The sequence below is a fragment of the Paenibacillus sp. MY03 genome, assembly GCF_002165585.1.
Classification (GTDB): Bacteria; Bacillota; Bacilli; order Paenibacillales; family Paenibacillaceae; genus Pristimantibacillus; species Pristimantibacillus agaridevorans.
Window position 1 is genome coordinate 56,523 of the sequence record NZ_MXQD01000006.1, and the last position, 230,686, is coordinate 287,208.

Annotated in this window: 242 protein-coding genes, 2 other RNA genes, 1 riboswitch and 1 other annotated feature (1 of these 246 running past the window's edge); of the genes, 34 read left to right on the forward strand and 210 right to left on the reverse strand. The window is 52.6% G+C overall.

Annotated elements, in window-relative coordinates; genetic code table 11:
- From B1748_RS06120 to B1748_RS06245, 27 genes are all read right to left on the reverse strand, one after another.
- Nucleotides 1-94: the beginning of a hypothetical protein gene (locus tag B1748_RS06120; RefSeq protein ID WP_087567004.1), read on the reverse strand. The gene continues 509 nt to the left of window position 1, outside the view; 94 of the gene's 603 nt are visible here — the first part of the coding sequence; the start codon lies at nt 92-94; the stop codon falls past the left edge of the window.
- Nucleotides 95-318: 224 nt separating this feature from the next.
- Nucleotides 319-543, reverse strand: coding sequence for a trp RNA-binding attenuation protein MtrB (gene mtrB, locus B1748_RS06125; RefSeq protein WP_087567005.1), 225 nt, complete (start codon nt 541-543; stop codon nt 319-321).
- Between the two features lie 264 nt (nt 544-807).
- Complete coding sequence (locus B1748_RS06130) at nt 808-1,083, reverse strand: HU family DNA-binding protein (protein WP_087567006.1); 276 nt, start codon at nt 1,081-1,083, stop codon at nt 808-810.
- Between the two features lie 267 nt (nt 1,084-1,350).
- On the reverse strand, nt 1,351-2,829 hold the full coding sequence (gene spoIVA, locus B1748_RS06135; RefSeq protein ID WP_087567007.1) for a stage IV sporulation protein A: 1,479 nt from the start codon (nt 2,827-2,829) through the stop codon (nt 1,351-1,353).
- Nucleotides 2,830-3,142: 313 nt separating this feature from the next.
- Nucleotides 3,143-3,937, reverse strand: coding sequence for a hypothetical protein (locus tag B1748_RS06140; protein ID WP_087567008.1), 795 nt, complete (start codon nt 3,935-3,937; stop codon nt 3,143-3,145).
- The gene (locus tag B1748_RS06145) at nt 3,924-4,271 is read right to left on the reverse strand and encodes a 2Fe-2S iron-sulfur cluster-binding protein (RefSeq protein ID WP_087567009.1); all 348 of its coding nucleotides are present in this window, start codon (nt 4,269-4,271) and stop codon (nt 3,924-3,926) included. Before B1748_RS06145 ends, B1748_RS06140 begins: the two co-directional genes overlap by 14 nt.
- Nucleotides 4,223-4,867 (reverse strand): nucleotidyltransferase family protein, encoded by a 645-nt coding sequence (locus B1748_RS06150; RefSeq protein WP_087567010.1) that lies wholly within the window; start codon nt 4,865-4,867, stop codon nt 4,223-4,225. Before B1748_RS06150 ends, B1748_RS06145 begins: the two co-directional genes overlap by 49 nt.
- A gap of 35 nt (nt 4,868-4,902) precedes the next feature.
- Nucleotides 4,903-5,199: a 2Fe-2S iron-sulfur cluster-binding protein gene (locus B1748_RS06155; protein WP_087567011.1), complete on the reverse strand. Its 297-nt coding sequence runs from the start codon at nt 5,197-5,199 to the stop codon at nt 4,903-4,905.
- A 236-nt stretch (nt 5,200-5,435) separates the two neighbouring features.
- Nucleotides 5,436-5,615, reverse strand: coding sequence for a DUF2768 family protein (locus tag B1748_RS06160; protein WP_087567012.1), 180 nt, complete (start codon nt 5,613-5,615; stop codon nt 5,436-5,438).
- A 180-nt stretch (nt 5,616-5,795) separates the two neighbouring features.
- On the reverse strand, nt 5,796-6,071 hold the full coding sequence (locus tag B1748_RS06165; RefSeq protein WP_087567013.1) for a stage VI sporulation protein F: 276 nt from the start codon (nt 6,069-6,071) through the stop codon (nt 5,796-5,798).
- A gap of 73 nt (nt 6,072-6,144) precedes the next feature.
- Nucleotides 6,145-7,182 (reverse strand): NAD(P)H-dependent glycerol-3-phosphate dehydrogenase, encoded by a 1,038-nt coding sequence (locus B1748_RS06170; protein WP_087567014.1) that lies wholly within the window; start codon nt 7,180-7,182, stop codon nt 6,145-6,147.
- Between the two features lie 5 nt (nt 7,183-7,187).
- The gene (gene plsY / locus B1748_RS06175; protein WP_256975550.1) at nt 7,188-7,784 is read right to left on the reverse strand and encodes a glycerol-3-phosphate 1-O-acyltransferase PlsY; all 597 of its coding nucleotides are present in this window, start codon (nt 7,782-7,784) and stop codon (nt 7,188-7,190) included.
- Between the two features lie 15 nt (nt 7,785-7,799).
- Entirely contained in the window at nt 7,800-9,122 is a 1,323-nt protein-coding gene (gene der / locus B1748_RS06180) for a ribosome biogenesis GTPase Der (RefSeq protein WP_087567016.1), read from the reverse strand.
- Between the two features lie 123 nt (nt 9,123-9,245).
- Nucleotides 9,246-9,425, reverse strand: coding sequence for a capping complex subunit for YIEGIA (locus B1748_RS06185; protein ID WP_087567293.1), 180 nt, complete (start codon nt 9,423-9,425; stop codon nt 9,246-9,248).
- Nucleotides 9,418-10,335, reverse strand: a complete 918-nt coding sequence (locus B1748_RS06190; protein ID WP_087567017.1) for a YIEGIA family protein — start codon at nt 10,333-10,335, stop codon at nt 9,418-9,420. Before B1748_RS06190 ends, B1748_RS06185 begins: the two co-directional genes overlap by 8 nt.
- Before the next feature lie 4 nt (nt 10,336-10,339).
- The gene (locus B1748_RS06195) at nt 10,340-10,984 is read right to left on the reverse strand and encodes a YphA family membrane protein (RefSeq protein ID WP_087567018.1); all 645 of its coding nucleotides are present in this window, start codon (nt 10,982-10,984) and stop codon (nt 10,340-10,342) included.
- A 116-nt stretch (nt 10,985-11,100) separates the two neighbouring features.
- Nucleotides 11,101-12,351 carry a 30S ribosomal protein S1 gene (gene rpsA / locus B1748_RS06200; protein ID WP_087567019.1) on the reverse strand — a complete coding sequence of 417 codons (1,251 nt, stop codon included), beginning with the start codon at nt 12,349-12,351 and terminating at the stop codon, nt 11,101-11,103.
- 80 nt (nt 12,352-12,431) lie between these two features.
- Nucleotides 12,432-13,007, reverse strand: a complete 576-nt coding sequence (locus tag B1748_RS06205) for a lysophospholipid acyltransferase family protein (protein WP_087567020.1) — start codon at nt 13,005-13,007, stop codon at nt 12,432-12,434.
- A 3-nt stretch (nt 13,008-13,010) separates the two neighbouring features.
- Nucleotides 13,011-13,709 (reverse strand): (d)CMP kinase, encoded by a 699-nt coding sequence (gene cmk, locus B1748_RS06210; protein WP_087567021.1) that lies wholly within the window; start codon nt 13,707-13,709, stop codon nt 13,011-13,013.
- A gap of 138 nt (nt 13,710-13,847) precedes the next feature.
- On the reverse strand, nt 13,848-14,045 hold the full coding sequence (locus B1748_RS06215) for a hypothetical protein (RefSeq protein WP_087567022.1): 198 nt from the start codon (nt 14,043-14,045) through the stop codon (nt 13,848-13,850).
- Nucleotides 14,046-14,102: 57 nt separating this feature from the next.
- Nucleotides 14,103-14,759, reverse strand: coding sequence for a flagellar brake protein (locus tag B1748_RS06220; RefSeq protein ID WP_087567023.1), 657 nt, complete (start codon nt 14,757-14,759; stop codon nt 14,103-14,105).
- Between the two features lie 77 nt (nt 14,760-14,836).
- Nucleotides 14,837-16,192, reverse strand: a complete 1,356-nt coding sequence (gene ypeB, locus B1748_RS06225) for a germination protein YpeB (RefSeq protein ID WP_087567024.1) — start codon at nt 16,190-16,192, stop codon at nt 14,837-14,839.
- A 136-nt stretch (nt 16,193-16,328) separates the two neighbouring features.
- A complete protein-coding gene (locus B1748_RS36760) occupies nt 16,329-16,487 on the reverse strand; it encodes a hypothetical protein (RefSeq protein WP_179215430.1) in 159 nt (52 codons plus the stop codon).
- A 62-nt stretch (nt 16,488-16,549) separates the two neighbouring features.
- Nucleotides 16,550-17,248: a glutamic-type intramembrane protease PrsW gene (gene prsW, locus B1748_RS06230; protein ID WP_087567025.1), complete on the reverse strand. Its 699-nt coding sequence runs from the start codon at nt 17,246-17,248 to the stop codon at nt 16,550-16,552.
- A gap of 16 nt (nt 17,249-17,264) precedes the next feature.
- Nucleotides 17,265-18,500 carry a Glu/Leu/Phe/Val family dehydrogenase gene (locus B1748_RS06235; protein ID WP_087567026.1) on the reverse strand — a complete coding sequence of 412 codons (1,236 nt, stop codon included), beginning with the start codon at nt 18,498-18,500 and terminating at the stop codon, nt 17,265-17,267.
- 185 nt (nt 18,501-18,685) lie between these two features.
- Nucleotides 18,686-19,297, reverse strand: coding sequence for a genetic competence negative regulator (locus B1748_RS06240; RefSeq protein ID WP_087567027.1), 612 nt, complete (start codon nt 19,295-19,297; stop codon nt 18,686-18,688).
- A 223-nt stretch (nt 19,298-19,520) separates the two neighbouring features.
- On the reverse strand, nt 19,521-19,847 hold the full coding sequence (locus B1748_RS06245; RefSeq protein ID WP_087567028.1) for a hypothetical protein: 327 nt from the start codon (nt 19,845-19,847) through the stop codon (nt 19,521-19,523).
- A gap of 184 nt (nt 19,848-20,031) precedes the next feature.
- Between B1748_RS06245 and B1748_RS06250 the strand changes: the two genes are divergently transcribed.
- Entirely contained in the window at nt 20,032-20,880 is an 849-nt protein-coding gene (locus B1748_RS06250) for a polysaccharide deacetylase family protein (RefSeq protein WP_087567029.1), read from the forward strand.
- Here the strand turns inward: B1748_RS06250 and B1748_RS06255 are convergent.
- Together B1748_RS06255 and B1748_RS06260 are read right to left on the reverse strand one after the other, a co-directional pair.
- Nucleotides 20,870-21,109, reverse strand: coding sequence for a hypothetical protein (locus B1748_RS06255; protein ID WP_087567030.1), 240 nt, complete (start codon nt 21,107-21,109; stop codon nt 20,870-20,872). The two genes, B1748_RS06250 and B1748_RS06255, sit on opposite strands and share 11 nt — an antisense overlap.
- The gene (locus B1748_RS06260) at nt 21,106-21,702 is read right to left on the reverse strand and encodes a CPBP family intramembrane glutamic endopeptidase (protein ID WP_087567031.1); all 597 of its coding nucleotides are present in this window, start codon (nt 21,700-21,702) and stop codon (nt 21,106-21,108) included. Before B1748_RS06260 ends, B1748_RS06255 begins: the two co-directional genes overlap by 4 nt.
- Before the next feature lie 98 nt (nt 21,703-21,800).
- Here B1748_RS06260 and B1748_RS06265 point away from each other — a divergent pair, with 98 nt between their 5' ends.
- Both B1748_RS06265 and serA read left to right on the forward strand, forming a co-directional pair.
- A complete protein-coding gene (locus tag B1748_RS06265) occupies nt 21,801-22,724 on the forward strand; it encodes a hypothetical protein (RefSeq protein ID WP_087567032.1) in 924 nt (307 codons plus the stop codon).
- A gap of 221 nt (nt 22,725-22,945) precedes the next feature.
- Nucleotides 22,946-24,538, forward strand: coding sequence for a phosphoglycerate dehydrogenase (serA, locus tag B1748_RS06270; protein WP_087567033.1), 1,593 nt, complete (start codon nt 22,946-22,948; stop codon nt 24,536-24,538).
- Between the two features lie 104 nt (nt 24,539-24,642).
- On the opposite strand, the gene B1748_RS06275 is transcribed toward serA, so the two are convergent.
- From B1748_RS06275 to B1748_RS06450, 36 genes are all read right to left on the reverse strand, one after another.
- The gene (locus B1748_RS06275; protein ID WP_087567034.1) at nt 24,643-26,148 is read right to left on the reverse strand and encodes a HAMP domain-containing sensor histidine kinase; all 1,506 of its coding nucleotides are present in this window, start codon (nt 26,146-26,148) and stop codon (nt 24,643-24,645) included.
- Nucleotides 26,148-26,864 (reverse strand): response regulator transcription factor, encoded by a 717-nt coding sequence (locus tag B1748_RS06280; protein ID WP_087567035.1) that lies wholly within the window; start codon nt 26,862-26,864, stop codon nt 26,148-26,150. The genes B1748_RS06275 and B1748_RS06280 overlap by 1 nt, the downstream gene beginning before the upstream one ends.
- A gap of 26 nt (nt 26,865-26,890) precedes the next feature.
- A complete protein-coding gene (ccsA, locus tag B1748_RS06285) occupies nt 26,891-28,150 on the reverse strand; it encodes a cytochrome c biogenesis protein CcsA (RefSeq protein ID WP_087567036.1) in 1,260 nt (419 codons plus the stop codon).
- Complete coding sequence (resB, locus tag B1748_RS06290) at nt 28,147-29,820, reverse strand: cytochrome c biogenesis protein ResB (protein WP_087567037.1); 1,674 nt, start codon at nt 29,818-29,820, stop codon at nt 28,147-28,149. Before resB ends, ccsA begins: the two co-directional genes overlap by 4 nt.
- Before the next feature lie 12 nt (nt 29,821-29,832).
- Nucleotides 29,833-30,372 (reverse strand): redoxin domain-containing protein, encoded by a 540-nt coding sequence (locus B1748_RS06295; RefSeq protein WP_087567038.1) that lies wholly within the window; start codon nt 30,370-30,372, stop codon nt 29,833-29,835.
- A 90-nt stretch (nt 30,373-30,462) separates the two neighbouring features.
- Nucleotides 30,463-31,206 (reverse strand): pseudouridine synthase, encoded by a 744-nt coding sequence (locus B1748_RS06300; protein ID WP_087567039.1) that lies wholly within the window; start codon nt 31,204-31,206, stop codon nt 30,463-30,465.
- 67 nt (nt 31,207-31,273) lie between these two features.
- On the reverse strand, nt 31,274-31,777 hold the full coding sequence (locus tag B1748_RS06305; protein ID WP_373271262.1) for a spore maturation protein: 504 nt from the start codon (nt 31,775-31,777) through the stop codon (nt 31,274-31,276).
- A gap of 25 nt (nt 31,778-31,802) precedes the next feature.
- Complete coding sequence (locus B1748_RS06310) at nt 31,803-32,477, reverse strand: nucleoside recognition domain-containing protein (RefSeq protein WP_087567041.1); 675 nt, start codon at nt 32,475-32,477, stop codon at nt 31,803-31,805.
- 96 nt (nt 32,478-32,573) lie between these two features.
- Nucleotides 32,574-33,659 (reverse strand): D-alanyl-D-alanine carboxypeptidase family protein, encoded by a 1,086-nt coding sequence (locus tag B1748_RS06315; protein WP_256975552.1) that lies wholly within the window; start codon nt 33,657-33,659, stop codon nt 32,574-32,576.
- A gap of 147 nt (nt 33,660-33,806) precedes the next feature.
- Nucleotides 33,807-34,307, reverse strand: a complete 501-nt coding sequence (ytfJ, locus tag B1748_RS06320) for a GerW family sporulation protein (RefSeq protein ID WP_087567042.1) — start codon at nt 34,305-34,307, stop codon at nt 33,807-33,809.
- Entirely contained in the window at nt 34,280-34,969 is a 690-nt protein-coding gene (locus B1748_RS06325; protein WP_179215432.1) for a DUF2953 domain-containing protein, read from the reverse strand. Before B1748_RS06325 ends, ytfJ begins: the two co-directional genes overlap by 28 nt.
- 67 nt (nt 34,970-35,036) lie before the next feature.
- The gene (scpB, locus tag B1748_RS06330; RefSeq protein WP_087567044.1) at nt 35,037-35,639 is read right to left on the reverse strand and encodes an SMC-Scp complex subunit ScpB; all 603 of its coding nucleotides are present in this window, start codon (nt 35,637-35,639) and stop codon (nt 35,037-35,039) included.
- Complete coding sequence (locus B1748_RS06335) at nt 35,608-36,390, reverse strand: segregation and condensation protein A (protein WP_087567045.1); 783 nt, start codon at nt 36,388-36,390, stop codon at nt 35,608-35,610. The genes scpB and B1748_RS06335 overlap by 32 nt, the downstream gene beginning before the upstream one ends.
- A 37-nt stretch (nt 36,391-36,427) precedes the next feature.
- Nucleotides 36,428-36,898: a 6,7-dimethyl-8-ribityllumazine synthase gene (ribH, locus tag B1748_RS06340; protein WP_087567046.1), complete on the reverse strand. Its 471-nt coding sequence runs from the start codon at nt 36,896-36,898 to the stop codon at nt 36,428-36,430.
- 26 nt (nt 36,899-36,924) lie between these two features.
- The gene (locus tag B1748_RS06345; protein ID WP_087567047.1) at nt 36,925-38,196 is read right to left on the reverse strand and encodes a bifunctional 3,4-dihydroxy-2-butanone-4-phosphate synthase/GTP cyclohydrolase II; all 1,272 of its coding nucleotides are present in this window, start codon (nt 38,194-38,196) and stop codon (nt 36,925-36,927) included.
- Nucleotides 38,197-38,233: 37 nt separating this feature from the next.
- Nucleotides 38,234-38,899 carry a riboflavin synthase gene (locus B1748_RS06350; RefSeq protein WP_087567048.1) on the reverse strand — a complete coding sequence of 222 codons (666 nt, stop codon included), beginning with the start codon at nt 38,897-38,899 and terminating at the stop codon, nt 38,234-38,236.
- Between the two features lie 17 nt (nt 38,900-38,916).
- Nucleotides 38,917-40,023 carry a bifunctional diaminohydroxyphosphoribosylaminopyrimidine deaminase/5-amino-6-(5-phosphoribosylamino)uracil reductase RibD gene (gene ribD, locus B1748_RS06355; protein WP_087567049.1) on the reverse strand — a complete coding sequence of 369 codons (1,107 nt, stop codon included), beginning with the start codon at nt 40,021-40,023 and terminating at the stop codon, nt 38,917-38,919.
- A gap of 247 nt (nt 40,024-40,270) precedes the next feature.
- Nucleotides 40,271-40,456, reverse strand: a riboswitch (FMN riboswitch).
- Between the two features lie 30 nt (nt 40,457-40,486).
- Nucleotides 40,487-40,918: a peptidylprolyl isomerase gene (locus B1748_RS06360; protein ID WP_087567050.1), complete on the reverse strand. Its 432-nt coding sequence runs from the start codon at nt 40,916-40,918 to the stop codon at nt 40,487-40,489.
- A 53-nt stretch (nt 40,919-40,971) separates the two neighbouring features.
- Nucleotides 40,972-42,303: a diaminopimelate decarboxylase gene (lysA, locus tag B1748_RS06365; RefSeq protein ID WP_087567295.1), complete on the reverse strand. Its 1,332-nt coding sequence runs from the start codon at nt 42,301-42,303 to the stop codon at nt 40,972-40,974.
- 134 nt (nt 42,304-42,437) lie between these two features.
- Nucleotides 42,438-44,138 carry a spore germination protein gene (locus tag B1748_RS06370; protein ID WP_256975553.1) on the reverse strand — a complete coding sequence of 567 codons (1,701 nt, stop codon included), beginning with the start codon at nt 44,136-44,138 and terminating at the stop codon, nt 42,438-42,440.
- Between the two features lie 46 nt (nt 44,139-44,184).
- Nucleotides 44,185-44,613 carry a stage V sporulation protein AB gene (locus B1748_RS06375; protein WP_087567051.1) on the reverse strand — a complete coding sequence of 143 codons (429 nt, stop codon included), beginning with the start codon at nt 44,611-44,613 and terminating at the stop codon, nt 44,185-44,187.
- On the reverse strand, nt 44,606-45,268 hold the full coding sequence (locus tag B1748_RS06380; protein ID WP_087567052.1) for a stage V sporulation protein AA: 663 nt from the start codon (nt 45,266-45,268) through the stop codon (nt 44,606-44,608). Before B1748_RS06380 ends, B1748_RS06375 begins: the two co-directional genes overlap by 8 nt.
- 142 nt (nt 45,269-45,410) lie before the next feature.
- Nucleotides 45,411-46,166, reverse strand: a complete 756-nt coding sequence (gene sigF, locus B1748_RS06385) for an RNA polymerase sporulation sigma factor SigF (protein ID WP_087567053.1) — start codon at nt 46,164-46,166, stop codon at nt 45,411-45,413.
- A gap of 21 nt (nt 46,167-46,187) precedes the next feature.
- On the reverse strand, nt 46,188-46,634 hold the full coding sequence (spoIIAB, locus tag B1748_RS06390; RefSeq protein WP_087567054.1) for an anti-sigma F factor: 447 nt from the start codon (nt 46,632-46,634) through the stop codon (nt 46,188-46,190).
- Nucleotides 46,631-46,984, reverse strand: a complete 354-nt coding sequence (gene spoIIAA / locus B1748_RS06395) for an anti-sigma F factor antagonist (RefSeq protein WP_087567055.1) — start codon at nt 46,982-46,984, stop codon at nt 46,631-46,633. Before spoIIAA ends, spoIIAB begins: the two co-directional genes overlap by 4 nt.
- A 164-nt stretch (nt 46,985-47,148) precedes the next feature.
- Entirely contained in the window at nt 47,149-48,318 is a 1,170-nt protein-coding gene (locus B1748_RS06400; protein WP_087567056.1) for a D-alanyl-D-alanine carboxypeptidase family protein, read from the reverse strand.
- A 148-nt stretch (nt 48,319-48,466) separates the two neighbouring features.
- Nucleotides 48,467-49,807: a pyrimidine-nucleoside phosphorylase gene (locus tag B1748_RS06405; protein ID WP_087567057.1), complete on the reverse strand. Its 1,341-nt coding sequence runs from the start codon at nt 49,805-49,807 to the stop codon at nt 48,467-48,469.
- A gap of 41 nt (nt 49,808-49,848) precedes the next feature.
- Entirely contained in the window at nt 49,849-50,034 is a 186-nt protein-coding gene (locus B1748_RS06410) for a Spo0E family sporulation regulatory protein-aspartic acid phosphatase (RefSeq protein WP_087567058.1), read from the reverse strand.
- Nucleotides 50,035-50,144: 110 nt separating this feature from the next.
- Nucleotides 50,145-50,972, reverse strand: coding sequence for a purine-nucleoside phosphorylase (locus B1748_RS06415; protein WP_256975554.1), 828 nt, complete (start codon nt 50,970-50,972; stop codon nt 50,145-50,147).
- A gap of 77 nt (nt 50,973-51,049) precedes the next feature.
- Nucleotides 51,050-52,246, reverse strand: a complete 1,197-nt coding sequence (deoB, locus tag B1748_RS06420) for a phosphopentomutase (RefSeq protein ID WP_087567059.1) — start codon at nt 52,244-52,246, stop codon at nt 51,050-51,052.
- A 23-nt stretch (nt 52,247-52,269) separates the two neighbouring features.
- Entirely contained in the window at nt 52,270-53,163 is an 894-nt protein-coding gene (gene xerD, locus B1748_RS06425; protein ID WP_087567060.1) for a site-specific tyrosine recombinase XerD, read from the reverse strand.
- 104 nt (nt 53,164-53,267) lie between these two features.
- The gene (locus B1748_RS06430) at nt 53,268-53,501 is read right to left on the reverse strand and encodes a DUF4227 family protein (RefSeq protein WP_087567061.1); all 234 of its coding nucleotides are present in this window, start codon (nt 53,499-53,501) and stop codon (nt 53,268-53,270) included.
- A 166-nt stretch (nt 53,502-53,667) separates the two neighbouring features.
- Nucleotides 53,668-54,807 carry an alanine dehydrogenase gene (ald, locus tag B1748_RS06435; protein WP_087567062.1) on the reverse strand — a complete coding sequence of 380 codons (1,140 nt, stop codon included), beginning with the start codon at nt 54,805-54,807 and terminating at the stop codon, nt 53,668-53,670.
- A gap of 236 nt (nt 54,808-55,043) precedes the next feature.
- Nucleotides 55,044-55,502, reverse strand: coding sequence for a ferric iron uptake transcriptional regulator (gene fur, locus B1748_RS06440; RefSeq protein ID WP_087567063.1), 459 nt, complete (start codon nt 55,500-55,502; stop codon nt 55,044-55,046).
- A 93-nt stretch (nt 55,503-55,595) separates the two neighbouring features.
- Nucleotides 55,596-56,219 carry a stage II sporulation protein M gene (gene spoIIM, locus B1748_RS06445; RefSeq protein WP_256975555.1) on the reverse strand — a complete coding sequence of 208 codons (624 nt, stop codon included), beginning with the start codon at nt 56,217-56,219 and terminating at the stop codon, nt 55,596-55,598.
- A 148-nt stretch (nt 56,220-56,367) separates the two neighbouring features.
- A complete protein-coding gene (locus B1748_RS06450; RefSeq protein ID WP_087567065.1) occupies nt 56,368-56,967 on the reverse strand; it encodes an NUDIX domain-containing protein in 600 nt (199 codons plus the stop codon).
- 124 nt (nt 56,968-57,091) lie between these two features.
- On the opposite strand from B1748_RS06450, the gene B1748_RS06455 reads away from it, so the two are divergent.
- Complete coding sequence (locus B1748_RS06455) at nt 57,092-57,322, forward strand: hypothetical protein (protein ID WP_087567066.1); 231 nt, start codon at nt 57,092-57,094, stop codon at nt 57,320-57,322.
- Here B1748_RS06455 and B1748_RS06460 read toward each other — a convergent pair.
- From B1748_RS06460 to lpdA, 6 genes are all read right to left on the reverse strand, one after another.
- Nucleotides 57,285-58,430 carry a M20/M25/M40 family metallo-hydrolase gene (locus B1748_RS06460; RefSeq protein ID WP_087567298.1) on the reverse strand — a complete coding sequence of 382 codons (1,146 nt, stop codon included), beginning with the start codon at nt 58,428-58,430 and terminating at the stop codon, nt 57,285-57,287. The two genes, B1748_RS06455 and B1748_RS06460, sit on opposite strands and share 38 nt — an antisense overlap.
- Nucleotides 58,431-58,611: 181 nt before the next feature.
- A complete protein-coding gene (gene lipB, locus B1748_RS06465) occupies nt 58,612-59,331 on the reverse strand; it encodes a lipoyl(octanoyl) transferase LipB (RefSeq protein WP_087567067.1) in 720 nt (239 codons plus the stop codon).
- A 13-nt stretch (nt 59,332-59,344) separates the two neighbouring features.
- Nucleotides 59,345-60,646, reverse strand: a complete 1,302-nt coding sequence (locus tag B1748_RS06470) for a dihydrolipoamide acetyltransferase family protein (RefSeq protein WP_087567068.1) — start codon at nt 60,644-60,646, stop codon at nt 59,345-59,347.
- 21 nt (nt 60,647-60,667) lie between these two features.
- Nucleotides 60,668-61,651: an alpha-ketoacid dehydrogenase subunit beta gene (locus tag B1748_RS06475; protein WP_087567069.1), complete on the reverse strand. Its 984-nt coding sequence runs from the start codon at nt 61,649-61,651 to the stop codon at nt 60,668-60,670.
- Nucleotides 61,651-62,685, reverse strand: a complete 1,035-nt coding sequence (locus B1748_RS06480; protein ID WP_087567070.1) for a thiamine pyrophosphate-dependent dehydrogenase E1 component subunit alpha — start codon at nt 62,683-62,685, stop codon at nt 61,651-61,653. Before B1748_RS06480 ends, B1748_RS06475 begins: the two co-directional genes overlap by 1 nt.
- 132 nt (nt 62,686-62,817) lie before the next feature.
- Nucleotides 62,818-64,248, reverse strand: coding sequence for a dihydrolipoyl dehydrogenase (gene lpdA, locus B1748_RS06485; protein WP_087567071.1), 1,431 nt, complete (start codon nt 64,246-64,248; stop codon nt 62,818-62,820).
- 172 nt (nt 64,249-64,420) lie between these two features.
- Between lpdA and B1748_RS06490 the strand changes: the two genes are divergently transcribed.
- A complete protein-coding gene (locus B1748_RS06490) occupies nt 64,421-64,732 on the forward strand; it encodes a DUF2627 domain-containing protein (protein ID WP_087567072.1) in 312 nt (103 codons plus the stop codon).
- 123 nt (nt 64,733-64,855) lie between these two features.
- Here B1748_RS06490 and spo0A read toward each other — a convergent pair whose 3' ends face one another.
- The 26 genes from spo0A to B1748_RS06620 form a co-directional block, all read right to left on the reverse strand.
- Nucleotides 64,856-65,668 carry a sporulation transcription factor Spo0A gene (spo0A, locus tag B1748_RS06495; protein ID WP_087567073.1) on the reverse strand — a complete coding sequence of 271 codons (813 nt, stop codon included), beginning with the start codon at nt 65,666-65,668 and terminating at the stop codon, nt 64,856-64,858.
- A gap of 254 nt (nt 65,669-65,922) precedes the next feature.
- Nucleotides 65,923-67,251 (reverse strand): SpoIVB peptidase, encoded by a 1,329-nt coding sequence (gene spoIVB, locus B1748_RS06500; RefSeq protein WP_087567074.1) that lies wholly within the window; start codon nt 67,249-67,251, stop codon nt 65,923-65,925.
- A gap of 123 nt (nt 67,252-67,374) precedes the next feature.
- Entirely contained in the window at nt 67,375-69,087 is a 1,713-nt protein-coding gene (gene recN, locus B1748_RS06505) for a DNA repair protein RecN (RefSeq protein WP_087567075.1), read from the reverse strand.
- Nucleotides 69,088-69,112: 25 nt separating this feature from the next.
- Nucleotides 69,113-69,565 (reverse strand): transcriptional regulator AhrC/ArgR, encoded by a 453-nt coding sequence (gene ahrC, locus B1748_RS06510; protein WP_087567076.1) that lies wholly within the window; start codon nt 69,563-69,565, stop codon nt 69,113-69,115.
- A 27-nt stretch (nt 69,566-69,592) separates the two neighbouring features.
- Nucleotides 69,593-70,057, reverse strand: coding sequence for a hypothetical protein (locus B1748_RS06515; RefSeq protein ID WP_087567077.1), 465 nt, complete (start codon nt 70,055-70,057; stop codon nt 69,593-69,595).
- A gap of 162 nt (nt 70,058-70,219) precedes the next feature.
- Nucleotides 70,220-71,065 (reverse strand): TlyA family RNA methyltransferase, encoded by an 846-nt coding sequence (locus tag B1748_RS06520; RefSeq protein ID WP_087567078.1) that lies wholly within the window; start codon nt 71,063-71,065, stop codon nt 70,220-70,222.
- Nucleotides 71,066-71,079: 14 nt separating this feature from the next.
- Entirely contained in the window at nt 71,080-72,978 is a 1,899-nt protein-coding gene (gene dxs / locus B1748_RS06525; protein ID WP_087567079.1) for a 1-deoxy-D-xylulose-5-phosphate synthase, read from the reverse strand.
- A gap of 160 nt (nt 72,979-73,138) precedes the next feature.
- The gene (locus tag B1748_RS06530; protein WP_373271259.1) at nt 73,139-74,059 is read right to left on the reverse strand and encodes a polyprenyl synthetase family protein; all 921 of its coding nucleotides are present in this window, start codon (nt 74,057-74,059) and stop codon (nt 73,139-73,141) included.
- 3 nt (nt 74,060-74,062) lie between these two features.
- The gene (xseB, locus tag B1748_RS06535) at nt 74,063-74,317 is read right to left on the reverse strand and encodes an exodeoxyribonuclease VII small subunit (protein ID WP_373271260.1); all 255 of its coding nucleotides are present in this window, start codon (nt 74,315-74,317) and stop codon (nt 74,063-74,065) included.
- A 5-nt stretch (nt 74,318-74,322) separates the two neighbouring features.
- The gene (xseA, locus tag B1748_RS06540; protein WP_087567081.1) at nt 74,323-75,672 is read right to left on the reverse strand and encodes an exodeoxyribonuclease VII large subunit; all 1,350 of its coding nucleotides are present in this window, start codon (nt 75,670-75,672) and stop codon (nt 74,323-74,325) included.
- A 5-nt stretch (nt 75,673-75,677) separates the two neighbouring features.
- Nucleotides 75,678-76,538, reverse strand: a complete 861-nt coding sequence (gene folD / locus B1748_RS06545; RefSeq protein ID WP_087567082.1) for a bifunctional methylenetetrahydrofolate dehydrogenase/methenyltetrahydrofolate cyclohydrolase FolD — start codon at nt 76,536-76,538, stop codon at nt 75,678-75,680.
- 70 nt (nt 76,539-76,608) lie between these two features.
- On the reverse strand, nt 76,609-77,052 hold the full coding sequence (gene nusB, locus B1748_RS06550; RefSeq protein ID WP_087567300.1) for a transcription antitermination factor NusB: 444 nt from the start codon (nt 77,050-77,052) through the stop codon (nt 76,609-76,611).
- 115 nt (nt 77,053-77,167) lie between these two features.
- Entirely contained in the window at nt 77,168-77,398 is a 231-nt protein-coding gene (locus tag B1748_RS06555; protein ID WP_087567083.1) for a DUF2273 domain-containing protein, read from the reverse strand.
- Nucleotides 77,399-77,411: 13 nt separating this feature from the next.
- On the reverse strand, nt 77,412-77,969 hold the full coding sequence (amaP, locus tag B1748_RS06560) for an alkaline shock response membrane anchor protein AmaP (RefSeq protein ID WP_087567084.1): 558 nt from the start codon (nt 77,967-77,969) through the stop codon (nt 77,412-77,414).
- 93 nt (nt 77,970-78,062) lie between these two features.
- A complete protein-coding gene (locus B1748_RS06565) occupies nt 78,063-78,470 on the reverse strand; it encodes an Asp23/Gls24 family envelope stress response protein (RefSeq protein WP_087567085.1) in 408 nt (135 codons plus the stop codon).
- 344 nt (nt 78,471-78,814) lie between these two features.
- Nucleotides 78,815-80,185: an acetyl-CoA carboxylase biotin carboxylase subunit gene (gene accC / locus B1748_RS06570; protein ID WP_087567086.1), complete on the reverse strand. Its 1,371-nt coding sequence runs from the start codon at nt 80,183-80,185 to the stop codon at nt 78,815-78,817.
- Nucleotides 80,186-80,212: 27 nt separating this feature from the next.
- Nucleotides 80,213-80,713 carry an acetyl-CoA carboxylase biotin carboxyl carrier protein gene (gene accB, locus B1748_RS06575; RefSeq protein ID WP_087567087.1) on the reverse strand — a complete coding sequence of 167 codons (501 nt, stop codon included), beginning with the start codon at nt 80,711-80,713 and terminating at the stop codon, nt 80,213-80,215.
- Between the two features lie 454 nt (nt 80,714-81,167).
- Nucleotides 81,168-81,773, reverse strand: a complete 606-nt coding sequence (locus B1748_RS06580) for a SpoIIIAH-like family protein (protein WP_179215433.1) — start codon at nt 81,771-81,773, stop codon at nt 81,168-81,170.
- A 48-nt stretch (nt 81,774-81,821) separates the two neighbouring features.
- Nucleotides 81,822-82,451, reverse strand: a complete 630-nt coding sequence (spoIIIAG, locus tag B1748_RS06585) for a stage III sporulation protein AG (RefSeq protein ID WP_087567089.1) — start codon at nt 82,449-82,451, stop codon at nt 81,822-81,824.
- 67 nt (nt 82,452-82,518) lie between these two features.
- Nucleotides 82,519-83,235, reverse strand: a complete 717-nt coding sequence (gene spoIIIAF / locus B1748_RS06590; protein WP_087567090.1) for a stage III sporulation protein AF — start codon at nt 83,233-83,235, stop codon at nt 82,519-82,521.
- Between the two features lie 34 nt (nt 83,236-83,269).
- Complete coding sequence (gene spoIIIAE / locus B1748_RS06595) at nt 83,270-84,523, reverse strand: stage III sporulation protein AE (RefSeq protein ID WP_256975557.1); 1,254 nt, start codon at nt 84,521-84,523, stop codon at nt 83,270-83,272.
- A gap of 8 nt (nt 84,524-84,531) precedes the next feature.
- Nucleotides 84,532-84,927 carry a stage III sporulation protein AD gene (gene spoIIIAD, locus B1748_RS06600; protein WP_087567091.1) on the reverse strand — a complete coding sequence of 132 codons (396 nt, stop codon included), beginning with the start codon at nt 84,925-84,927 and terminating at the stop codon, nt 84,532-84,534.
- 9 nt (nt 84,928-84,936) lie between these two features.
- The gene (gene spoIIIAC / locus B1748_RS06605) at nt 84,937-85,140 is read right to left on the reverse strand and encodes a stage III sporulation protein AC (RefSeq protein WP_068686620.1); all 204 of its coding nucleotides are present in this window, start codon (nt 85,138-85,140) and stop codon (nt 84,937-84,939) included.
- Between the two features lie 14 nt (nt 85,141-85,154).
- Nucleotides 85,155-85,673, reverse strand: coding sequence for a stage III sporulation protein SpoIIIAB (spoIIIAB, locus tag B1748_RS06610; protein WP_087567092.1), 519 nt, complete (start codon nt 85,671-85,673; stop codon nt 85,155-85,157).
- A complete protein-coding gene (gene spoIIIAA / locus B1748_RS06615; RefSeq protein WP_087567093.1) occupies nt 85,670-86,701 on the reverse strand; it encodes a stage III sporulation protein AA in 1,032 nt (343 codons plus the stop codon). The genes spoIIIAB and spoIIIAA overlap by 4 nt, the downstream gene beginning before the upstream one ends.
- A 100-nt stretch (nt 86,702-86,801) precedes the next feature.
- Nucleotides 86,802-87,068, reverse strand: a complete 267-nt coding sequence (locus tag B1748_RS06620; protein WP_179215434.1) for a YqhV family protein — start codon at nt 87,066-87,068, stop codon at nt 86,802-86,804.
- A 159-nt stretch (nt 87,069-87,227) separates the two neighbouring features.
- Here B1748_RS06620 and comA point away from each other — a divergent pair, with 159 nt between their 5' ends.
- The 3 genes from comA to B1748_RS06635 all read left to right on the forward strand — a co-directional run bounded on the left by comA (nt 87,228) and on the right by B1748_RS06635 (nt 89,448).
- Nucleotides 87,228-88,055 (forward strand): phosphosulfolactate synthase, encoded by an 828-nt coding sequence (comA, locus tag B1748_RS06625; RefSeq protein ID WP_261800106.1) that lies wholly within the window; start codon nt 87,228-87,230, stop codon nt 88,053-88,055.
- A 66-nt stretch (nt 88,056-88,121) separates the two neighbouring features.
- Complete coding sequence (locus B1748_RS06630) at nt 88,122-88,835, forward strand: 2-phosphosulfolactate phosphatase (RefSeq protein ID WP_087567096.1); 714 nt, start codon at nt 88,122-88,124, stop codon at nt 88,833-88,835.
- Nucleotides 88,836-88,986: 151 nt separating this feature from the next.
- Entirely contained in the window at nt 88,987-89,448 is a 462-nt protein-coding gene (locus tag B1748_RS06635; RefSeq protein ID WP_087567302.1) for a DUF441 domain-containing protein, read from the forward strand.
- A gap of 83 nt (nt 89,449-89,531) precedes the next feature.
- Here the strand turns inward: B1748_RS06635 and B1748_RS06640 are convergent, their stop codons facing one another.
- From B1748_RS06640 to B1748_RS06660, 5 genes are all read right to left on the reverse strand, one after another.
- Nucleotides 89,532-90,785: an aspartate kinase gene (locus tag B1748_RS06640; RefSeq protein ID WP_087567097.1), complete on the reverse strand. Its 1,254-nt coding sequence runs from the start codon at nt 90,783-90,785 to the stop codon at nt 89,532-89,534.
- Between the two features lie 148 nt (nt 90,786-90,933).
- A complete protein-coding gene (gene efp / locus B1748_RS06645) occupies nt 90,934-91,491 on the reverse strand; it encodes an elongation factor P (RefSeq protein ID WP_087567098.1) in 558 nt (185 codons plus the stop codon).
- Nucleotides 91,492-91,518: 27 nt separating this feature from the next.
- Nucleotides 91,519-92,592, reverse strand: a complete 1,074-nt coding sequence (locus tag B1748_RS06650) for a M24 family metallopeptidase (RefSeq protein ID WP_087567099.1) — start codon at nt 92,590-92,592, stop codon at nt 91,519-91,521.
- A gap of 21 nt (nt 92,593-92,613) precedes the next feature.
- Nucleotides 92,614-93,060, reverse strand: a complete 447-nt coding sequence (aroQ, locus tag B1748_RS06655; RefSeq protein WP_087567100.1) for a type II 3-dehydroquinate dehydratase — start codon at nt 93,058-93,060, stop codon at nt 92,614-92,616.
- A 93-nt stretch (nt 93,061-93,153) separates the two neighbouring features.
- The gene (locus B1748_RS06660) at nt 93,154-93,657 is read right to left on the reverse strand and encodes a YqhR family membrane protein (RefSeq protein WP_246608698.1); all 504 of its coding nucleotides are present in this window, start codon (nt 93,655-93,657) and stop codon (nt 93,154-93,156) included.
- A 204-nt stretch (nt 93,658-93,861) separates the two neighbouring features.
- On the opposite strand from B1748_RS06660, the gene B1748_RS06665 reads away from it, so the two are divergent.
- Nucleotides 93,862-94,851: a DUF1385 domain-containing protein gene (locus B1748_RS06665; RefSeq protein ID WP_087567102.1), complete on the forward strand. Its 990-nt coding sequence runs from the start codon at nt 93,862-93,864 to the stop codon at nt 94,849-94,851.
- A 27-nt stretch (nt 94,852-94,878) separates the two neighbouring features.
- Nucleotides 94,879-95,220 carry a hypothetical protein gene (locus B1748_RS06670; RefSeq protein ID WP_087567103.1) on the forward strand — a complete coding sequence of 114 codons (342 nt, stop codon included), beginning with the start codon at nt 94,879-94,881 and terminating at the stop codon, nt 95,218-95,220.
- A gap of 86 nt (nt 95,221-95,306) precedes the next feature.
- Here the strand turns inward: B1748_RS06670 and mntR are convergent, their stop codons facing one another.
- Entirely contained in the window at nt 95,307-95,729 is a 423-nt protein-coding gene (gene mntR / locus B1748_RS06675; protein ID WP_087567104.1) for a transcriptional regulator MntR, read from the reverse strand.
- A 245-nt stretch (nt 95,730-95,974) separates the two neighbouring features.
- On the opposite strand from mntR, the gene splB reads away from it, so the two are divergent.
- Nucleotides 95,975-97,042, forward strand: coding sequence for a spore photoproduct lyase (splB, locus tag B1748_RS06680; RefSeq protein ID WP_087567105.1), 1,068 nt, complete (start codon nt 95,975-95,977; stop codon nt 97,040-97,042).
- A 13-nt stretch (nt 97,043-97,055) separates the two neighbouring features.
- Here the strand turns inward: splB and B1748_RS06685 are convergent, their stop codons facing one another.
- From B1748_RS06685 to B1748_RS06730, 11 genes are all read right to left on the reverse strand, one after another.
- Entirely contained in the window at nt 97,056-97,769 is a 714-nt protein-coding gene (locus tag B1748_RS06685) for a cytochrome c biogenesis CcdA family protein (protein ID WP_087567106.1), read from the reverse strand.
- 50 nt (nt 97,770-97,819) lie between these two features.
- A complete protein-coding gene (locus B1748_RS06690) occupies nt 97,820-98,629 on the reverse strand; it encodes a metal ABC transporter permease (RefSeq protein ID WP_087567107.1) in 810 nt (269 codons plus the stop codon).
- Nucleotides 98,613-99,443: a metal ABC transporter ATP-binding protein gene (locus B1748_RS06695; protein WP_087567108.1), complete on the reverse strand. Its 831-nt coding sequence runs from the start codon at nt 99,441-99,443 to the stop codon at nt 98,613-98,615. Before B1748_RS06695 ends, B1748_RS06690 begins: the two co-directional genes overlap by 17 nt.
- 79 nt (nt 99,444-99,522) lie before the next feature.
- Nucleotides 99,523-100,536, reverse strand: coding sequence for a metal ABC transporter solute-binding protein, Zn/Mn family (locus B1748_RS06700; RefSeq protein WP_218781619.1), 1,014 nt, complete (start codon nt 100,534-100,536; stop codon nt 99,523-99,525).
- 152 nt (nt 100,537-100,688) lie between these two features.
- A complete protein-coding gene (gene metG / locus B1748_RS06705) occupies nt 100,689-102,683 on the reverse strand; it encodes a methionine--tRNA ligase (RefSeq protein ID WP_087567109.1) in 1,995 nt (664 codons plus the stop codon).
- A 353-nt stretch (nt 102,684-103,036) separates the two neighbouring features.
- Nucleotides 103,037-103,168: a hypothetical protein gene (locus B1748_RS37380; protein ID WP_256975558.1), complete on the reverse strand. Its 132-nt coding sequence runs from the start codon at nt 103,166-103,168 to the stop codon at nt 103,037-103,039.
- A 141-nt stretch (nt 103,169-103,309) separates the two neighbouring features.
- Nucleotides 103,310-103,609, reverse strand: coding sequence for a membrane protein insertion efficiency factor YidD (gene yidD, locus B1748_RS06710; RefSeq protein WP_087567110.1), 300 nt, complete (start codon nt 103,607-103,609; stop codon nt 103,310-103,312).
- A gap of 13 nt (nt 103,610-103,622) precedes the next feature.
- Nucleotides 103,623-104,057 carry a Fur family transcriptional regulator gene (locus B1748_RS06715; RefSeq protein WP_087567111.1) on the reverse strand — a complete coding sequence of 145 codons (435 nt, stop codon included), beginning with the start codon at nt 104,055-104,057 and terminating at the stop codon, nt 103,623-103,625.
- Between the two features lie 336 nt (nt 104,058-104,393).
- On the reverse strand, nt 104,394-104,618 hold the full coding sequence (locus B1748_RS06720; protein ID WP_087567112.1) for a hypothetical protein: 225 nt from the start codon (nt 104,616-104,618) through the stop codon (nt 104,394-104,396).
- A 15-nt stretch (nt 104,619-104,633) separates the two neighbouring features.
- The gene (locus B1748_RS06725; RefSeq protein ID WP_087567113.1) at nt 104,634-104,834 is read right to left on the reverse strand and encodes a hypothetical protein; all 201 of its coding nucleotides are present in this window, start codon (nt 104,832-104,834) and stop codon (nt 104,634-104,636) included.
- Nucleotides 104,835-105,008: 174 nt separating this feature from the next.
- Nucleotides 105,009-105,434, reverse strand: coding sequence for an Hsp20/alpha crystallin family protein (locus B1748_RS06730; protein ID WP_087567114.1), 426 nt, complete (start codon nt 105,432-105,434; stop codon nt 105,009-105,011).
- 307 nt (nt 105,435-105,741) lie between these two features.
- Here B1748_RS06730 and B1748_RS06735 point away from each other — a divergent pair, with 307 nt between their 5' ends.
- The 5 genes from B1748_RS06735 to B1748_RS06755 are packed head-to-tail and all read left to right on the forward strand — an operon-like array spanning nt 105,742 to nt 107,532.
- Nucleotides 105,742-105,975: a spore germination protein gene (locus B1748_RS06735; protein WP_087567115.1), complete on the forward strand. Its 234-nt coding sequence runs from the start codon at nt 105,742-105,744 to the stop codon at nt 105,973-105,975.
- Complete coding sequence (locus B1748_RS06740) at nt 105,972-106,181, forward strand: spore germination protein GerPB (protein ID WP_087567116.1); 210 nt, start codon at nt 105,972-105,974, stop codon at nt 106,179-106,181. The genes B1748_RS06735 and B1748_RS06740 overlap by 4 nt, the downstream gene beginning before the upstream one ends.
- 23 nt (nt 106,182-106,204) lie before the next feature.
- Nucleotides 106,205-106,876, forward strand: a complete 672-nt coding sequence (gerPC, locus tag B1748_RS06745) for a spore germination protein GerPC (protein WP_087567117.1) — start codon at nt 106,205-106,207, stop codon at nt 106,874-106,876.
- Nucleotides 106,877-106,882: 6 nt separating this feature from the next.
- Nucleotides 106,883-107,110 (forward strand): hypothetical protein, encoded by a 228-nt coding sequence (locus B1748_RS06750; protein WP_087567118.1) that lies wholly within the window; start codon nt 106,883-106,885, stop codon nt 107,108-107,110.
- A complete protein-coding gene (locus tag B1748_RS06755) occupies nt 107,107-107,532 on the forward strand; it encodes a spore germination protein GerPE (protein ID WP_087567119.1) in 426 nt (141 codons plus the stop codon). Before B1748_RS06750 ends, B1748_RS06755 begins: the two co-directional genes overlap by 4 nt.
- A gap of 51 nt (nt 107,533-107,583) precedes the next feature.
- Here B1748_RS06755 and B1748_RS06760 read toward each other — a convergent pair whose 3' ends face one another.
- The 11 genes from B1748_RS06760 to B1748_RS06815 form a co-directional block, all read right to left on the reverse strand.
- On the reverse strand, nt 107,584-109,551 hold the full coding sequence (locus B1748_RS06760) for a glycoside hydrolase family 15 protein (protein ID WP_087567120.1): 1,968 nt from the start codon (nt 109,549-109,551) through the stop codon (nt 107,584-107,586).
- Complete coding sequence (glgA, locus tag B1748_RS06765; protein WP_087567121.1) at nt 109,536-110,996, reverse strand: glycogen synthase GlgA; 1,461 nt, start codon at nt 110,994-110,996, stop codon at nt 109,536-109,538. The genes B1748_RS06760 and glgA overlap by 16 nt, the downstream gene beginning before the upstream one ends.
- Before the next feature lie 216 nt (nt 110,997-111,212).
- Nucleotides 111,213-112,325 carry a glucose-1-phosphate adenylyltransferase subunit GlgD gene (gene glgD / locus B1748_RS06770; protein ID WP_087567122.1) on the reverse strand — a complete coding sequence of 371 codons (1,113 nt, stop codon included), beginning with the start codon at nt 112,323-112,325 and terminating at the stop codon, nt 111,213-111,215.
- Nucleotides 112,322-113,488 (reverse strand): glucose-1-phosphate adenylyltransferase, encoded by a 1,167-nt coding sequence (locus tag B1748_RS06775; protein WP_087567123.1) that lies wholly within the window; start codon nt 113,486-113,488, stop codon nt 112,322-112,324. Before B1748_RS06775 ends, glgD begins: the two co-directional genes overlap by 4 nt.
- 16 nt (nt 113,489-113,504) lie before the next feature.
- On the reverse strand, nt 113,505-115,412 hold the full coding sequence (gene glgB, locus B1748_RS06780; protein ID WP_087567124.1) for a 1,4-alpha-glucan branching protein GlgB: 1,908 nt from the start codon (nt 115,410-115,412) through the stop codon (nt 113,505-113,507).
- A gap of 441 nt (nt 115,413-115,853) precedes the next feature.
- Complete coding sequence (helD, locus tag B1748_RS06790) at nt 115,854-118,220, reverse strand: RNA polymerase recycling motor HelD (protein ID WP_087567126.1); 2,367 nt, start codon at nt 118,218-118,220, stop codon at nt 115,854-115,856.
- A complete protein-coding gene (locus B1748_RS06795) occupies nt 118,195-120,549 on the reverse strand; it encodes a hypothetical protein (RefSeq protein WP_087567127.1) in 2,355 nt (784 codons plus the stop codon). The genes helD and B1748_RS06795 overlap by 26 nt, the downstream gene beginning before the upstream one ends.
- Complete coding sequence (locus B1748_RS06800; RefSeq protein WP_179215436.1) at nt 120,546-121,325, reverse strand: ABC transporter ATP-binding protein; 780 nt, start codon at nt 121,323-121,325, stop codon at nt 120,546-120,548. The genes B1748_RS06795 and B1748_RS06800 overlap by 4 nt, the downstream gene beginning before the upstream one ends.
- 190 nt (nt 121,326-121,515) lie before the next feature.
- Entirely contained in the window at nt 121,516-121,956 is a 441-nt protein-coding gene (locus B1748_RS06805; protein ID WP_087567129.1) for a hypothetical protein, read from the reverse strand.
- Nucleotides 121,957-121,963: 7 nt separating this feature from the next.
- Nucleotides 121,964-122,176: a DUF1540 domain-containing protein gene (locus tag B1748_RS06810; RefSeq protein ID WP_087567130.1), complete on the reverse strand. Its 213-nt coding sequence runs from the start codon at nt 122,174-122,176 to the stop codon at nt 121,964-121,966.
- 55 nt (nt 122,177-122,231) lie between these two features.
- Nucleotides 122,232-122,732 carry a YpuI family protein gene (locus B1748_RS06815; RefSeq protein WP_087567131.1) on the reverse strand — a complete coding sequence of 167 codons (501 nt, stop codon included), beginning with the start codon at nt 122,730-122,732 and terminating at the stop codon, nt 122,232-122,234.
- A 171-nt stretch (nt 122,733-122,903) separates the two neighbouring features.
- On the opposite strand from B1748_RS06815, the gene B1748_RS06820 reads away from it, so the two are divergent.
- Nucleotides 122,904-124,748 carry a S8 family peptidase gene (locus tag B1748_RS06820; RefSeq protein ID WP_087567132.1) on the forward strand — a complete coding sequence of 615 codons (1,845 nt, stop codon included), beginning with the start codon at nt 122,904-122,906 and terminating at the stop codon, nt 124,746-124,748.
- A gap of 112 nt (nt 124,749-124,860) precedes the next feature.
- On the opposite strand, the gene rnpB is transcribed toward B1748_RS06820, so the two are convergent.
- From rnpB to B1748_RS06960, 28 genes are all read right to left on the reverse strand, one after another.
- Nucleotides 124,861-125,265: RNase P RNA component class A (gene rnpB / locus B1748_RS06825), an RNA gene on the reverse strand.
- 99 nt (nt 125,266-125,364) lie between these two features.
- A complete protein-coding gene (locus B1748_RS06830) occupies nt 125,365-126,486 on the reverse strand; it encodes a Nif3-like dinuclear metal center hexameric protein (RefSeq protein WP_087567133.1) in 1,122 nt (373 codons plus the stop codon).
- A complete protein-coding gene (locus tag B1748_RS06835) occupies nt 126,453-127,241 on the reverse strand; it encodes a tRNA (adenine(22)-N(1))-methyltransferase (RefSeq protein WP_087567134.1) in 789 nt (262 codons plus the stop codon). Before B1748_RS06835 ends, B1748_RS06830 begins: the two co-directional genes overlap by 34 nt.
- The gene (locus tag B1748_RS06840; protein ID WP_087567135.1) at nt 127,241-128,095 is read right to left on the reverse strand and encodes a hypothetical protein; all 855 of its coding nucleotides are present in this window, start codon (nt 128,093-128,095) and stop codon (nt 127,241-127,243) included. The genes B1748_RS06835 and B1748_RS06840 overlap by 1 nt, the downstream gene beginning before the upstream one ends.
- A 195-nt stretch (nt 128,096-128,290) precedes the next feature.
- Nucleotides 128,291-129,421, reverse strand: a complete 1,131-nt coding sequence (rpoD, locus tag B1748_RS06845) for an RNA polymerase sigma factor RpoD (protein WP_087567136.1) — start codon at nt 129,419-129,421, stop codon at nt 128,291-128,293.
- 35 nt (nt 129,422-129,456) lie between these two features.
- A complete protein-coding gene (dnaG, locus tag B1748_RS06850; protein WP_087567137.1) occupies nt 129,457-131,286 on the reverse strand; it encodes a DNA primase in 1,830 nt (609 codons plus the stop codon).
- Between the two features lie 70 nt (nt 131,287-131,356).
- Nucleotides 131,357-131,836, reverse strand: coding sequence for a YaiI/YqxD family protein (locus tag B1748_RS06855; RefSeq protein WP_087567138.1), 480 nt, complete (start codon nt 131,834-131,836; stop codon nt 131,357-131,359).
- Nucleotides 131,833-132,666 (reverse strand): pyruvate, water dikinase regulatory protein, encoded by an 834-nt coding sequence (locus B1748_RS06860; protein WP_087567139.1) that lies wholly within the window; start codon nt 132,664-132,666, stop codon nt 131,833-131,835. The genes B1748_RS06855 and B1748_RS06860 overlap by 4 nt, the downstream gene beginning before the upstream one ends.
- A 269-nt stretch (nt 132,667-132,935) precedes the next feature.
- Entirely contained in the window at nt 132,936-135,017 is a 2,082-nt protein-coding gene (glyS, locus tag B1748_RS06865) for a glycine--tRNA ligase subunit beta (protein ID WP_087567140.1), read from the reverse strand.
- On the reverse strand, nt 135,010-135,897 hold the full coding sequence (gene glyQ, locus B1748_RS06870; RefSeq protein ID WP_087567141.1) for a glycine--tRNA ligase subunit alpha: 888 nt from the start codon (nt 135,895-135,897) through the stop codon (nt 135,010-135,012). The genes glyS and glyQ overlap by 8 nt, the downstream gene beginning before the upstream one ends.
- Before the next feature lie 329 nt (nt 135,898-136,226).
- On the reverse strand, nt 136,227-136,970 hold the full coding sequence (recO, locus tag B1748_RS06875) for a DNA repair protein RecO (RefSeq protein ID WP_087567142.1): 744 nt from the start codon (nt 136,968-136,970) through the stop codon (nt 136,227-136,229).
- A gap of 86 nt (nt 136,971-137,056) precedes the next feature.
- Nucleotides 137,057-137,209 carry a YqzL family protein gene (locus B1748_RS06880; protein WP_087567143.1) on the reverse strand — a complete coding sequence of 51 codons (153 nt, stop codon included), beginning with the start codon at nt 137,207-137,209 and terminating at the stop codon, nt 137,057-137,059.
- 107 nt (nt 137,210-137,316) lie between these two features.
- Nucleotides 137,317-138,237, reverse strand: coding sequence for a GTPase Era (gene era, locus B1748_RS06885; RefSeq protein WP_087567144.1), 921 nt, complete (start codon nt 138,235-138,237; stop codon nt 137,317-137,319).
- A complete protein-coding gene (gene cdd, locus B1748_RS06890) occupies nt 138,234-138,677 on the reverse strand; it encodes a cytidine deaminase (RefSeq protein ID WP_087567304.1) in 444 nt (147 codons plus the stop codon). The genes era and cdd overlap by 4 nt, the downstream gene beginning before the upstream one ends.
- A gap of 36 nt (nt 138,678-138,713) precedes the next feature.
- Nucleotides 138,714-139,073, reverse strand: coding sequence for a diacylglycerol kinase family protein (locus B1748_RS06895; RefSeq protein WP_087567145.1), 360 nt, complete (start codon nt 139,071-139,073; stop codon nt 138,714-138,716).
- The gene (gene ybeY, locus B1748_RS06900; RefSeq protein WP_087567146.1) at nt 139,074-139,571 is read right to left on the reverse strand and encodes an rRNA maturation RNase YbeY; all 498 of its coding nucleotides are present in this window, start codon (nt 139,569-139,571) and stop codon (nt 139,074-139,076) included.
- A gap of 10 nt (nt 139,572-139,581) precedes the next feature.
- Nucleotides 139,582-141,822: an HD family phosphohydrolase gene (locus B1748_RS06905; RefSeq protein WP_087567147.1), complete on the reverse strand. Its 2,241-nt coding sequence runs from the start codon at nt 141,820-141,822 to the stop codon at nt 139,582-139,584.
- Nucleotides 141,823-142,016: 194 nt separating this feature from the next.
- Nucleotides 142,017-142,988: a PhoH family protein gene (locus B1748_RS06910; RefSeq protein WP_087567305.1), complete on the reverse strand. Its 972-nt coding sequence runs from the start codon at nt 142,986-142,988 to the stop codon at nt 142,017-142,019.
- Between the two features lie 6 nt (nt 142,989-142,994).
- The gene (gene yqfD, locus B1748_RS06915) at nt 142,995-144,188 is read right to left on the reverse strand and encodes a sporulation protein YqfD (protein ID WP_087567148.1); all 1,194 of its coding nucleotides are present in this window, start codon (nt 144,186-144,188) and stop codon (nt 142,995-142,997) included.
- 22 nt (nt 144,189-144,210) lie between these two features.
- Nucleotides 144,211-144,489 carry a sporulation protein YqfC gene (gene yqfC / locus B1748_RS06920; RefSeq protein WP_087567149.1) on the reverse strand — a complete coding sequence of 93 codons (279 nt, stop codon included), beginning with the start codon at nt 144,487-144,489 and terminating at the stop codon, nt 144,211-144,213.
- Nucleotides 144,490-144,658: 169 nt separating this feature from the next.
- Nucleotides 144,659-145,102, reverse strand: a complete 444-nt coding sequence (locus tag B1748_RS06925) for a GatB/YqeY domain-containing protein (protein ID WP_087567150.1) — start codon at nt 145,100-145,102, stop codon at nt 144,659-144,661.
- Nucleotides 145,103-145,117: 15 nt separating this feature from the next.
- Entirely contained in the window at nt 145,118-145,291 is a 174-nt protein-coding gene (rpsU, locus tag B1748_RS06930; protein ID WP_005547957.1) for a 30S ribosomal protein S21, read from the reverse strand.
- Between the two features lie 94 nt (nt 145,292-145,385).
- Complete coding sequence (locus B1748_RS06935) at nt 145,386-145,730, reverse strand: histidine triad nucleotide-binding protein (RefSeq protein WP_087567151.1); 345 nt, start codon at nt 145,728-145,730, stop codon at nt 145,386-145,388.
- Nucleotides 145,731-145,900: 170 nt separating this feature from the next.
- Nucleotides 145,901-146,212: a hypothetical protein gene (locus tag B1748_RS06940; protein ID WP_087567152.1), complete on the reverse strand. Its 312-nt coding sequence runs from the start codon at nt 146,210-146,212 to the stop codon at nt 145,901-145,903.
- Nucleotides 146,213-146,292: 80 nt separating this feature from the next.
- Complete coding sequence (locus B1748_RS06945) at nt 146,293-146,898, reverse strand: hypothetical protein (protein WP_087567153.1); 606 nt, start codon at nt 146,896-146,898, stop codon at nt 146,293-146,295.
- Between the two features lie 68 nt (nt 146,899-146,966).
- Nucleotides 146,967-151,001, reverse strand: coding sequence for a helicase-exonuclease AddAB subunit AddA (gene addA / locus B1748_RS06950; protein WP_087567154.1), 4,035 nt, complete (start codon nt 150,999-151,001; stop codon nt 146,967-146,969).
- Between the two features lie 4 nt (nt 151,002-151,005).
- Entirely contained in the window at nt 151,006-154,500 is a 3,495-nt protein-coding gene (gene addB, locus B1748_RS06955; protein ID WP_087567155.1) for a helicase-exonuclease AddAB subunit AddB, read from the reverse strand.
- Nucleotides 154,501-154,533: 33 nt separating this feature from the next.
- Nucleotides 154,534-155,892 (reverse strand): class I SAM-dependent rRNA methyltransferase, encoded by a 1,359-nt coding sequence (locus tag B1748_RS06960; protein ID WP_179215437.1) that lies wholly within the window; start codon nt 155,890-155,892, stop codon nt 154,534-154,536.
- A gap of 126 nt (nt 155,893-156,018) precedes the next feature.
- Here B1748_RS06960 and B1748_RS06965 point away from each other — a divergent pair, with 126 nt between their 5' ends.
- Entirely contained in the window at nt 156,019-156,999 is a 981-nt protein-coding gene (locus B1748_RS06965; RefSeq protein ID WP_087567156.1) for a Na/Pi cotransporter family protein, read from the forward strand.
- Nucleotides 157,000-157,008: 9 nt separating this feature from the next.
- Here B1748_RS06965 and B1748_RS06970 read toward each other — a convergent pair whose 3' ends face one another.
- The 21 genes from B1748_RS06970 to gpr form a co-directional block, all read right to left on the reverse strand.
- Complete coding sequence (locus B1748_RS06970) at nt 157,009-157,440, reverse strand: NUDIX hydrolase (protein WP_087567157.1); 432 nt, start codon at nt 157,438-157,440, stop codon at nt 157,009-157,011.
- A gap of 134 nt (nt 157,441-157,574) precedes the next feature.
- Entirely contained in the window at nt 157,575-158,978 is a 1,404-nt protein-coding gene (gene mtaB, locus B1748_RS06975) for a tRNA (N(6)-L-threonylcarbamoyladenosine(37)-C(2))-methylthiotransferase MtaB (protein ID WP_087567158.1), read from the reverse strand.
- Between the two features lie 2 nt (nt 158,979-158,980).
- Nucleotides 158,981-159,769 (reverse strand): RsmE family RNA methyltransferase, encoded by a 789-nt coding sequence (locus B1748_RS06980; protein WP_087567159.1) that lies wholly within the window; start codon nt 159,767-159,769, stop codon nt 158,981-158,983.
- A gap of 86 nt (nt 159,770-159,855) precedes the next feature.
- On the reverse strand, nt 159,856-160,545 hold the full coding sequence (locus B1748_RS06985; protein ID WP_087567160.1) for a site-2 protease family protein: 690 nt from the start codon (nt 160,543-160,545) through the stop codon (nt 159,856-159,858).
- Nucleotides 160,545-161,534, reverse strand: coding sequence for a 50S ribosomal protein L11 methyltransferase (gene prmA / locus B1748_RS06990; protein ID WP_087567161.1), 990 nt, complete (start codon nt 161,532-161,534; stop codon nt 160,545-160,547). Before prmA ends, B1748_RS06985 begins: the two co-directional genes overlap by 1 nt.
- A gap of 133 nt (nt 161,535-161,667) precedes the next feature.
- The gene (locus tag B1748_RS06995) at nt 161,668-161,880 is read right to left on the reverse strand and encodes a hypothetical protein (protein ID WP_087567162.1); all 213 of its coding nucleotides are present in this window, start codon (nt 161,878-161,880) and stop codon (nt 161,668-161,670) included.
- Between the two features lie 3 nt (nt 161,881-161,883).
- Nucleotides 161,884-162,069 (reverse strand): YfhD family protein, encoded by a 186-nt coding sequence (locus B1748_RS07000; RefSeq protein WP_087567163.1) that lies wholly within the window; start codon nt 162,067-162,069, stop codon nt 161,884-161,886.
- 100 nt (nt 162,070-162,169) lie between these two features.
- Entirely contained in the window at nt 162,170-163,300 is a 1,131-nt protein-coding gene (dnaJ, locus tag B1748_RS07005; protein WP_087567164.1) for a molecular chaperone DnaJ, read from the reverse strand.
- A gap of 173 nt (nt 163,301-163,473) precedes the next feature.
- Nucleotides 163,474-165,318 carry a molecular chaperone DnaK gene (dnaK, locus tag B1748_RS07010; RefSeq protein WP_087567165.1) on the reverse strand — a complete coding sequence of 615 codons (1,845 nt, stop codon included), beginning with the start codon at nt 165,316-165,318 and terminating at the stop codon, nt 163,474-163,476.
- 84 nt (nt 165,319-165,402) lie between these two features.
- Nucleotides 165,403-165,978: a nucleotide exchange factor GrpE gene (gene grpE, locus B1748_RS07015; protein ID WP_087567166.1), complete on the reverse strand. Its 576-nt coding sequence runs from the start codon at nt 165,976-165,978 to the stop codon at nt 165,403-165,405.
- Between the two features lie 62 nt (nt 165,979-166,040).
- On the reverse strand, nt 166,041-167,066 hold the full coding sequence (gene hrcA, locus B1748_RS07020; RefSeq protein ID WP_087567167.1) for a heat-inducible transcriptional repressor HrcA: 1,026 nt from the start codon (nt 167,064-167,066) through the stop codon (nt 166,041-166,043).
- A 116-nt stretch (nt 167,067-167,182) separates the two neighbouring features.
- Nucleotides 167,183-168,292, reverse strand: coding sequence for a GerAB/ArcD/ProY family transporter (locus tag B1748_RS07025; protein ID WP_256975561.1), 1,110 nt, complete (start codon nt 168,290-168,292; stop codon nt 167,183-167,185).
- 23 nt (nt 168,293-168,315) lie between these two features.
- Entirely contained in the window at nt 168,316-168,537 is a 222-nt protein-coding gene (locus B1748_RS36335) for a hypothetical protein (RefSeq protein ID WP_143810258.1), read from the reverse strand.
- On the reverse strand, nt 168,534-169,751 hold the full coding sequence (locus tag B1748_RS07030) for a Ger(x)C family spore germination protein (protein WP_087567169.1): 1,218 nt from the start codon (nt 169,749-169,751) through the stop codon (nt 168,534-168,536). Before B1748_RS07030 ends, B1748_RS36335 begins: the two co-directional genes overlap by 4 nt.
- A complete protein-coding gene (locus tag B1748_RS07035; RefSeq protein WP_087567170.1) occupies nt 169,748-171,265 on the reverse strand; it encodes a spore germination protein in 1,518 nt (505 codons plus the stop codon). Before B1748_RS07035 ends, B1748_RS07030 begins: the two co-directional genes overlap by 4 nt.
- 259 nt (nt 171,266-171,524) lie before the next feature.
- Nucleotides 171,525-171,995 (reverse strand): N-acetyltransferase, encoded by a 471-nt coding sequence (locus tag B1748_RS07040; protein ID WP_087567171.1) that lies wholly within the window; start codon nt 171,993-171,995, stop codon nt 171,525-171,527.
- Between the two features lie 146 nt (nt 171,996-172,141).
- Nucleotides 172,142-173,317, reverse strand: coding sequence for a radical SAM family heme chaperone HemW (gene hemW, locus B1748_RS07045; RefSeq protein WP_256975562.1), 1,176 nt, complete (start codon nt 173,315-173,317; stop codon nt 172,142-172,144).
- A 147-nt stretch (nt 173,318-173,464) separates the two neighbouring features.
- Nucleotides 173,465-175,282 (reverse strand): translation elongation factor 4, encoded by a 1,818-nt coding sequence (lepA, locus tag B1748_RS07050; protein WP_087567172.1) that lies wholly within the window; start codon nt 175,280-175,282, stop codon nt 173,465-173,467.
- Between the two features lie 76 nt (nt 175,283-175,358).
- Entirely contained in the window at nt 175,359-175,748 is a 390-nt protein-coding gene (locus B1748_RS07055) for a hypothetical protein (protein ID WP_087567173.1), read from the reverse strand.
- Entirely contained in the window at nt 175,745-177,016 is a 1,272-nt protein-coding gene (locus tag B1748_RS07060) for a stage II sporulation protein P (protein WP_087567174.1), read from the reverse strand. Before B1748_RS07060 ends, B1748_RS07055 begins: the two co-directional genes overlap by 4 nt.
- 250 nt (nt 177,017-177,266) lie before the next feature.
- Nucleotides 177,267-178,286, reverse strand: coding sequence for a GPR endopeptidase (gene gpr / locus B1748_RS07065; protein WP_246608702.1), 1,020 nt, complete (start codon nt 178,284-178,286; stop codon nt 177,267-177,269).
- A gap of 198 nt (nt 178,287-178,484) precedes the next feature.
- On the opposite strand from gpr, the gene rpsT reads away from it, so the two are divergent.
- Nucleotides 178,485-178,757 carry a 30S ribosomal protein S20 gene (gene rpsT, locus B1748_RS07070; RefSeq protein WP_087567176.1) on the forward strand — a complete coding sequence of 91 codons (273 nt, stop codon included), beginning with the start codon at nt 178,485-178,487 and terminating at the stop codon, nt 178,755-178,757.
- Nucleotides 178,758-178,880: 123 nt separating this feature from the next.
- Here the strand turns inward: rpsT and holA are convergent, their stop codons facing one another.
- The 7 genes from holA to B1748_RS07105 all read right to left on the reverse strand — a co-directional run bounded on the left by holA (nt 178,881) and on the right by B1748_RS07105 (nt 187,617).
- Nucleotides 178,881-179,915 (reverse strand): DNA polymerase III subunit delta, encoded by a 1,035-nt coding sequence (holA, locus tag B1748_RS07075; protein WP_087567177.1) that lies wholly within the window; start codon nt 179,913-179,915, stop codon nt 178,881-178,883.
- A 306-nt stretch (nt 179,916-180,221) separates the two neighbouring features.
- Nucleotides 180,222-181,214 (reverse strand): anti-sigma factor family protein, encoded by a 993-nt coding sequence (locus tag B1748_RS07080; protein ID WP_087567178.1) that lies wholly within the window; start codon nt 181,212-181,214, stop codon nt 180,222-180,224.
- On the reverse strand, nt 181,211-181,759 hold the full coding sequence (locus tag B1748_RS07085) for an RNA polymerase sigma factor (RefSeq protein WP_087567179.1): 549 nt from the start codon (nt 181,757-181,759) through the stop codon (nt 181,211-181,213). Before B1748_RS07085 ends, B1748_RS07080 begins: the two co-directional genes overlap by 4 nt.
- 187 nt (nt 181,760-181,946) lie before the next feature.
- Nucleotides 181,947-184,610 (reverse strand): ComEC/Rec2 family competence protein, encoded by a 2,664-nt coding sequence (locus B1748_RS07090; protein WP_087567180.1) that lies wholly within the window; start codon nt 184,608-184,610, stop codon nt 181,947-181,949.
- 220 nt (nt 184,611-184,830) lie between these two features.
- Nucleotides 184,831-185,367: a deoxycytidylate deaminase gene (locus B1748_RS07095; protein WP_087567181.1), complete on the reverse strand. Its 537-nt coding sequence runs from the start codon at nt 185,365-185,367 to the stop codon at nt 184,831-184,833.
- A gap of 261 nt (nt 185,368-185,628) precedes the next feature.
- The gene (locus B1748_RS07100) at nt 185,629-186,921 is read right to left on the reverse strand and encodes a homocysteine synthase (RefSeq protein ID WP_087567182.1); all 1,293 of its coding nucleotides are present in this window, start codon (nt 186,919-186,921) and stop codon (nt 185,629-185,631) included.
- Between the two features lie 57 nt (nt 186,922-186,978).
- On the reverse strand, nt 186,979-187,617 hold the full coding sequence (locus B1748_RS07105) for a ComEA family DNA-binding protein (protein ID WP_218781620.1): 639 nt from the start codon (nt 187,615-187,617) through the stop codon (nt 186,979-186,981).
- A gap of 142 nt (nt 187,618-187,759) precedes the next feature.
- Between B1748_RS07105 and comER the strand changes: the two genes are divergently transcribed.
- The gene (gene comER / locus B1748_RS07110) at nt 187,760-188,599 is read left to right on the forward strand and encodes a late competence protein ComER (RefSeq protein WP_087567183.1); all 840 of its coding nucleotides are present in this window, start codon (nt 187,760-187,762) and stop codon (nt 188,597-188,599) included.
- 378 nt (nt 188,600-188,977) lie between these two features.
- Here the strand turns inward: comER and leuS are convergent, their stop codons facing one another.
- From leuS to B1748_RS07130, 4 genes are all read right to left on the reverse strand, one after another.
- Nucleotides 188,978-191,419, reverse strand: coding sequence for a leucine--tRNA ligase (gene leuS / locus B1748_RS07115; RefSeq protein WP_087567184.1), 2,442 nt, complete (start codon nt 191,417-191,419; stop codon nt 188,978-188,980).
- Between the two features lie 61 nt (nt 191,420-191,480).
- Nucleotides 191,481-191,705 (reverse strand) — a binding site (T-box leader).
- Nucleotides 191,706-191,815: 110 nt separating this feature from the next.
- Nucleotides 191,816-192,580, reverse strand: a complete 765-nt coding sequence (locus B1748_RS07120) for a GNAT family N-acetyltransferase (protein ID WP_087567185.1) — start codon at nt 192,578-192,580, stop codon at nt 191,816-191,818.
- Nucleotides 192,568-192,897, reverse strand: a complete 330-nt coding sequence (locus tag B1748_RS07125; protein WP_087567186.1) for a hypothetical protein — start codon at nt 192,895-192,897, stop codon at nt 192,568-192,570. The genes B1748_RS07120 and B1748_RS07125 overlap by 13 nt, the downstream gene beginning before the upstream one ends.
- Before the next feature lie 31 nt (nt 192,898-192,928).
- Complete coding sequence (locus B1748_RS07130; RefSeq protein WP_087567187.1) at nt 192,929-193,129, reverse strand: YwbE family protein; 201 nt, start codon at nt 193,127-193,129, stop codon at nt 192,929-192,931.
- A 125-nt stretch (nt 193,130-193,254) separates the two neighbouring features.
- Here B1748_RS07130 and B1748_RS07135 point away from each other — a divergent pair, with 125 nt between their 5' ends.
- Entirely contained in the window at nt 193,255-195,000 is a 1,746-nt protein-coding gene (locus B1748_RS07135) for a DEAD/DEAH box helicase (protein ID WP_087567188.1), read from the forward strand.
- Between the two features lie 244 nt (nt 195,001-195,244).
- Nucleotides 195,245-195,337 carry a sporulation protein YjcZ gene (locus tag B1748_RS07140; RefSeq protein ID WP_087567189.1) on the forward strand — a complete coding sequence of 31 codons (93 nt, stop codon included), beginning with the start codon at nt 195,245-195,247 and terminating at the stop codon, nt 195,335-195,337.
- Nucleotides 195,338-195,478: 141 nt separating this feature from the next.
- Here the strand turns inward: B1748_RS07140 and B1748_RS07145 are convergent, their stop codons facing one another.
- The 5 genes from B1748_RS07145 to B1748_RS07165 form a co-directional block, all read right to left on the reverse strand.
- Nucleotides 195,479-196,285 carry a Cof-type HAD-IIB family hydrolase gene (locus B1748_RS07145; RefSeq protein WP_087567190.1) on the reverse strand — a complete coding sequence of 269 codons (807 nt, stop codon included), beginning with the start codon at nt 196,283-196,285 and terminating at the stop codon, nt 195,479-195,481.
- A 35-nt stretch (nt 196,286-196,320) separates the two neighbouring features.
- Nucleotides 196,321-197,112, reverse strand: coding sequence for a pseudouridine synthase (locus tag B1748_RS07150; protein ID WP_087567191.1), 792 nt, complete (start codon nt 197,110-197,112; stop codon nt 196,321-196,323).
- Nucleotides 197,113-198,675, reverse strand: a complete 1,563-nt coding sequence (locus B1748_RS07155; RefSeq protein WP_087567192.1) for an RsmB/NOP family class I SAM-dependent RNA methyltransferase — start codon at nt 198,673-198,675, stop codon at nt 197,113-197,115.
- Nucleotides 198,676-198,786: 111 nt separating this feature from the next.
- Nucleotides 198,787-199,590, reverse strand: coding sequence for a GTP diphosphokinase (gene yjbM / locus B1748_RS07160; protein ID WP_087567193.1), 804 nt, complete (start codon nt 199,588-199,590; stop codon nt 198,787-198,789).
- Nucleotides 199,591-199,607: 17 nt separating this feature from the next.
- On the reverse strand, nt 199,608-200,705 hold the full coding sequence (locus tag B1748_RS07165; protein WP_179215438.1) for a quinone-dependent dihydroorotate dehydrogenase: 1,098 nt from the start codon (nt 200,703-200,705) through the stop codon (nt 199,608-199,610).
- Between the two features lie 179 nt (nt 200,706-200,884).
- Here B1748_RS07165 and B1748_RS36765 point away from each other — a divergent pair, with 179 nt between their 5' ends.
- Entirely contained in the window at nt 200,885-201,025 is a 141-nt protein-coding gene (locus B1748_RS36765) for a hypothetical protein (RefSeq protein ID WP_179215439.1), read from the forward strand.
- Nucleotides 201,026-201,041: 16 nt separating this feature from the next.
- Here the strand turns inward: B1748_RS36765 and B1748_RS07170 are convergent, their stop codons facing one another.
- From B1748_RS07170 to B1748_RS07180, 3 genes are all read right to left on the reverse strand, one after another.
- Complete coding sequence (locus tag B1748_RS07170) at nt 201,042-202,448, reverse strand: L,D-transpeptidase (protein ID WP_179215440.1); 1,407 nt, start codon at nt 202,446-202,448, stop codon at nt 201,042-201,044.
- Nucleotides 202,449-202,756: 308 nt separating this feature from the next.
- Nucleotides 202,757-202,999: a ferredoxin gene (locus tag B1748_RS07175; protein ID WP_087567195.1), complete on the reverse strand. Its 243-nt coding sequence runs from the start codon at nt 202,997-202,999 to the stop codon at nt 202,757-202,759.
- An 80-nt stretch (nt 203,000-203,079) separates the two neighbouring features.
- A complete protein-coding gene (locus B1748_RS07180) occupies nt 203,080-204,366 on the reverse strand; it encodes a DNA polymerase IV (RefSeq protein WP_087567196.1) in 1,287 nt (428 codons plus the stop codon).
- A gap of 236 nt (nt 204,367-204,602) precedes the next feature.
- Between B1748_RS07180 and cimA the strand changes: the two genes are divergently transcribed.
- Nucleotides 204,603-206,222, forward strand: a complete 1,620-nt coding sequence (cimA, locus tag B1748_RS07185) for a citramalate synthase (protein ID WP_087567197.1) — start codon at nt 204,603-204,605, stop codon at nt 206,220-206,222.
- 69 nt (nt 206,223-206,291) lie between these two features.
- Here cimA and B1748_RS07190 read toward each other — a convergent pair whose 3' ends face one another.
- Nucleotides 206,292-206,849, reverse strand: a complete 558-nt coding sequence (locus tag B1748_RS07190) for a TlpA family protein disulfide reductase (protein WP_256975563.1) — start codon at nt 206,847-206,849, stop codon at nt 206,292-206,294.
- 149 nt (nt 206,850-206,998) lie between these two features.
- Between B1748_RS07190 and B1748_RS07195 the strand changes: the two genes are divergently transcribed.
- Together B1748_RS07195 and B1748_RS07200 are read left to right on the forward strand one after the other, a co-directional pair.
- A complete protein-coding gene (locus B1748_RS07195; protein WP_087567198.1) occupies nt 206,999-208,249 on the forward strand; it encodes an MFS transporter in 1,251 nt (416 codons plus the stop codon).
- A gap of 68 nt (nt 208,250-208,317) precedes the next feature.
- Nucleotides 208,318-208,764, forward strand: coding sequence for a M67 family metallopeptidase (locus B1748_RS07200; protein ID WP_087567199.1), 447 nt, complete (start codon nt 208,318-208,320; stop codon nt 208,762-208,764).
- Here B1748_RS07200 and B1748_RS07205 read toward each other — a convergent pair.
- From B1748_RS07205 to B1748_RS07215, 3 genes are read right to left on the reverse strand one after another with little or no spacing between them, the layout of a single operon-like run.
- On the reverse strand, nt 208,750-209,484 hold the full coding sequence (locus B1748_RS07205; RefSeq protein WP_087567200.1) for a 3'-5' exonuclease: 735 nt from the start codon (nt 209,482-209,484) through the stop codon (nt 208,750-208,752). The genes B1748_RS07200 and B1748_RS07205 overlap by 15 nt on opposite strands.
- Nucleotides 209,485-209,502: 18 nt before the next feature.
- A complete protein-coding gene (locus tag B1748_RS07210) occupies nt 209,503-210,570 on the reverse strand; it encodes a DUF294 nucleotidyltransferase-like domain-containing protein (RefSeq protein WP_087567201.1) in 1,068 nt (355 codons plus the stop codon).
- A gap of 37 nt (nt 210,571-210,607) precedes the next feature.
- Entirely contained in the window at nt 210,608-211,978 is a 1,371-nt protein-coding gene (locus tag B1748_RS07215) for an ammonium transporter (RefSeq protein ID WP_087567202.1), read from the reverse strand.
- 431 nt (nt 211,979-212,409) lie between these two features.
- Between B1748_RS07215 and B1748_RS07220 the strand changes: the two genes are divergently transcribed.
- Together B1748_RS07220 and B1748_RS07225 are read left to right on the forward strand one after the other, a co-directional pair.
- Complete coding sequence (locus tag B1748_RS07220; protein WP_087567311.1) at nt 212,410-212,841, forward strand: MerR family transcriptional regulator; 432 nt, start codon at nt 212,410-212,412, stop codon at nt 212,839-212,841.
- A 35-nt stretch (nt 212,842-212,876) separates the two neighbouring features.
- A complete protein-coding gene (locus tag B1748_RS07225; protein ID WP_087567203.1) occupies nt 212,877-213,548 on the forward strand; it encodes a zinc metallopeptidase in 672 nt (223 codons plus the stop codon).
- 76 nt (nt 213,549-213,624) lie between these two features.
- Here the strand turns inward: B1748_RS07225 and gltC are convergent, their stop codons facing one another.
- Together gltC and B1748_RS07235 are read right to left on the reverse strand one after the other, a co-directional pair.
- Nucleotides 213,625-214,533, reverse strand: a complete 909-nt coding sequence (gene gltC, locus B1748_RS07230) for a glutamate biosynthesis transcriptional regulator GltC (protein WP_087567204.1) — start codon at nt 214,531-214,533, stop codon at nt 213,625-213,627.
- Between the two features lie 46 nt (nt 214,534-214,579).
- A complete protein-coding gene (locus B1748_RS07235) occupies nt 214,580-215,197 on the reverse strand; it encodes a rhomboid family intramembrane serine protease (RefSeq protein ID WP_087567205.1) in 618 nt (205 codons plus the stop codon).
- Nucleotides 215,198-215,304: 107 nt separating this feature from the next.
- Between B1748_RS07235 and tpx the strand changes: the two genes are divergently transcribed.
- The gene (tpx, locus tag B1748_RS07240) at nt 215,305-215,823 is read left to right on the forward strand and encodes a thiol peroxidase (protein WP_087567206.1); all 519 of its coding nucleotides are present in this window, start codon (nt 215,305-215,307) and stop codon (nt 215,821-215,823) included.
- Between the two features lie 123 nt (nt 215,824-215,946).
- Here tpx and B1748_RS07245 read toward each other — a convergent pair whose 3' ends face one another.
- The 4 genes from B1748_RS07245 to cshA form a co-directional block, all read right to left on the reverse strand.
- Entirely contained in the window at nt 215,947-216,336 is a 390-nt protein-coding gene (locus B1748_RS07245; RefSeq protein ID WP_087567207.1) for a DUF1499 domain-containing protein, read from the reverse strand.
- A 113-nt stretch (nt 216,337-216,449) separates the two neighbouring features.
- A non-coding RNA gene (ssrS, locus tag B1748_RS07250) (6S RNA) lies at nt 216,450-216,632 on the reverse strand.
- 49 nt (nt 216,633-216,681) lie between these two features.
- Nucleotides 216,682-217,509 carry a YesL family protein gene (locus B1748_RS07255; protein ID WP_087567208.1) on the reverse strand — a complete coding sequence of 276 codons (828 nt, stop codon included), beginning with the start codon at nt 217,507-217,509 and terminating at the stop codon, nt 216,682-216,684.
- 208 nt (nt 217,510-217,717) lie between these two features.
- Nucleotides 217,718-219,319 (reverse strand): degradosome RNA helicase CshA, encoded by a 1,602-nt coding sequence (gene cshA, locus B1748_RS07260; RefSeq protein WP_087567209.1) that lies wholly within the window; start codon nt 219,317-219,319, stop codon nt 217,718-217,720.
- Nucleotides 219,320-219,509: 190 nt separating this feature from the next.
- Here cshA and B1748_RS07265 point away from each other — a divergent pair, with 190 nt between their 5' ends.
- The 3 genes from B1748_RS07265 (at nt 219,510) to B1748_RS07275 (ending at nt 222,115) form a co-directional block, all read left to right on the forward strand.
- The gene (locus B1748_RS07265) at nt 219,510-220,310 is read left to right on the forward strand and encodes a YitT family protein (protein WP_087567312.1); all 801 of its coding nucleotides are present in this window, start codon (nt 219,510-219,512) and stop codon (nt 220,308-220,310) included.
- A 154-nt stretch (nt 220,311-220,464) separates the two neighbouring features.
- Nucleotides 220,465-220,653, forward strand: coding sequence for a hypothetical protein (locus tag B1748_RS07270; protein WP_179215457.1), 189 nt, complete (start codon nt 220,465-220,467; stop codon nt 220,651-220,653).
- A 256-nt stretch (nt 220,654-220,909) separates the two neighbouring features.
- Nucleotides 220,910-222,115, forward strand: a complete 1,206-nt coding sequence (locus B1748_RS07275) for a putative glycoside hydrolase (RefSeq protein WP_087567211.1) — start codon at nt 220,910-220,912, stop codon at nt 222,113-222,115.
- A gap of 143 nt (nt 222,116-222,258) precedes the next feature.
- Here B1748_RS07275 and pfkA read toward each other — a convergent pair whose 3' ends face one another.
- The 3 genes from pfkA to B1748_RS07290 all read right to left on the reverse strand — a co-directional run bounded on the left by pfkA (nt 222,259) and on the right by B1748_RS07290 (nt 224,679).
- Nucleotides 222,259-223,227 (reverse strand): 6-phosphofructokinase, encoded by a 969-nt coding sequence (pfkA, locus tag B1748_RS07280; protein ID WP_087567212.1) that lies wholly within the window; start codon nt 223,225-223,227, stop codon nt 222,259-222,261.
- 31 nt (nt 223,228-223,258) lie between these two features.
- Nucleotides 223,259-224,287, reverse strand: coding sequence for a tetraprenyl-beta-curcumene synthase family protein (locus B1748_RS07285; RefSeq protein WP_087567313.1), 1,029 nt, complete (start codon nt 224,285-224,287; stop codon nt 223,259-223,261).
- Nucleotides 224,288-224,367: 80 nt separating this feature from the next.
- Nucleotides 224,368-224,679, reverse strand: coding sequence for a hypothetical protein (locus tag B1748_RS07290; RefSeq protein ID WP_087567213.1), 312 nt, complete (start codon nt 224,677-224,679; stop codon nt 224,368-224,370).
- A gap of 299 nt (nt 224,680-224,978) precedes the next feature.
- Between B1748_RS07290 and B1748_RS07295 the strand changes: the two genes are divergently transcribed.
- Nucleotides 224,979-226,166, forward strand: a complete 1,188-nt coding sequence (locus B1748_RS07295; RefSeq protein WP_087567214.1) for an MFS transporter — start codon at nt 224,979-224,981, stop codon at nt 226,164-226,166.
- Between the two features lie 1,294 nt (nt 226,167-227,460).
- On the opposite strand, the gene B1748_RS07300 is transcribed toward B1748_RS07295, so the two are convergent.
- The 3 genes from B1748_RS07300 to B1748_RS07310 all read right to left on the reverse strand — a co-directional run bounded on the left by B1748_RS07300 (nt 227,461) and on the right by B1748_RS07310 (nt 229,746).
- Complete coding sequence (locus tag B1748_RS07300) at nt 227,461-228,129, reverse strand: hypothetical protein (RefSeq protein ID WP_087567215.1); 669 nt, start codon at nt 228,127-228,129, stop codon at nt 227,461-227,463.
- Between the two features lie 608 nt (nt 228,130-228,737).
- Complete coding sequence (locus B1748_RS07305; protein ID WP_087567216.1) at nt 228,738-228,935, reverse strand: cold shock domain-containing protein; 198 nt, start codon at nt 228,933-228,935, stop codon at nt 228,738-228,740.
- 91 nt (nt 228,936-229,026) lie between these two features.
- Nucleotides 229,027-229,746 carry a class I SAM-dependent methyltransferase gene (locus B1748_RS07310; protein WP_087567217.1) on the reverse strand — a complete coding sequence of 240 codons (720 nt, stop codon included), beginning with the start codon at nt 229,744-229,746 and terminating at the stop codon, nt 229,027-229,029.
- 186 nt (nt 229,747-229,932) lie between these two features.
- On the opposite strand from B1748_RS07310, the gene B1748_RS07315 reads away from it, so the two are divergent.
- A complete protein-coding gene (locus B1748_RS07315; RefSeq protein WP_087567218.1) occupies nt 229,933-230,166 on the forward strand; it encodes a hypothetical protein in 234 nt (77 codons plus the stop codon).
- 30 nt (nt 230,167-230,196) lie between these two features.
- Here the strand turns inward: B1748_RS07315 and B1748_RS36770 are convergent, their stop codons facing one another.
- Nucleotides 230,197-230,466, reverse strand: a complete 270-nt coding sequence (locus tag B1748_RS36770) for a hypothetical protein (protein ID WP_179215442.1) — start codon at nt 230,464-230,466, stop codon at nt 230,197-230,199.
- Nucleotides 230,467-230,686: the final 220 nt, after the last annotated feature.

Below are 230,686 nucleotides of genomic sequence, written 5' to 3' on the forward strand. Positions count from 1 at the left end.
CTCCTTCTTCGAACCAGCCCATTACTACGGTCATCGCTAGCGTAATAAGCAGTGTCGCAAGGGCTGCCGTCAGCCATCCGTTCAACCTCTGCATCTTCATCCACCTTCCGGAGAGGATCTTCCTGTTCTACCCAGTCTGCACATGCAGGAAAGAGACCATACGCATATGCTTCTCCTCTCCATTGTACGAGCATGAAGGATGTAATATTCGACTCTGCGCGACGATCTCTGTTTCCAGGCAAAAAAAAGAACCGAGGCACTGTAGGCGCTGCGATTCTTCCAGTCTAACGTATTATGCTGCGGCGAGTCATCGCCGCCTTAGGAATCGGTTTCGACCGTGCCGTATTTGGTCATTACGGTCGCCTTTCCCCGGATCTTGATTGCCGAGGTATGATCGGTAAATTGGCAGATTAGCACTTCGTTGCGATCCAGCTTCTCCGTGTGGTGAAACTTCGTATCCTGGCCACGCGTCAGTCCGATGACCTGCACGCCTTGGTCCTTCGCCTTCACAACTATGTATTCCCCAACTGTCGGTTGCTCCATGATGATCTCCTCCGCCTTTCCCGTTATAGATGTAGTTCAAAAAGTCCGCTTTTGATCACGAAGTATGCCAGGAAGCTTACTCGACATCGAATATTGAATTCAGGCGAAACTTCCGGTGCTCACGTAGCTTCCACTACGCTCCGCTCCTCAGTTTCTACCTTCATCCAATCTTCTCGGTGCTGAAAACCGAACTTTTTGAACATGTACTTTTCAAATAAAAAAACGCTCAAACGATCCGTTCGAGCGTTCCGTATTGCTGAAACATTAATTGGATACAAGATCCTTGAGCGATTTGCCCGGTTTGAAAGCCGGCATTTTGCTGGCGGCAATATCGATCTCTTCGCCCGTTTGCGGGTTGCGGCCTTTACGAGCCTGGCGTTCGCGAACCTCAAAGTTACCGAAGCCGACGAGTTGCACCTTGTCACCGCTTTGGAGAGCATCGGAAATCGCTTCGAACACGGCGTCAACCGCTTTCGTCGCATCCTTTTTGGACAGGTCGGACAATTCTGCTACTTTAGCGATCAAATCTGTTTTATTCATCTCTTCACCTCCTTAGGTATATAAAAACTTCTTATCCCTCTTATTCACCGAAAACTTCAAATATATACCTTTTGACCGAACAAACCTATAGTAATACAGCGGAAACACAATTTCAAGTGGGTAAACCCGTTTAAAGCCTATTCCGAGACAATTCTCATCTTCCTCATCCAAAAAAGACGAAAATCATGGTTTTTTTATGCAAAAGAGAGCCCTCTTTCAAGCTTCAACAGCTTGAGAGAGAGCTCTGCTTACGTTCCCGTCGCGTGATTACAGGATGATGGCGATCAAGCCGCCCGAGCCTTCGTTAATAATGCGGCCCAGCGTTTCCTGCAGCTTGTAGCGGGCATTATCCGGCATAAGGGCGATTTTGCCCTGAATGCCTTCTCTGACGATGGAGTGCAGCGAACGGCCGAAAATATCGGACTCCCATATTTTGATCGGATCGTTCTCGAAGTCTTGCATCAAGTAGCGGACAAGCTCTTCGCTCTGCTTCTCCGTGCCGATGATCGGCGCGAACTCGGACTCTACGTCGACGCGGATCATATGGATCGAAGGCGCAGTCGCTTTGAGTCTCACCCCGAATCTCGACCCTTGGCGAATGAGCTCCGGCTCGTCGAGCGCCATCTCCGCCAGCGACGGCGCTGCGATGCCGTACCCCGTCGTTTTGACCATCTCCAGCGCTTCCGCAAAGCGGTCGTATTCCCGTTTCGCATGCGAGAAGTCCTGCATAAGCTGCAGCAGGTGATCCTTGCCGCGAATTTCGACGCCGACAACCTCCATGAGAATGCGGTCGTACAACTCATCCGGGGCATACAAATCGATCTCCGCGACCCCTTGGCCCATGTTCATGCCGCTGAGGCCGGCTCGCGCGATAAAGTCGTAATCCATGAACTGCGCGACAACGCGCTCCACGTCCCTCAGCCTGCGAATATCCTTTACCGTGTCCCTTACGGAATTCTCGTAGTTGCTGCGAAGCCAGTGATTGTCGTTGAGCACCATGACCCAGCTTGGCAGATTGACGTTCACTTCATGCACGGGGAACTCGTAGAGCACCTCGCGCAGGACGGCCATGCCTTCCTCTTCGCCCATCGTGGCCACGCTTAAAGCCATAACGGGAATGTCGTATTTGGCTTGCAGCTCGCTTCGAAGCTGCTGTGTCTCATCCGACTTTGGTCTTGTAGAGTTAATAATCAGCACGAAAGGCTTGCCGACCTCTTTTAACTCCTCAATAACGCGCTCCTCGGCGACGACGTAAGAGTTTCTCGGAATTTCCGCGATGGAACCGTCCGTTGTAACGACGACACCCAGCGTGGAATGTTCCTGAATGACCTTCCGCGTGCCGATCTCGGCAGCTTCCTGGAACGGGATCGGCTCCTCGAACCAAGGGGTTGTAATCATGCGAGGACCGTTCTCGTCCTCATATCCTTTTGCTCCTTCCACAGCATACCCGACGCAATCGACAAGCCTGACGTTTACGTCGAGCCCTTCTGCGACCTTGAGCTGCACGGCCTGATTCGGCACGAATTTTGGCTCTGTCGTCATGATCGTTTTGCCCGCGGCGCTTTGCGGCAGTTCGTCGACGGCCCGAATACGGTCCGATTCGTTCACGATGTTGGGAAGCACGACCGTCTCCATGAACCTCTTAATGAAGGTTGATTTGCCCGTCCGGACCGCGCCTACCACACCGAGGTAAATATCCCCGCCGGTACGTTCGGCTATGTCCTTGAAAATGTCTACTTTCTCCACTGAATATCCCCTCCCAATTGATTTTCCGGTTCGCCGCCTTCCACCGGACAAGAGGGCAGGCCAGCGACGCAACTCGTACATGCTTTCGGACTATTAACATCTTATGTTGGGACTGTCCAATTATGCCGTTTTCCTTCTACGAAATCTTTTTTCCCGTTGTTGCCTGCGCCAGCTTCCCTTCCAAATGCGAGAACATCCTATCCAAGATTGAAATATATGAACCATGTAAGAAAACTATGACGGAAGGCAGCGGCGGCATGCAAAAAAAATTCCCTCGCAGGCATAAGCCCGCAAGGGAATTGATGTAAAGCGGTTAAGGCTGAATAGCGACAGGCTCGCCTTCAACAAGCTTGTAAGCCGGCGATTTGACGGGAACATAATCCGAAGAATCCACAAGCAGCGTTCTCAAATCTATGTTTTCTTCGTAGGAAGCTTCGCCGTTCCTCTCCAAAAGCTGCATAATATCAATGCCGTAATCCGTAAATACGGTGCCGTCTTCATCCACGATCGCCCTCTGGGTTGTACCGGAGTACACGCTCGTAATGATCGGCTCCTTTTGCTTCAGCTTGCCGTAATCGATCTCATAGAACCCGGGATAGATAGAATCGCCCTTAGGCACGGCGGTATTCTCTTTTATGTACGCATTCACCCAGTTCTGAATGTCGTTGATTCGCTGCGACGTGACGATATCCATCAGCTTTACGCGCGGTTCCGTCTCTTCATCGAGAATCAGAAAATAATAATGTCCTCCGCCTTCGAACGAAGCGGCGGGAACGTCGCTTATGTATCCTTTTGCTTGCAGCTTGCCGAAGTCGATCAAATATTTTTCGTAGACGGGTACCGACTGGGAGCTGTTCTTGATAGGAAGCAGTTGCAGATCGTCATAATACTGATCAATGGCACCCTGCACGTTGCGAATGGCTTCTTTGGGCGCCACCTTCCCCTTCAAGCGCTCCTTGGGATACATACATCCGCTAAGAGACAGAGCGACAAGCACGGTCGCCAAACAAACGAACGCCGCGCGGATCCAAAGTTTGCCGCGCATCGCTTGCGCGGCTTTTGTTGCCGTATCCATCGTTAAATGCTCCTCCTTGCTACCATAGCTCATCTTCTAATTCCTTCTGTCTGGCCAATTGCCTTGCTACAGCAGCTTTAAGCGGATCAAGCGGCAGGTCGACCTCCACTCGGCCAGTTACCCTAGTCTGGCAGGACAGACGAATTCCTTTTTCGTCCAGCCCGGCCAGCTTGCGCCGCTCAACGTCGCCGATAGGCTGCAGCTCGCTGCCGGGTCGGACGGTTACCTTGCACATAAAGCATGCAGCCTTGCCGCCGCAACGGGTCGCGATAGCTATGCCGGCGCGCTTGGAAGCATCCAGCACGCTTGTTCCTCGCCTTACACGAACGGACTTGCCGCTGGGCCAGAAGACGACTTCAGCATCCATTGCTCTTCACCTGCTTCCGATTGACCTAACCAGCCATGTACCTCGCCGATCGCGTGCGGACTAAACGTGTTTCTGTCCTCGATCGCGGCCAATGCCCCTTGATGCCGGGTTGGGTTAGCGGCATAGGCTTCGGTAATCATCCTGACACGATCCGGCCGTCCTCTCAACGCGTTGAACCATAGCTCATGCGCTAGCGGAACGACTACGGCGGCAGGGAGACCTTCCTCCACCATTACGGGAAAACCATTAGGTATCAGTACTTGCCGCACTTCCGTCCAATAAGAGCATTGGAAGGCCGAGACACGAAATCCGCTGACCAATTCCACGCGTACGCCTTCCAGTTCATAATGACTGAGTGTGGATCGATAGATCGCCGTTTCGCTGTATGCCGCTTCGTCGACCGCGAACGGCCGCAACCGTTCATGGAGCTCCTGGCTGTCTTCTTCGTCGCAATACAGATCGAGGTCACGCGGTTTGGCGGGCAGCGACAGGCCTCTGAGCAACAGCCCCGCACTGCCCCCTACGACCCACTTTTCGTTTCCCGCAAGCCTGATAATGGCAGCCAGCGCCTTCTTGATTTCTGCCTTTTCCGTCATAGCTGCACATCCTTCGAACTAGTCAATTCTGTATGTCAGAAATACGTTTTGTTCATGGCCGCGATCCGGCCGGCTCCATCCTTTACAATGGCCTGGCAGCCCAAGCGGAATCCTTCCTCGAATTCCTCCGGCTCCAACCGGTCCCACTCTTCGTCGGTTACGTCTTCAAGATACTCCAATCCCTCCGTGACAAGGCAACGGCATCTTGCGCAAGTGCCCCGAGTACAAGAAAAACTGAAGTCAACGCCGTGTTTCATCGCGTGATCCAGCAACGACAGCCCGGATTCCGCTTCCACTTCTTTCGTTATCGTTCTACCCTTAAGTTCAATCATTACGTTACGCGTCCTTTCTCCCGCCAGCTCTTCATTCCTTATGTAGATGCTTCAAGTACAAGTTCAAAAAGTTCGGTTTTTAGCACCGAGAAGATGGGACGAAAGTAGAAACTGAGGAGCGGAGCGTAATGGAAGCTACGTGAGCACCGGAAGTTTCGCTTGCGTTCCATATTCGATGTCGAGTATGCTTCTTGGCCTACTTCGTGATCAAAAGCGGACTTTTTGAACAACCTCTTTTAGATAATAGAAAAGAAACCATAAATAAAACCGAATACGAGCAATATAAAGGCGACAATCGACAGAACAAGCTTTACGACGCCTTTGGTCTTTACCCGGGCAAACGTAATCACGAACGCTGCCAGCGCCATCAAGCCGATGCCGATAAACGACACCCACATCTTTGTCATTGCATCCATTGTATGACCATTCTCCTAATCTGCTTCGATATCATCCTCATCCATTATAACACCCGTCATAAGTCGGCGCACATGTTACCCTGTCCGCAATTCTGACAAAAATGAGACAAAAAGCCATGGCAAGGCCCCTGTGACCCGAGAGATCGTCTCTCGCAGGAGCTTCCATGGCTTTGACCTACACTACTTTTTGAGCATCATCTTGACTAAAGATTCCATGCTCGACGGATTCATTCCGCTCGCTTTAACGGCTTTCACGATATCGTTCACGGTCGATTCCGGCACTTTTATTTTTGCCATGTCGGCGACTTGCTTTACCAGTTTGCGCAGCTCCGCTTCATTTTGGAGCGTGTTTGCATCTACGCCGCTTGCCAGCTTTTTGACCGCATTTTCCGAGATGTTTTTGCCCGTTTTTTTGTTGATGGCGCCGAGCACATCTTTGGGAATTCCTTTGGACAATGACTTCACCCTCCTCATGTGTTGCGCTCATGACATCATATGAGAGGGGATAACAAGTGGTGTAGGCGGCAAGCTACGCAAGCGGTTCGATCTCGTGCGTCTTTAGCCGTCCCATCAGCTCGCCGACGGCGTCCTCAGGCGATTTGCCCTGGAATAACACCGCGTAAAGCTGAGTCGAAATAGGCATCTCCACATGATATTGCTTGGACAATTCGTATGCGGCCCGTGTCGTGCGAACGCCTTCGACGACCATGCCCATTCTCTGCAGCACATCCTCGAGCGGCGAACCATCGGCAAGCATGGAGCCTGCGCGCCAATTACGACTATGCGTGCTTGTACAGGTTACGACCAGGTCGCCAACGCCTGCCAAGCCGGCGAATGTCAGCGGATTGGCCCCCATTGCAGCGCCCAGTCTTCCAATCTCCGCAAGGCCGCGTGTTAGAAGGGCGGCTTTTGCATTGTCCCCGAACCGGAGTCCGTCCGACAGTCCAGCTCCCAGAGCAATAATGTTTTTGATTGCTCCGGCGACCTCCACTCCCACAACGTCTGAGTTCGTATAGACGCGGAATGCATTGTTCATGAACGCATCTTGAGCCCGCTCTGCCTTATCCGACTCTTCTGAAGCGACTACGACGGTTGTCGGCTGCTTTCGAATGACTTCTTCGGCGTGGCTCGGACCGGACAAGACGACGATCGACGACTGCGGACGTCCCAGTTCCTCCGCCAGCACGGAAGACATCCTCTTTAGCGTATCGGTCTCGAAACCTTTTGTCGCATGAACAATTAGCGTGTCCTTGCCTAGATAAGGAGACGCTTGCCCAGCCACCTGGCGCATCGCGCCGGAAGGAGCCACAAACAATGCAAGCTCCGCGCCCGCAAGCGCCGTTTCCATGTCGGTTGTTGCCGTAAGACCGACCGGCAGCTCCGCATCAGACAAATATTTGGCGTTTCGTCTAGTCGCATTAATTTCTTTAGCCTGCTCCTCGTTTCGAGTCCACAAGCTGACCTTAAATCCATTGGAAGCAAGCACAGACGCAAGCGCCGTACCCCAGCTTCCCGCAACCAATACAGCGGCTTTACGCACTCCTGGTGAGCTCTCGTTGATCGTCATGTCCTTCAAGCCTCCTTCTTAGCACCAAGCTTGTTCTCCGTCCCTTGCGCCAGCTTTACGATATTTGTACGATGACGCAGGAAGGAGAATGCGCAAATCGCCAACGCTCCTGCAAGCAGAGGCCAGGAAAAGTCCAGCCAAATAATGAACAGCGGCGTCAGAGCCGCAAAAATAAGCGAGCCAAGCGACACGTAGCGGGTAATCGCTATGATGCCGATGGCCACGATGCCGGCATACAGAGCAGGGAAAAACGCCAGCGTCGCGATGACGCCGACTGCCGTCGCAATCCCTTTGCCTCCTTTAAAGCGGAACCAGATCGGCCAGTTGTGGCCGATAATGGCCGCAAGGCCGCATAGAACGGGCGTCCAGGCTCCATCGCTAAGCGCGTACCCGATGGCGATTGCCGCAATGCCTTTGGCAATGTCGAGCAAGAAGACAAGAATGCCAGGCCCTTTGCCCAGCACGCGAAGCGTATTGGTCGCGCCGGCATTGCCGCTGCCGTGCTGCCGGATGTCGATTCCCTTGACCAACCTGGCGATAACGATGCTAAATGATACCGAACCTAACAAATAGCTAAGTACAACCGCGATAATATCAAACACCGATTCCATTCTCCCCTAGTCTTCGTCGGATTTGCGACGCGTGTAGATACGCACCGGCGTTCCTTCGAAATCGAATGCTGCGCGAATCTTGTTTTCCAGATAACGCTCGTACGAAAAGTGCATAAGCTCAGGATCGTTAACGAAACAGACGATCGTCGGAGGTTTCGTCGATACTTGCGTCACGTAATTAATACGCAAACGCTTGCCCTTATCCGATGGCGGAGGATTAATCGCTACCGCGTCGGAAACAACATCGTTAAGCAGATGCGTCTGAATACGAAGAGCATGCTGCTCCGACACATGATTAACGACCGGCAAAAGCTTATGTAAACGCTGTTTCGTCAGTGCGGACAGAAAAACGACCGGCGCATATGTCATAAACAGGAAGTGGTCGCGAATGCTCTGCGTGAAATGCTGCATCGTCTTGTCGCTTTTATCAACGATATCCCACTTGTTTACGACAAATACCGAGGCTTTGCCTGCCTCATGGGCATAGCCGGCAATATGCTTGTCCTGCTCGATAATGCCTTCTTCTCCATTGATAAGCACTAGCACCACATCCGCTCGCTCAATAGCTTTCATCGCGCGCATTACGCTGTACTTCTCCGTGGATTCGTACACCTTGCCGCGCTTGCGCATGCCTGCCGTATCGATCAGCACGTAACGCTGGCCATCATGCTCAAACGGCGTATCGATGGCGTCGCGGGTCGTACCCGCCACGTTGCTTACGATAACGCGGTCTTCCCCGAGAAGCGCATTGACTAGCGAGGACTTGCCGACGTTAGGACGTCCGATCAACGCCACTCGTATTACATCCTCATCGTAGCCGTCGTCTTCCAGCTCGGGGAGCAGATCTGTTGCCGCATCCAGCAGATCGCCGATCCCGATGCCATGCGAACCGGAAATCGCAATCGGTTGACCGAAGCCCAGACCATAAAATTCGTAAACGTCATCCATCCGATTCTCGTTGTCCACCTTGTTAACGGCAACAACGACGGGCTTGCGCGAACGGAACAGCATCTGCGAGACTTCTTCGTCCGAATGCGTAAGTCCGGTCTTGGCATCCACCATGAAAATAATAACATCCGCTTCCTCGATAGCCAGCTCGGCCTGCATGCGGACGGACTTCATAATTTCGTCTTCGCCATCTATCTCGATGCCGCCGGTGTCCACAATGCTGAACGGCTTGCCGTTCCATTCTCCCGTGCCGTACAGACGGTCGCGGGTTACTCCCGGCTTGTCCTCAACAATTGCCAGCCGATCGCCGATGACTCTGTTGAATATGGTCGACTTCCCCACATTCGGTCGTCCGACGATGGCAATAACGGGTCTAGCCATAGTAGGTTTTCAACTCCTTAAAAGTTTGCGAAGCAAACTTACTTCGTAAGCATCGTTTCACAAGTCAAAATTCTCACGTTACTCATCATAGCAAAAAAGTACGCTCTTGGCTAACATTTCATATTACCGATGGTTCACCAGGATGATGGAGCCGTTTTTTAAATCATGTGCGCTCGCATCCAAAATTTTTTCCAGCAAAAAGGACGTTGCCTGCAGTTCCGTCTCATCCCGAGCAATAAAGATCGGCGCTCCGCCCGCCACGGCATCGCTTCTGACCGATACTACGGCTATAATCTCAGCTATGGGAATCACCCTCCAACTGGTTGACTTGCGCTTCCGTCGGCATGCGTACTGCCGATTCCATAATTGGCACTCGTTTAATGATCTCGACACCTTTGCCCCGCTCTCGATCTTGCGGGATGAGGAATACCGCCAGTCTGCCGTCCTTCATATCCAGCTTCGCCATGGGAATGAGGGCCGGCTCACCGTCATCCCGGTAGACGCCTAGTATAGTCGCCAGATCATACAGAATGGCTTGTCTTTGGCCGAGATTGGTCAACGTGACCTTGGCGTTGGGATTACGGGGCGTCAGCACAAAACCGATACCCCGCTCCGCGATAATCTGCTGATTTTCCTTCAAGCCTACATTCATGATGTAGATATCGTCCACAAAGAGATCCGGACCGTCCATTTTAACCGCAGCGATCTTGACCCCTGCTATATGATCTATCGAGCGGCCCGACTTCAGTTTCATAACAATGATAAGCGACAGGACTCCGGCTCCTAATCCATACCAGAAACTAAGCAGGATCGCGAACAAGCTGGTGACGAGAGCCGACATAATGACCAAATAATTGCGTCCTTCAAAAACCATGGCTATTCCTTCTATATAAGTAGAACCTCTGCTGACCAGCTCCATACTATCGATCTTCGTTAACGTCTCACGTTCCATCTTGCGTACATCCCGAAATTGCTGTGCAGCAAGCGTCAGGAAAGTGATCGCCGTATAATCCTTGTTAAACAATGCCGGGACAGCAACCGCTCCAAGCGCTGCAGCGATTACCCCTAAGGAGATATGGATAATTCTGCCGTGAGGGTAAGTGGGATATTGCCGATAATCCGTCTTCAGCATAAGTAATCTGGCGATAATGCCGAATGCGATACCCAACAGCACACCCGTTAAATGGCGATTCTGTTCCATATAGTAAAGCATGCCTTTACTCTCCTCCTTTACCCGGCCTGCTCATCGTCCGGACCATAATGGCTGCCGATCGCTTAACGCCATAAACAGCAAGCGAGCATCCAAAGGCTGCGGATGCGGCAATGCTCAATGAATCCCACCATTGGATAGAACCAACAGCCGCCTTATAAACTCCGTGATCCAGCCAAGCGCATATGATTTCGCCCAGCACGCTTCCCCATAACAATGCTCCGCATTGATATCGGATATTGAGTGTGAACAATGGGCACAACAAGCCGCAAAATAGCGAAGCATTCCAGGCCGGCTCCAGCCAGTACAATACGGGATCATGCGTGTACAGGCTTCGAATGCTACCCCAAATAATCGACAACATGAGTGCGCACAACATCAAATAACTTCTCTGTCCTTTATTGGCGTTATTCGCCAGCGCTAGCAGACTCCCTGCTAACAAAACAGCGATGATGACATGAATTCGCACCGTAGGCAATGACTCCGGAAATGGGGACCACCAGTACCCCGTATAAGCGGCAATCGCAACCGCTATCCCCAGCACAATAACACCTAACGTTCCTAGTCTAGGCGCCAAGTAAGGCTTCCACCCTGTCGCAAATAAAATAACGATGATTACGCTTAACCAGATGGTAACATAACCGGGAATCATAAGTTCTCACCTCTTATATTCCCTATTATGACCTAAAGCAAAGAGGCTATTCCCGTTTGCAACGGGAATAGCCTCTTCTAGTGGTAAGTCATTGAACTGAAATGACGCCGCAAGTTTTACTTAAGTTTGCTGAGTTTGTCGCCGAAGCGCTCGCCCAGGGAGTAGCTCATGCTGGAGCTATTAAGGCTGACGTTAGGATTGTTGATCTCTTCCATCTTAGGAGCACGAGGTGCGCGCGGTCCGCGATCACGATCTTGTCTTGGAGCTGCTTCTGATTGTTCAGGAGCCTCTTCCGTTTCTTTGATGCTCAGGGATACGCGCTTCTCGGCAGGATTGAAGTCAAGAACCTTCGCCTTCACTTCTTGGCCTTCCTTAAGAACCTCGAATGGTGTCGCAACATGGCGGTGAGCGATCTGGGAAATATGAACCAGACCTTCTACGCCCGGAGCAATCTCAACGAATGCGCCGAATGTTACGATACGGCGAACCGTACCCGTTACAATATCGCCAATGTTGAATTGGCCTGCAGCGGAATCCCAAGGACCTGGTTGAGCCGCTTTGATGCTGAGGCTGATTTTGCCTGCGGACGGATCTACTTTAAGTACTTTGACTCGTACCGATTGTCCTTCGGATACAACATCCTTAGGATGAGCGACATGCTGCCATGACAGCTCGGATACGTGAACAAGACCGTCGATGCCGCCGATATCTACAAATGCGCCGAACGGAGTCAGGCGTTGAACCGTACCCTCAAGCTCTTGGCCCACTTCAAGGTTGTTCATGATTTGCAGTTTGTTTTGTTCGAATTCCGCGTCCAATACTTCCTTCTGGGACAAAATCACTTTTTTGTTTTCAAGATCCAGTTCCTTCACTTTAACGCGAAGCGTACGACCTTTGTAGTCGCTGAAGTCTTCGACGAAGTGACGCTCAACCATGGATGCAGGAATAAATCCGCGAACGCCAACGTCCGCAACAAGTCCGCCTTTAACCACGTCGGCAACCGTTACTTCGAAGATCTCGCCGCTCTCGAAACGTGCTTGGATCTCTTCCCAGCCCTTAGCGGAATCCACAAGTTTCTTGGACAACACAAGGCTTTCTTTGTTGTCGTCGATGCTTACGACTTTCAGTTCAACTTCTTGACCGACTTGAACCGCATCGCCTGCGTTCTCAAGTTGTACGGAAGAAAGTTCGCGAAGCGGAATAACACCGTCATATTTATATCCAAGGCTTACGTAAGCTTGGTTATCTTCGATTTTGACGATTGTACCCTTGACGGAGTCGCCTTTCTTCAAAGAAACGAAATTATCCATTGCGTCCTGGCTCACTTCCTCCGCAACGGTTTCTTGCACATTGATCTCTTCTGACATTGAAATAACCTCCTCAGTTCTAACCCCAACTTTATTTAAACCCGGCGCCGATCTCTCAGGCAACCGGCATTTAAAACATCTTAACGATTCTGTGCTGCGAGCTGGCCGATGCGTTCCATGACAGCATCCGTTACCTGCTCGAGCATATCCGGAGATGATTCGTGAATGATAGCTGTAAGATCAAGCGGCTCTCCGTAACAGACCCTTGTCTTGCGAAATAATCGATAGCCGCCAACGATTGCAACCGGAACGATGGTCGCCCCGCTTCGAACGGCAATCATTGCCGCGCCTTTTTTTGCTGCGCCAGGCGTCTTGCGCGATCCCTCCGGAAATATCCCGAGGACGTTGCCTTCCTTAAGCAAGGTAATGGCCGACTTGATTGCATCCTTGCTGACGCCTCCGCGTTTTACCGGGAAAGCACCGAACGCACGGATTAAGGGTCCGAACACAGGCACCTTAAACAATTCTTCCTTCGCCATGAAGTTAACCTTGCGCGGCACCAATACGCCGATTGTAGGCGGATCCAGATTGCTGATATGATTGGATGCGAGAATGACGGGGCCATCCTTCGGGATATGATGCAATCCCCTGGCTTCCAATCGGAACAACAGCCGATACAGCACTCGGAGCAAAAAGCGGAATAAGAGGTATAACATAGTTTACTTCGCCTCCGCCAATTTGGTTCTGCTCAATCGTACGATGGTTGCAACAACTTCGTCGATCGTCATTCCGCTGCTGTCCAGTTCGATAGCATCGGAGGCTTGGATCAATGGTGCAATCTCGCGGCTGGCATCCAGCCTGTCCCGCTCCGCGATCTCGGCTTCCAGTTGCTCTAACGGTACAACATCAACGCCGCTCAATTCCCTGTGCCTGCGGCTCGCACGTTCCCTTACCGATGCGGTAAGGAAAATTTTCAGCTCGGCATTAGGCAATACATGAGATCCGATATCCCGGCCATCCATGACGACTCCCTTGCGCTCCGCAAGTTCCCGCTGCATGCGGCCCAGCACTTCCCTGACGATTCCGCTGGCTGCGAAATGCGAAACCTGCCTCGTCACGTCCATGGAACGAATCTTATCCGTCACTTCTTCGTCGTCTACAAAAACGGATTGCCCGCTCTCTCCGGGTTCCAGCCGAATTCGGATGTCTTTCATCAGCTTGCCCAGCTGCTCTTGCTCGTTCGCCGCAATCGCCAAGCGCTGCGCGCTGTACGTTACGGCCCGGTACATCGCGCCGGTATCGATGTACACATACCCTAATTGCCCGGCGACCAACCTGGCAACCGTGCTCTTGCCCGCGCCTGCCGGCCCGTCAATCGCAATATTAATGCGGTCGCTGTCGCCATCTTGCTGCGCCACTTGCGGTCTACCTCCTTTGAATCAGGACGGCCTCTCCTCTCCGAGTCCGGCCAAGGCCGGCGTTCAAAGAAAAAGCAGGCATTGCCTGCGAACGTGAAAATTATACCACACTATGCCTCGATATGCAAAAGAGAAGCGCTAGTTCAGGCGGGTTCCTTCCCACCGATCAGCGCTTGACAGGACGAGTCTAATGTAGTCGTTTTGGATGGCCAGCTGAGCCAAAAGAAGGGCGACAAGCAAGATTACGATGACTTTAATCAGCCTCCGGCTGACTACGTCGAGCCAGTTGACGAGCCGCTTCGGGGTTATGGCGTTAACCTGTTTTTTTAGTGTCATGGGAACATCTCCAACTTTAAGTGTTATGGATATGTTCCCACGCAGTCACTCTATTATTCATCGATTCCGATATTCCAGCTGCTTCTCGAAGCAGAAACGGATAATTTTTTGACGTTCGGAGTCGCTGATGCTGAGATACTTGATCATGACCTGCTTACGGCCGGATTCCAGCACGTTGACCCTGATGACCTCCGCTGTAAAGGAGACATGTTCAATCATGCCATTTTTGTACGGCACAAGCAGCCAGCACTCCAATACGTTCTCGCTTTGCAATCCCCGCTTTCCGTCGCATACAAAGGAGATGCCCCCGCCGCCAACATCGTCCGTCCTGCATAGGAAACGCTCGTGACTGCCGACCTTGACCGCAAGTTCCAGCTCCGCGGGAACCCGAAGGAAGCTTCTGCGTTGCACCTTCGTCATTTTATCCGGGTCGGGACGAAGAATTTTGACTAATCTCACTGCGCCGTCTTCCTTGAAACCGATGACATGCGAGTCAAAAAAATGTTTTACGCCTTCGGGCGACAGGAAATAAACCGACATCTCGTCCCCAAGGAACAATCTTTTCAACCGTCCCGACTTCTCATTAAGCGGATATTCGATCAGAAGCCCGCTCTCGTCCTCGTCGGCAATTCTAGAGCGGTATTCCTGCGCAGCCTCCGCCTCATCGGAAGAAGCGATCTGATAGTATAACATCCCGTTAACTTTTGGCAACAAATTGTTTCCCTCCCATATATCAGCCATTATAGCATGCCGATATAAGGGGAGCCATAACGAGATTTGCGCCGTTCGACTTACGATTTTGTCGTTTTTTCGTCTTCCATGGTCATTTGCTCAATCGTTTCCTCTATCCCGTTTAGAGCATTGATATAAATTTTGTACATGGAGCCGTTTATGGCGCCGGTATACTCATAGCACAATACTTCCTCGCCCATCTCGTTCTCGATCAAAGCCAACTGCTCGCTTTTTACTTTCAAGTTGGGGTTGATCGCTTTTCGAGCTTCTTCTTTGGTCATAATGGGACTTGGAAGCTCGCGGGTATGATGCTCATATACATAATCGTTGGCTTGCAGCCCCATCGTTTCTCCATTGTCGAGCGCTACTTTCACCGTCACCTTCTCGGGATAGATCAACACTCCGTTCTGAACGCCAACATACGTAAAGCTTCCGGAATTCCCATACATATCATAACTTACCGCCTTCATCCCTTTGAAGCCGAACTCATCGAGGAATTTGTCGGCGGAAGCTTTCGCTTGCTCGAAGTTGATCGCTTTGGCACCAAGCTCGCGGTTTTTCATCATCCATAACAGTTGACCGCCCTTTTGCGTAAAATCCATTTGGACTTTTTTACCAGCATCATCGACATTCGCTACAGCAGAATACGAAGCATACTCCGAGCCTTGCCCATTTTCGCTTACCTCGACCGAAGCCTCGTCAACCTTCATGAACTTTGCAGCTTTGCGCTTCACATCCTCGGGCTTAACGAACTCGCCGCCTAACATCTTGATGGTCCGTTTCTCGTACATGTGGCTTACGGAAGGCCCCCAGTTCAGCTCTGGATAAGCTCCGACCTTCTCGTTCATGGACCTGAGACCGTCGACGATTACGTTAGCGCCGCTTCCCTGATCGGCCGCAATGGCAACCTCGACGTCCATCCAACGCAAATTATTGGTCAGCACATCCGCCTGCATATGATCCAGATCTTTGGATATTTCATTCGATTTGTCATATAGCGCTTTGAGCGTTTTGAATTCCTCGTCCGTCAATGGATTTTTGGTCAAGTCGCGAACTGCTGTCTTATAAGCGAAGTTCGAGATATGCGACAGAAAATCCTCTGCTTCCGTAAACGGAAGATAGGATAGCGGCAACTGGCTGATCTCATTCTGTGCCTGGCTCGTCAATCTCCAGGCGTTGATCAAGCCTTTGCGATGATACCCCATTGAAGTAGAGTTGACAGCCAGCGTATTGCCGAGCTGCTCATGGAGCTTGTCCATATGGAACGCGAGATTGTGGAACGCCCGCTGATATTGATTCTCCGCTTTGATTAGAATTGAATTTTTCTCCTGATGCTCCTGATACCCCCAATACACCGCGCCGATCAATAAAATCGTAACAAAGGGGAACATAATGGAACTAAGTCTTCGATACATGCAAAAAGCTCCTTTCGGGTAGCCAAACTTGTCCATAGTTTGGATTACCAAAAGAAGCTTTATGCAAGGTTGTTAAAAAAACCGCTTTTGATCACGAAGTAATCCTCCGGAGCTTAATCGACGTCGAATATTGCATTCAAAACCCCGGATGTTCTTCGATGTCGAGATCGTCGGCGTTGTTGCAGATGCATTGCTTAAAACCCGTATCGATGAAATCCTTGTCCCGTCTTCCCCGCAATACGAATTTCTCGCCGCATACATTGCAGCGAATCGTCACTTTCACTCTTGCTTCCATGCCTGCTTCCTCCTGCTAACTTTTGAACTGCTTCATATTTAGCAACAGTATGGACAAGTCTGTCAGGATTTAACCTCTTCTTCTCTGGTGACAAGCCTGAACGGCGACTTCGCGTTGGCGGAATTCATCTTGTGCAGGCCCCATGCCCAGAGCCCGATCATAAACGGCACAATGACCCAAATCCAGTTCTGCTCCACGGACATGAGGATGAGATCATAAAACCCGTGAAGCAGGAATGGCAGCGCGAACGAGATGGAAAGAAATAATTTCATCTTCTTGCGGGTTCCCGCAAATTTGGCTTTGCCCAAATAATAGCCCATCATGACGCCAAACAGAGCATGTCCCGACACCGGCAGCATGGCACGGGCCAGCAACGATCCGAATGATGACGGCGTATAAATCGCGTACAATACATTCTCCAGCGTGGCGAAACCAAGCGAGATGGATGCCGCGTACAGAATGCCATCGTATGGCTCGTCGAATTCGGTATGATTATAGATGACGTGGTACAGGATGAACCACTTCAGAAATTCCTCGACTGCTGCGGAATGGATAAATGAAGCAACAAACGTCCCGTTGCCCAGCCAAATTTCCAATCCACGCTGTACCACCATGATCGGCACAACGACCAGCACGCCGAGTACGAACATCCGTACGACAATATGAATCGGTTCCGCCTCGTATTTGTCCCTCAGGTACAAGTACGTAAGGAGAGAGATGCCCGGCGCGATCGCGGCAGCCAATATGGAGAATAACAGCATGACTTCCCTGCTTTCTTTACACCCACCCGCGGAAACGAACCGCTTCCGCCATCTTCCGGACGCCTGACATATAAGCAGCGAGCCGCATATCGACCTTGCGAGTCTGGTGGATTTCGTATACGTTCTCAAATCCGCGAATCATCATCAGCTTAAGCTTGTTGTCGATCTCGGATTCATCCCAATAATAACCTTGATTGTTCTGGACCCACTCGAAGTAGGAAACAATTACCCCGCCGGCGCTTGCCAACACGTCCGGAATAAGCAAAATGCCCCTTTCCGTTACAATCCGCGTAGCCTCCAGCGTCGTTGGGCCGTTGGCTGCTTCGACGATGATGGAGGCGCCGATTCGGGCTGCGTTCGCCTCCGTAATCTGATTCTCGATCGCTGCCGGTACGAGCACGTCGCATGGCAGCTCAAGCAGCTCCTCGTTCGAGATCGTCTTCGGGAACAGATTGGTGACATTGCCAAAGGAATCGCGCCGATCAAGCAGATGCGGAATATCCAGTCCTTCTTTATTATACAACGCTCCATTGACATCCGAAATACCAATTACTGCTGCGCCGCTCTCATGCAAGAATTTGGCAAGGTAGCTTCCCGCGTTGCCGAACCCTTGAATGACGATCCTGGCGCCTTCCAGCGGAATTCCCTTGAGACGCAACGCTTCGTGAATCATGATGACGACGCCCCGCGCTGTCGCAGTCTCCCTGCCTTTGGAGCCTCCCAGCACGATAGGCTTGCCCGTAATAAAGCCAGGCGAATCGAATTCCCGAATCCGGCTGTATTCATCCAACATCCAGGCCATAATCTGAGAATTCGTCATGACATCAGGGGCTGGAATATCCTTGGTTGGTCCTACAATCTGGCTGACGGCTCGCACATAACCCCGGCTAAGCCGTTCCAATTCGCGGAATGACATTTTCCGGGGATCGCAAATGACTCCTCCTTTACCGCCGCCATACGGCAAGTCGGCAATTCCGCATTTGAGACTCATCCAAATGGACAGCGCTTTGACTTCCTTCTCCGTAACAGCCGGATGGAAGCGGACGCCTCCTTTAGTGGGACCAACGGCATCATTATGCTGAGAACGGTACCCGGTAAACACTTTCGTCGTCCCATCATCCATGCGTACGGGAATTCGTACAGTCAATAGTCGAATGGGCTCCTTCAGCAGTTCTATCATGTCATCGCCGTATCCGAGTCTGCGCAGAGCTTGCTCGATCACAACCTGAGTCGAATGCAATACATCGTTCATCATTATCCCATCCTGTTCTTCGGCCATAGTTTTCTTTAAGTATGAGCATGGCAAAGCAGCCCTATTCTGCATCGTATGCTGAAACCCGCATTGTCAAGACGAAAAAAGAACATCCCGCCGAAATCGGATACGGATGCTCTTCAGGTTTTGGAATATCATGCTGGATGATACGTACTCGGCAGGAATTATGAAAGGAAATGACTGCATATTTCGCGAATGGCATTTTCGGGCATTATCGTCTTGCCGTATTCCTCCAAAACCGCAAATGTAACGGAAGTCGCTTCTCCGTATTCCGCCAGCAAGGCAATAACGGCGTGGAAACGATTCTGCTCCAACTCTGCAGGATCGATGGCCAGAATGTACTTTCCCTTGTAGGCGTACAACACGCCGCCTTCGCTTAGGCCAGAAGATTGAAGCTGTGCCGCTGCCGCAATGACATCTTCGAAATCGCGGAATGCGTACATCACCACATCCGTCTGCTCCATGGTCACTTCCATATCGTATATGTCATCTTCCAACTCATCTTCCTCTTCTGCAGCACCGCGCTGTTCGTTCACTTTCCCGCGAGTAATGATGATTACCATTCCCTGTGCGGGCATGGCCAACACCTCAACCGCTAGTGGACCGCTGGCATCGAAGCCTAGCTCGGTATACGCCTGTTCCATCATCTCCAAGAAAAGCTCATGAAGCTTCGGAGGTTCCCGCCACATATCATCCTTATGGATCCCCCGTTCAAGCAAGTCGTCGAACGTCAAGAAAATCCGTATCTTGTCCTGACTAAGCCGTTCGATTTTCATGACAGGATCCTCCTCTGTAACGTCTGTCGTAATAGCTTATGAATCAATTTGTCAAGAGTGAATAAAATGGACTCATAAAGAGGTTGTTCATAATGCTATGCCTTTACTTTATCATGTCTGAGTGTCGTTTGCACTAATTATGGGCGAAAAAAAGAAGCCGATTCAGCATTAAGTTCCCTGCGGAACGGCTGTTTTCGGCTTCCCGGTTAATTTCACTAAAGTATTAATGTGCTACAGCCGACTTTTCCGCCTTGATCTTGTCTACTTCGCGCTTGACCGATGGGTCGCTTTCAATAAACGATTCAATGCGTTCCCATGCGGCGGCGGAGGTTGCGGCGGTATCGGCGGAAGGCTTTGGGGCTGACTTCATCGCCTCGGAATTCATGCGCGCCCTTCCAGCCATCATGGAGAACGCTTTGCCGGCGGCGGCGGCGCACATATCCGCTACTGCGCCGGATGCCCGGGCTGCCATATCTGGCCTCTTGCGCGATACATACATCGTAGCTGCAGCGCCCACTATGCCGCCTAATATTAATCCGCTTAATTTCATAAGGACCGTTCACCTCTTTCGTGGTTCGTCGTTCAATTGTAGTGTGACCGCCAAGGATCGGGAACATTCGGTATAAATAAAGGAAATGCGTTCGGTCTCGAGCCGCTAATTATGTTACAATGTTGTCGAATCGACAGAAATAGACACAATAATACAATGGCATGCAGGAGGTGTATCGGAAACAATGAACCTACGATGGACAGTGACAATAGCTTTGCTGCTCGCCGTTCAACTATCAGGATGCAGCAGCCCCGACGGCAGTCAGGCGCAGACGCCCGTTCAAACGGAAACCTCCGAGGCCGCATCGGCCCCCATACAGACGTCGGCTTCTGAGCCTCAACAGACTGCTGCGCCTTCGCCCGAGCCAACCGCAACTCCGGAGGCCAGCCAGACTCCTATGCAGTATCGCATGAATACAAAAACATATCGTTTCGAGCCTATAGATGACGGAGCAACCGACAAGGCTGTATTGCTAACCTTCGACGATGGACCAAAAGATACGGAGGTGTTGACGAGTATGCTGGATTCGCTGGACCGTCACGGGGCGAAAGCGATCTTCTTTGTTAACGGGTATCGGGTAAAGCAAAACCCGGATCTGCTTAAGCTCATTCACGAGCGGGGACAGACGATCGGCAACCATTCTTACGATCATATTGATTTAAAGAAGGAATCCGAGGAGGTTGTCGAGGAACAGCTCTCGTCGGTACAAAAGGATGTAGAAGCACTTGTCGGCATCAAGCCGCGTTTCTTCCGCCCGCCCTACGGATCCGGAGGCGATTCCGTCAAGAACATAGCCAAAAACCACGGCATGCTCTACATGACGTGGTCTAACGGCTCATTGGATTGGGATAAGTCGGCCAAGAACAAACCGGAGGTTGTCATTGCAAATGTAATGGAACAACTGCATCCCGGAGCCAATATTCTTATGCACGAATTGCAATGGACGGCAGATGCGCTGGATGAGCTGTTGACGAAACTAAAGAACGAAGGTTACAGCTTCATCGATCCAGCAGCAATCGAGACTACGAACTGAACTTGTTTCCGTACCAGAAAAGAAAAATGACCAGTCCAAGGAACAAGACGAACAACAAATTATAATACCATTTGTTTAATTTATGGAGGCTGGAAGGAAACTTCTTGCGTCTGGGAGGCAGCTTTGCTCCTCCCTCTTCGTTGGCAGATCCCAAGCTGCCGGATGTTCCTTCCGATAGCCGGCCCTTCCTTGAGCCGGAGCTCCGGCTGTGGCGTTCTTTCCTACTCATGACTCCCTCCTGAAGCGAATAATAAGGCCCATGATGAAATCGATGGCGAAGTGAGCGATGATCGGCGCCCATAACGTTCCGCTCTCCTCATAGATAAAGCCGAGGCCATAGCTGATGGAAAAAACGAGCCCTGTCGGAATCCAGTGTCGAAGGTAGCGTACATGTATGGCGGCGAATACGATGCTTGTCCAATAAGGACCGATCGCGTGCTGAATCGCGCCGCGGAACAACAGTTCCTCGCAGATTGCGACGACCAGCGAGATGACGGCGATATGCCAGACGGCCCTTGAGCGGAATATACGGTCGTTGACGCCTCCGTCGTCGGAAGCGTCTTCCGGGACCCAGCGGGAGATAAGCAGGTCAATGGCCACAACGGCAGCTGCCAGCCCCAGCCCCCACCATACGGCGTCTAACGACCTTGGAGGAGCCATTACAGCTAATAAATTTTGGTGCTGAAATAATAGCCATATGATTCCGATAATAAGAGTAAGCACTTGCGTCGCGTACAAATTAATAAGTAGCATACGGTCATCGATTTCGTCAACTTTGACCTTACGGATTTTGATTTTCCGGATATCAAATTTTTTTTTCATGCAAACCCGCCTGTCCATTATACAAGGTTCAATTCTTCGGATTCGAACCCGCATTTATATCGTTTGTACTTACTTACATACATAGAAGGAGTCGTACCATGGAGAAACGATTAACGAACTCGGCAATGATATTTAGCGTAGGATTTGTATTCATGCTTGTATGCGCGGTCGGAGCTTTCTTTTACGGCGTGCAAATCGGCATGGACAAAGTCGAAGCCGGCTATGAAGCCAAACGTCTGGAGGAAGCACAAGCTTCCAGAACAGATGGCAATCCTTATCAGCAACAGGATCTGGTTTCCTTCTATCATACCGTATTTTCGCCCTACCGTGAATTTCAGAACGAATGGCTTAACGCCATGAGCAAGTTGTCGCAGGGTCAAAGCGATGACTTCGGCGACGTTATGAGCAATCTGTCCAAGCTCGCAGAACGCAAATCCCAAGAAGCCAGCTCGTATGATATGGGCAAATCGATTCGACTGGGCGATGCGCAGGTCGCCTATTTTCGCAGCTTGAAGCAGTTCGCCAAAGCTGCGTCCGCCGGAGCGAGCCTGGCCAAAAAAGAATCAGGCGATAAGCTTTATGCCGCGATTGCCAACGAGACCAGCTATAAGACCGCCGTCAAAGAAACTCTAGACGCACAGTCCCATTATTATGCAGCCATGCAGCTGTGGGCCGCAACCATTGACAGCGACATCCCCGGCGAGCTCCCTAAGCAGCAGGTACTCAGCATGAAGGAATGGTCAGCCTTGCCCTTAACGGCGAAGAACGGTGTTGTCGCCCAATACTTGAAGGAATACAATCAGCTCAAGCCGTTTTACCCGCAAGACATGACGGCGCGAGTGGACGACTTCATCACTTCCGGACAAGCTTCCAAGATGAAACTTCAGACGGCTTCTGCGGTTATCGACTTGCTGTTAAGCACGGATGCGGTACGCAGCGGAGACTTCACGAAAAGCTTTAATCGGCTTTACCCGAATCAGCTTTTGCCGCAGCTTCCTTTTTTCTTGCCATCGGCGCCATAATGTCGAATAACGCGGACTTTGCTTGAATCATATCGAAATTTTCATAAATGAGCAAGTTTGAGGATTGATTTTGTCCACTGTGATGCTATAAAATAGTAAAGTCTGATTCGTTCGTAGATTGAACTCTCGACTCGCTGACGCATCGAAGCGGGACGAGGGTTTTTCTGTTCATACTTAAGCGAAGCTTTTATGCTTTGCACATTCTAGGAGGCATGTTTCACATGTACAAAGTGCTCGTATCCGATCCAATCAGCGATCTTGGGATCCAACAGCTGGTTTACGCGACTGACGTCGTCGTCGACAAGAATCCTGGTTTAAACGAAGATGAATTATGTGCGATTATCGGCGATTACGACGCTCTGCTCGTCAGAAGCCAGACACGCGTTACCGCCAAAATCATGGAAGCCGGCAAGAAGCTCAAAGTCGTCGGACGCGCTGGCGTAGGCGTCGACAATATCGATCTCGAAGCAGCTACACAACGCGGTATCATCGTTATTAACGCTCCAGACGGCAACACGATCACGACGTGCGAGCATACCTTCGCCATGATGATGGCAGTAGCCCGCCACATTCCGCAAGCCTACATGAAGACCGTTAACGGCACTTGGGACCGCAAGTCGTTTCTCGGCGTCGAGCTTCGCGGCAAGACGCTTGGCGTGCTTGGCATGGGCCGTATCGGCAGCGAGGTTGCCAAACGCGCCAAAGCATTCGGCATGGAGATCATGGGTTATGACCCGTTCATGACTGAAGAGCGCGCAGAGAAGCTTGGCATCAAGCTTGCCAGCGTAGATGAAATCGTACGCCAGGCTGATTTTATGACCGTGCATACACCTTTGACTGCCGAGACTCGCCATATGATCGGCAAAGCTCAATTTGCCGTCATGAAGCCCGGCATGCGTATCGTAAACTGCGCGCGCGGCGGCATCATCGACGAGATCGCCTTGGTAGATGCGATCGACGCAGGTATCGTTGCAGGCGCGGCATTTGACGTGTTCGAGGTCGAGCCTCCTGCAGAAGACCATCCGTTCCTTAAACATCCAAAGATCATCGTTACGCCGCATCTTGGCGCGTCTACTGTGGAAGCGCAAGAAAACGTGGCGATCGACGTATCCGAGCAGGTTCTTCATATCCTTAGAGACGAGCCGTTTATGAATGCCGTAAACATGCCTCCGATTCCGGCGAACCTTCAGAGCAAGCTGCAGCCTTACTTCACGCTTGGCGAGAAGCTGGGAAGCTTTATTGCACAGTCCACTGAAGGCGGAGTGCAAGAGGTTGTTGTCAGCTACTCCGGCGAGCTTGCAGAGTTGGATACTCAACCGCTCACTCGTTACATTGTTCGCGGAGTTCTTGCCCACCATCTCGGCGCCGACCAGGTTAACGTCGTAAATTCCATGCATCTGGCTAAGCAACGCGATGTAAATATCGTTATTCAGAAGTCGCATGCGTCGAAGGACTTTACGAACCTTGTAACCGTTGCTCTACGCACAAAAAAGGAAGAACATGTCGTTGCCGGAACGCTACTGACAGGATACGGACCGCGTATCGTTCAGATCGACAAATATCCGGTCGACGTTACGCCGGAAGGTAATCTGATTCTGATCTCGCACAACGACAAACCGGGCATTATCGGCCGCGTCGGCACGCTTCTGGGCAATAACGACGTAAACATCGCCACCATGCAGGTAGGTCGACAGCTCGTTGGCGGTTCGGCCATCATGGTCCTTCGCGTAGACAAAGAAACTCCGAAAGACGTATTAACACAGCTGACAAGCATGCCTGAGCTCAACACGGCAAAAGAGATCAAGCTACCTTAAAAGCTATTTAAATAGGGCCCTGCTCTCCATTGTTCCACGAACAACAAGATTTATCGGTTCCCTTCAACAAAATAAGCGCTCCCTCGCGGGAGCGCTTTGTTGTTTTAATGCAAAATTTGACGGTTAGCGGCGTGTGCGACGTTTCCTTCCTGCTTCTCCACCGGAAGCAGCAGCGTGAAGGTGGTGCCGTTGCCCGCAAGACTGTCAACGACGATTTGTCCGTGATGCAGATCAATGAAGTTTTTGACGATGGCAAGCCCCAATCCAGTCCCGCCAGAGGAACCCCTTTTTCTTGCTTTGTCGGCTTTGTAGAACCGCTCGAATATAAAAGGCAAATCCTCTTGCGGTATGCCTTGCCCTTCATCCTTAATCTTAAGCTGGATGTAGGCTTTGTCGTTTACGTTAAGACGTTCGCCGTCAATGGTAATCGACTTGCCAGCCGGCGTATGTCGGAGAGCATTATCCAACAGATTGGTCAACACTTGCTCAAGTCGGTCTTCGTCGCCTTGCATGATGACTAGAGGTTCTTCGGAAAAAGCGGCATGAAGAGCAACTTCCCTTTCCTTCGCATAGACCTGGAACTTGCGATGAACCCGTCGCAGCATGCCCTTCAAGTCAATCTTCTGATAATTCATGTCGACATGTCCGGCTTCCATTCTCGCAATATCGAGAAAATCGTTCACTAGCCTGCCCATACGCAGCGACTCGTCGTAGATGACTTGCACTAGCTCCTTCCGCTCTTCTTCCTCCACCACGATATCATCCAGCAGCGCTTCGCTATAACCCTGTAGCATGGATAGCGGCGTGCGGATTTCATGCGAAATGTTGGCGACAAAATCACGACGGAGCTTATCCAGTTTATGCTCTTCTGTTACGTTGCGAATAACGGCTACGGCTCCTCTTATGACGCCGTTGGATTGCAAAGGCGCCATCACGACGGACCAAACGGTGCTATGGACATGAATTTTGTCCGTCGCATCCCGTCCCTCCTTGACCACTTCATGGAATAATCCTCTAAGCGGTGCAGGTATGCCCTTAAACGACACTTTCCCTTCCTGGCCGCCTTCATCATCCCAGCCTCTTTCAAGACTGGACCACTGACTCAGAAGCAGATGTCCGCTTGGGTTCGCCAGGATAACCTCGCCATCCGCATCGAAGGTGATGACGGAGTCTCCCATGCTTCGAAGTATGCTTGTCAAATGATTTTTTTCGTGATTGAGGTCGCCGATCAGCTTGTCGATCTGTTCCGTCATATGATTAAACGTGTTGGCAAGCTGTCCAATCTCATCTGACGAGTGAATATGGACGCGCGTCGTATAATCGCCTTGAGATACGGAATCGGCTGCGTTTTTCAGTTGCAGAAGCGGCTGTTGAATCTTCGATGACAAAAAGAAAGCAAAGAACGTCGACAATAGAAAGCCGATGATCGCCGTTATGACAAACAGCACTTTAATATTGTGCGCATCCTTATCGAAGAAAATATCGATATACTGCAGCAGGAACACGCCCAGGATAATCAGGACGACCGCAACTAGCAGCATAATGGTCGCCCATAGCTTACCCACGACGCTATGCCATAAGAGTTGAGCGAGCTTGCGCCAGAGCTTCATTACTTGGGAACCTCTAGCTTATAGCCGACTCCCCATACCGTCGTAATCATCGCCGCCGCATCGGGAGATACCTTATTCAGCTTCTCGCGGAGACGTTTCACATGGGTATCGACTGTCCGCAGATCGCCGAAAAACTCGTAGTTCCATACATCCTTCAACAGCTCTTCGCGCGAGAACACCTTATCCGGAGATACGGCCAAATAATGGAGCAGCTCATATTCCTTCGGTGTTAGACTGACTTCTTGCCCGCCCGCCGTTACGCGATGGGCATCATGCTCAATGACCAAATTGGGGAATACGATATTATTGCTCGTATTCAACTCCTTCGATAAGAAGGCCGTCGCGGAAGAACGGCGCAAGATGGCCTTTACGCGGTAAATGACCTCACGCGGGCTAAATGGCTTCACGACATAGTCGTCTGCTCCCACCTCGAAGCCTTGCACGCGATTCATCTCTTCGCCCTTCGCCGTCAACATGATGACCGGCGTCGCCTTGATCTGACGAAGTCTGGCGCAAACCTCGACGCCATCAATGCCAGGCAGCATGACATCAAGCAAAATAAGCGCGTAATCAGAACTCGATGCAAGTCTCAGAGCGGTCTCTCCATCCTCCGCTTCATCGATGGAATACCCTTCTTTCTCGAGATACATCTTGAGAAGTCTGCGAATTCTCTCTTCATCGTCCACAACAAGTATACGATTGCCATAATCAGACATCGGTACAGCTCCTTATCTTAAGGCGTCTATACGCCAGAATACGAATGCAATCCCGCGATGATTAAGTTAACGCCGATGAGCGTAAATAATACAATGACGAAGCCGATAACCGCCAGCCACGAGGAACGCAGGCCTTGCCAGCCTCTCGATAACCGGAAGTGGAGATAAGCGCTGTAGAACAACCAAGTAATAAGCGCCCATACTTCCTTGGGATCCCAGCCCCAAAATCGGCCCCAGGCTATCTCCGCCCATATCATCGCAAAGATGAGCGCGCCAAGGGTGAATACAGGGAAACCGATAGCAATCGCGCGATAGCTGATCTCGTCAAGATCATCCGGATCGATTCCGTCCATCATCGGATGAATGACGGCACCGAGCGGTTTGCGGAAAGCCAGTCTCAGCAATCCATAAATCAGAGTACCCGCGATGATTGACCATACGACCGTGTTAAGCTTGCGGCCTGCATTAATGCCGTTCATCCAGGACGGAGCTTCGAACAACGGCTTATCTACGCCAAGGAACGGCTGCACGGATACAATTTCGCTGTTATACGGCTTAAAGATAGGCGGAAGCGTATAATGTACGTTCGACGTCGTTTCCGTCTGCACGCCTCTGCTGTCAATAATGACTTTCTCCTGTGTGAATTCGGCTTCGTAACCTGCGCCGCGGAACGCGAATACCGCTATTATAAAGCCGACGATCACGATGATGGAATACAACGTGAATTCCAGCCAGAATTGAGCTCTGCGGCCGTTTTTCGTCTTGTCATTATAATCCATAACGCGCAGCAGGTACATAAGACCCGCCGCAAAGCCTACTGCGAAAAAGGCTTCGCCAAGCGCGGCTGTCGTCACATGCACCTTAAGCCAAATGGAATCAAGCGCCGGAATGAGCGGTTGCACTTCCTGCGGAAACACTGCCGCATATGCAACGATGATAATCGTTAGCGGAAGAGCAAATACGCCCAGAAGCGGCTTGCGGTAAATCGCATACACAACGGTATAGGCGATCATGATGGACATGGCAAGGAATGTCATGAACTCGTACATGTTGCTGGTCGGTATCTGCCCGCTCCCGATCCATCTTGTAAAGAAGAAGGCCAGATGCGAGGCCAGTCCCGCGCTGGATACAATAAAAGCGATACGTCCCCAGCGCCTTTGATGAGCGATCGGATCGCGATTGCTCCACTTCTTACCCGCAAACGCGATGACATAAAACATAAAGGCAAAGCAATACAAGAAAAAGGCAACCAAAAAGGCGTCACTGCTAAACTCGACGTAACTCACGCGTTTTTCCCCCCGTTATCTAGCGACTTGGGATCGACTTCGATTCCCGTTTTCTTCAAACCAAAAGCTACGTCCGAGCGCATGCCGAACCAGTTCTTATTCGTGTGGGCGCCAAGCACGACCTCTGCTCCATCCACTCGCAGCCAGATTCTGCGATGCTGCCAGTAAGAGCCCATTATGAGACCCAGCATGGAGAATACCGCTCCGACCCACAAATAAGGAACCGCGCGGTCTACCCTTACATTGAGAACCGTTGTTGCTTCGGAGAAGTCAACGTTTTCCATGCCGTCCACCCGAATCTCGATCCGCTCCGCCAAGTCCCGGTTGATGGTATCCTGGGCGAAGCGCACCTTGTCCTTCTGCATCGGGAAATAGATGTAAGGTTCGCCATCCGGATGGAGCCCGGGGCCTTTAACAGTAAAGACAAACGCGGGGGCGTTGGGGTCTCTCGATAACGTCGTTGGTTTGCCATCGCTCCCCAGCGCAAACTCCATGTAATTCGCATAAAGATCCAGCGTAAACGGACCAAGCTCGTGATGAAGCTCTGCATCTTTCATTGGAAGATAGAACGGTCCATAAATCTCTCCGGTCGTCTTGTCTTCCAGAACGGGATTTACCGCGTTAAGCCGCGGATTAAGATTAAAGTCGAATTGGAACAGCTTGATGCCGTCGTGCGAGAGCGGACTGTTGACGATGATGTCATGCCGCTTTACTTCCTCCAGCACGGGTTCTTTGAGCGGATCTCCGCAATCGCTTACGCATTTGTACATAACCGCCTCAGTCTGATACTTCTTGGCGCGCGCTTTGCCTTGCAACTGCTCGGGAAGCTCGTCGTCCGTATAGAACTCTACTTTGAACTTCTCGTTTTTGACGTAATAGTTCGTATCCTTGATCTGAACCGTATCGCCGTCCGGAATCGTAATATAGGCGTCCATCTGCCAGCCTGGAATGGCTCTTGCAACGATAGCCAGCAGAAAGAGAATGAGTCCGATATGGTTGATGTACGGTCCCCAGCGGCTAAAGCGGTTCTTTTCCGCAAGCAGCGCGGTGCCGGATTCCTCGCGGTGAATGCGATACCCCTTCTTCTTAAGCGCGTCGCCGTATTGCAATACCCAATCTGCCGCGTCCTGGTTCAAAGTGCCCTTGTAGACAGCCTTTTGCCGAAGCAGGAATTGATGATGTTTGCGGATCTGCTGCTTATTAAGCGCACGATACAGGGGCAAAACGCGATCCAGGCTGCAGATGACCAGCGATGTCCCGATCATAACGAGCAGTCCGATGAACCACCAGCTCTCGTACGTATGGGACAAGCCCAGTACATAATAAAGATGACCCATCGTTCCATACGTTTCTCGATAGTAGGTAGATGGGTCGAAGTTGTTGATGAACGAGCTTTCCTGCGGATAGATCGTCCCCAGCATGGCAGTCAGAAATGTGATGACGATCAAATAGATCGCGATTTTGACTGACGAGAAGAAGTTCCAGACTCTGTCGATGTAAGAAGGATTGCTCTTCTGCGACCGTCTCGCCACACCGTCGTAGCGCATCTCGAGAGGTTCATCGGATGTCTGGAGATCCTGATGCAATGGCTTGCCGCAGTATTCGCACAATACGGTTCCGACAGAATTATGGTGTCCGCATTCGCATTTGGTATTTTCGGGTACTAACACTAAGGTGACCTCCTACAATTGCAGCAAACGCACGATGCGCTTGTCGATATCTTCTTCGGTCATACCGCCGACCACAGCTTCCATCAATGTGCCGTCCGCCTTTACAAAGAACGTCGTCGGATATTGCCGCAGGGCGAAGTTCCGTTCCGTCTTCCGGGCTTCGTCCCTCAAGATGGGATAGGATAGATTGAAACGGTTCAGGAAGTTTTTGACCGTAAGCGTATCTTCGCTAAGATTGATGGCCAGAATCGTCAAGTCCTTATCCTGCCACTTCTTGTATTGACGCTCGAACTCCGGCATCTCCTTTACGCAGGGCTCGCAAAATGTACCCCAGAAGTTGATGACGACGGGCTTGCCGGCATAATCCGACAGAGAGGTTACACCGCCTTCCATATTGGCAAGCGAGAATTCGGGAGGCCGTTCTCCCGGTTTCAGGAACCCGCTTCCCCGCTCCGCAAACAACGTCGTGCCGATTGCGTATCCCCCGACGATCAGAACTGCGGCGAGAATAACGACTTGCATCATTTTCCGCGATTTTTTTGTCTTTGCCATTATGTATAATCACCACCAATTGCGAGTTCTTGAGTCAAGGACTACATTTCATTATAACGAAAAGTCGACGGCAATTACCGCCGCCGTCGTTTACTTTTTATGAACTTTATGTGTCTTCATCGCCGCTGTTTTAAGTTCTTCGATCTCTTTCGGCGTTAAGTGCCGATACTTGCCTCGACCAAGCGTTTGGAGCGTCAACTCGCCGAAACGGACGCGTCTGAGCCGGATGACTTTATGATTGATAGCTTCGAACATTCTGCGCACCTGACGATTGCGTCCCTCATAGATCGTAATGGTGATCGTCGCTTCGTTCTTCTCCGTGTCGACATCGTGGTATTCGACTTCCGCAGGCGCTGTCATGCCGTCCTCCAGCTTAATTCCCTTCTGAAGCTGCTCCAATGCGGTACCGTGCGGCACGCCCTTAACTGTGGCATGATACGTCTTAGGCACATGATGCTTGGGGTGGGTCAGCAAATTCGCGAACTCGCCGTCGTTCGTAAGCAGCAGCAAACCTTCCGTATCGTAATCCAGCCGGCCGACAGGATAGACTCTCTCCTTGATGCCGGGCAGGAAGTCGGTCACCGTCTTGCGGCCTTGAGGATCCTTGGCGCTCGTTATGACGCCTTTCATTTTGTTCATCATCAAATAAATCTTCTTTTCGCCTTTAATCGGCTTGCCGTTAACGACGATGCTATCAACGGCAGGATCGGCCTTGACGCCTAATGTCGTCACTTTTTCGCCGTTCACCTCAACCGCGCCGGATAAAATGAGCTCCTCGCACTTTCTCCGCGAAGCAATGCCTGCTTGGGCCAATATTTTTTGTAAACGTTCCAATGCTTTCACCTCACTCCCCATCATAACGATTACGGGAGCAAAGTACAAGCTTCGTACCTAATTACAATTAGCCGAACAGATACAGGCAGATTAGAATGGCCGCAAAAAAACCGACCGCATCTGAAAACAATCCCACCTTAAGCGCATATTTCGTGCGGCGAACCGCAACGGCTCCGAAATAAACCGTCAGGACATACAGAGTCGTGTCCGTGCTGCCTTGAATCGTAGACGCTATTCTGCCGATCATGGAGTCCGGACCATGTGTAGCAATGAGGTCTGCCGTAAACGCGAGTGAACCTGCTCCCGTAAGCGGGCGGAGCAAACCCAAAGGCAATACCTCGCTCGGTACTCCAGCCATATCGAATAATGGACGAACGGCAGAAAGCATAAGCTCCATCGCGCCTGAAGCCCGAAACATACTGATCGCGACCATCATGCCTACAAGATGAGGAATGATGGCTATCGCCGTTCCGAAGCCGTCCTTGGCCCCATCGACAAATGTCTCATAGACGGGGATACGTTTGCGAAGCGCCGCATATAGCGGAATAAATACGATAATGGCGGGAATCATCCATATAGACAGATTGGAAAATACGTCATACAATTCCTCCACCCCCGATACCATCAGATACGGAGGCTGGTTTTGCTGCATTTGTTTGTTTCTTGTTATGTATGGCAGGATTAGCGGGCGGCGATGAAGATCGGCTTCTGTACCAACGATCGGCCAGGATAGCCGCTCCCGTCGCAATTGCGGTTGCCACGAGCGTTGTACCTATGATTTCCGCGGGATTAGCGGAATCGTAATTCATTCGAATGGCAATGATCGTCGTAGGAACAAGCGTAATACTGGATGTATTAAGCGCAAGCAACGTACACATGGCCGGCGTAGCCGTATCCTTGTCGGGATTTAGCTTCTGCAGCTCCTGCATCGCCTTGATCCCCATCGGTGTAGCCGCATTGCCGAGGCCGAAAATATTAGCGCTCAGATTGCTCATAATATACCCGATTGCCGGATGATCCTTTGGAACATCAGGGAATAACCAGCGCACGATTGGTCCCAGCAATCGCGCCAGCTTTTGCAGCAGTCCGGCATCTTCGGCAATGCGCATCATCCCCATCCAGAACACCATAATGCTTATAAGGCCAAAGCTGACTGTCACGCCGGACTTAGCTCCTTCGAAAGCTGCCGCCGTCACTTCGTCCATTCGTCCGTTAACCGCAGCAACCGCAACGCTAGCCACGATAAAGAACAACCAGATCCAATTCACCAAAGCGCAAAACCTCCCCATGCTTCCTGCTTCCGCCATGTCTGCCCGTCAAGCCGTTCTCCCTCCAGCCCGACAGGCGGCGACACAACTTTTCTGCATCTATTTTTTTGAACTCAATCGGATGTCTCCAGGTTCGTATACCGGTACGGAACCGATCGTATGTCCTCCCATCTGAAATTCGAGAAGCCCTCTTTCTCCGAGCGCATAATCCATGCTTGTCGGATCTGCCAACGTAAGTTTTGTATGAATGGAATCCCGTTCGTTCTCTTCAAGCGGATAGCGGAACGTCCCCCCAAGCACATAAGGATATCCGGCAACGGCTTCACCTTGGCTTGCGATTGTCTGAAGTGGATAATATTGAAATCCCCAGTCCAGCATATGGCTGTGATCGTTCCAGTCATCACCGTCATTAATTGTCACGGCCGCGAGCTGCTGCCCGGCGCGTGTGGCGGAGCTGACAAGGCATCGGAACGATTTTTTGGTATACCCTGTTTTCACTCCGTCCGCCCCTTCATACAAAGTGAGCATTTTGTTTTTGTTTTTCCAGGCATAATTCCAGCTGTCGTGAGGGTTCGGCACCTGCTTGACCTTCGTCCGGACGATCTCAGCGAAATATTGGTTTTTAATCGCGTAGGCCGTCAGCTTGGCAAGATCATTGGCCGAGGAATAATGGCCTTCTTCGTCCAATCCATGCGGATTTTTGTACGAGCTGTTAGCCAGACCCAGCATTGCCGCCTTCTCGTTCATCAAATGCACGAATCCTTCTTCCGAGCCGCCGACATGCTCGGCAATCGCCGTAGCGGCGTCATTTCCCGATCGAAGCATGAGTCCGTACAGCATGTTGTGCAAGGTCATCTCTTCTCCAAGCTGCAGATAAATCGACGAGCCTTCCTTGCCGACTGCACGTTTGGGCGTCTTCACCATATCATCCAAATTGCCGTGCTCGATTGCGACGATAGCCGTCATAATTTTCGTCAAGCTTGCAATTCGCATGGGCGTATCGCCATTGCTGCTGTACAGAATCCGCCCCGATGCGACGTCGATCAAGGCGGATGCTTTTGCATTCGTCTCGATGGACGGCACGGCCATTGCTTGATTTGCGGGCATGATGACCATGGCAGCCAGCAGAGTACAGACTAACAGTACGACGGTATACCGCATGTAACTTCGTATACTTCCAATCATTTTTGTATGGACTCCTCCCGTTGCGAACGCTAAGATGCCGGAATGGACGAATTCCTTCCTCGGCATAGTATATGCTTGTACCCTCATGGGTAGACGGGCCATATGACGTCAAAAATAGAAAAACTGCCCTTTCGGGCAGTTCTCCGATTAACCGTTATAGGTCGTCGTATCTTTTACGTCATCGAGGATAGCCGCGGCGGTATCCCCAAAATCCACACTCGCGTGCGTCTGATGGTTGTTACGCTTGACCATCGTCTGAATTTTGTCAAAAACGCCCGGCGCCGAATCGATAATACGTTCCATGAGATGGGTTTGGTTGTCGAGAGGCACGATTTTGACCCCGTGCGTACCGACTACGAGAAATGCGATCGGCGTAATCGATACGCCTCCGCCGCTCCCGCCGCCAAACGGCATCGCGACTTGCGCATTGTGCGCATCCTTGCCGGCATTGCTGTTGTTGTGCTCGTTCGAATCCAAGCGAATATCGCTGCCGCCGGCAACGAAGCCGAAGCCTACTTTGCTGATCGGCATAATAATGCTGCCGTCCGGCGTCTGAACCGGATCCCCCACAATTGTATTGACGTCAACCATTTCCTTGATATTTTCCATAGCGGTTTGCATTAGGCCTTGGATAGGATGTTCTGCCATGCTTTGACGCCTCCTTTCGATTTCTTCATGCGATGCAGCAGTTGCAGTCCGGCAAGGATAGCATAACCGAACCGGATTTGAGCTATGCACGACCATTCGGTAGCGAATGCGGAACGGTTGAAAAGCGGATTGACCGTCATGACGGGCTCCGCCTTCAATTGAAGGAATTGCGACAAGACGCCAAGCACCGAAGACTGCACAGACCAGACGACGCCGGTAGCCATCGCCGTCCACATCGCGTCGCCTGTCCCGATTGACGTCGACCAATTCCATTTGGTCAGTTCGACCTTCGTCATCGTTTTTCTGAGCCAGCCTGTCAAATCTCTCGTTAATTGAAGCACCTGCTTCATCTTCTCGATGGAGCTAACGACCTTCTCCGGGTTTATTTCGTCGTTATATTCCTTCCAAGTGCCGCGTCCAGCATGCTGAGTGCTGAATTCCTCCTGAACCTTGATGGCCAATCCTTCCAGCTTCGCTGTGGGAATTTGATATTTGAATTTGATCAGGCCGAATAACGCTCGGATTCGCACTTCCGCATCGTCATTGCTTCCAATTCGTTTCGCATGCGCTATGATAATAACCCGGGAAGCGCACACCGTTATCGTCAGCAAAGAAATCAAAAAGCCGCCGGCCGCTATCCAGCCATAAGGGTGAGAAAACATGACGCCTTCCTCCGTTCCCATATACAGGCTTAAAATAGTATTGGCCTTAGCGGCTGGTATTCATACTTTAATCTTTTAATTCCTCTATCGTCATCTGTCGTCCGTCCAGACGTTCGAACAACATTTGTGTCTGCTCGTCCAGCGCATCGTCGATATCGACATGCTTCGGCTCTGGAAGCTCTTTGATAGAAGGCAATCCGAAATAATCAAGAAATGACTTCGTTGTGCCGTACAGGATCGGCCTGCCGATTGCTTCCGCTCTTCCGACCTCCTCGATAAGATCCTTCGAGACAAGCGATTGAATGGCTCGATCCGTCTTAACGCCCCGGATTTCTTCAATATCGATCCGAGTAATCGGCTGGCGGTAAGCGACGATCGACAACGTCTCCAAAGCTGCTTGCGACAGCTGCGAGCGGGTTGGCGTATAGGCCATACGTTCGAAATATGGCGTATGCTCGGAGTTCGTCGTCATGCGAAAGGCGCCGGCAACCTCCGTTATTTGGATGCCCCGCTCTTCTCTCTCCAGGTCACGCTGCAGATCGTAGACAAGATCTGCGGAAAATTCCGCATCCAGCTCCATAATATCGGACAATTGGCGCTTCGTAAGTCCCTCGTCCCCTGCCATAAACAGCAATCCTTCAATAATCGACTTCAATTTCTGAAAATCCATCGTTCTCTGCTTCCCCTCTCCAATGAATAACAATATCGTCGAAGAGTCCATGCTGGAAGCAGCGAATATGCTTCATCTTCATGAGCTCCAATATCGCCAGGAAAGTGACGACGATTTCGTGTTTGTCCATATTCTCCCTGATCAGCTTGGAGAATCTTACCGTTTCGAATTGCCTGAGCACTTCGACGATATCACGAATACGATCCTTGACGGATATCTCGTCCCGTTGAACAGTCGCAATGACATTGCGCCTTGCAGCCTTGCGCAGCGCTCTCTGGAACGCTGCGACGAGATCGGATACATGAAGGCCTTCCAGCGGGTTAACCTTGACCTCGGTCAAGAACGGCGTCATATCCTCGGGCTCCCGGGAGAAGACGAGACTGCGCTCGAATTCCTTCTCGCGCAGCTGCTCCGCGATCTGCTTGAACTTCTTGTATTCGATCAGCTTTTGAATAAGATCATCCCTGGAATCGATGCCGTCGTCCTCATACCAGTCGCCATAATCCTCTTCGAAAACGGGAGGTTTCGGCAGGAGCTGCTTGCTTTTGATAGCCAGCAATGTTGCGGCCATGACCAGAAATTCGCTGGTCACCTCCAGCTCCAGCTCCTTCAAGGCGTGCAGATATTCCATATATTGCTCGGTAATCTCGCTGATGGAAATTTCGTGGATATCGATTTCCGACTTGTCGATGAGATGGAGGAGCAAATCAAGCGGTCCCTCAAACGATTCAAGCTTGTAAAGCACGGACACTTGCGTGACCTCCCCAACAATTGCAGCTGCTGCTGTTTTAGCCTTGCAGCTGTTTAGTCAAATTCGCCATCTCCACGGCCGATACTGCCGCTTCGTAGCCTTTGTTGCCTGCCTTCGTGCCCGCACGCTCGATCGCCTGTTCGATGGAATCCACCGTCAGAACGCCGAAGATCGTCGGTACGCCGGTCTTAAGCGCAATGGAAGCTACGCCTTTGGCTGCCTCATTGCACACATAGTCGAAGTGCGGAGTGGACCCGCGGATAACCGCGCCAAGTGTAATGACGGCGTCGTATTTACCGCTTTCGGCCATCTTTTGAGCGATAAGCGGAATCTCGAAAGCTCCAGGCACCCAAGCCACTTCAACATCGTCTTCGCCTGCGCCATGGCGTTTGAAACCATCGAGCGCTCCGCTTAGCAGCTTGCCGCTGATGAATTCATTAAATCTGCCTACGACTACTCCATATTTTAACCCTTGCGATACTAAATGTCCTTCATAAATTTTCGCCATTGTTTTTCGCTTCCTCTCGATTTCGATTATGAGATGTTTCCGGACGAATCAACGCCTTGTGTCCGAACCGCGTGCTGTTCCAGTCCTTCTGGGCGCAGCAGATGTCCAAGCTTCGCCTTTTTCGTCCGCAAATAATCAAGATTGTCCGCGCTCGCTTCCATCTGGATCGGCACTCGCTCCACGACTTCGATGCCGTAGCCCTCCAAGCCGGTAATCTTGCGTGGATTGTTTGTAAGGAGCCGCATCTTCGTAATGCCAAGATCTCTTAAAATCTGAGCGCCAATGCCATATTCCCGCAAGTCCGGAGCAAATCCCAGCTTAATATTCGCCTCCACGGTATCGAACCCCTGCTCCTGCAACGCATAAGCTTTAAGTTTGTTAATAAGGCCAATGCCCCTGCCTTCCTGGCGCATGTACAGAAGCACGCCGCTGCCGGCAGCATCGATCTGCTTCAGCGCCGCCTCCAGCTGAGGTCCGCAGTCGCAGCGATGCGAATGGAAGACATCGCCCGTCAAACATTCCGAATGCACGCGTACAAGCAAAGGTTCGCCAGGCTCGATCTCGCCTTTTACAAGCGCGACATGTTCCTTGTCATCCAGTTGATTCGTATAAGCAATAGCCCGGAATTCGCCGAAGTCGGTAGGCATCCGAACATCCACAACCCGGTCTACCAGCTTCTCTTTCTCATTGCGGTAACGGATCAGCTCCTGGATCGTGACAAGCTTAAGTCCATGTTTGTTCTTGAATTCCTCCAGATCCGGCAGTCTGGCCATCGTTCCATCTTCCTTAATAATTTCGCAAATAACGGCTGCCGGGCTTGAACCGCTGAGCGTTGCCAGATCGATCGCCGCTTCGGTATGACCGGCGCGGCGAAGCACGCCACCAGCCTTCGCAATAAGGGGGAAAATATGTCCCGGCCTGCGGAAGTCCGAAGCGCGCACCGAAGGGTCAATCAGCGCCTTGACGGTCAACGAACGTTCATAAGCCGATATGCCCGTCGTCGTCGAGTTATAATCGACCGATACGGTAAAAGCCGTACCGTGATAATCTGTATTATGCGTGACCATTGGCGGGAGATCAAGCTCTTCCGCTCTTTCCGCCGTAATTGGCACACAGACGAGACCGCGCGCTTCGCTAATCATAAAGTTGATAACTTCGGGAGTCGCCTTATCGGCAAGCGCGATCAAATCGCCTTCATTTTCCCTGTCCTCGTCATCGACCACGATGACGGGACGTCCCTGCATCAGATCGGCTACCGCTTCTTCAATGGTATTGAATATGCTATTCTCTCTATTCATCGGTTTCACTCCTTTTGGGATGAAGCTGAACTCTCATTTATATAAATCCGTGGCGGCTTAAGTATTCAGTGGAAATACGGGATGACGGAGCCGCTGCAGACTTCTCGGCGTTGCGATTGTGAAGCAAATGATCTACATACTTGCCGATAATGTCGGTCTCGAGATTGACGTTGTCACCAGGTTGCCGGTGAGCGAGCGCCGTCTCGGCCAACGTGTGGGGTATAATCGAGACGGAAAATCCGTCGCCGTCCGCTTCTACAACCGTCAAGCTGATGCCGTCAATCGTTATGGAGCCTTTAGGAATAATGTATCTCATCAAATCGCCCGATTTCGCTTCAATGCGGAACACGACGGCATTGGCATCGACTGTTCTGGAGGTTACCTTGCCCGTTCCATCGATATGTCCCTGAACAATGTGTCCACCGAATCTTGAGCCGACGGCCATGGCCCGCTCCAGATTGATGGGATCTCCGGGCTTCAACAAGTGCAAGGTCGACTTTCTGTACGTCTCCGGCATCACATCCGCCGTAAACGAGGTCCTGTCGTACGACGTAACGGTTAAACATACGCCGTTAACCGAGATGCTGTCGCCCAGTGCAGCCCCTTGCGTCACGATCGAGGCGCCGATCGTCAGCATCATGGCTTCGCCCTGACGGTAGACGTTTTTCATTCGTCCCACTTCTTCAACCAATCCGGTAAACATAAGCCGCATCTCCTCTCCTACCGTTTGTACACGGGATAACCCTTAATCACAATATCGCTGCCCGCCATCTCAACCGACATTCGTTCCAGCTCGATGGCATCGCTCATATGTTCACGGCCCTGGAATCGGAAGCTTTGCGGCGCTTCATCGCCGCCGATCAGTTTCGGAGCCATATATAAAATGATTTTGTGTATCAGCTCCGCTTCCAGCATGGCGCCGTTAAGCTTGCCTCCACCTTCCAGCAAAATCGAGCCGATATCCCTCTCCGCCAGCTTGCGCATGCCGATACGCAGATCCACGAGAGAGCCTGTGCCGCAAGGAATAACCTCTACGCCTTCCGCCTCCAGAAGACGCCGCTTCTCCTCGTCGCAGCCTTCCGCAGCGAGCACGATCGTCCTTGCCGTTTTGTCGGCAACGATGCGGGCGTCCAGCGGTAACGTCAATCTGGAATCGACGACGATGCGGGCGGGATGCAGACCCGTCACAGCCGTTCGGGTAGTCAATAGCGGATCATCCGCAACCACCGTGCCAATGCCGACCATAATGCCTTGATGCTGATGCCGCAGCAAGTGTACCTGTTCTCTGGCGACGGGGCCCGTCACCCATTGACTATGTCCCGTTCTGCTCGCTACGCGTCCGTCCAATGTACTGGCGGTCTTTAGCGTCACAAACGGCATGCCTGTTGTAATAAAGGCATTGAACTTCTCGTTCATTAACGTCGACTCCGCTTCCAGAAGTCCGACATCCACCTCAATGCCGTGTTCGCGAAGTCTCGTTATGCCTCTCCCTGCAACCTTGGGATTAGGATCAGTTGCCGCAACGACGACTCTTGCCGCCTTGGCCGCGATAATGCGGTCGCAGCACGGCGGCGTTTTGCCATGATGGCTGCATGGCTCCAGCGTGACATAGACGGTCGAACCCTCCGCCTCGCCGCCTGCCATCGCTAGCGCATGTACCTCTGCATGGCCCTCTCCGCGGCGAAGATGGGCGCCAAGCCCGACTATGCGGCCGCCTTTTACAACGACGCATCCGACTACGGGATTAATTTCGGTTTGTCCCGCCGCCTTGGCGGCAAGGTCGAGAGCAAGTCGCATATAATATTCATCGTTCAGAACATCCAGCATGTATGCAAAAAATCCCCCTTCCGGCATCGCTTGCCGACAGGAGGATGTGAGAAAAGACAGAAAAACTACGACGAAATAAGGCCACGGACTATCGCATTTCAAGCCAATTTCGTACATGAGCGCAAGCGGACATGTACAAATAAGCCAATACGAATACACCCGTACCCTTAATGTTTATCTGCCTAATAGACACCTTTGTGAAATGATGCACAAAGGTGAGCATTTAAACAGACAACAAATGCCGAAGCTTCTCCTTCTCCCATCCAGACTATACTGTCGGTCCCGGATTTGCACCAGGTCCACCGTTCCGTTCTCTTGCGAGATTCGGCCCGGGTCACGGACTGACGGAGGCGGGAAACGAAGCCGTATAACGACTTGTTCCCTTCTCCCGATCACCGCCGGTTGGGAATTTCACCCTGCCCCGAAGGAAAGCTGATTACATTAAGTTAGTGACATCTTAACACTAATCGTTTAAAACTTCAACCTTTTCCATTTTGTCTCCGCCTTTAAGGGCGTCCACATGTTCCATGCCTTTGGTTACTTTGCCGAAAACCGTATGGCCGCCGTCCAGATGCGGCTGCGGCTGGTAGCAAATATAGAATTGGCTTCCGCCTGTGTTACGGCCTGCATGGGCCATCGCAAGCGTGCCGCGCTCGTGTTTGTTCGGGTTGATCTCGCAGTTGATTTGATAGCCAGGGCCGCCTGTGCCGTTGCCAGTCGGGCAACCGCCTTGCGCGACGAAACCGGGGATGACGCGATGGAACGAAAGACCGTTATAGAAACCTTCGTTTGCCAATTTCTCGAAGTTGGCTACCGTATTGGGTGCATCCTGGTCGAACAGCTCCAATTGGACCTCTCCGCCGCTTGCCAATTTGATTTTTGCTTGTTTTGCCATGATTGTCATCTACCTTTCTTATTCCGTATATGACTACGTTACCAATTCCGTCCTTATTTCGCAAGGGGGGATTTCTGCAGTCTTGCCGGAATAACGTCGTTGCATACGATATTATCAAGCGATTCGCGCTTTACAACGAGGTCCGCTTCGCCGTCTTTTACGAAGACGACGGCCGGACGACGAATCCGGTTGTAGTTGCTTGCCATGGCGTAATTGTAGGCGCCCGTGCAGAATACCGCGAGCAAATCGCCGCTTTCTGCCTTCGGAAGCTCCAGATCCCAGATCAGCATATCGCCGCTCTCGCAGCACTTGCCCGCGATGGATACGGTCTCCTCAGCCGCTTCGTTAGCACGGTTTGCAAGAACCGCCTCGTAGCGGGATTGATACAGTGCGGGACGCGGGTTGTCCGTCATGCCGCCGTCAACGGCAATGTATTTGCGCACGCCCGGAATGTTTTTGCTTGTCCCAATTGTGTACAGCGTCGTGCCTGCATCGCCAACCATGCTGCGGCCAGGCTCTACCCAGATCTCCGGCAGCGGGAAGTCGGCTGCGGAGAAATTGGACTTGATCGCACCGGTAATGGCTTCGACGTATTCGCTGATCGGCAGCGGCGTGTCGCCATCGACGTAACGGATGCCGAAACCTCCGCCCAGGTTAATCACCTTGAACGTCAGCCCCAGCTCGGAGCGAATGGATACCGCGAACCCGGCAACCTTGTCCACTGCCATGCGGAAGCCTTCCACCTCGAAAATTTGGGAACCGATATGTGAATGTACGCCGAGCACTTCCAGGTTAGGAAGGGCGACCGCTTGCTCGATGGCTTGCTTTGCCGCGCCATTGCCAAGATCGAAGCCGAACTTGGAATCCTGTTGTCCCGTCGAAATATAGTCATGCGTATGCGCTTCTACGCCCGGCGTAATGCGAAGCAGAATATTTACCTTTTTGCCCTTCTCGCCTGCTATGGCGTTAAGCAGAGCAAGCTCGTGGAAGTTGTCCACAACGAAGCAGCCGATCTCGGCGTCGAGAGCCATCTCGATCTCGTCCGGCGTTTTGTTGTTGCCATGGAAGTGAATGCGATGAGCCGGGAAGCCGGCTTGCAGCGCCGTATACAACTCGCCGTCGGACACGACGTCCAGCGACAAGCCTTCCTGCTCGGCGATGGAGCACATGGCCATGACGCTAAACGCTTTGCTGGCGTAAGCGACCTGGAATTTAAGTCCCGATGCTTTAAATGCTTCTACGTATTCTTTTGCGCGCTGACGAACAAGCGTCTCGTCAACGATATATAACGGGGTGCCGAACTCCTTTGCCAGATCGGCAACGTCACGCCCTCCAATTTCAAGATGGCCATTTGCGTTAATTGTGCTGGTACCATGCAGATACATATTGTTTTCCCCTCGTCTTTCTCCGCCGCCTTGCTTGCCAGCGGATATGATTTGCATCTTATGGCATCAGTATAACGCAAAACGTTGTTGTCCGAAATGGATAAATACGCATTTCATTTGTATTTTTTGGGCTTCTATTCCGTACTGGGCATTTTATTGATCTGCTTTGGCCTTAAAATATTGGGACGTTTGCGGTTATAGAGCAGCGGCTGACGGAAAATAATGTTGAGCATCGCCTTTGCGTCAAAGGGAATGATCGGCCACATGTACGGACGGTTCATGGACCGTTCGATCGTCAGCAGAAGCACGATAATTGTCGTGCTGACGACAAGCCCCGGCACGCTGAAAGCGGCCACGGCCGCCAGCAGCACTAGCCGCACGATCCGGTTCGCAAGTCCCAGCTCATAGCTTGGCGTGGCGAACATGCCTACTGCCGCAATCGCCATATATAGAATGACCTCGTTCACGAATACGCCTGTCTTTACTGCGATGTCCCCGATCAGGATGGCCGCTACGAGCGACATCGCGGTGGCCAGGGAAGAAGGGGTGTGGACGGATGCCATACGCATGAGATCTATTCCGATTTCGGCCAACAAGAACTGGACGAACAGCGGTATTTTGCCCATCTCGCTTGGCCCCAGAAACTCCAGCATGGCAGGCTTGTATTCGGGATGCAGGACGAACAGCAGCCATAACGGCAGCATAAACAGCGACGCGAAAACGCCGGCGAACCTCACCCAGCGAAGGTAAGTACCTATAAACGGCGTCTGGCGATTTTCTTCGGCATGCTGCATCAGATCCGTATACGTCGTGGGAAGCGTCATGACGGATGGCGACGTGTCGACGAATACGGCTACGGCTCCCTCGAGAAGATGCGCGGCGACGGTGTCCGGCCGTTCCGAGTAACGCACCAGCGGGAAGGGGCTCCAGCCCCGCTTGATGGTCGCCTCCTCCAACTGCTTGTCCGCCAGCGGCAAGCCGTCCACCTTGACCTTGGAAATCTTATCCTTGATCGACTCCAGCAGCTGATTGTCCACGATGTCATCGATATAGGCAATGCAGACATCCGTCTTCGTTCGCTCGCCGATTTGGATCAGCTCGTAACGAAGCTTGGGATCGCGAAGCCTCCGCCGGACAAGCGAGATGTTGACCATCAACGTCTCGATAAAGCCGTCGCGGCTGCCCCTTACGACCTTCTCCAGCGAAGGCTCCTCCGGACCGCGCGCGGGAAGATTCTTCGCATCGATCTTAAGCGCTGTAGTCTCGCCGTCGATAAACAAAGCGGAGCCCCCGGCAAGAACGCTGTTGACCAGCTTGTCCCAATCCTCTTCCCTGTCTACCTGTGCGGCAGGGACATAGAGATCCACGAAGGCATGCACCGCATCGCTGCTTAGATCGTCTGGATGCAGGTAAGAGAGCCGCTTGAGCACTTCTGTCAGCAGATCATCCTTGGACAAGCCATTTAGGCAAAATAATGCCGTCCGTCTCTCTCCGAAGGTCATTTCCCTTACGACGATATCAAAGCTTGTGCCGTAGCCGACATCCGTTTTAAGCTTCTCCAGCACTTCGTCCAGATGTTCGGGGATGGGCTGGTTTGACGTTTCCTGCTCATTCCACTTGCGACCACCCGCACTGGTCACTTCGCCATTGTCAGAGATTTCATCATGGCTCTCCGGGCCTCCGCCTGCCTGCCGATCCTCTTCCCCCTCCTCCTGCTGTCGCGAACGACCTGCCGCAGCTTCTCCTTTGTCATCCGACAAAAACGCCATGACTTCTTCAGAGCCTTTATCTTGACCGTCGAACTTTTCATTGTCCATATTCGCCACTGTTCTCACCTCGTCCTTATCCCTCTGAAATATTACCGCTTCAGCTGCTCTCGAATTACCATTGGAACACCAGCCAGTCGAACAACGAGCCAACTGTTTTGCCGAGCACCATGGCCATCACAAGGCCGAACATGTAGGCGGATAAACCAAGCCGTTTAGCCAGAATAGGCAGTACATTTATGACCTCCGTCAGCGCGGCAGCAAGCATCCCTACAAACATCCCGTCAAGGAGTCCGGATCCCGCCAGAGCGAATGCGGACGGCAGACGCAACTTCCAATCCATAAAGTCGGCGAACGTCCAATACAGCGAGCCGCACACGATCGCCGTCTCGAACCAGATTGACAACCGGAACGCGCGGGACAGCTGCGCAAGCCGGGGCACAAGATCGAACACGATAAGCAGAGCCACAAGCCCGCTCCCTACCGCAAGCCCTCCCGCGACCCCCAGGACGGCGATAAATAGATTTTCCACTGCCCTAATCATTGCGAACACCGCCTCCGCCTTTGCGCATCTGGTCATAATCGGCCTGCTTGCGGATCTCGTCTGCAATGACATAAGCATTCATATTCTCCTGATACATGTACAGCTCTACTTCCAGCGGGTTTGGTTCCTCATTGAACCTCTTGCGGAAAATGTGGTTGAAAAACAGCACCATCCCGAGACCAATGCCTAGCGAATACGGGATTTGGAACCATAGCGGGTGCTCCACCCGTTCGCCCGTAATAAGCTCGACGATCCGGATATGTACCTCCCTCATGCTGACATCCGTGTGAAAGTTCATGATCGCAAGACCGGCGCCAAAAAAAAGCAGCAGCCAGGACAGCACCAGCATGAGATATCTCGGCTTGACCGGTTTGTCCGCTACCATGATCAGCACTTGAGGGTCTCCATAGGCCTCCACCGTGACGTTCTCTAGCTCGCTGCGTATTTTTTTGACGATCTGCAGGAGATCGATGACCACCCGATTTCCGTCGCTTTTGCGGTGATCGTAGAGCGGAAGCTCGGCCAGCTTGCTCGCCACCTCGTCCTTGTCCGTAAGCAGCCGGGCGACTTGCCCCAACGTGACCATATGATTCGGCTTGATGTATATTCTTTTTTTCAATCGCAGATAGATAACGGATTGGACCTTCTCGCCCATCTCTGGATCATCCCTTCTGCATAAACAAAATCTTGTTATGCTGTTTTCAACGTTAGTATGGGACGCGAAGGATTAGGATACTCAACCAATTTCAAACAATATTGCAGGCATGCGCCTTTAAATCAAAAAAGGAACCAAACCGCTATTGAGCGATTTGGTCCCTGATGGACTGCAATATTTTTTTCTCCAGCCGCGATACTTGCACTTGCGAGATGCCGAGCCTGCTTGCGACCTCGGATTGCGTCTTGTCCCTATAATACCGGAGGAACACGATTAGCCGTTCGCGCTCGCTAAGTCCTTCGATCGCTTCCTCGAGAGCAAGCTTATCGAACCAGCGCTCTTGCGAGTCGTCGGCGATTTGATCCATCAGCGTGATGGGATCGCCGTCGTTTTCGAACACGGTCTCGTGAATAGAGGTCGGAGGTTTGTTCGCCTCCTGCGCGAATACGACATCCTCCGGCGTAATGCCGAGCGCTTCCGCCACTTCGCCGATCGTCGGAAGCCTGCCCATCGTCTTCGACAGCTCATCCTTCATCTTGCGGACCTTGTTGGCCGTCTCCTTGAGCGAGCGGCTTACCTTCAGCGTTCCATCGTCCCGCAGGAATCGCTGGATTTCGCCGATAATCATCGGCACCGCATAAGTGGAGAACTTGACGTCGTACGACAGATCGAACTTGTCCACCGACTTCAGAAGTCCGATGCAACCGATCTGGAACAGATCCTCCGGCTCGTAGCCGCGGTTCATGAAGCGTTGCACGACGGACCACACGAGGCGTATATTGCAGTTTACCAACGTGTCGCGGGCAACAGAGTCGCCGGATTGGCTAAGCGCGATCAGTCGTTTGACTTCGGCATCGTCAAGATAGGGCTGGGCTGATTGCTTCATATCTGCTTTCATGAGGCTGGGCCTCCCTATGCGCTAGTTATAGAGCGCTTTTTTTGATTCGATCCGCTTGACCATCGCCACCCGGGTTCCCCCGTCGACTCGGCTCGCTACTTCGAAATGGTCCATAAAATTTTCCATGATTGTAAAACCCATTCCGGAACGCTCGAGCTCCGGCTTCGATGTGTACAATGGTTGACGTGCCAGCTCTACGTCCTCAATGCCGTTTCCTTCGTCCGATACGATAATGGAGACGGTATCCCGCTCGATGCTGGCTTCAATCGTGACTTCGCGCGACGAATCGTTGTCGTAGCCGTGAATGATCGCATTCGTGACGGCCTCGGACACGGCGGTCTTAAGATCGTTCAGCTCTTCAAGCGTCGGGTCCAGCTGGGAGACGAAGGCCGACACTGCGACGCGGGCGAACGCCTCATTCTCCGAACGTGCGCTGAACGTCAGCTTCATTTGGTTGCTCCCTGTCATGACACCACCTCCAAAGACGATATCGCGTTCCTCTCGTTGTCGTGAACCGATATGATTTTGAACAACCCGGACAGCTCGAACAACCGCTTTACGCCGGGATTGATGTCGCAGACGACCATCTTGCCGCCCTTGCTCTTCACTTGCTTATAGCGTCCCAATATGACGCCGAGTCCCGAGCTGTCCATAAATTGCAGCTCTTTGAGGCTAAGAATGACATGATTCACTTGGTCTTTCAGGAGAGCTTCCTCCATCTTGTACCGCACGACGTTAGCCGTATGATGGTCCAGCTCGCCGTATAGCCTTACAATCAACACGTTGCGGTAATGCTCCAACTCGATTTGCAGACTCATGTACGCTCCTCATCTCCCTCACAGTCAATCTTGCATAGATGCAATCGCCGAGATAGAACAAGGGATTCAACAGCAGCGCTTCGGATTCCTGCATGCCGACAAAACTAGAAGATTACCGCTACAAGCTGACAAATAGCGCGGAGCGCGGCTTCCGCAATAAGATATTAATTGCTGAACAGACTGGAAGCGGAACGTTTCAGCATCTTCCACCAATTCGCCTTGCCCACATCCTCCGGCGAAGTGATGGCAAACTCCTTCAGCACTTGATCTCCATCGTAGACGACCAGCTTGCCTACAGAATCTCCAGCCGCTACAGGCGCCTTGACGACATCGTTAAGCTTAAGCTCGTAACGTATGTTGGCCGTCGGAGTGCCCTTTTTCAATAACACGCTATAGGACCGATCCGCCACTAGGGGCAGCTCGGACTGCATGCCCTTGGCTACCCGGAGTTTGCCGATGCCGTCGCCCGCTTCGATGACGGGATAGTTCATATATTGCGCGAAGGAATAATCGAACATCTGGGAAACTTCAACGTTGCGATGCTTCGTCGTGGGTTCGCCCATTACGACTGCAATAATCCGCATGTCGTCGCGCTTCGCGGTAGCGGAAAGACAATATTTCGCTTCGCTTGTATAACCAGTCTTAAGTCCGTCGGCGCCGCTATAGAATCGCACGAGCTTATTCGTGTTGACGAGCCAGAAGGGCTTCTCGGAATCCTTTCTCAAATAGTCCTGGTAAAGACCCGTGTACTTTGTCACTTCCTGATGTTTAAGCAGCTCGCGCGACATAATGGCGATATCGTGAGCGGACGAATAATGACCCTGTACAGGCAGCCCGTTCGGATTGACAAAATGGGTATCCTTCATGCCGAGCTCCTGAGCCTTCGCGTTCATCATCGCCACAAAGTTCATCTCGGTCCCTGCTAGCTTCTCGGCCATAGCGACAGACGCATCGTTGCCGGACGCAAGCGCGATTCCCTTAATCATGTCTTCGGCCGACATTTCCTCCCCTTGTTCCAGGAAAATCTGCGAGCCGCCCATCGAAGCCGCGTATTCGCTTGTTCTTACTTTGTCGGTCAGCTTAAGCTGACCGTTGTCGAGCGCCTCCATAACGAGGAGCAGCGTCATGATCTTCGTAATACTGGCCGGGGGAAGCTGGTCATGGCTGTTTTTCTCAAAGATGACCGTGCCGCTGTCGGCATCCATCAAAATCGCGGAGCGGGCGGATGGCGCCAGATCGATATGCGGAGCCCCTTCCTCCGCGGCGGCAAAGGTCGGCAGCGCAAGTGCCGTAGCTACAGTTAGTGCAAGAATGGTGACGAATCTAATTTTCAACGTCAGGTCCCTCCTGGATGATTGTCGGTACTATTTTCCTTTTCAGTGTTAACCTTCTTGCAGGAAATTATTCCTATATGGGCGCGATGACGGAATTCAAAAAAACCGCCAATCGGCAAATGCCGATCGGCGGTTCCATGTCCTCGAATTAGTTGCCTTCCGCAAGCCTCATAACGCCTTCTTTGGTCACGACGGCTAACAGGAGCGGTTTTACACTCGGCTGCTCCGATTGGATGCTGTACGCGGCTTTCACCCTGTCTACCACGCTTGCCGTTTCGCCATTCTCCTCACGGATATGAAGAGTAGCAATCGGCTCGCCTTCCGTCACTTCATCGCCGACCTTCTTGACGATAACGAGACCCACCGCATAATCGATGGCCGCGTCTTTTGTCGCCCTGCCCGCGCCAAGCATCATCGCTGCAAGTCCAAGCTGCTCCGCATCGATGGCTGCCACATAACCGCCGATCGGCGCAAGCACCTGGATACGCGCAGGCGCTGCAGGCAGCCTCTCCGGATGATCGACAACGGAGCCGTCTCCGCCTTGCGCTTCGATAAAAGCTTTGAATTTCGCCAGCGCTTCTCCGTTATTAAGGCGCTCCCGAAGAAGTTTCTTTCCTTCTTCGATAGTGGAAGCCGCGCCGCCAAGCACCACCATATGAGAGCCTAACGCAAGACAAAGCTCCGTCAAGTCCTCCGGTCCCTGACCGCGCAGCGTCTCGAGCGCTTCCGCCACCTCAAGCGCATTGCCGATCGCGAAGCCCAGCGGCTGATCCATATCGCTGATGACTGCTGCCGTATCGCGTCCAACCTGCGTCCCAATCGCAACCATAGCTGCAGCCAGCTTCTCAGCATCCGCCAGCGTCTTCATAAACGCGCCGCTGCCAGTCTTTACGTCCAGCACGATCGCATCCGCGCCAGCCGAAATTTTTTTGCTCATGACGGAGCTTGCGATAAGCGGTATCGACTCTACCGTTGCCGTTACATCCCTAAGGGCATACAGCTTTTTGTCCGCGGGCGCCAGGTCGCCGCTCTGACCGATAACGGCCAGCCCAAGATCGTTCACTTGAGCGATAAACGTCTCCCGATCCAGCTCCGTACGGAAGCCTGGAATGGATTCAAGCTTGTCTATCGTGCCGCCGGTGTGGCCAAGGCCTCTTCCCGACATCTTGGCAACGGGGACGCCCGCAGAAGCGACGAGGGGACCGATAATTAGCGTTGTCTTATCGCCGACGCCGCCTGTGCTGTGTTTGTCCACCTTGACGCCGCGAATTGGCGACAGGTTCACCATGTCGCCGGATTCAGCCATAGCCATCGTCAATGCCGCGGTCTCATCTTCGGTCATGCCTTGATAGAATACGGCCATAGCCCATGCAGACATCTGATAATCGGGAATATCGCCGCTGCTATATCCTTTGATCAGGAAGGCAATCTCTGCGGAGCTCAGCTCCCCGCCATTCCTCTTTTTGTGTATACAATCCACTGCCCGCATAACGGCCTCCTCCAGTATCCATGCCCGTATGTTGCCTTGCGTCAGCTCGATCTGGAAAATTCGCGGCTTTTGGATTGCGACAGCCTCTCCGATTGCACTTGGACGATAATTTCATCAAGCGTCTGGCTTAAAACCAGCACGTCTTGATGAAGAAGGTCCTGTTCGATCAGCGCCGTCTCCACCATCTCTCCGCGAAGCCTCTCCAGCTCCAATAACAGCTTGTCCATGACGTTGTCCACTCCATCTTTCTGTAATCATGGACATTATACGACGAGCGCAACGAAAAACACTGTCATAATGAGTCGAGCGAATTATTACAATTATGTTACAATCCCGCTTACATTTTCGAAATCAACGATGTCACAAGTCCCAGGAACCGGGACTTGACTCGTTCCGCCGTCTCCATCACTTCCTCGTGGGACAGCGGCTGGTCCAGAATTCCGGACGCCATATTCGTAATGCAGGAAATACCGACCACTTCAATGCCGGAATGGCGAGCCGCAATCACTTCGGCGACCGTCGACATTCCGACGGCATCCGCGCCAAGCGTGCGAAGCATCCGGATCTCGGCCGGCGTCTCGTACGATGGACCCAGCAGTCCGGCATAGACACCTTCTTTCAGCGCAAAGCCCTGCATGGAAGCAATTTCCTTCGCAACTTCACGCAGCCGTTTGCTGTATGCTTCCGACATGTCTGGAAAGCGCACGCCGAGCGAATCGTCATTAGGTCCGATAAGCGGATTGCGACCCGTCAGGTTAATATGGTCGGAGATCAGCATCAGGTTGCCCGAAGCGAAGTCCAGATTAATGCCTCCGGCCGCATTCGTTACAAGCAAAGCGCGGACCCCCAGCGCCTTCATTACGCGTACCGGAAAAGCCGTAAGTTCCGGGCCGTAACCCTCGTACATATGGAAGCGGCCGCGCATCAATACGACGATTCTGCCAGACAAGCGGCCGATCAACAGCTCGCCGGCATGTCCCTCCACGGTCGAGATCGGAAAGTGGGGAATGTCATGGTACGGGATGACGACCGGCTCCTCCAAATGGTCGCCCAGCACGCCAAGACCGGAGCCCATAATAAGCCCGATCTCCGGCGACAACGCCGTCTTCTCCCGGATAAAAGCTGCAGCTTCCGCAATATGTGCGTTCATTAGTTGATTCAACATGTTTACTTCCCCTTCCAGTTCATGGTTGTCTCGTATAAAGAAGCCGGACGGCTGTTTGCATTCCGCCTTCCAGCAGCTTATTCGGCGGCGGTTTCGGTCACTAGCTCGGACAAAAAGCTGCGCCCGCTCGGCGGAGCTATAACACCAAAATTATCTGCGATTGTCGCACCAAGGTCTGCAAAGGTCGTCCGTACCGGCATGGCGCCGGGCACGCGGAACGCCGGACTGTAAGCCAGTATCGGCACATACTCGCGCGTATGATCCGTGCCGGGATGAGTGGGATCATTCCCGTGATCCGCCGTAATGACGAGCAAGTCTCTTGGCCCGATCTTGCTCTTTAGCTCAGGCAGCGCAGCGTCAAATTCCTCCAGCGCGGCCGCATACCCTTGAGGATCCCGCCGGTGCCCGAACAACGAATCGAAATCAACGAGATTCGTGAACAGCAGACCGCTAAAGGACTCGCCCATCGCGTCGATCGTTCGCCTGATGCCGTCCGCATTGCTCTTCGTCGGCTGAGAGGACGTTATGCCTTCACCGTCGAAAATATCGTTGATCTTGCCGATAGACCGCACCTCGAGTCCACCGTCCTTGAGCGCGTTCAGTACGGTTGGCTGAGGCGGCTTCACCGCATAGTCATGCCTGTTCGGCGTTCGCTTGAACTCGCCTGGCTGTCCCACATAAGGTCTGGCAATTACGCGCCCGACGGTGAACCGCTCGTCCATCGTCAGCTCCCTAGCGATCTCGCAAGCCCGGTACAGCTCCTCCAGAGGGATAACTTCCTCATGCGCGGCGATTTGGAATACGCTGTCTGCCGATGTATAGACGATCCATGCGCCCGTCTCCATCTGCTCCTCCCCCAGCTCGTCCAGTATCTCGGTCCCACTTGCGGATTTGTTCCCGATGACCTTCCGTCCCGTTCGCTCCTCAAACGGACCGATAAGTTCGGGAGGGAAACCGTCAGGGAATGTTTGGAAAGGCACGGTCAGTCTCAGCCCCATGAGCTCCCAATGTCCGGTCATCGTGTCCTTGCCGACGGATACCTCCGCCATCTTGCCGTAATAAGCCTCGGCTGGCTTGCCGGCTGGCGACCAATCCGCGATGGGCGCAATTCGGTCGAGCCCCATTGCCCTTAGATTCGGCAATGAAATGCCCGGCACGACGCTTGCGATATGACCGAGCGTATGGGAACCGGCATCGCCGAACAGTTTGGCATCCGGCAGCTCGCCGATCCCTACGCTGTCCAGGACAACAACGGCAATTCGATCAAATTTCATAGCTTATGTCCACCCTCTCTATGTCAGGCTCTTGGATGCGCTCCCTGATAAACATCCTTAAGCCTGTTCTTGGCGCTTTGCGAATATTTTAAAGTCGTGGCGATATCGGCATGTCCCAGCAGCTCCTGCACGGTCCTGACGTCCGCGCCGCCCTCCAGTAGATGGGACGCGACGGAATGCCTTAACGTATGGGGCGTAATCTGCTCCTCGATTTGTGCTTCCTTGCCGTATTTTTTGACCATCTTCCAGAAGCCTTGTCTCGTCATTCTCGTCCCCAGATGATTCAAAAACAAGGCAGTGCCGTCGTCCCGCCCGGTCAACAGCGCATCCCGTCCTCCTTCGGCGAGATAGCTCCTAATGGCTGCGTCGGCATGACTGCCATATGGAATGACGCGCTCCTTCAAGCCGCTCCCCGTACACTGAATGTACCCCAGTTGCAGATGGACATGCTCGATGTTAAGCGCCACCATCTCCGACACCCGGATACCTGTCGCATACAGAAGCTCTAACATAGCCTTATCGCGTTTGCCGGAGGCATTGTCCGTCTTGGGCGAATCCAATAAAGCGGTCGTTACATCAACAGACAGCACTTGGGGAGCCCGTTTCTCCAGCTTGGGAGACTCCAGATACAGCGACGGATCCCGCAGGATTTTGCCGTTTAGCAGCAAGTGATGAAAAAAAGCACGCACGGCAACAACGCGGCGAGAGATCGTAGCCGCCTTCAATCCCTTTTCTTTCAACCGGTGCATATACGAAGCCAGGTGCTGACGCTGCACCGATTCCCAGGCGCCAATGCCATTTTCCTCGCAGTAAAGATAACAAGAATGGAGATCCCGTTCGTAAGAGGCTACGGAGTTCTTGGACAATCCGCGTTCATCCTGCAAATAACGTATGTAATGTTCCAATTGAGCTTTCAAGTCGTGACTTCCTTTCGCGCTTACAGCTTCGTGCTGGCAACATTATGCTGCTATGACCTTCATGACATTCCACATCCGTCCTGCTTTTTCCTTCTTTTCGCTTCTTATTCGCCATACCAGTAGAACCAGCGAAGACGGTTGGCGGAATTGCCGTGCTCCGGCGAAGAGGGAACCTGCTGCAGCACCTTAAGGGCGTCGCCTTTGGGTTTTTGGTAAGGATGCAAGGGCGAGACGACATCCAGCAGCCAGCGGTATCCGCCAGAAACGATCACAAGCAGCACTGCGAACAGGACGACAAAGAGCATCCGGCTAAACCAGCTTTTAAACGATATTACCACAGGATCGGCCTCCTTCGTACGAACGCCCCCATGCGCGCAGTTCCGGCGTCAGCCTGGCTCTATTTTTGCAGGGGCTGTTCGTACCACCTTATGAGGAGGCTTATCCGATTATGCCGACTCTTAAAGTGCGAGTTCAAAAAGTTCGGCGGACTTTTTGAACAACCTCTTAAGGATCGAGCCGGTCGTATGATATGCTGTCCAGCCACTTGTCGATCTCAGTATAAGGAATGCCCGTGGCGCTAGCTACGGCTTCATTTAGCAGCTTCCCGGCATGGGTATTAACGCCTTTCTGCAGCGGCACGCTTCGTCTGATGGCTTCCCAGCCGCTGTTCGCAAGCTCCAGAGCATATGGCATCGTCACGTTCGTAAGGGCGAATGTAGAGGTTCTGGGAACCGCTCCGGGGATATTGGCAACGGCATAATGAATAACGCCGTGCTTAACGTAAACAGGGTCGCTATGCGTGGTTGGACGGTCGACGGTAGCGATCGAGCCTCCCTGGTCTACGGCGACATCAACGATGACGGAACCCTTTTTCATGCGTTGAACCATCTCCTCCGTCACCAGATGCGGCGCTTTGGCGCCTGGGATCAGCACGGCGCCGATGACGAGATCCGCATGACTGACAGCATCCGCAATATGGAGCGGACTCGACATAAGCGTGCGGATTCGGCTGTCGAACACTTCGTCCAGGTAGCGCATCCGCTCCGCGCTTCGTTCGATAATGATGACATTAGCTCCCAAACCCAGCGCCATCCGGGCCGCATTTGTGCCAACAATTCCGCCGCCTATGACTACAACCTCCGCTGGTGGAACACCCGGCACGCCGCCGAGCAGTACCCCACGGCCTCCATAGAAGGATTCCAGGAATTGCGCCCCGACTTGCACCGCCATGCGCCCCGCTACTTCGCTCATCGGCACAAGCAGCGGCAGACTGCCGTTCGGCAGCTGGATCGTTTCATAAGCGATCGACGTAACGCCGCTATCGACAAGCGCCTTCGTCAGCTCCGGCGCCGCCGCCAGGTGCAGGTAAGTGAACAGCATCAGTCCCTCGCGGAAATACTTGAACTCTTCCTTCAGAGGTTCTTTTACCTTCATGACCATGTCCGCTGCCCAAACTTCTTGCGGCGAATCCATGATTAATGCGCCTTCCCGCACGTAATCCGCGTTCAGAAATCCGCTGCCCTCACCCGCATTCGTCTCGACGAGGACTTCATGGCCGGCTGCCTTTAGCATCGTCACTCCTGCAGGGGTAAGCGCTACGCGGCCTTCGCTTTGTTTGATTTCCTTCGGCACACCGATCTTCATCCCACATCACCTCCTGTACATACTTCCTCAAGCGTACCATATCCAGCGCGGGCTTAAATTATGTAACTTTGCCAAGAATGACAGGTCAATTACGGAGAAATGGAGAAAACTTAATCTTTCCTGGAATTGAAAAAAACCTCTATCAGGGCCATGGTCCATTTTGCTTTTCGCGGCCGCGTCCAGAGGTATAGTTGAAAAAAGACTCCTGCATCCATGGCTGGATGACGAAGCCTCCGTTATTCATTCGGTTGGTTGTTCTTCTCCTGGCAGCGTCTGCAGACACCCTGGAAGTCAAGTCGATGGTCTGCAACGGCGAACCCGTATTCGCGCTCCAGCCGTTCTTCAAGAGGCAGCAGCCAATCTTCCTTGATCTCTTCCATGCTTCCGCATTGTACGCAGATCAAATGATGATGGTGATGCTTGCTGTTGTCCGCCCTCAAGTCATATCGGGCTACGCCGTCGCCAAAGTTCAATTTCTCCACGACATGCATTTCGCTCAGCAACTCCAGCGTCCGGTATACGGTAGCCAGACCAATCTCCGGCGCCTTATCCTTTACGAGCATGAAAACATCCTCTGCGCTCAGATGATCTTCTTCGTTCTCCAGCAATACTCTTACTGTCGCTTCGCGCTGCGGGGTTAGCTTGTAGCCCTGCGATTGTAATTGCTGCTTTATAGTCTCGATCCGGGCTTCCATGGTTTCCCCCCTGCCAACATGTCGCATCCAGTTTACGGAAACGTCAACTACAATTATATGGGGAATACCGTCAGAAAGTCAAACGTTTCTCTGTCAAATGATGCCGTTTGGTGGTGGCAGGTAAGCGGAAGCCCAACCTATGATTACGGGTGACAAATACGCCTCGAACAACGCGGAGCCGGCGAATAAAAATAACATGATCATAACAGTCGATGTAAGCATGCCAAGCTGGGGCAGAAGCTCACCTTTCTGCTGCTGGAGCAGCAGCCTGTGCTTCACGACGTAGACGGCAAAGGTAATCGCCGCCGCACTGGCGATCATCATGGCTGGCACGGCAATGACATTTTGCGGCGCTACGGATAAAACAAAAAATACAATTCCTTTCCAGCCGTATTGCTGTACCAGAACGCCTCCCGTGAAACCAATCAGCGTTCCCTTGAGGAAATTAAGCGCCAAGATGCCCGGAACCCCGATAACGACGATGCCCAAAATCCAGATCAGCATAACCCACTTGAAGTGAAACCAGAATCGGTCCCAGAACAGCGTTTCGGCGCTTGCATCCGCCGTTCCGTCCACCGATAGCACATAGCGGTTGATCTCTCCTGCCAGCTCTTGCTGCTGCTCCAGCGTCAAAGCCCCGACAATCAAAGCGCCGAATACGGCGCCGACTACAAATAACACCGCTACGAAAATATATAAGTTCGTCCTGTATTTCAAGGCCGCGCACCCCATTCTCCATAGGAAAGAATAAACCCTTCCGACTTCGAAAGGGTTGTCTCTTTATTCTTATGAAAGCATTGGACAGCTTATGCCGGGCAATAGAACGAACCGTCATCATGCTGAAGATGGACATCCTCCATGGAATCTAAATAGCGCCAGTCTGCAGATACAGCTTCCAGGCATAGACAGCAAGAATCGTCTTGGCATCGCTGATGCGTCCTTCCGAGATGTAGCGCTCCGCCTGCTCCAGCGTAATCGCCTCGACAAACAAATCTTCATCCTCGTCGGGGTTCTGCTCGCCTCTCTCAAGCTCATCTGCGAAGTAAAGATAAAGTTTCTCGTCAGCAAAGCCCGGCGACGTATAGAAGGACGAGATGAGCTTAAGGCCCTTTGGCCGATAGCCCGTCTCTTCTTCCAGTTCTCTTGCGGCCGCCAGCGCGGGATCCTCGTCGCCGTCCAGCTTGCCTGCCGGAATTTCCACTTGAAAGATATCCATCGGCTTGCGGTATTGCTCCACGACAAGAAGCTTGCCGTCCAGCAGCGCCATGACAGCCGAAGCTCCGGGATGCCTTACGATTTCCCTCGTTGCAGTGCGTCCGCCTGGCAGAGCCACCGTATCCACCTGCAGCGAAATAATACGTCCTTCGAATATTTGCTCCGAGCTAACCGTTTCCTCGCGCCAAAGTTCCGGACGCTCCTGCTCTTGCTTCTGCATCTCCTGCTTCTGAGAAAGCTTGTCGCTCATCTGTGCCTCCCCCTTCAAAATGTTATAAATAACCGATGTAATTAGACATAACTTGTCCACTCCCGTCATATCCATCTTCTAAAGGTACTTCAGTGCAATCAACCATGAACGGGAGTGGATTGAGATGAAACAATACGTATCCGACCATCATCTTCGCGTCATCGGCAAAGGCTGGGAAGTACGCCGCGAATTAAATCGTTTGGCTGCCTCCGCAAAAGGAGCCGGATTGTTGTCCGATTATACGAGATCGCTCCCGCCTATCCGGGCTTTGCTTGGATCCTCGAACGCGCCGCTATCCGACTCCGACCTTGTTTTGCTTACGATTGGCGAGCCTTCCGAAGGGAAGCTTTCTTGATCAGCTCCACGACAAGCTCCGTCACCTTGAGCAGATCATCCGTTTTGATTTGCTCTTTTGTCGTATGGATATGCTCATAACCAACCGCCAGATTAACGGTCGGGATCCCCATGCCGTTAAAAATATTCGCGTCGCTGCCCCCGCCGGAATGGAATGTACGGGGAACGGCGCCGATTGCTTTTATCGCTTCCTTGGCCAGCTCTACAACATCGTCCCCATCGTCGTACTGGTAAGCGGGATAGATAACGTCGCTTTCGAACTCGCCTCGACCGCCGAACTCCTGAGCAGCCCACAAAACGGCTTCCTTCATCTTCTCCAGCTGAGCGTCCAGTTTGTGCTGCACGATGCTCCGAGCCTCCGCGTAGAGCGTAACGAAATCGCAAACGATATTCGTTGCCCCGCCGCCTTCGAACTTGCCGATATTCGCCGTCGTCTCCGTGTCAATCCGTCCCAGCGGCATGCGAGAGATAGCTTTGCCGGCGATCTGGATCGCGCTGATGCCATCCTCCGGATTAACGCCCGCATGCGCAGATTTGCCATATAGCTTGATCGTCACTTTCGCTTGCGTAGGAGCTGCAACGGCAATGTCGCCGATCGCGCCATTGGAGTCGAGAGCATATCCGAATTCCGCTTCCATCTTGCTGGCATCCAGAGATCTTGCTCCCAGCAATCCCGATTCTTCGCCAACGGTAATGACGAATTGCACTCGGCCGTGAGGGATATTATTTTCTTTGAGCACGCGAATAGCTTCGAACATAGCAGAGATCCCCGCTTTGTCATCCGCGCCAAGAATCGTCGTGCCGTCACTGCGAATATAGCCGTCGGCGTCCAGTTGCGGCTTGATTCCGTTGCCCGGCGTTACCGTATCCATATGACACGTGAAGAACAGGACTGGAGCGCCTTCGCAGCCTTTAGTCGCTTCCAGCATGGCGAAAAGATTTCCCGCGCCATGTCCCGTCTTAGCGGCTGCGTCATCCTCCGACAGCGACAAACCCAAAGCCGTAAATTCCTGTTTCAATACTTTGCTGATCTCGCCTTCATGACCTGTCTCGCTGTCTACCTGGACTAGCTCCATAAACTGGTTAACCAGACGATCCTTTTTTATCATGCTGTTTCCTCCGTCCCGAATTTCGTTTACAATAGTTTTGATAGGTTGGTCCTTGCAGCCCATATAGCGATAAGAAAGGAGCGTCGTTTTCCACATGCAAAGGCAAAAAATGATCCGACTCGTAGCCATCATCGTCGCGGGCACACTGCTCATTACGACCGTACTCGCTGGTGTCGGCTCCTTATTCCTGGGTTAAAGCGCCATTGTCCGTCCGTTCGTATCGGAATTGCTTCAAGAAGTAAGGAAGCAGCTCCTCCGCGGCTTCCTCTACGGACAAGCTCCGGCCCGTCAAATCATTAAATGAAGTGACGCCGAATTGCTGGATGCCGCAGGGCACGATGCCGCCGAAACCTTCGCTCGCGATGCCGGACTTGATGTTAAGCGCGAAGCCGTGGCTTGTAATAAAGCCCCTGCGGTGACGCGCTTTATTGAACTTGATGCCGATTGCGGCAATTTTTTCGTCCCCGACCCATACACCCGTATATTCCGGCTTTCGCCCCGCTTCTATACCATGCCCGCCTAGCCAATCGATGATTACTTGTTCCAGAGACCTCAGATACGCATGAAGATCCAGTCCGACCGCATCCAGATACAGCAGCGGGTACCCTACAAGCTGTCCGGGGCCATGGTAGGTAATATCGCCGCCTCGATCGATCTCGAACACGGATATGTCACGTGCCGCCAACTCCTCCTGATCCAGCAGCAAGTGCTCCGGATGCCGATCGGAGCCAAGCGTATATGTCGGCGGATGCTGAAGAAGGAGCAGCGTCTCGGCGCGCTCCCCCCCATCGATTTGTTTCACGTACGCCTTCTGCATATCCCATGCTTCGCCGTACGGAACTTGTCCGATATATCGGGCATCCAGCATTCCGGAGGCATAATGGTTTTCTCTCTCCGTCATCGCTATCCCCTCTTTAGTACAGTGTGCTTTCCATGTTGAAGCTTTCCAGATTGTCCTTTACTCGCTGCAGGAACCTGCCGCAGATGACGCCGTCCAGAATTCGATGGTCGAGCGACAGGCAAAGATTTGCCATGGAGCGTACCGCGATCATATCGTTGATGACGACCGGACGTTTTACGATCGACTCGAACGTAAGAATGGCCGCCTGCGGGTAGTTAATGATGGGATAGGACAAGATGGATCCGAACGACCCCGTATTGTTGACGGTAAACGTTCCGCCCTGCATATCCGATAAGTTCAGCTTGCCTTCCCGCGTTTTCCGCGCCAGCTCGTCGATTTCTTTGGCAAGCCCGGCGACGTTCTTGTGATCGGCATTCTTGATAACCGGCGTCAGTACGGAATCCTCCGTTCCCACCGCAAGCGAAATATTGATATCGCGTTTTACGATAATTTTGTCCACGGCCCAAGTCGAGTTCATGATGGGATAATCCTTGATGGCATTTACGACAGCCTTGAGCAGAAATGCCAGATAGGTCAGGTTAATGCCTTCGCGCTTCATGAATTCGTTCTTAAGCTTGTTGCGCAGCATCACGAGATTGGTCACATCCACCTCGATCATCGTCCAGGCATGCGGAATTTCGCTTACGCTCTGGCGCATGTTGCGCGCGATTGTATTGCGTATCGGCGTTACGTCGATAAAGGTCTCGCCCCGCCCGGGTAACGTCGTGCCCTCCACCTCGATCTTAGGGATACGAGGCGTCTCCGACAAGTGAATCCCCGAGGAACGGACCTGCGCCTTTGGATCAACGCCAGACGCCGAAGCAGCTGCAGCAGATGCGCCGGGTTTGCCGGACGCGACATAAGAGAGCACGTCCTTGCGGGTTACGCGTCCGCCAAGACCGGTGCCCGTCAGATCAGAGAGACGTACGCCATGTTCGCTTGCAAGCTGCTGGACGGCAGGCGAGTAGCGGTTGCGCATTGGCGCCGAATCGTCATCATTGGCCCTTTGACCAGCTGTTTCCACGGCAACGCTTGGGGAAGAATGCAATTCTTGCGTATTTGCAGCCGATTCTTCGGTTTCAATGATGCACACAGGCGTCCCGACGGGCACGTTCTCCCCGTTGCCCACCAATATTTTCACCAGAGTACCCGCCACCGTGGACGGCAGCTCGGCATTTACTTTGTCCGTCAACAGCTCGCAGATAGGCTCGTACATATCGATTCTGTCGCCAGGCTGCTTCAGCCATCGGTCGATCGTCGCGGAGACGAGCGACTCCGCGAGCTGCGGCATGACGATTTCCGTCATTGTTTTCATCTCATTCCACTCCTTACGGTCCTAATACATAGCCAGCTTCTTCATGGCATCCTTCACTTTGTCCTTATTCAGCAGGAAAAACTTCTCGGCTGGCGGGTTGATCGGCATCGCCGGGACATCGGGACCGCAAAGCCGCATAATGGGTGCATCCAGTTCGTACAGCAGCTCCTCCACGATAATCGCGGCCACCTCCGCGCCAACTCCGCCTGTCTTATTGTCCTCGTGAACAATCATCACTTTGCCTGTCTTGCGGACAGATTCCAATATGGCTTCCTTATCGAGCGGCTGAATCGTGCGCAGATCGAGAATATGAGTGCTGATCCCTTCCTGGGCAAGCTCTTCTGCGGCTTGCTCTACGAATCGAAGCGGCATGCTGTAGCCGATGACCGTAATGTCGTCGCCTTCGCGAAGCACATTCGCTTTGCCGATCGGCACAATATAATCATCCTCCGGCACTTCGCCCGACAACAGCTTATACCCCTTCTTGTTCTCGAAAAAGAGAACGGGATCCGCATCGCGCACCGCAGCCTTTAGAAGCCCCTTGGCATCGTATGGACGGTAAGGAGCCACAATCTTAAGACCAGGCGTGCCGAAGAATACGGATTCCGGACATTGGGAGTGGTAAAGCCCTCCGAAGATGCCTCCGCCAATCGGAGCTCGAATGACGATAGGACAGCTCCAGTCATTGTTGGAACGATACCGGATCTTGGCCGCTTCGCTGATGATCTGGTTTGTTGCCGGGAACATAAAGTCCGAATATTGCATCTCGGCGATCGGTTTCATGCCGACCATTGCGGCACCAATGGCAACGCCGGCAATTGCGGATTCGGCGAGCGGCGTATCCATCGCGCGAAGCTCTCCGAACTGCTCATGCAGCCCTTTTGTCGTCGTGAAGACGCCGCCCTTTACGCCGACATCCTCGCCTAACACGAATACATCCTCGTCGCGCTCCATCTCTTCTTTCATCGCAAGCCTTATTGCGTCGATATAATCCATAACCGGCATTAGTTCATCCCCCCCTGCCTGTCATCGCCTTCGTAGACATGATGCAACGTAGATTCAGGCGTCGGAAAAGGCGCCTTATCGCCGTATTCTGTTGCCTCATCAAGCTGCTTCCTGAGCTCGGCAGCATATGCCGTTTCCTGTTCCTCGCTCCACAAGCCGCAGTCGAACAAATATTGTTTGAACTTCGGAATGCCGTCCTTCATCCGATTTTCGTCTACTTCTTCCTTCGTCCGATAGGCAAGATCGTTATCGGAGGTGGAGTGAGGAGACAGACGATACATCATCGCCTCGATCAATGTCGGACCTTCGCCCGCTACGGCGCGCTGTCGCGCTTCCTTGACAACACGATACACTTCTAGCGCGTCGTTGCCATCTACCTGAATGCCAGGGAACCCATAACCAAGAGCTCGATCCGCAACCTTGCCCGCAAGCTGCTTGTGGATCGGCACGGAAATCGCATATTGATTATTTTCGCACATCAGAATGACCGGCAGCTTATGTACGCCGGCAAAGTTGCATCCTTCATGAAAGTCTCCCTGATTGCTGGATCCTTCTCCGAACGTAACAAAGCTGACCAAAGGTTTCTTCTTCATCTTGGCCGCCAACGCGATGCCTACTGCATGCGGCACCTGAGTCGTAACCGGGCTCGAGCCCGTAACGATTCGCAGCTTCTTGGATCCAAAGTGGCCCGGCATCTGCCGTCCGCCGCTGTTAGGATCTTCTGCCTTGGCAAACACGGACAACATCAGATCTCTTAACGTCATCCCTACAGACAGCACGAAACCATAATCACGGTAATACGGCAAATAGTAATCCTGCTCTCGATCCAGTGCGAAAGCGGCGGCTACTTGGGCGACCTCTTGTCCGATACCTGATACGTGGAAATTAATTTTGCCCGCGCGCTGCAGCAGCAGAACGCGTTCATCGAATTTTCTTGCCATGACCATCATTTTGTACATATCTACGGCTTGCTCGGAAGTAAGCCCAAGCTCCAGATGACGAAATTGCTGACCAGCGGAAGACAATTGGGTCATAACGACAGCCTCCTTATTTACCAACTCTTAAAACCTGGTACTAAGACCTCACTATAACCATTATAACTGCTTTTGCGGCAAAAAGAAATCCACCCTTGCGACGTAAGTCCTCGGTCCAATTGACAGCATTATTTAATACACGATTGCCTTCCCGTCAACAGCGAGCATTGCTTCGCCCAACGCCTCCGATAAAGTCGGATGAGGATGAATCATCGCGCCGACCTCCCATGGCGTCGCGTTTAACCAGCCTGCTAACGCTGCCTCGGAGATAAGATCCGTCGCATGGGGGCCGATCAAATGTACGCCGAGAATATCGCCGCTCTTCCGATCTGCGATGACTTTGGCGAAACCTTCCTGTTCGCCTAACACAATCGCTTTGCCGATCGCTTGGAAAGGAATTTTGCCAACCTTAATATCGTAACCCCTCGTTCTTGCCGCGTCCTCTGTATATCCGTAGGAAGCAACCTCCGGGCTGGAATAGATGCATTTCGGGATGAGGTGATGATCGACAGCTGCCGGCTTGGCACCCATAATATGGTCAACGGCAACAAGGCCTTCATGAGCGGCGGCATGAGCTAGCTGAATGCCTCCGACAACGTCTCCGATCGCATAGATATGCGGCTCGGTCGTTTGACCGAATTCATTTGTTACGATGAACCCATTATTTGTGCGAACATCGGTATTTTCTAGCCCGATGCCGTCGGCATTGCCTTCGCGTCCGACGCAAACAAGCATTTTTTCAGCGACAAGCGTAACGTCGCCGTCCGGCGTTACCCCTTTAACGGATACGCCGCCGCTCTCCTGAATTTCGCATGTTTGGCTTTGAAGCTCGACGCTGGTCAAAACTCGCACGCCTCTTCGGCCCAGGCTGCGTGCCAAAGCGGCTGACACTTCGGCATCTTCGCCAGGAATGAGTCTGGAGCCTGCTTCGATTAAGGTAACGTCTACACCGAAGTCTTGCAGAAGCGATGCCCACTCTACACCAATAACTCCTCCGCCGACGATTAGAATTGATGCTGGCAGCTTATCCAATTCCAACGCATCGTCGCTGGTTAATATATGTATGCCATCACGTTTGAGCCCAGGAAGCAAACGCGGTCTGGAACCTGTCGCGATAATAAGATTCGTGGATACGACCGACTCCATCTCGCCATCTGCGAGCTCAACTGCTAAAGACCCGCTTCTGGGCGAGAAAATGGAAGGTCCGATTACGCGTCCTTTGCCTTGAATGACGGTAATGCCATGTTTTTTCATCAAGCTTTGCAGTCCACGGTAAAGCTGGTCCACCGTTTCCCGTTTACGTTCTTGTACTCTGTCGAAGTCAAGCGACACTTCATCGGAATTTACGTTTATCCCGTACTGTGCGCTTGTCAAAATCGTTCTATATACTTCCGCGCTTCTAAGCAGCGATTTGCTAGGTATGCAGCCTTGATGCAGGCAGGTTCCGCCGAGCTTGTCCCGTTCGATAAGTGCTACCTTTTTTCCTGCTTGTGCTGCCCGAATAGCAGCCGTATAACCGCCAGGTCCGCCTCCAAGCACGGCTATGTCTACTTGTATGGCCATAATGGATGTCGCCTCCTTCTTAAATCGCAATAATTGCTATTCTATTGTACCTTTTTTTACGCATCATTTCACTGTTGTTAGCTTGAACAAATGGACACGGTTACAGGAACCAGTTATGATATTAGAAATGAGTATTCACGATCAGAATTACAAATAAGGAGCTTTCACCGTTATGAAACTTGTAGTCGCCCGAATTATAGCCATTTTGTTTCTCGTCGTACCCGGCATTGTTGCGTGTTTTGGATTCCTCCATATGAAGGACGCAACGTTCGATTATTTTTCGCAGTACGGTAACGATCAAGTAACGCCTGATTTTGCATGGCTAAAATTTTTGCTTGGTTTCGTTATGTTTTTCCTCGGAGCCGGTTTTATCGGCGGATGGATTTTTTTCCGGGACCGCAAGCGCAACTATGTAGCCCCCCGCTTCAAAAAGAAACGCCCACGTCCGCCAAGACCGCAATCCGGTGCACCGGGAGGACAGTAGCGTCTCATTAGACAAAGGCCAATCAGAAAAAAAACCACTTCCTTATCGGACAAGCTATTCCCGATAAATAAGTGGTTTTTTGCGCAAATTTTGAACACGCACTTAAAGATAATTTTGCGATTATCAAGAAACCTTATGTTCAATCCGCAGCTTGTCGGCGACCATCGCGATGAACTCGGAATTCGTCGGCTTCGACTTGCTGATGTTGATCGTATAGCCGAACAAATGCGAGATGCTGTCGATGTTGCCGCGGGTCCAGGCAACCTCGATCGCATGGCGAATGGCTCGTTCGACGCGGGATGGCGTCGTTTTGAACTTTTCGGCGATAGCCGGGTACAAGGTCTTCGTAATTGCGCCAAGAATTTCGATATTGTTGTAGACCATCGTAATCGCTTCGCGCAAATATTGATACCCTTTAATATGTGCAGGAACGCCAATCTCATGGATAATGCTCGTAATGTTCGCATCCAGATTTTTGCCTTTGGAAAGCGGAACTACATTCGACTTCAACGTCGTCGAGCTGAAGCTAGAGGATGCCGAATAAGACGTCGAGGATGTTCCAACCAGTTGGCGAATCCGGTTTGCCAGAATATCCATATCGAATGGTTTCAATATGTAATAAGATGCGCCAAGCTGTACCGCTTTTTGCGTAATGTTTTCTTGGCCGAATGCCGTCAACATGATGATCTTGGGCATTGGGGACAAATTCATTTCCTTCAGTCGCTCTAACACGCCCAGTCCATCCAGATGCGGCATAATAATATCCAATATAAGCACGTCAGGGACGTTGCGGGCTTGCTCAAGATGACGGATTACTTCTTCTCCGTTATAAGCCACGCCACTTACATGCATATCACTTTGTTCGGATATGTATTCCGATAACAGGTTAGTAAATTCTCGGTTGTCATCTGCCAGCAAAACTTCGATCTTGTGCAAGGTAAGTATCCTCCCTTAAATGTTAATTTGCTGCATCGCTCAGTTGTAACGATCATCGGTTGTCTAACATAGGTTTTCGACATGACGATTGGAATTCCTTCTGTCGAAAATCTTTTTTCTTTATTTTTTTTCAACTATTCGATATAATTAATAATTTACTTCAAAAATCACTGTATTTCGTCTACTTTCGACAAAACTCACAAAAACAAACGCCTCGAGCGACAGCACTTCAGCTGCTCGAGACGTTCTTCTCATTATGCTGCATCATCCGCATTCGTCTGTGATTCTTGATCCAGTACACCAGCATCCTGCAGCATCCATTCGATAAAACATCCGTATCCAGACGTAGGGTCATTGACGAATACATGAGTGACGGCGCCAACCATCTTGCCGTCCTGAATAATGGGACTGCCCGACATGCCTTGAACGATACCGCCTGTTTTGTTTATAAGCCGCTTGTCGGTAATTTTGATGACCATCCCTTTGGTCGCAGGACCGGATTGTTTGGACACATGGACAATCTGAATGTCATACCGTTCTACCTTCTGGCCATTAACAACGGTCAAGATTTGTGCAGGCCCTTCCTTTACATCCTCTGAGAACGCGACGGGTAATGCCTTGCCGCTAAAGCTATGTCCCGGCTGTTCAGTCATTTTGCCAAAAATACCGAATTGCGTGTTTCGTTCGATATTGCCCAAAATTTTGCCTTCCTTCACGAACTGAGCTCTCTTTTCTCCGGGTTCGCCCGTATGGCTCTTATTGATTGACATCACGCTGGACTCCAAAATTTGGCCTTCGCCAACTTCGATTGGCGTCTGTGTGTCCATATCCGAGATGACATGTCCCAATGCGCCGTACACGCCATGATCCGGGGCATAGAAGGTAAGCGTGCCTACGCCTGCTGCGGAATCGCGAATGTATAGTCCCAGTCTCCAAGCTCGATCCTCTGCATCGAATATGGGATCCAAAACCGTGCTGTTCAATTGGCCGCCACGCTTGTAAGTAATTTGAAGAGGGCGCTTGGTGTTTCCATATTCTTCGCATATTTTACCGATCCGATTCACTTCTTTAACAGGCTTGCCATTAATCTGTACGATAAGATCGCCTAATTTCAGTCCCGCATCCTCGCCTGGCGAATGTTTGGCTCCGTCGCCGTCTACAACCGCATGATGACCGACGACCAGAACGCCTGCCGATTTTACTTTAACGCCAATCGTTTGTCCTCCTGGAATAACTCTAATGTCCGGGACAACTTTTACTTTAACTGTCTTGAACGGAATTTTACCAAATAATTTCACTTGCATGTTCGTCTGGCCGCTATGGCTAGGCTTCAATGACATCGGCTTGCTCAAATTAACGGACAGGGAATGCTCGTTGGAACCATTTACATTCAGCATCTGTGGATCTACGGTAACTTCCGCTTGTACAGGAACCCCGTATTGCAGACGTTTCAGTTGGCCGGAGAACAAACGAAGTTCATTCGGGAATGCGGCGAATTGTTGAAACGGAGTGGAGAACCCGATCATGCAAACGAAGAAAACGAGAACCAGGCCAATCATACGTTTCCGCCTGTTGGAGTTCAATGTTTTACACGCTCCTGTCATTCCTTCACATGACGAAAAAGGATTTATCGCCAATGGCGTACCTTTAAGTTACCCCGCCTCCAATGTTTTATGTCCGCAAAAACATTCCCTGAATGCCTTCCATTACGCTCCCTTCAACCCATGGGCCAAATCAAGCATTTCTTGTGCGTGATGCCTTGTTTTATCAGTTACTTCGACACCTCCCAGCATGCGGGCAAGCTCATTGATACGTGTTTCGTTCGCAAGCTTCGTAACAGAAGTCGCGGTTCTGCCTTCGTTTACGGACTTCATAATTTCGAAGTGATGGTCCGCCATGCAAGCGACTTGAGGCAGATGAGTGATGGAGAATATTTGGCATCTGGCCGACAGCGCCGACATCTTTTCGGCGATGGCTTGAGCGGCTCTGCCGCTGACGCCTGTGTCTACCTCATCGAAAATAAGTACGGGTATTTGATCGATCTCGGCGAAAATGCTCTTCATGGCAAGCATGATCCGTGACATCTCCCCGCCGGAAGCGATCTTATTGAGAGGTTTAAGCGGCTCCCCGGGGTTGGATGACAATAGAAATAGGGCATCATCAATACCACCGGCATGCAGCTTGACAGGCTTCTCCCCTCTCCCTCCTTCAGTACCGCCATCCAACGATACGCGGAAACGTGCAGCGGGCATCAACAGTTCTGCAAGCTGGCTCTCAATGGCGCTGGACAACGTAACGGATGCATGGCGGCGCAGGCTGGACAACTCCTCTGCAAGGCTATAGGCGTGGCGATAGGCTTCTTCCTCCTGCACACGGAACCTGGCGACGAGCTCGTCTCGATTTTCGATCTTGTCGCGTTCTGCGGTTATCTTTTTTAAATATTGCAATATATCAGGTATGCTTTCCCCATATTTGCGTTTCAATCCATGAATCAGATCTAATCTTTCTTCGACTGCAGCCAGGCTTTCAGGATCGGAGTCGATATTTTCGCGATAATCGCGCAATTGGAAAGCTACATCCTCCGCTTGATAAAATGCCGATTGAAGCTGTTCCATAAGTGGATCCAATACGGACTTGTCGTAGCTCTGGATATCGGCCAGCTTGGAGATGGACTTGCTGATTGCGTCAAGTCCCTTCCCGCCATAGAGAAGCGTATACGCTTCGGTTACGGCGTCCATCCGCTTCTCGGCATACAAAAGTGTTTTACGCTGCTCCGAAAGAAGCTCGTCCTCTCCGGGTTTCAGCGCTGCCGATGTAATCTCGTCGATCTGGAAGCGATACAAGTCCAGCATCTGTACATTATGCCGAGTCGTATCCTCCAATTCCTTTAGCGCTCCCCTTACTTCAAGAAGCGTAGCATAAGCCCTTTTGTATTGGGTCTTGCGCTCAATCAGCAGATCGCCGCCAAATAGATCCAGCCACTCCAGATGCTGCTCCGAACGAAGAAGGGATTGATGCTCATGTTGTCCATGAATATTAACCAGCGCCTCGCCGATCTCTCTCAGCATCGTCATCGTGACGAGTTGACCGTTGACACGGCTGATGCTCTTGCCTTGCGCCGACAGCTCCCTGCGAATGACCAGCATCTCCTCCGGGGAGCATTGTACGCCGAGTCTGTTCAGGATGGTCCACACCGGATGTTGGACGGGCATATCGAACAACGCCTCCATCTCCGCCTTATCGCATCCGTAACGAATCATATCTGCGGAGCCCCGACCGCCGACCAGCAGGCTGAGCGCATCGATCAGAATCGACTTGCCCGCTCCCGTCTCTCCCGTCAGTACATGGAATCCCTGATGAAATGAAAGATGAACTTCTTCAATAACAGCTAAATTCCGAATCGACAGCTCTCGCAGCATATTCGTTATCCTCCCTATATCTTTATTAATTAAGCATCTCCAGCAAACGTTCGGTTACGGTTGCGCTGTGCGGCTTCGTACGGCAAATAATAAGAATCGTGTCATCGCCGCAAATGGTGCCCATCACTTCGCTCCACTCCATGTTGTCGATCAGGCCGCCAATCGTGTTCGCTGTACCCGGCATGCACTTTAACACGATAAGGTTGTCTGTATAGTCGATTCCTGTAAAGTGGTCGACGATGGCACGTTTTAGCTTATGGATGGGATTCTGGCGCCCGACGTCGGTAGGCAGCGAATATTTGTAACGGCCTTCCTCGATAGGCACCTTGATGAGCATAAGCTCCTTGATGTCCCGCGAGATCGTCGCTTGCGTCACCTGCATGCCCGACTCCCTAAGAGCCTCAACAAGCTCCTCCTGCGTCTCGATAATGCCGTTCGTAATTATTTCTCTAATCCTGAATTGTCTGATTCCCTTCATACGTGACCTCCGTGATTGCTTATGTTGTTAGTCGGACAAATGAAATGCGATTTTACGGATCGTCCCGCTCTTCGCGTCGATGTATAGAATACCCGAGCAATCCTGAAGCAGCAAGGCATAGACAAGCAGTTGATCCCTGACGCCGCTGGCCGTCCAGTCCATCGGCTTTCGCTCTCTGGCCGTCTTTACGATATAGGTAAGATCATCCTTGGTTGCCATATAATCGATATATATGCGTGCTCCCGTGCCAAGCGGCGCGTCGTCCAGCTCTACCGGTATTGGCACGACATGCTTGGCCGACAATACCTTATAACCGTTGCGATTTAGCAGTTGGACGTTCTCGTCGCCGTCCGATACCGCCGCGCCCTTGCCTAACGTGATGCGGTTCATGTTGACCGGAGCATGCAGCCAGCGATAGAAGGAACGATACAGCCACGCCAGCAAAAGCGTGCCCGCTAGCGCCATTATAAACCAATCGCCATACTTCTCCATAGCGTATCACCTCATCAAGACCAATCAGATCACGGAAGCGAACGTTTGTTTGGTCTTAGTTTATCAAACCAAGGGACATTCTGTAAAGAAAAAAGATGCCAAATCAGTAAAACCGATCGGCATCCCTCTACGATGAGCATATGACTTTTATGTTTCAAACCGTTATACCTTAGCCTTGAACGTCCGGTTCGCTTCCTCGACCAACGCCAGAATACGGGCTTCCTTGTCATCGGATTTTTCGTTGACGGCTGCATTTTCTGAAGCCCCGGTCAACCAATAAGCGAGAAATTCGATATTGCCTTCTCCCCCGGTAATCGGGGAAAACGTCAACTCCTGAAGGACGTACCCCGTCTCCGAAGCGTAACCCAACACTTGCCGAAGAACTTCCGCATGAACGGAAGGCTCCCTGACGACGCCGGATTTGCCGACCTTCTCTCTGCCCGCTTCGAATTGCGGCTTGATTAGCGCCACAACTCCCGAACTAGGAGGAAGCAGCGTCGCAAGAGTAGGCAGAATGTGCTTGAGCGATATAAAGGATACGTCAATGCTAGCGAAGCTCGGCGGCGGGCCAGTCAGATGTTCCGGCAGCATGTATCTGAAATTGGTTCGTTCCATCACGCCGACTTGAGGATGCTGCCTTAGCGACCAATCCAACTGATTATAGCCGACATCGATCGCATAGACGTAGCTTGCCCCGTTCTGCAATGCGCAATCGGTAAACCCGCCCGTGGATGCGCCGATATCCAGCATAACCTTGTCGGTTAAATCGATGCCGAACAGCTTAATCGCCTTCTCAAGCTTAAGACCGCCGCGGCTGACATAGGGATGAAGCACGCCTTTGACCTTAATGTCGGCGGATCTCGGCACCTTCATCCCGCTTTTGTCCACGGGTTCATCATCCACTAGCACGAGACCGGCCATTAACGCTTTTTTGGCTTTCTCCCGGCTGTCGAAGTATCCCCGTTCAACTAATAAAACATCAATCCGTTCTTTGGGTGTCGTGGTCATAACTCTCCTTGCCCTTATGCCTGCCCTGTAACGCGTTTCATGCGTCTCGGATTCATGGCGCGGAGCTCAGCGGCGACGTGTTCGGCCGTCAAGCCGACTTCCTCGCGCTGCTGCTCGATGGAGCCGTGCTCCACATATAGATCCGGCACGCCAATGATGCGAACAGGTACTTCGTAAAGTCCCTTTCGGGAATAAAATTCGAGTACAGAACTGCCGAAACCGCCCAGCTCCGCTCCTTCTTCCAGCACAATGATTCGATTGCCTTGCTCGGCGATAGCAAGCAACATTTCTTCATCCAGCGGCTTGATGAATCTGGCATTTACGATACCGACCAAGGCGCCTTCGCGCTTCATCAGATCGGCCGCTTCCTCCGCCACTCCAATCATTGGACCGATAGCAAGAATAACATTGCCGTCTCCTTCGCGCAGCCACTCCCATTTGCCGATCGGCAAAGGTTCGGGATGAGCGTCAAGTTCCACGCCAACTCCGTTTATTCGCGGATAACGGACAGCGATCGGACCATCGTTATAATCAATCGCCGTCTTCATCATGCGGCGAAGCTCATTTTCGTCTTTGGGCATCATAATAACAAGATTCGGCACATGCCGCAGGAACGAAATATCGTATACGCCCTGATGCGTCTCGCCGTCAGGCCCTACGAACCCGGCCCGGTCGATTGCGAAAACGACATTCAGGTTCTGGCGGCAAATATCATGAACGACTTGATCATAGGCCCTCTGCAGGAAGGTCGAATATACGGCGAAAACCGGCTTAAGTCCTTCCAGAGCAAGCGCGGCGGACAATGTTGCCGCATGCTGCTCGGCAATACCGACGTCTATCATGCGATTCGGGAATTTCTCCGCGAAATCAAGCAGGCCGGAGCCGCCAGGCATTGCCGGCGTTACAGCAACAACGCGCTCATCCTGCTCCGCTAGCTGAATAAGCATGTCGCCGAATACCTTCGTATACATTGGTGGTCCGACGGCTTTGACCATCTGTCCGGATTCGATCTTGTACGGAGAAGCACCGTGCCACTTGTGCGAATCCGCTTCGGCGGGCGAATAACCTTTGCCCTTTACCGTGATAACATGCACAAGTACAGGCCCCGGCATGGAATCCGCTTGCTTTAGAATGTCCAGCAAACCATCGATGTCATGTCCGTCGACGGGTCCCAGGTAGGTCAGGCCGAATTGCTCGAACAAAATGCCGCTTACAAGCAAATACTTCAGGCTGTCTTTGAAACGCTCCGCCGTTTTGGCCAATTTCCCGCCGATTGCCGGAATTTTGTTCAGCAGATGCTGAAGCTCGTCCTTGGCCTTCTGGTAATGGCGATCCGTTCGGATTTTCCCCAGATAATGGTGCAGCGCGCCTACGTTCGGAGCGATGGACATTTCGTTGTCATTAAGAATAACAATCATATTCCGTTTCTCGTGACCGATATGGTTAAGCGCTTCTAGCGCCATGCCGCCAGTCAGCGCTCCGTCGCCGATTACGGCAACAACGCGGTTGTCATCGCCTTTAAGGTCGCGGGCGAGCGCCATGCCCATTGCGGCTGAAAGGGATGTACTGCTATGTCCCGCCTCCCAGACGTCATGCTCGCTTTCGGAGCGTTTCACGAAGCCGCACAGTCCTTTGTATTTGCGCAAAGTATCGAATTGTTCCTTGCGACCGGTCAATATTTTATGAACATAGGATTGATGTCCAACGTCGAAGATAAATTTATCGTCAGGGCTGTGGAATAAAAAATGCATGGCCAGCGTCAATTCGACGACACCGAGATTCGGAGCCAAATGCCCGCCCGTAACGGACAGCTTCTGGATGAGAAACTGGCGGATTTCGCCAGCCAGCTCTTCCAGCTGCGCCACGTTCAATTCCTTTAAGTCCTTTGGTCCGCTAATTTGATCAAGCAGCACATGATTTCCTCGCTTTCGAGGACAGCACGATCGCCGTCCAATGAACGTCTACATTTTACCTATTATAACATAGTTGTCGAATGTGCCAAAACAGACCTCTAGCAGAGGTTGTTCAAAAGTCCGCTTCCGAACTTTTTGAACTCGCACGTACGGAGCTCCATTAATGGTCGCGATGCACTAAATAATCGGCAATCTGCAGTAATCTGGAAGGATCAGCGAGCTCTGCCTCGATGATGGCGGTTTTCGCCTGTTCGGTGAGACTTGCGACGAGCGCAATGCTTTCCTCCATTCCGATCAGGAACGGATAAGTCACTTTTCTCTGCTCTACGTCGCTGTTCGTCGGTTTGCCCAGCTTCACGGCGTCGCCAACGAGATCCAAAATATCGTCCTGAATCTGGAAGGCCAGCCCGATATTGCGGCCGTATATCTCCAGAAGCTCCAGTTGGCGGGCATTTGCCCCGCCGATCCTCGCGCCGGACTTTACGGCGAATATGATCAGATCGCTGGTCTTGTGGAGATGAATATACTCCAGCTCGCGTATCGCTGTAATGCCTTGCTCGCCTAACATGTCTGCGACTTGACCGCCAACCATGCCGGATGCGCCTGCCAGGACGGCAAGCTCGCCGGATATAGCCAGTGCCGTCTCTGCCGATACGCCACTTGCGGCCGCATCTGCCACCAGCTTGAACGCGTGGGTCAACAATGCGTCCCCGGCCAGGATGGCCATGGCTTCGCCGAACACCTTATGGTTCGTCGGCTTGCCCCGGCGGAAATCGTCGTTGTCCATAGCTGGCAAATCGTCATGGATCAGGGAATAAGTATGTATGTATTCTACCGCGCAGGCAACGGTCAAAGCCGCTTCCCTGTCGGAAGCGAATCCGCGAACGGCTTCGGCTGCTGTCAGAACCAACGCCGGACGAATCCGCTTGCCGCCGGCATCCAGAGAATAATGCATAGCTTCCCTCAGCCTGCCCGGAACATCCCAGCCGGCAGGAAGCGATCCGGCAAGCGCTGCTTGCGTCTCGCTGGCGCTATGCTGCAAATAATCGCGAATTGTAGCTGTTGCATCCCTTGCTTCCAAACGTTATTCTCCTTTATCCTCGCTTGCGGAAGCAAACGTTTTTTTCTGAAAGCCTTGCTCCGACTCAAGCAACAACTCGATTCGTTGCTCGACATGCTCCAGCTTCCCGCCGCAAAGCTGCGATAACCGCATTCCTTCCTGGAATAATTCAATCGCCGTCTCGAGCGGCACATCTCCATTTTCCAAGCGGGCTACAATGGATTCCAGACGATCCATTGCGCCTTCAAAGCTTAGTTCTTCCTCTTTCACTGCTGCCACGTGCCTCACTCCCCTTTCACCGATAATACGCGGCATTCCAGACTGCCATCCGACAGCTTGACGGTCACTTCATCGCCTTCTTGCGTGCCTTGAACAGTCTTAAGCAGCGTCTTGCCTTCGTTGTCATAGACAAGACCATAACCGCGGGCCATGACCTTTAGCGGACTAAGCGCGTCCAGCTGCCGGACTCCTGCGCCGAGCCGCTGCTTCTTCTCTTTTATTAAACCGGAAGCTGCCAATTCCAAACGGTGAGCCGCCGTCGCCAATCGCTTGGCCGAGAATGCGATGCGTTCGCCGGGGTGTCTGGCGACCAATCCCTTGCCAAACTTGTCGAGTCTGGCCCTCTCGCGGACGACCAACCGCTCCGTCCGCGAGCGCAACTGCTCCTGCAACCTGTCGAGACGCTGAGCCTGTTCCAGCAAATATTTGCGCGGATATCGGAAGAACGGCGATCTTCTTGCCCGTTCCAGCCTCTCGGCATCTTCGCGAAGCCGGAGACGCATCGCCCCGTCCAGCCTCTGCTTCAACCGCTCCAGACCTTGTCCGAGCTCCGCCACATGCGGAACCGCCAGCTCCGCTGCAGCCGTTGGCGTGGCCGCTCGCAAATCGGAGACAAAGTCGGATATGGTATAATCCGTCTCATGGCCGACAGCGCTGATAACAGGAATAGCGGAGTCAGCAATCGCCCGCGCGACGGCTTCTTCGTTAAACGCCCACAGCTCCTCCAGCGATCCTCCGCCGCGACCAACAATTAATACGTCGCATTCGCCGAATCGATTCATCGCTTGTATGGCATTGACGATAGCAGGGGCCGCTCCCGCTCCTTGCACGAGCACGGGATAGACATAGACCGGGATGATCGGGTATCTTCGTTTAAGAGTCGTCGTAATATCTCTGACCGCTGCGCCAGTAGGCGATGTAATGACTCCGATCGCTTTGGGAAAAGCAGGGAGAGAGCGCTTGCGGGAAGCTGCAAATAGACCTTCCTGATCCAGCTTCTCCTTCAACTGCTCAAAAGCCAGATACAAGCTGCCAATCCCGTCCGGCTGCATCGCCATGCAATAGAATTGGTAGTTGCCATCCCGTTCGAAGACGGAAATATTGCCCCTGGCCAGCACCTTGGCACCTTCTCTTGGGATGAAAGGAAGCCTCGCGTTATGCGAGGCGAACATGACGCATTTCAACCGGCTGCCTTCATCTTTGAGTGTGAAATACATATGACCGCTGGAATGATGGGTGAAATTGGAGACTTCGCCGCGCAGCCAGACGTCGCCCAGCACAATATCGCTTTCCAGCTTCATGCGAATGTATTTATTGAGTTCCTTGACGGAGTAAACGCGTGGTTGTGCCGTCATGCGGACTACACCCCGATTCCGTTCGCCCTCTTAGCCGCCTTGATCGTATTGCCCATCAAAAGCGTGATGGTCATGGGGCCAACGCCGCCAGGTACAGGCGTAATGTAGCCCGCCGTCTCCAGACAGTCCTCGTAGTCAACGTCGCCAGCCAGCTTGCCGTCAGGCAGTCTGTTAATGCCGACATCAATTACGACTGCGCCCGGCTTTACATATCGACTGTCAATCGCTTTGGCCTTGCCGATCGCGACAACGAGAATATCGGCTTGTTTCGCGATGCCCTCCATGTCCGCCGTACGGGAGTGGCATACCGTAACGGTCGCATTCTCGCGAAGAAGCAGCATGGCAACCGGCTTGCCGACGATATTGCTGCGTCCGATGACGACAGCGTGTTTGCCTGCGATATCAACGCCGCTGCGTTTGATCAGCTCGATCACGCCTGCGGGCGTACATGGCAACAGGCTGTCATCCCCTATCGTCAAGTTGCCGACGCTCTCCGGATGGAATCCGTCTACGTCTTTTGCTACGCTGATCGCGTCAATGACGGATTTCTCGTTAATATGCTTCGGCAGAGGCAACTGAACGAGAATGCCGTTAATCGAATCCTGATTGTTAAGCTTACCGATCAGAGCGAGCAGAGCCTCCTCTGTCGTATCGCCCGGCAGACGGTGAACTTCGGAATAGATACCTAACTGAATGCAAGCCTTTTCCTTGGAACCGACATACACCTTGGATGCGGGATCATCGCCAACCAATACGACCGCAAGTCCGGGAACGATGCCTTTCTCCTTTAGTTCGGCGATTTGTTCCAGCCATTCTCCGCGAATTTGCTCCGAAATCTTTTTGCCATCAATGATATGCGCTCCCATGTCCGTCTCGTCTCCTTTTTCGTTAACCGCCTTAAGCGGACTTTATATCGTCTGCCGATTACAATCGCCATCAAGCCTTCAATTCGTCGATTCCGAGCAGAAGCTTGCCCAACACGCCGTTGACGAATTTCCCGGATTCCTCCGTGCCGAAATGTTTGGCGAGTTCGATCGCCTCGTTAATCGCCGCCTTGGGCGGCACATCATCCCTGAACACCATCTCGTAACAGGCCAGACGCAGCACCTGACGGTCTACGCGCGAGAGCCTGTCCACTTGCCAGCCTGTCAGGAACTGCTGAAGCATCCCGTCGATCTCCGACTTGCGGGCGATGACCCCGTTCACGATTTCCCTTGCGAAGTCATCCGTCGAGCCGATCTCCTTGGGATCCGCGCCGAGCTCGTTATCCTGGCGCAGCTCCTCCATGATCATGTCGACGGCCTCCGCAGCCGTTACCTCATTCATTTCCATCTGGTATAGGCTGGATACCGCGATTTCCCTAGCCAATCTCCGTTTCATGCCAATCCTCCGCATCTTTTCTTCCTTAATTATTTGCTCCATGAAAACGATGATCTCCTCCCTTAACGGAAGGATTCGGATACCCGACTTCCGATGAACGGAGGAGACCACTCAATTATCGAAAGGGACGGAACCTGTCCATGATTGTCTCCCATATACGTTGCCATGGAATAACCGGGCCGTTGCTCGATTCCTTCTGTTTGCCGAACCAATAACCCGCAAAAACGAGCAACGCTACGAACAGCATGTCCCAGAACCCGAATGCCAAATACACAATACTGCAGAAAAGCCCCGCTGCCGCGCCTAGGATTCGTTTCCAATAGACGCTCCAGATCTCCCTCCACATCGGCCGTCCACCTCTATTCTACGCGACTCTTGAACGTGTTTGCCTGTACCACGTTGGCGATAAATACGGCCACGTTGGATACCGGAATGCCGGTAATGTCTTCGACGTGCTCCTTTACCGCCCGCTGAATGTCCTCCGTCAGAGCCGGAATGGAGCTCTCGCCGTCGATAACGGCGCGAAGCACGATCTCGAGACCCGAATCGGACGCTCTCACGCGCGAGCGCAATTCCTTTACGCCGCGCTGCTTGGACGCCGTCTTTAGCGCCAGGTTCTCGATCGTCTCGATCGAGATTCGAATATCGCCGAACTCCGTGCGCTGATCGATGGATTGCGCCGACATGGAGCCGCGATGCAGCGACAGAATGAAGAACCGGAAGCTCAGGAGCAGAATGACGATGCCGGCGATTCCGGTACCGATCTGTATGCCGTTTGACCGATAGAACTCCGTTAACAGATCGCTCAGCATCCTGCTTGTCAGCCACCCGAAGCCGAGACTCATAAAGAATATGGATATAACGCCGACGATCAGACTGTAAAGAAACAACAATAGCTTGTCCACAACTTTGATCAATGCAGCCAATCCTCCCGTCAGAGCGAATGAAAACCCCCTGGCCGATCGGCATGCCCAATCACAAGGGGGTTGTACAAATGCATGTATGCTTTTTTATTTGACCCGATTTTGGATATCCTCATCATCCGGTCTCTCTGCCGACTTGAAATGTACGTCATGAATATGTACGTTCACTTCTACAACGTTAAGGCCCGTCATCATCTCGATAGAACGCTTGACGTTGTTCTGGATGCCGGACGCGATCTCGGGAATCTTATGACCGTATTCCACGATGATGGACACGTCCACGGCCGCTTCGCGCTGACCAACCTCCACCTTGACGCCCTTGGACAGATTTTTGCGACCGAGAAGCTCCGCAATTCCTCCAGCGAAACCTCCGCTCATGCCGGCTACGCCTTTTACTTCTATGGCGGCAAGCCCTGCAATCACTTCAATGACTTCGGGGGCAATCTGAATCGTACCGATTTCTGTTTTCTCATAATCCGCGGCGATCGTACTCATGTTCGTTGTACACCTCCCTAAAGTTGCGCGCGGCCCGGCGAAAGCCAAGCCTTATGTCGCATCTTATTTCTATACTATAACATTAGGCAGTAATTATGACAAACGTTACCTGCTTGTAAAGGTTGTTCAAAAAATCCGCTTCCCATTACGAAGTAATTCTGCAAGTTTACTCGACGTCGAATATTGAATTCAGCCGTACCTAAGCATATGCTTACGAAGTATGTTTCCTCCGGAAACATTGCAGGTGCTCACGTAGCTTCCACTACGCTCCGCTCCTCAGGTTCTAGCTTCATCCAATCTTCTCGGTACTGATAACCGAATTTTTTGAACTCGTACTTGTATAATTATTCGCCGATCGCCGCTCCCGAACCGTTGATATCATGCTCCTCGAGAAACTTGATATCGAAATCGCCCTGGATGAATTTGGGATGGCTTAACAGCTTCATGTGGAAAGGAATCGTCGTCCGAATGCCTTCGATGGCAAATTCGGACAGCGCCCTCTTCATGCGCGCGATCGCTTCTTCCCGAGTCGCGCCCCATACGATCAGCTTGGCAATCATGGAATCGTAATGCGGCGAAATGGTGTAGCCCGGATATACCGCGCTGTCCACGCGCACGCCCGCGCCGCCTGGAGGCAGATAGAACGGGATATGGCCGGCGGAAGGCATGAAGTTGCGCTCGGAATCCTCCGCGTTGATCCGGCACTCTATGGACCAGCCATTAATCTTAAGATCCTCTTGTCGGAACGACAGCGGATTGCCTTCGGCAACATTGATCATTTCCTTAATGAGATCTACGTTCGTGATCATCTCCGTAACGGGATGCTCCACTTGAATGCGCGTATTCATCTCCATGAAGTAGAACTGGCCATCCTGGCCCAGGAGAAACTCCAGGGTGCCGGCGCCGGAGTACTCAACGGCCAGTGCCGCGCGAACCGCGGCGGCTCCCATACGCTCGCGCAGCTCAGGAGATAAAACCGGGCAAGGCGCTTCTTCGACGAGCTTTTGGCGTCTGCGCTGCACGGAGCAGTCACGCTCGAACAAATGAACCGCGTTGCCGTGTTTGTCCGCCATGATCTGAATCTCGACGTGCTTCATGCCCGTCAAATATTTCTCCAGGTAAACGCCGGCGTTGCCGAATGCCTTCTGCGCTTCTTGCTGAGCCGTCGTAATCTGGCTGATAAGCGATTCCTCGTTCTCCGCGATGCGAATCCCTTTGCCGCCGCCGCCCGCAGTGGCTTTAATAATGACGGGATAACCGATCGCTCTCGCTATCTCCACAGCTTCGTCGAGGTTGTCGATAAGGCCGTCGGAGCCCGGTATAACGGGTACGTCGGCGGATTTCATCGTCAGCTTCGCGACGGCTTTGTCCCCCATCTTGCTGATGGCATCCGCGGAAGGTCCGATAAACGTAATATTGCACGATTCGCAAATCTCCGCGAAGTCGGCATTCTCGGCAAGGAAGCCGTATCCGGGATGAATGGCGTCGCATTCGGTTATCGTCGCTACGCTCATAATGCTCGTGAAATTTAAGTAGCTATCCTTGGATAACGTCGGCCCAATGCAATAAGCTTCATCGGCAAGCTTGACATGGAGAGAGTCTCTGTCCGCTTCGGAGAACACGGCCACGGTAGAGATGCCGAGCTCGCGGCAGGCACGAATAATTCGAACCGCGATTTCTCCGCGGTTCGCGATCAATATTTTGTGGAATTTCACGTGGGAACCCCTTTCGAACGAGAAGTGTTAGTCCGCTTTCACAAGGAATAGCGGTTGGCCGTATTCGACGAGTTGTCCATTGGCGACGAGCACTTCGACGATCTCGCCTTTCACTTCCGCCTCCAGCTCGTTCATCAGCTTCATCGCTTCCAAAATGCAGACGACGGACTTCTCGGTCACGCGGTCGCCGGCTTTCACGAAGGCAGCAGCTTCGGGAGACGGCGCGCTGTAGAACGTGCCGACCATAGGCGATACGATCTGGTGCAGATCCGGAGCCGGGGCTTTGGGAGCTGCTGACTCGGCGGCAGCTGGCTGTGCTTCGGACTGTCCGGCCGCTGTATACGGCTGAGTGGCGGCAGGCGCGGCGGAGTATGTATGCGTAATTGGAGCCGCTTGCACATTCACCACTTCGGTTTTTCCCGGCTTGCGGATATGCAGACGCGCTCCTTCGTTTTCAATTTCCAGCTCTTGAACGGAAGTTTGGTCAATAAGTTTAACCAATTCTTTAATTTCGCTCAACTTGAACATGAACGTAATCACTCCTCTTCTTCACATAACGTTTTGTATTATAGCATAAATTGCCGCCAACACGAATTTTTTTTTGTCGGAATACGCTTTTCAACATGCAATGCTTAGAATTATTCTCCGTTTGCGGACAATTACCTTCTATATAGGACCCTTTATTTTTGCATTGCAATGAAAAACCGAGTACAATGCGACGTTGGCGGGAGGACGAGGGCAAATGTGTATGAAAAACCGAGTACAATGCGACGTTGGCGGGGAACGAGGACAAATGTGTATGAAAAACCGAGTACAATGCGACATTGGCGGGGGGACGAGGGCAAATGTGTATGAAAAACCGAGTACAATGCGACGCTGGCGGGGGGACGAGGGCAAATGTGTATGAAAAACCGAGCAAAAAATCCGCGCATCAGCGGCCTGGTGCCGATGATGCGCGGATTGCGATTGGCAAACCGTGAAATTACGGCGCCGGTACGTATTGCACAGTGACTTGCTCCGGCTTGACTTCAAGCGTCTTCATGACTTGCTCGATAATGCCGGCCGCTTCCTTCTTCTCCAGCTTGTCGCTTGTTACCACGACTTTATAACGATCGTTCTCCGGCGAAATAAGCGCCATCTCGTATTTGTCCTGGAGCGCGATTTCCAGATTGGTAATTCGCGAATTTTTGTCTTCCAGCAATTCCATCTCCTTCGTAGCCGCCGCGAATTCCTCATCCGAGGATTCGACGTTCGCGATGACGGCATAGATGCGCGCTTCCTCTTCCGCGTATTGTCCCTCGCGCTTCGACATCAGATCTGCGAACAAACCGCTCGAAGCCATGCCGTTACGCTCCATCTCGGCCAATACCTCTTTGTCCTTCTCGCTCATCTCGCCATTTCCTTGATCGACTTGATCAACTACGATGCCGCTTCCGCCGTTAACCTCGGAGACATTTTCCGTCTCCGCTCCGCTGCCCGACAGCTTGTCGGCATCGTTAAGATCCTGCGTGAACAGGTAATAGGCGGACAGGACGACCATCAGACTTAACATGGATACTAACCAAATCGTTTGTCTTTTTGTGTTCATGGAAACAGCCTCCCAAATATTATTTTCGTACATATAGTTGCTGCATTGTTATTGCTTGCGTGGCACGACTTCAATCCTGTTCACGGCGACGCTTACGCCTTTCTCTACCGCGCTCGTTATGAGCCTTCTTACCGTCGTATTTTCTGCGCCTTGAGCAACGATGAGAACGCCCCGTATCTTGGGATTGATTGTTTTGGTGACGATCGGCTTCTGATCGCCGGACACCTCGTATAACACGACCTGTCCATCCCGGCTGATAGATGTAATTTGGCGAGTTCCCCCGTTTTTGTCATTCTCGTCCGTGTTTGATTGCGTCTCCTGACTGTGCCTGCCCAAGACGATTTCCTCGGTCGAATCGACCGTTACCATAACGTCCACCGAGCCGACACCGACAATTTTGCCCAATATTTCCTCCAGCCTTGTCTCCAGTGCATGCTCGATCTGCTGGAAGGGTGAATTTGAAACCTGGCTTTGATTCCAGGCCTCCTCGGCAGCCGGGGGCGGATTAGGATCCTGCGCCGACGATTCCACGTCCTTATATGGCAGGAACGAATTGATAAGCATCAGCGCGGCGCCGATCCCGCCAACAATAAGCAGGATGCGAAGAGTTCGGACACGCTTCGGGCCGCTGGGACCGCCGCCGACCGCCGCCTCCAAATTTTCCAGCCATTTTGCCACGTTTACCCAACCTCCCAAGGGGAATGCCTGCATGTATAGCGAGCTGTGCCTGAACTGTATTCTGTCGTCAAGCGCGCTGCCTGATCAGAATGAGGTCTCTATGCACCCCCCAGCCTTGATAAATGACATCCCGGATCTCCGTTGCCGCGCGACCTTTCACTTCGGCATATTCATCCCGGGTGCCTGGATAACCAGTGCCCGATTGCTCCTTTTGTTCGGGCGATGCTTCTACGGACACCTGCACCGACACCGACACCTGCTGCACTTCCTCCACTTCTTCCGCAACCGGCACTTCCTCTTCCCTCTCCGAACTCTGCATGGCTCTGAGCGTGATCGTAATGCCGCCGATGTCCGGAACGTCGTTCTCTCCACGCTTCTCTCCCCAAACTAATGCCACATCCACAGACTCTACGGCGCTACCGGCATTCTTCCGCAGCTCGGCCAGCATCCCGCTCTCCAGCGTGCGTTCCACAAGCTTCGCGGTCTCCCGACCGCGCTGTTCCGAAAGCTCGGCCGCTTTGCGCTCAATTTCCGAAAGCGTTGGCATTTTCACGTTTCTCTCCATCGTGCGCTCATCCCAAATTTGGATGCTTGCGTCCAGCTTGGAACCGATATCCTCTTGGAAAAGCCGCAGCAAGGGAGACAGAATGGTCAGGAGGATGAACAGACCGACAACGAGTCTGGCATAACGCTGCATCGCCTTGTTTGGCAGCAGCAGCTCGACCAGCACAGCCAGCAGAATGACGGCAATAATGTCCCGCAGCCAGTCGCTGAGCCAAGTCATCACATTCCGCTCACCTCCTTTAATAAATCCGTCTTTATCTGGTCATTAACGCCGCATTGCCCGCCGTCAAAATGATCGTTACGGCAAGAAAGAACATCAGGCTTACGGCGGCAAGCGCGGCGAAAACGTAGATCATCGTTTTCCCGATTGTCTGAAGCGTATCCGCGATCGGCGAATCGCCGAGCGGCTGCATGACGGCAGCTGCCACATTGTAGATGAGCGCAAGCGTCATTATTTTCAGTGCAGGGAATGCGCTCAGGAACAGCAGGACGATGACGCCCGCGATGCCGATTGCGTTCTTTGCCAGCATGGAAGCGGAGATAACGGTATCCGCCGCATCCGAGAACATTCGGCCGACGACGGGAACGAAGTTGCCCGTGACAAATTTCGCAGTCCGCAGCGTCACCCCGTCCGTAACGGCGCCTGTCGCGCCTTGCACCGAGATGACGCCGAGGAAGATCGTCAACATGATGCCGAGAGCCCCGACAGCGACGTTTCGGAGCAGATTCGCCAGCTGAGTCACCTTGAACTTTTCGGACAACGCGCTTGTGATATGCAGCACGGCCGAGAAAAACAGAAGCGGGAAAACAAACGTGTAAATGACGGTTCCTACGGCATGGATCATAAAAATAATAAGCGGATGCAGCACCGACACCGTCACGAGACTGCCCATCGATGCCAGGAGCGTCAAGAGCAGAGGCACCATGGCCAGCATAAATGTAATCATGCTTTCGATCGCATCTCTGGCATAACCGATGGCGACATGAAAGCTGTTCACCGCGATGATGACGAGAACCATAAACGTGATGGCGTAAGCGACCTTGCTGATCGCGCTTCTTTCGAATGCCGACTGCATCGTCTCCAGCACCATGCTGAATACGGTCAGCAGGACGATTGTAACAAGCAGCTTGCCATTGTAGAGCACTTCATGCCACAGATAACGAACCAGGCCTTGCAGCACGTCCTTCAGTTTAAAGCCGCCTCCTGGTAGCAGCATCTCACGGAATGTCGGCATCTTTCCTTCGGGGAAGAATCCCCCGTATTCGCTGCTCAGCTTGCTCCAGTACGCCTCAACGCCCTCCGTGTCGACTCCGGCAAGCTGATCCTTCGTCATCGCATCCGTTGCGGCAGCTGTCCCATCTTGTCTCCTGCCTTCTTTGCCTTCTTCGGTCAACGACACCGCGGCAGCGTCTGCCTGAAGGACGGCCGGCACCAGCTGGAAGGCCAGCGCAATCAGGAAAATCATAAGCAGCAGCTTGGCCCTTGCACGGGGTCCTGATCCTGTCATCTCCTCATTCAGCTCCCCGCCGGCAATAGTCCGATGACCGTCTCGACGATAACGTTAATGATGGGAACCGCCATTACGAGAATAAATATTTTGCCGGCAAATTCGATTTTTGAAGCGATGCTCTCCAGACCCGCGTCCCTTACGATCTGCGCTCCGAATTCCGCGATATACGCGATTCCGATAATTTTGAGCACCGTCTTCAGATAAATGGATGGGATGCCCGACTTGCTGGCCAAATCTTCAAGCACCGTGATGACCGCTTCGATCTTGCCGATGACGTACAGGAAGATGAACAATCCCGTGAACGCCGCCAGTAAGAAGGCGAACATGGGCTTCTGTTCCCGGATGACGAGAATCAGCACCGTTGCGATTAAGCCGAGACCGATGATTTGAATCATTTCCAACGCGTTCACCTACTGGAACAGAAAGATCGTCTTTATTTCTTGGAAAAGTTCGTTTAATAGGCGGACAACCATGAACAGTACAACAACAAATCCGATAACCGTTACCCAATGCGCCATATCTTCCTTCCCCATCTGCTTCAGCACGGAGTGGATCATGGCGATAATAATGCCGATCCCCGCAATCTGGAATATGGCGCTCACATCGATATTCATAAGCAGCGCACCTCTTACACCATCAAAATGACGATCAGTACAGCCAGCAATACGCCAAGGCTCTTCCACATCTTCTCGTAACGGGCTTGATCGTCTCGCGCGGACTCTTCTTCTGCTTTCAGCTGGGACAGGGCGAGCCGAAGATGCTTCATCTGATCCTCCTTGTCGCTAATGCCAAGCGTCGTTCCCAGTCGGATCAGAACTCCCATCTCCGCGGCCTTCATGGCCGTGTCCCTCCAATGCAGCTTAACCGCGGCGCTCCAGCTCTCCTGAAACGTCGGTCCTTCCGCCCTCCATACCCCTTCGGCCGCGCTTCGCAAAATGGGGGAGATCGGCGGCGGAGTCGCCGATGCCGTTCTCTCCAGCGCCTCCGGCAAAGGCGTATGCCCGTAACCGATCTCGGTCTCAAGCCGCTGCAGGGCATGCGAGAGCTGTCTAAGCTGCTTCGGCCGCTCCGCGAATCGCGCCGCTTGCTGAAAGCCGATCAACGTGCCCGCCACGATAATCAAAATGGCGCCTAGCATCCCGATCATGGCTCATCCCGCTGGCGGGAAACGAAGCTAAGCATGCTTTGCTCTCCCGTCTCCGAACCGACAGACGGCGTATTAGGCGAGTTGCCAAGTCTGACGACTCTGTGCATGACTCCTTCCTTCGTACGCTTAAGCTCGACGATCTGGGCGAATGTGCCGTCTTGAATCAGCTTGTTCAACTCCGGCCTGCCCTTAGCATCCTGCAGGTCATAAGCATGGGCGGTTGCAATAATCGCCACCCCGGCATGGCTTGCTTCGCGTATGGCGTCTGCGTCCTCCGGCCGGCCAACTTCATCGACAACGAGCACCTCCGGCGACATCGACCGCAACAGCATCATAATCCCCTCAGCTTTGGGACAAGCGTCCATGACATCCGTTCGAGGGCCAATGTCGAAGGTCGGAATTCCTCGGACGCAGGCTGCAATCTCCGATCTTTCGTCTACGATGCCTACCTTTCTTCCCCGCCACTTCATCCCTGTCATGCCTGTCCAGGCGCCATAGCTGATTGCACGGGCCAGATCACGTATCAATGTCGTCTTCCCTTGCTGCGGCGGCGCCAGAATGAGCGTCGACCCGATCGACTGCCGCGTACGATCCAGCAGCTTGGGAAGCAGGTGGACGGAAGCGCCAATGACTTCCCTGGCAATCCGGATGTTGAAGCCGCCGATGTCTCGAATGCCCCGAACAATGCCTCCGTCCAGTATGGTTCTCCCAGCTAGTCCGATCCGATGACCGCCCGATACGGTAATGTAGCCTCTGCGAAGCTCTTCTTCCATGGCGTACAACGAATAATTCGTTATTCTCTCCAGCAGCTTTCTGCATTGCTCGGCCGTTGGCTTCACCGCGCCTTCTGCATCTTGCAATATGCCCGAATCCGCGGTGATGAACCGACTGTTACCTCCATAGGCGATCTCAAGCGGACGATTCTCGCGAATGCGAATTTCCTCGAGCTGCCCCTTAATATCCGCGGGCAATCCCTCGAGCAGACGCTTCAGCTCCAGCGGCAGCAGATGCGACACCTGTGCAAGCATTCTTCTCACTCCCGGATGTTTGTCCTTGATCGTTACATATGTATGCTTGTCTCTGGGACAATATGCAAAGCTTCTCTCTTATTGCTAGAGTTCGACTCTACTATTTCTTTAAAATTCCGATCATCAGACAACAGACGCCGACCGCCACCCAAATAAATTTGGACGGAGACAGCTTATCCGACAATCCGACCAAGCCGATCGTCGTCGTTGCGATCAGGACGAGCGGACCTACAAGGGCAAGCGACGAATTAACGACAAGCGCCTTGTCGATTTGATTGAGACGCAGCATCAGCAGCGCCGCGCATATTTCAATGGTGCCCGACATCAAGCGCAAAGACGCCATTGTCATCACGATTTTGTTTATCACAGCATGATTCCTCCTCAAAAGGTCTTGGATTTCTTGTCCCATTATATGCGCGCTTCTCTTCTTTTCATGCCGGACACCAGCCCAAGACCACCCGCATATAGTGAATCATTGTTGTACCGGAAATTCATCCTGCGAGAAGCACCGAAGGAGACGAACATGATGAGAACTGCTGTATCAGACAACTGGCATCAGCTATTAAAGGACCCTAGCGGCATTAGAGGAAGAGACCGCAGACTGCAGCTTGGCAAGACCATGGTGATTGACAAAGGACTTGGACTCCATAGCCTCACTGATTTTCTCCAAGTATCAAGCCCTTACGTCGACATGCTCAAGCTTGCATTCGGTACGTCGGTTCTTTATGATTCCGAGCTGCTCAGGCAAAAGCTTCGAATGGCTAGCGAGCATGGCATCGTAACGTTGCCCGGAGGAACGTTGCTGGAAGCCGCCATCAAGCAGAACGTTACCCGCGAATTTCTGGATACCGTGCAGCATTTCGGCTTTACCGGGATTGAAATATCAGACGGTACAATCGATCTGAATCGAATTCGTCGCACCTCGCTAATAAAGGAATGCGTTCGCAGAGGTTTTATCGTTACAACTGAATACGGCAAAAAGGCCGAGGGATCCGTTATAGATCCGGAAGAGCTGGCCTTCACGGCGCATTGCGATTGGGAAGCAGGTGCGGAGCTCGTGACCGTAGAAGCACGGGAATCCGGCCTTAATGTCGGCCTTTTCGACGAGAAGGGGCAATGCAAGGAGGCTGTGCTGGAGAGCGTTCTTAAAAGAGTGGAGCATGCCGGCAAGCTGATGTGGGAAGCTCCGCTCAAGAGCCAGCAGGTTGAACTGCTGCGGCAATTCGGGCCAGCGGTCCATCTGGGCAACATTGCGCCCGGAGATGCGCTTGCGCTTGAAGCGATGAGACGGGGACTTCGCTCCGACACCTTCCATCTGGGACGCCATGTCTATGAAATCGATTATATGATCTAGGTCGTGTCTGAAAATCTGCTCCCCTCGGAGTATTCAGATACGCCCTAAGAAAGAAGGATATCCGTCATGATGGTTCAAGTCATATCCAGTGTTAACGAAGCTTGCGCCGCGAAGTTCCATCACAAGACCGCTATCGTCATCGACGTGCTTAGAGCGACCAGCACCATTGTTGCCGCGCTGTCTGCCGGAGCGGCGAGCGTCTTGCCCGCGGAGACCGTCATGGACGCAAAGTCGTTGCACCGCCCCGGAGATCTGCTTGGCGGAGAGCGCTTTTGCCGCCGGATCGCCGGGTTCGACTTAGGCAATTCTCCATCCGAATACAACTCTGATACCGTAAAAGGACGAAAAGTCATCCTGACGACGACAAATGGGACCAGGGCCATTCATAAATCTACGAGAGCCGATCACGTCATTGCCGCCTCGCTCTTGAACGCCGAGGCGTGTGCGGCATTCGCTCTGGAGCTTAAGCGCGACATCATCATCATGTGCGCGGGAAGCCATGACGAATTCGCGATCGAGGATGGATTATGCGCAGGCTTGCTTCTGCATCATCTGCGCAAGCCGGGAGACGTCTCCTTAGAGACGGACGACTTTGGTACCGCAATGGAATCTTTGTATGCCGATAATCGCGATCGCATGGAGACGATCTTAATGAACAGCGCCTCAGGGAAACGTCTGTTAAAGTTAGGACAGAAGAGCGATATAGCCTATTGCGCGAGAGTAAATACGTTACAGGAGGTTCCGTACCTCGTCGGCGATGTGCTTGTGCCGCGGCGATAGAATCGCTGTGCAGTTCCAAGAGGATTGACATATTGATCTCAGCCCGTCCATATAATGATTGTAGGCGCTTAAGAGGTTGTTCAAATCCGAACTTTTTGAACTTATATTTGTAGGGGCCGTTCAATCCGCTTGGGAATGGGAGCATATCAAGATGACAGGTCAAATCATATTGGTAGCTTTAATCATTGTAGGTGTCGTCGGCCGCTCGTCCATCATCGCGACAGCGGCCTGCATATTGCTGGCGATCAAGCTTGTTCATCTGGAGAGGTTCCTCCCCGGCATCGAACGCCGCGGCTTGGAGCTCGGCCTTCTTTTCCTGACGCTCAGCGTGCTTGTGCCGTTCGCGGCGGGGAAAATCGGATGGAAGGACTTCAGCAGCGTGCTCACTTCGTGGCAAGGCATTCTCGCCCTGATCGGCGGAGCTGCAGCGACCTATATTAATAGCAAGGGTCTTGATCTGCTTCGTATCGATCCTCAAATCATCGTAGGACTAGTGCTTGGTTCCATCGTCGGCATCGTCGTACTGCGAGGCATACCGGTGGGGCCGTTAATGGCGGCCGGCATTACCGCCATCTTGTATAAGCTGTTTCAAATGCTAAGCGGAGAATCCTGACCCTACATATACCGATTAAAACAACAAGGGCGCCACCCAAGCTGATAACAGCCTGGATGACGCCCTCTTTTTGCAGCTATTGCTTATCTGCGTTCCGATGGACCGCCGACAAAAACTTGTTCCGTCGTGTCGAGGCCATATGCCGTGTGAAGCGCACGAACGACATCGGCAAGCGGCTCCGAGTTGATGACGCAAGATACTTTAATCTCGGATGTGCTGACCATCTTGATGCTGACGCCGATCGAGGAGATAGCCTTGAACATCGTAGCGGCAACTCCAGGGTTGCTGACCATACCTGCTCCAACGATGGATACCTTGACCAATCCGCTCTCCGAATTCGTTTCGCGGAACGGCACCTCGGCACGATTGTTTTCGATAACGGCGATAGCTCTCTCTCGATCATCGCCGGAGACGGTGAACGAGAAGTCGGCCTTGCCGTCCGCCACGCCGCTTTGCACGATAATATCAACATCGATGCTTTCGGCTGCAAGCGCGCCGAATACGTTAGCGAGCACGCCTGGAACGTCCTCAACGCCTAGAATGCTGATTCTTGCTACGTTTTTATCAAATGCGATGCCCCGCACGACCACGCCTTGCTCCATAACTGCTTCCTCCTTCACACTTGTCCCTTCGTTATAGGTAAAGCTGGAACGAACGACCAACCGCACGTTGTTATGTTTCGCATATTCCACCGCGCGCGGATGCAGAACCGCCGCGCCAAGATGAGCAAGCTCCAGCATTTCGTCGTACGAAATTTCTTCCAGCTTGCGCGCGTTCTTAACGACACGCGGATCCGTCGAGTAGACGCCGTCTACGTCGGTATAAATTTCGCATACATCGGCTTTAAGCGCGGCAGCCAGCGCCACGGCCGTCGTATCGGAGCCGCCTCTGCCAAGCGTCGTAATATCGCCTTCTTCGCTTGTGCCCTGGAATCCTGCGACGATGGCGACATTGCCTTCCTTGAGCGCCTTGAACACGCGACTTCCATCTATATCGATAATTTTGGCTTTGCCATGAACCGCATCCGTCCGCATGCCGGCTTGCCAGCCTGTAAACGATACGGCCTTGCCGCCCAAACCATGAACAGTCATAGACAATAAAGCGATCGAAATCTGCTCGCCGACCGTCATCAGCATATCCATCTCGCGAGCAGGAGGATTCGGGTTCAAAGTCTTCGATTGATCAATCAGGTCGTCCGTCGTATCGCCCATGGCGGACACAACCACGACGACGTCGTTGCCTTCTTGCTGCTTCTCGATAATACGCTTCGCTACACGTTGCATTCTCTCTGGCGTCCCTACGGAACTGCCTCCAAACTTCATCACGACCAAAGACAAAGCTGATTCACTCCCCAACCTTGACATATACATACAAGATCATATTATAACACAGCCTGCTTGCCTATGAACATACTTTCCCGCATCAATTTTCGACAAACAAAAACCGCCCGACAAAGCCGGACGGTTCGCAAGCGTTGACTGCCATTTATGCGCGGGAAATGTATTTGCCTTCGCGCGTATCGATAAGCAGAACGTCGCCTTCATTAATAAAGAGCGGCACTTGAACGTTAAGGCCAGTCTCCACCTTCGCGGTTTTCGTTGCGCCTTGCGCCGTGTTGCCTTTTACGCCAGGCTCTGTTTCTGTAACGGCCAGCTCTACGCTGTTCGGCATTTGGATCCCAAGGATCTCGCCTTGGTAGCTGGAGATGTTAACGGTCATGTTTTCCTTCAGGAAGTTAAGCTCCCATTCCAACTGATCTTTCTCCAGATTGAACTGGTCGAATGTCTCGTTGTCCATGAACGTGTACTCGGAACCGGCGTTGTAGAGGTATTGCACGGCTCTGTTTTCGATTTGAGCGCGGCCGATCGTCTCGCCTGCGCGAAATGTCTTTTCAACGACGTTGCCATTGCGGAGGTTCTTCAGCTTGGAGCGTACGAAGGCCGCGCCTTTGCCAGGTTTCACGTGTTGGAAGTCAAGCACTGTGAAGATGTCGTTGTCCACTTGAACCGTAAGGCCTGTCTTAAAATCGTTTACTGAAATCATTGCTGATTCCCTCCTGAATGAAAATTCCTATCCCAGGCAGATAAGCTCTTTCGGGGATGAGGTTAATATTTTAATGCCGGAATCCGTTATAACGATGTCGTCCTCGATCCTTACTCCGCCGAAGCCGGGCAAGTAGATGCCGGGTTCCACCGTTACAGTCATACCGGGGGTTAAAATCGTGTCGCTAAGCCTCGACAACCGCGGAGATTCGTGAATCTCCATGCCAAGACCGTGGCCGGTGCCATGACCGAACATGTCTCCATAGCCGTATTTCGTAATGATATTGCGCGCAAGCGCGTCGGCTTCCAATCCCGTCATGCCGGGACGAATGTTCGCGAGCGCATGAAGCTGAGCTTCCAGTACGATGTTGTAAATTTCGCGGTGCTTGTCCGTCGGCTGCCCGATAACGACCGTACGCGTCAGATCGGAGCAATAACCTTTGTAATAGGCGCCGAAGTCCAGCTTGATAAATTCGTTCGTACCGATCACACGCTCGCTCGCCACGCCGTGCGGCAGTGCGGAGCGTTCTCCCGATGCAACGATCGTATCGAAGGAAGAGCTGGTCGCGCCATTGCTGCGCATGTACACTTCCATCTCCAGCGCTACGTCGGTCTCGCGCATGCCGCTGCGAATGAGCGCTGTAATATAGGTGAAGGTACGATCCGCCAGGTCGGCTGCTTCTTGCATAATCGCAAGCTCCGATTCGTCCTTTATCATCCGCAGCTTCTCGATTAAACCTTCGGATGGTACGAGCGTGATGTCCTTAAGCAACGTGCTCCAGCGGACATGCTCAGCGAACGTAACATGCTCCTGTTCGAAGGCAAGCTTGCCTATGCCCCATCCTTTTAGAAGCTCTCTGACTTCGTCCAGCGGACTGGTGCCATGCTCGATGATGTCGAGCCCTTTGGCTTGCTCCGCCGCTTGAACGCGATAACGGAAATCCGTAAGCAGAACAGCCTTGTCGCTGGTTACAAGCACATACCCCGAGCTTCCGGTAAATCCGCTTATGTATCTCCGGTTATGCGAGCTTGCGATTAACAAAGCTTCAAGCCGGCTTTCTTCCATAAGCTTCCGAAGACGGTTCAATCTCTCCATACTCATTTGTTGTCACTCCCTTTACGCTTATGCGCCTTCGCGGTTCAGCTCATGCACAAGCGCTTCCAGCGCCAACGTATAACCGATGGCTCCGAAGCCCGCAATTTGGCCAAACGCGATCGGCGCCACTACCGACACATGCCGGAACGGCTCTCTCTTATGAATGTTGGACAGATGAACCTCGACGATCGGCAACGATACCGCGCTTAACGCGTCTCGCAAGGCATAGCTGTAATGCGTCCAGGCTCCGGGATTAATAATAATTCCGTCCATCTTCCCATAGGTCGCATGGATTCGATCGATCATTTCCCCTTCGTGATTGGTCTGGAAGCAAGTTACCTCCACGCCGAGCTCCTTCGCCTTGTCCGCAATCATTTCTTCGATAGCAGACAAGGAATTGTTGCCGTAAACTCCCGGCTCTCGAATGCCGAGCATATTCAAATTCGGACCGTTGAACACTGCGATATTGCGCATTGCGGTTCCTCCCATGCGGCTAGCTCACCTCTAGCGCCTGAATCATTAGACATTTTACCACAAATGCCAGCCGCTTGAGAAGCGCTATGTCCATTACTTCGCCGATGCCGGCTCTCGGGACGATTCGTCCGTGAATTCGAAAGCAATCGAGTACCCGATGAACACGCCCCAGAGCGTAAAAATGCACAGCTCGGATAAAACCGTGTTCCAGCCTGCCGCATTCACTCTACTCGTCATTCCAATCAGAGGACCTGCCGCTAAAAACATAAGCGCCCACCAGCCCAAGCCATAAAAGATGCCCGGCCATGGTCCTCTAAAACGACCGAGTAATGCTGTATACAACAACGCTGCAGCAATAGAGAATACGGTAAAACCGGCAATGCCAATTACAATGCCCCAATAGCTGATTAGAAAATGATGCCGGAAAAACGGCTCCATCAGAAACCCCGGCAGCTCCGTCGTGAATTTCATACTATAGAACATCCACCTTATGCAGCCCCAGATCAAGCCGGCGAACAACCCTATATGAACCGCGTATAGCCAACGATTCGTATGGTGGTCGCTATAGGTATCCTTATCTGATTGCCTGTTCTTCAAATGGATCGCGCTCCTCTTCATTAAGCGGTGCCACCCGCTTTTTTGACTTGCTGTCCATATAGTATGGATATTTCAGGCGTTCCATAATCAGAAAAGTCGCGACAGACCGCATACGGCAACCCGCCCGCACTCGCAATCCTTGGTTAGATCAAGTACAATAGAAAGAAGTTCAGTTAGTTATTATTCAAGGATGGTGACCAACCTTTGCCTCAGGAACCTAGAAACATTTACGGCGGACAAGCCGTCATCGAAGGCGTCATGTTCGCCGGCAAACACGTCAACGTGACGGCAGTCAGGCGCAAGAACGATGAGATTGAATTTTATGAGGTGCCTAGAAGCTCCAAACGCTGGGTAACCGGGCTCAAAAAAATCCCTTTAGTGCGCGGAGTCGTCGGCATTGTCGAATCCAGCGCAAAGGGTTCGCAGCATCTCAATTTCTCGATGGAAGCCTACGCGGAAGACGAGACGGCCGAGGAAGGCAAGGCTGACGAACCCAAAAAAGCCGAGCCCGAGAAAAAAGGTTTTAGTCTCGGCATGATTGTGAGCGTAGCGGTTGCCGGCGTGTTGTCTTTTATCTTCGGCAAGCTGATCTTTACCGCCGTACCCGCCGCGATCGAAGATCTTCTGTTCGCCAAGGCATTCAGCAGTCAAGTCGGTCATAACCTCTTGGAGGGACTTATTAAAATCATCTTGCTGCTGGTCTATCTCTACTTCATCTCCTTGACGCCGATTATTAAACGGCTGTTCCAATATCATGGCGCCGAACATAAGGTAATCAGCGCCTATGAAGCCGGCGAAAAGTTGACCGTCGAGAACGTGCAGAAGTACAGCCGGCTCCATTATCGCTGCGGCTCCAGTTTTATCGTCTTCACGGTTATTGTCGGGGTTGTCGTATATTCCATGCCGATCTTTGAATGGGAGACCATCTGGGAGCGCATCTACCTCCGCATCCTGCTTCTCCCCGCGGTTCTGGGTTTATCTTACGAGGTGCTCAGACTGACTAACTCGGTACGCGAGGTTCCTGTTCTGCGTTTCCTCGGTTATCCGGGTTTGTGGCTGCAGTTGCTCACGACAAAGGAACCGAACGACGAGCAAGTGAAGGTATCCATCGCTTCCTTTAAGCGTATGCTGGAGCTCGACCGACAGGCAGCTGCCGGAGTAAACCTTTCGGCGAACGAGCCGAAAGCTATTTAATCCCTCTTTACGGAAAGGCGTGATAGGATGCGAAGCAGATCGAAAGGCTGGATGATCGCGGGAATCGTCGTAGCCCTGCTCATCGTTATCGGGTTCGTCGAAGGAATTAGCAGCAGCAACCCGATTCAGTTTCTACTTCCAATCATCATTATTGGCGGCATCTTCCTCCTCTACAAATACCCGCCTTCCTTCTTGAGAGGCAACAATCAGGGAGGTTATGGACAGCGCGGCCGCAACGCTTACGCACCGCGCAAGACGACATCGACAATGCAGTCCAAGTCAAAGAAGGACAGAACAAAATCCCGTACCATACCGTTCAGAGTCATTGAGGGCGGCAAGGATGACGAAGATACGCCTAAATATCATTAACCGGACACAACAATAAGGCCGTTGAGACGATGCAGGTATCGTTCCAACGGCCTTATTGTTATATGACCAATCATTCGTATGTACGTCTAATCGTTATCCAGTTCGCTTCGCAGCGACCGAAGCTCGTCCAATCGGTCAGGATCTCTACGGAAATATTCCACCAGCGTCTCGATACAAGTAATGGAGTCCCAGCTGAGATGATGCTCGATGCCTTCGACATCCTTGTATATGTTCTCTTCTTGTACGCCTATCGTCGTCAAGAAGGACTCCAGCAGATCATGGCGCTCCATCAATCGTTTGCCCATTTTTTTGCCTTTGTTCGTCAGGACGAGACCTCTATATTTCTCATAGATCAGATAGCTGTCCTTATCCAGCTTCTGAATCATCTTCGTAACGGAAGACGGGTGAACCTCGAGACCCTCCGCAATGTCAGAGACCCGCGCATACCCTTTTTCCTCGATGAGTTTATAAATTCGCTCCAAATAATCTTCCATGCTCGGAGTCGGCACTCGCGTTAGCCTCCTTACCTCTCGCGCATCCAGCAGGAGCGCGTTTTTCACTCATTGTATCATACACTGTGGTGCAGCTTGCTGCAACCTAGCCGCCCCTCTTCGCTTGCTTGGGCGGGTTCCTCCCATAATCTGATCGCGCATGCTTGACTACCGCTTCCTCAATTCTGAAACACTAACCCATAAGACGTAAACAAGCTGCGTTTTGACGGTGCGGCTTTATTCCAAGAAGAGGAGAATGACAAATGTCGGTACAGACGATCGAGCAAAGCCGTAAAAAGACGTCAGACCTGTCCTTTGTGCCGGAGCTCGTCTATTTTGAACCGGCGGCACTGGATTATCCCAAGGGACAACGGATCTTCGAATGGGCCAAGGAAACCGGCATTCCCTATCGGATGACAACATCGCATAACCGCATAACGAACCTGCCAGGGGATACCGAGCTGGAGCAATACCGCATCGCCAAGCGAACGCTTGTCGTAGGCATACGCAAGACGCTTAAATTCGACACGTCCAAGCCTTCCGCGGAGTACGCTATTCCGATCGCGACGGGATGCATGGCGCATTGCCATTATTGTTATTTGCAGACCACGCTTGGAGCAAAGCCTTATATTCGCGTGTACGTCAATACAGATGAAATCATGGACGCAGCGCTAGGCTATATTCAGGAACGATTGCCGGAAACAACCCGTTTCGAAGCCGCCTGCACTTCCGATCCCGTTGGCCTGGAGCCTATAACCGGTAGTCTCAGAGAACTGATCGACTTTATGGGGCAGCAGCCTAATGGAAGGCTTCGCTTCGTGACGAAATTCCATCATGTCGATTCCCTGTTGGATGCCAACCATAACGGCAACACGCGCATCCGCTTCAGCGTAAACAGCAAGTACGTCATCAAACATTTCGAACCCGCGACGTCCAGATTCGAGCAGCGGATCGAAGCCGTCGCGAAATGCGCGAGAGCCGGCTACCCCATCGGCTTCATCATTGCCCCGATCATCTGGTTCGACGGATGGCAGGACGGGTACGGGGAACTTATCGACTCGCTCGACGAAGCGCTGCCGCCTGATGTGCGAACCGATCTAACCTTCGAGCTTATTCAACATCGCTTCACCAAGACAGCCAAGTCGGTCATAGAGAAACGATATCCCAAGACGAAGCTGGAGATGGACATAGAGAAGCGGAAGTACAAGTGGGGCCGCTGGGGCCAAGGCAAATACGTATACCCCGATGAACAAGCGGAAGCGCTCCGGCTGTTCATCTCGGAGCGCATCTTCGAGCGATTCCCTGAAGCAAGAATCGAATACTTTACTTAAAAAGGTTGTTCAATCAGAATTTGAGCCATTCGGGCGTGATCATATTAAGCCAGATTGTAATTTGGGTCATCTGATCCGTAAAGAGCAGAATGCCCATCAGGATCATGACGCCGCCACCGATCTTCATGACTTTGGCCGAATACTTTAGAATCCAGCGCGCCGTGCCCAGGAAAAATGCCAAGACGAAAAATGGAATGGCGAAGCCAAGCGAGTATGCCGTCGTAAGACCGAACCAAGTGCCGGGCTCGGAAGCCGCCAATCCTAAAATGGCGGTTAATACTGGCCCTGTGCAGGGCGTCCATCCGGCAGAAAAGCCAATGCCGAACACAAACGAACTGAGGTAGCCCGCACGCTTAGGCACCAGATTCATTCGACGCTCCTTCATCAGCAGCCCCGGCTTGAAGATGCCCATCAGGAACAATCCCATCAAAATAATAAGTATGGCGGACAATTGCCGAATCAAGGCATTGTATTCGCTGAAAAATTCGCTGAATACGTTAGTGCCATACCCGAGCGTATAGTAAACCGTGCTGAAGCCAAGAACGAAAAACAATGTATGCGACATCATCAGCAATCGCTTGCCTTTTGTTTTGTCGGCGTCCTTTAGCTCCGACACGGAAATGCCTGTTATGTAGGATAAATACGAAGGATAGAGCGGCAGACAGCACGGCGAGATAAAGGATGCGAAACCCGCGCCTAACGCTATCCATAAATTCATGTCAGACAACTATTGTCAACCACCTTTCACATTTGCCCCGGAACAGGTCTCTCCAACCGTTAGTTAAAGAGACGCAAACCTCGGCGCGATGCCAGCAAAAGCAGCAGAATGAAGATCAAAAGAAGCACGATTGTTCCGCCCGGCGCCAGGTTCCAAACGCCTGCGATGATAAGGCCGAACAACAGCGCGAACTCGCCGATCACAACGACCGCGATAACGCTTTGTTTGAAGCTGCGCGCGATGATGAGACTGCAAGCCGCTGGAATCGTTAATAATGCCGAGACGAGCAATGCTCCTACTATTTTGATGGAAACGCTAATAATAAGGGCCGTAAGTACGCTAATCATAACATTGTAGAATCGGACAGGCAAGCCGCTGACGGCGGCCGCTTCCTCGTCAAACGTAAGCAGGAAGAGCTCCTTTACCTGGGTGCCGATGACGATTAATACAGCTCCCGTAACGCCGCCGATAATCCATAGATCCGTACTGTTTAACGTATAGATGCTGCCGAACAGATAACTGTTGACGTTCATCGAGTAGCTCTTACCGAGCGTGAACAAGATCGAAGCAAGCGCAATCCCGCCGGACATGATGATCGCAAGCGACAGCTCTGCGTATGTTTTGTAGGCTTTGCGTAGCTTTTCGATAGCGAAGGAAGCTGCGATAGAAAATACGATGCCAGCCACTAATGGATATACGCCGGTCAGGAACCCCAGCGCAACGCCTGCGATAGCGACATGCGACAGCGTATCCCCAATCATCGACAGTCGCCTCAGCACAAGGAACAGACCGACAAGCGGAGCCGTAATGCCGATGAACAATCCGCCTAGCAGCGCCTTCTGGAAGAATTCGCTAGTTAGAATTTCCAATTGCGATAACCTCTCTTCCGCCTTCCATCCGCTCCCGGAGCCCCTTGAGACTATGAGCCAGATTGCTTTCGACGCAATCCTGGGTTTCATGCGAATGCTTGATGTAAAAATGCAATTTGCCAGCGCTGGAAGCAGGCTCTTCCCCAAGATAGCCTCGAATCATCTCCATGTCATGCGATACCATCAGGAACGTCATGTTATGATGCTGATGCATGTGCTTGATCATATGAAAGAAGCTCTCCTGCGTCTCCGCATCGATACCAACGGTCGGCTCATCGAGGATAAGCAGCGACGGACTGTTAATAAGCGCTCTGGCAAGAAACACGCGTTGCTGCTGTCCGCCGGACAGCTGCCCGATCCGCTTTTCGCCGAGATCGGTTATGCCCATCGCATCCATGGCATCCGAAGCTTTTGTATGATCGCCGCGGTTAAGTCTCTTGAACAGTTTCTTGCGGCCGTAGAGGCCGGACAAGACAACCTCATGTACAGTTGCGGGGAATTGCGGATTAAAGGCGTTGCGCTGAGGCACATAGCCGATCCGCTCCCATTCCTTAAACTTGCCCACCGGCTCGCCAAATAGCCGAATTTGGCCGGAGCTGGGCTTATGAAGACCGACGATCATTCGCAGAAGCGTTGTTTTGCCTGCGCCGTTCGTCCCGATAAGACCGATAAAGTCGCGCTCCTTGACGCTGAAGCTGACGTTTTCCATGACTTGTTTGTGCTGATAGGCAAAAGAGACATGTTCGACCGTAATCACATCATTATGGTTACGACAGCCGTCGTCCGTTGCGGCCGCGGAAGTATTTGTAGACATTGCATTCTCTCCTCGAAGCTATGGGGTAAAAGGAAAAATCGGAGCCGTGGGAGCTCCGAGAAATTCAATCAGATCTATTCTATTGTAATGCCTGCACTAAATTTTGCAAGTTCGATTGCATCAGGTTCAAGTAGGTAATGCCAGCCTTCTCTTGCTCCTTCGTCAATCCTTCCAGCGGGTTAAGCACCATTGTCTCTACCTTTGCTTCGTTCGCAAGCATAACGGCGAGCTGATCCGATACAAGCTCCTCGAAGAAAATATACTTCACGTCATTTTCCTTGACGAATTTCGCAATCTTAAGAATATCCTGCGCTCTTGGTTCGGCGTCGGGATTAAGCCCCATAATGGATACTTGATTCAATCCGTAATCTCTGGCCAAGTAACCGAAGGCTTCGTGGGATACGACGATATTTTTTTGTTTCACTGCGCCAAGCTTCTCCGCGTAGTCATTATCCAGCGTCGTCAACTTGCCATGGAGCGCCGTATAATTTTGTTCATAGACTGCAGCGTTGTCGGCGTCCGCGGCAATCAGACTGTTCTTTACATTCTGCGCCAAGACAAGCACGGACTTCGGACTTACCCAGGTATGCGGATCAATAGCGTGGTGATGCTCATCCTCATGGGAGTGGTCGTGAGAATCCTCGTCCTCATCCTCTTCGCCTTCGATCAGATCGATTCCCTCGCTCATCGCTTTGACCATGACGGCGCTGTCTCCGGAGAGGCCCTTCGTGAAATCTTCGACCCAAGTCTCAAGCCCGGCTCCATGGTACAGAAACAGCTCCGCTTTCGACGCCTTGTTCAGGTCTTGGCTCTTGGGCGTCCAGTCATGCGGCTCTACGCCGGACGAGATCAGGTTCGTCACCTCGACATGCTCTCCCCCGATCTCCGAGGTCAAATAATAAAGCGGATAGAAGCTTGTCACTACGGACAGCTTTTGAACCTCAGGCGCTGCGGAAGCCGGCTGATTGCCTGCTGTGTTATTGGCTGCCGCATTGCCATTATTATTGCCTGCACAGCCCGCGATAACCAGCATTGCGGATAACATGGCAGCAGCTATTGGACGGAAGGGACGTTGCGAATGGGATAGTTTCATATTATTGTTTCTCCAATCCTCTTAATAGTAATCGTTATGATTACTTTTAGAATTATAAATCCGTAAGATCGAAGTTGTCAATATCATTTCCCATGATTACAAAAAAAAGCCGTTCCTACCTATCGCGTAAGATAGAGGAGCGGCTTTCGTTACTACTTTACAATGGCGCCATTAGGCATACTGTCAGGCACCGTCGCAAGCGTTAATTGCTCGCCTTCCGATGCAGCCAAAATCATCCCTTGAGACATCTCGCCTCTCAGCTTTACCGGTTTTAGATTCGTTACGCAGATGACTTTGCGGCCGACCAGCTCCTCAGGCTTGTAATAGCGGGCAATGCCGGATACAACCTGACGCGTCTCGTACCCGAGATCAAGCTGCAGCTTCAGGAGTTTATCCGCCTTCGGCACTGGCTCGGCAGCCAGCACTTGAGCGACGCGCAGCTCCACCTTCGCGAACTCGTCGATGCCGATCTCCGGCTTTTCGTCCGGTCGATTCGCCTCTGCAGCATCGACAGCTCCTGATGCTCGGTTCTCCGCCGCTGGCGCTTCAGGCGCCTTAACGCCCCCGCTCATGGATGCTGCGATAAACGCTGCTTCTACTTCCGTCTCCAGTCTAGGGAAAAGCGGATCGCCCTTCGCGACGCGGGTGCCGCCTGGCGTCAAGCCGAATTTTTTCATGCCTTCCCAGTCCGTCAACTCGCCCGGCGAAAGACCTAGCTGCTTCCACATCTCGACCGGGGCATGCGTCAGGAATGGCTGCAGCATAATCGAGACCAGACGGAGCGACTCCGCCAGATGATACATCGCGGATGCCAGTTCGCCTCGCTTGCTTTCATCCTTGGCAAGCGTCCAAGGCTGCGTTTCGTCGATGTATTTGTTCGTCCGGCTCACGAATTGCCACAGGGAAGTCAATGCAACGGAGAACTCCATTCTCTCCATCGCATCTTCCACCTGACTGATCGTATTGGCAGCGAACTGCTGCAGCGTCTCGTCGAACAGCGTAACAATGCCAGCGAAATTCGGTACGGAGCCGTCGAAATATTTGTCGATCATCGCGATCGTCCGGTTTAACAAATTGCCCAGATCGTTCGCGAGATCGAAGTTGATCCGTTCGACGAAATTTTCGGGCGTGAACGCGCCGTCCGCGCCGAATGGCACCTCCCGCAGCAAATAGTAGCGAAGAGCATCAAGTCCGTAACGGTCAATCAGAACGACGGGATCCACGACGGTCCCCTTAGACTTCGACATCTTGCCTTCCTTCGTCAACAGCCAGCCATGCGCGAATACTTGCTTCGGCAGTGGCAGGTCGAGCGCCATCAGCATGATCGGCCAATAGATCGTATGGAACCGAACGATCTCCTTGCCTACGAGATGAACATCCGCCGGCCAGAACCGCTCGAACGAGTCGCTATTCTCTTCGCCGTAGCCGAGCGCCGTAATATAGTTGGACAAAGCGTCGATCCAGACGTAGATAACATGTTTGGGATCGCCAGGCACTTTGATGCCCCAATCGAACGTCGTCCGAGAGACCGCGAGATCCTCCAGCCCCGGTTTAATAAAATTGTTAATCATCTCATTCTTCCGGGATTCCGGTTGAATGAAGGAAGGATTCTCTTCATAATGCCGCAGCAGACGGTCCGCATATTTGCTCATTCTGAAGAAGTAGCTTTCCTCCTTGACTAATTCGACGGGACGCCCGCAGTCCGGACAATTGCCGCCCTCGAGCTGGCGCTCCAAAAAAAACGATTCGCAAGGCGTACAATACCAGCCTTCATAGGTTCCTTTGTAAATATCGTCCTGCTCCAGCAACTGACGGAAGATTCGTTCGACGACCGTTTTGTGGCGATCCTCCGTTGTACGTATGAAGTCATCATTGGAAATTTCGAGCTTGCTCCACAATTCCTTAATGCCGACGACGATGTTGTCCACGAATTGCTGAGGGGTCTGATCCTTCTCCTTCGCCTTGCGTTCGATCTTCTGGCCATGTTCGTCCGTACCCGTCAAGTACCATACATCGTAGCCGCGCAGACGCTTATACCGCGCCATAGCGTCCCCTGCCACGGTCGTATAGGCATGGCCGATATGAAGCTTGTCACTCGGATAATAGATCGGCGTCGTCAAATAAAACGTTTTGTTGCGATTAGCCATCGAAATTCCTCCTTAGTATTGTGCTTAAAGTGAGAGTTCAAAAAGTTCGGTTTTCAGCACCGAGAAGATTGGATGAAGGTAGAAACTGAGGAGCGGAGCGTAGTGGAAGCTACGTGAGCACCGGAAGTTTCGCCTGAATTCAATATTCGATGTCGAGTAGGCTTCTTGGCATACTTCGTGATCAAAAGCGGACTTTTTGAACATCCTTTTGAAACGCAAAAAAGCCTCGTCCAATATGGGACGAGAGCTGATCTCACGTGGTACCACCCAAATTCCAGCCGATGCTGCAGCGGGTGCGACCGATATTCCATCGATCCTCTCCGCCTACCTGCCATCAACTGCTTCATTAGCCGTCACTGAGGGACGACTGGCGCCGTTAACGCTTGCGCATGCGTCACTCCCTTACCTGGTCCATGCCCAAGCTCGAAAGCGATGCCTCCCGGACCATCTTCCAGCGTCTCCCCTTGCCGGCTCGCACCGTTCATGCCCGGCTCTCTTGGAAGGCTCCCCGCTGTACTTATCCATTCGCTGGCAATGCTGATATGATGCTACTATACTCAAATTCGCCATGCTCTGTCAAGAACGCACTCGCCCAATCGTTTCAGGCCATCGCTAAAGGCATGAAGCTACTGCGCGCCCTTGCCATGATGTCGTACCGCCGGCTCCGGGACCGGATCGAAACCGCCGGGATGGAACGGATGACATTTCGCGATTCGTTTTGCAGCCAGCCAGCTCCCTCGCGCAGCGCCATGGCGCTCAATCGCTTCCAGCGCGTAAGCCGAGCAAGTCGGATAGAACCGGCAAGTCGGCGGCTTGAGCGGCGAGATCACCTTTCGGTAGAACACGACAGGCGCCTTGACGACGGCCTGCGGCCAACGCCTGTTCTTCTTTGCTGCAGTCTCGTCGTTGACGCTGGCGGAATTCATGGGCAAGTCCTCCTTAACCCTGTGCGGCGGCATCTTCCTGCACGCATGTCTTGCAATAACCGAACACTTCGAACTTATGCTTAACGACGCGGAATTCGTCCGGAACAACCGTCTGCTCCATTGGGCAGTACGTGATGGGATAAGTCAGCCCGCACTGCAAACAAATGAGATGGTGATGATGCTCATGCTCGCGGCAATGCAACTTGAACTTGACGCCTTCCTCAAAGACGACCTGCTCCAGCACACCCAATTCTTCCATTACCCTCAGATTCCGATAGACCGTATCGAAGCTAAGTCCGGAATACTTTTTGCACATGTATTCATAGACGTCCTTAGGAGATAGATATCCCGGCGAATCTGCGAACAGCTTTGCCAGCGTCTTTCTTTGATCCGTTACCCGCAGCCCTTGACTGGACATGCGTCCTACAATTTCCTCTACTGTATGCATAGTTGACCCTCCGACTCATAGAGTGCATGTTCAAAAAGTTCGGTTCTCAGTACCGAGAAGATTGGATGAAGCTAGAACCTGAGGAGCGGAGCGTAGTGTAAGCTACGTGAGCACCTGCAATGTTTCCGGAGGAAACATACTTCGTAAGCATATGCTTAGGTTCGGCTAAATTCAATATTCGACGTCGAGTATGCTTCTAGGATGACTTCGTAATGGGAAGCGCATTTTTTGAACGACCTCTTTGAGGTGATCCATCTCGGGTGAGATGTATGGCTGTACCTTCAAGTAGCGCTATCTTCATAATGCCCAAAAAAAAGACTCCCGTCAATGAGAGCCCTATCCGTTCAATCTCATATTAATAAGGAAGCTGGCGCACATCGCGACAAAACCGACCCCACTGGCCATGCCGGCCCATAATCTTCCGCGCCTCAGCTTCATCATCTTCCCTGCGTCCGCACCTTGCTGAGCCGCCATCGTGCATGCGCGATGAACGAATAGGAATGTGATTAAAGCCGCTACAAAAAATAGATTCGATACAAACCATACCGCAGTCCAGAACACGTCTTAGCCCCCGATTTACAAATACCACTTATTGAGAATAAACATAAAAACAACAAAGCTCACGATCGCTCCCGCAAAGCTGTACCAACCCGCTCGAAACTGCTGCTGGAACATACGCAAGATCCCGAAGCTGAGCAGACCGAATATTAAAAGCAGGAATACAACCCCCAATATGAACAGGGATGCGGATACGCTGCTGACATCTACCAACGTCACCGACGACACTCCTTATAACGGTTGCAAAAAGTCCGCTTTCGGTCTTTTTGAACTCGCATTTATTATACCAACATATACACATATGACATTATACGAAATTGCGATTCTATTATCCAGTCCGATTGCAGGGCAAACTCCGTCGATTTGGTGACAATTTAGTCCAAGTTTCCTCCATTACCACCGAATGTAATGCTCCATATATTGTTTCGAAGCCCTGCGCTTGCGGAGCTTGATGTACAAAATGCCGCTTTTCACTGCCGCCTGGCATACCTTCGGCAGCACCAGCACGGGCAGCGGAACCATCGTACGATTTCCGCTTTCCCGATCTATGATACGCAGTCGGTCCTCCCGCACATACAGTCCGATATCGCCTCTTCGCGCTCCCGGAGGAAGCCGGAATTGTACCGTGATCGATTGCTCGGTTTCCGTAATGCCAGGCGTATCCTTCCCTTTTATGACTTCCGATGCTTCCGGCAATGCCTTCGTCATCAAGCCGCGAACGAATTTCTCGACCCAATCCGGCTCGCGGATTACCTCGAAGCCCTTGGGCAGATGCTGCCCTTCCATCCATCTCTCCAGCTCTTCCCATCTCGATGCCATAAAGTCCTCATCCTTCCGAACGCAGTCTCTGCTCTCATTGTATGCGGCACCGAGAGACATGGACACTTGCCTAGGGCGAGTCTGAATACTCCGAGGGGAGCAGATTTTGCCGAATTTAAGTTCCATGCAAGGAACTTTTGTGAAGTCGTTACCTAAGGGTACGTCAAGCAAAAGTGACGAAGCAGGGGGCGGAAAGGCGGTGAAAGATGCCCCTGAGCGAGTTTTCAGACACGCCCTAACGGTAACGTCTGGGCGAATGCCGCATACAATAATCCATATCAATGTCTAATATGGAAGGTGATATGACATGCCAGCAGTTGTCGGTTTTGTAAAAATCGTCAGCACGGGAGGCGGCTCCATCGTCCAGTTCGGAGATACGGTACAGGTGTCTCCTTCAAGCACCTCCAAGACGTATGCCGGTTCGGGCTCCTTCTTGACCGGAAGCTTGACGAATTCGAACAATGCGGTCAGCGCGACGAATTCGGTTGATCCCGATATTCAGGACAGTACGAATGTGCCTAATGGAGTCAATATCGTATGAGTTGGACCATTCATCAGTACATTACGATCCATTCTCTGCACGTCGACAGCCTATCGAACAGCTCCGTGCTGCAGGTAGGAAGCGCCGGCGCCATACGCTCCATGTCCCAGCTTTACAATTCAGGCGGTTTCTCGAGCCCCGCGCCCGAACTGTCTACGGATAATCCGCTATCTTTTGTGCCGCTGCCAAGACCAGATCATTCGTAATAAACAAAGGGAGGCTAATCGCGATGAAAGATCCGAACGAATTGAATCCGTGGCATGTCTGGTCGGCCGAAGTCAGTCGGAGACTACATCAGCAGCAGCTTCAGATCGAACGGCTTGAGGCGCAGCTCTCCCAACTTCAAAACAAAATTAGCATGCTGGAGGCGAAGCCCTCCTACAATGTCGAGAGCATTCAGTACCGCTTCGATCAATTGAAAGTAGAGAGGCTGGAAGGTACGCTTAATATCGGCATGACGTTGCCAGGCGGCGAAGCCGCCGACTCTACCACGGGAACGGGCGAAGTCGAGCAATTTACCGTTGGGGACCAACCGAATTATTATCCTGTCCAGCAGCCTATGGCAACCCAGCAAGCGGAAGGTCCGTTTCGCGCTTTGGCCGGCCGTCTTGACGGCTACATGGCTTCCGAAGGAGAACGCCGCCTGCTAAGTCAAGAGATGGAGCTAGGCATGCAGCTTGACCCGCATCACCGCCGTATTGTGCTGGAGGATGTTCGCAAGCAGCTGCCGGCCAGAATCAAACATTACATCAATCAGCTGTCGAAAGAAGAGCAGGAGAACCTGAGCAATCCTGGAGCCATGACGGAACGTATCTTCGAGAGGACGAAGCGGGATGCCGAAGCCGCAATCGGCGCTTATATGCGCCAATTGAAAGACACTTACCCCCAATCGGAAGGATGATCCGACATGTTAAATTTCACTGTTCATAACCATCAGCTGTGCGTTGGCCGCATTGAAGTGCTCGGCATCGCCAGCTCCTCGCTCTTGCAGGTAGGCGACACGAGCCGTATGGCGTTGTATTCGATGTTCGATACGCCGCCAGAATCCGTTATCGTCGGATCCATGGCTCCACTGCCTGAACCCGAGGGCGCCGAAGCGGCAGTCGACGAGACGACTGTCACAGATTTTCTATGAAGTTTTCCAATCGCAGCTTGGAATGTTTTCCTGTCCGCACCTCGGAGATTGCCTTCGTCAACGTCATCAGTCTGGCGTCCGCGTCCATCGTACAGATCGGCGATCGCGGTTCGACGCACGCGAAGCTCCGTGCGCTGGCCGTGCAGCGCAAAGAAGATCATTCCACAGCGGGAGAAGCTTACTTCGAGTCCTACGATATTTTTTCGCGCCCGTGGCCCATTATTTCTGACCCTTGGCTGCAATCCGGCCAACCCGACAACTTGAACAGATGCAATCACTCCCCTCGAATCTCCGTGGGATGCGTCAGCGTGATTGCGCTCAGCTCTTCTTCCAGTCTTCATGTCGGCAATAGCTACTCCGTAGTCGGAGAAGCCCGGGTTAAACATATACGGCAATTCCCTCAGGATACTACGATCATGTAGCCAAAAGACGCTCTTTCGCCAGCAATGACTGTGCGAAAGAGCGTCTTTTGTTCATGAACCCTGATTCAGCTTCTTGTATTTTGCCGCGTATTTGCAGACGCTCTGGACGACCGTGGCATGCGACCACGTAAGCGGTGCGACTGACAGCGGCGATCCGTCATAAGGATTCAGCTGTTCCGGCAGCAACCCGCTCTGCAGCGCATGATTCGCGACCCATTGCAATGTCTCCTTAGGTCCGCGCAGATCCTCAAGCGACTTCGCCGAATCAATCTCGAAGTTGGCCACCCACAACGTACAGATAATCCATGGATTGCCTGGTACTTTGTCGATCTCGCCAGACTGCTGGAAATAATAGTCGTTGGTGTACCGCGCGATCCCTCCGATGTTGGTCCGGACACGAAGTCCTTCCTTGATGGCCAGCATCGTCTTGATGACACGCTCATCTTCTACGGGCAGAACGCCGAAGTCCAACACGCCGAACAGGCTGCTCTCCAGCGTCATATCCTTCACCCAGCGATTGTCCTTCTGTATGAGTCCCCGCGCGAATCGCCCGCTCTCCTCATCCCAGAGATGCTCCAGCATCCCTTCTTTGATCCACTTCGCACGCAGCTTGAGATGGTCGCTGCGCTCGTAATCGCCGAATAAATCCGTAAAGTGCGCCGCCGCCATAAGACCTCCGTACACGGAGGCTGCCGTATACGTCCATATGCCGTATCTTTCTTCCCAAAGATCATAACTTGGCTTCGGCAAGGCGAGCGTCGGCTCGACATAGTCGCTTAAAAAGGCAGCTGCTTTGCGAATCAGATTGCTGTATAACGACTGAGGCAGCTCGATAACGCCATTGCGCTTGTAATCTTGCCACAAGGCGAACAGGACTAACGCCGTTTCGTCCTCCTGGATGGGCAGCCGCCTGCTTCCCTGCACAATGTAAGGATGCCAGCTCGAGCCGACCGTTCCGTCCGGATTGTATTTGTGATACAGATACCCTTCCGGCGACAGCGCCGTTGCGCAGAAGTGGAAAAAAGGCGCGATAACGCTCTGGTATCCTGCCATCGACATTGCATCGGCAATCAATGCGCCGTCGCGAGGCCACATATAGCTGTAGTGATCGCGGTTGTACTGGAGAATGTCGGTATCGTTGGCGGCCAATATCGCCCCGCGCTCATCCGTTTGCGTGCGGACTAGCAGCAAGCTCTGCTGAAACAGCTTGGTTACGTCAGGCGGCAGATCGCCCAGATCCGACTCCGCCCTGCTCAGCCAATGGTTCCAATAGACGACGATCCGGCTCAACAGCTTCTCGGGGTGATTGTCCTGGACGTACTGGTTAAGCTCTTTGACTTCCTCCAGGTTTTTTCCGACCGACATCCAATAATAGAAGGTTTTCTCGCCATATCCTTCAACCACCGATCGGAGGCTGATTGTGCTGTCGACCGAACCTTGAGCGATCGTGTTGCCCATGAGGCTGCCGTCTTCCGCGTCCCTCCAAGTCCCCTCGGCGGACTGGAACCGTTTGATGCCGGTCGAATACTGCATAATGCCTCCCTCGTCGGAGGAACCGTTGAACATAAAATAATTAGAGCGTTTGTAATGATACAACGTGTGGTTCTCGGGATAATAAACTGCCGTGTCGCCCACTTCCGAGCCCTCGATCATAAGATCCTGATGGAAAAACAACCGCACTTCGCGTCCATCCTGACGTTTGTTCCGGACGACAATACGTTTAATATAGATGCATTCGCGCTGGTGGATGCCATCGTTGATATGCAGCTCCACTCCGAGCCGTTCGTTCTTCGCCGTAATGTTAGTGACCAGTGATTCTTGTATATAGTCAAGCGTAATATGCCACTCCGAATCGTCCAGCCACGAAAATTGACCGTCCACCCATATGCCGAAGCGGCAATAATGGCCGCCGACATGATTCAGTTGTCCAATATACGGATAATAGATATCTCGAATATAACAATTACGATCAAGGTTCAGCAGCATTTTGCCGTTGCCGATTACTAGATGACGGGCCATGGTTCGTTCTCCTTTCGATGCGCGGCAAGCTCTGTGTAAACGTCCATATAAGCCTTCGCGGATACATGCCAGCTGTAATCGCTGCGTGCGCCGTTTTCGATAATCCTCTTCCAGGTCTCCTCCTCCCGGTAAAAGGCAAGGGCTCTTCTCACAGTGTACAGATAGTCATGGGCGTTATAGTTGGCAAAGGTAAAACCGTTGCCTTCGCCAGTATATTCGTTGTAGGCATGTACCGTGTCCCGAAGTCCTCCCGTCTCCCTCACGACAGGCACGGATCGATATCGAAGCGCCAGCAGTTGGCTGATGCCGCATGGCTCGAACTTCGAGGGCATTGCAAATAGGTCAGAGCCGGCGTAAATTCTGCGCGCCATCCGGTCGCTGTAACCCAACCAGATCGCCATCTTTTCCGGATAACGCCGTGCCGCGTCCAGGAACAGCTCCTCGTATTTCCGATCTCCCGCACCCAGCACGACAAGCTGGACTTCCTCCTGCAGCAGCTCATCCAGCGTTGCGGCTATGAGATCAAAGCCCTTTTGCTCCACCAGCCGCGATACAATCCCGATCATCGGGATATCCGCCGATTCGGGCAGTCCCAGCTCGCGTTGCAGATCGATCTTGTTTTTCCGCTTGCGGCCGATGGAGTTGCGATACGGCGTATGCAACGCATCGTCGTTCATGGGATCGAACAGTTCCAGATCGATACCGTTCACAATGCCGCGCAGATCTTCTTGCCTGTACCGTAGTACGGAGTCCAGATGCTCGCCATAATACGGAGTCTGAATTTCGTGTGCATACGTTGGGCTGACCGTCGTCAGCTTGTCCGCGAACTCCAGCGCGCCTTTTAAGCAACTGGCTCCTCCACGGTGAGCGAGTCCATCCCAGCCGAACAGCTCCTCTCCGGCACCTGTCAGCTCCTTGAGCACCTCTGCGCCGAACAACCCCTGGTACATCAGGTTATGTATCGTAAACACCGACTTTACATAAGCCCACGAAGGATCGAACGCGTATCTGGTTCTAAGCAAAAATGGAATCAGCCCCGCCTGCCAATCGTGACAATGAACGATATCGGGTTTGAAATCCAGATGCCGCGCAGATTCCATCACGGCAAAGCAATAGAAAACAAATCGTTCCGCATCATCGCCATAACCATATAAACCTTTGCGCCTAAAATAAAATTCGTTGTCAATCAAATAGTAGCTGATGCCGTCGATCGTCGCCTTCTGCAAGCCGCAATATTGATTGCGCCAACCGAACGGCACCTGAAATTCGGCGATCAGCTGAAATTGCTCGACATAATGCGTCGGAATTTCCTCGTATTTCGGCAGTATGACCCTCGCGTCGGCACCGTACTTGGCCAATGCCTTGGGCAGAGCTCCCGCGACGTCGGCCAAGCCGCCGGTCTTTGCCAACGGAACTGCCTCCGAAGTTGCAAACAGAATGTTCATCTCTCCCCAACCTCCACTATATGGTGATTTAAAAGTCCGCTTACCATTACGAAGTATCTCAGGATGCCTACTCGACGTCGAATATTGAACTCAGCCGAACCCTCCGTTTCTCACGTAGCTCTGCTACGCTCCGATACTCGGTTTCTAGCTTCGTCCAATCTTCTCGGTACTGATAACCAAACTTTTAAACTTCTATTTAATGTTACGAGACAAACCTTAAATGATTTTGCGTTTGGCCGCCATAAAAGGCGATGCGCCTGCGCCGCGGATATCGCGGCCTGCCTCGACCCGCACGTCCTTGTCCATGATGCTGTACTGAACAAAGCTTCCTTGGCCTACATACCCGTTCTGCATAATGATGCTGTCCTTTACGACAGCGCCCTTCTCAACATGAACGCCTCTGAAAATAACGCTGTTCTCCACCGTGCCTTCGATCCGGCAGCCGTTTGCGATCAGCGAGCCCGTCACCCTGGAGCCAGCCGCATAACGAGTAGGCGGTTCGTCTTTGACCTTCGTATAGACAGGTCCGGGCATAAAAAACAATTCCTTCCATACATCCTGGTCCAGCAGGTTCATGCTGTGTTGATAATAGCTCGCCAGCGTATTGACAACGCCAAGATAACCTTCATGACGGTAGCCGAATACACGCAGTTGACCAAGCCTGGAGAAGATTGCATGGCGAACAAGATGATCCTGACCTTGCGCCAGGGACGTCTCTACCAGATCCATCAGCAGGTCCTTGCGCATAATATACATCTCCATGGAGCTGATGCTGCTCTCCAATCGCCCGAAGTGCTCCTGAATTTCCGTTACGCGCCCATCGGCATCCAGCTTCACCTTGCGCGATTTGCCCAGCACGGGGCCATCATGCTCCTTGCAAACAACCGTAATATCGGCCTCCTGCTCCTGATGGTAAGCCAGCACCCTCTCGAAGTCGATGTTGCATACCATATGGCTGCGCGCGATGACGATATAATCTAGCGAAGAACGATTGAAATAATCGCGTTGTTGATAGAAATGGTATAAGTCCCCTCGGCTAACTTCCAGCAGATCGTCCGTCAGCGGCGGCAAGATGAACAGTCCGCTCTGGCGATGCTGCAAGTCCCAATGTTTGCCGGAGCCGAGATGATCCATAAGGGAGCGGTATTTCGTATGGGCAAATACGGCCACCTTGCTGATGCCGGAATTGACCATGCTGGACAATGCGAAATCGATTAGTCGATATTTGGCGCCGAACGGCACGGTTGCGAGACATCTGCCCTGCGTAAGCGGCCCCAGCTCGTCATTTTCGTGAATCAGGTTGATAACGCCAAGGATGCGATGTTTCATGTAGGCTCCACCTCCAGCACCATATGATCGTTCGTCACATATTGCTCTACCGCTACAACCGTTATGGCATCGTCTTCCGGAGTTCCTATAACCGCGCCAGCCTGTATGACGGCTCCTTCGCCGATAATAGAGCGATAGATCCGCGCTCCCTTGCCGATTCGGACATTGGGCATGATCACGGATTCGCTGATGATCGACCCGACCTCCGCCTGTACCCCGTAGAACAGCACGGAACGATCTACCTCTCCTTCAATGACGCACCCTTCGGAAACGACGGAAGAGGAGACTACGGCTTCCGCGGATGTAAACTGGGCAGGACGATTGGGATTAACAGAATAAATGCGCCATTCGGTATCGTAAAGATCCAGGGGCGGCTCCTCGGCAAGAAGATCCATATTGGCCTCCCACAGACTCTCGATTGTGCCGACATCCTTCCAATATCCCTTGAAAGGGAAGGCATGCAGCTTGCGCCCTTCGCGCATCATCGCAGGAATAATATCCTTGCCGAAGTCATGACTGGAATTGCGGTTCGCTTCATCGTAGATCAGATGTTTCTGCAGCGTCTTCCAGGTAAAAATATAAACGCCCATCGAGGCGATATTGCTCGTCGGATTTTTTGGTTTCTCCTCGAAGGCGGTAATGCGGTCCTCGTCATCGACATGCATAACGCCGAAGCGGCTAGCTTCCTTCCAGTCGACCTGAAGTCCGGCAATCGTGACATCCGCACCGCTGCGCTTGTGATGCTGCAGCATGAGATCGTAATCCATCTTGTAGATGTGATCGCCGGAAATGACCAACACGTATTCGGGATTGTATCGTTCGATAAAAGCCATGTTCTGATAGATGGCATTGGCCGTGCCTTTGTACCAGACTCCGCCCTTCTGCTTCACATACGGCGGCAGAATGGTCATTCCTCCGTCGCGGCGATCAAGCCCCCATGGACTGCCGATGCCAAGATAACGATTCAACTCCAGCGGCTGATACTGCGTCAGCACCCCGACCGTATCGATGCCGGAATGAGCGCAATTGCTTAAGGTGAAATCGATGATCCGGTATTTTCCTCCAAAATAGACGGCGGGCTTTGCCAAATCCTTGGTCAACACGCCTAATCGCTTTCCCTCTCCTCCTGCAAGCAGCATTGCAATCATTTCTTTACGGACCATGGACACCAGCTCCTTGTCAAAGTGTGTCCCCCGGCAATGGAGTAAGCAACAGAAATGTAAGTGGGGGGAGTTCAATCGAGATGCTTTGGTCGCGGCCATGCCAAGCGACGTCTTCCGTGATGCAGCAAACTTCTTCAGAACCGCCATTACCGCCGAATTGCCGCGCGCTGCTGTTTATGATGACTGCGTAACGCCCCGGCTCCGGCATTCCTATTCGATAATTCGGATAATTCTGATTCGAGAAGTTGATCACGATCACACTACAAGACTCATACCCATATCGGATATAGGTTATAACAGACTGGGCGGCGTTATTGACGTCGATCCAGCCAAAACATTCGGGATCTCTATCGCGTTCCCAAAGGGAAGGCAGCTTGCGGTAAGTATGGTTAAGCGTCTTGACGTACTCCAGCATGCTGCGATGCGAATCGTATTCCAGCACCATCCAGTCGAGCATATCCTGATCTTTCCACTCGTCGAATTGCCCCCACTCGCTCCCCATGAACAACAGTTTTTTGCCGGGGTGGGTCATCCAATAACCGTAGAATAGACGCAGTTGAGCGAATTTTTCCTCGTAAGTGCCGGGCATTTTGTCCAGTAAGGAATGTTTGCCGTGCACGACCTCGTCGTGAGACAGCGGCAGCACATAGTTTTCAGAGAAGGCGTACCAGATGGAGAAGGTAATTAAATGATGATGATGCGGCCGGTCCGACGGATGTAAGGACATGTAACGAAGACTGTCGTTCATCCAGCCCATATTCCATTTAAAATTAAACCCTAGACCTCCCAGGTAGGTCGGCGATGTAACGGCTGGCCATGCGGAAGAATCCTCCGCGAGCATTAATGTATCGGGGTAATAATGAAACACCGTTTCATTTAATCGTTTGAGGAACCTCAAAGCATCCAGATTGTCTCTGCCGCCATGGGCATTGAAAGTACGCATATGAGCCGGTTTGTCCATATGCAAATTAATCATATTCGCGACTGCGTCGACGCGCAGTCCGTCGATGTGGAAAACGTCCATCCAGTAGATCGCGTTCGAGATCAGGAAACTCCAAACTTCATGCCTGGAATAATCGAATGCAAGCGTCCCCCAGAGCGGAAGCTCGGCACGGTTGCTGTCGGCGCCTTCATAGAGCGGCGTACCGTCGAAGAGACGGAGACCGTGATCATCCTTGCAGAAGTGGCCAGGCACCCAGTCCAGGATGACTCCTATACTGTTTCTATGACAAGCGTCTACTAGCTTCTTGAACTGCAGCGGGGTGCCGTAACGGCTGGTCGGACTATAGAAGCCAGTCACCTGATACCCCCACGACTGGTCGAGCGGGTGCTCTGCGAGCGGCATCAGTTCAATGTGCGTATAACCGAGTCCGGCTACATAGGGCACAAGATCCTCCGCAAGCTCTTCGTAAGTGTAATAATGTTCTTTTCCTTTGATCTTCCATGACCCTGCGTGGGCTTCGTAAATTAACAAAGGGCGATCGTACGGTGACTTCGTTTTCTTTTGCTCCATCCAGGCAGCATCATCCCACGTATAACCGTCGTTATCGACCACGATCGAAGCCGTGCCCGGTCTGCGCTCGGAGTAAAAGGCATAAGGGTCTGATTTGCGAGCCACTTCGCCATTCTCCGTGACCAACTCATACTTGTAGAGCTCGCCAGGCCGCAATTCCGGAATGAACAACACATGAATGCCCGTCGTGCCGTGTTTCTTCATCCGGTGTGACTTCCCGTTCCATTCGTTAAACTCTCCGATGACGCGTACTTCGGTTGCGTTCGGCGCCCAAACCGCAAAACGAACGCCTTGTTTGCCGCTCACCGTCATCGGATGGGCTCCCATAAACCGATAGCTATGGTAGGCTGTCCCCTGATTAAACAGGTATATATCTTCCTCGGACAAGCCCAAGCGCATCGTCGCCACCATGTGCAGCATCACCCCCTAGGAAGAAATATACGTTTATTATACATCGTTAATTGGAAAAGAAATAGTAGATTTTCATATAACATTACTTCGAAAAGGAAGTGTGCGTCAAAAAACCTCACCATTCGACGTAATGTTTACGAAAACTACATATGCGAGGTTTGCCTCACTCGATAAATGTAGTAATGTTTGGGACATAGTCCTTTCGTAATTGCGGGGTTGGTGCAATTAACCCAATTGCACATCGTCACTTTCCTGACACGACGAGGTCTGACCATATAAGGATCGCCATGACGAAGCAGCCGTTGATGATGCATGGAGCATAATCCTTTTGCTTTGAGTGGTTTTAAACAGTTTTCTATGCTGCAGTTTTCCATTATTGTTCCTCCTGTTCCACATCAATGCCAGTTTTTTCTGGCAAGCAACATTTGGGGCACGTCCGAACTATTGCTTCCGAGCCGGGTTTTGAAGTACACGGTAGGTAGACTCTGACCCGGAAGTAGACAGAAACGGAGACAGCATGCCGGCGCTGATCAGATGGAGCGCATGCATAGCCCGCGTGCAGGCCGTATAGAACAGTTTGCGCTCGGATTCCTTGCTGTATGCCGCATCGGAAGCATCGCTGATCACTACCGCATCGAACTCCACCCCTTTGGCCAGATAAGAAGGTATGACAAGCAGCCCCTTCTCGAAGGTAGCCGTATTTTTGCCGACTAACAGAAGCTCGGGAATCAATGGCTTCAGCGCTTCGAATACCGACTTGCTCTCGGCTGCCGTCTTGCAGATCACCGCGCAGGATGCCAGACCGCGCTTCTTCCACTCCTCCAGCTTCTCCCGAATGGCTGCAAGGCGTTCTTCTTCGTCCGGTACAATAAACAAGCTTGGCAATTCGCCATCCCGGTTGAACGGCACGATATCATGCTCCGCGCCGATAATATAGCTAGTAAACTCCACGATTTGGCGAGTGGAACGATAACTGCGATGCAGTTCAATCCGCTCTGTCTCCTCGGGACTGAACAACGATTCTAGCCCCTGGAAACCGACGCCCGTGCCCGAATACGCGAAGATCGCCTGATTGAAGTCGCCTAATACGGTGAAGCGGCTATTGGGAAATATCCGCTTCAGATATGCGTACTGGAAGGCGGAATAATCCTGTGCTTCGTCCACGAACACATGTTTGACGGTCGTATTCGTATGGAACCCCTCCAGCTTTTCCTTCAAGTAGAGATATGGCGTGGCATCTTCGTAAGACATGACCCCATTGTCCAATTGCTCCAATGTTTGCCGGCAAATGTCCTCCCAATCCGCCGACACCTCTTTAGGACTCTCCTGTTGGAACAAAGTCCGGTACATAGCCGGAATATCAAGAAATTTGAGAGCCTTCGTCCTGCGACGCAGCTTCTTGAATTTCTCTTGAACGACCATGCCGGCCAAATATTCCTTCTCCGAATCGAAATCCGAAAACGATTGATCGGTATATTTATTTTTGCGCTTCAGCTCTTGATAGGCCTCCAAGTAGGCATCCGAGTCAAGTAGCTCGATCGCATCCAGTACCCAACGTTTTTTGCGCTCCTTCTTCCCCCGTGCAGTCAGCTCCTTCAGCAGCCAGCCTGCGAGGTTTCGAATACGATTCGGTATCGACACGGAAGGGTCAAGCTCGTAAAAGCGGCGTTCCATCTCTTCCTTGGAGATCAGAGCGCGCCCTCTAAACATGATCGGGGAGAAGACAATACCCGAGCTGCCAAGGGATTCTGCGTAGTTGTCTATAACGCCCATGAAAGACGTGCCCGACTTGAAGCTTATGTTCGCCATGCGAATTCGATTGCCTTCTCCGTCCTGTTCGGACAACAACCTTTCCATGCCCGTAAAAGGATCCTCGAGCTCGAAATCCCGGCCAATTCTATGCTCTAAATATTGTTGATAAGTGGTTTGCGCCATATTCTGCTCGCCGAGCTCGGGGAGTACGGTCGAAATATAGCTATTGAACATAGGGTTAGGCGAGAACAATACGATCTGTTCCGCGTTCAGGCTGCCGCGATATCGATAGAGCAAATAAGCCACTCGCTGCAGCGCAGCCGATGTTTTGCCGCTGCCGGCAGCTCCCTGCACGACAAGCAGGCGAGCCTTCTCGTTGCGGATAATTCTGTTCTGTTCGCTTTGAATCGTCGCTACGATGCTCTTCATCTGTGCATCCGACTGCGCGCCAAGAACTTCCTGCAGCAGTTCGTCGCCGATCGTGACGCCCGTATCGAACATGCTTCGTATGACGCCGTTCCGGATGACGAATTGCCGTTTGAGCGTCATTTCGCCTTCGACTGTTCCTCCTGGCGTCTCATAACGTACAGGCCCGGGACCATAATCGTAATAAAGGCTGGATACCGGAGCACGCCAATCGTAGATCAAATAATGTTCTCCCGACTTATCCATCAGCGAGCCGATGCCGAGATAGATGCTGTCCGTCTTTGAAGAAACAACGCCGTCATCCGCAAGGTCGATTCTTCCGAAGTATGGCGACCTCGCTAACCGCTTAAGCGTACCCAGCTGTTCTTCCATATGGCGGTAGCTGCGCTCCCGCTCCGACATCAGCTCTGCTTGCTGCTTCATGCTGGCGTAAGTCTCCGCAGTCTCGGCGGAGTCCTCGAAGTTAACCGTCACATCATCCCAAAAGTTGCGTCTAATATCAACGATTTCGCCGCGCACGCCGCCTGTCCGACCCTCAAGCTCTTTGATCCTGTCCGCGATAATGACGCTTATGTCATTTACGCGAGCTTGCTCTTCCTGATGATCAGGGTGTAGATTGGTATTCGACATAAGTGCCTCCTTGTTTCATTAATCCGATATCATCAATCATTATTCTTCCAGAGTCTGTCATTAACTTAAACGTTAACGAATCCAATTGTTCCGGCAATATCAATTTACCGCTTTCGTCCTCCGCCTTAAATTGATTCAGAGGTATAATAAAGGACTGAAATACGGCTTCCGCAGATTCTTTGTACTTATTATCTTTAACCGTTCTTTCCAAGGGGCCAAACACCATAAAGGATGTATAGAAGGGCGGCTGTACGGGGATGCGCTCTTCCAGCCTCATCGTCCATACTTTTCCTTCACGGTCCCGTGCCTCCAGCTCCAGCTTTGGCAATGGGGGAAGCTTCTGGTGCCTTGAAAGCTGCCATTCTGAATTCGCCAATGAGAACATCAGGCTTCCATCTGCATAATCATGCAGCTTCGCTGCGGAATTCGGAAGGAATTCGAACGTATATGACGCTTCTGGCTCCGACCATTCCATAAGCAGCCCTGTAGTTCCCCTTCCGTTTCCGTCCCTGTCTTTGACAGACTCCTCGCTGGCTTCCAATCCTTCCATCATCGTCCCCCGAATAATGGGACTGGAGCTTTCGAAGTCCTCTATAATAAGTGTGCCGGAGCTTTCGTACCTGTTCATGTAGCGAGTCGAACGAGGCAGCCAATCACGGCCTATTCGATAATCCTGGAACAACGCCTGGTATTCGCTGCGTCCAAACAGCGTCGCTTCGAGAAAGGCGGAAATAAATACTTTGGCAACCTGCCTCTGATCTTCTCCAGCCATTAATCCTTCTGAATTGAGGAATAAGCCGCCCGGCAGCCGCTCGTCCATTCGCCCCCAATCGGTATTGAACTGGCTGTGATTGGCGTTTGACAAGTACAATCCTGCTTTGAACAGCCCCTCGTTGTCGGAAAAGGATATTCTATTATATTGCCGATCCCCATAAAAATTATTGACGTCACCGTCTCTTGCACCCTGTATCGTCAAGTAATTCACGTCGGTCAGGTGCGCAGATTCATCATCTATCCCCTTATCTGTTGGCGCTATAGCGACGACGGACTTAATATTGACATCTTCCAGCTTCTGGAGTACGTCGTCCTCTGCGAACCAGCGCTTCGCATCTGCAGCCATCGCAACCGCTTGTCCGCCTCTGGAATGGCCGATGAGCGCAACGGAATTCCAATCAATACGATCGGCCAAGATTCCCTTTTCCTGTTTATCGAGATCCTTTAGATACGAAAGATGTTGAAGCATTAGCCAGGCTCGCATCTTCATATCGTCGTTGGGCAGACTGGACCAGACGGAGAAATTAAAAAAATTCGCATCGACGGATACTGCGATCATCCCTCTGCTTGCAAGAAGTTCGCCTAGATACTCGTAACCGCCGTCAGAAAAATATTCCATCAAATGATTGCCATGCACCATTAATACTAGCGGAAACGGACCGTCTCCTTGCGGCATCCATACCCGGCCATTCAACGGCAAGCTCGCCTCGTCAAAGCCCCAGAAAGCTGTCTTAAGCTTTGGCCAGACTGTAATGTAGCTGGAAGCATCTACGTCCTCAGAGCGAATATCCGTTTTATCGCCAAACACTTCGCGATGCTTATCCGTCCCGCTGCCATAAGAGAACTTCAATACTTCATAAGTTCCAGGCAAAGAGGGATTCGCAAGCGTAGTCTTGGACGATGGCAGAATAACACTTTCTGCTCCGTCTATAGTGCCGGATAACTCGTCGCCGGCTGTTGTCAATCGCGGCAATTCGATGGGCCAAGGAAATCCGGGCAGCAGCTGTACACATCCCAATATCGCAGCTGCAAACATGCCGGCAACCAGTTTGCCGGAAAGCCTGAATCCGGATAATCTTAACCAGCCAAGCGCCAATCCAAGCAAGACGCCCATTAACGAAAAAGCACTCCCAAATATGAGCGAAGGAACTAGCTCAAGATCGGAATAGTAAAGAATGCAATATCCTTCAACGCCTACGTAAAGCACCATGGACAACAACCTGCGCGGCAACGGAATGTAGGCAAGAGCGAATAGGATCGGCAGCAGAATAGCGGCTGCTATCATTCCGATCCCGTTAGCCGCAAGAAATAGGAGTTGATCCAGCCATGTTCCGAGGCCGGTAGGCATTCCCTTTGCCGCTAGCGACATCGCTGCCGTGCCCAAAAAAGCCATGGATCCTGTCGCATAATAAGTCAATCGATTATCCCGGCTCAGACGCAGCTTGTAACGACTTCTCATCCAACGCCATGCAATCTTCAGCCTGCTCTCCGGCAGTTGCTTTTCGTCTTGCTCGCCGAGCATTAATTCCTCGACGTTTCCTCTTTCCAAGCTCATGTTGATTTGACCGACAGCCAGTAGCGGCCGTCAGTCCGCTCAATACGGATTGGGACGTCGAAAAATTGCGACATGCCTTCCGCGGTCATCAGCTTCTCCGTCCGATCGGCAGCGAATACAGTCCCGCGCTTGATCAGCAAAGAATGTTGGAAGCAGGGCAATATTTCTTCTACATGATGCGTCACGTAGATCAGCGTCGGAGGTTCCGCTTGGGCTGCGATCGAGTTGATCATGCCAAGAAGCTGCTCCCTTGCGAATATATCCAGTCCCGTGCATGGCTCGTCGAGGATGAGCAGCTCCGGTTCATTCATTAGCGCTCTGGCTATGAGGACTCGTTGCCTCTCTCCTTGCGACAGCGTCTGGTAAGTGCGACTTATCAGTTTTTCGCATCCCAGCGTTTGCAAAAGCGTCTTGGCACGATCGAGATCGTCATTCTTCACTTCATCGTAGACGCCGATCGTGGCATGTTTGCCGCTAAGCACGATTTGCAGCGCTTCGTCGCTGCCGTACAGTTTCTGCTGAAGCGAAGTGCTTACCCAGCCAATTCGTTTGCGAAGTTCCCGCAAATCATATTCGCCGAAAGCGTGGCCGAGCACGCTGACACGTCCGGATGTTGGCCATATGTATCCATTGATCATATTAAGCAGCGTCGTTTTGCCAGAGCCGTTAAGTCCCAGCAGACACCAATGCTCGCCGCGTTTAACTTGCCAGCTCAAACCTTGCAAGATGCTTTCGTCGCCGCGTTCCCACGAAATATCCTTGATGTCGATAACCACAGATGTTGCCTCCCCATATCCTTCGTTTTTCGTTTTCACAACGAATCGGTTCTCTATTCTATCATAGCTGGATTTGCTGTCAATTGGAATTGGTCGGTATGTAAAGATCGTTTTATTCAGCGGCTCAACTCGTTTCATTTACCTCAAAATAATCGAGGCTGCCCTATTGGGCAGCCTCGACCGGCAAATATTAAGTTAGCGCGTAATAAAAGGGAACAATAATTAAATTAAGCGCGAGCGCCGTCAAACCAATCCCTATCGCCCAAGCTCCGAGTCCTTTTGCGCCTTGGCGATACGCGATAAAACCCATCACCGTCGCCGTAGCGCCAATTAATACGGGCCAGATGAACCAGGAAGCAATCGCAAACACCAGCGCAACCCATCCGACAGCTGTTCCGGTGCTCTCGGTCACCGTATCCAGCTCAGCAGCGCCTCTCCGTCCGTTATCTTGAGCGGATGTGAGCGGCATGCCATATGCGAAATCCGCGCCCATTTCTTCTTTGAACGCGCCGGCGTCAGGAAGGTTGGTCGGTGTCCCCATATTTGTCGGTTCGAAGCCGTCCGTGCCGTCATTGGTCTTCAATCGATGATTGTTGTATACATCGTCATCATGTTTCACTTGATCATCCATCCAAGACTCACTCCTTTGGCTTGAAGGTGTGACAGCATGTGGCTGCGGATTGTTCGGCTTGGTCTTGATGATACAATCCAAGCTCATCGCCTGCGAATTCTTCGTTGAACGAGGTTCTGCCATGTTGGTCGATATCGATCATGATTTCCTTTGCACCGCAATTGTTGCCTTCTTCCCAGAAACTGCAATTCGCTACGCTGCAACTTACGCCTTTAGGCATAAAAAAATCACCTCCGCTATCATTGTCCCTCAAGCGGAAGTGATTCATTCTTGCCTTATTTTTGCCCTTGCATGCGGCGCTGGGTCATATAGTCGCTTTCGTAATACGACAAGTCATCGCGCAGTTCCTCGTAAATTTTGGAAACGCTCAGCACGATATCGCGAGCCGTACGTACAGGCTTGTACCGGAAACGGATGGCGTCCTGTCCGGTATAAGCATAACGGCCGTCTTCGGAATAACATTCGTTCTTCGGGTAAAAGAACGCGTTCACGCAATGATGATACACCTCGTACAATACACGATCACCTTGCTCGGTATCGAAATTTGGTCTTCTCAGCAGCACGCCCGTCTTCTCGACCGCGACTTCAGAATAAACCAATAGATGACGCAGATCGGACAGCAATCCTCTGTAGAACAGTTCGGCTCCCTCTCCGTCGTCTTCGCCGATCAGCCCCGACAAAACATGATTGTTGAGGAATGGCTCCAATTGAGCTACTGCATCCTTAAGCTTCTCGCGTGTCGTTTCTGTTAATCCTTTAACATTCGTTGATGGCATGGTGGTAGTTCCCCTTTCCTCTTCCCAACAAAAAAACTATAAACATCAACATCGTACCACAAATTCCATGGAAACGGTACTGGCGATTGCTTTTGTCCGCATATTTTCCCCACGTCGGTCAAAGCTAAGATGACCCTATATGGATTATCCTGATGACACGGAGGCACTTTCATGCGAAAATCTTGGATCGCCGCTTTCACCATTCTTGCTGTAGCCGCACTGCTTATACCTGCAACGCCGTTCTTCTCTCCCCGCAACGGAACGACTCGCGAAACGCCAAAGTCGATTCCGTTCTCCGCGACGAAGGAACACAAGCTTAAGCTTGCCGAATTACAGCATGACATGGATGGTACTGCGTTACTTATGACGTCGGAATCCGCCAAGGACTTCAGACAAGTTCTTATGGCCAGCGGTCAATCCGCCAAATCCGCTTCCGATCGCATTCAATCCTTAATGAAGGAGCACTCGCATTTCAGCTACGTGAACTGGCGGACAACAGGAAAGACCATACACCGCGGATCTATACCATCCGACAAGAACGGCACTGCCAAAGCTTATTTGAAGGAAGCGGAAGATAAGCTGCGCAAAGGCGCAGGTTATGAGTCCAAGCCTTTTACCGCTGCTAGCGGCAGCCGCTATGTCGTCATCGGCGTACCGGACGCCAACCATAAGGGCGCCGGCATGCTCGGCGTTATTAAACACGATATAGTGAAGCAAGTCGAGCAGCATCAGAAACGGAATTTGCGGCTTATCCCTTATCCGGCCGAAGGCAACTATCGGATTGAATCTGTGGCGCCTAATTCCACCAGGGACATTACTGTCAGAAATGGCGAGGATAATGGCAACGCCAGTCACTATCACGTTCGTGATGTTGTCGTTCATTTCGCCAGCCAGCCGGGTGAAGCCGATATGGAAAAGATCAAGCGGGATGTAAATGCGGAATCCATCCAGCAGATCGGCGATACGTATGTGTTCCGATCCAAAACGCTGGAAACCGAAGGGCTTATGCAATATTTTAAAGCCAATTGGAAGCCGGAATATACGGAACCCCATTACCTGTACCTGACGAACGAAACGACAGAGGCAACCATTGTGCCGAACGACACGCTGTATTCGCAATACCAGTGGAATCTCCCTTCTATTCAAGCGGAACATGGCTGGACCGTATCCAAGGGCGACGAAGGGGTCATCATTGCCGTATTGGATACAGGCGTTCAGAGCAATCATCCCGATCTGAAGGACAAGCTGATCAAAGGAACCAACATCGTTAACACCGGCTCGGATCCGGACGATGATGTAGGTCATGGCACGCATGTAGCCGGCATTATCGGGGCTTCCGTCAATAACGGCGAAGGCGTGGCAGGCGTATCCTGGTACAACAAGATCATGCCTGTCAAAGTATTAGACAGCAGCGGAGCAGGATCTACCTATTCGGTTGCGCAAGGAATTATTTGGGCGGTCGACAATGGCGCCAAAGTCATCAATATGAGTCTGGGCAATTACGCGCAGGCCGACTTCCTCCACGACGCCATCAAATACGCGTACGAACGCGATGTCGTTTTAATCGCAGCCAGCGGCAACGACAATACGGAACGTCCCGGTTATCCGGCCGCCTATCCGGAAGTTTTCGCTGTAGCGGCAACCGATAATAATAAGGGAAAAGCTTCATTCTCCAACTATGGGGATTATATCGACGTCGCGGCGCCGGGAGACAGCATCGCCAGCACCTATCCCGGCAGCCAATACGCGGCATTGTCCGGAACTTCCATGGCCAGCCCGCATGTGGCTGCCTTAGCCGGGCTCATCCGCTCCGTAAACCCGGACCTCAGCAATGAGGAGGTTATGGAAATTATGCGGGTATCGGCAAAGGATCTAGGCACGGAAGGCAAGGATAATTATTTTGGCTATGGAGAGATTGATCTCGACAAGGCGCTGCATGCGGCTACGAGCTATGGCGGTGCGCTGCAGACCTTCCCGCAAAAGGTCAAACGCCGTCTCGAGCAAATCGGCTCTTAACATCGATTAACAAATATAAAAAAACCAAAAAGCGCAAGTCGCTTGGTTCTGTCGAACCTCGGGACTTGCGCTATTGCTTTGCTTACATAAAACGCATCATTCGTTGTTCGTTGCGGAAAGTTTGCCGTAAGCCGGGTTCTGTACTTCTGGTGGTGCAAACGGGAACGACCCTCCCACTATGAAGCGACAATCATCTATCTAGGCCGTACATTGCTGCACGGCTCCAGCAACCAACCCGGACGCGCCTCGGGCTAAGGCTGCAGCGCAAAGCTGCCGCGTCCTCTCGGTCTTGCTCCAGATGGGGTTTACCAGGAACGTAGTCACCTGCGCTCCTCGTGGTCTCTTACACCACGGTTCCATCCTTGCCTGATCCGGCCAAAGCCGGCCATCGGCGGTCCATTTCTGTGGCACTATCCTTCAGCTCGCGCTGACTGGACGTTATCCAGCATCCTGCCCTGTGGAGCCCGGACTTTCCTCTCGCGGCAACAAGGCCGCCAGCGATTGTCTGTCAAACTTTCCGACGCAGAACTTAGTATACAAGGTTTCTCCCGAAAGCTCAACCCTCGATTTGCTGCCTAAACCGTTCTTTCCTGCCACTTCAAGCAAATTGTCCCTCTCAAATGAAAGTAAAGGGTTCCGTATGAATAACCGAAGGGATGACCTTCGTTGCGTATTTTGCTTCCGCAAGCTCTCTGGATAACCATTCCGCCAGCTTTGCTTTCATCACTTTCTCGATGTTATGGCCGGCGTCGATGATCGTCATTCCGTCTGCAACCGCGTCATGGGCCGTATGGTAATCGATATCGCCTGTAATGAGCACGTCGGCGCCGGCAAACTTTGCATGACGCACGTAACGACCGCCGGAGCCTCCCAGAACCGCAGCCTTGCGAATAGGCGTATCGAGATCTCCCACGACTCTAAGCATGGGAACATCAAACGCCTGTTTAAGTTTGGCCGCAAGCTCGCCAAGCGTCGCGGGATGCGCAAGCTTGCCCGCACGACCCAGGCCGAAAGAACGGCCCTTTAGTTCGATGCGATACAGATCATACGCTACCTCTTCGTACGGATGCGTTTTGAGCATGGCGGCGACTACTTTGCGCTGGATGGTCTGCGGCACGATTGTTTCGATCCGCACTTCGTCCACGCGCTCCAGCTTGCCTTGCGCGCCTATATGGGGAGAAGTGCCCTCTCCAGGCATAAACGTGCCAACGCCCTTCGTATTGAAGCTGCAGTGGCTGTAATCGCCGATATGACCCGCTCCTGCGTGCAAAATGGCGTTTAATACGGTTTCGTGATGAGTTTCCGGCACATAGACGGCCAGCTTATACAGTTGGTCCGTGTGCACTTCATCCAGACTTTGACGTCCTTCCGCCAATATTCCCGCTTGATCGGCCAGCCAATCGTTAATGCCTCCATCCGCGACATCAAGGTTGGTATGAGAAATGTAGACGGCAATATCGTGTTTGATGAGTTTCTCGTACAGCTTGCCGGCAGGCGTTGACGTATCCAGTTTCGCAAGGGGTCTGTAAATGATGGCATGATGTGCGATGATCAGATCCGCTTCTGCTCGAATAGCCTCGTCGACCACCTGTTCCGTCACGTCCAGAGCAACTATGATCGTGCTGATCGGCTTGTTCAACGTACCTAATTGAAGACCAATTTTATCATTCTCTACCGCATAATATTTGGGAGCGAGCCGCTCCATTAATTGGACGACGGTATTTCCGTTCGCAAACATTGAAGCACCTCCTCGATGATACTGATTTCTTTGCGGAATTGCTCGGCTTTTAGCGTCGATTCCGTTCCTTCGGAGGCTGACATTTGCGCGATAATCCGCTCCAGCTTGCCGATCTCCGATCTCCACTTGGCAGTTAATACCGGACTTCCCTGACGAAGCAAGTGAGGCCCCATTCGCAGCAATACGCGATGTAGCACTTCTTTGTCATAAGGAAGCTTCAAGAAAGACCCTTCATACAAAGTTTCGTTGCTGGAGGCTGAAGGCTGCACATCGCGAGACACAGCATACAGCACCTCATATATTTTGCCGTCTTCCTCCAGGATGGATTCGTGGCTTAAATACCAGCCCTTCTCCAGAAGCCAGACACGAACATCGTCTTCTCCCACATTGGGCTGAAGCACAAGCTCCGTTACCCCATCGAGCTTGCCCGCTGCATATCCTTCTTCCAGAATCGTGCTCATAAGACTGCCGCCCATGCCTGCAATCGTGACCGTATCCGTCTCCCCAGGCATGACTACAGCGAGTCCGTTCCCTTGTCTAACCGTAATACGGGCTTGCAATCCCGCGTCGGCCACTTGTTTTTTCGCCGCACGGAACGGCCCCGAATTTAATTCGCCTGCGATTGCAGACGGACAAACGCCGCTCTGCACGAGATAAGTCGGCAGCAACGCATGATCGGATCCAATATCGGCTACGCGTGCGCCGCGTTTTACATAATCCGCAATTGTCTGCAGACGTTTCGATAATTTAATCATTATGCTACCCACACCATCCATTGCTTGCGCAAGGCAAAGAGCAATCCCCCGCCTACCGCGATTTTGATCAACAGCTGCAATTGCAGCCATACGGTGTATTCCAAAATGACAGCCGTATACAATTCCGGCATGAACCAGGCCAGCGCGCAGGTCACGAATAATACGGCGGATACCGGCTTCGTCCAGCGGTGAAAGAACCAGCTGCTCCAACCGAACAAAATAGATAGCGGCAGCCAGAAGAGCTGAATCTCGAACCATAACGTCGTTGATGTGTAACGCGACAGAACCCATCCGTACAACATGAGCATGACAAGCCAGCCGCTTAAATGCAAGGAATGAATTTTGGCCTTTATGCCATAGACGATCCAGAACAACGCACAGCCGGTCACGATCAATACGCGATTGGTCCAGTCCGCGATGCCGTGAAGCTCAAGTATGTACAAACCGCCGCCGAGCAAGATAAGCATTCCAATGCTCGTGAAGGTCAGCGCAGCAGCTTCGTTGCGGCTGCGAAGTCTGTATCCGCTTCTGAGAAAAGCGGCTAAACCGATGAGGACCACCGCGATTTGCAATGCAGGATGAAAACGGCTAAAATAAAGCACAACAAACGAAATTAAGGTAAAAGTCCCAAAAGTAAGGAGCCATTGTTTACCTGTTGCATTCTGAACAGCCGCGATTGCTTTGCCAATAACGGGGGCTGCAGATGCAGAACTGCCAGACCGTGAGCTTTTGCCATCATCATCGGGATCCGCGTACAAATTCAGCAGGAAGTCGCAATATTGATCAGGCAGCAGCTTGCTCCTTCTCCAATGTTCGATTTCTCTTACGATCGTTACTTTGCGTTCATCATTCATAACGTCGGCTCGTCCTCTCGGCGAATATAAGTGCGTGTTCAAAAAGTCCGGTTTTCGCCTGAATTCAAGATTCGATGTCGAGTAAGCTTCTTGGCATACTTCGTGATCAAAAGCGGACTTTTTGAACAACCTCTATAAGTCGATACGTTGAAAAAAGACCTCGCTGCAATAGCAGAAAGGTCATCATTTCATCCGTTATTCAAGGAAATCCTTTAGACGTTTGCTACGGCTCGGGTGACGAAGCTTGCGAAGAGCTTTGGCCTCGATCTGCCTGATCCGCTCGCGCGTAACGCCAAACACCTTGCCGACTTCCTCCAGCGTTCTCGTTCGGCCGTCATCCAGACCGAAGCGAAGCCGCAATACGTTCTCTTCGCGCTCAGTCAGCGTATCAAGAACATCTTCCAGTTGCTCCTTAAGCAGCTCATAGGCTGCTGCATCGGCCGGCGCCAGCGCTTCCTGATCTTCGATAAAGTCGCCCAGATGCGAATCATCCTCTTCGCCGATAGGCGTTTCTAACGATACGGGCTCCTGAGCAATCTTCATAATCTCGCGCACCTTCTCGGTGCTAAGCTCCATCTCCACCGCAATTTCTTCCGGCGAAGGTTCGCGCCCCAATTCCTGAAGCAGTTGACGGGAAACTCTAATCAGCTTGTTAATCGTCTCCACCATATGAACGGGAATACGAATGGTACGCGCCTGATCCGCAATAGCGCGGGTAATCGCCTGACGAATCCACCATGTAGCATACGTACTGAATTTGAATCCCTTCTGATGATCGAACTTCTCGACCGCTTTAATGAGACCCATATTCCCTTCCTGAATCAAGTCGAGGAATAACATCCCGCGTCCGACATACCGCTTCGCTATGCTGACCACGAGTCGAAGATTCGCCTCGGCGAGTCGGCGTTTTGCTTCTTCATCGCCGTTTTCGATCCGAATCGCAAGCTCGATCTCGTCATCCGCCGACAATAGCGGTACTCGTCCGATCTCCTTCAGATACATTCTGACGGGATCATTAATTTTGATGCCCGGAGGCAGCGCCAGATCATCGTCGAAGTTGAAGTCGTCTCCTTCGCGCTCCTGTTCTTCGTTCTGAGCGCCTAGCGGATGCACATCGTCGTTCTCGTTAAGCACCTCGATTCCCAAGTCGTCGAGCTGCTCGAAGAATTCATCGATTTGCTCCGGATCCTGATCAAAGGGGGATAGTTTCTCCATAATTTCTTTGTAGGTTAAGGAGGATCTCTTCTTCCCTTGTTCAATCAGACTGTCCTTGACCTGATCCAGCTTCTGTTCGGTATCCAATTCAGTATGTTGATCGTTCGCCATAATCCGACTCCCTCCTCCCTAGAAGCATCATGAAGTTAACTTTTCAGCTGTCTCTCTAGGGTTATAATCTCAAGTCCTAATTGCGCCGCCAATAAGGCGTCGCCGGCACGTTCGGCACGCACCATCTCTTCTTTCTTCCGCTCGATATCCCGGATATGGGGTTCTCTAAGGATCTTGCCGACATAATCGTCCATAATGGCATCGTCTATTGGAGAATGATCATCAAGAAGCATAATGGCCGTCGCTGTCTCTTCCAGACGCTTATCATGCAGCGTCGAGATGAACCGAGCGGCGTCCGGTTCATACCCTTGCGCGTAATAGGCGTATAAATAAGCAGCAAGCGCTGCATGATCCTCAACGTTAAACGAATCGCCAATCCGTTCATGCACGGACTCGGCAATATCGCGATCACGAATCATGGCATGCAGCAATCTTCGTTCCGCATTCGCGTAAGCCGGCAATATTGGAGTTCTCCCCGGCGTACGGCGCTTTTCATTTCTACCATTATTCCACGAATTGTCGTTATTATCCCCTTGCGGCTTCTTTTTTTGCGCTTCGACGCGGATTACGTTACAATCCTGCTTCAGCGCGTCGAGCGAAATATCGAATTCGCGGGACAACTCCTTTAGATACACTTCCCTCTCCGTAGAGGATTCCACTCCTGCCACAATTTCTACTGCTTCCATCAGATAGTTTTTTCGGCCTTCTTCTTTTAGCAGTATATGGTTTTTCCTTGAATATATAAGCTTAAATTTTGTAACGGATACCGGACTGTCCACCACGTCCCGCATAAACGAGTCCGGACCGTATTCACTTATATAATCGTCGGGGTCCTTGCCCTTCGGCAGCATGGCAATCATCACCTTGAGACCGGCGCTTTCCAGCAGAGGGATCGACTTGCTGGCTGCCGCTTGTCCGGCGTCGTCTCCGTCGTAGCAGACCAGCACTTCTTCCGCATGTCGGCGAAGGATAGAGCCGTGTTCCTCCGTAAGCGCCGTGCCCATTGTCGCTACGCCGTTTTTGACGCCGGCATGCCAGGCTTTGATGACGTCCATATAACCTTCGAACAAAACAACCTGCTTGCTCTTGCGTATCGCAGCCTTCGCGTGATGCAGGTTATACAACGTTCTGCTCTTTGTGAACAACATCGTTTCCGGCGAATTGAGATATTTGGGCTGACCCTCGTCGATGATTCGTGCGGCGAAAGCCGACGCCTTGCCGCCCGCATCCCATAACGGGAACATAATCCGTCCCCGGAACCGGTCTACGTAGCCGCTGCCATCTTGCTTGGCGGACAACAGCCCGCCCTTCTCGAGTAATGCAGGCTCGTACCCTCGGCCGGTGAGGAACCGTGTCAGTACATCCCATTCGTCCGGTGCGAAGCCGATCATGAAGTGATCGATCAGCTTATCGCTTAATCCGCGTTCCCGCAAGTAACGTTTGGCCTTGTCACCCTGCTTCGTGTTGTTCAGTAAATAATGATAAAACTTGATGGATAACTCATGTGCCTCTACAAGACCTTCGCGTTCGGGATTCGGGGCGGCTCTGCCGCTTCCGTTCTCCTGCCACGTAATAGGCATGCCCGCTTCCTCCGCAAGCACCTTCACGGCCTCCGGGAAGCTGTAGCCTTCCATCTCTTCGACAAATCGAATCACGTTGCCGCTCTTACCGCAGCCATAACAATGGAAGATCTGAAGCTCCGGAGTAACCGTAAACGAAGGCGTCTTCTCGGAATGAAACGGACAAAGCCCCTTCATATATTTGCCTTGCTTCGTGAGATGAACGTATTTCCCGACCGTTTCGACGATGTCATGACGCTTTCGAACAGCGTCAATCACTTCTTCCGGTATTTTACCGCTTGTCATCGTTCATCACCTACATTCTAAGATTGCGGACGACCCGCGCACGGCAAACTTAGATTTCTAATATTATTCGCTATATGTCATGTATCTCCTGCATGCCAATCAAAACTTTTGTCAGCTTTTGTTGAAAAGTTTTTCGGTCATCGCCTGTCATTGCTTTTGGACCCTTGGTTCGCCCTCCTGCGCGCCTCCTTCTGGCGCCTTCATGCCTTCGCTCCATCAAATAATCGATGTTGGCGTCCGTGTATTGCTCGCCTCTGGGCGATAGGACGACGGTCCCTTTACCGATCGCGACGCAAGCGAGGCCAAAGTCCCCCGTAACGACAATATCGCCTCGCTTGATACGGTTCAAAATGTACAGATCGACGGATTGATCGCTGCGATCCACTTGAACAATCTCCACGCCGGGCAGAGCTTCCAGCCGATGGTCATGCGATGCGACCATCAGCACGGGCACGCCATGCTGCAGTGCCGTCTCGACGATCTCGTGCTTGACCGGACAAGAATCCGCATCAACAACGATAGAGAATCCTAGCGGCGTACTGGGTGTCATGTACGGTCACCATTCTGCCCTCGAACGTATTCCATGATCAGACTCGCCGTTTCTTCGACAGCGCGATGCGAGACATCGATGACGACGCAGCCAAGCTTGCTCATAATATCTTCCGCATATCTCAGTTCCTTCTCGATCCGGTCCGTCGTAGCGTACGCAGCCGTATTGGGCAGACCCAGCGCCTTTAGCCGTTCCTTCCGAATCACGTTCAGATAGGAGGTGTCGATCGTTAACCCGATCACCTTTCTCTTGGGAAGCTTGAACAGCTCCTCCGGCGGCTTCAGCTCCGGCACGAGCGGAACGTTCGCCACCTTGTACTTTTGATGGGCAAGGTACATGGACAGCGGCGTCTTTGATGTGCGAGACACGCCGACGAGGACAATATCGGCCTTTGTTACGCCTGATGTATCACGAGCATCATCATATTTTACCGCGAATTCAACAGCCTCTACTTTACGGAAGTAATCCGCATCGAGCACGTGGTTAAGTCCCGGTTCTTGTCTTGACTTCCGGCCGGTGCGCTGCTCCAGCGTCTCGATAAAAGGTCCCAGCAAATCAATGGCCGCAACGCCGTTCTCTTCTGTCAGCTTTCTCATGGAATCGCGCAGATGCGGGATAACGAGGGTGTATAACAGAATCGCTTGCGACAGTTTTGCTTGCTGAACAATTCTCTCCAGCGCGGCAGGCTCCGTCACGAATGGCGATCTTCGAATTTCGGCCTGAATAGGATGAAACTGGGCGATAGCCGCCCGTACGACCAATTCACCTGTATCGCCTGCCGCATCGGATACGACATAAACGATCACTTCGGACTTGACTCCAGTCACCATGAGCTTGCACCTCCTTTTCAAGTACGTGTTCAAAAAGTTCGGTTCTCAGTACCGAGAAGATTGAAGGCAACTAGAAACTGAAGAGCGGAGCGTAGCAGAGCTACGTGAGCACCTGCAATGTTTCCGAAGGAAACATACTTCGTAAGCATATGCTTAGGTTCGGTTGCGTTCAATATTCGATGTCGAGTAAGCTTCTTGGCATACTTCGTAATGGGAATTGGGCTTTTTGAACAACCCCTTCTAGTACGTGAGGTTCTCGGACTATCGCCTTACCATACCAACTTGGAAAAATCGGCGACAAGCGCGATGTCCCGCGCAATGGCGGACAGTGTGGCCAGCCGATTGACGCGTACCTTGTCGTCTTTGTCCATAACCATAACGTTGTCGAAATAATCGACGATGGCCGGGCGCAAAGCAGACAACTTTCGAAGAGCATCCGCAATGTCCTTGCGCTCCACGGCGGATAGTACTTCGGGGCGCGCCGAAATCCACGCTTCATACAGCTTTGTCTCTGTTGCTTCGCTGAACAGTGCGGCATCGAACTCGCTGCTCTCCGACTTGCCGGCCAGGTTGCCCACGCGATTGAAGGCTTCCACGACGCTCTTGAACTCCGATTTGTCGGTGGCCGTCGCCAGCGGCTGAACGGCCGCCGCCCGGCTAGCCGTAAGCGCCAGATCGTCGAATCCGACCGCCATGACGGCGTCGACAACGTCGTAGCGGTTGCCTTGCTCGGATAACCAATTCTTTACTCGAAGCGAGAAGAAATCGTTCAGATCCTGGCGAATATCGGCCGCGGCACGTTTCAGACCGCGCGCTTCGTGAACGGATAGGCCGATTTCGTACAGCTCGCCAAGAGTAAGCTTCAAATTTTGCCCTAGCAGAATTTGAACGATACCCGCCGCTTGCCTGCGCAACGCGTACGGATCCTGCGAACCTGTCGGCACGATGCCGACGGAGAAGCAGCCAACGATCGTATCGATTTTGTCCGCGAGGCTGACGATAGCCCCCTCCAATCCGGAAGGAATGGCATCGCCCGAAAACCTAGGCTGATAATGCTCGTTGACGGCTTTCGCAACGGAGTCATGCTCGCCTGCCTTCTTGGCGTAATCCTCGCCCATGATGCCTTGCAGCTCGGGGAATTCGTATACCATCTGCGAGACGAGGTCGAACTTGCAAATTGCAGCGGCGCGGGCAACTCGAGCGGCCTGCTCGGCTTCTACCTGCAAAGCGTCCGAGATCAGCTTCGAGATGTCGGTGATGCGGCGGACTTTGTCCGCTACCGTGCCCAGCTCCTCGTGATAGACGATGTTCTCCAGCTTGCTAAGCGCATGGTCGATCGTCAGCTTGTGATCCTCCGCATAGAAGAACTTCGCATCGGAAAGTCTCGCCCGCAATACCTTCTCGTTTCCTTTCGCGACAAGATCGATGCTTCTCGTGTCGCCATTGCGCACCGTAACGAAAAACGGAAGCAGCTTCCCGGTTTCGTCCAGCACAGGGAAGTAACGCTGATGCTCGCGCATGGAGGTAATCAGCACTTCTTGCGGAATTTGCAGGAAAGAAGAATCGAAAGTTCCGAAGAGCACATTTGGATATTCGACAAGGAACAGTACTTCCTCCAGCAGATCATCTTTGATCGCGATGTTCCAGCCTTTCTCCTCGCTCAAACCTTTGATTTGGGAGACGATCAGCGTTTCGCGTTCCTCGACGTCGACAATGACTTGCTGCTGGCGCAACGCTTCTTTATAATCGGCAGGCGTTGCTATGTTTGCTTCTTCGCCAAGAAACCGATGACCGCGCGTAATGCGTCCCGTCTCGACGCCGGCAATCTCAAACGGCACGACGCTATCGCCGAACAGCGCGACCAGCCAGCGGATCGGTCTTACGAATTTCAAGTCGTAAGCGCCCCATCGCATATTTTTGGGAAAGGACATCGATGTGATCAGCGTGCTCAACCCTTCGGAGAGCAAGCCGTCCGTAGGAGCTCCAATGCTGCTTTTGCGCGCATATACATACTCCACTCCGGCGAGCTCCTGGAAATACAGCTGCTCCGGCTCTACGCCCTGGCTGCGGGCAAAGCCCAAAGCGGCTTTGCTCCAGTTGCCCGAGTCGTCCTGCGCGATTTTGCGGGAAGGCCCTTTCGCTTCTTCATTGCTGTCTGCCTGTTTCTCCTCTACCTCGCGCACAATCACCGCAAGTCTTCTTGGCGTTGCGTAGGCTTCAACCTCTCCATGGCCGATCCGGTTCTCGGCGAGCCACTTCGCCGTCTTTTCCTTCAATTGATTCATCGCCGCGCGAACGAATCTAGCGGGCACTTCCTCCAGCCCGATCTCCAGCAGCAAATCTTTAGCCATTGTGCTCCACTCCCTTCTTCAGCATCGGGAATCCGAGCCGTTCTCTCTCCTCGTAATAGGTAGCCGCGCATTGACGGGCCAGGTTCCGTACACGAGTAATATAACCCGTGCGCTCCGTTACGCTGATTGCGCCTCGAGCGTCAAGCAGATTGAACGCATGAGAGCATTTAAGCACATAATCGTAAGCAGGAAATACGAGATGCTGCTCCATCGTCTTCCGGGCTTCTTCTTCATACATGTTAAAGAGGGTGAACAGCATCGCCGTGTCGGATGTCTCAAACGTATATTTGGAATGCTCGTATTCCGGCTGCAGGAACACGTCTCCGTAAGTTACGCCCTCTACCCACTCCAGATCGAAGACATTCTCCTTCTGCTGGATATAGGAAGCAAGACGTTCCATGCCGTAAGTGATTTCTACAGCTACCGGATTCGCATCGATTCCGCCAACTTGCTGGAAGTAGGTGAATTGCGTAATTTCCATGCCGTCCAGCCATACTTCCCAGCCAAGTCCCCATGCGCCTAGCGTCGGCGATTCCCAGTTGTCCTCGACGAACCGGATATCATGGTCGAGCGCGTCAATGCCAAGCCGCTTCAGGCTTTCCAGATAAAGTTCCTGGATATTGTCGGGCGACGGTTTAAGAATGACCTGGAATTGGTGATGCTGATACAGCCTGTTGGGATTTTCGCCATATCTTCCATCGGCAGGACGACGGGAAGGTTCAACATAAGCCACGTTCCACGGCTCGGGTCCGATAGAGCGCAGGAAAGTCATAGGATTCATGGTCCCCGCTCCCTTCTCCACGTCGTACGGCTGCACGAGAATGCAGTTCTGCTCCGCCCAGAATTGTTGAAGCGTCAAAATCATGCCTTGAAAATTCATGCCGTTACACTCCTTCTATATGTTTAGTGTTGCAGAAGCACGATCCGCAAAGCACGCAAAAAACCCTCGCCTCTACGTCTGCTTCCAGACATAGGGACGAGAGTATAATTCCCGCGGTTCCACCCTACTTGGCCGACCTTGCGAATGTAAGTCCGCAAGAACAACCCGCTTTCGTTCAAAGGATTCCGGAGCGCCCTTCGCCATAATAACCGCATCGGGCTTCCACCTTTCCCCGACTCGCTTAGCGGATTTCTTACGGTTACTTTCTCCATCAACATCCCATATTCATATTCCACTATTCTATGCGTAATAGGGACGATTGTCAAATGTCAAACCAATTTGTCCAATTGATCCAGAAAGTTGCGTGACTTCAAATGTAACCCCAACTGCGCGTCCATCAGAGCCCGCATGCACCGTTTGAGCTCTGCTTTCGTAGTTTCCTTAACCGTAATCGCTCCTAAGCGGCGCATATCCATGCCCTTAAACAATCGGAGCAGCTTATGTACCCCTTCGCCAAGCGGAATGCCATAAGGATCTCTCCCCTCGCAACGGCTGCATAAAACGCCGCCCGAGCCCGGCGACAGCTTGAAGGGGCCCATTACGTTGCCGCAATGCAGGCATTGTTCCAGCTGCGGTGCGTAACCCGCCAGATCGAGAATGCGCATCTCGTACAAATGCAATACGATCGCCGGATCCTTACCTTCCTGAAGAGCCGTGTAACACGCCAAAAGCTGCTCGAACAGGAAGGAGCTTGCTTCTTCCTCCTGCAAAGCGCGATCAGTCAGCTCCGCCGCATAAGAGGCATAAGCAGACAGATCGAGCTGCATGCGCAAACCATGGTGAGAAGCGATGATCTCACCATGGTTAAGCGTGCCTAAGCCGGTGCTTCGAAAAAACTGAAATTCTCCGTACGTAAACGGCTGGGCAAGCGAGGAATGCCGGCTCTTCACCTTTTTCGCGCCGCGAATGAGCACTCCGGCTTTTCCGCCCGTCTTCGTCAAAAGAGTAACGATTTTGTTGTTTTCCCCATAATCCATACAGCGGATTACGATTCCTTCCACGCGATGCAACATGCCGGCTTCTCCCCCGCGAACCATAAGCCTATTGTCCAAAAAACTTTTTGAACACGCACTATTCATACATAATACCGCTATGTCGCTTATTCTTGTACATCCATCCTTACAGCTTCCTCGTCTTGCAGAACAAGCGGAGTAGCTTCATCGGTCGTGCCGTATTGATTCACTTCCTTGTACAGCATGAAGGACTCGACGTCTCCGGTCAACGTAAAATACTTCCACGAAAAATCTCGCATTCGTATCCATCCTTTCCGCCTAGGAAATGTAGCTCCAGACGGTTATAGGATGCGATAATAGTCGCTTCGGTATCCTTAGCAAAAAACGTAAAAAACTGCATCCGGCGTTAGTCGTTGCGGAAGCCCAAATCCTTCAAGACACGCTCCTGATTGCGCCAGTCCTTCTTGACTTTAACCCAAAGCTCCAGATAGATCCGCGAGCCAAGCAGCGCTTCAATATCTCTTCGAGCCTGCTTGCCGACTTCCTTTAACAGCTCGCCGCGTTTGCCGATAATGATGCCTTTTTGCGAATCCCTCTCCACGAAAATAACGGCTCCTATATAAACAACGCCGTTCTCTTGCACGCGCATATCTTCGATCGTCACCGCAATGGAGTGCGGAATCTCTTCGCGAGTCATATGCAAAATCTTCTCGCGGACGAGCTCGGCGCACACGAATTGCTCCGGATGATCCGTAATTTGATCAGCCGGGTAATATTGCGGCCCTTCCGGCAAATATTTCGTAATCTGCTCCAGAAGCGTATTGACGTTATTGCCTTGCAGAGCGGAGATGGGTACGATCTCGGCAAACTCGTGCAGCTCGTTGTATTGCGCGATCATCGGAAGCAGCGCTTCGGGTTCTATCTTATCGATCTTGTTCATGACGAGAAAAACAGGAGTCTTGAGCGACTTCAGCTTTTCGATTATGAAGCGGTCTCCTCCGCCGAGCCCTTCCGAAACATCGACGAGAAATAACGCGGCTTCGACTTCCTTAAGCGCGCCTTCCGCGGATTGGTTCATGTAATTGCCCATTTTGGATTGCGGCTTATGGATGCCCGGCGTATCCAGAAAGACGATCTGATAATCGTCTGAAGTAAATACGCCGTGTATTTTGTTTCGCGTCGTCTGCGGCTTGTCCGACATAATCGCGATTTTTTGCCCGATTAAGTGGTTCATCAGCGTCGACTTGCCTACGTTCGGTCTGCCGATAATGGCCACAAATCCCGATTTAAATTTTTTTGCGCCGCGCGTTTTATCTTGTTCGCTCATGTTTGTTTATGCTCCTCCTTGTTTAACGACGCTGGCGTAAAGGCGCCCGGAAGCAATTCCGCTACCGTCGCAATACTCCAGGCTCCGCGCAGATTGCCCATAATGACCGGGGTATCGGGCGCGCATAATTCAACCATCACTTGTCTGCAGATACCGCATGGCGCAATGGGGCCATCCGTATCGCCAATAACCGCGATTGCCCGGAATTCGCCGGCAGACCGTCCATCCGCGATCGCGCGAAACAAAGCTGTACGCTCGGCGCAATTCGTAGGACCATAAGCCGCATTTTCCACATTGCAACCGCAATGCGTTTGTCCCTCCGCGTCTAGCAGCGCGGCTCCAACCTGAAATCCCGAATACGGCACATACGCACGCGCCATCGCTTCATAAGCTTGTTTCAGCATGGCCGAGTATTCCGGCTTAAGTCCGGTGTATTCCATCAGCATATGTCTGACAACCGCCTTCCAATCTCTGTATTAGGAGAAGAGCGCCAATAAAGGCGGACCCAGTACGAGCAGTCCAATCGTTATGGCAACAAGGGCCGCCGCCAGCACAGCGCCTGCCGCCACATCCTTGGCCGCTTTCGCCAGGGGATGCCGCTCGGGGCTGGCCAGATCGACGGCCTGCTCAATGGCTGTATTGATCAATTCGGCGCTTACGACCAATCCTATCGCGAATACGATCAGACTCCAGCGAATCGCGTCCAGCGATAGAAACAGTCCAAGTCCAACCACGATAGCGGCTGCTACACAATGAATTTGCATATGCCGCTGCGTACGGATCGCAAGTCCGATCCCCGACAACGCGAACCCTACGTTCCGGACGAACTTCGCCATCTATCTCGTTAAACCTGCTTGGCTTAACACCGCTTCTTGTTTCGCCGTCATCTCGGCTTCGGAGCTTTCGTCCTGGTGGTCGTAACCGATCAAGTGCAGGAAGCCGTGCACGAACAGAAAACCGATCTCCCGTTCCAGGGAGTGGCCGTACTCTTCGCTCTGCAGCTGAGCCCGTTCTACCGATATGATAATATCGCCCAGCATGCCGGACAAGGGATCGCTTTCGGACTCATCCTCTACTTCGAAAATGATGTCAAGCTCGTCCGCGCCGTCTTCTTGCATCGCGAACGACAGTACATCCGTCGGACGGTCGATGCCCCGATAATCCCGGTTGAGGGCATGAATGCCTTCGTCATCCGTAAACGTCAGCGCGACCTCTCCCTCCGTCAAGCCTTCAGCCTCGCCTGCCAGCTGCAGCAGCTCCGTCAGCTTGACGATCCATGCATCTTGTATATCGTGTTTGTCTTGCTCGTTATTCCAATCCAGCTGCAAAGTCATCCTGCCGTATTCACTCCTTCGTCTTGACATCTTCCGGATATTCGATTCGGGAATGGAAGATGCCGATGATGCTCTCCTTCAACGATTGCGCGATCTTGTCCAGCTCCTTGAGCGTCAAGTCGCATTCGTTGTACTGATTGTCGTCGAGGCGGCTCTTGATGATTTTGGCGATCATGGCCTCGACATGTTCCACCGTTGGATTGCGCAAACTCCGCACTGCCGCTTCCACGCAATCGGCGATGCCGACGACAGCCGCTTCTTTGGATTGAGCCTTCGGTCCCGGATAACGGAAATCGTCCTCGGTAAACGTCGGCACGATGCCCTGCTCTTCCGCTTGCTTCGCCGCCTTGTGATAGAAAAACTTGAGCGAAGTCGTGCCGTGATGCTGCTCCGCGATATCGCGGATCGGCTTCGGTATATTATGGCCCTTAAGCATCTCGACGCCATCTCGTGCATGCGCAACGATGATCGACTTGCTGAGTTTGGGATCGATCGTGTCATGCGGATTCTCCATATTGGACTGGTTTTCGATAAAATAGTTCGGCCGCTTCGTCTTCCCGATATCGTGATAATACGAGCCGACGCGGCACAACAAGCCGTCTGCGCCGATGGCTTCGGCGGCAGCTTCCGAAAGATTGCCTACCATGACGCTGTGGTGATAGGTGCCCGGCGTCTCCGTCAGCAGCTTGCGCAGCAACGGGTGATTCGGGTTTGACAGCTCGACCAGCTTAAGAGCCGACAAAATGCCGAACGTAATTTCGAAAAACGGCATCAATCCAATAACAAGCACCGCCGTCAACAAGCCGCTGGCGAATGCGAAGGATACGGAATAGATGAACGGCATCCGCTCGAGCTGCTCCGTCATCAGCAATACGGCCATCACGGATAAAGCCCCGAATAAGCTGACCATAATGCCTGCCTTCAGAATCGCGGATCGTTGGCTGGCCCGATGGATAGAGAAGATGGCGGCAAGCGAGACCACGATCACGAAGAAGCCGTATTTGAAATCAAAAAGCGTATTCGATGCCGGATTCAGGATGATGCTTCCCATGATGGTGAAAATAAATGACGAAATAATCGCCAAATGCATATCCAGCAGCAATGTAATCAGCATCGCTCCGAGAGCCGCGGGTGCCAAATAACCGGCATAGGGTACGGAATCCGTCTGAATCAGCGCGATGATCTGTATCGTGATGATGTTGATCAGGAAAATAAGCAGCAACATCAGCAGCTGCGTATTGCTGTACTTCGGCCGAAGCCCCCCGAAACCGCCGGATTGGTGCAAATACACGAAAAGTACGATGACGGCCATCAGCGACAGAATGAGCAGCCCCGCTTGCGGCCAATACGACGTCTTGTCCTGCAAGAGATTGGAGTCCGACAACAGCTTGTACAGATCCGGGGTAATCGTCTGCCCCCGCTTTACGATGACGTCGCCTTCCTTAAAGACGACCGGCTGCGTATTCTGCTTGGCAAGCGCTTTGGCTTCGTCCGTTGCATCCGTGTCGAGAAAACGATTCGGCATAATGGCGAATCTCGCCAGCTCCTGCACGATCTCCCGTTCCGTCCGATTGGACAGCGTGCTCGCATTAACGAGCTCGGCGACCTGGGTGCGAGCCGTCTCCGCTTCTCGAAGCGGCTCTAGCGTCAGCTTGCGGACGATTTCTCTTGCCACCGACCGCATCTCGGACAGCTGCTCGGATTTAAGCTGAGGCATCTTGTAGAAAGTTTCTTCCGGTATTGTATACCGCTGATCTTTGGCGACATTTTCCATCTCTTGCACAAGAGAATCGCTGAACGTTCCTTTGCCCTTATTTGCGGTGATAAATGCATCTATATGGGCATCATATTTCCCAGGAATCTCGGATCGGTAGATCGCAACCTTGTTATCGGTCGTAACTTGATCGTCAAGGTTAAGCTGCTCGATTCGGTAAAATAGTTGTTCGACGAGCGTCGCGTTGCTTAGCGGTACGATCGAATAGATGGGATCGATCTTCGCGGCCGCATCTTCTTCCGCCTGTCGAGTCGCCTTCTCGTCACGGATCTGAAAGGGCGCCTTGATTTCTTTTTCGCTGGCCACGCCTTCGGTAATATCATATGTCTCCGGAATGACATGCGGCGCCAGGCTGAAATAAAAGAGCAGCACGAACATCGCCATCAAGGTCCACTTGACAGCAGGACTCTGCCTCCAACCTTGCGTCGATCTAGCAGGCGGTTTGACGATCGGCTTAGCTGATTCACCCTGCCCCATGCACGCAACCCTTCCTTTCAAAGGAGGTTCAAAAATCCGTTTTTGATTACGAAGTAACACTCGGATGCCTATTCGACTTCGAATCTTGAATTCAGCCGGATCTTCCGTTGCTCACGTAGCTCTGCTACTCAGATTCCGGCTTCATCCAACCTTCTCGGTACTGAAAAGCGGATTTTTGAACTTCTATTTTAATTTCAAGATTTGCTTTCTGCGTCGTGGTTGTAGGCTACGATGATCTTCTGGACAAGGGAGTGCCTTACGACGTCCTGCTCCGCGAAGAAGATCATGCCGATCTCCTCGATGTCCTTCAAGATGCGCTGAGCCTCTACGAGACCCGACGACTTGCCGCGCGGAAGGTCGATCTGCGTAACGTCTCCCGTAATGACCATCTTCGAGCCGAAACCAAGTCTCGTCAGGAACATCTTCATCTGCTCCGGTGTCGTGTTCTGCGCTTCATCCAGAATAATAAAGGAATCTTCGAGCGTTCTTCCGCGCATATAGGCGAGCGGGGCAATCTCGATCAATCCGCGTTCCAGCGCTTTGGCCGTCTGCTCGGGGCCAAGCACGTCATGCAACGCGTCATACAGCGGTCTCAAGTAAGGATCGACCTTCTCTTGCAGATCGCCTGGCAGGAAACCCAGATTCTCGCCCGCCTCCACGGCTGGCCGAGTGAGCACGATCCGCTTTACGGCCCCCTCCTTCAACGCTACGACGGCCAGAACGACGGCCAAATAGGTTTTGCCCGTTCCCGCGGGTCCGATACCGAACACGATGTCGCGTTTCTTGATTGTCTTTACATAATGGCGCTGGCCAATTGTTTTGACCATGATCTTCTTCCCGCGGAACGTGGATGCAATTTCCTTCTTGAATAGATCGAGCAGCTCTTCGGCTTGCATATTGCGAGCCAAATCGAGCGCATACATGATATCTCTCTCCGTTGGCGCGTAGCCGCCTCTGACGAGCTGCAGCAAGACGGTGTACAGCTGCTCCAACGAATCTACTTCCTTCGCCTGCCCCGTAATGACGATCTCCGCCTCACGCGAGCTTATGGAAGCTCCTGACTGTTCCATGACGAGCCGTAGGAATTTATCCTGCGGACCGAATACAGCTAGTCCCTCCGCGGCGTTGCCTAGATGTACTTTTGCTGATTTTTGATCATTTTGCAACAATTCTCAGTCTCCCTGCATATGGACTAATGGCATTTCTTCTACGATGGATTGTTCTACTTCAAAAAGAACTTTCATATAAACTTTACCATTGTCCGCCTTTTCATGCAAAACAATTTCGTCCCGGATGACCGCATCCGCTCCGGCTTTCAACAAGACCTCGGCCTTCGCTTGCATCTTGCCTGCCTCGCGCGCTTCTTCTTCCGTCAATGTACGTTCCTGCATCTCGGACTCCAAAATCGTCTCTTTCATCCTTCCGAACGGCAGCGTCCAATCGCGCCAGGACACTCTTTCCTCATGCGTTACCGTTTCGGACTTGGCAAAGGGGTTGTCACCGAAGCCGCTGATCTGAAGCGCTCTGGAGCCGATCACGGCATGCCACTTCGTTTTTTTCTCACCCGTATACACCTTCACTTGCTGCGTCATAGGCGACAGAATTTCGTATTCGTACCAGACCAGTCCTCGCACGCTCCCCTTGGCCACGACCGTTTTGTTGTACGTCTCATTGCCGATGATGCCGGAGATCAAGGTTTGTCCTTTTTTTACGCGCGTATTTTTTTTCACCAACGGCTTACCCGCTTCCGCCACGATCTGCGTCACTACCGCGTCCGTCGATGCAATCAGATGTCTGGGACTATTTAGCGCGGCTTGCTCGGGAAGCGACATTTCCACGACCCGGATGGTTACTTTCGTCCCCTTCTTCTCCACTCCGATCCATGTCGTACCCGGCAATGCCGTCACGAGCTTCTTGGAGATGACGTCCGCATCCTGCAGCCTGAACGACCATTGCAGCGTATACAGCCCTTCGGCCTTGGCCGCTTGTAAAATATCTTCCTTAGGCATTCTTTCATTGCCGACAACGTCGATCCTCCAAACCAAGGAAGAGAGCAGGAAAATCAGGAGAAAAAACAACGCGAGGCCGCCTGCGAACCAAATGCGTTTCTCCGCCTTTGCCATCCAGAACGGCAGGCCGTTCCGCTTCACGACGTGAACGCGACAGCCTGTCTGCTTTAAATACGGGCGAAGCTTAAAAAAGTCTCCAACCGACACCTCAAACCTTAATTTTCCGTTGCTTGTCCATGATATGGCAGAGAGAGACAGTCCGCCCTCCAGCGCCCGATTGACAAGCTCCTCCGGCCGTCCCCCTCTTGCCTCAACGACGACGACTCCTTGCAGCCACGTTACGCCTTGACCTTTCATCGTAAATTCCCTCCCGACGGATTCATGGAATCAACTGTATATTCGCAATGATGCCTTCAACGAATACTTCCTCGGTCCATATCGTGCGTATGACCAGCTCGCTCCCCGTAACCTCCAGTTGCCCCTTGCTAAGCGCAAGCCTTAGCTTGTCGCTGGAGAAATGAACGACGCCCCGATGATTCTCGATGTACAGCTGGCGGTCGCCGATCATTGTCAATCGCGGCAGATCATAGACGACATCCTGCGGCATATCGAGCAATTCGGCGGTGAGTTTGCGAAATTTTTTTTTCAGTTGTCGCATTGCCGTCTCGGCCTCCTCAGCGAACGAAGGTATCGCTATAATTCCGTACTATACCAAATTATGCGTTCGCGGCTGGAAATATGAGGAGGGAAAATAAGCGGGACTCACAAGTCTTGAAGATGCCATAACAAAAAAACACCCCTTTCGGGGTGTTTCGGGAGTCCGCATATCAACGCAGAAATTGTTGGACATATTGATTTACTAGTTTACCGTCAGCGCGTCCTTTTGTTTTAGGCATCAGGGCGCTCATCACTTTCCCCATTTCGGCTTTAGAAGAAGCACCGAGTTCTTGGATGGTCTGCCTTACTATCTCTTGAATCTCTTCTTCGGTCAGCTGCTCGGGAAGGTATTGACTAATAATTTCAATTTCTGCTGCAAGACCTGTTACCAGATCGTCGCGGCCGGCTTTTTTAAATTCTTGGAGGGAATCTTTACGTATTTTGATCTCGCGACTTAGAATATCAAGCACTTCGTTATCGTCAAGAGGACGTTTAAGGTCGATTTCCAAGTTCTTCACGGACGCGCGCATCATGCGAATCGTCGTGAGCTTGAACTTGTCCTGACTCCTCATGGCTTGCTTCATATCGTCGTTCAATCGTTCGCTCAGGTTCATTATGGAAGGATCCTCCTAAAACTTTCTCTTGCGAGCAGCCTCGGACTTTTTCTTGCGTTTAACGCTTGGCTTTTCGTAATGCTTGCGTTTTTTCACCTCAGCCAAAACACCGTCTTTAGCGATGGAGCGTTTAAAGCGGCGAAGCGCAGCATCGATGGTTTCGTTTTTGCGAACTTTAGTTTCAGACACCAGTTTTCCCTCCCTCCGAAACAGACCGTCCAGAGCTATAACACGGTTTATCAAACTTCATTATACGGCAAAGCAAATCCCAGTGTCAACTTTGTTAGACTGCCAATAACGGGCCAAGCTTATTGCCGCCGAGCAGATGGATATGCAGGTGATAAACAACCTGTCCTCCGTCGCTGTTCACATTGTTGATCAGCCTGTATCCCGCTTCATCGATCCCTTGCTCCTTCGCGATTTGACGGGCAACCGCAAACAGCTCTCCGACAAGCTCCAGATCCTCGGAACCGATATCGTTCATCGTGGGAATATGTTTCTTAGGAATGATCAGAATATGTACAGGCGCGGCCGGCTGAATATCCTGGAACGCAAGAACGCGATCGTTTTCGAACACTTTCTTGGACGGAATAGAGCCTTCGATAATCTTGCAGAAAATGCAATCCACTACAACACAACCTCCAATCCCTTCATGCTTTCTCTATAATACCGAAAATTTCCTGTCTAGTCCAATCCCCGATCCCTTTATACGCCAATCATGCGGAAAGCAAGATAGCGCGGCAAAAAGCCGCGCCATGCTGTCCATGCTGTTCGCATAGAATCGTAATTCCATTATTGTTATAGAAAAAACGGCAACAGGGAAATCGCGAGCAGCGAACCCAGCGGGAACGCTCTGCGGTAAAATCTTCTTGGCGGATAAAACGGATAACCGAAACCTCCGCCAAAACCGCCATACCCGCCATAAGGCAGAAACGCTCGTTCCCAATCGCCGGGGCAATGCGGAACGGCCAAATATACATGCTCGTCGTCCACATGCTCCACAAACCCATCTACGCAGCAACCGTCGTTCGTTTGCACCATCACGTAACGATACATATGCGCTTGGCACATGCTTTTGGCGTCGACTTGGTCATACGCTTTATTTTCCATCGTTCATCAGCCTCCTGTTATCCATTCATCTTATGCAGATATAGGCGAATGGCTACTGAAGGCCTTAGCTTCTCATGCAATTACTTTAAAACGGCGTCTCTCAGCTTCGCCGCGATTGGCAGCCAGTCATGGCCGCCGGCAAGCCGGATGAGAACGTTTTTATTGTCCGAACCCGCGTAATGGAATTCCGTAAGCAGTTCTTCCATCTCCTCAAAAGATGTTTTCGAACCTTCCAGGGCCGCTCGCTCGGCATCCGCCAAGGGGCCGGAGCCCGCTCCGATCGCAGCCAGCTTTTCCTTGCGATCAGCCATAAAATCCGCATAAGCTCCCGCTGCCCCTTCGAAAGCCGAAACATCCAGCTTCTCGGCTGTTTCCAGCAGGCTGCCGAGATGCGCTTCTCCTCTTGCGATCGATTCGCTTAAGTAGGCTGCGGTCACTCGTCCGATACCGTTTTCTGCAGCCGGAGAAGCAACGGCCTCGCCGGCAAGACGGCTCCAATAAGCAAGATCGGACTTGCCCTTCTCCAGCTGCGTAAAAACGGCTCTTCCTTCATCCACAGTCTGGTCTCTGGTATATCCGATATTTTTGGTAGACAACAATACGTTACCCATCACGCTCATTACCAGCAACAGCAAGGTAATGGGCAGCGCGAGCGAACGTTTGCCCGATTGCTCTTTCTCCGTCAAGCTTCTCCCTCCATCACAAAGCGTTATAATTGCGTTATCCGTTTTATTGGCCAGCTTGCCAAATGCGGCTACAATTTAATCGTTGAAGCGCCGTCAAAGAAATAGACGTAGGTCTCTGCAACGGGTTCTCCCAGCACGGACGCAATCGCCTCCGCATACAGCTCCAACTGGAATCTATGCCTCTCCGCCGCCGCTTCCCATCCACCGGAGTGGATTCGGTCCGTCTTGTAATCCACAAGAACGATGCCGGCATCGCCTCGAAACATGCAGTCGATAACCCCTTGAATCAATACAGGCTCTTCCGTCAATTGCTCTATGGTTCCCCCCGCGTAGACACGGCTTGCCGGCAACATCGCGCTAAAGGGTACTTCACGGCGCACCCAAGGCGAATTTCTCATTCGCTGACCGAGCTCGCCGGACAGGAAAGCCGCGACGGCGGAGATATCGATAGATGCAGCTTGCATCGACGTCAGCAGTCGTCGTTCCACCATATCCGCTAACGTAGCCGCAATCTCCGTTGCGCCAATTTCGGCGACCAGCGGCACATGCTGCATCAATAAGTGGCTGGCAGAACCTTTTTCCGCCGCGGTGAGCGACTTTTCCTCCATAAAGGCCGGTCTTCGCAGCCGCAGCGAAAAGGAAGCTCCACCAGACGCTTCAGCAGCCCCGCCGCTTGACTGAAACGCTTCGGAATGCCGATCGGCCATCCTTGAGCCGAAGTCAGCAGGAGCGGCCTCATCGTCTTGGGAGTCGGCATGTCCGCTTCCATCGCTTCCGCCAAGGTCGGCGGAATAGGCATCCGCTTCCTCGTGAAGTCGCTTCATCTCGGTGACGGACGTTTTGGCTGCCAGCTTGGATGCGACCTCATAGGGATACCGCCAATCCAGGCGAGACCGCAGCTCCCGGTCCTGTTCAACCTCCTCCAGCTGAGCAAGAGAAGCGATCGCCGCGTCTCTTAAAGAATTCCCTGCGTCCGTCATTTCGTCAACGATCTCTTGTGCTGCTGCCGCCTCGATGCCGAGCCATGCGGCTGGAACGACGGCTGCTTCCCATTGGGGCTTGGCTCCAATGGGATAAACGTTTCCTTGTTCCAGCAACGTTCCTTCTAAAGAGTTGCCAGCTTCCGCATGTTGTTCGGGCCGTCCTTGCTCCGAGCCGGACAATTGAGCGGCCGCCATAGGAGCAAGCCAATCCAGAAACGAACGAGCCGTTGCGACCCGGAAATCCGACAAGCGCCCTTCGGAGTCGGTCGAGCCCAGCCATCGCTGCAGCTTCTTGCCGACATCCGCCGTTGTGCCGACAAGATACATTTTCTCCTTGGGACGGGTCAATGCGACGTACAGGATGCGCATCTCCTCCGCAAGCATCTCCATGCGAAGCTTTCGCCGGATCGCGAGATAAGGAAGCGACGGGTAGCTGATGCGCAGCTCGGAATCCACGTACCTTGGCCCGAAACCAAGCTCCTTATGTTTAAGGAACGGGCTTCGCAGATCCTGCTGGTTAAAGAGCTTGCCGAGCCCCGCCACGAACACGACCGGGAATTCCAGCCCCTTGCTCTTATGAATCGACATGATCCGCACGACATCCTCTTGCTCGCCAAGCGCCCTGGCCGTTCCGAGATCTCCGCCGCCATCGCGCATTCGCTCTATGAAACGAAGGAACCGGAACAGTCCCCGGAACGAAGTCGCCTCGTATTGTCTCGCCCTGTCATGCAGCGCCCTCAGATTCGCTTGACGCTGCGCTCCTCCCGGCAAACCGACCATAAAGTCATAGTAGCCCGTCTCCAGGTACATGCGCCACAGCAAGTCTGCCAACGCCCCTTGTCTGGCTTCCTGACGCCATGCATCCAGTTTTTCCAGAAATCTGGACAGCTTTAGCCTGGATTCCCCTGGCATGGCTTCGTCTCCGGCCGCTTGCAAAACGGCATCGTAATACGGTCCTGACGGCGACAAGATCCGAATGAGGGACAGCTCCTCCGCATTGAGTCCGAACAAAGGAGACCGCAACACGGCCGCAAGCGGAATATCCTGATAGGGATTGTCCACGACCCTTAGCAGGGACAGCATGGTCTCGACCTCTGTAGCTTCGAAGTATCCCGTACTCAGTTCCGCATAAGCGGGTACGCCCATGCTCTGAAGCTCTTCGATGATGATCGGAGACCAAGCCTGCGTCGCGCGCAGCAAAATGACGACGTCCCTCCACTGCAGACTTCGATACTGCTTGCGCTTGCCGTCGTAGACCTGAAAGCCGCGATCCATCAGCTCTCGCAGCTGGCCGCCGATCCAGCGGGCCTCCAACTGAGCTACCTTCAGCTCAGCCGTATCATCTTGAGCTCGCGGTCCTTCGGCGCCATCCTCCCCTTCGTCATCTTCGGCGAGACTGCCGTAAGCTTCGCCCTCGTCGGAGTCGGCAGCCGCACGATCCAGCACCGCGAACTGCACGCGGCAGCTGCCAGGTTCCAGCGGCTCCGGGTAAGCCGCTCCGCATACAAGCTCCGCCCGGCGGTCGTAATCCATCTCCGCGACGGTTTCCCGCATCATCGCCCGAAAGACCGCGTTGACGCCGTCCACCACCTCGGCACGGCTGCGAAAGTTGCGTGCCAGGTCAATACGTAGGCCGCCCGAGCCGTCCCCCTCTTCGCCGCTCGGGCCGTTCTCCGAGCTTTGCTCGCCTGCATTTCCGGTGTCATAGGACTTGTATTTGGTCAAAAACAAATTCGGTTCGGCGAGACGAAAGCGATAGATGCTTTGTTTGACATCGCCTACCATAAACAGATTGCCTCGCCCTTCCCGCGCGATCAACGTGACGATCGCTTCTTGCACCATGTTCGTATCCTGGTACTCGTCCAGCAAAATCTCGTCGAACTGTACGCGGTATTCCTCTGCGGCACTTGAAGGCACTAAATGTCCCGGCTCGGAGCTCTCGTCGCGCAAAATGCGAAGGCAATAATGTTCGAGATCCCCGAAATCGAGCAGTCCTTTGTCCCGCTTCGCGGCTTCGTAGCGCTGTCCAAACGACACCGCCAGTTCGGAAAGCGCCCCCATAAGCGGCGCCAGCTCCCGCAGCTCCTCCACGAACTGCTCCGACGTACGGCCGAACAGCTCTTCGGCGATGGAGCCGATCAACTTCTTGACATCCTCCCGCAGCGACTTCGCCTCTTCCTGCAGAGACTTGTCATAGCCGTCGCCGCGAAGCGCCTTGAGCTTGCCGAACGCCGCACTGCGGAACGCATCGCCCAGGCTGCTCCAGGAACCGCTTTCCGCCGCTTGCCGAATATGGCGAACGACGGACAGATCTTCATCGAAGGTCTCTGCATAAGGCGCTGGCCCCCCTGCAAGCCGCGTGATGCCCAGCGCTTCCTCCAATTGCGACTCCGCTCCGCTCAGCGCCAGCAGAACGTCCCGGTGCATGCTCTGCACCCAGGGAGAAGCCTCCAGCTCCCGGGCGTTGCCTATCTCGAAGGCCGCTGCCGTTTGACGGAGCCAGTAAGCTGGCCACGGATGGCTTTGGGCGAATTCATGAAGCTGGCCTACAAGCCGATAGAGCGGTTCATCGCCCCGCTCGCCGCCGTAACGCTCCGCCAGCTCCAGAAATGCCGCGGCGCCCTCGCCTTCTCCGCTGTACATATATTCGAACAGCTCGTCCATGACGTCGAGCTTAAGCAGCTCGCTCTCCGTCTCGTTCGCGATGCGGAAGCCCGGATCGAGACCGATGAGCGGGTAGTGTCTGCGAATGACGTCCATGCAGAAGGAATGCAGCGTCGTAATGGACGCCCTTCCCATCAGCGCCAGCTGCCGCCTTAAGTGATCGGAGTCCGGCTGGGCTTCCAGCTCCTTCTCGAGCGCCAGCGTAATCCTCTCTTTCATCTCCGCCGCCGCCGCTTTCGTAAAGGTGGCGACCAGCAGCTTGTCCACGTCTGTATCGGACGATATTTTGCGAATGATGCGTTCGACGAGCACCGCTGTTTTGCCGGAGCCGGCCGCGGCCGCTACCAGCACGTTTCGCCCTCCCGTCACGACAGCCTTCCATTGATCGTCGGTCCAGGTGCTGTTCTCCGGCTTGGGCGGAAGCGTCGCGACAACCTTATTAAACTCGTTACTCATAGAGCTACACCTCCTCCAGCAAACGCCAGACATCTTCCTTGGACGTCTTCGTCAGCTTGCGATATTCGTTCCCCTCGACAAGCGGGTCGAACTGGCATACCGGCTTGTAATCGCAAAATTGGCACGGCGTCTTGTCTCCGAGCCGATAGGGCTCTATGGAAACATTTCCTTGCTGGATGGAATGGCCGATCCCCGTAATCGTCCGTCTGACCGAACGGCGCAATGCCGACCATTGCTCATTCGTCACGACCGAGGAGCTGCTGTAAAAGCTGCCGTCCTTTTTGAGCGCGACTGGCAGCACCTCCGAATAACCTTGCTCCAGGTCGCCATCCATTAGACGCACCACCTCCGCATCGGCCGTCAGCAGACCCTTCATCTTGTAGCGCTTCAGCAGCATGCCGTCCGCTTCTTCTTCCGATGTCCGGTTGGAGAGCGTCATTACGGGATTGTGAACATGGAAGTAGAGCACGCCGGCCGGAGAAGCCGGCTGACCCAGCCATTCGTTCGCATGCGTGACGAGCACGTCGAGATACGTCAGCATTTGGAGCGACAGGCCGTATACGACCTCTTCCAGCCTAAGCGAGGTTGAGCTGGACTTATAGTCCATGACGCGCAGCAGCAAGCCGTCCTCCGTCTCCGCAGCATCGACGCGGTCGATCCGGCCGATCACCTCCATCTGCGCTCCGCTTGGAAGCTGCAGCACCATAGGCGGCAGCTTGCCGCCCGGGCCGAAATCGATCTCCAATCCGACAGGTTGGAAATCCGCTCTCCTGGCGTGCTCGCCAAGCATGACTGCAGCTTGGGCGACGATGGCTTTGAGCTTGCGGGCAACAAAGCCGAACCGGCCGCTGCTGAGCAGAATTTGCGATTGAAGCTTGGGCGCAAGCTCATCCACGGTACGTGCAGCGGCTTCCTTGATTTCCGCCCGAGGCGTGCTGCCCCAGCCTCCGCCAAGCTTGCCGGCCAGCGCGCTGAGAGCGGCATGGAACAACTGACCGATATCCGGCGCAGCCAGACGGTAGAGCTTCCGCTCCCGCAGCTTGAGGCCGTGTATGGCAAAGTGCTGGAACGGACAGGAGACGAATCGTTCCATCCGCGAGACGCTGACTTGCATTCGAGAGCCGTATAGTTCCCGCGCGAGCACCTCCGGCAGCTCTTTCTCAATATTGCGGAAGTCCAAGGAAGAAAGAAGCATGCCAAGCCTGTCCTGCCATTCGGGACGGGCGGCGTACCAGTTGTACGCATCCCACCAGAAAGATGCCAATTCCTTGCCACTTACCCTCGATTGACGCAATGCGCCGATCAAATGGGATAAAGTTCTGCGCGGATGTACGAGAAATTCCTTTTGATGAACCTCCGGCATCGCGAGATTAGGTTCTGCGGCGATTTCCTTTACGGCCAGTCCAGGGAACATGCCTTGCACCTGACGAATCAGCTCCGAGGGAAGCAGACTTTTGCCTTCCTCGTCCGCCATCGTCCAGCTGATCCAGAGATGACGGCTAGGCGTCGTCAAAGCGTTATATACCATAAAGCGCTCGTCAAGAAGACGACGCTTCGCGCTAGGAGCCATGGAGAGCCCTGCTTCTGCCAACAGCTCCCGCTCTGCTTCCGACAACAGTCCGTCCTCCTTGCCGCGCATGGGAATGACCCCGTCATTGGCGCCTAACACGTAACTGACTGCGATTCCGCGCGAGCGGGTACGATCCATGCTTCCCACCAGCACCTGGTCCAGCGCAGGGGGGACCGCGGCGAGCGTCAGGCTGTCAAGCCCGGACTCCACCATGCCCGCAAACAGCTCCGGCGGCATCTTCTCGTCGCCAGCAAGCTCGACAAGCTGATCCAGCAGCGCCAGGACGCCGTCCCAGAGCTGGCGATGCGATCTTGCCCGCAGGGGCAACCCCGCAGCCATCTCTTCCCCGCTCCAGATCTCCAGTCGGTCTGCCGCATCCGTATCCGCGAGCAATTGGTACATGGCCTCCGCCATATCGCGAACGGTGCCGGCGGAGCGCAGCTTCTCGCCGAAGCGTCGAAGCGGCGGCACTATGACCTCGCGCGCCGCCATAACGAGTTCGAATTCCCGCTGGGCGCCGGCGCTCACTGTCGCCATGGCCTCGTCCTCTTCCAGCGATACCGGCGCTTGCGGTTTCCAACTGCCGTTGTCGAGCCACTTCCAGCCGTCGATGCCGGCAGCGAGCACGAAATTTTCAAGACGGTCGAACCATTCGCGTGGCATGCTTCGATCTACAGGGAACATCATCTCCGTCTTGATGCAGCGGAATACGGCGTCGTAGCGCCAACCGAACAAGACCGACTCCAGCGAAGAGCGGATAAATTCAACGAGCGGATGATGCAGCGCCTTCTCCTTCCGGTCGACGAAGTACGGAATTTCGTAATCGGAGAACACCAGAGAGACGTAATCGGCGTAGTCCTCCGCATTGCGAACCATAATCGCCATATCCCGCCAGCGAAGCCCTTCTTCCCTTGTCCTGCGCAGCATATCGCGGGCTACAGCCTCGACCTCGGCACGTCTGCCTGCGGCAGCTTGGAGCGACAAGCCTCGTTCGCCGGCCGGCAGGGGCATCGGGTTTCTTTTACCGCCATAATTCCGTTCCAGATGCCCCAGCATCGGATTATCCCTGAACCTGGCCGATGCGACGCTGCCATTATTCAAGTTGATGGGAGGCAGCACATCAATGGCTCTCTCTTCGGCAAGACCGAGCAGTGTGGCGTACGTCTCGGCGGTCGGATGAAACAGATCCAGCTCGTGCGGCGCTTCGCCGAGCTCATAGGGCCTGTCCAGCGTAAGAGCGACAGTAATATGAGCCGAGGAGCCCATCAGGGCGGCCAACGCCCGATATTCCATAGGCGTGAAGCCGTAGAATCCGTCGATCCATATCCGTGCGCCGTTCATGGAAGAAGCTACTGGCCACCCTTCTTCCAGTTGACGCAAATAATCCTCGGCATCCATATAGCGGCCTGCAAGCTCCGTCTCCATCCGATCGTAGATCAAACCGACATCATGCAGCTTCCGGTCCAGCATCGCGGTGCGAACGATATCCCCCGAAGCTGCCGCTTCTTCTACTTCCGAGGCAGATATGCCGTATCGCTTCCATTCCGTCAATAGCTCAGCCAGCCGATCGATGAAGCCCGGTTGTCCGGCGCCGCTGCCGAACAACTTTAGCTTTTCGGCTTCGCGGTGCACGATTTTGTAGAGCAGCATATGTTTGCCCGTATCCCCAATAGGGACAAGCGCCGTACCGCCCGTCTCTTGCATGACGCGGAACGCAAGGCGTCTAAAGCTGAGCGCCTGTGCGCGCATCGTGCCTCGAAGCCCGCTGCCTCTCAGCATGGCATATTCCGTCTGGAATGTAGCCTGCTCGGGAACAAGCATAATAAGCGGCGGTCCGTCAGGATTCTCGCGGAGACCATTCCGAATCTGCTCCAGACAATATCCCGTCTTCCCCGAGCCGGAACGGCCGATTACGAATTGCAAAGGCATAATGGCTTCCTCCCCTCTCCCGGAAGCGGCGCGTTATTTGCTCCGCACCTCGAATATGGCGAATTTCAAGTAATGGCCTTCTTTGACGCCGAGTATCTGCGGATGATCCTTGCCCGCCGCCCGCCATTCGATCAGCCTGAGCGCTTTTCCGGCATCGACGGCCGCCTCGGCAATCGTCTCCAGGAACAAGTCCGGCGCCATATGGTAAGAGCAGCTTGCCGTAACAAGATAGCCGCCTTCATTTACAAGCTTTAATCCTTGCAGATTGATATCCTTGTAGCCTCTGCAAGCCCCTGCCACAGCGCCCTTCGTCTTGGCGAAAGCCGGCGGATCAAGAATAACGACATCCCAGGTGCGCCCCGCATCGGTCAGCTTCTTCGACGTATCCGCACCGCCTGCCGCTCGCAGCTTACGTTCATCCAGCCCCTTCGCCTGCGACCGCAAATAATCGAAGGCATCCGCGACAACAAATTCGACGCGATCCGAAAAGCCGTTGCGCTCCACGTTCCGTCTCGCCGTCTCGATCGCATGGTCGGATACGTCCAGACATGTCACCTTCTTGGCGCCGTACTTGCAGGCATGCAGGGTGAAGCTCCCCGTATGGGCAAAACATTCCAACACCGTGGCGCCGTCCCAATAAGAGAAGGTCACGACCTTCCCGTTGGCATTTAGCGGCACAAGGTCGCCGGAACCGCCTTCGGGATCGGGACCCAACGCAATACCGGAACGGCCGCCCCAGCCCGTCATGAGCGGCGCAGTGGCAGCGCGATTTTCGCGCTGATCGAAGAAGTAGCCCGTTTTTTGCCCTTCCACGATATCCACTTCCATCTTCAAGCCGTTTTCTTCGATCTCGACGATTCTCGGGCATTGGCCGTATAGCTCTCCCTTGCGCTCCTCCAGTCCTTCCAGCGCTCTTACGCCAACATCGCTCCGCTCATAGATGCCCGCAGGCTGGAACACCCGAACCAGCGCCTTTACGATGCTGTCGCGTCTGGCGTCCATGCCCAGCGTCAACAGCTGAACGACGAGAACGCCGCCGAATCTGTCGACGACGAGTCCAGGCAAGAAGTCCGCTTCCCCGTACACGAGCCTGCAGTCGGAGTCGTTTACAAATCGCGCACGATGTGCTGCGCACTCACGGAAGCGCATGACAAAAAAACTTTCGTCCATCTCGATGTCAGGCTTGTAAGAGACGATGCGCACCGTAATTTGAGACTTGGGATTCCAATAACCCGTGCCCAAATATTTTCCTTGCGCCGTCGTCACATTTACGAGATCGCCTCCCGCGGCTTCACCCTCCATCCGGTCGATTTCGCTTGCGAAAACCCAGGGATGTCCTTGTTCCGTTCTTTTCTTGCGCGCCTTTTGCAATATTATCGTCGCCCTGCTCACGTCTCAACTTCCTCTCTCGCACTCTTATTCTATTGACGGGCTTGTCATGCTTGTCTTCTCGTTCGCATACATATAGCTACGAATAGCTACGTGCTGAAAACCGATCTTTAAGACAAGGAGAAACCCATGATCCAGAACCTTCTATTGCCGGTATTCATCGGATTCAGTGTCTTTCTAAGCGGCATGAAGCTGATGGAGCTTGCCCTCCACCGAATGGCAGGACCCCACTTGACCGCCATGCTGCAGAGATCAACGGCCACTCCGCTTCGCGGAATGGCCGTCGGCGCGGCTACGACCGCCGTACTCCAGAGCAGTACCGCCGTAACCGTCATTTCGATTGGGTTCGTTAATGCCGGCCTGCTGTCGTTCCCTCGCACGCTAGGCATCATACTGGGCACCAACATCGGCACATGCCTGACTACCGAGCTCATAGGTCTAAATATTGGCCAAGCGGCGATTCCAATGCTCGTCTCATCCATTTTGGCATGGCTGCTCACCGCCCTGCTGGGCGAGATTAAGATATGGCCCGGACTGGATCGTCTTCGCTGGCTTATGCCGCTCCGCTCCGCTTCCGTCGCCGTATGCGGCTTCGGTCTCGTGCTTGCCGGCCTAAACATGATGCAGTCTATCGGCCCCTACCTGCAGGAGAGCGGCATGTTCGACTGGTTCCTTGGACATGCCAGCGACTCGTTATGGTGGGGAATGGCTGCCGGCGCCGCCATTACCGCCGCCGTTCATAGCGGTGCGGCGGTCATCGGCATGGTCATGGGATTTGTCGCGATGAACGGCATGCCGGCCGAGATCGGGGTTGCTATTGTCGTCGGCGCCAACGTAGGCACTTGCGTAACCGCGCTCTTAGCCTCGCTCGGCGGTTCGCGAGGAGGCAAGTTCGTTGCGCTCTCCCATATCGTCTTGAATGTGGGCGGGGCTCTTCTCTTTCAGCCGTTTATCGGCGAATTGACGGCTGTGTCCGGCGCGATTGCGCATTCGCCATCCTCCCAGATCGCGCATGCGCAGACCATCTTCAACATCGTTTGCTCGCTGATCGCCCTTCCTCTCTGCTACGCTAAATTCTGGCGGAGACTGGACAATCGCGAGTCGAGTTGATGAGTTTGGTTAATTCACGTTAAGTCCAAGCAATTGCAAAGCTCCGGCGACGATACGATGATTGTTGTCGTAGCCGGACTGCTTCTGTTTCCGCCATGCCTCCCGGGGCTCAAACCAGTCAACGCCGCGAATCTCCTCGACCTGCGCTTGATGCGTGCCGCCGATCGCCCTCACAAGATAATAGTGAACTTCCTTATTGACCGTGCCATGTTTGGCATGCTCATACTGGTATTTGATCTGGGCGATGGGCGCCACGATCTCTCCGCTCAGTCCCGTCTCCTCGCGAATTTCCCTTAGCGCTGTCTGCTCGACCGTCTCTCCAGGCTCCATCTTCCCCTTTGGCAGAGAAACCTTCCCGTAGCGGTCCTGAATAAGCTGAACTTGAAGCTGTCCGGATTCGTTATGGCGGAATACGACCCCGCCGGCAGAGATTTCCAACATGATCCTTCCCCCTTGCACCCTTTACCCATTATTATATGCAGCAAAGGATTCCTTCATCTTCTCCGCCTTCTGACGCGAGATAGAATCGGAATCCTGATTTAGGCTTGTCAAAACGAAGCCGCCCTTGCAAACACTTAGGCTCTCAGCGCTTCCGGACGATCATAACGGAATTCATGATCCTTGTCCTCGGCGGAAGCTTCAACGGCATCTCCCCGACGCGGCTCCAGGACCCTGACGAGCTGTCCACGGCATTCGTTGACGCCGGCTTCCGTTATCTTTACGCGGCATAGCTGACCGATCAGATCTTCCGATCCTTCGAATACGACCTGGATATAGTTGTCCGTGTATCCCATTACAGAACCCGTTCCCGGAGCTCCCTTGTAATCTCGCTCCGGAATAACGTCCAACACGGCTCCGACATGCTGCTCTGCATACTTCAGCTGCATTTTCTCGGATAAATCGATCAGCTTGTGAACACGTTCGTTTTTCAGCTCTTCGTCGACCTGATCCTCCATGCGCGCAGCAGGCGTACCCGTACGTTTGGAATAAGGGAATACGTGCATTTCGGCGAAACCCATCTCCTCCATGAAGCGGTATCCGCTCTCGAACATCTCATCCGTCTCGCCTGGGAAACCAACGATCACATCCGTCGTAATGGCCACGCCAGGCATAGCTTCGTGCAGCCGCTTGATTTTCGCGGCGAATTGCTCCGTCGTATATTTGCGGCGCATCCGTTTAAGCACGGAATCCTCGCCCGCTTGCAACGGGATGTGGAGGTGGCGGCACATTTTGCTGGAACGGTTCAGGACATCGATCATGGCGTCGTCAATTTGGCTCGCCTCGATGGAGCTGATGCGAATACGCTCCAGACCTTCCACTTTATCGAGATCCCACAGCAAGCTTGTCAAATTGTAATTTTCCATATCGTCGCCGTAGCCGCCGGTATGGATGCCCGTCAAGACGATCTCCTTGTACCCGGAGGCGACGAGCGCCTTCGCTTGCTCGATGACGCTTTCCGACTCGCGGCTGCGGGACAGCCCCCGCGACCATGGGATGATGCAAAACGTGCAGAAGTTGTTGCAGCCCTCTTGAATCTTGAGGAAGGCACGCGTGCGCTCTGTGAAGTCAGGTACGTCAAGCTCCTCAAAGGAACGGGTTTTCATAATGTTGCGTACGGCGTTGACCGGCTTGCGATCGGCTTGGATCTGACCTACGAACGACATGATTTTTTCGCGATCCTGCGTGCCGATAACAAGATCGACGCCTTCGATCGCCATTATTTCCGCGGGGGAAGTCTGCGCATAGCAGCCCGTAACAGCAATAATGGCGTCGGGATTGCGTCGTACGGCGCGGCGAATAATTTGGCGGCTTTTTTTGTCCCCCGTATTCGTTACCGTACAAGTGTTGACGAGATAGACGTCAGCCGTCGATTCGAAATCGACCTGCTCGTATCCCTCGTTTTTAAATAACTGCCAGATCGCTTCCGTATCGTAGAAGTTCACTTTGCAGCCCAGCGTGTAAAAGGCGACCGTTGGCATGGTCATTCTCCTCCCATTTCTCCAGCTTCGTATAATAGGCAGGTTAATCCGACGATTCCCGCCGTCTCCGTTCTCAATATCCGTTTTCCGAGTCCCGCAATGACTGCGCCGGCTCCTTCGGCCTCCGCCGCTTCCCGTTCCGAGAACCCGCCTTCCGGTCCGACGATGAGCAAGACGGTCGGCTGCTCGCCTTCCGCCACCGCCCCCAGCTTGGTGCTCCGGAATCGCTCCGTAACCGTACGGATGCCGACGCCGTGCGCGGCATGCCCTTCGCGTTCAAAGCAGAAGATGGCGAGATCAAACCTGGGAATGAGCGCCAGAAGCTCCTTCCAGCTCCTCACGGCGGCGATCGGCGGTATCCGATGCCGGTGGCTCTGCTCCGCGGCTTCCTTGGCAATCTTTCCCCACCGTTCGAGCCGCTTGGCCTCCTTTTTCGCATCGTATTGCACGACGTTGCGCTCCGATTGGAAGGGCAGGAAGGCTGCTGCGCCGATCTCCGTCCCCTTCTGAATGACAAGCTCCAGCTTGTCGCCCTTCGGCAAGCTCTGCGCAATCGTAACGAGCCAGGCAGGCTCGCTGTCCTGCGGCAATAAGCTCTTAATATCAGCTCTCACTTCCTGAGCTTCCATCTCGGAAATTGCCGCCAGCGCCGTCCTGGACGCTCCGTCGCTGACGATGATCTCATCGCCCGGCTTCATGCGCATGACGCGAACGGCATGATGGGCATCTTCGCCCGTTATCGTAACGACACCGTCGTTAAATTGCTCCGGCGCCACAAAGTATCGTTGCATGTAGAACTAACCACCTTACTTATTATCCAACCTTCATATTAGCACGTTTGACCGGACAAAATCCATTTGAATCTAGTACCAACCGCCTACCTCGGCAACCAAATCCTAAATCCGAAGATGGACTGCATCAAATCGTTTAACCCGTTGAACAACGGATACTGCAAGGATAGAATCGGATCCAGCGTCACGGCCCTGAGCGGCGGAATGAAAACGAAAAGCAAAAATAGAATCATCGCCCAATGGATGTTTTGCTCGATTTTGTATCTAAGCCGAAGCGGTAGAAATTCCGAAACGATACGGTATCCGTCGAGCGGCGGCAACGGGATCAGGTTAAAGACGAACAACAAAATATTGATCATAATAAAATAAGAAAAAAACACGATGAGCGCATCTTGAACGCCTGTCGACGCTACATGCACGACACCTGATGCGACCAATCCGTAAATAATAAACATGCCTACGACGGCCATCAATAAATTGCTCAGAGGGCCGACGGCCGACACGACGATACTCATGACTCTGCGATGCTTGAAGCGGCTGGCGTTGACGGGAACCGGCTTCGCCCATCCGAAACCCGCGATAAGCAGCAGGATGCTGCCCATCAAGTCAAGATGGACCATGGGATTGAGAGTCACTCGGCCTTCCTTGTAAGCCGTGTCGTCCCCGAACTTGTAGGCGCTGTACGCGTGAGCAAACTCGTGCACCGTAAATACAATCATAATAACGAGAACAATAAACGGCAGATGCTCAAGCGGATACCATAGGAAACGTTCCATTAGCCCTCCTGCGGCTTACGCGCCACAAACGCGATCCAGTCCTCGTCGCGCCGTTTCTCCACGATTTCGAACCCGGAAGCCTTAAGTCCTTTTTCCACGTCGTCTTCCTTGTTTTTGTACACGCCCGAAGCGATATAGATGCCTCCCGGCTTAAGCGCCTCGTAGACGTCGTCGATAAACAACAAAATGATCTCGGCCAATATATTGGCTACGACAAGATCAACGGGAACCGTTACTTGCAGCGAGGACGCAGAACCCGAGTCAGCTCCGCCGTCGCGTAGAACGCCCAACAAGTCGCTAAGACGAACCTCGATCTTCTCCGACAATCCGTTCAGACTCACATTTTCCGTCGCGCTGGAGACTGCAATAGGGTCCAGATCTAGCGCGAGAATACTCTTTGCCCCGAGCTTGCACGCGCCAATGGCCAAAATACCGGAGCCCGTGCCGACATCGATCATCTCCTCCCCGCCGCGAACGACGGACTCAAGCGTCTGCAAACACAGCGCTGTTGTTGGATGCGTGCCCGTTCCGAATGCCATACCGGGATCAAGCTCGATAATCCGTTCGCCTTCTTCAGGAGTGTAATCCTCCCATGTCGGCTTGATTGTTAATGTATCGGAGATGCGAATCGGCTTAAAATATTGTTTCCAGGCCGTTGCCCAATCCTCGTCATCTACTTCCTGCCAAGCATACGAAACCTCTCCTGGATCGATTTCGAAGGTTCGCAGCTCCTCGACGCGGGGCTTCAGCTCTTCCAACAAACCTTCCAGATCCGTGCCTTCCGCGAAATAACCTTTAATAACGGCCTGCCCTTCCGGAATATCGTTAAGCGGCAGCTCATACCATTGTCCCAGCGACGTGTCGCGAGGCTTGTTAAGCGTACCGGATTCTTCAATAGAAACACCGCCGGCTCCCAGCTCGTGCAGGAAGTTGCTGATCATCTCTGTCGCTTCTTCCGTTGTGGAGATCGTAATTTCATGCCATTTCATATGTATTGCCTCCCAATTATCATGCGTGTGAACAACCTCTTATCGTCAAAACCTACCCTCTATTGTACAACAGACTGCCTGCTGTGTACAAAAAAACAGCGTGAAGCCATCTCCGGCTAACACGCTGCTCTCCTTAAATCATAGAAATGTCCGAATCGATCTTGCCGCCTATCTGGCGGATCAAATGAATGGCGCGGTCCGCCACGGCTTCGTCAACAGACGCGGTCACCATTCCGCCTTCGCTGTAGCCGCCAATTTCGGCGGCACGCAATGCCTGCAGCTTGCGCGCCGCTTCCTTCGCTTCGCTCGCGTTCCCGAACGATGCTTGAATTTCGATCACGCTCATCGCTTACTCACCGTTCTTCACGCGGCGATCAGCCTCTGCAGCCCTCTTTTGTGCTTTTATGTCCGCCTCGTCCGCAAGCTCCTGAGAAAACTCCACGTCCTCGTTTTGTCCGATTGGCAAATCTCCGAAGTTCACCTTCTCCAGACTATTACCCAATCCATTGACATTTTTGTCGAGATGTTCAGTCATATTTAAATCCTCCTCGTATGCAACCATTGTCGTTCGCGTATAGGAACAGCAATAGCGTGCACCTCGTTGGTCTGAAATATGCAAAAAAGCACACCGCGGATTACTCTCCGCGGAATGCTTTTTTCATACGTTCGAATATGGATTCGTGATGTTCGCTTTGCTCGGCCGGGGGCTCCCCGTTCGATCCGCCGAACTGGCGAAGCAGATCCTTCTGTTCGTCGGACAGCTTGGTCGGCGTCACGACCGTCACCTTGACGTGCTGATCTCCCGTGCCGTAACCGCGCAGCTTCGGTACGCCCTTGCCCTTAAGGCGGAAATACGTGCCCGTCTGCGTGCCTGCAGGAATCTTAAGCTTAACTTTCTCCGTCAGCGTTGGAATTTCGATCTCGTCGCCCAGCGCTGCCTGCACGAACGTTAGCGGCACCTCGCAATAGATATCATCGTTCTCGCGCTCAAAGAAGTCATGCGGCTTCACCCGAATCACGATATAGAGATCTCCGGACGGACCTCCCCGCGTACCGCCTTCGCCCTCGCCGGTCATCCGAATTTGAGCTCCATCGTCCACGCCGGCCGGAATATTGATCTTGATCCGGCGTTGCTTCTTCACTTTGCCGGCGCCATGGCAGGTTCCGCATTTGTCGCGAATGATCTTGCCTGTGCCGCTGCAGTTCGTACAAGCACGGCGGTTAACCATACGGCCGAATGGCGTATTCTGCACGACCTCCTGTTGTCCGGTGCCACGGCATGTCGAACAAGTTTCCGGCTTCGTGCCTGGTTTGGCTCCCGATCCGTAACATGTATCGCAGGATTCTGTGCGCGGAATCGTAATTTCCGTTTCCTTGCCGAACACCGCTTCCTTGAACTCTACCGTCATCGTATATTGCAGATCGTTGCCGCGTTGGGGCGCGTTAGGATCTCTCCTGCCTCCGCCGCCGCCGCCGAAGAACATATCGAAGATGTCGCCGAAGCCTCCGAAGTCGGCGCCGCCCGCGCCGCCCATTCCCTGATTCGGATCTACATGTCCATACTGGTCGTACGTCGATCGTTTCCCGTCGTCGCTAAGGACGTCGTACGCTTCTTTCACTTCCTTGAACTTGTTTTCCGCGTCCGCTTCCTTATTGACATCGGGATGATATTGCCGGGCCAGCTTCCGATAAGATTTCTTGATATCTTCCGCGGAGGCATCCTTGCCGACGCCAAGCACCTCGTAATAATCCCGTTTGTTTGCCATCCGATTCTCACCTCCGCAATGAAATCACAACATCCTCTATCTTAACACGAGAAGAAACGGTGCCGTCAATGAACATTTGACGATACCGTTTCCGATCCCGCGTGACTTCCTTATAAACCGTGAAAGAGGGTCAAAGAAGGGCGAGCCCGTTCTTTGACCCCTGTCCCGCGTTATTACTTCTTATCGTCATTTACAACTTCATAGTCGGCATCTACGACGTTGTCCCTGGCTCTCGAGCCGCCAGCATCCCCTTCAGGTCCTGCATCCGCGCCTTCGGCACCTTGAGCGGCTTGCTCGTACAGTTTAACGGAAAGTTGTTGCACGATCTCCGTCAGCTCATCCGTTGCCGCTTTGATCTGCTCCAGATCTTCGGTAGCGAGCGCCGCCGTCACTTTCTCTTTGGCCGCGTTCGCTTTTTCGATCTCGGATGGATCTACTTTGTCGCCAAGATCTTTAATCGTCTTCTCCGTGGAGTACACAAGCTGGTCTGCCGCGTTCTTCGCTTCCACAAGCTCGCGACGCTTGCGGTCTTCGTCCGCGTGCAGCTCGGCGTCCTTCATCATTTGGTCGATATCAGCCTCGCTCAGGCCGCCGGAAGAAGTGATCGTGATCTTCTGGCTCTTGCCAGTGCCCTTGTCTAGCGCGGATACGTTAACGATACCGTTGGCATCGATGTCGAACGTAACTTCGATTTGCGGTACGCCGCGAGGAGCAGGCGGAATATCGCTCAGCGTAAAGCGGCCCAGCGTCTTGTTGCCGTTCGCCATGGAGCGCTCGCCCTGCAGCACGTGGATCTCAACGCCCGGCTGATTGTCCGCATAAGTGGAGAACACTTGCGACTTGCTTGTCGGGATTGTCGTGTTGCGATCGATCATTTTCGTAAACACGCCGCCCGCCGTCTCGATGCCAAGGGACAATGGCGTAACGTCGAGCAATACGACGTCTTTTACGTCGCCTGTCAAAACGCCCGCTTGCACGGCTGCTCCGAGAGCTACGACTTCGTCCGGGTTAACGCCTTTGTGCGGCTCTTTGCCGGTCAGCTTCTTAACGGCTTCCTGGACTGCAGGAATACGAGTCGAACCGCCGACAAGAACGATTTTGTCGATCTGGTTTGCGGATAAGCCAGAATCGCTCAGCGCTTGACGAGTAGGTCCAAGCGTACGCTCAACAAGCCCTGCGGAGAGCTCTTCGAATTTCGCGCGTGTCAGGTTCATCTCCAAATGCTGCGGAACGCCGTCTACCATTGTGATAAACGGAAGGGAGATCGTCGAAGTCAGAACGCCGGAGAGCTCCTTTTTCGCTTTCTCCGCTGCGTCCTTCAGTCGTTGCACGGCCGCTTTGTCCTTGGACAGGTCAATGCCTTGCTCCTTCTTGAATTCCGCTACGAGGTGATCAATAATGACTTGGTCGAAATCGTCGCCGCCCAGTTTGTTGTCGCCGCTCGTTGCTTTTACCTCGAAGAATCCATCGCCTAGCTCCAGGATGGAAACGTCGAATGTGCCGCCGCCAAGGTCATAGACCAGAATAGTTTGGTCTTCGGACTTTTCCATGCCGTAAGCAAGTGCGGCTGCTGTTGGCTCGTTGACGATCCGCAGCACTTCCAGCCCTGCGATTTTGCCCGCATCCTTGGTCGCTTGACGCTGGCTGTCGTTGAAATAAGCCGGAACGGTAATAACGGCTTGAGTTACTGTCTGGCCAAGGTAAGCTTCCGCATCGGATTTCAATTTTTGCAAAATAATAGCGGAAATTTCTTGCGGCGTAAATTCTTTATCATCGATTTTTTCTTTGTGGTTCGTGCCCATATGGCGCTTGATGGAAATGATCGTGCGATCCGGATTCGTAATCGCCTGGCGTTTAGCCGTCTCGCCGACGACGCGCTCTCCGTCCTTTTTGAAGCCAACGACGGAAGGAGTCGTGCGGCTGCCCTCCGGATTCGGAATTACGACGGCTTCGCCGCCTTCCATTACGGCAACGCAAGAGTTTGTGGTGCCAAGGTCAATACCGATAACTTTACTCATTTGTAAATGGCCTCCTCAAAGGGTTAAATTATTCTCGTAAACCTGTATAACCATCATTCTGTTAGTATCAATCAGTCCGCAGCGTTAACCGCTTACCTTCACCATCGCGGGACGAAGGACCTTCTCCTTCAGCATGTAGCCCTTCTGAACTTCCTCAACGACAATGCCTTCCTCGTATTCATCCGACTCCACCGTCATAATGGCTTGATGGAACTCCGGATTAAATGGTTGGCCTACTGCTTCGATCGCCTTGAGTCCTTCGGCTTCCAGCGTTTGAAACAGCTGACGGAAGATCATGTCGACTCCCTTAGCCAAGGAATCGTAATCGCTGTTGGACGAAGCGGCTGCCAGCGCCCGTTCGAAGTTGTCGACGATCGGAACCAGTTGATCGATCAGCTTCATGGAAGCGTATTGCGCCAGCTCTTCTTTTTCCTTCATTGTGCGGCGGCGGAAGTTGTCGAAATCCGCTTGCGCGCGTAAGTATCGCTGTTGGTTCTCCTCCGCTTGCTTCGTGAGCTCGACGTACCTTGCATCCTCCCAGGCGTTCTCGCCAGCCTCGTTCTGATCGGCGAATTCCGATTCCGTTTGTTCGGCTGTCTGTTCCAGAGTTTCCTCAGCTGCTGTATCTGTTGTTTCATTATGTTGTTCTTTGGTACTCACCCTATCACCTCCTTCGTATAATGAACGCAGGCAGCCTGTGACTGCCTCCTGCCTATTGGCTTTTACTTATACCATCTGCCTAACAGCGTCCCCATATCCTTTGAAATCAGATTGAGCAAGCTGATCACTTTGCCATAATCCATTCGGGTAGGTCCGAGAATACCGATCGTCCCGAGCGCTTCTCCGTTTATGGAATAAGTGGCCGTAATGAGACTGCAATCGCTGATGGCCTTATGGTCATTTTCTGTGCCGATACGAACCCCGATACCCGACGGGAGAGAAGAAAACATCTTCATGATGGTAGGGGTCTCGTCAAGAAGATCTAGAATCGTCTTAACCTTGTCGACATCCTTGAATTCCGGCTGTGTCAACATATTCGTCGTTCCGCTCATGAAGACTCGCTGCTCCTCGTCGTTTTGAAGCGCGCTTTCGAGCACCGACAACAGCTCTTCGTAATGATCGATATGGCGCTCGAGCTCCTGTCCGACTTCCGAATGGAGCTTGGCTTTAAGGCGGATCAACGGCACGCCTACCAGCTTCGTGTTCAGAATATTGACAACCTTCTGCATATCATCCATATCCAGATTCGGCGGTATCGATATTGTGCGGTTCTCCACATGTCCCGTATTCGTAACGATGATCGCAACTGCCGATTCGGCATTTAGCGGCACCAGTCCAAAGTGCTTAAGCGACGTATGGAACAATTCTGGACCGAGCAATATCGACGTATAATTCGTCAAATTCGACAAAATCATGGCCGTTTGCTGAATAACCTGCTCCATCTGATTCAGCTTATCCGCAACGAATGATTTCATTAATCCCAGCTCATTGACGTTCACCTCGCCAAGCTTGACCAGATGATCGACATAATAACGATAACCTTTAGTGGAAGGTACGCGTCCGGCGGATGTATGGGGCTGCTCCAGAAATCCGAGCTCCTCCAGATCTGCCATCTCGTTGCGAATCGTGGCCGGGCTGAATCCGACATCTCCGCGCTTTGAGATGCTGCGCGAGCCTACTGGTTCTGCCGAACGGATATAGTCGTCTACAATGGCGTTTAATATCATGCGCTGTCGTTCCGTCAACATATCCAAACCCTCCTCCGATTCTCTTCGCGGGAAGGAGTGTTCCCCTTCCTCGTTAGCACTCAACTCTAATGAGTGCTAATCACTATTACAAAAATACCAAACAGCTCTGACGATTGTCAAGTCGGTTCGGCATTTTCGGATAATATTTTCATGCGGCGGCGCAGCAGCCCGGAAGCTCCCATCAAGAGCGGAATGGCGACGAGATGGATCATGGCATAGCCGCCCCATACCTTTTGGATGACCTCGCCGATATAGACGCTGTTCACGTAAGTGTTCCATGCGACGAGCAGCAAGACGACGGCGATCGGATAGACGGCATAGCTGGCGCTCTTTAGTCCCAGTATCGTCTTCATTCCTTGCAACATTGAGAAAAACAACATCATCGTCTTCAGGAAAAACGTCATGATCCATAAAGCGATGAGTATGCCTTCTACCCGCTGCAGGAAATTGCCCAAGCTGATCGTCTTCGCCAAAGCATAGGCCGGGAAGGTACTGTTGGCGGATTGTTCGATGCCCAGAATCAGGACGCTGAACAGCACGACGGACACCAGCAGCAGATGGCCGAAGGTCAGGCCTCCCAGAAACGCCCCCTTCCAATTTCGAAGGCTTGCAAGCTGCGGCACGAATACGACCATGACGATAAGTTCCTGGAACATGGACGCATGGAAGCCAGCCGTCAATACGGGACCAAGCCCCCCTTCCAGCACCGGAGCGATGTAATCCCACTCGATCTGGGGAAGAAGAGCCAGAATGAGCACCATAAAAAAAAATATAATCCATGGAAACATCAATTCTCCCAGCCTCGCCAGAACGACGATGCCCGTCTTGGCGCACATGACGCAAGCGGCCAGGAACAGAATTTGCACGATGTCGATAGGGGTATCGGGCAGCACCTCGCTTGTCACAAAGAAACCGAGATTGCCGAGCAGCGTGCCCGCAAGGATCAGAAAATAAACAAAATAGAGGAGGGACACGGCTTTCCCCGCCCACTTGCCGAACGCCTTCTCGAACATGCCGAACAAATTCTGTCCGGGGAACAGTTTGACCAGGCCGATATACATGGCTGCCATGCCTATGTTTATCATGTAGCCCGCCAAACCGCCCAGCCACGCGTCTTCCCTGGCCGTCGCCGCAAGGCCTGAAGGCGTAACCAATATGGATGTACCGACCGTCAACCCGAATGTCAATATAAAAAACTGTCTGCTGCCCACTCCGGATTTGCCCACCTTCTCACCTCTCAGATCTCGCCTTATGGCAGCATGGCATTGATTGGCGCGCAGATCACCCTGATGATTTCCATTGGCTTCGGCAGCTGCAACCCTGCCCATTCCGCGCCCATGGCGGCCGTAGCGACCAGCCAGACGGCGACAAAACAAGCTTTGTCCCGCTTGGACTTCAAAGCTTTAAGCTGAGGCCATTCCAGCAAGAGCACGAGAGGCATTAGCAGCGTAAGCGTCATGCTCCAGTTCATCGGCCCTCCATATCCTTCTTCAAAGGCTGAAGAATAGAGCCGACTTTGCGCAAGGCCACTTCCACGTTGACTTCGATTTTCGCTGTTTTGAAGTAGCTGTCCCACTCGCTTTTGTATTTGGCCCACTCCTTGGGCATTTGCCTGTGAAGCGCTTCGCCGAAACCATAGATGTCCGATGCGAACTTGCGCTGGACTTCGCGGATGTTGGAGGCCGTATTGCCGCGCGCCAGATCCTCCAGCTCCTTCTCGATCAAAGTAATGGAGCCCGGATCCGACAGATCCAGCTCGCACTGCACATCATCCACGTTCGCTTCGAGGACGTGCCTGACCTTGAAGGCTGGCTTGCCGTCTTCTCCCTTTACCGCTTTGATGGATGTTTTGGACTGCACAATGCTTACGCCGATACTCCCCTTGCCCCTTCCGGGACACGGAACGAACCCCGTCGTGCCGGATACGTTGTTGATCATGTAATTGACGGTTTTGCTGTCATCCTCGCCAAGCCAGCCTACGAGCTTGTCCTTGCGGAACACGGCCAACCCTTCATGCTTGAGCATCGTCTCCGGACGAATCTCGCGCAGGAAGTCGTTGTTTCTCCCCTTTTTTTTGTCGCCTTCGACCCTCACGCCGGACAAGACGGGATTGGAACCGCCGCGGTCCAGGACCGTGATGAAGTGCTGCAGCTTAATTCGGCCCGTCGCCGCCCATTTTTTGTTAGACACCATGATCGAAGAGAACAGCGATTCGGCGGGTATCTTTTCGAAGGGAGTCACGACGCTGAGCACGTCTCTAGCCTTCGAGCCCTTGGCCACCAACATGTAGAAGTCGTTGCGAAGACCGTGTTCGCGGGCTGCGTAATCCAAAACGTCGATCAATCCTTTCCTGGCAAGCGATTCGCCGAATACCATCACTCTCAAATGGGACAGGTACAGCTGCCTTGGCACCTTGCCCAGCATGCGCTGAAGAGCGTCCGGAATGGATACTCCCTTCTCCGTGTAGGTAACGACCGACGCGGAGCCGGACGAACTCCGCTGCGATCTGACCTCGTTGGGATTCACGACCTGCACGGTCACCAGATAACCCGTTTCTTCCAGGTCCACGCCTAACGCGACGACGACGGCTAGATCGTTCAGCTCTCGCCTGTTCCAGCAGCCGGTCAGCAGCGACGCGTGCAGCAGCAACCCCGCAAGCATCAGGCCCCGCAGCCGCTCTTTCATGACGAACCCTCGGAAGGTCTTGCGGGATCAGGCTGCTTCTTAAGGCTGCCGAAGTATTTGCGGGCGAAAGGCCTCATCAATCGGACCAGCGCATCCTTTTGGTCCGACAGCCGGAACGGGGCGAACGACGTCATATAAGGCACGCCCATGGACTCCAGTTTGCACAGATGGAGACCCAGCATGATGAGGAGAACGATTATGCCATAGAGGCCGAACAAGGCCGACAACACCATGAACGGGAATCGAAGGAGCCGCGCCGATATGCCGACGTTGAACGCCGGCAAAGCGAAATTCGAGATAGCCGTAATCGACACGACGATGACCATTGCGGCCGATATTAACCCCGCTTCTACGGCAGCTTGCCCGATGACGAGCGTGCCCACTATGGAGACGGATTGTCCGATCGACTTCGGCAATCGGATGCCCGCTTCCCGCAATATTTCGAACGTGATCTCCATGATCAAAGCTTCGATGAACGCCGGGAACGGAATGCCCTCCCGCTGTCCGATAAGGCTGAGAAGCAGATTGGGCGGGATCATCTCCTGATGGTACGTGGTAATCGCAATATAGAAGGATGGCGTAAGCAAGGCGATCGCAAAACAAAAATAACGCAGCAGCCGCACGAGGCTCGCGAAATCGCCGCGTTGATAATAATCCTCGCTGGACTGGAAGTAATGCATGAACAAAGCGGGAACGACAAGGACAAACGGACTGCCGTCAACCAGAATCGCGATCCGTCCCTCCAGAAGGGCCGACGAGATAACGTCCGGACGCTCCGAGTTGTACACCGTGGGGAATGGACTGTACCTTTGATCCTGAATCATCTCTTCGATGTAATTGCTCTCCAGAATGCTGGGCAGATCCGCCTTCTCCAGCTTATCGTAGAGCTCCCGCAGGATGTTCGGATCTGCCTTGCCGTTCATGTACATGACCACGACGGAAGTTCGCGTCTCCTCGCCCATGCGGAAGTACCGCATGCGGAGCGACGGATTCTGAATCCGTCTACGTATGAGCGCGGTATTGTCGGAGATCGACTCCGTAAACCCTTCCCTCGGACCTCGCACGACCGATTGCGAGGTCGCTTCCTGCACGGCTCGCTGTTTCAAATTTTGCGTTCCCGCTGCAAGCGCTTTGGAGAGGCCGTCCAAATAGACGACGGTTCCTCCTGCCAGCAAACAAACGGAGGCGGTGCCGAGAGAATCGATCTCCATGATACGTCCTTCGGACAAAGTGTTGATCTTGAGTTCCCGAAGAGCCTGACCCGGCGAAACGCCATCCTGTCCTTCCCGAGTCCGGTCGTCGTTTTTCGCTTCCATCAAGGAATCAAGAATGCCGCTGGGATCGGCCAATCCTTCGACATAAACGACCAATCCGCCAATTCCCGCGAACTGCACCTCTCTGTATACGATGTCCGAGCTGTCGCCCATCAGTTCGATGATGGCATCCTGAAATTCGTTCAATGATTCGGGCAATCGAAGATCGGGATCGTCACCCTTCGACTCGTACGCGTTCATGACGTTCACCTCTTGTTGGATTGGTCGCGTTGCAGGAGCCACGTCTTCATAACATTTCCTATACGATTGAAAATATGACAACCTTGGGCGAATTGTCTCGCATACGCTTCATGAGTCAATAGCGGCGATTACCTGAAGTTCGGCTGAACGAAACAAACTTTTTCACTTCATTCGGCCTCGCCGTCCCTCCCGCGCACACAAAAAAAGCTCCGCGACCGGCTGCTTACCCGGTCGCGAAGCTTATGATTCAATCATTGAATTAGTCCAGTTCCCTCAGCACGGCGATCTCGTCGCACGCATTTTGCTTGGGGCAATTGACGCAATCCGTCCATACCTTTTCGGGAAAAATCTCCTTCTCCACGATCGTAAAGCCATTGCGCTCAAAAAATTTGTCCGCATAGGTCAGCGCCATGACCTTGGTGATGCCTTGCGCTTTCGCTTGCTCCAGAAGTTTCTCTACAAGCTTGCTTCCAATACCGAGGCTCTTGTATCCATCCGTAATGCCAAGTGACCGGATCTCGACAAGATTGTCTCCCAGCTTCGTCAGCGCGCCGCAGCCGACCACTTCACTGCCGATCTCCGCCACGACGAACGTATCTATTATTCGAGTCAGGGCTTCGCGTGTACGCGGCAGCATAATGCCTTGTTCGGCGTAGCCTTGAATCAATTCATACAGCTTCTCTACATCTTCCGTCGTTGCTTTCCTGCAAAATACTTCCACTGCTTGCATATCTGCCTGCACCTCCACGAATCCCCGATTAAGCTACATTTGGAATATGAATAAATATACATCAAAACGAATTAATTCTCAATAGCTATTTTCACTGGAAGGGTCGCCTATTTAAGCCAGTATATGCTGAAACGGGCACGTTTCGTCTATGTCGTTATAAATGCACCGAATACTTCGTTGCCAAGCAGAATGCCTCGATCGGTCAGACGGTAGATGGTATCTCCATTCTTCTCAATCCGCTCCATCAAACCGTTCGCAAGCTGCTTCTCCAGCGTCTCGCCGAACACGAGCTCCATCCGTTGTCCGGGAAACTGTTCCTGAAAGCGCGAGACCGGAACGCCTTCAAGCAGACGCAGCCCCACCATCATAAAGTCCTCCATCGCTTCACGTTCCGAAACCTCGAACGTCTCCAGTCTGGGGAGCTTGACTGCGGCAGCGTCGATATAAGGCTGTACGCCTTTCAGATTGATATGCCGCGTACGATTGCTGTACCCGTGAGCTCCGGCGCCAAGACCATAATACGGTTCATTGCGCCAGTAGGTGGAGTTATGCCTGCTCTCAAACCCCGGTTTGGCAAAATTGCTGATCTCGTAGTGGCGATAGCCGCCCTCTTGCAGCTTCTTCATTAATAGAAGAAACATCTCGTATTCCTCTTCTTCGGGAGGAAGCGGCAATTCATTGCGCTCGTACAGCTTGTGAAACAGCGTATTTTCCTCCACCTTAAGGCTGTACAGCGAATAATGCGGCAGCTTTAGTGCCATTGCCCGGTCGACGCTGTCCGACAAATGCTCCAGCGTCTGACCTGGCAAGCCGAACATCAGATCGATCGACAAATTATCGAAGCCCACCTGACGCGCATTTTCCAGACTCCGATAAACATCGTCTACATTATGAATACGTCCGATACGCTCCAACAAGCTATTATCGAACGATTGAACGCCGAAGCTGATCCGGTTCACGCCGCCTGCCCGCATGGCGCCAAGCTTGTCTATATCGGTTGTGCCGGGATTCGCCTCCATGGAGAACTCCACGTTATCCGCAAGCGGGAAATGCGTCGATACCGCTTGCAGGAATCTCTCCATCTGCGGCGGCGTCAATACCGTCGGAGTCCCTCCGCCAACAAATACCGTGTCTATCACCTCGGGACGCAGCGTCTCGACGGTTGTAATCATCTCTTGCTCCAGCGCGTCGAGATATTGATCGACGGGCTGTCCCCTTAGCACATACGACGTGAAGTCGCAGTAGTGGCATTTGTTCGTGCAGAACGGGATGTGTATATAGAGCGAGCGCGGCGCCCGCGCTGTCGCGAGTTGCATCGTCATTACGTCTTCCCTCCCTATCGCCATTTCCAACAACAGATTGAAGTTCTGTATATCTTGAAAATTGAACAGAGGAGAGCAAATGCTCTCCTCCGTCTTACTTCAGTCTTTCGAAGAACGGTTCGATCATCCATTCAACCGGAATGCAGCCTAATCCTCGTCAATCTTGAGGACCGCCATGAACGCTTCTTGCGGTACCTCAACGTTTCCGACCTGCTTCATCCGTTTCTTGCCTTCCTTCTGTTTCTCAAGCAGCTTGCGTTTCCGGCTGATGTCGCCGCCATAACACTTGGCAAGGACGTTTTTGCGCATCGCCTTAACCGTCTCGCGCGCAATAACCTTCGTGCCGATGGATGCCTGGACCGGCACCTCGAACATCTGGCGCGGAATCAGTTCCTTAAGCTTCTCGCAGATGACCCGGCCGCGATTGTATGCACGATCGCGATGGACGATAACGGACAGCGCATCGACCTGCTCGCCGTTTAGCATAATGTCCATCTTTACGAGATTCGACTTCCGATAGCCGGACAATTCGTAATCGAAAGATGCATAACCCTTCGTGCTGGACTTCAATTGATCAAAGAAATCGTAGACAATTTCCGATAACGGCAATTCATAGGTCAATGTCACGCGGTTCGAATCCAGGTATTCCATGTTCACGAATTCGCCGCGTTTGCCCTGGCAAAGCTCCATAATAGCCCCGACATAATCGTTTGGCACGATAACGTCGGCTTTGACGTATGGCTCTTCTACAAAGTCCAGCTTGCCCGATTCCGGATAATTGGACGGGTTATCAATATTAAGCTGCTCGCCGTTCGTCAGCGTAACCTTGTAGATAACGCTTGGTGCCGTCGTGATGAGCGGAATATTGAATTCGCGTTCGATACGCTCCTGAATGATCTCCATGTGAAGCAAGCCGAGGAAGCCGCAGCGGAACCCGAAACCCAGCGCTGTCGAGGATTCCGCCTCGTAGCGAAGCGAAGCGTCGTTAAGCTCCAGCTTCTCGAGCGCCTCGCGCAGGTCATTGTAATCCTGGGTCTCGATCGGGTACAAACCGCAGTAAACCATCGGATTGATGCGGCGGTAACCTGGCAACGGTTCTGGCGCGGGACGCTTTGCTTCCGTTATGGTATCGCCGACGCGAGTGTCCTTCACATTTTTAATGCCGGCGACTACAAACCCGACGTCGCCTACCGCGAGCTCGTCCACAATGGTCATTCTCGGCTTGAATACGCCGACCTCGATAACTTCGAATTCAGCGCCTGTTGCCATGAAGCGAATTTTTTTGCCCGCCTTGATGCTGCCGTCGACGACGCGAACATTGACGATAACGCCCTTGTAGGCGTCATAATGCGAGTCGAAGATAAGCGCCTTCAGCGGCCCGTCCGGATCGCCGTTCGGCGCCGGCACTTTGTGCACGATCTGCTCCAGAATCTCCTTGATGCCGATTCCGGCCTTGGCGGAAGCATGTACCGCTTCGCTGGCGTCGAGACCGATAACATCCTCGATCTCCTGCTTTACCCGATCGGGCTCCGCGCTCGGCAGATCGATCTTATTAATAACGGGCAGCACCTCGAGGTTATTGTCCAGCGCCAGGTAGACGTTGGCAAGCGTCTGCGCTTCGATGCCTTGCGCGGCATCGACGACCAGCAGGGCGCCCTCGCAGGCAGCCATGCTGCGAGATACCTCGTATGTAAAGTCGACATGCCCGGGTGTATCGATTAAATTAAGGTAATATTCTTCGCCATCGTCCGCGCGATAACTGAGACACACGGCTTTCAACTTAATGGTAATGCCCCGCTCGCGCTCCAGATCCATGTTGTCCAGCACTTGGGCCTGCATCTCGCGGTTGGTCAACGCGCCGGTTGATTCCAGAATCCGGTCCGCCAGCGTCGACTTGCCGTGGTCAATATGTGCGATAATAGAAAAATTTCTTATTTTCTTCTGTCGTTCAAGAACATCAGACATCCTTCAAGCCCCCACACTCCAATAATCCAATCATTCTTCCTATTATATCAGCAACAGGGGGACACATCAATGAAAGTTAGTTGAGCAATCCGTCGAACAGCGAAGCGAAGAACCGGATGCCTTTGCTCGATGCCGTCTGAAGGATGCCGGATGTGGAATCCGCGATTCGATTGACGGCTGCCGTATCCTCCTCGACAGGCATGCCGGGAAGACGGTTATTGTCCCTGCCGTAAGCGTCCCCGTATGCGATTCTGCGAACGTCGTCCAGCTCTTTTTCGAGCTCCGCGATCCTGCGGTCGGTCTCGTTGGCATAATATGCTCGATCTCCGCCGTTTGCGTACGGCTCCGAACCGTCCATCGGTCCGTAGATCCGCTCGATACCTGTAGTAGACATCTCGATCCCGAATAATACGATAAACGTTAGCGCTCCGCCCAGCAGAAGCAGCTTCCAAGTTTTCCGTTTCATTGCTTCACCTCCTTGCCCGATGCTTCCTCCGCTTGTCGTTCCTTCCAATGTATCGACGCAATAACTTCTGCAAGCGCGTCTGCCGTCCTGTAGGATTCCTCCAAAGTATTGTCCACGCCGCCAACCTCGATCAAAACGCTCTCGGAGGCAAGCGACTGGTTATATTCGGCATTGCCTGTAGCAGCAGTCTTCCCCCATATCCCCCGCGAAATACCCGGATACTCCTTCTCAAGCGCGTCATGGATCTTTGTGGCAAACGCTTCATTTTCCTTCCAGTTCGGATTGCGATGCCCGATAATAAAATAAACCTGCGCGTAGCTCTTTCCGCCGATATCGACCGTCGTATATTTGCGTTTCTGGGAATCGCGATGCAGATCGAAAAAATAGGTCAGATCATTGCTTGCCGCCAGCGCCTCCTTGACCGTCTTCATGGAGTACTTGTAGCTGAGCTCCCAGCGGTAATCCTGAATTGCCGTCGGGTAATCCGTCTCGGACAACACAGATCCGATGCCATGCTCTTCGAGCTTCGTGGCAAGCCGCTTGCCGACCAAGGTTATATTCGTCGTGCTGGAGCTAGGATCTTTAGTGCCTGGTTCAAGTTCGGGATACCAGGATTCCCGGTTGTGGGAATGATAGATGAAGGCCAGCTTCTTCCCTTCGGCCGGTTGTCCTCCGTCAGGTTTCGGATCCGTCGAGCCTACGTCTTCACCCCCGTTCCCGTCAGGCTGATCCGTTTCGTTGCCGCTGCCATCGTCTTCGCCGTTGGAGCCTGACGGCGTTTTCGGTTCCGGCGCCGGCTCGAAGATCGGCGAATGATCCTGCGGACCGACAGCCGTATCCGTGCCGATGCCCTTGCGAATAAGAAATGCGTCGCTTTGCGGCATTCCCGGCAACTCGCTGGCCAACAGACTGCCGGGATTGGCGGGGTTAATATCGGTCAGCGACCGCATGAGGAACACGCTGATTTCTTTGCCAGTCAGCGAATCCGAAGGCAGGCTGCTCGCGAACGCCGGCATCTCCATCTCCAGCATGTTTCCGAACAAGCCGCTGGACACAGACGCTGCGAAACCTCTCATGGACACAGACGGCACGGCAGACGAATGCTGGTAAAGCATCGCCGCAAGTCCTAGCAATATCATAAATATGGCGGAGCTGAGCGCCATGGCTGCGAAGGCTCTGCCCGTCACAAGCAGTTCGCGGACGGGACCCGTCTCACCGCGTGCTGCGGAATAACGTAATCCGGACAACATTTTTCGTAGATCATACATGATTTACACCCTCCCAAGACGAAACGGATGTCGCATTCAATTGTAGGCACAGCGCGTTTAGCAAAGTCTAGACTCTTATCAAGCCTTGTACTTTACTCTATGAACATGGGAGAGTTGATAGAACCATAACTACTAGAAAATTGGCCAAAATAATAGATTGCTAGAAACTGGGAAGAATGACAGTTTGCAAAAACAGCCTTGCAGCCCGGATTCGGACTGCAAGGCTGTTGCGCCTGGCTTCTTTGCTGCATCAATGGGTATAAGCGGCAACGTTATCGGTATCCACCGCTTCGTGCAAGGCGGCATTTAAGCCGCTCGCAATGATGTTGGCGATATCCTCGACGAATTGGTCGACTTCCTTTGGCGTTACGAGCAGGTCATGACCGACGGGACCCAATACTTCTTTAACGAGCTGCAATCGCTCATTTTCCGGGATGCTGTTCATCAGGCCGAATATTTGATTCGTATCGCCCTTCTGCTCTTCCAGATGATTCTTCATCATCTCGAATGCGTTGTTTACGATTGTGGATGCATAGACGACCGTCGGAACTCCGATTGCGATGACGGGAACGCCCAAAATCTCTTTTGTAAGTCCTTTACGTTTGTTGCCGATGCCGGAGCCCGGATGAATGCCGGTATCCGCGATCTGAATCGTGGTATTTACCCGCTCCAGCGCCTTGGAAGCGAGGGCATCGATCGCGATGATGAGATCCGGCTTGGATTGCTCGGCGATGCCGCGCACGATTTCGCTGGATTCGATGCCTGTAATGCCCAGCACGCCAGGCGCTACCGCACTGACCGGGCGGTAGCCCGGCGCTACCTGATCCGGCATCAACTCGAAGAAGTGCCGCGTCACCATCACGTTTTCGACTACGATCGGGCCAAGCGCATCCGGCGTCACGTTCCAGTTGCCCAGACCGACGATCAGCACCTTTGCCATTTTATTAATTTGGAGACGCTCCAGGAATGACTCAAAATGTTTGGCGAATTGAGTCGCCACTCGATCCTGCAACGTCGTATCGCCATTTCTAAGCTCTGGCACTTCGATCGTCACGTATTGCCCTACAATTTTGCCAATCGCCTGCGAGCCTTGCTCGTTCTGGACATGAAGGACCGTGATGGTAATGCCGTCATCCTCCGTCACCTCCGAATGAATGCCGGGAATGGGTCCTCCGTCGGGCTTGGCCAGCTCCCTTGCCTCCAGGGCAAGGTCAGTCCGTACATTGAATTGCTGCAGATCGAGCTCTTCGCGCGCTTGTTCCTTCATCATTATGCCGCTCCTTTCGCACCATGTACTTTCGTTATTGTTTGCAAAGTCGGTTATTTCATACGATTGCTTCCGCTTTTGGCCATCAAATGGGATGTGCTTCGACATAAATGGTTACTATTGCTTTTTGGGCAGTCGCATGATAATATATTTTAAGTTGTGTTACGTGCGATGCACAGAATTACGTAGGAGGTGAATTCCATGCCAAACATTAAATCCGCGATTAAACGCGTTAAGACTAACGAGAAACGCCGTGCTCTAAACGCTTCCCAAAAATCCGCACTTCGTTCGGCCGTTAAATCTGCTGACCAAGCTATCGCTGGAACGGACGTAGATGCAGCTAAAGCTGCTCTGCTCGTTGCAACGAAAAAATTGGACAAAGCAGTAACAAAAGGCCTGATTCATAAAAATGCGGCTGCCCGCAAAAAATCCCGTCTTGCGAAACGTCTAAACTCCCTGTCCGCTCAAGCGTAAGCTGCTGCGACAAGAAGAAGGATGATCCATTAGCTCGACGATGCGATTCCGATAAGCTTTGCTGACCTACTAAGGCCGGTGAAGCTTATTTGTATGTGGTTTAAAAAGAAAAAGCCAGCAGAGCTACGCGCCCTTGCTGACTCCCAGTGATAACAAGTACAGTTCTAATCCGAGCGCCTTGTCGATTAAACCGCTCTTCATATTGTAATCCAGCTCGGCAAGTGCCGCTAACAGCGCTCCTAATCTTCCTGTCGCGAATTTCTTCGCCTTTTCGGCAGCCAGCTTCACTGCATAAGGGTGCAAACCCAGATGTCCTGCCATCTGCTGAGGCGAATAGTGATGCCCCTCCAACTCCTTAATCTGCAGCATAATACGAAGCTGCCTTGCGATCAACGCGGCGATCTTGATGGGCTCCTCCCGGCGGACAAGCAGTTGGTGGTACATGCCTAGAGCTTTGTCGATACGAAGCTCAGCGATCGCATCGATCAAGGCAAATACATCCTCTTCGACGGTAGCCGCAGTCAATAATGCGGTTTGTTCGGCATCTATGACTCCTCCTTCACCTGCATGAAGGCATAACTTGTCTACTTCCTGGGACAGCTGCCCCGTCCCCACACCGACTCGCGTTATAAGCAGTTCGGCCGCAGCCGCCGTCAACGTACGCTTCTGTTCGGCCGCCCGCTTCACAAGCCATTGCTTCAGCTCCTGAATCTCCATCTCAGGAAATGCGACAATAGAACCGCGGTCCTTTAGCGCCTTAACCAGCTTGCGTCGTTCGTCCAGCTTGTCCGCATGAACGGCAAAGACGATAACCGACGATGGGAGCGGGTTATCCATATATCGCAGCAGCGTTTCCGGACGGTGCTCCAGCTTCGCGTTCTCTTTGCCGCCAGCTGCCATTACGCTAACATCCCTTATAAGAACCAGCTTCCGTTCGATGAAGAAAGGCGGCGTCTCTGCCTCCAACACGGCCTCGTCAAGCGCGGATTCCGCCGTATCGAACTTAACGATCCCCATCTCGCGTTCTTCCTGCGCAAACATAAAGCCGGTCAGCGCATCAATGAATTGTCCCATTCGGTAACGATCTTTTCCATATAAAACATATACCGGACGGAACTTATCGGCTTTGATTTCTTTAAATGCTTCGCGAATATCCAACTTGCCACTCCCCTTGCGATCCATGCTCCCTTTAACATTACCAGCAGACGGCGCCGGAAGCAACAAAGGGATGCTTGCCCCATACAGGGCGGCATCCCTTTGTCTTTATATTAACATTCACAGGCGGCTCCATGGCGCCGCCGTACATGAATGGTCTTACGACGTCCAGCTCCACGTCGTAGACGAATCTCATGCTTTATCATACTCAGGGGCATCGGCATATGTGCTTATTTCCCCTCAAAAAAATGGGTTGCACCATACCGTTACTCCAAAGCGTGCTGCGACTGGGAGTGCATTCGCCAAAAATCAGTCTGCCTTCCGTTCCTCAAAAGACGGGATGGCAATTTCATACTTCTGTGCCGCGCCGTGGTCCAAGCTTACTTCATAAGTAAGCGAAGCGCTGTCCTGCGCCCAGACCAGATTAACGTGCAGGCCGTTCTTTCTTTCCGTTTGGAACAACGTCGAACTGTCACTGGCAGACAGGATGACAATAGAAAACCCGTCCACATTCGCCATATATTGTCCGTCGGGCGATGGCAGCATCGCATGTCCCGTAATGCCCATGTCAGGCTCATGCTTTGACGTGCTTTCATAACCACCGCTCGTCTCTTCCTCAATGGGCTTTGTAACATCGCTATTGCGCTGCGCCGAATTAGGGAGCGCCTCGGACCCGCCGGAATTGAAGCCGCTTTCCGGCTCCATGGAATTGCCGTTCTGTTCCGTCAAGCCATATGGCCCTTTGAGATTTTCCGGTCCGTCAACTGGCGCATCGGCGGCGGCATCTCCGCCTGGATCCTTCTTGGCGCTGAGTGGCGAGACATCCATTATCGAGGTATCTTCCTTCATCTCCATCTCGGCGGCTGATTGGCCAATAGAGGAAGCCTTGTCTTGATCGTTTAAACTTGATTGCGGCGGATACGTCACCAGGAATATACCTGCCACAATTCCCGCAGCTACAACGCCGCTGATCGACTTCCAGGATGGCCAGCGCCGCGTACGTTGCGTTCTTCGCGTCAACGATCCCTGATCATACGTTGTTGCAGGAACGGCCAATGTTTCCGCATGCTTCGTTTCGTTATCGATCCGAATCAACTCTGGCATAATGGCATCGACCAGGCTGTAGGCAGGCGTTACCTTGGGCAGATTATTAAGCTCGGCGGATAATCTGGTAAGTCGTTCGAACATGGCGGCACAGTCCGGACAATGTCTGGTATGATTCATTAAGACTTCCATCTCGCTCTCGCGCAGATCGTCGTCTAGCTGTCGCTGCATAAGCTCCGTCACCTCTTGACAATTCACCCCCGGACACCACCTTTCTGATAATCTTGAAGTAAACTCTGTAGTTGCTGTCTGGCTCTGAACAGATAGGATTTAACCGTGTTGAGAGGCAAATCAAGCGATTCGGCAATTTCGTTGTACGAAAAATCTTGCAGGTATCGCAGCACAACGACCGTCCGGTGGTTCTCCGGAAGCTGCTCGATCGCGCTTCGAATATCCTGCAGGGCGTAAGCGGACAACACTTCCTCTTCGACGTTCTGCTTCTCCCTGAATACAAGCTCATGCTCGTCGATGGATATCGTCGGCTTGTTGCGCCTGAACTTGTCAATGCAAATATTCGTTACAATCCGTTGAATCCATGTCTTGAACTGCGCCTTCTCTTCGTAGGAACCAATCTTGGTGTAAATTCGGATCAACGCCTCCTGGGAGGCATCCATGGCATCCTGTTCATTGTTTAATATATAATAGGCTGTCCGATAAACATGGGTTTCAATCTCTCGCAATAGAGTAATTAACGCATCGCGATCTCCCGATTGAGCGGCTTTGATCAGGCCGGGCTCCACCACGAAGGATCCTCCTCTCTTGCAACCTTACAGACGGATCGGTTGCATTAAAAGTTGCATGCAACTTTTATCATTTATATTTTTATTAGAATGAAAGATCATGATTGTGTTTCAATGGGTCTCTGGTATGATTACGTCGGATAACCCCACACTATAGAATATCATGTTCGATCGATTCCGTATAGAGAGATTATCTTGACCGATAAGAGAGAACTTGCGGCGTTAATCGGAACATGGATTCGCCGTCCGTATCCGTACGCCACAGTCTGGCGCCGGCACGCTGAACACGCCCCAGCACATCGGGATGGGGGTGGCCATACGTATTAGACGCGCCAACCGATGCGACCGCGCCTCGAGGCGCCCAATAGGCAAGCCATGCTTCTCCCGTGGAATGGCGGCTGCCATGGTGATTTAGTTTCATGATGTCGACTGGGGCCGTATGGTTCTTACGGCCGCTTTCTCCATTTGCATCTTCCGCCCTAGTGTGTAGCGCGATTATTGCACGTTCCGTTTCCATGCCGACGTCTCCCGCGAACAGAAACCGATGACCATAGATTTCGAGCGTCATGACCAGACTGCTTTCGTTCTGCTCGCTTGCGGATTGGATGCCCGTCTCATCGGATTCCGGCGGCCATAAAATTTGGATTTTCGTCTCTCCATCAATCTTGGCGTAATCGCCGGATCGAGGCGCATATAGCGGAATTCCCGCCTCCACAATTAGAGACATGAGTTCCTCGACATCCTCCGATGCCTTCATTGTGCCGTTCCACCAAACAGCACGAACCGGAATTCCCTGAACTACGGCCTTCAGGCCTCGAATATGATCGCTGTCCAGATGGGAGATGACCAGCACGTCCAATTCCTTCACGCCTCGTTTCATAAGCAGCGGCAAGACGACCTTTTTCCCCACCTCGAACGGATCGCTCCTCTCCCGCCACTCCTCTCCCGGCTTCCGGTACGTCATTGTACCTCCCCCGTCGATCAGAATATGTTTGCCGCCTGGCGTGCGGATCAAAGCGGAATCCCCTTGTCCGACATCAAGAAAGCTGACGACTGCGGAGCGATCCAGGAGATTGGGGTAATAGGCATAGAAGATCAACGCAATCAGACCTGTCGTTAGTCCAAGCAACGCGCGATGACCGGGCAGCCATTTCAAGTTAACCTTCATTAATGAGAGGATTGACTTCTTAGCGCCAGCCGGCTGGATGACATTAGAATGCATAGGGAGAGGTTCCGTGATCTCGAAGCCGCCGGAATCCGTGTTCTCCTTAGAGAGTTGTTCGCCATGCAAGGGGGCTAGCTGTCTCAAATAACGAAAGAGCAGGAACAATAAGAGCATGTAACTCGCAATCCACCATAACGACGGAGTCTCCCAAATGAGCCTCATAGAGCTTACATTTGCCAATACATCGACGATCCAAAAAGTCCAATCGTTTAACGTAACGGACAATCCCGCCAACATCTTTGCGCCTCCCATCCAAACGGGTGACAAGAGCAGCGCGATCGTCCCGATCGGCATGATAACGAAGCTGATGAAAGGAACCAGCACGAAGTTGGCGGCAAGCGACAATAGATGGAAGCCGTTAAAATAATAAATGGTTAATGGAAAGGATACCAGTTGCGCCGCAATCGTCACTGCCGCGAGATCGCAAAGCCAGCCGGCCACTCTTTGTCGCCGGGGCATCAAACGTCTTAGCGGGGGCACGCCGCATATTAACCCGAGCGTGACGACGAACGACAGCTGGAAGCTGACGGAATCCAAATAATAGGGATCATAGGCGAGTATAGCTACGGCAGCTGCCGCCAGGAGATGCAAGCCGTCTTTCAACTTGCCCAGTCTGGCCGCGATCAGCCCCAGAATCGCCATTATTCCGGCACGAAGCACGGAGGGCGAAGCTCCCGTCAATAAAACATAGAGCGGGATCGTAATCATTAGCGACAGCTGGATTCGTTCGCGGCTCATCCGGCATATTCGCAGGAGGCCGCCCATCATGACCATATAGACGGCTACGTGAAGGCCCGATATGGCAAGAATATGCGTGAGCCCCAGCCTCGCGAACTGATCGAACTGCTCGGGGGCGAGACTCGTGCGCAGACCCAGAATAAGCCCTTGCATATACCCGGACTGATGGGACGGGTATAGCTCCCCGAAGCGCGCGCCGAGAAGTTCGCGCGCAGCGTCGACGCGGCCCAGCAGTACGGCCGCGTTCGGCCCCGCCGCCGGAGCAGCCGTGACGGCGGCGGCGCCTTTGGCTTTGAGCAGCCAGTGGATTCGCTGGCTGCCCAGGTAGCGGCGGTAGTCGAATCCGCCGCTATTGGTCGCCGTGGCGGGCCGCGCCAGCTCGCCCGCTACAGCGACCCTGTCGCCGCGTTGCCACGCCGCGGCGATGTCCTGCTCCGGCTGCGTCGCAAGCCGGAGCTGCACAAGCAGCAGCTCGCCGCCGCCCTTCAGCGGCTGCGCTGCCCCTCCCGCATGGACGGCGTCCGCCTTCATGCGGAACATCGCGCGGTCGCCGTCGACTTCGACCGCGCTAACGATCGTGCCGCTCGCCTCGGCGCCGAACGCGGCTCCCGGCCCGGACGCCTCGGCGGCGGCAAGCAGCGGCACCAGCGACGTCGCGTTGCGCTCGTCCGCCCATAGCCGCTGTCCCGCCGCCAGGCAGAACGCCAGCAGGCAAAGCGCGGCGAGCGTTGCCGTCGCCAGCCTGCCGGCGAGGGAAGCCGCGGCGAGCAGCAAGGCCGCTCCGGCTGCAAGCAGCGCGCCGCGGAGTCCGAGTCCCGCAGCCGCGGCGCTGCCGGCAACCCATGAAGCCGCGAACCAGACGAGCGGCCTTCGATTCATCATTCTCAACATCTACGCCTCATCCCCATTCCTTCCCATATTAAAGCGCCAGACACTGTAGCTTTATCTCGCTGCTTCCTGGTCCACCATGCGCCCGTTCCACCAAACGAACCATAAAAGTAAACTACAACAGTCTGCCAATTGCCCTTCCCCTTGCCGCAAAAGCAAAAAAACCTCCAGCCACATGCATCGCGCATGTAACTGGAGGTTCTTCCTCCGGGTATTAAACTATTTAAGAGGTTACGGTCATCTCTGCCTGTTCCGGTGCGGAGTAAGGACCGATTTGTCTAAATACAATCCCCTTCTGCTCCATCAGCTCGTACACCTTGTCGCTATCCTTTGGATAACCGCGATGATAAACGACTTCCACTACGCCGCTGTTCGCCAGCATATTGGCGCAGGTCCAGCAAGGCTGGTCCGTTACATATACGGTGGAGCCTTCCCGATTCGCCCGGTCGGTGAACAACAGCAGATTTTGTTCGGCATGAATCGTGCGGATGCATCTCTGTTTCCGAAAGACTTGCTCGACTCCATCCACCGTTTTCACTTCAATTTCTTCGGCAATCATACAGCCAGCCTCGAGACAGTCGTGCACGCCCATCGGCGCACCGTTATAGGCCGTGCCAAGCAACTTCTTGCCTTGTACGAGAACCGCGCCAACATGCCTTCTTGGACAACGCGACCTCGTCGAAACCATATAAGCTATATCCATGAAATAGGTGTCCCAATCCTTCCGGATCGCGTCCTTGGAGGAAGCCGGATTACTCATGTCGTTCTCTCCTTCTCTTTCGTTGCTGCATCCTGGGCATTCCGCCAAGTCTTTTCTCAGGTTGACATGGAAAGCGCCTTATTACGCATATTTCCTGATAATACACCATTGTACGGGTAACCATCTTTTTGATCACGCACTTAAAATAAAACATAAACTTGCGAAAATTTCAAGATAGATCGGTTGGCGTTTCTTCAAAAAGAAACCGGCTCACGTTCGTGAGCCGGCCCTTTTTTTGCCTCTCTGGTGAAAGGCCTATCTTTAAGCCTGACTCGCCTCGATGGCTTGCTTCAGGTCGGCGAGAATATCGGCGATGCCTTCCGTACCGATCGACAGGCGGATCATGCCCGGAGCGACGCCCGCTCCAGCTTGCTCCTCCGGCGACAGCTGTTGATGCGTCGTGCTGGCAGGGTGGATAATAAGCGACTTGGAGTCGCCGACATTCGCCAGATGCGAGAACAGCTTGACGGAGTTGATGATCTTCTTGCCTGCATCAATACCGCCCTTGATGCCGAAAGTAAGAATAGCGCCTTGGCCGTTAGGCAAATATTTCTGCGCCAGGTCGTAGGATGGATGGCTTGGCAAGCCCGGATAGTTCACCCATTCGATTGCTTCGTGGCCTTCGAGGAATTCTGCAACCGCCTGAGCGTTGGAGCTGTGACGCTCCATCCGCAAATGCAGCGTCTCGAGTCCTTGCAGCAGCAGGAAGGAGTTGAAAGGCGACAAAGCCGCGCCCATATCGCGGAGCAACTGAACTCGTGCCTTGATAATGAAAGCGATAGGACCAACCGCATCCGTGTATACTACGCCATGGTAGCTAGGATCCGGTTCCGTCAGACCCGGGAAGCGTCCGCTGCCCTTCCAGTCGAACTTGCCGCCGTCTACGATAACGCCGCCGATCGACGTGCCGTGTCCACCGATAAATTTGGTCGCGGAGTGTACGACGATGTCTGCCCCATATTCGATTGGACGGCACAGGTATGGACTCGGAAACGTATTGTCCACGATGAGCGGAAGCCCGTTCTCATGCGAGATGGCAGCTACCGCCTCCAAATCGATAATGTCGCCTTTGGGGTTGCCGATGGTTTCGACGAATACGGCTTTTGTGCGTTCCGTAATTGCCGCTCTGAAATTTTCCGGATTCGAGGGGTCGACGAACTTCACCGTCACGCCCAGCTTGGGGAGCGTCGTGGAGAACAAATTGTATGTACCCCCGTACAAGCTGGTCGCGGATACGATTTCATCGCCCGCTCCTGCGATATTAAGAATCGAATACGTAATGGCGGCTTGGCCGGATGCAACGGCAAGCGCGGCTGCTCCTCCCTCAAGCTCTGCCACCCGCTTTTCGAATACATCCGATGTCGGGTTCATGATTCGAGTATAGATGTTTCCAAATTCTTGCAACGAGAACAGGTTCGCCGCATGGTCGGTATCCCGGAATCCGTATGAAGTTGTTTGATAGATAGGTACGGCGCGGGACATCGTTGTCGGATCAATGGCTTGTCCCCCGTGTACGGCAATCGTGTCTAGCGAAAGCTGGTTTTCCTTAGACATTCCTTACTCCTCCTTGTTGACATGTAAATGCAGGATATCCTATCCATTCTCTCATATTCACGGTAATGCGACAACGCTTTCTTTGATAGAAGCCAAAAGTTTCTCGCCGATGCCTTTCACGCGGAGCAAGTCGTCCACGCTGCGGAACGGACCGTTCTGTTCCCGGTCATCCACGATCGCCTGAGCTTTGGAAGGTCCTATCCCTTTTAACCCATCCAGTTGCCCGGCATCCGCCCTGTTAATATCGAGTCTGCCGTCGGATGCAAATGCCGATTGTCCAAGCGTACCAGCATTGGTTGCTCCGCCGTCACCGCTCTTTACTTCTCCCGCAGACTCCTCCGAAGAGGAAGCGCCTGTGTCGGCTGCTCCTGCAGCTTCGCTTACAGAATCTCCGTTATTATCGTTTCCTTTCTTTTCAGCTCCCGGAGCTCCTGCAGTTCCATTTGAACCGCCCGATACCTCATCGCCATCCGCGCTGCCTTGTTCGGCCGGATTCTTTTCGTTATCGGCGGTCACTCCCGCTCCATTCTCGTCCCCCATTCCCGAGAGCGATGCCTCCATCATTTCGTTCATGGGTATCCACTTCTCTTCCGCTCGCGACGACTCGCCTAGCAGTGCCGCCGCTGACAGCAAGCCGGCTCCCAACAAGCATGCCGCAACGAATATCGTCCTTCCGTTTCGCAAAAATCCAGTCAATCGGGATTGCACCTCCGCCTTTTTAATAAATCATCCAACTAGTATTTAGAATTCAATTTATCTTATTGACATAACAAACAAGTCTCTCTGAATACATTGTAAGAGCATGATATTTGGAATCGCCGGTATAGGAGGGCTAAGCATGAACGTTGGATTTATCGGTACGGGCTCCATGGGCAGCTTGCTGATCGAATCTTTCCTTTCGTCAGGCGCTTTGGCGCCGAACGATATTACCGTCAGCAATCGCACCTACGCGAAAGCGAAAGCGCTGGCCGAACGATATCCCGGCATGAGAGCCGTCAACACTAACGCCGATGCTGCTTGTGGATCCGATTATGTCTTTTTGTGCGTGAAGCCGCATGAGTTCATTTATGTCGTGGAGGATATTAAGCCAGTACTGCTGCCGCATCAGACCGTTATCTCGATTACAAGCCCCGTCCTCGTCTCTCATCTGGAAGGAGAGCTGGACTGCAAAATAGCAAAAATCATCCCCAGCATAACCAATCTCGTCTGGAGCGGAGCATCGCTCTGTATCTATGGAAGCCGAATGGAGGAACAGGACCGAATACGATTGGAGTCTCTATTCGCGCATATCAGCGAGCCGCTTCGCATCGATGAGCAATATACGCGGATCGTCTCGGACCTGTCGAGCTGCGGCCCCGCATTTATCGCTTTTCTCCTGCAGCAATTCGTGGATGCGGCCGTAGAAGAGACGGGCATCCCCCGCTCCGCCGCGCAGCAGGTAGCCGCCAACATGCTGCTTGGCACCGGACTTTTGTTGACGGAAAGCGGCCTGACGATGGAAGACGTCCAGCAGCGGGTCGCCGTGCCGGGCGGCATAACGGCACAGGCGCTCAAGCTGCTCCAACGGGAAACGGACGGCATCTTTAATCAAGTCATTCGAACGACTCATAACAAGTACCAGGAAGATCTGGTGCGAGTATCCTCCCTGTTCTACGGCGAAGAGGTGAACGGACAATAGCTGTTCTTCAGCTAATGCCCGCTCACCTCTTCGGGTTTGCGTTATAGAGGTTGTTCAAAAAGTCCGCTTCCCATTACGAAGCAATTCTGGAAGCTTACTCAACATCGAATATTTCCTGATACCCACGAAAGTGAAGGGAAGCTTCGATGTCAATTCCGATTACTTTCGCGGGGCCCGAGGTTTGCCGAACCCAAGCATATGCTTACGAAGTATGTTTCCTCCGGAAACATTGCAGGTGCTCACGTAGCTTCCACTACGCTCCGCTCCTCAGGTCCTAGCTTCATCCAATCTTCTCGGTACTGAGAACCGAACTTTTTGAACTCGCACTTATACAGTTAAGTCCGGATTATCATTCTTCACTCCGACCCTTGTTCGCGGTTAGTTCGCCACGATGTTAACCAGCTTGCCCTTGACGGCGATTACTTTGCGCACCGTCTTGCCGGCGATCAGCTCCTGAACCTTGTCTTGCCCCTTCGCCAGCGCCTCCATATCGGCTTCGTTCATATCCGCCGCGATGAAGATGCGATCGGCAATTTTGCCATTAACCTGTACGACGATCTCAACCTCTTGGTCGACTGTCCAAGCTTCGTCATGCTCCGGCCATGCCGCGTACGTAATCGATTCGCTGCGGCCAATGAGCGCCCACAGCTCTTCCGCGATATGCGGCGCGATCGGGGACAACATCTGCAGGAATTGCTCCATTGCCGCCTTCGGAAGCGATTCTGTCTTGTAAGCTTCGTTGACAAAGATCATCAATTGGCTGATTACCGTATTGAAGCGGAGATTCTCGTAGTCCTCCGTGATCTTCTTGATGGAGCGATGCCATGTCCGCTTGAACGCGTCGCTAGTCTCGTCGTTATCCGTCAGCTTTGCGTTCAGCTTGCCGTCTTCGTTAACGAACAGTCGCCATACGCGCGACAGGAAGCGGTAAGTCCCCTCCACGCCGTTGGTATTCCAAGGCTTCGTCGCTTCCAGCGGACCCATAAACATTTCGTACATACGCAGCGTATCTGCTCCAAATTCGCCTACGATATCGTCGGGGTTGATGACGTTGCCGCGCGACTTGGACATCTTCTCGTTGTTGGTGCCCAGGATCATGCCTTGGTTCACCAGCTTGTAGAACGGCTCCTTCGTATGAACAACTCCAAGGTCGTACAGCACCTTATGCCAGAAGCGCGCGTAGAGCAAATGAAGCACCGCATGCTCGGCTCCGCCGATGTACAGATCGACCGGCAGCCATTCTTTCTGTTTCTCCGGCGAGCAGATTTCCTTGTCGTTTTTCGGATCGATAAAGCGCAGATAGTACCAGCAGCTGCCCGCCCATTGCGGCATCGTGTTCGTCTCGCGGCGAGCCTTCATCCCCGTCTCCGGATCAATGGTGTTCACCCAGTCCGTCACGTTCGCCAGCGGAGATTCGCCTGTGCCCGACGGTTTGATCGCGTCGACATCCGGCAGCAGCAGCGGCAATTGATCTACCGGCACCGTCTTCATCGTGCCATCTTCCAGATGGAGAATCGGAATAGGCTCGCCCCAGTAACGCTGGCGGCTGAACAGCCAGTCGCGCAAACGGTATGTCACTTTGCCCTGACCTTTGCCGGTCTCAGCCAAATGTTTAATCATCGCGCTAATAGCGTCTTCGTTATTCAAACCGTCCAGGAAGTCGGAGTTGACGTGCGGACCTTCGCCCGTATACGCTTCTTTTTCCACATCCCCGCCGGAAACAACCTCGATGATCGGCAAGCCGAATTGCTTCGCGAATTCCCAGTCGCGCGTATCGTGGCCCGGAACAGCCATGATTGCTCCCGTGCCATAGCCTGCAAGCACGTAATCGGCAATCCAGATCGGGGTTTTCTCGCCGTTTGCCGGATTAATCGCATAGGCACCTGTGAATACGCCCGTTTTCTCCTTCGCCAGGTCGGTACGCTCCAGATCGCTCTTGCGGGCTGCAGCTTCCTGATACGCCTTAACCGCCTGCATATGCTCGTCTGTCGTAATCCCGGCGACAAGTTCGTGCTCCGGCGCCACTACGCAATACGTCGCGCCGAACAGCGTGTCGGGACGCGTCGTAAAGACTACCAACGCAGAGTCGTGCCCCTCGATGTCGAACGTCACTTCGGCGCCTGTCGACTTGCCGATCCAGTTCCGCTGCATGTCCTTGATGCTCTCGGACCAGTCGAGCTCCTCCAGATCCTCCAGCAGTCGCTCCGCGTATTCGGTAATTCTCAGAATCCACTGACGCATCGGCTTGCGGATAACGGGATGGCCCCCGCGTTCGCTTTTGCCGTCGATGACTTCCTCGTTCGCCAGCACGGTTCCGAGAGCCGGACACCAGTTGACCGGAACTTCGGCCACGTAAGCCAGTCCCTTGTTATACAGCTGGATGAAAATCCATTGCGTCCATTTGTAGTAGTCGGGATCCGTCGTGCTGAATTCGCGGTCCCAGTCGTAAGAGAAACCAAGCGATTTGATCTGGCGGCGGAAGTTGTCGATGTTTTTGAACGTGATATCTCTTGGATGCTGCCCGGTATCGAGCGCGTGCTGCTCCGCCGGGAGGCCGAACGCGTCCCAGCCCATCGGATGCAGGACGTTGTAGCCCTTCATCCGCTTGTAGCGGGATACGATATCCGTCGCCGTATAACCTTCCGGATGGCCGACGTGCAAGCCTGCCCCGGACGGGTAAGGGAACATATCTAGCGCATAGAATTTCGGCTTGCCGCTGTCTTCCTTCGTTTGAAAAGTTTTGTTGCCGTCCCAATATTGCTGCCACTTCGGCTCGATCTCCAATGGATTGTAGCCATGGCGCTGCTGCTCTTGACTCATGTAACTTCCTCCTAATCAGGTCTGAAAACTAAATAAAACCTCCCGCCCCCAGCGGATTAACGCTAGGGACGAGAGGTCATTCTCCCGTGGTACCACCCTAGTTAGCGAAGGCATACTTTGCCGTTCGCTCACTTGATGTCCTTAACGCGGACATTACGGCGGACTTCGCGATTAACGATCCCGCAGCTCCAAGGCGAGCTTCCCCGCGCGCATGGGTCCGGCTTCCACCAACCGCCGGCTCTCTAGGCCCCGCTACGCAAGTACTGTTCCTCTTCAACGCTTCATACAGAGGTAGTTCAAAAAGTTCGCTTTTGATCACGAAGCCTAGAAACTTTTTGAACTCTCATATAAGGCAAATCAATTAAATCAAATTATATAAGGTACGCCTTGGCAGTGTCAAGCTTTACCGTTCGTGCCGATTCTATACCAATACTCGTACACCGTCTCGAAGCCGAGTTTGTCGTACAGCCCATTCGCCGCGGCATTGTCCCTCACGACGAGCAAATACCCCATCCTCGCCCCTAGCTTATGCGCGTAGCGGAATAACCCCCGCGTTATCGCTTCTCCGAAACCTCGCCCCCTTGCTTCTGGCGCCGTCACGATATCGTACAGTCCCGCCCAGCCATCCTCTATGACTGCGAGGCCGCAGGCGACAGGCCTCCCGTTCTCCTCCAGCATGGCGAAGCCTTGCTTCAGAGGGCGGTTAGCGAACATGCGGCGCGTCGTCTCCCGTTGGCTGGGGGTCAGCCTTTGGAGCTCCGTAACGGCGTCCAGCCATACCTCGGTTATCTCCTCGGTCAAGGTCAAGTCCTCGCGCGAGGGAGCCTCGATACCGGCCAAGGGCGCCGTCTTGACCAGCGTATGGTCAATCTTCCCGTACCCTCTGCTCCGCAGCCTGTCGTCCAGATCCCCGGGATGCACGAAAGGCGTCACCTTGAATACCGGCGCCAGCCCTCTCGCGCGATACAACGCTTCGCATATCCGGATTTTCTCGTCCGCCTTCGTAAAACCGTCATAGATCGCGCTGACGGAGTTGGACCGTTTCGTGTAGCCGTCCGCGAAGCGAACCAGCCAGCCGCCAAGCAGCACGGTCTGGAGCGCCGGCCAGCCATTAAGGCTGATCTCCTCGAGCCGCTTGTATTCCGCCGCTATCGCTTCCATTCCTTCGTCTCCCCCTCCAACAGCCGGAACCGTTCAAGCTGATCGTATAATTTCTCTTTGGTTAGGATCTCGACCTGTTTGCCTCCTATGAGGTCGAAGTGAGGATAGTCGTCGCGGGCATGGATATGCTGCGGCGGAAGACCGTTCTCCACGCACCAGCGGGACAGCTTGTCCAAATCGGAACAGCCGACCTTCGTGACCGTTGTCATCCATGGAAATTTGGGATCCAGCCAATAATGGGTCAAGAAGGCGATTTCGCCGCGGGCGACGGCCGCCTTCCATTGCTTCATCTCGTCTCTTTTTATGCCGAACGCCAACCGCCGCGCCTCCCCGATCTGAAATTTGATATTACGGATTCGTCAATATTTCCTTCACTCTGCCAACCTGCCCGTCCGTCAGCCGGACCTTGATGCCATGAGGATGGTTCGGCGAATTCGTTAGCAGCTCTTTGACAACGCCCTTCGTCAGCTTGCCCGTTCTCTGGTCTTGCTTCAGCACGATATTGACTTCAAGCCCCGGCTTGACGTTGGCCCGGATCGTTCCATTCATGATGCGTTTTCCTCGCTTCCTTTATCTTCGCCTCATTTTATCATAGCAAGTTTCAAGATGCACTCGACCCTCCGAACTGTTATACTAGGCATCATACGAATAGATGAAATGAGGAATTATGGAATATGTCCACAACATTCAGCTCTCTAGGCATTACGCCGGAGCTTACTGCATTATTGAAGGAACAGGGAATTGCGGCTCCTACGCCGGTACAGCGTCAGACGATCCCCATGCTGCTCCAGGATAAAGACGTTATTGCGCAGGCTCAGACGGGCACCGGCAAGACATTGGCGTTCGCTCTTCCAATGCTCCAGCGCGTTAACGTTGAGAAGGAGCAGGTACAAGCCCTTATTCTGACACCGACGCGCGAGCTGGCCATCCAGATTACGGCAGAGATCAAAAAGCTTGCCCCTGTCGTCGGCGCAAGGGTGCTTGCCGCCTATGGCGGCCAGGACGTCGACGCCCAGATTCGCAAGCTGCAGCGCTCTCCCCATATCGTCGTCGCCACGCCCGGACGTCTCATTGACCATATGACGCGCGGCACGATTAATCTCGGCAAGCTGTCCATGCTGGTCCTTGACGAAGCGGATCAAATGCTTCACATGGGCTTCCTGCCGGAGGTGGAAAGCATTATTACGCAAACGCCGCGGTCGCGTCAGACGATGCTGTTTTCCGCCACGATGCCGGATGCCATCCGCAAATTGGCGGCGGAATATATGAACGCGCCGGAGGATGTACAGATTCGCAGCGCGAATGTGACGCTCGACAACATACGCCAGCTAGTCATCGAGACGACGGACCGCGGCAAGCAGCAAGCGCTGATCCATCTGCTCGAGCAGCACCGCCCCTATCTTGCCGTTATCTTCTGCCGAACGAAGGTGCGGGCCAAGAAGCTGAACAAAGAGCTTCAGGATGCAGGCTTCGAAAGCGACGAGCTGCATGGCGACTTGACCCAGGCGAAGCGTGAGCAAGTGATGAAGCGGTTCCGCGATGCGAAGCTGCAGATGCTGGTCGCTACCGACGTCGCGGCGCGAGGTCTCGATGTCGAGGGCGTTACGCATGTCTACAATTACGATGTGCCGCAAGACTCCGAAATTTATATCCACCGAATCGGAAGAACGGGCCGCGCGGGCCACAAGGGTATGGCGATTACGTTGGCAACCCCCTACGACGGCTCCAAGCTGGTCCTCATCGAAAAAGGCATTCAAGCGCGGCTGGAGCATAGAGCCATCGATCGCGAAGGTTCAGTGACCGAGAGCAGCCGCGCTCGATCTGGCGGCGAACGCGGCGAAGCGGCAGGTCGCAAATCCTCCGAACGCAGCGGAGGACGCGGCGTACGCGGCGGACGAGATGGCGGACGCGGCGTCGCCTCGGGCGGACGCGGCGGGCGCGGACGCGGGGCCGAACAAGGCTCCGCGCGCGGATCGGCAGCCGGCAAGACGCGCGGCCCAGGCGGCGGGCGCGAACGTGACGCGGAAGCGCGGAGAGGAGCCTCCGGACGCGGCGAAGACCGTCGCTCGGGAAGCGGGCGGGCGGCTGTTGCGGGTTCGACTGACGAATTCAGCTCCAACCCTTGGGAAGCAGGACGAGACAGCAGTGATAAGCGCGTATCGGGCAGAGGCGGCAACAATGAGCGCGGCGGTCGCAATGACAGCGGCAGAAATGCCGGCGGACGGGGCAAGGCTAGCGGAGAGCGCGGCGGCAAACGTAATACCGCTTTGTCCGCCAGGAGCGGACAAGGAACGGATTCGTCCAGACGCGGTGCAGGCCGCCCATCCGGCGGTGCAGGCGGACGCGGCGGATCGCGCGGAGTAAAGTCTCCTGGGGGCCCGGGCGGCCGCTCCGGCAAACCTGGAGGACGAGGCAGATAATTGCGTTTCCGCGCGTGTAGCCCATTTTCGAACCGACTAGACTGGCGTCCAATCCTTTTTAGGGGTAATTCATACAATACAGTAAGCCGAATGTTGGAGATTCCCACCTCTCAAGATGAAATGGCTGCATCGTCCTCTGGCGAGCGGCAACTTTCATTCCGAGAAATAGAGGAGTATGCGATACTCTCCTCTATTTGAACAAACTCGTCCTTCTTCGGTAATCCCTTTTTTAGGAGGCAACAAAATGTCTGGTGTGCATGGAGGCTACTCGTCGGTAGGTACAATCCTTGTTCTGTTCATCCTTCTGGTCATCATATCGAAGGTATTCTGGTATTAAGAAGCACTTGCATCTATAACGCTTAAAGCTCCGTTCTAACGGACGGAGTTCTTGATGCCTGATATGAGCAAAAAAACGGCGGAGTTCGGGACTTTAATCCCGCTCCGCCGTTTCTTATAAGCGATTCTTGATTCTAACCCGTTAATGCTGAGGATTGATTGCATATTCTCTAAGCGCAGTTGCCACGCTGCCGTCATTATTAGTCCCAACGACAACATCGGCTGCCTCCTTGACGCCATCCGGGGAATTATCCATAGCAATCCCCAGTCCCGCGAAAGTCAGCATCGATATATCGTTAAAATAATTGCCAATCGCGAGAATCCGTTCCGAAGGGATATTCTTTTGCTCTGCCAGTCTTCGCAAAGCGCTGCCTTTGCTAGCCTCGGGATGCTGGATGTCGATAAACAGATCGCCGCTGCGGATAAGCTGAAGTCCGGGTTCATCCCGCTCCCAATCCCCTTGCACCATGTCGATCTCTTCCTTCGACCCGAATACGGACAGCTTCACCAGCCCTTCCGGAAGTTCGCCTCCAGCCGGAAGCACCGTCGGAACAGTCTTATGCTGCAAATACATCGCCTCCGCAGCCTCAGAAACGCTCTCTACTAACATGTCATAAGCCGTATTCAAATCAAAATGAATCCCTTTTTCCCGGCAATAAACCAAATAAGGCTCCAGCAGCTCCCCGTCAATGTCGAACTGGAAAGTAATGGACCGATCCTCGAACTCCACGATTGCGGCCCCGTTATGCGTAATTAAAGTGCCGTTCAGACCAAGCTCCTCCAGCACGGGGAATGCGCCCATCGGCCCTCTGCCCGTACAAAGCACGATTTCTGCGCCCTGCCGAGCGCATTCTCTTACCGCTTCCTTCACCCTCTCAGGCAAAAGATGTTCGTCCGTAAGCAGCGTACCGTCAACGTCGAGCGCGATCAAATCAAATTTGCGTTGCATGTCTCCACCATCCTGTCTCTCTCGATTGTCGAACTCTATAGCCGAGACGTGCGTTCGCTTCCGCGATGCGCCTTCAATCCTTCTACTTCTTCGTCCGTGAGCTCTCTATAAGCGCCCTCTGGCAGCGATTCGTCAAGCGTGAGAGGCCCCATGGAGAGTCTCTTAAGCGTCAGAACGGTTTTGCCTACGGCTTGGAACATTCTTTTAACCTGGTGGAATTTCCCTTCGCGAATCGTCAATGTAATAAGCGAGCGGAACTCCGAACCTCCTGACCGTCCTTCCCCGTCTACCCCTGTCTCGTAGACGCTCGCGATGACAAGCTCGGCAGGCATCGTCTCGTATCCATCATCTAACGTTACGCCGGAGGCAAAGCGATTGACATCGTCTTCGTCCACTTTACCGGCTACCAGCGCTTCGTACGTCTTGTCGACATGCTTGCGGGGCGACAGCAGCTCATGCGCGAGCACGCCGTCGTTTGTCAGCAGCAGCAGACCTACCGTATCCTTGTCCAACCGGCCGACCGGGAAAGGAGCAAGCCGCGTATCCTCCGGACGGAGCAGGTCGATGACCGTCTTGTCCCGTTTGTCTTCCGTCGCCGAGACGACGCCGGCCGGCTTGTTCAGCATGAGATAGATAACGCTGCGATACTCGACGCGCTCCCCTTCGCAAGTCACTTCCTGCAACGATACGTCGACGATAAGGCCGCTGTCCTTTGCTATGACGCCGTCCACTGCCACCTTGCCTGCCTTGACCGCCTTTTTGATCTCGCTCCGCGAACCGTATCCCATGTTGGAGAGGAGCTTGTCCAGTCTCAGCTTATCTCCCATTTATGTTCGCCTCCATCCCGGCGACAGCTCATTTTTGAGCACGCCGTTCTCATATTTGCCCCAACCGATCGGTCTACCCGCCAGGCATACCAGTACGAAACCTTTTATCTTCTTATCGCCTGCCCCTTTGATGATGCGATCTTCTGCCACGAATAACGTCTCGCCTCGCAAGTAACGGATAACTTCATCTCCGTCCAGGCCATCCAATTCCAATACCAGAGACGCTTCATCCCTATGAAGCCCCATCGCCAGCGCCTGAGACGGCACAAAGCGGTTCCATTTGACCTCTCCAACGTACCAGCCTGCACGGACAACCTTAAGCCCGTCCAGAGAAGGCACGCCCGCTGGCTGCATATAGAGACGCTCTCCGTAGGAGAAGGTAACGCTGCCCCAATCCCCCTCCCGGAGTATGAGCTGCTGCTTGCAAAACGCCTCCCACAGCTCGACCGGAGTTTGATCGGAAGCCGAGCTTCCCGATTTTGCTCCTTTGCCCTTCCCGTCTTTACGTAGGCGCTGCTCTTTCATCTTGCCGGCAAGGGCAGGAGTCGCAGCTGCTGCAATCGCGGTCGTCGAAACCTTTGGACGCTCTAATTCGATCTCCGTCGCCCCGCTCCCCCACTTTTTACGGAGCAACGCGGCATAATGCCCTTCGCCTTCGATTACATGCGGCCATAACCGCGCGGTCCCGCTCAAGGAGCTTACGATGGTTGGCCCCGCACTTGCTGCAGTCGCTTCATCGACCCAATCCGGACGGCCGGCTCGTAGTCCGCATTCATGCTGAATCGGCTCCACAACGAAGTCGGGATGTTCCTCCAGAAAGGAAGCAATCTGCGACTCGTTCTCTTCCGGCGAGAAAGTGCAGGTCGAATACAATAGCAAGCCGCCTGGCGCCAGCATCTTCGCGGCGTGGTTCAAAATATCGCGCTGCATGGCGCTGCACTTCTGCACGGAATGTTTCTCCCAATCGCCGACCATAGAATCAGCCTTGCGGAACATTCCTTCGCCGGAGCAAGGCGCATCCACCAATATGCGATGAAACCATTCCGGAAACGATTTGGCGATGGCTGCCGGTTCTTCGTTTAGAACGATTGCGTTTCTGATGCCTGCGAGCTCGATATTTTTGGCCAGCGCCTTCGTTCTCTCGCTTGCGTTGTCATTCGCTACCAAAATGCCGCTCCCTTTGAGCATCCCGGCAATCTGGGTCGACTTGCCTCCCGGAGCCGCGCACAGATCGAGCACCCGATGTCCCGGCTTTACGTCCAACAGCTCGGCGGGAAGCATCGCGCTCGGCTCTTGAATATAATACAACCCCGCATGGTAAAAAGGATGTTTGCCGGGTCGCTCCTCTTCCTTGTAATAGAAGCCGTTCTCCGTCCAAGGGATAAGACGATCCGGATTTTGTAGATAATTAAGCTCGCGCCATTCCTCTTTCGTTACTTTGAGTGGATTTAGACGCAGGCCGAACGCTCTCGGCGCTTCGTAAGAAGCCATGAACTCATCGAATTCCTCGCCTAACAATTGCTTCATTTTGTCGATAAACCGTGTCGGCAGATCCACCTTCATTAATGTTTCCTCCCGCTGCTTTAAGGCTGCCGCTTCCCGGATAGAATAACCTCCGAGCAACGCCATGCCGGCGAGCTGGAGGTTATTCGCTCGGCGGAGTAACTCCGCCGCTTAAGATTGATTGTTTTTTTTGGCCTTCGCGATGGCCGCTCCTATTTCGATCGACAGGGTATGCAGCGCATGATAGTCCTGCTGTTCAAATAATTCGTTGAACTTGATCTGGAACTGCGCCGCTTCTCTTACGCGATGGTAGAAATACAAATCCTGTATTCCGTTCAGCACGCGGGATACCGCATTGGACTGCTCTTCGAACTCCGTCTGCGCGTCAAGAATCTCCTCGCGGATGCTTGTCATCTCGGTGTCCAGCAAGAAGGCCGCTTCGGCCGCCTTCTTGAGCCGGTTCCGCACATCCTCGGGCAGACTTTCCTTAAATTTATAATTAAGCGAATGCTCGATCGTAGCCCAGAAATTCATCGCAAGCGTGCGGATTTGAATCTCCGCTAATACGTGTTTGAAGCCCAGTGCGGTCTGCACGGGGTACTTGACGATAATATGGTAGCTTCGGTATCCGCTGTCCTTGTAGTTCGTAATGTAATCTTTTTCGTATACAAGCTCCAGATCCTTGCGAGTCCGGATCAGCGCTGCCACCCGATGGATGTCGTCCACGAACTGGCACATGATCCGAATGCCCGCGATGTCCTCGATCCCATCCTCCAGCCGATCCGGCGCTACGCCAAGCCGCCGAGCCTTCTCCAGAATGCTGGAGATCCGTTTTACTCTTCCTGTTACGAATTCTATAGGCGCGTAGGCCTCTCTAATTTTGAGCTCTACGCGCATCGTCTTGAATTTAACCTTTAATTCCTCAACCGCTTGTTCATAAGGCTGTAGAAAAAGACTCCAGTCTCTACCGTCCATCCGGCCGCCTCCTGTTTCTAACGATGATCTGCGCCTACTGCTTCGGCAATGTTGCGGTAGCCATCCTTGCGCAAGCATTCGACAAGCCCGCTTGTCAGCTCGCGCTGCAATCCTGGTCCTTTATATATTAATGCCGTATAGATCTCAACAAGCGAAGCTCCCGCGCGAATTTTATCGTATGCGTCTTGCGCCGTAAAGATTCCGCCGGAACCGATAATCGGCAATCTTCCGCCAGTCTGTCGATATACGGCCGCGATAACCTCGGTGGATCGCCGTGTAAGCGGCCTTCCGCTCAAGCCGCCAGTTTCTCCCGCATGGGCGTGAGACAAGCCATCGCGCGACAATGTCGTATTCGTGGCGATGATGCCCGATACCCGACTGTCCATTATCGTCGCCACCGTATGGGAGAGCTGATCGTCCGACATATCCGGCGCGATCTTGACCAGCACTTTCTTCGTTTCCTTGCCGCGTTTCCTCGCCTGCGCGTCCATCTCCGTCATAACGGCGTCCAAGAGCTTCTTTAGCTCATCGCCATGCTGCAGATCCCTCAAGCCCTGCGTGTTCGGCGAGCTGATATTTACGACGAAGAAGTCGCCAAAATCGTACAGCGTTCGAATACAGGCTTGATAATCCTCATGGGCCAGCTCGTTCGGCGTATCCTTGTTTTTGCCGATATTGACCGCGATCGGAATTCGGTTAATCCTGCGGCGCGCGAGCGATGCCGCCATTGCGTCCGCTCCGTGATTGTTGAAGCCCATCCGATTGATCAGCGCTTCGTCCGGAGGCAACCGGAACAGCCTTGGCTGGGGATTGCCCGCCTGCCCCTTCGGAGTTACAGTACCCACCTCGGCGAAGCCGAGACCGATGCTGGAGAAGCCGTCCGCGGCGACTCCGTTCTTGTCCAGCCCGGCGGCCAGCCCCACGGGATGAGGGAAAGAAATGCCGAGTACCTTCGTTCGCAGCTCCGGAATGTCAGGTACGCCGTACATCGCGTTCATAAGCGCTCCGAGTCCGGGTACTTTGCCGCATGCGGCCATGCCGTCGATGACCAGGTGATGCGCCTTCTCCGGGTCCATTTTAAAGAAAATCGGTTTAAGAAGAGATGAATAAAGCAAGAAGTTCACTCCGTTCCGCAGTATGTGCTCTATCAGACAGTTTATCCGTTTTGAATCAAAAAGAAAAGAGCCTTGCACCATGTGCCCGAGGCTCCGTCCATCTCCTTGTATTGCGGCATCCGCGGAAAACGATTACAATACAAGCATATAAGTGATTATTATTAGAAAGGTTGATTCCCATGAGCGCACCTAAACGCAAACCGGCTACAATGAAGGTTAAACCTAAGGAAGAAGTGAACAAGAAGGCGCTGGTCTGGATCGGCTCCATCGTCGGCTTCGTAATCGTAGCCGTATCCGTCCTTCTTATCGTCTTCTCCTAAGCTGCTGACGACTACCTTATGTCAGCCATCGATATACCTTCGCGGGATTGCTTTCGTCCTGCTTGGGCGCAAGCCGGAATCGTTCCTGCGGCGCCTTGGCATCGGGTGGAAGCGTCCCGTTTTTAATTTGCACCGGCGTCCCGAGCGGCACCATGTCGAACAATTCCTCGACGTCGGCTTCTCCCAATCGGATGCAGCCAAGCGACTCGTCCTTGCCGATGCTGTCCTTGTCGTTCGTGCCATGAATGGCGTACAGCGTGTTGGACAAAGTCATGCCTCTCGAGCCAAAAATCCCGTCTCCGCCGTTGGGATCCCTCACCTTCTCGCTGATAAAGAAGCTGCCCTCCGGCGTCTTCGAACCGCCAAGTCCTACCCTGTAGCTGCGGACGATCAAGCCGTTATGCACGACGGCAAGCGTATGGTTCGACACATCGATTACGATCTCCAGCGGCTTGCTCCAATCCGGTTGGAACAAGCCGTAGGAGCCGATAGACGTTGCGCCTGCAATCTGAGCAGCCGCATCCTTGGTGCCTTGTCCGCCGGTCTGAGGTTTCGCATTCTCCGCTTGCGATGCCGATAACTTCAGCTTGGCGAGCAGATCGGGGAACATCTCAGCCATCCCCTCTCCTTCTCCGGACAATACGTTGTGCGGGTAGGGACGTACAAGCGCATCCAGATTTTCCGGCCACTTCTTATACAAATTTCGATATTGCACAATAGCGCTGGATAACGTCCAATGCTGCTCTTGCTCTTTTTTCCATTCGGCAAATCGGCTTGCTGCCGGCTTGGCATCGGCGGGATCGCATGCACAGACGTTCCGGTCCAGCATGCTCACCTCGAATTGCGCCTGTCCGCTGCCACGCTCCATCTCCATCAATAGCCTTGCATTGCCGTTCCATTGCTTCCAGCCCCCCTTCTCCTCGAGATGGGCTGCTATGACTTTCGGCGGCGATTCGCCGCCGGCCTTCATCACTTCGCCGAATGCATACCCGGCGGGGGTCTTCTCCTTGCGCGGAACCAGTACGACGCCAAGCCCCGGGCTCCCGTCGGCGACAGCCGGAACGGCATCATCGCCGGGTACTTGCTGCTGATTCCCGATGGATGGGATCAGCAGCGCAAGCAGCAATAGCGGTACCGCTATGACCGTTACGTTGCGAACAAGACGTTTGCGCTTCTTCCGCTTCTCCCATGCCTTGAGCTCTTCCAATTGATTCGTCGATACGGCTAGCGGATGACTGGATTGTTCGAAGGCGTCATAGATATCTCCGGCCTGAATAAAGCAATAATTCGCTTTTCCTTCCTTCCCTGCGTCGCGGTAATGTTTGCCAAGCAAGTACCATCCCATCTTATTGTCGGGATGTTTTTTGACGAATTGCTTCAAATATATAATATCTTCGGGTTTATCGAATTTTGATTGTTCCATCATCCATGCCTCCTGGTCGATTACGACGATTTCCACTCTTCTTTTGGAATATATCGGCATAACCTCGCGCAAAAAAAAGCCCCTCGCACCATAATGGTCGAAGAGCTTTAGAAATTACGTCTATGAGGAAGTTCAAAAAGTCCGCTTTTGATCACGAAGTATGCCAAGAAGCCTACTCGACATCGAATATGGAACGCAAGCGAAACTTCCGGTGCTCACGTAGCTTCCACTACGCTCCGCTCCTCAGTTTCTACTTTCGTTCCATCTTCTCGGTGCTGAAAACCGAACTTTTTGAACACGCACTATATTTAGCCTTCGGCGTTGAAAGGCTCGTCGGCGATTTTGATAGAATCCGTCGGACATCCGTCGCAAGCGTCCTGCAGATCGTCGTACATGTCATCCGGAATTTCGGTTATGCCTCTATTGGAGTCGCCTTGGAAAATAACCTCGGCCAAACCTTCGTCGTCGTAATCATAAATGTCGGGAGCCGTCGCTCCGCAAGCACCGCAAGCGATGCATGTGTCTTTCTCTACCCATGTAAACTTAGCCATGGTTTTCTCCTCCTTTATAATCTACGGATAAATCCGTTCCAATAATATATTATCCAAATATGCCGGTACGGCTCGTTCCTTCACTCATCAATATATAACAAAGTATCGTCTTTTTGCAAGGATGTACCTCGAATTCGTTTGTTTCTGATCAAGGAAGATGGATCGTCGCCAAGCATGCCAGCGGTCAGAACGGCGTCCTCTCCGAATTTGTCCCGAAGCGCGTCCATCACCTTCGTTAGCGATTCCTTGCGGGGCTGCTCCTCAAAGCTGAATAGATCCAACTGAAGAGCGGATTCCGAGATGGGGGTTAAATTCTGCAGCGTAACTCCCAGAAGGCGAATCGGCTCCCCATCGATCCAATGTTTTAGATAGAGCGCCCGCGCTTCTTTCGTGATTTCCTCCGTCGTCTGGATCGGCGCCGGAACGGTATGGGATCTCGTAATGGTCGTCATGTCTGGCCTTCGGATCGTGATCTGAACCGTTGAAGCGACAAGCTTCTGCCTGCGCAGCCTGCGCCCCGTCTGATCGGCCAAATTGAGCAGCACACGAAATATATCGTCCCGCTTCGTTAAGTCCTGCGGCAGCGTCGTCGTATGGCCGATGGACTTATTCTGATCCCGATGCGGATTAACCTGTGAATGATCGATGCCGTGCGCGGCCGACTTCATCCAGGCGCCGACGGTTCCGAATTGCTTGATCAGCATGCTCTCATCGGCCGCCGCCAGCTCTCCGATCGTATGGATATTCAGCTTTGCAAGCTTGGCGGCCGTCTTGCCTCCAACGCCGAATAATAGATTGCATGGCTTATCCCACAGCACTTGAGGCACGTCGCGAATGCGGAGGACGGTCAAGCCGTTGGGCTTCTTCATATCCGATGCCATTTTGGCGAGCAGCTTGTTAGGGGCAAGGCCGATGGAGCATGGAAGCGCCAACTCCGTCAATATGCGTCGCTGCAGCGATTCCGCGATCTGCAGCGGGGTTCCCATCAGCTTGGAGCCCGTAATATCCATATAACATTCGTCGATGGAGACGGATTCCACCATCGGCGTATAAGCGCGAGCGATCGACAAAAATCCTCTGGAGTACTTCCGGTACAGATGGAAGTCCGGCTTGATCAAGATGATATCCGGACACATCTTGACGGCTTGACGCACCGGCATCCCTGTCTTGACGCCCTTCGCACGGGCTGCGTACGAGCAGGTGACAATGATGCCTTTGCGCTGCTCGATGCTGCCGGAGACCGCCGTTGCTTTATTCTTATATACGTCAGGCTCTTCTGCTTCGTGCACGGAGCAATAGAACGCATTCATATCGAGATGGATGATTACTCTGCCTTTGGCAGGATAATGCTCTTCTACGCCGCTCATGGACAAGTTCACCGCCAATTGCAGAATGTTGGGTTGTACCGCTTGTTTCCTCAGCATATAATTAGGCAAGGTTCAAGTCAATGCCGAACAACAAACGTTTGTTCGCCAAGATACCGCATTCCCTATATAGATAGTAGGCCGGAATTGCAACTTCCCTCTCTACTTTAGGAAGATAAAGTGGTATAATCATGTATTATGATTCCATCAGAGGCTCTGTGAAGGAGGCACATTTAGAAATGTCCGCACAAATATTCATCTTTGACACGACGCTGCGCGATGGCACGCAAGGCGAGGGGATCAGCTTATCGGCAGATGACAAGCTGAAGATTGCACAAAAGCTTGACGCTTTGGGCGTTCATTATATTGAAGGCGGCAATCCCGGAAGCAACAACAAGGATATCGAATTTTTCAAGCGCGTAAAGACGATGAAGCTCAATGCCAAGATTACCGCGTTCGGAAGCACGCGCCGCAAGAACAGCGTCGCCGAGCACGACGCCAGCCTGCTCCGGATTATCGAATCCGGCGTACCGGCGGCCACGCTGGTCGGCAAGGCTTGGGATTTCCATGTCCATACGGCGCTCCAGACGACGCTGGAAGAAAATCTGGCGATGATCTTCGACTCCTTCGCGCTGCTTAAACACCACGGCATGGAAGCGATGTACGACGCCGAGCACTTTTTCGACGGCTACAAAAACAACCCGGAATATGCCCTTGCAGCGCTTCGCAAGGCGCAGGAAGGCGGAGCGGACTGGCTCGTGCTCTGCGATACGAACGGCGGCACTATGCCCAACGAGATCCATGAGATCGTCTCCCGCGTCAAGGAAGAACTGAATACGCCGATCGGCATTCACACTCATAACGACTGCGAGCTTGCCGTCGCGAATTCGCTGGCTGCCGTCCAGGCTGGCGCGCGCCAGGTGCAAGGCACGATGAACGGTTACGGCGAGCGTTGCGGCAACGCAAATCTGTGCTCCATCATTCCGAACCTGCAGCTCAAGCTGGCTTACTCCTGCCTTGAAGACGACCGTATTCGCCTGCTGACAGGAACGGCCCGTTACGTTAGCGAGATCGCCAATGTTCATATGCCGGTCGGTCAAGCTTTCGTCGGCAACGCGGCATTCGCCCATAAGGGCGGCATCCATGTCTCCGCGATCATGAAGGATGCCAAGACTTATGAGCATATCGAGCCCGAGCTTGTGGGGAACAAGCAGAGAATTCTCGTGTCGGAGCTTGCCGGTCAAAGCAATATTATTTCCAAAGCGACCGAGCTTGGACTCGACATCACCTCCAACAACGAGAAGACGAAACAAATTATGGAGCAGATCAAGGATCTGGAGCATCAAGGCTATCAATTCGAAGGCGCCGACGCCTCGCTTGAGCTTCTTTTGCGCGACGCTTTTACCGACGTGGTCCAAATCTTCAAGGTAGAATCGTTTAAGATCCATATGGAGAAGTCGAACGCCAGCATGATCTGCGAAGCCATCGTCAAGATCAACGTGGGAGGTCAGATCGTGCTGACGGCCGCGGAGGGCAACGGCCCCGTCAACGCTCTCGACAACGCAATGCGCAAAGCGCTCGTGCAATTTTTCCCGCGCATCGAACAGATTCACTTGTCCGACTACAAGGTCCGCGTCATCGACGAGAAAGACGCCACGGCCGCCAAAGTACGGGTGCTTGTGGAATCCACCGGACTCGACAATACCTGGAGTACGGTCGGCGTATCCAGCAACGTAATAGAAGCCAGCTGGGAAGCGCTTCTCGACAGCATCCGTTATGCGCTGCTTCATATGTCCAAGACAACTGGAGACGGTACGGAATCGGAGTTCGTGGAGAGACTGGGGCTCGTCAATCATTAACGGCTTAAGATGAAACAAATAAAGCAGTTAGCGTTCAAGGCTTTGCGCCTTCCGCTAACTGCTTTTTTGTTATGCCGCGTTCGGCTTCGACCACTTCAGAATGAGCCTCTCCCATTCTGCGTACGTAACGACTCCGTTAATCCGTTCCCTTATGACGCCGTTGCCGTCAATCAGGAAGCTCGTTGGGAAATTATTAACCTTATACAGCTTCGTAATCGTGCCTTCCCGGTCCATTAACATTGGGAACGTTAGGCCAAACTCTTCGACGAACTCCCTCGCCGAACGTTCCTTATCGTAATTCGTAGAGTTGACGCCATACATTTCCATGACATCTCCATACTGTTCATGCAGCTTCTGCAGATCGGGAGCCTCCATCACGCAAGGTCCGCACCAGGAAGCCCAGAAGTTGACGAATAACAGCTTTTCTCCGGCTCCTCCGCCTATCGTATGGATAGCGTCGTCCATGCCCGGGAGCGATATGGCCGCGGACTCGTATCCCGCCTTTGGCTTAAAGCCGCTTGGCGACGCCAGCCCCGTTGCGGCAGCGGCGCCTTGCTGCATGTATTGAAAGATGCCCAGCCCTGCTAACAAAAAAGCCGTGATAAACCACGCTGCCGTTTTTTTCACTTTAGTCCTTCCTTCCGTTAACCCTATTCATTGTTCCCATCGTACCACGCGAGGTATGGAAGCTCAAGACAATGGGCAGATTAGCCATAAATCCGTCATAAGCACAGTCTGCTAAGGCTGAATGCGTTCATGACTACGGGAGGAACGGTATGTCACGAGCACAGGCTCATGGAAAACGAACATCCAGCGCTACCAAAGAAACTAAGTCATCGTGGTTGCAATATGCAGCATTCGCAACTGTACCGCTCGTACTTGTACTGGGAAATTCCATCCTCGTTCCCATTCTCCCGGATATGGCGGAAGCCATGTCGCTAAGCAAGTTTCAATCCAGTCTTGTCATTACCTTATTCTCCGTTTCAGCCGCTCTCTTCATACCCATTATCGGATATATCTCCGATCGGATGAGCCGAAAGGCTGTCATCTTGCCCGCGCTGGCGATCTATGGCGGTGCCGGGATATTGGCGGGACTCGGCGCCGTTTGGGAATCCTACGGCATTCTCATTGGAGCGCGGGCATTGCAGGGGATGGCGGCGGCTGGCACGGCGCCGATCGCCATGGCGCTTGTAGGCGACCTTTATCAAGACGGGGAAGAAAGCGAAGCGCTGGGACTTATCGAAGCATCCAACGGCGCAGGGAAAGTCATCAGCCCTATTCTAGGCTCTTTGCTTGGTTTATGGTCATGGTATGCGCCGTTCTTCGCGTTTCCCCTGTTTTGCGCAGGATCATTTTGCGCCGTTCTATGGCTGATACATGAACCTAAACATGAAGGCAAACCCACGCCTTTCAAAACGTATTGGAAAGAAATGAAGGCGATCTATGCCAAAGAAGGAAAATGGCTGTTTACCGCCTATCTGGCCGGTTCGCTCGGCTTGTTTATTTTATTCGGCGTTTTGTTCTATCTGTCGGATATGGCCGAAAAACCTCCCCTATCGATAGACGGCGTTGCCAAAGGCGGACTGCTGGCCATTCCGCTGCTCGGGCTTGTCATTACGGCCTACTCGACAGGGAAGGGAATTCGCAAAAATGGCGACAGGATGAAGGTCCTAATGTTGTCCGGGATCGGTCTGATGTCATTGTCCCTTACAGCCGCTTCCATCTGGCATTCGGCTTTTATCGCCTTAATCATTTTTATTACCTTGTGCAGCATTGGAACAGGGTTGCTGCTCCCTTGTCTCAATACCCTTATTACAGGATCCGTCGATCGATCGCATCGAGGCATGGTGACCTCGTTATACAACAGTCTTCGTTTTCTTGGCGTAGCGATTGGGCCTCCCTTCTTTAGCTGGATGGCCGATAAATCCGTTACGGGTTTGTTTGTCATTCTAACCCTCTTAAGCGCGGGGCTGTTGATCGCCGTCGCTCTAACAATCAAACCTCCGAAACGGCAATCCAAAGCTTAACAACACCCTGGGTTTCGCGGTATACTTACTTATCGATAAGAAGTTGCTGCAATTCGGGAGGAGACGTCATGTCGCTTTCACTTTCGTACCCTAATAACGAAGCTCGTACATCCATCACCAAGGCAGCTTACTCGATGCTTCTCGACTATTGCGGAAGCATCCTCCCGAATGAGGCTTGCGGCGTGCTCGCCCGGGAAAAAGAGCGGCATTCCATTGACATCATTTTGCCGATTCGCAATATTCACCCCCATCCCTCCGACTCTTTTTACTTCGATCCGGAGGAATGGACAGCCGCCTGTTTCTCCATGGAAAAAAACCGACAACAGCTTGTCGGCTTCTTCCACTCGCACCCTAATACCGCAGCGATTCCATCGAATCGCGACGGCGAAGGCTTTCATTTTCATTCCGGCTTCCAATATTGGATTATTTCCCTGACCGATCCCTCTGCTCCGGTAGTACAGCCTTATCGTCATCAGGACGGCGTATTTATGCCCGCCCAGCTAGTGTTTGCTTAGATAGGCGTACAAATCGCCTAACGTAAATACGTTTCGCTCAACGATTTGATCTAAATAATGAAGCCACAATCGCGCCGTCATTAGAGAATCCTCCAGCGCATGATGACGCACCGTAATCGGAATGCAGCTGCCCGCAAGCAATTCATCCAGACTATAACCATCGCGGTTTGGCTCCAGCCACTTCGCAATCATCATCGTATCGAGAACCCGATGGTTCAAATTCACCTTGGACGTTCGCCATAATGCCGCGTTGAGGAATTGTTTGTCATGGCCGGAGGCATGCGCAACAAGCAATCTGCGGCCTACGAAAGCCATAAAGTCATGAAGCGCCGTCATCAGATCCGGAGCGTCCTGCACCATCCCGTTGGTGATTCCCGTAAGCTCCACAATGGATCTCGGTATGGTTCGGCGCGGATTGACGAGGCTGTAGAAGGTCTCTGTCTCGCACAGCTCTCCGCCTTTCACGACGACGGCCCCGAACGAAATAATTTCGTCTCCATGATTAGGATTAAAACCTGTCGTCTCCAAATCAAAAACGACGGTTTCCAGCTCCCTCAGAGGCGTTTCAAGCAAGGATTGCTTGCGCTGCTCCCGATTGGCGTTGCGAATAAATGCCATTTGCTGAGCGTTCTGAGAGCCTAGCATGGACGCGATGGCAGGCGTGACACCCCCCATTTTATATAGACTCCACATGCGGCCTACGCCTTTTTGTTCCTTCATTGAGACCACCGCCTTACCTTACATCAGCCTTCCCATCGCCTGACGGTATACCGCCCGCTGCAGGCGTTTGCCTATCCGCAAGCTGCTCTTGAGCTCGTCCGTCATCTCTTTGGACAGCTTGCTGCTATGCAGCTTGCCGTTGTTAGCATACAAACCGTCTTCCTTCTGTTCCGTTGTCATTAATCGCAAGCGCAAAATGAAACGGAAGGCTTGCTCGTATTGCTCCCCATCGGCTGGCGACAGCTTGCCAATGTCGATTAGCTTGCGTATGCGCTCCAACGTCGACGTTCCCCTTACATTCGCTTGAATCGCCATCATTCGAATCGAATTGACCATTGGAATATAAGCGCCATACTTAATGTCGAGACTGCCTGCATCTTCGCCATACCGTTCCTTCAGCAATTGCCCGAAAACGCCAACGAGCACCTTATGCCGCATCGTGTTCTCGATCATACGCCTAATAATGACGGGATGGTTTAACATATCGGAATAATAAATATCCTTTAGAGCCTCGGCAATGCCCTCGTCACCGTACACGCATCTTCCGTCTGCGATAATGAGCAAATAACGGACGGACTCCCAGGCAGGTTCCCTGAACCAGCCTTCCAGCCGCTCTCGCCATTCGCTCAGCGAGCTGCACCAATCCGGATTGTCGCTTAACACCTTGCCTTCGCAAGGCGGATATCCAATGGTAATCAAATTGCTTACAATCAATTGACATAATTCAAGAAAATAAGCTTTGACCTCTTCTCCGTTCTCCGCCGGATCCCGATAGACCACGCCGCTGTCTTGATCGCTGGACAACGTCTGCTCCTTCCGCCCGCCGCTGCCGAACAATAAATAGGCGTAAGGCACGGGGGGAGACCCTTTCCCCATCCGTGCCATGTCCGCTTCGGAGAGCATGATCGCCTTGGTTATCAAGGCATCATGCGTCTCGTTTAATTGTTCATTTAATTGTTCGACCGGTCTTACAGGGAGAAGGGCTTCCATCTGCTCGTGTATTTGATCTCGCAAGCATCGCAGCCCTCCCACTCGATCGGCGGCGCCAATCTTTTTGAAGTGCTGCGAACGTGCCGGATCGCCCATGCGCCGCTCTCCCCCTTCGATCCGTCTAATGCTCTCATTAACCTTCGAACGTTTGGCCCGGTTTCTTCATTTGCTCAGGATAACCATAAGCTCCATGCTCGCTGAGGTCAAGACCGATAATTTCTTGCTCCTCCGTTACGCGGAAGCCCATGATCATCTTCATAACGCCAAGCACGAGGAAAGAAGCGACAAGGACGAACGCGCCTACTACGACTACGGATTCGAATTGCACCCACAGCTGCTTCCAGCTGCCAGTATCGATAAGCCCGCCTGTTCCAACGCCGACTTTGTCGGCAAGCTCTTGCGTTGCAAAGATTCCGTTCGCCAGCGTGCCCCAAATACCTGCCATACCGTGTACGGACAGGGCATAGATCGGATCGTCGACTTTCAGCTTCTCGAACATTTTCACGCTGTAGAACACAAGCATACCTGCTACCAGACCGATAACGACAGCTGCCCAAGGATCGACGAATGCACATGATGCCGTAATTGCTACGAGACCTGCAAGCGTACCGTTTAGCATAGCCGTGATGTCGGCTTTGCCCGTTACGGCCCAAGAAATTAGCAGTGCAGCTACACCGCCGGCGCCAGCAGCCAGCATCGTCGTGAATGCTACATAAGTAAAAAATCCGTCGCCGATCGCTACCGTGGAGCCTGCGTTAAAGCCGAACCAGCCAACCCACAGGAGCAATACGGACAATGCCGTAAATACTTGGTTATGACCGAGAATTTCGTTAGCGGAACCGTCTTTGTTGAATTTGCCGATACGCGGCTTCAGAAGAACCGTTGCTGCGAATGCGGCAAGGGCGCCTGTCAAGTGAACGACCGTGGAACCGGCGAAGTCTTGCGCGCCGTCTTCGGCCAGCCAGCCGCCGCCCCAGATCCAGTGGGCAACGATCGGGTAGATCAAACCAACGAAAAACAGTGTAAATACAATGTAAGAGGATAGTTTCGCACGTTCCGCGAAGCCGCCCCATGCAATGGATAACGAGATCGCGGCAAATGCCAGCTGGAACAAGAAGAATACGCCATTAGGGAAGGAATCGCCTGCTGCAGCATCGCCTGCCAGTTGAGGGTCGAAGAAGAAGTCCCCCCAACCGATGAATTGGCTAAGGCCGCTGTCGCCGCCGAACGCAATGCCGTAACCGAAAGCCCAGTAGATAAGTGCCGCAAGGCCAACCGTAAAGATCGTTTTGCCCGCTACGTGACCGGCATTCTTCATCCGGGTCGAACCTGCTTCGAGAAGAATGAATCCGCCTTGCATCAGAAGTACGAGTATGAATGCCAGCATAACCCATAGAGAGTTAAGTCCCATGTCAAGCGTTGCACCCGACGGATCCTCGGCAAATGCTGCTACCGGGAACAAAATTGTCATCAAACCTAGAGCAAGAAAAGTTTTCTTAATCAATACGACCACTCCTTTGGATGTTATATTTCATGACATTTCACGAAAGACATATTGTCATTATATTCAGCAGTTGGTCATTTGACAATATGCTTTTTTCATTTTTTCAAAAAAAATCTAACATTCGACTGTGAATATGGTACGAACGTTAGGATTCGATGGGGTTTTTGTCTATTAATATGTTATCTCGACATCTATTATTCGCTTTTTATAATTCGAGGCCGATTCTACTCATCATGTCAGATTTACTTGCACGATAAATTCAAACAGCAACGCCCCTCCTTCATGAAGGGATATTTGGATCCATTAATACGGGATGAATGAACTCCACTCCAATGAAGATGGGATACGATTCAAGCAATACGTTTGACTGTATGGTTACTTACCTATTATCATAGAAATTGAAATCATATAGGGCGGTGGTAAAGATGGAGATGAGATTGTACCGTATCGGCGAATTGGCCAAACTGGCGCAGATAAGCTCTCGAACGATTGATTATTATACTTCCCTCGGTTTGATTGAACCTTCGGGGCGCTCCGAAAAAAATTACAGACTGTACGGAGATGAAACTTTGCAGCGCCTCGAACGTATTGAGCAGATGAAAAAAGACAAATATACGTTAGATGAGATTAAGTCGAGTCTGGACTCATGGAGCAAAGTGACGCCCGACGAGCATATATCGCTGAAGTTGACCGAAATCCAGCAGCACCTTTCTCGGCTGGAACGCGAGGTAAAGGAGCTGGAGCCCGTCATTAAGCAGCTCGGGCCCCGAAAGGCAGGCAGATTTTATACGCGAATCATGCCTCAGACAGCGGCGTGCATAGAAGCGCTCATGTTGCTCATGAACAAGAGCTCGCTCATGTAACGGATGAAGTCACATCAATCTGGAGGAATGAAGAGATGTTTATGATGGTTCTAATTATCGCAGCCTTCGCCCTTACGATTTGGGCGCAGTTCCGAGTGAAGGGCACGTTCAAGAAGTGGGCTCAGGTGCCCGCCACCAGCGGACTGACAGGCTATCAAGCCGCACGTCGAATGTTGGACAACAACGGCCTCCACCATATACCCATTGAGCCCGTTCCTGGATCGCTCACAGACCACTACGACCCCATTAACCGAGTTGTAAGGTTGTCCGAGCCGGTTTATTACGAAAACACGATATCAGCCATCTCCGTCGCGTGTCACGAGGTAGGCCATGCGATCCAGCACTCGGTCAGCTATCCGTTCCTGGTTGCCAGACACCGCATCTTTCCGATCGTTAACTTCGCATCCGGCATTGCGCCGTTTCTGCTTATCGGCGGGTTTATCTTTAACGCCTTCGGCTTGATCGGACTTGGTATTATTTTCTTCTCCGTCGCGGTCGCTTTCCAACTGATTACGCTGCCGGTCGAATTTAATGCCAGCAATCGCGCGAGAAGCCTGATGATAACCGAAGGTTTCGTGCACCAAGAGGAAGCGAAGGGCGTGGCCAAAGTATTAAATGCAGCTGCCCTTACGTATGTAGCTGCCGCGCTCTTATCCCTGCTGGAGCTAATTCGTTACATTCTGATGTTCACTCAGAACCGCGAATAAAATAATGGATCAACCAATAAGAAGGCCGTCCTCGCAATATGCGGGACGGCCTTCTTATTGGTTCGAAGTTATGCAATTATTGTTCACGCTTAGCGTTATAGTCCAGGAAGTAACGAAGCAGGAAAGAATGAAAGACCTTCGCCACTAATGGCAACTTCTCGTTTTTCCGATGAATAAGTCCGATTGTTCTCGTCACGGATGGGGCGCTTATCCGCACCTTGACCGGCTGAAGAGTCCCCGAATAGAACAACGCCATCTCAGGCAACAGGCTAACGCCCATACCGGCCGCCACAAGCCCTCTGATCGTATCCGTCTCTTCTCCCTCGAAGCCGATTTTAGGCTCGAATCCAGCCTCTTGACAAGCTTCATACACAATTGGTCTTAGTGAGTACCCTTCACTGAATAATACGAAGGTCTCGTCTTTAAGCTCGATAAGCTCGATCGAATGCCGATTCGACAATTCGTGGCCCGGCGGCAGGATGGCATATAACTCTTCCGTCAACAATACTTCCCCGCAAACCTGCTCATGTTCTCTGGGAAACGGCGAGATAAAGGCGAGGTCGATCTCCCCCTTAACCAAATCTCGAATCAAGGATGGGAACATCCCTTGCTTGAATCGGAACTTGACGTTAGGGTGTTGCTTGCGGAATGATGCCACGACCTGCGGTATTAACGAAATACCGAGACTGTGCGGGAAGCCTAACCTTACCTCCCCTTTCTCCGGATCCATAAATTCTTGTATTTCTATAACTGCGCGCTCCAGATCGGCCAATATCGCCTCCGCTCGCTTAAGAAACAACTGTCCCACCGGCGTCAACTGCAAATTACGCCCTTTTTGGACGAAGAGCTTTACGCCAAGCTCCTCCTCCAGTTGGTGAATTTGGCGGCTGACAGCCGACTGTGCCACATGCAGCTCTTCGGCCGCCTGTGTGACATGTTCTTTTTTTGCTACTTTTACGAAGTAATATAGCTGTCGAAGTTCCATACTGGATATACTCTCCCGTTCCCGTGCCCTACCATATTTGTGTTATTTATCGTCGACGTCTTTGCTTCAGGTTATCCAACAACCCGTATAACAGAAATCCTGCAAGCGCTCCGCCTATATGTCCCCACAGATCAATTTTGGGCACAAAGATGGAGTGGATGACGCCGAAGGCCAATATTATATATACCGTCTTGCGCGAAGATACATCCAGCATCGATTTGCGCAGCAACGCGATAAACAGAAACGCTCCATACACGCCGTAGATCGCGCCAGATGCTCCGATGGCCAAGTGGTATTGGTCATTCTGCAGATTCGTGACAAGCGCCGAGAACAGATTGCCGCCGATACCGCAAAGCAAATAGAAAATAATATATTTAAAGGTCTTGAGCAAATATTCTAGCGGCGGCGCAAATACGAGCAGCGCGAACATATTAAAAAAGAGATGGCCGAAGTCCGCGTGCAAAAATTGCGATGTAATATACCGCCACGGCTCCAAGAATCCGAAGGAATCGATGCCGGGTACGGCTATGAACATACCGTAATTGACAATCTCCTTATAGAACTGAGCTATAAGAAAAACAATCAAATTTATTGCGATCAAAGCGGCCGTTCCAGGATAATTTCTAAGATAGGAACGGAAGCTTTCATAACGGAGGAAGATCATCTTCATCCCGCCTTTCGTCTAACACGCCAAATATTGGACAATGGTGTTTCTTTGCGATTATAATTAAGGTCGTACCAACTACAAGCCCCTGAGGAGGAATTGTTAACATGGCACAAGAACGTACAGGCGTTGCCACATTAAAGGGCAACCCGATCACATTGATTGGACCCGAACTCGCGGTAGGCGATCAAGCTCCTGACTTTTCCCTTAACAAATCGCTTACCGAGGTTGTCTCTCTTCAAGACTATGTCGGTAAAGTAAAATTGATTAGCGTCGTCCCTTCCATCGATACCGGCGTGTGCGATGCACAGACACGCCGCTTCAACGAAGAGGCCGCAGCTCTCGGCGACAACGTCGTTGTACTGACAGTGAGCGTAGACACGCCTTTCGCACAATCGCGCTGGTGCGCAGCCGCCGGCATCGACAAGGTTGTCATGCTCTCGGACTACAAGAACAACAGCTTCGGAGAAGCTTACGGCGTTCTTATTAAAGAGCTTGCCCTCGATATGCGTTCTATCTTCGTTCTGGACGAGAGCAACAATGTCAAATACGTCGAGTATTTGCCGGAGATGACAGAACATCCGAATTACGAAGCGGCGATTGAAGCGGTCAAGGCTCTCGTATAATACGTAAGTAACGACTTTAAGTTACACGAATTAGTTGATTTCCGCAAACAAAGCGAGTGAAGGGCGACCCTTCCTCGCTTTGTTTCGTTTTCATATAGAAATGTGAAGCCCTTGATTGCATGATCAGGAGGTTACCCTAACCGCGGCGAGCTTCTTGTCAAGCGTGCGGTACAAATCAAGTATGACGCGATAATTAGAACCCAGGTCGCCTAACGATCCGCGAGACGCGGAATAAATATCGACCGCCGACGTAAGCGGGTTCACGCTGATGACAGAAACCGTAATATCCATCGTCCTGCCGAATGCCGTTCGCTTCTCAAGTACAATCTCGCCTACCGATTGAACCTCGTGAAGCAGCTTATACCCTTGCATCTTCTTGAGCGTGGATACGACTTCCTCCCAAGCCTTGTCCTTCGACAGCTTGTAGAGATGTGATTTCAGCAATGGATCCTTAGCTCTATCGCCTGTCTGTTCATGACTGCGCAGCAGCCCGATTAAGGTCCGCTTCAACAACAACGATCTCCCCCTCTAGCGTCTATCTGCATTACTATTTATCATACCATGTTTTCACATATGAAAAAAGAGCTTTCGCCGGATTTTGCCAGACGATCGCTCTCTTTTTACGTTAGGAACCCGCCTATGCCGTCCGATCCACATGTTTCTGAACCCGCTCTCGCAGGTGGGTGTCCGCAGCCACGCTTTTGAAGTCCCTTTTCGAGGGCATGACAGCCGCTTGGCGATTTAGGTCTCCCGTGAAACAGCCATTGGTTCAAAACAACGAAGGACCGTGACGAACATCGCAGGATGTAAAGCTATTATAGTCCTAAGTAAGGGAAAAGTAAACGTCAAACGGCAATGTTATTTGCTTCCTTCTTTGTCCGCTTCTCTGTTTGCCTCTTTGTACTCATCCTTCACGAGGTCTTCACGATCCATCTCCGCGGCTTCCTCGGCTTCTTCCTCTTCCGATTTCTTCAGCTTCTCAGCCTGCTCCTGAAGTTTCGTGTAGATAATATTGAAGTTCCAGAACGCCAAGTACGCCACGATGCTGCCCATAAAAAACGGAATGAGGAACGTGAACTGAAAGAAGCTGATATAGATGACCAGACCGCACATAATAGCCGTAGAGAGCGAGCGAAACGGCTTGCCGATCGTGATCAGAATCGCATTCTTCATCAGTTGGAACGTCTTCATATGATAATGTACGAGCATCGAGAAGAAATTAAAGATCGATACGCCAAGCAGCGCAAGGAACGCGATAAAGATATACGACAGAATATTAAGCTGCTCCCTGTACACGATAAAGTCGACTATCATAATGACGAATAAAAGCGTATACAAGATTCCGCCTATCATGCTCTGCTTGTAATTCTCTTTGTACCCGCGGAAATACGTTTTGAACAGGGAAACATCCGTCTCGCCTGTTACCCATTTGCGGGCTACTGCGAACATCGCTGCCGTTGCGGGAAAGAATGTGAACGGAGCTACTATCGCCATCAAAATGAGCGAAGTGTACAGGCTGCCTAACATATCCTGCTCGGTTGCGCCGGATTGTGGAGCAATAAACATCGTCAATCCGAAAAAGACGAATGGTATGGAGCAAACTATCCACAATAAATTGATTACGGCAAGCCTCATAATCCATTCGGAGATTCTGTAGAATCCCCCCATTAATCCTCTTGGCTCCATCTGATCTGCCTCCAACGCTGTAATAGTTGCGACCTTGCTACGGATAAAACGAAATCGATTTTGTACTACTAATACTTCAGCAGTCATTTTTATTGGGCTGACTAACAAATAACCGGGGAAGTCCGGGATGCCCGTTAGGCGTCACGGACTTCCCCGGTTTGTTTGCTCGTGCTAGTCAAGGACATGATCTTCGGACCATATGGAATGCTTAGTTGTTGCCGTAATCGTCGGACTTCGGACGACGGCTCTCGCCGCTGCGGCCTTCGTTGCTGCGGCCTTCGCTGCTCCGCTTGCCGCCATATCCGCCGCCGTAGCTTCCCCGGCTTTCGTAGTTGCCGCGCGACGAACTGCTGCTTCCCGAACGACGGTCGTCACGACCGCGATAACCGCCGCCGCTGCTGGATCCGCCGCTGCGGTTGCCGCCGTAGGAGGAAGCCCCACGGTTGAACGGACGTCCATTGGAGCGAATGTCCGGGCGACGTTTCTTCGCGCGAAGCGGCTCTTCCGGCGTAAGCTCGATGCTCACATCCTTCTTCTCGCCTGTGAGCAGTTTGACTGCCGCAGCAAGGAGATGAACGGAATCATATTGCTCCAGCAATTGAATCGCGATAGGCTTGTACTCCGAGAATTCCTCGTTCTGTACAACTTCCAGCATACGTTCGGCCGTAATGCGCTGCTTGCCTTCGATTGCTTCCGCGATACTAGGCAGCGGCTTGCGGTTCATGCGCTGACGCGTAATACGCTCAATGAAGTGCAAGTGGTCGATCTCGCGAGGCGTTACGAACGACCATGCCGTACCTTCTTTGCCTGCGCGGCCCGTACGGCCGATCCGGTGAACATAGCTCTCTGGATCTTGCGGCAAGTCGAAGTTGATTACATGCGTTACGCCGGATACGTCAAGACCGCGAGCCGCGACATCCGTTGCTACCAGGACGTCTATACTGCCATCGCGGAACTTGCGCATAACGTTATCGCGCTGGTTTTGCGACAAATCGCCATGCAGGCCGTCCGCAGAGTATCCGCGCTTCTGCAGCGCTTCGCTCAGCTCGTCAACGCGGCGCTTGGTGCGGCCGAAAATGATAGCCAGCTCTGGAGACTCCATGTCCAGCAAGCGGCTAAGAGCTTCGAACTTTTGACGCTCGTGAACTTCGATATACGATTGTTCGATCGAAGGTGCCGTTACTTGCTTTGGAATAACCGAGACATGCTCAGGCTCCTTCAGGAATTGCTGAGCAAGCTTCTGGATGTTGATCGGCATCGTAGCCGAGAACAACATTGTTTGACGCTCTTCCGGAACAAGCTTAAGGATGGTTTGGATGTCCTCCATGAAGCCCATATCCAGCATTTCGTCCGCTTCGTCAAGCACGACTGTTTGTACATCTTCCAGACGAATCGTCTTGCGGTTGATGTGATCCAGCAAGCGTCCTGGCGTTCCGATAATAATCTGCGGGCGCTTCTTGAGCGCGCGAATCTGACGTCCAATTTCTTGTCCGCCATAGATTGGCAGCGAACGAAGGCCCTTGTATCGCGTGAGCTTCCCGATCTCGTCAGCCACCTGAATAGCGAGTTCACGGGTCGGCGTCATAATTAAGGCAACAATGCGATCCTCGCTTACCGGAATTTTGTTAATGAGCGGAATACCGAATGCCGCCGTCTTGCCCGTACCTGTCTGGGCCTGACCAATCAAATCCCGTCCCGCCATTGCGTATGGGATCGATTTGTCTTGAATAGGGGTTGACTCTTCGAACCCCAACTCCGTTATTGCTTGCAACACTTTTGGTTCTAAACCAAATTCAGCAAATGTTTTCAAACTTTTCTCAAACTCCTTCTATCTACAGCCTTCTTAAGAATATCCAAACCATTATAGCACAGAAACATCCCCGAATACCAGTTAAGCGAACAAAGCCATACTAACCAGGAGCTATAATACTTCAATTCTGGATAAGGGAGCGATTCCATTGCAGGCAACAAAAAGGCGTTATCTGCTCACAATACCGACCATGACGATCGGCGCGTTGTTAGTTGCGATCGGGTTCAACATGTTTCTCATTCCCCACCAATTGCTTAGCGGCGGCTTGTCCGGCATCTCCATGATGATCAGTTATATCACCGGCGGCAATGTCGCCTGGCTGTATCTTCTATTGAATATACCCGTATTGGTATGGGGATGGTTCATGTTAGGGAGACGCTTCGTCATTTGGAGCATTTACTCCGTCGGCGCAGCAACCTTTTTCCTGAGAGTGGTTCCCGTCATACATACGGCTGACGATATTTTGTTAGGCGCGGTGTTCGGCGGGGTCATCGTCGGCTTCGGCAGCGGACTTGCGCTCAGGTACGGAGGCTCCTCCGGCGGTTTCGATGTCGTTGCCTCCATTGTTACAAAGAGACGCGATCTGCCCGTAGGAATGATCATCTTTCTGTTAAATGCGGGCGTCATCGCGATCCTAATCTTCTTCACCAAGAACTGGGACCTGGCGCTGTATTCGCTTATTGCGATTTTTTCCGCGGGCAAGGTTGTAGATCTTATCCATGTGCGGCATATTAAAGTGACGGCATTTATCATTACAACGAAGACGGAGGAGCTCCGCCAGAAGCTGCTGTCCCATCCCAGAGGCATTACCATTATCAAGACGCGAGGAGCCTACTCCTCGGCCGAGAGGGACATGCTGATGACCGTACGCACGAAATTCGAAGTGGCGGATTTGTGCAAAACCATCATTACCATCGACCCGCACGCTTTCATTAATATTGTGGAAACCGTTGGCGTCGTCGGAGACTTTCGGAGGCCGAACCCGAGCTGATCTCCGCGGAAGCGGAAGTTGTTAACAATTGCTATGTTTTTGAAAGCGAAGCTGTTATAATGTGTGTATCCCAAACGTTAGTTTCTTTACCAATCGTTTTCCCCTTCTTGCTTTCTAATTGACTATTAGGATGAAAGGGTGATGCTGAGTGGATATGGAAACGGTCAAATTGTCTCAAATTGTCGAAAGGCTTGCCCCGGAGCTTAGTCCTTACCTCACTTCCCGTGAGTTGGATCTCCGTATCGTCCTTCGTGACGGCCTCGCTGTTCTTGAGCCGGGAGACGTCATGGAAATTGTACAGCACAGCATCTGCAACGGGCAGAAACAGACGATGTTACAATGAATAGGCTTGGTTATGGGATATCGGTATAACCGCACTGCCAGTCGATCTCGTTGTCGACTGGTTTTTTGTCTCCCATTAGAACAAAAAAGAGATGACCCATCCTTCAAAGTGGCTTATAATCGGAATCAAAAGGTGAAGCTTAGTTGGCTTTGCGGCCGCGCCGTCCTTTGTCGGCGCACCAGGTTTCATTCCTAGACATAGAGGTTAAGTATGGGGATTACTTATACGATCCTATAAAATGACGGGAGAGAGCTCAATGGACATCATTGTATCTACAATTATGCTGCTTTACGGCTTGCTTACCGGACAAGGAGACGCGCATGGCGATGCCAAACAGCTTGCTGTCGCCTATCTAAATGCATCAGCCGGAGAAACGATCGTACAGCCGAATGCGCCGATCGTAACGGGAGAGGAGACTCCGGGAGGCGGAGGTATGATGCCCGGTCAGGCGAAGCAGGATCCTCAGCCCGATACGCCGCCTATCAAGGGGATCTACGTCACAGCGCATAGCGCGGGCGGTTCCCGCATGGAATCGTTGCTCAAGCTTGTTGACGATACCGAACTGAACAGCATGGTTATCGATCTAAAGGACGACAACGGATATATTACATACCCGACAACGACGCCCGAGCTGCTGGAAATCGGTACCGCCAAAAAATATATTTCCGATATTAATGGTCTTATGGATACCCTCAAGCAGCATGAAATCTACCCTATTGCGCGTATTGTCGTTTTTAAGGACACCGTGCTTGCCGTCAAACGCCCGGAGCTGTCGTTCCTGCAGCCCGACGGCACGATATGGAAAAATGGCCGCGGCGAAAGCTTCGTCAATCCATACCGCCAGGAAGTGTGGGAATACAACGTCGCGCTAGCCAAGGAAGCCACGAAACTCGGCTTCAAGGAAATCCAGTTCGACTACGTTCGTTTCCCGGAAGGATTCGAAAACCGCGCCGATACGCTCACGTTTAACAAGACGGAGCAAAGCCGCGTAGATGCGGTAGCCGGATTCGTCAAGTACGCTCGCGAACAGCTGGAGCCGCTTGGCGTACGCGTTTCCGTCGATATTTTCGGTTACGCGGCATCCGTGCCGGCTGCCGAAGGCATCGGTCAGGATTTCGTCAAAATTTCGAATGACGTACATGTGATCTCGCCCATGATCTATCCCAGCCACTACAGCACGGGCTGGTTCAACCAGAAGACGCCGGATCGCAGTCCTTACGAGACGATCAAGGGAGCTATGGACGATACGCACGAGAAGCTCCAGAACACCGGCGAGCTCAAGCCGATTATTCGTCCATGGATACAGGATTTCACCGCAAGCTGGCTAGGCAAAGGCAATTACGTGAAGTACGGCATCGCCGAAGTTGAAGCTCAAATTAAAGCCCTCCAAGATTCGAACGTCACCGAATATTTGCTTTGGAATGCCGGCAACAAATATACCGCTGGCGTCAAATACGAATAATTGCTATTGTGAAAGGGCTGCCTGGCAAGGGCAGCCCCTTTTTGTTTGCATCCATTTTTAAAACAAAAAACTGTTCCCTAACGACAAAGCGCTTAATGACGCTTTAGCCCGTTTGGAACAGCTCATTTGGTTATTGTAAAAAATTATTGAGAAAGACGCAGCGCGAGCTCGTACATATCCATGTCGAACGGTTTTTTGCTGTTTACAACCGTATCGATGTCCGTCAAAGTTAACTCGCCTTTGATCACGCCGCAGGATTTGCCGGAGTCGCCTTCCATCAGCTTTCTGACGGCGAAATCACCTAGACGACTTGCAAGAATGCGGTCTACCGCTGTTGGTGTACCACCGCGTTGAATATGGCCCAGCACCGTAACGCGCGCTTCGATACCGCTCAGATCGGTAATTTTTTGCGAGACGTCTTCGCCCTTGGCCGCACCTTCGGCAACGATGATAATACTATGACGTTTGCCTTTGGCAAAATTGTTTTTCATCCGGTCAGCAACTTCGGCCAGATCAAACGGAACCTCCGGTACAAGAATCGTCTCCGCCCCGCTCGCAAGTCCAGCGTACAATGCAATGTCGCCGCAGTGACGGCCCATAACTTCTACGATCGAAGAACGTTCGTGGGAAGACATCGTATCGCGAATTTTGTTGATCGCATCAACGACGATGCTGACCGCTGTATCGAAGCCGATTGTCGCATCCGTGAACGGGATATCGTTGTCGATGGTGCCTGGCAGACCCATCGTTTTAATGCCCAGCTTGCTAAGCTTGTTGGCGCCTTGGTAAGAGCCGTCTCCGCCGAGGACAACCAATCCGTCGATGCCTCTTTCGCGAAGCACGTCCGCACCCCGTTGTTGACCTTCCGGCGTCAGAAACTCCTTGCATCGTGCCGTCTGAAGAATCGTGCCTCCGCGCTGAATAATGTCGCCGACGCTGCGAAGATCCATCTCGCGCAGATCGTCATTAAGCAAACCTTGAAAACCTCTTTGCACGCCGTAAACCTTTAAGCCATGGAACAGTCCGCTTCTAACAACGGCGCGTACAGCCGCGTTCATGCCTTGGGAGTCGCCTCCGCTTGTTAATACCGCAATAGATTTAACTGCAGTCATGTTTCATTCCTCCACACCAAATTAGTCTTTATCAGGCTTGCTGCCTTCGTATCCATTGACTGTTAATCATGAAAAACAACCGCGTGAGCGGACTATTTTTCATCAGTCTCTTCGACACTTCGCGCACCTCGGCCTGGAGTCGAACTTTGGGATCTGTCAAATAAAGGGCTAACAGACCTTCGATAATTAACCGATGGAATCCCGATGCCGGAAGCGACTTTACGTCCTCCCTCGCGCGATTTACGATCATATCGATCCGTTCGACCAGCAATTGCTTGCTATCGTAGTAATTGCAGAAATTCAAATCGCCGCCAAGCTTATCTTCTTCCTGATCGATCAAATAATCGAGCAGAATGTGAAGACCGCATACATGCGGGAAATAAATACGGCGGATCGCCTCCGCGTCCTTGGCGGACAACTGAGACTCCGATGCTGCCAGAAACAGCATAAACATGCCCAGCGTAGAACCTGTCGCAGCGGCAAATTCATTCCATTGCAGGTGAGGATATTGGTAACTGTGTTGATCCCACCATGCGAGCAGTTCGTTCTCGCGCATATCTTTGCGAATATGCTTGTACACTTGCAGATCTCCATACAACGCGACCAATTCCTCCACATGCCGTTGCACACTTAAGTACGAAGGCAGCTGCGATACGCATGTCTGGCAGGTCCGTACGAGATGATGTAGATAACCGCCGTCGTCGCTCTCGCTCCGAAGCTCGTAATAATCGCGAAGCTCTGCATGAGGATTAACGGCATCCAACATAGATTGATGAAGCAAACGGAAATCTTCGGGATCCAGCGACGTACTGCGATCGCACAGGTTGTCCAAATAATCGCTGATCGTCTGCAGCGCGACAATAAGCGGAATCAATACATGACGGTATTCCAGGTTAGCCGCGGCATATACGCCGCCCCCTTGGCAATGAAACTTTTTGTCATCCATGCTGTTCAAGGCCTGCGTCCGCAGCTCGTCGTCAGGTATTCGTTCCGCCAATTCTCTCAAGCGGCAAAGTTCGGCATCTACTTCAGGCAACACGTATTTGTAGACTCGATGCATGAGCTTAATGGGACCTTGAGGCGCTCGTCTTCCCGAAAGCGTCGTTAGTATCACGGCGCACCCCTTTCGCGAGAATGATGTTATGAATGCCGGCGCGACTCTACGTCCTGATCGTTCCTGTACCAAATATGCAAATCGTTGATTCGGCTGGCCAAATCCGCGATTGCATAAGTAAGCTCACAGCAGCGTTCAAAGTTGTCTTCCTCGTCCATCTCTGCTTGCATGCGAATAATGCCTGCTTCGAATTCCATCACGCGGTCCGGAATGGTGCCGCGTATGAGCTCCCATCTTGCAATAATCGCGGTTCTCTCCTCCAGCGAATATTGCTCCCAATCTTTGGCGAGTGTCGGAATATGTAGACGAAGCCTGTCGTTCCATTGGAAAATGTCCATTGCAACCTCCACACAATAATGTACCATTTTGAAGGGTAATAATCCAGCCACAATTCAGTGTCGGCCTTTGGATAGCCTGCTCGAATTCGGAATTCCAAGCGCTAATGCGCTTACAAAAAACTGACTTTAACCGCGACATGGCAAAGGTTCTTTTTGAGACAACTACGTCGAACGAAAGCATGGTATACTAAATGTCGAAGATTCAGTAATGAGACTAGTATTGAGAAAGCGGAACGGAGTCAATTCGATATGGAGTCCGTCCGTTTCGCAAGATAGAGAGATGGAGTGAAACGGCAACCATGAACGATTCAGTCACCACCGGGGAAACAATCTCTGCAACAGCCAAGCAAGAAACATTGGCGCTGCGCGCCTTCAACTTCTCGACTTTCGCCACGCAGTCGCTTGTCATCTCCTTTATTCCTTTATATTTTATGACCAAAGGTTTCTCTGAGAGTCAGATCGGCGTCATCTATTCGGCCGGATTGTCCGTGTCCATCTTCGCCAACATTATTACGGGTCTTGCCAGCGACAAATATCGGACGATACGGAAACTTCTTGTGGCGCTTCTGTTTGCCCAACTCGTGCTTATGAGCATTCTGTACCCGCTCGAGAACGTCGTCCTGATTACGATCGTCATGACATGCTTTTATTTTTTCCAGACCCCGATTATTCCGTTAAGCGACAGCCTCATTCTATTATCCAGCCAGCATACCGGCACGCCTTACGCGCTCATTCGTATATTCGGCTCGCTCGGCTTCGCGCTAAGCGCCTACTTTTTCGGGCTGCTGCTAAAGGGAATCGGTTCGGAATGGACGATTGCCTTGGCTATCGGCACAATCGGGATCTCGATCTTCATCAGTCTGTTCATCAAGGACTATCAAAGCACGGCGCGCAAAATCGAGTTTTCCGGCTTCTTTAAGCTGCTGGGCCAGCGTCAGGTGTTGACGTTTTTTGTGCTGATTCTGATGGTTTCCATCTCGCATCGAATGTACGAGGGCTTCCTCGCGGTCACCATGCGCCAGCTAGGCGCAAGCGACACGCTGATCGGACTGGCCCTGCTTGTATCGGCGGCCAGCGAGATTCCGACCTTGTTTCTGCTCGGCAAATACGGTCATAAGCTGCGCGAGTTGCCTTTGCTTGCATTCGCGTCGCTGATGTACGGGCTTCGCCTCTGGCTGATGAGCGAGATTAATGATCCCCAATGGTTTATAGCGACACAGGCAATGCACAGTATCTCATTCGGCATCTACTTCTCCACTGCGCTCCGCTATCTCTCGTTTCTGATCCCGGACGAGTATCGCGCATCCGGTCAAGCGGTGTATACCATTATATGGACAGGCGCCGCCGGCCTTATCAGCGGCGTCATTGGCGGCGTTGTTTACCAGCACCTCGGCCGCGTCGCCTTCTACCACGCCGCCATGTATGTCGGAATAGCCGCCGCCATCGGCTTCCTGCTGTATCACTGGCTGGGGCGGAATGGGAGGTAAGCTTTTAGGCGGTTTTAGCGCTTATGGGCGCTAATCTAAGTTACTTTCCGGTCCATCGGCGTTTTTATCGTCTACAGCAGCTCGTTCGCCTACTTTTTGGCTCCATAGGCGTTGTTAACGCTTATGGACGCTAATCTAAGTTACTTTTCGGTCCATCGGCGTTTTTAGCGTCTACAGCAGCTCGTTCGGCTACTTTTTGGCTCCATAGGCGTTTTTAACGCTTATGGGCGCTAATCTGAGTTACTTTTCGGTCCATCGGCGTTTTTAACGCCTACAGCAGCTCGTTCGCCTACTTTTTGGCTCCATAGGCGTTTTTAACGCTTATGGGCGCTAATCTAAGTTACTTTCCGGTCCATCGGCGTTTTTGACGCCTACAGCAGCTCATTCGCCTAATTTTTGGCTCCATAGGCGTTTTTAACGCTTATGGGCGCTAATCTGAGTTACTTTTCGGTCCATCGGCGTTTTTAACGCCTACAGCAGCTCGTTCGCCTACTTTTTGGCTGCATAGGCGTTGTTATCGCATATGGATGCTCTAAGTTACTTTTCGGTCCATCGGCATTTTTGACGCCTACAGCAGCTCGTTCGCCTAATTTTGGCTCCATAGGCGTTTTTAACGCTTATGGGCGCTAATCTAAGTTACTTTCCGGTCCATCGGCGTTTTTGACGCCTACAGCAGCTCATTCGCCTAATTTTTGGCTCCATAGGCGTTTTTAACGCTTATGGGCGCTAATCTGAGTTACTTTTCGGTCCATCGGCGTTTTTAACGCCTACAGCAGCTCGTTCGCCTACTTTTTGGCTGCATAGGCGTTGTTATCGCATATGGATGCTCTAAGTTACTTTTCGGTCCATCGGCATTTTTGACGCCTACAGCAGCTCGTTCGCCTAATTTTGGCTCCATAGGCGTTTTTAACGCTTATGGGCGCTAATCTAAGTTACTTTCCGGTCCATCGGCGTTTTTGACGCCTACAGCAGCTCATTCGCCTAATTTTTGGCTCCATAGGCGTTTTTAACGCTTATGGGCGCTAATCTGAGTTACTTTTCGGTCCATCGGCGTTTTTAACGCCTACAGCAGCTCGTTCGCCTACTTTTTGGCTCCATAAGCGTTTTTAACGCTTATGGGCGCTAATCTAAGTTACTTTCCGGTCCATCGGCGTTTTTGACGCCTACAGCAGCTCGTTCGCCTAATTTTTGGCTCCATAGGCGTTGTTAACGCTTATGGGTTCTTATCAGAGTTATCGATTTTCGGTCCATTGGCTTTTTTAATGACTAATATGACTTGATACCTATCAAAGTTTTATCTAATCAGATCTACTGCATTTTGAGAAACGATAAATGTCCGATTTCGTTTGTAAGCTACATTCGTCAATTGGAAAACACTTTTTTCCAATAATGATCCAATCATCTTATTCACATAATCCTTTTTCCTCCCCAAACTTTTGCATAAATCTCTCACACTAACCGGTCTTGATAAATTCAAAGCACAACGGATCGCTTCCCTTTCATATGGTGTGAGTGTACTATTCAAAGTATTTAAATCATTGTAGCCTCTTAGCAGCTCACACACAAAATCCCGACACTGCAGCCCCTTCTTGTCAAGCTCGTCCCATGAGAATGGGATGTATACGCAGCCGCTGAGCAACATGTGACGGATACGGGCTTTCTCGAAGCTGAAGCGATCCCTGCTGATTGTCTCGGCATGTGCACTAAAACCTTCGCACTCAAACCCAAATCGGAACGGCGCGTAAAACACATCAATAAAAAAATGCACCCCATTAGGCAGAACCAGCTCATACTCGAGAATAAATCCTTCAAATGTTTGAAAAATCGGCCAAAGCGCTTCCCTGAACATCTTGATCGTACCCGAAAGATCTCGTTCCAGCATTTCCAGCCGGCGTGAAGAGGCCTCCTTTTTTTGTTGCTGCAAAAACGCATCAAACTGATCCTCGAACGAAAAAACTCTCATCTAATTCAATCCTTTCTATCGAAAAAATAAAAAAACGCCGCCCATCCCATGACATGAGATAAGCGGCGTATGCTTTACGCTCAGATGATATATAGAGAGATTTCAGTTTGCAAAAACGATAATTTCAGTAACGTGATGACAGAGATATTTGCCTAATCGATGAATACGCGTGGCTGCGCTGTTGCAAGCTCCCTTGGTCAATATTGACCAGACCAGTTTGCGTTTGTTATGTATTGATGAGAACGATTAGCACGATTATGCATGGTACGAGTATACCCTCCTTTGGCGGCGTCCCCTCTACATGCGCCATCATTTTGGCGAAGTGTATAGAGAAAGTATGGGCTAAGTCATCTGCATCCAAGTACGTTATAAAATGATATTTTTCAAAACATTATATCAAATTATGAGGTTGAACACTAATAGTTCACGAGCGTGATTTGATCTGGTGAATTGTCATCATGTCGGCAGTCGCCATACTTTGGCGGAACAGTGATTTTCATCCCGAGAAATGGAGGTCAGGTATGAATGGTTGCCTAAATTTCAAAAAGGGCCCCTTAACAGGAGCCCTCCACGCGCAAAACTGATGCTGGATTCTCGAATGCCAAATGCTATAGTTTGTGAACGTTGGCCGCTTGTGCGCCGCGGTTGCCTTCGGTAATGTCGAATTCGACCGCTTGGCCTTCATCCAATGATTTGAATCCTTCGCTTTGGATCGCCGAGAAATGGACGAATACGTCCTCCCCATCCTCCACTTGAATAAAACCGTAACCTTTTTCTGCGTTAAACCACTTTACTGTACCTTTCAACTTCATGACCTCCTAAAATTGTACCGCCGCCTTCTGACGGCGAGTGAACTCATTATAGCGATAAGAAAATAAAAATGCAATTTTAGAGAGCTCATCCCTTTTTTAGGAGGTTCAAATAATGAATTGACCCCGGAATAAACGGCAAACCTGTCGTTTGAATCGCTGTTTCCGCCTTCCCTTCGCCCTGTAAAGCCTCGATAAGCTCCTCAAGTCGATCGTACGGCTCCCACCGCAATGAAAGTAAAGGGTAGATGCGAACCTGACCTCCGGGCTTGCATACCCGAAGCAGCTCGCGTATCGATGCCAAATGAAAGTCATATGCGAATTGCTCGGCGTACAAAAAAAGAAAATGGCTGCACAATACAAGCCCGTACCGGTTATCGGGCAGCGGCAAGGACGGCAATCGACCGTTTATGTATCTTTTGGTTTTCTGAGCAGAGATGCTTTGTAAATCAGTTTGAAACTGCAATAAAGATGCCTCGCGGCCATCCCTGTGTTGGTCCAGCGAACCGTAATAACTCCAGTCGAACCGATCCTGAATGGAAGCCAGCTTCTCCGTTGAAGTAACAATCTCCCTGGCAGCTTCCTGAATCCATGCCGAAGAATCTCCTTGATATCTCGGATCAATCGCAAACGCTTCATAACCAGCCACTGTCGCGCCCGCGGCGAACGAAGAACCGCCTGCGGCAACATCCAAAATGGGACCAGCCGACAATTCTTTCTCCGTTAGCTGGAACATGGCTGCATATTCATCGAAGCTTCTGCAGGTCATAGCTACTCCAAGCTGCTCATAAATACCTGATTCTTTCATAACAATCCTCTCCTCTTCTCATCTCATCTCTTCTCAACTCGGCTAGGCTTAATCGCCAATGCGTAGCGAAACTTTACATTCTGCACGCACATATGCTATTCCCTCTCCAATGTGTATTGATTAAGGCTTCAGGAATAGCTATGATGATTACTATACCATAAATAGCTAACGGAAGGAGACATCATCATGTTCAAGAAACATCAAATTTACAAAACCGACAAATATAACATGCTGACAGTAGAAGTTAAAGGAAAAACGTTGGTTCTTCGCGAAATCTCCGATCAATGGGGAGAGGAATCGCACGAGTTCGTTAGCCGGCAAGAGATGCTGCATTGGGCCAGAAACCGGTTCCGGGCAGAAAATTATGTAGGCCGCGAAGATGAATTGCAGGCCATTATGGACGCATTTCGCGAAGTGTAACCACCTTTACAGAGAAACGCTTCAAACGATTCACAAAGCCGAATTTCCATGGCCGTTGACGTATTCCTCGTCCGGATGAAACAATCGGGCTTCGGATTTTTCCGGATCGTGCGACGGGGCGCAAACGGCAAACACGAACATAATGGCTTTGGCGATTGCATAGGTAACGATAGGAGGTTTCAATTGCTGCATGGATATGACATCCACGGTAATATTCGTAATCGCGGCGTTCTGCTTGGGCGCCATTGTCATCATTAAACGCGATTCGCTGCCCCAGGGCATGCGCAGAGGACTTGCCATCCTCTCGATTCTGCTTATCGCTTTTTCTTTTTTCCTAATCGTGTATTCTTTGTTCCGAATGGGTACATAAAGACATAATTTCACAGCCGGCTGGGCATAATATCGACAAACTGTGCCCGGAGGTGGAAGTAATGAAATGGCTGAAGCTGCTGCTCGCAGTATCTCTAACCCAGACGATCGTGCCTATGCAAGTACATGGCAGTTCAGTTCTGGAGGCGCA

Excerpts from the sequence above, each read along its gene's own strand:
- mtrB (WP_087567005.1), bottom strand. The coding sequence starts at position 543 with ATGGAGCAACCGACAGTTGGGGAATACATAGTTGTGAAGGCGAAGGAC.
- B1748_RS06130 (WP_087567006.1), bottom strand. The coding sequence starts at position 1,083 with ATGAATAAAACAGATTTGATCGCTAAAGTAGCAGAATTGTCCGACCTG.
- B1748_RS06140 (WP_087567008.1), bottom strand. The coding sequence starts at position 3,937 with ATGAGCTATGGTAGCAAGGAGGAGCATTTAACGATGGATACGGCAACA.
- B1748_RS06145 (WP_087567009.1), bottom strand. The coding sequence starts at position 4,271 with ATGGATGCTGAAGTCGTCTTCTGGCCCAGCGGCAAGTCCGTTCGTGTA.
- B1748_RS06150 (WP_087567010.1), bottom strand. The coding sequence starts at position 4,867 with ATGACGGAAAAGGCAGAAATCAAGAAGGCGCTGGCTGCCATTATCAGG.
- B1748_RS06155 (WP_087567011.1), bottom strand. The coding sequence starts at position 5,199 with ATGATTGAACTTAAGGGTAGAACGATAACGAAAGAAGTGGAAGCGGAA.
- B1748_RS06160 (WP_087567012.1), bottom strand. The coding sequence starts at position 5,615 with ATGGATGCAATGACAAAGATGTGGGTGTCGTTTATCGGCATCGGCTTG.
- B1748_RS06170 (WP_087567014.1), bottom strand. The coding sequence starts at position 7,182 with ATGACGATCAACGAGAGCTCACCAGGAGTGCGTAAAGCCGCTGTATTG.
- der (WP_087567016.1), bottom strand. The coding sequence starts at position 9,122 with ATGGCTAGACCCGTTATTGCCATCGTCGGACGACCGAATGTGGGGAAG.
- B1748_RS06190 (WP_087567017.1), bottom strand. The coding sequence starts at position 10,335 with ATGCTTTACTATATGGAACAGAATCGCCATTTAACGGGTGTGCTGTTG.
- B1748_RS06195 (WP_087567018.1), bottom strand. The coding sequence starts at position 10,984 with ATGATTCCCGGTTATGTTACCATCTGGTTAAGCGTAATCATCGTTATT.
- rpsA (WP_087567019.1), bottom strand. The coding sequence starts at position 12,351 with ATGTCAGAAGAGATCAATGTGCAAGAAACCGTTGCGGAGGAAGTGAGC.
- B1748_RS06205 (WP_087567020.1), bottom strand. The coding sequence starts at position 13,007 with ATGTTATACCTCTTATTCCGCTTTTTGCTCCGAGTGCTGTATCGGCTG.
- B1748_RS06215 (WP_087567022.1), bottom strand. The coding sequence starts at position 14,045 with ATGACACTAAAAAAACAGGTTAACGCCATAACCCCGAAGCGGCTCGTC.
- ypeB (WP_087567024.1), bottom strand. The coding sequence starts at position 16,192 with ATGTATCGAAGACTTAGTTCCATTATGTTCCCCTTTGTTACGATTTTA.
- B1748_RS36760 (WP_179215430.1), bottom strand. The coding sequence starts at position 16,487 with ATGGAAGCAAGAGTGAAAGTGACGATTCGCTGCAATGTATGCGGCGAG.
- prsW (WP_087567025.1), bottom strand. The coding sequence starts at position 17,248 with ATGCTGTTATTCTCCATATTGGCTGCCGCGATCGCGCCGGGCATCTCT.
- B1748_RS06235 (WP_087567026.1), bottom strand. The coding sequence starts at position 18,500 with ATGAACGATGTATTGCATTCGACTCAGGTTGTGATCGAGCAAGCTCTG.
- B1748_RS06240 (WP_087567027.1), bottom strand. The coding sequence starts at position 19,297 with ATGAAAATCGAACGGCTTAGTCAGGACAAGATACGGATTTTCTTGACG.
- B1748_RS06245 (WP_087567028.1), bottom strand. The coding sequence starts at position 19,847 with ATGAAATTAAGCGGATTAATATTAGGCGGCATAGTGGGCGCTGCAGCT.
- B1748_RS06250 (WP_087567029.1), top strand. The coding sequence starts at position 20,032 with ATGAACCTACGATGGACAGTGACAATAGCTTTGCTGCTCGCCGTTCAA.
- B1748_RS06255 (WP_087567030.1), bottom strand. The coding sequence starts at position 21,109 with ATGAGTAGGAAAGAACGCCACAGCCGGAGCTCCGGCTCAAGGAAGGGC.
- B1748_RS06260 (WP_087567031.1), bottom strand. The coding sequence starts at position 21,702 with ATGAAAAAAAAATTTGATATCCGGAAAATCAAAATCCGTAAGGTCAAA.
- B1748_RS06265 (WP_087567032.1), top strand. The coding sequence starts at position 21,801 with ATGGAGAAACGATTAACGAACTCGGCAATGATATTTAGCGTAGGATTT.
- serA (WP_087567033.1), top strand. The coding sequence starts at position 22,946 with ATGTACAAAGTGCTCGTATCCGATCCAATCAGCGATCTTGGGATCCAA.
- B1748_RS06275 (WP_087567034.1), bottom strand. The coding sequence starts at position 26,148 with ATGAAGCTCTGGCGCAAGCTCGCTCAACTCTTATGGCATAGCGTCGTG.
- B1748_RS06280 (WP_087567035.1), bottom strand. The coding sequence starts at position 26,864 with ATGTCTGATTATGGCAATCGTATACTTGTTGTGGACGATGAAGAGAGA.
- B1748_RS06295 (WP_087567038.1), bottom strand. The coding sequence starts at position 30,372 with ATGGCAAAGACAAAAAAATCGCGGAAAATGATGCAAGTCGTTATTCTC.
- B1748_RS06305 (WP_373271262.1), bottom strand. The coding sequence starts at position 31,777 with ATGATTCCCGCCATTATCGTATTTATTCCGCTATATGCGGCGCTTCGC.
- B1748_RS06315 (WP_256975552.1), bottom strand. The coding sequence starts at position 33,659 with ATGATTGGAAGTATACGAAGTTACATGCGGTATACCGTCGTACTGTTA.
- ytfJ (WP_087567042.1), bottom strand. The coding sequence starts at position 34,307 with ATGGCAGAACATCCTATCCAAGGCCTAATGCAAACCGCTATGGAAAAT.
- B1748_RS06325 (WP_179215432.1), bottom strand. The coding sequence starts at position 34,969 with ATGTTTTCTCACCCTTATGGCTGGATAGCGGCCGGCGGCTTTTTGATT.
- scpB (WP_087567044.1), bottom strand. The coding sequence starts at position 35,639 with ATGGATTTTCAGAAATTGAAGTCGATTATTGAAGGATTGCTGTTTATG.
- ribH (WP_087567046.1), bottom strand. The coding sequence starts at position 36,898 with ATGGCGAAAATTTATGAAGGACATTTAGTATCGCAAGGGTTAAAATAT.
- B1748_RS06345 (WP_087567047.1), bottom strand. The coding sequence starts at position 38,196 with ATGAATAGAGAGAATAGCATATTCAATACCATTGAAGAAGCGGTAGCC.
- B1748_RS06350 (WP_087567048.1), bottom strand. The coding sequence starts at position 38,899 with ATGTTTACCGGATTGGTTGAAGAAGTGGGACGAATGAAAAACGTCTAC.
- ribD (WP_087567049.1), bottom strand. The coding sequence starts at position 40,023 with ATGCTGGATGTTCTGAACGATGAATATTATATGCGACTTGCTCTCGAC.
- B1748_RS06360 (WP_087567050.1), bottom strand. The coding sequence starts at position 40,918 with ATGGCAAAACAAGCAAAAATCAAATTGGCAAGCGGCGGAGAGGTCCAA.
- lysA (WP_087567295.1), bottom strand. The coding sequence starts at position 42,303 with ATGTATCTGCATGGTACCAGCACAATTAACGCAAATGGCCATCTTGAA.
- B1748_RS06375 (WP_087567051.1), bottom strand. The coding sequence starts at position 44,613 with ATGATTAGGGCAGTGGAAAATCTATTTATCGCCGTCCTGGGGGTCGCG.
- B1748_RS06380 (WP_087567052.1), bottom strand. The coding sequence starts at position 45,268 with ATGGGCGAGAAGGTCCAATCCGTTATCTATCTGCGATTGAAAAAAAGA.
- sigF (WP_087567053.1), bottom strand. The coding sequence starts at position 46,166 with ATGAAAGCAGATATGAAGCAATCAGCCCAGCCCTATCTTGACGATGCC.
- spoIIAB (WP_087567054.1), bottom strand. The coding sequence starts at position 46,634 with ATGACAGGGAGCAACCAAATGAAGCTGACGTTCAGCGCACGTTCGGAG.
- spoIIAA (WP_087567055.1), bottom strand. The coding sequence starts at position 46,984 with ATGAGTCTGCAAATCGAGTTGGAGCATTACCGCAACGTGTTGATTGTA.
- B1748_RS06405 (WP_087567057.1), bottom strand. The coding sequence starts at position 49,807 with ATGCGGGCAGTGGATTGTATACACAAAAAGAGGAATGGCGGGGAGCTG.
- B1748_RS06410 (WP_087567058.1), bottom strand. The coding sequence starts at position 50,034 with ATGGACAAGCTGTTATTGGAGCTGGAGAGGCTTCGCGGAGAGATGGTG.
- B1748_RS06415 (WP_256975554.1), bottom strand. The coding sequence starts at position 50,972 with ATGTTGAATCAACTAATGAACGCACATATTGCGGAAGCTGCAGCTTTT.
- deoB (WP_087567059.1), bottom strand. The coding sequence starts at position 52,246 with ATGAAATTTGATCGAATTGCCGTTGTTGTCCTGGACAGCGTAGGGATC.
- ald (WP_087567062.1), bottom strand. The coding sequence starts at position 54,807 with ATGAAGATCGGTGTGCCGAAGGAAATCAAACAAAGCGAAGGCCGCGTA.
- fur (WP_087567063.1), bottom strand. The coding sequence starts at position 55,502 with ATGGAAGCCCGGATCGAGACTATAAAGCAGCAATTACAATCGCAGGGC.
- B1748_RS06450 (WP_087567065.1), bottom strand. The coding sequence starts at position 56,967 with ATGAGCGACAAGCTTTCTCAGAAGCAGGAGATGCAGAAGCAAGAGCAG.
- B1748_RS06455 (WP_087567066.1), top strand. The coding sequence starts at position 57,092 with ATGAAACAATACGTATCCGACCATCATCTTCGCGTCATCGGCAAAGGC.
- B1748_RS06460 (WP_087567298.1), bottom strand. The coding sequence starts at position 58,430 with ATGATAAAAAAGGATCGTCTGGTTAACCAGTTTATGGAGCTAGTCCAG.
- lipB (WP_087567067.1), bottom strand. The coding sequence starts at position 59,331 with ATGACGGAGAGAGAAAACCATTATGCCTCCGGAATGCTGGATGCCCGA.
- B1748_RS06470 (WP_087567068.1), bottom strand. The coding sequence starts at position 60,646 with ATGAAAACAATGACGGAAATCGTCATGCCGCAGCTCGCGGAGTCGCTC.
- B1748_RS06475 (WP_087567069.1), bottom strand. The coding sequence starts at position 61,651 with ATGCCGGTTATGGATTATATCGACGCAATAAGGCTTGCGATGAAAGAA.
- B1748_RS06480 (WP_087567070.1), bottom strand. The coding sequence starts at position 62,685 with ATGACCCAATTGTCTTCCGCTGGTCAGCAATTTCGTCATCTGGAGCTT.
- lpdA (WP_087567071.1), bottom strand. The coding sequence starts at position 64,248 with ATGGCCATACAAGTAGACATAGCCGTGCTTGGAGGCGGACCTGGCGGT.
- B1748_RS06490 (WP_087567072.1), top strand. The coding sequence starts at position 64,421 with ATGAAACTTGTAGTCGCCCGAATTATAGCCATTTTGTTTCTCGTCGTA.
- recN (WP_087567075.1), bottom strand. The coding sequence starts at position 69,087 with ATGCTGCGAGAGCTGTCGATTCGGAATTTAGCTGTTATTGAAGAAGTT.
- ahrC (WP_087567076.1), bottom strand. The coding sequence starts at position 69,565 with ATGAAGGGAATCAGACAATTCAGGATTAGAGAAATAATTACGAACGGC.
- B1748_RS06515 (WP_087567077.1), bottom strand. The coding sequence starts at position 70,057 with ATGGAGAAGTATGGCGATTGGTTTATAATGGCGCTAGCGGGCACGCTT.
- B1748_RS06520 (WP_087567078.1), bottom strand. The coding sequence starts at position 71,065 with ATGACCACGACACCCAAAGAACGGATTGATGTTTTATTAGTTGAACGG.
- xseA (WP_087567081.1), bottom strand. The coding sequence starts at position 75,672 with ATGACGGCACAACCACGCGTTTACTCCGTCAAGGAACTCAATAAATAC.
- folD (WP_087567082.1), bottom strand. The coding sequence starts at position 76,538 with ATGGGAGCGCATATCATTGATGGCAAAAAGATTTCGGAGCAAATTCGC.
- nusB (WP_087567300.1), bottom strand. The coding sequence starts at position 77,052 with ATGAAACGGAGATTGGCTAGGGAAATCGCGGTATCCAGCCTATACCAG.
- B1748_RS06555 (WP_087567083.1), bottom strand. The coding sequence starts at position 77,398 with ATGTGGAGGGAGATCTGGAGCGTCTATTGGAAACGAATCCTAGGCGCG.
- B1748_RS06565 (WP_087567085.1), bottom strand. The coding sequence starts at position 78,470 with ATGAGTACGATCGCCGCGGATTATGAGAAAACAGAAATCGGTACGATT.
- accB (WP_087567087.1), bottom strand. The coding sequence starts at position 80,713 with ATGTTCAAGTTGAGCGAAATTAAAGAATTGGTTAAACTTATTGACCAA.
- B1748_RS06580 (WP_179215433.1), bottom strand. The coding sequence starts at position 81,773 with ATGAACACAAAAAGACAAACGATTTGGTTAGTATCCATGTTAAGTCTG.
- spoIIIAF (WP_087567090.1), bottom strand. The coding sequence starts at position 83,235 with ATGACTTGGCTCAGCGACTGGCTGCGGGACATTATTGCCGTCATTCTG.
- spoIIIAE (WP_256975557.1), bottom strand. The coding sequence starts at position 84,523 with ATGACAGGATCAGGACCCCGTGCAAGGGCCAAGCTGCTGCTTATGATT.
- spoIIIAC (WP_068686620.1), bottom strand. The coding sequence starts at position 85,140 with ATGAATATCGATGTGAGCGCCATATTCCAGATTGCGGGGATCGGCATT.
- spoIIIAB (WP_087567092.1), bottom strand. The coding sequence starts at position 85,673 with ATGATCGGGATGCTAGGCGCCATTTTGATTATCGTGGCGGGCACGTTG.
- spoIIIAA (WP_087567093.1), bottom strand. The coding sequence starts at position 86,701 with ATGCTTGCACAGGTGTCGCATCTGCTGCCGCTGGAGCTGAAGCGTCTG.
- comA (WP_261800106.1), top strand. The coding sequence starts at position 87,228 with ATGAGAACTGCTGTATCAGACAACTGGCATCAGCTATTAAAGGACCCT.
- B1748_RS06630 (WP_087567096.1), top strand. The coding sequence starts at position 88,122 with ATGATGGTTCAAGTCATATCCAGTGTTAACGAAGCTTGCGCCGCGAAG.
- B1748_RS06635 (WP_087567302.1), top strand. The coding sequence starts at position 88,987 with ATGACAGGTCAAATCATATTGGTAGCTTTAATCATTGTAGGTGTCGTC.
- efp (WP_087567098.1), bottom strand. The coding sequence starts at position 91,491 with ATGATTTCAGTAAACGATTTTAAGACAGGCCTTACGGTTCAAGTGGAC.
- B1748_RS06650 (WP_087567099.1), bottom strand. The coding sequence starts at position 92,592 with ATGAGTATGGAGAGATTGAACCGTCTTCGGAAGCTTATGGAAGAAAGC.
- aroQ (WP_087567100.1), bottom strand. The coding sequence starts at position 93,060 with ATGCGCAATATCGCAGTGTTCAACGGTCCGAATTTGAATATGCTCGGC.
- B1748_RS06670 (WP_087567103.1), top strand. The coding sequence starts at position 94,879 with ATGCGAAGCAGATCGAAAGGCTGGATGATCGCGGGAATCGTCGTAGCC.
- splB (WP_087567105.1), top strand. The coding sequence starts at position 95,975 with ATGTCGGTACAGACGATCGAGCAAAGCCGTAAAAAGACGTCAGACCTG.
- B1748_RS06695 (WP_087567108.1), bottom strand. The coding sequence starts at position 99,443 with ATGTCTACAAATACTTCCGCGGCCGCAACGGACGACGGCTGTCGTAAC.
- B1748_RS06700 (WP_218781619.1), bottom strand. The coding sequence starts at position 100,536 with ATGAAACTATCCCATTCGCAACGTCCCTTCCGTCCAATAGCTGCTGCC.
- metG (WP_087567109.1), bottom strand. The coding sequence starts at position 102,683 with ATGGCTAATCGCAACAAAACGTTTTATTTGACGACGCCGATCTATTAT.
- B1748_RS37380 (WP_256975558.1), bottom strand. The coding sequence starts at position 103,168 with ATGAACGGTGCGAGCCGGCAAGGGGAGACGCTGGAAGATGGTCCGGGA.
- yidD (WP_087567110.1), bottom strand. The coding sequence starts at position 103,609 with ATGAATTCCGCCAGCGTCAACGACGAGACTGCAGCAAAGAAGAACAGG.
- B1748_RS06715 (WP_087567111.1), bottom strand. The coding sequence starts at position 104,057 with ATGCATACAGTAGAGGAAATTGTAGGACGCATGTCCAGTCAAGGGCTG.
- B1748_RS06730 (WP_087567114.1), bottom strand. The coding sequence starts at position 105,434 with ATGGCATCGAGATGGGAAGAGCTGGAGAGATGGATGGAAGGGCAGCAT.
- B1748_RS06735 (WP_087567115.1), top strand. The coding sequence starts at position 105,742 with ATGCCAGCAGTTGTCGGTTTTGTAAAAATCGTCAGCACGGGAGGCGGC.
- B1748_RS06740 (WP_087567116.1), top strand. The coding sequence starts at position 105,972 with ATGAGTTGGACCATTCATCAGTACATTACGATCCATTCTCTGCACGTC.
- gerPC (WP_087567117.1), top strand. The coding sequence starts at position 106,205 with ATGAAAGATCCGAACGAATTGAATCCGTGGCATGTCTGGTCGGCCGAA.
- B1748_RS06750 (WP_087567118.1), top strand. The coding sequence starts at position 106,883 with ATGTTAAATTTCACTGTTCATAACCATCAGCTGTGCGTTGGCCGCATT.
- B1748_RS06755 (WP_087567119.1), top strand. The coding sequence starts at position 107,107 with ATGAAGTTTTCCAATCGCAGCTTGGAATGTTTTCCTGTCCGCACCTCG.
- B1748_RS06760 (WP_087567120.1), bottom strand. The coding sequence starts at position 109,551 with ATGGCCCGTCATCTAGTAATCGGCAACGGCAAAATGCTGCTGAACCTT.
- glgA (WP_087567121.1), bottom strand. The coding sequence starts at position 110,996 with ATGAACATTCTGTTTGCAACTTCGGAGGCAGTTCCGTTGGCAAAGACC.
- glgD (WP_087567122.1), bottom strand. The coding sequence starts at position 112,325 with ATGAAACATCGCATCCTTGGCGTTATCAACCTGATTCACGAAAATGAC.
- B1748_RS06775 (WP_087567123.1), bottom strand. The coding sequence starts at position 113,488 with ATGGTCCGTAAAGAAATGATTGCAATGCTGCTTGCAGGAGGAGAGGGA.
- glgB (WP_087567124.1), bottom strand. The coding sequence starts at position 115,412 with ATGGTGGCGACGATGCGCTTGGGCTTGTCCGAGGAAGATATATACCTG.
- helD (WP_087567126.1), bottom strand. The coding sequence starts at position 118,220 with ATGTCGAATACCAATCTACACCCTGATCATCAGGAAGAGCAAGCTCGC.
- B1748_RS06795 (WP_087567127.1), bottom strand. The coding sequence starts at position 120,549 with ATGAGCTTGGAAAGAGGAAACGTCGAGGAATTAATGCTCGGCGAGCAA.
- B1748_RS06805 (WP_087567129.1), bottom strand. The coding sequence starts at position 121,956 with ATGGATGATCAAGTGAAACATGATGACGATGTATACAACAATCATCGA.
- B1748_RS06810 (WP_087567130.1), bottom strand. The coding sequence starts at position 122,176 with ATGCCTAAAGGCGTAAGTTGCAGCGTAGCGAATTGCAGTTTCTGGGAA.
- B1748_RS06815 (WP_087567131.1), bottom strand. The coding sequence starts at position 122,732 with ATGCCATCAACGAATGTTAAAGGATTAACAGAAACGACACGCGAGAAG.
- B1748_RS06820 (WP_087567132.1), top strand. The coding sequence starts at position 122,904 with ATGCGAAAATCTTGGATCGCCGCTTTCACCATTCTTGCTGTAGCCGCA.
- B1748_RS06830 (WP_087567133.1), bottom strand. The coding sequence starts at position 126,486 with ATGTTTGCGAACGGAAATACCGTCGTCCAATTAATGGAGCGGCTCGCT.
- B1748_RS06835 (WP_087567134.1), bottom strand. The coding sequence starts at position 127,241 with ATGATTAAATTATCGAAACGTCTGCAGACAATTGCGGATTATGTAAAA.
- B1748_RS06840 (WP_087567135.1), bottom strand. The coding sequence starts at position 128,095 with ATGAATGATGAACGCAAAGTAACGATCGTAAGAGAAATCGAACATTGG.
- rpoD (WP_087567136.1), bottom strand. The coding sequence starts at position 129,421 with ATGGCGAACGATCAACATACTGAATTGGATACCGAACAGAAGCTGGAT.
- dnaG (WP_087567137.1), bottom strand. The coding sequence starts at position 131,286 with ATGACAAGCGGTAAAATACCGGAAGAAGTGATTGACGCTGTTCGAAAG.
- B1748_RS06855 (WP_087567138.1), bottom strand. The coding sequence starts at position 131,836 with ATGACACCCAGTACGCCGCTAGGATTCTCTATCGTTGTTGATGCGGAT.
- B1748_RS06860 (WP_087567139.1), bottom strand. The coding sequence starts at position 132,666 with ATGGTGACTGGAGTCAAGTCCGAAGTGATCGTTTATGTCGTATCCGAT.
- glyS (WP_087567140.1), bottom strand. The coding sequence starts at position 135,017 with ATGGCTAAAGATTTGCTGCTGGAGATCGGGCTGGAGGAAGTGCCCGCT.
- glyQ (WP_087567141.1), bottom strand. The coding sequence starts at position 135,897 with ATGAATTTTCAAGGCATGATTTTGACGCTTCAACAATTCTGGGCGGAG.
- recO (WP_087567142.1), bottom strand. The coding sequence starts at position 136,970 with ATGTTGCATCGCGTGGAAGGAATCGTAATCCGCTGTATGGATTATGGG.
- B1748_RS06880 (WP_087567143.1), bottom strand. The coding sequence starts at position 137,209 with ATGCGAGATTTTTCGTGGAAGTATTTTACGTTGACCGGAGACGTCGAG.
- era (WP_087567144.1), bottom strand. The coding sequence starts at position 138,237 with ATGAGCGAACAAGATAAAACGCGCGGCGCAAAAAAATTTAAATCGGGA.
- cdd (WP_087567304.1), bottom strand. The coding sequence starts at position 138,677 with ATGGAATACACCGGACTTAAGCCGGAATACTCGGCCATGCTGAAACAA.
- B1748_RS06895 (WP_087567145.1), bottom strand. The coding sequence starts at position 139,073 with ATGGCGAAGTTCGTCCGGAACGTAGGGTTCGCGTTGTCGGGGATCGGA.
- ybeY (WP_087567146.1), bottom strand. The coding sequence starts at position 139,571 with ATGACTTTGCAGCTGGATTGGAATAACGAGCAAGACAAACACGATATA.
- B1748_RS06905 (WP_087567147.1), bottom strand. The coding sequence starts at position 141,822 with ATGGGGCAGGGTGAATCAGCTAAGCCGATCGTCAAACCGCCTGCTAGA.
- yqfD (WP_087567148.1), bottom strand. The coding sequence starts at position 144,188 with ATGAAAGGTCAAGGCGTAACGTGGCTGCAAGGAGTCGTCGTCGTTGAG.
- yqfC (WP_087567149.1), bottom strand. The coding sequence starts at position 144,489 with ATGCGACAACTGAAAAAAAAATTTCGCAAACTCACCGCCGAATTGCTC.
- B1748_RS06925 (WP_087567150.1), bottom strand. The coding sequence starts at position 145,102 with ATGAACCTGAGCGAACGATTGAACGACGATATGAAGCAAGCCATGAGG.
- B1748_RS06940 (WP_087567152.1), bottom strand. The coding sequence starts at position 146,212 with ATGGAAAATAAAGCGTATGACCAAGTCGACGCCAAAAGCATGTGCCAA.
- addA (WP_087567154.1), bottom strand. The coding sequence starts at position 151,001 with ATGAGTAACGAGTTTAATAAGGTTGTCGCGACGCTTCCGCCCAAGCCG.
- addB (WP_087567155.1), bottom strand. The coding sequence starts at position 154,500 with ATGCCTTTGCAATTCGTAATCGGCCGTTCCGGCTCGGGGAAGACGGGA.
- B1748_RS06965 (WP_087567156.1), top strand. The coding sequence starts at position 156,019 with ATGATCCAGAACCTTCTATTGCCGGTATTCATCGGATTCAGTGTCTTT.
- B1748_RS06970 (WP_087567157.1), bottom strand. The coding sequence starts at position 157,440 with ATGTTGGAAATCTCTGCCGGCGGGGTCGTATTCCGCCATAACGAATCC.
- mtaB (WP_087567158.1), bottom strand. The coding sequence starts at position 158,978 with ATGCCAACGGTCGCCTTTTACACGCTGGGCTGCAAAGTGAACTTCTAC.
- B1748_RS06980 (WP_087567159.1), bottom strand. The coding sequence starts at position 159,769 with ATGCAACGATACTTTGTGGCGCCGGAGCAATTTAACGACGGTGTCGTT.
- B1748_RS06985 (WP_087567160.1), bottom strand. The coding sequence starts at position 160,545 with ATGGAACGTTTCCTATGGTATCCGCTTGAGCATCTGCCGTTTATTGTT.
- prmA (WP_087567161.1), bottom strand. The coding sequence starts at position 161,534 with ATGAAATGGCATGAAATTACGATCTCCACAACGGAAGAAGCGACAGAG.
- B1748_RS06995 (WP_087567162.1), bottom strand. The coding sequence starts at position 161,880 with ATGAGCGTGATCGAAATTCAAGCATCGTTCGGGAACGCGAGCGAAGCG.
- B1748_RS07000 (WP_087567163.1), bottom strand. The coding sequence starts at position 162,069 with ATGACTGAACATCTCGACAAAAATGTCAATGGATTGGGTAATAGTCTG.
- dnaJ (WP_087567164.1), bottom strand. The coding sequence starts at position 163,300 with ATGGCAAACAAACGGGATTATTACGAGGTGCTTGGCGTCGGCAAGGAT.
- dnaK (WP_087567165.1), bottom strand. The coding sequence starts at position 165,318 with ATGAGTAAAGTTATCGGTATTGACCTTGGCACCACAAACTCTTGCGTT.
- hrcA (WP_087567167.1), bottom strand. The coding sequence starts at position 167,066 with ATGTTGACGGAACGACAGCGCATGATATTAAACGCCATTGTAGACGAC.
- B1748_RS36335 (WP_143810258.1), bottom strand. The coding sequence starts at position 168,537 with ATGAACTGGAGCATGACGCTTACGCTGCTAATGCCTCTCGTGCTCTTG.
- B1748_RS07030 (WP_087567169.1), bottom strand. The coding sequence starts at position 169,751 with ATGAAAGAGCGGCTGCGGGGCCTGATGCTTGCGGGGTTGCTGCTGCAC.
- B1748_RS07035 (WP_087567170.1), bottom strand. The coding sequence starts at position 171,265 with ATGAACGCGTACGAGTCGAAGGGTGACGATCCCGATCTTCGATTGCCC.
- B1748_RS07040 (WP_087567171.1), bottom strand. The coding sequence starts at position 171,995 with ATGCAAGCAGTGGAAGTATTTTGCAGGAAAGCAACGACGGAAGATGTA.
- hemW (WP_256975562.1), bottom strand. The coding sequence starts at position 173,317 with ATGACGATGCAACTCGCGACAGCGCGGGCGCCGCGCTCGCTCTATATA.
- lepA (WP_087567172.1), bottom strand. The coding sequence starts at position 175,282 with ATGTCTGATGTTCTTGAACGACAGAAGAAAATAAGAAATTTTTCTATT.
- B1748_RS07055 (WP_087567173.1), bottom strand. The coding sequence starts at position 175,748 with ATGAAACGGAAAACTTGGAAGCTGCTTCTGCTGGGCGGAGCGCTAACG.
- B1748_RS07060 (WP_087567174.1), bottom strand. The coding sequence starts at position 177,016 with ATGTATGATCTACGAAAAATGTTGTCCGGATTACGTTATTCCGCAGCA.
- gpr (WP_246608702.1), bottom strand. The coding sequence starts at position 178,286 with ATGATGAAGGAACAAGCGCGCGAAGAGCTCGATCTGCAGCAATTCAAT.
- rpsT (WP_087567176.1), top strand. The coding sequence starts at position 178,485 with ATGCCAAACATTAAATCCGCGATTAAACGCGTTAAGACTAACGAGAAA.
- B1748_RS07090 (WP_087567180.1), bottom strand. The coding sequence starts at position 184,610 with ATGTTGAGAATGATGAATCGAAGGCCGCTCGTCTGGTTCGCGGCTTCA.
- B1748_RS07095 (WP_087567181.1), bottom strand. The coding sequence starts at position 185,367 with ATGAGTAATCCGGCTTCCTCCAAGGACGCGATCCGGAAGGATTGGGAC.
- B1748_RS07100 (WP_087567182.1), bottom strand. The coding sequence starts at position 186,921 with ATGTCTAAGGAAAACCAGCTTTCGCTAGACACGATTGCCGTACACGGG.
- comER (WP_087567183.1), top strand. The coding sequence starts at position 187,760 with ATGAACGTTGGATTTATCGGTACGGGCTCCATGGGCAGCTTGCTGATC.
- leuS (WP_087567184.1), bottom strand. The coding sequence starts at position 191,419 with ATGAGTCAAGAGCAGCAGCGCCATGGCTACAATCCATTGGAGATCGAG.
- B1748_RS07120 (WP_087567185.1), bottom strand. The coding sequence starts at position 192,580 with ATGGAAGCGATAGCGGCGGAATACAAGCGGCTCGAGGAGATCAGCCTT.
- B1748_RS07130 (WP_087567187.1), bottom strand. The coding sequence starts at position 193,129 with ATGAATGGAACGATCCGGGCCAACGTCAAGCCGGGGCTTGAAGTCAAT.
- B1748_RS07135 (WP_087567188.1), top strand. The coding sequence starts at position 193,255 with ATGTCCACAACATTCAGCTCTCTAGGCATTACGCCGGAGCTTACTGCA.
- B1748_RS07140 (WP_087567189.1), top strand. The coding sequence starts at position 195,245 with ATGTCTGGTGTGCATGGAGGCTACTCGTCGGTAGGTACAATCCTTGTT.
- B1748_RS07145 (WP_087567190.1), bottom strand. The coding sequence starts at position 196,285 with ATGCAACGCAAATTTGATTTGATCGCGCTCGACGTTGACGGTACGCTG.
- B1748_RS07150 (WP_087567191.1), bottom strand. The coding sequence starts at position 197,112 with ATGGGAGATAAGCTGAGACTGGACAAGCTCCTCTCCAACATGGGATAC.
- B1748_RS07155 (WP_087567192.1), bottom strand. The coding sequence starts at position 198,675 with ATGAAGGTGGATCTGCCGACACGGTTTATCGACAAAATGAAGCAATTG.
- yjbM (WP_087567193.1), bottom strand. The coding sequence starts at position 199,590 with ATGGACGGTAGAGACTGGAGTCTTTTTCTACAGCCTTATGAACAAGCG.
- B1748_RS36765 (WP_179215439.1), top strand. The coding sequence starts at position 200,885 with ATGAGCGCACCTAAACGCAAACCGGCTACAATGAAGGTTAAACCTAAG.
- B1748_RS07170 (WP_179215440.1), bottom strand. The coding sequence starts at position 202,448 with ATGGAACAATCAAAATTCGATAAACCCGAAGATATTATATATTTGAAG.
- B1748_RS07175 (WP_087567195.1), bottom strand. The coding sequence starts at position 202,999 with ATGGCTAAGTTTACATGGGTAGAGAAAGACACATGCATCGCTTGCGGT.
- B1748_RS07180 (WP_087567196.1), bottom strand. The coding sequence starts at position 204,366 with ATGAGCGGCGTAGAAGAGCATTATCCTGCCAAAGGCAGAGTAATCATC.
- cimA (WP_087567197.1), top strand. The coding sequence starts at position 204,603 with ATGTCCGCACAAATATTCATCTTTGACACGACGCTGCGCGATGGCACG.
- B1748_RS07195 (WP_087567198.1), top strand. The coding sequence starts at position 206,999 with ATGTCACGAGCACAGGCTCATGGAAAACGAACATCCAGCGCTACCAAA.
- B1748_RS07200 (WP_087567199.1), top strand. The coding sequence starts at position 208,318 with ATGTCGCTTTCACTTTCGTACCCTAATAACGAAGCTCGTACATCCATC.
- B1748_RS07205 (WP_087567200.1), bottom strand. The coding sequence starts at position 209,484 with ATGAAGGAACAAAAAGGCGTAGGCCGCATGTGGAGTCTATATAAAATG.
- B1748_RS07210 (WP_087567201.1), bottom strand. The coding sequence starts at position 210,570 with ATGGGCGATCCGGCACGTTCGCAGCACTTCAAAAAGATTGGCGCCGCC.
- B1748_RS07220 (WP_087567311.1), top strand. The coding sequence starts at position 212,410 with ATGAGATTGTACCGTATCGGCGAATTGGCCAAACTGGCGCAGATAAGC.
- B1748_RS07225 (WP_087567203.1), top strand. The coding sequence starts at position 212,877 with ATGTTTATGATGGTTCTAATTATCGCAGCCTTCGCCCTTACGATTTGG.
- gltC (WP_087567204.1), bottom strand. The coding sequence starts at position 214,533 with ATGGAACTTCGACAGCTATATTACTTCGTAAAAGTAGCAAAAAAAGAA.
- B1748_RS07235 (WP_087567205.1), bottom strand. The coding sequence starts at position 215,197 with ATGATCTTCCTCCGTTATGAAAGCTTCCGTTCCTATCTTAGAAATTAT.
- tpx (WP_087567206.1), top strand. The coding sequence starts at position 215,305 with ATGGCACAAGAACGTACAGGCGTTGCCACATTAAAGGGCAACCCGATC.
- B1748_RS07255 (WP_087567208.1), bottom strand. The coding sequence starts at position 217,509 with ATGGAGCCAAGAGGATTAATGGGGGGATTCTACAGAATCTCCGAATGG.
- B1748_RS07265 (WP_087567312.1), top strand. The coding sequence starts at position 219,510 with ATGACGATCGGCGCGTTGTTAGTTGCGATCGGGTTCAACATGTTTCTC.
- B1748_RS07270 (WP_179215457.1), top strand. The coding sequence starts at position 220,465 with ATGGAAACGGTCAAATTGTCTCAAATTGTCGAAAGGCTTGCCCCGGAG.
- B1748_RS07275 (WP_087567211.1), top strand. The coding sequence starts at position 220,910 with ATGGACATCATTGTATCTACAATTATGCTGCTTTACGGCTTGCTTACC.
- pfkA (WP_087567212.1), bottom strand. The coding sequence starts at position 223,227 with ATGACTGCAGTTAAATCTATTGCGGTATTAACAAGCGGAGGCGACTCC.
- B1748_RS07285 (WP_087567313.1), bottom strand. The coding sequence starts at position 224,287 with ATGCATCGAGTCTACAAATACGTGTTGCCTGAAGTAGATGCCGAACTT.
- B1748_RS07290 (WP_087567213.1), bottom strand. The coding sequence starts at position 224,679 with ATGGACATTTTCCAATGGAACGACAGGCTTCGTCTACATATTCCGACA.
- B1748_RS07295 (WP_087567214.1), top strand. The coding sequence starts at position 224,979 with ATGAACGATTCAGTCACCACCGGGGAAACAATCTCTGCAACAGCCAAG.
- B1748_RS07300 (WP_087567215.1), bottom strand. The coding sequence starts at position 228,129 with ATGAGAGTTTTTTCGTTCGAGGATCAGTTTGATGCGTTTTTGCAGCAA.
- B1748_RS07310 (WP_087567217.1), bottom strand. The coding sequence starts at position 229,746 with ATGAAAGAATCAGGTATTTATGAGCAGCTTGGAGTAGCTATGACCTGC.
- B1748_RS07315 (WP_087567218.1), top strand. The coding sequence starts at position 229,933 with ATGTTCAAGAAACATCAAATTTACAAAACCGACAAATATAACATGCTG.
- B1748_RS36770 (WP_179215442.1), bottom strand. The coding sequence starts at position 230,466 with ATGGCAAGTCCTCTGCGCATGCCCTGGGGCAGCGAATCGCGTTTAATG.